Origin of the sequence: Rhizobium mesosinicum (genome assembly GCF_019511345.1) — a bacterium.
In the GTDB taxonomy this organism is placed as follows: Bacteria; Pseudomonadota; Alphaproteobacteria; order Rhizobiales; family Rhizobiaceae; genus Rhizobium; species Rhizobium mesosinicum.
Genome location: NZ_JAEUAK010000008.1, coordinates 1 through 217,996 on the forward strand (window position 1 = coordinate 1; position 217,996 = coordinate 217,996).

Sequence of the window (217,996 nt, forward strand, 5' to 3'; positions counted from 1 at the left end):
GTTGCGGGGGATGCGCTGGCTTTCCCCCTTCTCCCCCGCGGGGAGAAGATGTCCGTTAGGACAGATGAGGGGGCGAGCGACGTGCGGAGCGAGCGGCTGAGCGCAAGCGAGGCCGAGGGTGTGGCCCCCTCATCCGACCCTTCGGGCCACCTTCTCCCCGGTGGGGAGAAGGGGAGTCGCGCACTTCGGCCGTCTTTCGACCCTCTCGACTGCGAGATGGCCGCTCCTTGGACCGGCCCACGCCCAGCCATCCTCGCAGACATCCTCGACGTTCCATGGCGCACCAAAGGCGATACAGTCGAGCGCATTGAGCTGCTCGCCGCCAAGCTCGTTTCCGGCGAACTCACATGCCCACCCCCCTGGTCCCAAACCAGAGCCGTCCTCGACGAAATCGAAGCCCGTCTCAAACCATCCATCCTCGCCTGCGGTCCTGCCGAAATCACCAGCCTGCTCCGCGGCCTCGACGGCCGTTTCGTCCCGCCCGGCCCATCCGGCGCACCGACGCGCGGGCGGCCGGATGTCCTGCCGACGGGGCGGAATTTCTACTCGGTCGACAGCCGCGCCGTGCCGACGCCAGCGGCTTATGAACTCGGCAAGAAATCCGCCGAACTGCTGATCCGCCGTTATGTGCAGGATCAAGGCGAATGGCCTGTCTCCTTCGGGCTGACGGCCTGGGGCACGTCGAATATGCGCACCGGGGGCGACGATATCGCCCAGGCGCTGGCGCTGATCGGCGTCAAGCCGGTCTGGGACATGGCCTCGCGCCGCGTCACCGGCTACGAGATCATCCCGCCCGCTATGCTACGGCGGCCGCGCGTCGACGTGACGTTGCGGATTTCCGGTTTCTTCCGTGATGCCTTTCCCGAACAGATCGCGCTCTTCGACAAGGCGATCCGAGCCGTTGGCGCGCTGGACGAGGATGCCGTCGACAATCCGATCGCCGAGCGCATGCGCGGCGAGGCGGCGCGGCTTGCTGCTGCCGGGCTCGATCAAAAGGCCGCGGCAAAGCGAGCCGGCTATCGTATCTTCGGGTCCAAGCCCGGCGCCTATGGCGCCGGCTTGCAGGCGCTGATCGACGAGAAGGGCTGGGAGCGGCGCGCCGATCTCGCGGAAGCCTATCTCGTCTGGGGCGGTTATGCCTATGGCGCGGGCGAGGAGGGACAGGCCGAGCGCGGAATTTTCGAGGAGCGGCTGCGCTCCATCCAGGCGGTCGTGCAGAACCAGGACAATCGCGAGCACGACCTGCTCGACAGTGACGACTACTACCAGTTCGAAGGCGGCATGGCGGCGGCGGCGGAAGAGCTCGCCGGCGCGCGGCCGGCGATCTATCACAACGACCATTCGCGGCCGGAAAAGCCCGTAATCCGTTCGCTCGAAGAAGAGATCGGGCGGGTGGTGCGCGGACGTGTCGTCAATCCGAAATGGATCGAGGGCGTCATGCGCCACGGCTATAAGGGTGCTTTCGAGATATCAGCGACGGTCGATTATCTCTTTGCCTTTGCGGCGACGACAGGGGCTGTCGGCAACCATCATTTCGAAGCGGTCTATCAGGCGTTTGTCGCCGACCACAAGGTGCGCGATTTCATGGCCGAGAAGAACCCGGCCGCCCTTTCCGAGATGAAGGAGCGGCTCATGGAGGCGATGGAACGCAAGCTCTGGACGCCGCGCAGCAACTCAGCGCAATTCGATCTCAGTGAACATAACCAAACCAAGAAAAGAGCAGGCAGCCATGAGTGATGAGCCAGTAGAGACAGCCGAAAAGGACGACGCCCGCCACGCTGAGAAGATGGCTAAGAAGAAGGCCGCCCGCGACAAGATCATGGCAAAGAAGACGGACGAGAAGGGCCTGATCATCGTCCATACCGGCAAGGGCAAGGGCAAGTCTTCGGCTGCTTTCGGTATGATCTTCCGCCATATTGCCCACGGCAAGCCGTCTGCCGTCGTGCAGTTCATCAAGGGCGCGATGTGGACCGGCGAACGCGATCTCATCGAAAAGCATTTCTCCGACATCTGCCAGTTCCACACGATGGGTGAGGGCTTTACCTGGGAAACGCAGGATAGGGCACGTGATGTGGCGGCGGCGGGTGCGGCCTGGGAAAAGGCCAAGGAACTGATCCGCGACGAGCGTAATTCCATGGTGCTGCTCGACGAAATCAATATCGCACTGCGCTATGACTATCTCGATGTCAACGAGGTGGTGGCGTTCCTGAAAGCCGAGAAGCCACACATGACCCATGTCGTGCTGACCGGGCGCAACGCCAAGGAAGAGTTGGTCGAGATTGCCGATCTCGTCACGGAGATGGAGCTTGTCAAACATCCTTTCCGCTCCGGCATCAAGGGGCAGCCGGGCGTGGAGTTCTGATCCCGAGTTGGCCAGATGGCTTCTCCTTTTGATCGCCTGTCAATTCCAGGGCAGGGCGATCATCAGCGAAAGCGGTGCAGCCTATCAATTACGCCAGAGGTAATGGAAGCCGGGCCGGTCTGGATCAAGTTCAGGTCGAGGCCTGGTGATTTGACAGGCGTGAGGCGGGTCCGGAGATTCCCCGGAGGAGACACCCGCCGGGTGTATCGGCCAAGACGGTGCTGACCACGATTGATCAGATAAAGTTCTAAACCCTAAGCCAGACACGCAGCGGGTTTCCGGGATCGGCCAGAAGTTTGATCGCAAAGGCGATGCAGACGATGACGAGCAGCGGCTTGATGAGCCTTGCACCGACGCGCATGGCGAGCCGCGAGCCCAACTGTGCGCCGAGGAACTGGCAGGCGCCCATCAGAAGGCCGATCTTCCAGAGCGTCGCGCCGAAGCTTGCGAAGACGATGAGCGCGCCGAAATTCGAGCCGAGATTAAGAAGCTTGGTGTGTGCCGTCGCCTTCAGCATGCCGAAACCGGCAAGGGTGACGAAAGCCAGCATGAAGAAGGAGCCGGTGCCGGGGCCGAAGACGCCGTCGTAGAAGCCAATGAGCGGTACCAGCGTCAGGCCGAAGAGGAAGGGCGTCATCCGGCGGTGCGTGTCTGAATCGTTGAGGTTCGGCTTTACGGCGAAGAAGATGGCGATCGCGACCAGCAGCACCGGCATGATCGCCTGCAGCACCTGGCCGGGAACGAGTGTGGCAAGGGCTGCGCCGAGTGCACCGCCCATGACGGCCATCAGCGCCATCGGCAATTGGGCGGAAAGCCTCACATGGCCCTTGCGGGCATAGGCGATGGTTGCCGAGGCGGCGCCGAAAAGGGACTGCACCTTGTTGGTGCCGAGCGTCTGTAGCGGCGGAATGCCGGCGATCAGCATGGCGGGGACGGTGATCAGGCCGCCGCCGCCGGCAATGGAATCGACGAAACCGGCAAAGAAAGCAGCCGCGCAGAGCAGCAGAAGCAGATGGATGGCGATGTCAGGCAAGATGCTATTCCGGGAGAGGTATGCGGGGGCGGGGTCGGGTGGCCTTGTTGCATTTCCCGCCTTGAGCTGCAATGGCTCCGGCGACACGGCGGAGCGCAATCGGGTGACGGGAATGGGCCAAATCACCATTGATGAGACAAGGCGGCATGTGCTCGGGCTCGGTTGCGAGCGCGGGACCCCTGATAGCGAGGTGATGGCGCTTGCCGTCGAGGCGTTGAGGGCGGTCGGTATCAGCGGGGCTGAGCTTGCGGCTGTTGCCTCGATCGATAGCCGCGCGCAAGAGCCGGCGATCCTCGCCGTTGCTGCGCATTTTTCCGTGCCTGCCGTGTTCTTCGATGCGGCGCGGCTGGAGGAGGAGACGCCGCGGCTGAAAAATCCCTCCGAGATCGTCTTTGCCCGCGTCGGCTGCCATGGTGTTGCAGAAGCCGCTGCCCTTGCTGCGATCGGCGAGGCTGCGGAGCTGGTGCTCGGCAAGATCAAATCTCGGCATGCGACAGCCGCCGTCGCCCGCATCGGGTTGCGCAAAGCCTGACGGGCGTTATGGTGGCGGCATCTCGCGGCGCTGTCCGGCTGACAGCGATTCGAATCCGGAGCATCTTCGTTTTTTGAATCACGAATGTGCTCTATCTCTTTGTTTTCATGCCGTTCCGGGCGCAAAACCGCTGCAGGTTTTTGCTGGAATTGCTTTGGAGGATACATATGCACAAGGTCATTTATGACACGGATCCGGGCGTCGATGACGCAATGGCGCTTCTCTTCCTGCATCGCCATCCGGAGATCGACCTGATCGGCATCACCACGATCTTCGGCAATGCCTCGATCGAGACGACGACGCGCAATGCGCTGTTCCTGAAGCGGGAATGGAATATCGCAGCCCCCGTCGCCAAGGGCGCAAGCGTCACCATCGATCCCTCGCGCCACGAGCGTCCGTGGCCGACCATGGTGCATGGCGAGAACGGCCTCGGTGACATGCCGGTGCCTGATGTGATCGACCTGCCGGTCGATCCGCGCCCGGCGCATCGCTTCATCATCGAGACGGTGCGCGCCAATCCGGGCGAGGTGACGCTGGTGGCCGTCGGCCGCATGACGAATCTGGCGCTGGCACTGAAGGAAGACCCCGAGATCGCCGGCCTCGTGAAGGACGTCGTCATCATGGGCGGTAATTTCTATGTCCCGGGCAATGTCTCGCCGGTTGCCGAAGCCAATATTCATGGCGATCCGGAAGCGGCCGATATCGTGCTGACCGCGCCGTGGAAGGTCGTCGTCATCGGCCTCGACGTCACCGCGGTCACCACGATGAGCCGCAGCTATCTCGGCGACATGGCAGCCAAGGGCGACAAGGCGGTCAAGCAACTCGACGAGCTGTCTCAGTCCTATATCGACTTCTACAAGCACGCCGTTGAAGACGGCATGATGGTGCATGACAGCTGCGCCAGCGTCTATGTCGTGGCGCCGGAATTGTTCAAGACCATCACGGGGTCAGTGCGCGTCGTCTGTGGCGGCATTGCCGATGGCCAGACGGTTATCAAGCCGGATGGCCGTCGCTTCCCGCCGGGCGACTGGGACGGCCTGCCGAGCCAGATCGTTGCCACCGGCATCGAGTCGGAAAAGGTGATCGGTTTGATCCGCGAGACGCTTCTGCGGGTCTGATGGCTTCAACGGGCCGGCTGCGTATTTTGCGGTTGGCCCGTTTCTATTTTGGAGTCCAATCAATCGCTTGTCTGGATTTCTTTGGGAATTGATTCCGCTTCTTCCGGAGTCGATTCAACTCCGTTTCGTCAACTTGCAGTGCGCGACCTCTGATGCCGTTGACCTCGTCATCAGCCGGGCCTAGATCAGCGGGATGATTGATAGCGCATTCTCACATCTGCCTGCGTTGGAGCCGGGCAGTGTCTGGCTTGTTGGCGCCGGTCCGGGCGATCCGGGCCTGCTCACGTTGCTGGCTGCCAAGGGGCTCGCGGAAGCCGATGTGATCGTCCATGATGCGCTGGTCAACGAGGAATGCCTGAAGCTCGCACGAACAGGCGCGGAGCTCGAATATGCGGGAAAACGCGGCGGCAAGCCGTCTGCCAAGCAGCGGGATATTTCGCTTCGGCTGGTGGAATTGGCGCGGGCCGGAAAGCGCGTGCTGCGGCTGAAGGGTGGCGATCCCTTCGTCTTCGGGCGCGGTGGGGAAGAGGCGCTGACGCTGGTCGAGCACGATATTCCGTTCCGCATCGTGCCGGGTATCACCGCCGGGATCGGCGGGCTTGCCTATGCCGGCATTCCGGTGACCCATCGTGAAATCAACCATGCCGTGACCTTCCTCACCGGCCATGATTCTTCCGGCATCGTACCCGATGCGGTCAATTGGGAGGCGATCGGCAAGGGCTCGCCCGTCATCGTCATGTATATGGCGATGAAGCATATCGCCCAAATCAGCACCAATCTGATTGCCTCGGGCCGCTCGGCATCCGAACCCGTAGCTTTCGTCTGCAATGCGGCGACCGGCGACCAGCAGGTGCTGGAGACGACGCTTGGGCAAGCGCCGGAAGCCGTTGCCGCCTCCGGGCTGGAACCGCCGGCGATCGTCGTTGTCGGCGAGGTGGTGCGGCTGCGCGCCTCGCTCGACTGGCTGGGTGCTCTCGGCGGACGGCGGCTGCAGCCCGATCCCTTCAGACATGCCAACGGCCGAGGAAAGGAGACGGCATGAGCGGATTGCTGATCGCCGCACCATCCTCCGGTTCCGGCAAAACGACGGTCACGCTCGGGCTGCTGCGGGCGCTGCGCAATCGCGGCGTGGCCGTCGCACCCGGCAAGGCCGGCCCCGATTATATCGATCCGGCCTTCCATGCTGCGGCAAGCGGCGCGCTCTGCCTGAATTTCGATCCCTGGGGAATGCGGCCGGAGCTGATTTCCGCCAATGCGACGCTGCACCGCTCCGGCGACCGGGTATTATTGATCGAGGGCATGATGGGCCTGTTCGACGGGGCTGCGGACGGGCGCGGCACGGCAGCGGATCTTGCGGCCCAGCTCGGGCTTTCGGTCGTGCTGGTCGTCGATGCTTCGCGGCTGTCGCAATCGGTGGCGCCGCTCGTCAGCGGCTTTGCCGGTTTCCGCGCCGATGTACGCATCGCCGGCGTTATCCTCAACAAGGTCGGCAGCGATCGGCATGAGGCGATGCTGCGCCAGGCGCTGGAAGCGATCCGCATGCCCATCGTTGCCGTCATCCGCAAGGATGCGATGCTGGCGCTGCCGGAGCGGCATCTGGGGCTGGTACAGGCGGGAGAACATGGCGCGCTTGACGCGTTCATCGACTATGCGGCGAATGCCGTTTCCGAAGAGTGCAATTTTGAGTTCCTGATGCGCATCGCGCGTCAGGGCATGAACCGTCCATCGGCTGCCAATATTGCCCGGCTGATGCCCTTCGGCACGCACATTGCCGTCGCCCGCGATATCGCCTTTGCCTTCTGCTACGAGCACATGCTGCTCGGCTGGCGGCGGCGCGGGGCGGAGATTTCGTTCTTTTCGCCGCTGGCGGATGAGGCGCCGGCAGCGGATGCCGACGCGATCTATCTGCCGGGTGGCTATCCCGAGCTGCATGCGGGAAAGCTTGCGGCTTCGCAGAATTTCGCAGCCGGCATGAAGGCTGCGGCAGCGCGCGGCGTGCGCATCTATGGCGAATGCGGCGGCTACATGGTGCTTGGCGACGGGCTGATCGACGCGGCAGGCGAGCGCCATGAAATGCTCGGCCTGCTGCCGGTCGTCACCAGTTATGAGACGCGTAAGCGGCATCTCGGTTACCGGCGCGTGACGCCGCTTGCAGACGGCTTCTTCGACAGGCCGATGACGGCGCATGAATTCCACTATTCGACCATCGTCTCCGAAGGGGAGGCCGACCGGATGTTTGCCGCGCAGGATGCGCTCGGCAACGATCTCGGCCTGGCCGGATTGCGGCGCGGGCAGGTGGCCGGCTCCTACATGCATCTGATCGATCTTGCGGGAGCTGCCGCATGAGTGCGCCGATCGTGCATGGCGGCGGCATTACCGCGGCGGCGGCAAGCTTCGGCGGGCGGCCGGAGGATTGGCTGGATCTTTCAACCGGCATCAATCCCAATCCGGTGACGCTGCCGGATATCCCGGCGCGGGTGTGGCATCGGCTGCCGGACCGTCACCTGGTCGAGACGGCGCGATATGCTGCGCGCGACCACTATCGCAGCGGTGCGATCCTGCCGCTTCCGGTTCCCGGTACGCAATCGGTCATCCAGCTTCTGCCGCGGCTCGTTCAGCCGGGAAGGCGGGTGGCAATCCTGTCGCCGACCTATGGGGAATATGCGCGGGCTTTCAGCGTTGCGGGTTTTACGGTCGATACGGTCAGGGATATCGATGACATCGGTGCACGGCACGGGCTGGCAGTGGTCGTCAATCCGAACAATCCGGATGGCCGCATACACTCTTCCGACAAGCTGGAAGCGCTGCATGATCGGCTGAAGGCGACAGGCGGCTTTCTTGTTGTAGATGAGGCTTTCGGGGATACGAGCCCGGAGGCAAGCCTTGTGCCGCGTGCATCAGATCTTCCGAACCTGATCATCTTCCGTTCCTTCGGCAAGTTCTTCGGCCTTGCAGGACTCAGGCTCGGCTTTGCCATTGCACGGGGCGATATCCTCCAGCATTTCGAGGACTGGCTCGGTCCCTGGGCGGTGTCGGGGCCGGCGCTGTTTCTGGCGAGCTCGCTGTTGAATTCGGATGTCTCTGCCATTGCCCGCTCGATTGCCGAGCGCCAGGCAGGCCTGCATGCCGTGCTTGCCGGAGCCGGGCTTGCCGCTGCCGGCGGCACGCCGCTTTTCACCCTCGTTGCCGATGCGAAGGCCGGTGACATTTACACTGAACTCTGTCGCCATCATATTCTCGTCCGCCGGTTCGATTATGCGCCGGACTGGCTGCGCTTCGGCCTTGCGCCTGACGCTGCTGATGATGCACGACTCGCTGCGGCCCTTCGGAGCTTTGACCGATGAATTTGGATGAACATTCTCTCGTGCTGGTTCTGGCGCTGCTGCTTGACCGCATCATCGGCGATCCGCAATGGTTGTGGCTGCGCGTTCCGCATCCGGTCGCCATCTTCGGCAGGGCGATCGGCTATTTTGACCAGCATTTCAACCGCGACAGCCTGAGCAAGGCGCAGCGCCGGCAGAATGGCGTGGTGGCGATCCTCGTGCTCTCGGCGCTCGCCGTCGTCACCGGTCTGGTGCTGCACTGGTTCCTCATGCTTTTCGGCCCTGTCGGCATTCTGCTCGAAATCTTCTGCGTGGCGATTTTCCTGGCGCAAAAGAGCCTGTCGGATCATGTCGCTGCGGTTGCCACGGCATTGAAGGACGAAGGCCTTATCGGCGGTCGCAAGGCCGTGTCGCGCATTGTCGGGCGCGATCCGGAAACGCTGGATGAGCCGGGTGTCTGCCGTGCGGCGATCGAAAGCCTCGCCGAGAACTTCTCCGATGGCGTCGTGGCGCCAGCTCTCTGGTTTGCGATCTTCGGCCTGCCTGGCCTGTTTTTCTATAAGATGCTCAATACAGCGGATTCGATGATCGGTCATCGTTCGGAAAAATACGTCGATTTCGGCTGGGCCTCGGCACGGCTGGACGATATCGCCAACTGGCCGGCGGCGCGCCTTTCCATTCTGCTGATCGCCGTCGGCGCCGGCATCCGCCGCGGCACGACCGCCTTCCGTGATGCGTTCAAGGTCGGTATCCGCGACGGCAAGCTGCACCGCTCGCCGAATTCCGGCCGCCCGGAAGCGGCCATGGCCGGCGCGCTCGATCTCCAGCTTGCCGGCCCGCGCGTCTATTCGGGCGTTGTCGTGCGCGAACCGATGATCAACGGCACGGGCCGGGATGTGGCGACGGCAGGCGATGTCGAGGACGGGATTTCGGTCTTCCAGGCGAGTTGCATGGCCTTGACGCTGTTTGCCTTCGTGGCTTTCGTCTGCCTGCTCTAAGTCCGCCGTCTCGCCGTCATCAGCAAGCCCGCCAGGACACCGCTCAGCAGGCCGAGCGATAGCGGCAGGCCCTGATGCCCTATCAGCTGCATCGCCAGACCCGTAGCAGGCGAGCCTGCGATGCCGCCAATGCCCCAGACGAAGGCGAAGGCGGCGTTGCCGGTGATCAGGGCGGAACCAGTGAAACGCTCGCCGAGCTGGATCAGCGCGATGGTATAGATGCCGAACGAGACCCCGCCCCAGAGGAAAATCAGCGGCCAGATCAGCCAGGTATCGAAGACGGCAGGCAGGAGCAGGCAGCCGATCAGGTAAGCCAGGACGCAGAACAACAGTGTCCGCCGCGAGCCGAAGCGTTCGGCAGCGCGCCCGAGCACGACCTGCAGGGCGGCATTGCCTGTTATGAAACAGGTGATCAGCGAGGCGATGCGCTCCTCCGCGCTGCCGAGGGCGGCGCCGTAGACCGCGAATAGGGAGAGCAGGATCTGCTCGAAGGCGGCAGCAGTGAAGACCGCGAACAGCAGGAGCGGCGCCATTTTGAAGAAGCCACCGACCGATATTGCCTCGCCTTGATGCGGCATTTGAGGCAAGCGCCTGACGACAGCCAGGACGATCAGGCCGCAGGCAAGGAAAGCGGCGATGCCGATCAGGAAGGGCGGCCAGGCCCCGGTGCCGACAAGGCCGAGCGAGAGCGGGCCGATGGCAAAGCCGGCCGAAACGATCGAGGAATAGAGGCCCAGGATGCGGCCACGGCGCTCAGCAGGCGTGAGCGAGAGCAGCCAGGTCTCGCTGATCACGTAAAGCGGGTTGGCGAAGACGCCGAGCAGGAAGCGCAGCGGCATCCAAACCCAGACATCCTGTATCAAGGCAATTGCGGCGAGGGTGAGGGCAGCCAGCATCGAACACAAGATCGCCAGCCGCGCTGCGCCCACCTGCCGCGACAGAGCGGGAATGAACGGCGCCGAGACGATGAAGCCTGTTGGAGTCATCGCCGCCGACAGGCCGATCAGGCCCGATGCCGTGCCTTGCCGCTCAAGGATGAAACTCAGGAGCGGATAGGTGAGCCCCTGCGCCACCGCAAATACGGTGACGGTCGCGATAATGCCTGCCATCGCGGCCATGGGCATGCGGTCCTGCTGAGGGATTGGCGGTCTTTCGGCGGCCATGCCTGGCTGGAGATCCGATGTCATGGCAAGATGGCCTCACACGTGCCAGAAGAAGCTGGCGCTCTCTGCCCTAAGCTGCTGTTCCGTCAGGCCGAGGTCATCAATCAGAATGGATTTGATCTTCGACCTTCGCTTCCGCTCGCTGCGGATACGGATGCGCCAGAGCCAACGCGCGATCATGCTTCGCAAAGTGACAAGGCCCCGACGCCGGCGCAACGGCCTGCGATGCGAAGCGGATGCGAGAATGCAGCAATCGCTCATGATACCCTCCATAGGGTTTGAAGATCCTGAGACCTTCGACTTCTAACGAGCCGGGAGTCTGAAGGATGCGGCAGGCGCCGTAATTAAGCGCGTCCAAAAAGTTCTCAAAGATTTCCAAAGGCGCCGAAAAGTTATCCATCTGGCTACCTATATTGACAGGGAAGCCTTCCTGTGATCAGGTAGCCATATGGCTACGTATGAACCGAACCTGCCACGCATCTTTGGCGCTCTCTCCGATCCGACACGGCTCGCGGTCGTGGAAAGACTTGTGAAAGGCCCTGCGTCTGTCTCCGAGCTGTCCGATCCCTTTGATCTGGCGCGTCCTTCCTTTCTCAAGCATCTGCGGGTTCTCGAAGAGGCCGAGCTCGTAACATCGGTCAAATCGGGCAGAGTTCGAACCGTCAGTCTCGCGCCGGATGCGCTGGGCTGGGTCGAGGCGTGGGTGGGCGAGCATCGCCGGGCCTTGGAGGGCCGTCTCGATCGCTTGGAAACGTTTCTTGGTCAGGAGCAATGAGATGAAAAATCCAAAGCAAGTTCACGAAACGATAGTAATCGAACGCCTTTTGCCGAACTGCCGCGACCATGTCTGGTCTGCCTGGGCGCTGATCGAGAAGAAGAAAGCGTGGTTCGGCCAGGGCATGACCAAAATGGAGTTCCGGCCAGGCGGGGCCGAGCATCTGACGAATGTCTCGGATATGGGCACTCATACCAATGAAACCCGGTATTTCGAGATCGCGGACCGCGAGCGGATCGTATTCGCCTATTCGATGGCGCTGAATGGGAGAATTCACTCGGTGTCACTCGCCACCGTCGTCTTTGCGGACCACGGCGGCGGCACCCGGCTGACCTATACCGAACAGATGTGCGTCATTCCTCCGAGTGACGGCGCCGAAGGCCGCAAGCACGGATGGACGGCATTGCTGAAGTCGCTGGAGGAGTTTTTGGCCAGCGACACGATGATGTCAGCGTGATCCATCAGGACAAGGACATGACCGTCTCACCTTCCTTTCTCGGCCTTCCCGATCGCTTGGCCGGCTGTGCGCCGCAAGCGGTGCTCTTCTCGGCCGCTCACGGCAGCACCTATCCTGGCAAGGACAGCAGCGGTTATGCGCTCGCCGCACATGCCATTCGTGCCGCGAGCCAGGAGGATGCCGGTCTCATCGAGCACTGGGATTTCGATCTCGGCGGCCCGCTGTTTGCCGGCGGGCCGGTCTCGTGCGTCGATGCCGGCGAAATCGAGACCATCATGCATGACAATGCCGGCAACCGCGCCCGGATCGAGGCGAAGACGCGCGAAATCCTGGCGCTATCGGCCGTCCCGATCCTGCTCGGGGGCGATTGTTCCGTGACCTTTCCGTTCCTTGCCGGCTTTGCGGATCAAGGGCCGGTCTGGGTTCTGCAGATCGACGCCCATATCGACTGGCGCGACGAGTTGCATGGCGAGCGCTACGGCTATTCCAGTCCGATGCGTCGGGCGAGCGAGATGCCGCATGTCGCGGGTATGGTGCAAGTCGGCCTGCGTGGTGTCGGCAGCGCGCGTATCGCCGAGGTGGAAGCGGCGCAGCACTATGGCAGCCGCTTTGTCACTGCCCGCGAAATCCACACCGCCGGCATCGAAGCCGCTCTCCGGCATATTCCCGAGGGAGCACGGGTCGTCGTTACCCTCGATTGCGACAGCATCGATCCCGGCATCATGCCGGGCGTGGCGGCGCGTACCCCTGGCGGCCTCACTTATACGCAGGTGATCGACCTGATCGCCGGCCTTGGCAGGCGGGCGAGGATCGCAGGGTTCGACCTGGTCGAGTTTTATCCTCCCACCGATATCGACGGCCTGTCGGCGCTGACCGCTGCGCGCGTGCTCGTCAATGCGGTCGGCGCCGTCGTCCGGCAGGATTGAATGCCGAGATCGAATGGCATCAGTCAGAGCGGTTCCAACCTGGCATGAAAGCCCCTAGGATGCGCGCCATGCAGGGAGCGCGTTTTGCCTTTGGTCCATTCGTGCTCGATCCGGGGGCGGGAACGCTTCTGCGGAACGACGATCCCGTTGCCGTCGGGCACCGTGGGGTGAAGTTGCTTGCGGCGCTCGTCGAGCGGCCCGGCGAAATTCTGGCCAAGACCGAGCTGATGGACGCGGCGTGGCCGGGCATGGCGGTCGAGGAAGGCAATCTTACCGTCCAGATCGCGCAGCTGCGGAAGCTGCTGGGGCCGGCCGAGGATGGCAGTGAATGGATCTCTACGGTTCCGCGCATCGGCTATCGCTTTACCGGCGCTATAAAACAGCTCGGCAGCGGCAGGCGGAAAGCTTTGGCGCTGCCCGACAAACCCTCGATTGCCGTGCTGCCCTTTGTCACCGTCAGCGGCGATCCGGAGCAGGACGGTTTTGCGGATGGCCTGACCGAAGACCTGATCACTGATCTTTCCCGGAGCTCAGGCCTCTTCGTCATCGCCCGTAATTCGAGCTTTGCCTATAAGGGAAAGGCGATGGATGTGCGTGATATCGCCCAAGAGCTCGGCGTGCGCTATCTGCTCGACGGCAGTGCCAGACGGGCGGCCGGGCGGGTACGCATCAATGCCCGGCTCGTCGATGCCGAAAGCGGCGATCATCTCTGGGCAGAGCGTTTCGATCGCAGCGTTGAGGATATCTTTGCCGTTCAGGACGAGGTGACCGGCAAGATCGTCGAGGCGCTGCTCGGCCGGCTGCGTCCACCGCCGCCGCGCAATCGGCCCAAAAGCCTCGATGCCTATGATCTCTGCGTGCGGGCGCGCACGCTGATGGATGACGCGCCGCAAAGCGCGCGGGAAACGCAACTAATGCTGACGCGGGCGATTGCGCTCGATCCTGACTATGCCGAGGCGCATCGCTGGCTTGCGCTGAACCACTGGATGGGATGGGTGCATAGCGGCGGTCCGACCAAAGCCGATCGCGGCACTGCGCTGGAACTGGCGCGCAAGGCCGTCGCGCTCGATCCCAACGATGCCGGCTGCCGCTGGGTGCTCGCTTATCTGCTTACCTACGAGCGCAGCTTCGCGGAGGCGGATGCGGAGTTCGAAAAAGCCATCGAACTCGACCCGAACGAGGCCGATACCTGGGCGGCCATGTCTGATATCGCGGTGCTCTCTGGGCGGATCGACGAGGGTCTCGATCATATCGGCAAAGCGTTTCGGCTGAATCCGTTTCCGGCCAGCTGGTATTATCTGACGCTCGGCCAGGCGCAATATGCAGCCGGTGACTACGGGGCGGTCGTCGAGACGCTGCGCCGGGAGCAAACTTATCGCACGAGTTCACGCCGTTTCCTGGCGGCAGGCCTTGCCCAGCTCGGCCGGTTCGAAGAGGCCCGAGCAGAGGCGGAGCTGTTCCTCGTCGCAAATCCGCATTTCAGGATCAGCCACTGGGTCGCGATGGAGCCGTTCCGCGACACAGCGACACTTGCGCATTTCGTGGACGGCTATCGCAAGGCCGGGCTTCCCGAGTGACGCCAGTATCGCAACTGGCCCTGTCTCTTTAAAAATGTGATTACCATTCGAGTTAAAGCAAAAATAGGTAGTATTGTTCTAATCTCTTCTCCCGTTGGGCGTGAAAGCCTTTAGACTTCGGCAGAGGGGATACTATGAAGACGTTTTTTGCGGCTGCGACCGCAGTATTGTTGCTGCAGTTTTCTCCCACTGCAGCGCAGGCGGCGACCTTGGTTGCCAATATCAGCATCAGCAAGCAGACGATGACAGTTACCGAGAACGGCTGGGTAAAGTATCGCTGGAAGGTTTCGACGGCGCGCAAGGGTTATTCTACACCGACCGGTTCGTGGAGCGCCAAGTGGTTGTCGCGCGATCACCGATCGAAGAAATACGACAATGCGCCGATGCCGTTTGCCGTGTTCTTTAACGGCGGTTATGCCGTGCATGCCACGTTCGACCGCAAGCGGCTCGGTACGCCGGCCTCGCATGGCTGCGTACGCCTCGATCCCAATAATGCCGCGCAGTTCTTTTCGATGGCCCAGGAAAACGGCCTTGCCAATACCCGCGTCGTGATCACGCGGTAAGCAAATCAGGCGCTAACCAAGCGCTCCAGTTCGTCCATATCGGGAACGACGATATGACGATTGTTTTCGATGCGGATGACACCCTGCTTGCGCAGCTTCGTCATCTGGCGGCTGACGGTTTCGATCGTCAGCCCCAGGAAATCGGCAATCTCTGCGCGTGAGAGCGGCAGATCGAACGCCGTGCTGCTGGTTGTTTCCGGCTCTGCATGCGTGGCGATGAGATAGAGGAGGCTTGCGACTTTTTCCTGAGCCGTGCGACGGCCGAGTGTCAGCATCCAATCCCGCGCCGCGTCCAGCTCCTTCAGCGCCTGGGCATGCAGGTTGTGCCGCAGTTCCGGCGTATCCGCGATCATGCGGTCGAGCAGCCCGCGGGGGAAGACGCAGATTTCCGCCGGCGTGGCCGCTTCGGCCGACAGCGTGCTCTCGGGCACGAAGGGGCGGCCGATGAAATCGGGGGCGAATTGCAGGCCGACGATCTGCTGGCGCCCATCGGGCATCACCTTGCAGAGCTTCACCACGCCATCCATGATGTTTGAATAGGACGTGACTTCTTCGCCCTGCGCGACGATTTCGCGGCCGGCGTCGACCTTGCGGCGCGTCGAGTGCCTGCTGAGCTCGCGCAGTTGCGCAGCCGCCAGCGCCCCGCAGACCACGCCCTGGCGTGCCTCGCAGATGCGGCAGGTCGCCGGGATACCTATGTCAGGATCTTCACTGCGCGCGATGTCCACGTTCCGATGCCCCGATGCCCGATGCGACCATGTGCCTGCGTTTGAGTTACGCTTCGGCTCCAAAGTCATCTATCCCGATTTCTTGCGTCTGCATCTTGATGTTTATCAATTCCGACCTGATTCCGATTTGATTCAGATCAAAATTCCTTCCTGGCGGCTGTGCGTTGAGCGCATCGTCGACCGAAAGCTTTTGCCGTCACGGAGACCGGAAAAGTCTTTAGCCGGGTGGCTGCTCGCGCTTCGGTGCCCTTCTGCCCCAGGCCAAAGGGCGCCATTCCATTGCTGTTTAGGCAACACCTATGGGCCAAATTGCGCTGCAACCGGGACGAAAGCATTGGCTTTTGAAATGGATTTGCCTATGAGGAGGGGAATCTTCATTTCCAAGAGGTAGAGCGAGTGACCGCTACATTCGATAAAGTTGCCGACATCATTGCTGAAACCAGCGAGATCGACCGCGCAACGATCACGCCGGAAAGCCACACGATCGACGACCTCGGTATCGACAGCCTCGACTTCCTCGATATCGTTTTCGCCATCGACAAGGAATTCGGCATCAAGATTCCGCTTGAGAAGTGGACGCAGGAAGTCAACGAGGGCAAGGTTTCCACCGAGGAATATTTCGTGCTGAAGAACCTCTGCGCCAAGATCGACGAGTTGCGCGCCGCAAAGGCTTGAAGCAACATCACCGTGTTTTTTTCACGCCCTGCCGCCGTTGATATGGCGGCCGGGCGATTTTGTTCCTAAGTAGGCCTTCCGACGGGCTTTTGCGCGTCGCGCCGGAGAAGTCTGATGCTGCTGGAATATTTCCAGATGATTGATCGCGTCGAGGCGGTGGACCTTGAGAAGCGCACGCTCGTTGCGCGCTCGGTCGTGCCGGCCAAGAGCCCCGTTTTCGAAGGGCATTTTCCAGGCATGCCGCTCGTCCCTGGCGTGCTTCTCATCGAAACCATGGCGCAGGCATCAGGGATGCTGGTGCTTGCCGCCACCGATTTTACGTCCATGCCCTTCCTGATGTCGGTCGATGGCGCCAAGATGCGCACCTTCGTCGAGCCGGAAGCGGTGCTCGACATTGAGGCCTACCTCGAACATGACGGCTCCGGTTTTGCCGTCACCAAGGCAAAGATCACCAGCGGCGGCAAAAAGGTCTGCGATGCGCAGCTCAAGCTGCGCACCATGCCGTTCAGCGAAATTCCGCTCGGTGATATCGTGAAGAAACGTGCCGGCGAAGTGGGCCTGATGGACGCCATCGCCGTGCAGGGGGCGAAGGCCCAAGGGAGTGAATAGATGAGCAAGGCCGCCAATGACGTCGTCATCACTGGTGTCGGCATCGTAACCTGTCAGGGCGTCGGCAAGGATGCGCATATTGCGCTGCTGACCGCCGATGCCGCGCCCGCGGCCATTGTCGAAACCGAAAAATTCAGGCCTTATCCCGTCCATCCGTTGCCAGAGATCGACTGGTCGCAGCAGATCGCCAAGCGCGGCGACCAGCGCCAGATGGAAAACTGGCAGCGCATCGGCGTTTTCGCAGCCGGTCTGGCGCTCGACGATGCGGGCTTCAAGGACGACCTGGAAGCCTGTGGCACGATGGACATGATCGTGGCGGCCGGCGGCGGTGAACGCGACATAAATGTCGATACGCTGATCGTCGACGAGGGCCTGAAGCGCAACGACCGCGAGCTGCTGCTGAACGAGAAGCTGACGACCGAACTGCGCCCGACGCTTTTCCTGGCGCAGCTTTCCAACCTGCTCGCCGGCAATATTTCCATCGTGCACAAGGTCACCGGCTCCTCGCGCACCTTTATGGGCGAGGAAGCGTCCGGCGTTTCAGCTGTCGAGACGGCCTTCTGGCGCATCAAGTCGGGTGAATCCACCCATGCGCTCGTCGGCGGCGCCTTTGCGGCCGAACGCCAGGACATGATCCTCCTCACCGAAGCGATCGGCGCCAATACACGCGGCGAATGGGCGCCGCTCTGGTCGCGCTCCGGGCTCGAGGGGGGCGGCATGATCACCGGTTCTGCTGGCGCCTTCTTAGTGCTGGAATCGCGCAAGCATGCTGAAGAGCGCGGCGCGCATGTCTATGCGACAATCGGTGCCGTCGAGGGTGACCGCGGCAATCGCGCTGCCGGCAATTTCGAACTGCGCATGGAGCGGCTGCTGAAACCCGCTGCCGATCTGCCGGCCGAGAGCACGGCTATTTTCTCCGGCTCGACCGGCATGCATGAGCTTGCCGCCCGCGAAAAGGCAGTGCTTGAGCATCAGCTTCCGGGTGCTGCGATCCGCGGATTCGGCGGCGTTTCCGGCCACACGATCGAAGCGCAGTTCACGCTCGGCCTTGCGCTTGCAGCACTCGCCATCGACGCCAAGGCCAAGGTTCCGCCTTTTGATGCAGCGAACGAAGCGCCGATGAAGGCAGGCACGAAGGCGGCCGTCGTAACCACCGTCGGACATCAGCGCGGCGAAGGCGTCGCCGTTCTCTCGGCAGAAGCGTGAGGAGTGACTGAAATGACAGCGTCCGTTTATAAGGATCATCTCGGCCGGCCGATCGTCGCGGTGACAGGCATGGGCATCATCACTTCGCTCGGCCAAGGCCTCAGAGATAATTGGGCGGCTCTTTCGTCCGGTACGTCAGGCATCCACCAGATCAGCCGGTTCCCGACCGAGGGTCTCTCGACGCGCATCGCCGGTACCGTCGATTTCATCGATATCCCGGTGCCGAACGCCGTCGAACGTTCCTATGCCTTTGCGCGCGAGACGACCACCGAGGCGCTTGCCGATGCCGGCATTTCCGGCGATTTCAATGGTCCGCTGTTCCTGGCCGCACCGCCGATCGAGCCGGAATGGAGCGCCCGTTTCGAGCTGGCCGACCGTTCGCCGGCAGCCGATCATCCGGGCGATGCCTATGAGCGGTTCCTCGCTGCCATGCGCCAGCGCCCCGATCCGGCCTTCCATGAGGCCGCGCTCTTCGGCGCGATTTCGGAGCGCTTGTCCGACCGTTTTGGCACGCGCGGCCTGCCGGTCACGCTGTCGACGGCCTGTGCATCGGGTGTGACGGCCATCCAGCTCGGCATCGAGGCGATCCGCCAGGGCCGCACCGACCGGGCGCTGACGGTTGCGACCGATGGTTCGCTGAGTGCCGAAGCGCTGATCCGCTTCTCGCTTCTCTCTGCTCTCTCCACCCAGAACGATCCGCCGACCAAGGCTTCCAAACCCTTCAGCAAGGATCGCGACGGTTTCGTCATCGCAGAGGGTGCGGCGACGCTGGTGCTGGAATCGCTTGAATCCGCCATCGCACGCGGCGCCAAGGTGCTCGGCATCATGAAGGGCGCCGGCGACAAGGCCGACAGCTTCCACCGTACGCGCTCTTCGCCCGACGGCGGCCCGGCCATCGCGACGATCCGGGCAGCCCTTGCCGATGCCGGCATGAGCGAGAACGATATCGGCTATATCAACGCGCATGGCACCTCGACGCCTGAAAACGACAAGATGGAATATGGCTCCATGTCTGCCGTTTTCGGCGAGAAGCTGGTCGGCATTCCCGTCTCCTCCAACAAGTCGATGATCGGCCACACCCTGACGGCAGCCGGCGCCGTCGAGGCGGTCTTCTCGCTGCAGACCATGCTGACTGGCACGCTGCCGCCGACGATCAACTACAACAACCCGGATCCGTCGATCGTTCTCGATGTCGTGCCGAACAAGAAGCGGGAAGCCCAGGTTTCGGCCGTGCTTTCCAACTCTTTCGGCTTCGGCGGGCAGAACGCAAGCCTTGTCATGGCGCTCGAACCGGCATAAGCGGTTCCCAACCACACTGAGATAAAAAGAACGCCTTAAGGGCGAGAGGTTTTGCCATGCGCGCTTTGCAACTGATCGATGACCGCAAGCTTGAGATCACTGACCTGCCGGAACCGGATGCACCGGGTGCCGGCGAGGTGACGCTGCGCGTCAAGGCGGTTGCGCTGAACCATATCGATGTCTGGGGCTGGCGCGGCATGGCTTTCGCCAAACGCAAGATGCCGCTCGTCATCGGCGCGGAAGCCTCCGGCGTCGTCGAGGCGATTGGTCCCGGTGTTGCCAATGTTCTGCCTGGCCAGCTCGTGGCGATCTACGGCGCACGCACCTGCGGCCTCTGCCGCCCGTGCCGCGAAGGCCGCGACAATCTCTGCGAACATGTCTCCGGCGTGCATGGCTTCCATCTCGATGGTTTTGCGCAGGAGAAGGTGAACCTGCCGGCGCGTCTGCTGGTTCCGGCGCCTCCCGGCGTCGATGCGATCGGCGCAGCCCTTGCACCGGTTACTTTCGGCACGGTCGAGCATATGCTGTTCGACAATGCCAAGCTCGAGCCCGGCGAGACGATCCTTGTCCATGCCGGCGGTTCCGGCATCGGCACGGCGGCGATCCAGCTTGCCAAGAAGATCGGCTGCACCGTCATCACCACCGTCGGTTCCGACGATAAGATCGAGAAGGCCAAGGCGCTCGGCGCCGATCACGTCATCAATTACCGCACCGACCGTTTCGAAGGCGTGGTACGCAAGCTCACCAAGAAGAAGGGCGTCGATGTCGTCTTCGAACATGTGGGCAAGGATACCTGGGCAGGCTCCATGCTCTGCATGAAGCGCGGCGGGCGTCTCGTGACCTGCGGCTCGACCTCGGGTGTTTCGACCGAGATGAACCTGATGATGCTCTTCCAGCAGCAGCTGAAGCTCTTCGGCTCCTTCGGCTGCCGCATGGAGAACATGGCTGACGCCATGCAGAAGATGGGCCGCGGCCTCGTTCACCCTGTCATCGACACCGAGGTCGGTTTCGACGATATCGACCGCGCGCTGGAGCGTATGGAATCCCGCCAGATCTTCGGCAAGATCATCCTGAAGATGGACTGACCGATTGAAGCTGTTCGTCACCCGGATCGTTCTGGCGCTGCGGCACTTCCAGCAATGGCTGGTGGCGCAGCTGATGTTCGGCTTCCTGAACTTCCTGAAGCTTTTCCCTGCCGATGGCGCCATGCGCTTTGCCGACTGGTTGACACGTCAGATTGGTCGGCGGCTGAAGCGCCACAAGCTGATGCTCTACAATCTGCGCCGCGCCTTTCCGGAAAAAAGCGACACGGAGCTCGAAGAGATCGCGCTGGAAAGCTGGGGCAATATGGGCCGGCTTGCGGCCGAATATGTTTTCCTCGACCAGCTCTTCGATTTCGATCCTGAACGGGCGGAGCCCGGCAGGGTGGAAGTCTCGGGCATTCCGATCTTCCTGGACCTGCGCGACAATCCGCGCCCCTTCATCGTCTTTACCGGCCATACCGGTAATTTCGAGCTGCTGCCGGTTGCCGGCAATGCCTTCGGTCTCAGCGTGACTGTGCTCTTCCGCCCGCCGAACAATCCTTACATCGCGCAGAAGGTCTTCGGTTTCCGCAGCGGCCGCATGGGCAAGCTCGTGCCTTCGCATGCCGGCTCCTCCTTTGCGCTGGCGCGCCAGCTCGAAGCGGGGCAGGGCGTTGGAGTCCTTGTCGACCAGAAGTTCAGCCGCGGGTTGAAGACGACGTTTTTCGGACTTGAGACCAAGACCAATCCGCTGCTGCCGAAGCTGGTGCGGCAGTTCAATTGCGAGGTCTATCCGGCCCGCTGCATCCGTCTTCCCGGCAATCGCTACCGGCTGGAGATCGAGCCGAAGCTGGAGATGCCGCGCGATGAGAAAGGCAACCTGGATCTTCCCGCCACGGCACAGATGATGAACGACAAGGTTGAAAGCTGGGTGCGCGAAAACCCCGCCCAATGGCTCTGGTACCATGACCGCTGGGATATCAAACGTTCCGTCAGTCTGTAGGATTCTGCCTGTAAGGTTTTGCTCCTGATTTATAATCGGTGAAAAGCGACAGGTCTGCTTGAGTTGAAACTGAGCACGGTTCATGTTACGCGTCTCTACTATGGCGCGTAAAGCGCCTACCGTAAGGCGTAATCTTTCGTTAAGCATAGGCCTCGACCGGTTTCGGAACGCTTCTCAGGAAAAGGATATGGGGGGTATCTTGCTTGAGCTGTTCAGGGCATTTTCCTTACGCTGCGTGCAAATCGAGGAAGCGATAAGGCTAGGAGACGACGGGCGCGTTGCCGCGCTTGACCGCGATATCCAGCCGCTGGTCGAGGCAATCCTCGCATGCAGGGCATCCAGCCTCGTTGAGATCTATATGCAACTTCAGTTTGTAAGCTATCTCATCGCGCAGGATGCCGACGACGGTGCTTTCGTGACGCAATATGCCGCCGTTCTCTCCTATCTGCTCGACCGCTATTTCGGCGCCCATGCGCCGGACTGGCGCGTGCCGCTGCCGGTGGACATGAAGCTTAGGCAGCCGCCCGCCTATATTCCCGATACAGATAACGGCCAGTTCCTCAATGCGGCGATCCTCCAGACGCTGCCGGATCGCGTGGCGGTGCTGACGAAGGATTACCGCTACCTCTACTCCAATCCCGTCAATTGCGCTCATCTTGGCAAGACTGCCATGCAGCTCATCGGTCGCCATATCGTCGAGTTCATCGGCGAGGAGCGCTTTGCCGGCGAGGTGAAGGAAAAGCTCGACGCCTGCTTCGGCGGCGTGTCTTCGGATTATACCTACGCGCGGGATGAGCGGCACAATCGCTGTCGGATGGTGCCGCTCCATGACGCGGCGAAAAAGGTGATCGGGGCGCTGATCACCATTCAGAATCTCGGCGCCGACGTACTGGCCTGAGCTCAGCTCTTGCTCCAGACCGCGAGTTCGTAGCCATCCTTGTCGACAAAATGGAAGCGGCGGCCGCCGGGGAAGGGCGTGATCGGTTTTGCTATGGTGCCGCCGGCCTTTTCGACGCTCGCGAGCACGTCTTCCAGCTTGTCGGCGTAGAGGATGACGAGCGGGCCGCCTGCGGCACGCACCGGGCCGAGATTGGTGAAGCCGCCCTTCAGCCTGCCGTCGCCGAACTCGCAGTAGTTCTCTCCGTAATCGGTGAAACGCCAGCCGAAGGCCGCGCCATAGAAGGCTTTTGCAGCGCCGATATCGGTGACATTGAACTCGATATAGTCGATGCGGCAATCATTTTCGGTAGTGTTCTCGGCCATCTTACTTCTCCATCATCGATTTGAGCGTCGCCAGATCCTTCTGGATATGGGCGGCATCGGCGGCAAACTGTTCGTCGGTCATGCCGGGAAGACGCAGCAGCGTAAACATCACCTCGCAGCCATCGCCATTCGGCACGATGCGAAGCGCGTTATAGACGCGCAGGCCGGATTCGATGGTGACGGTATGGTCGATGACGCCGAATTCGTTCGGCAGTACGAAACTTACCCGCACGCTGCCGAGCGGGCCGTGAGCGACCCAATCCTCGCCATCGGGCTCCAGGCCGCTCGCAAGGCCGGAGGCCCAGAGTGGCATGTTCTCCGGTCTGCCGGCGAAATCGTAGACATCGCGCCAGTCTCTTTTGATTGTCATGTGGACGATGCGGGCGGGCATTGTTTTCATCGGTCTGTCCTTTTTTACGCCAGACTAGCAGGCCTGCTTCTTGCGTCTTGAACGAAACGGTCAGCGGCCGGTCAGCTGGTCGACCATGGCCGATGGCGTCAGCGTCGTCAGGTCGCCGATCTCGCGGGTCATGTGGGCCTGGTCGGAAAAGCCGGCTTCGAGGGCGAGGGCGGCGAGCGGCAGGGTCTCGCCTGCGCGGCACAAGGCCATGAAACGCTGCAGCCGGCGGACGCGTTCCAGCGTCTTGATACCGTAGCCGAAATGGTGGTGGGCGCGGCGGCGCAATTGCCGTTCGCCGATATCGAGCCTTTGCTGCAGATCCCCGATGCGGCCCGATCCTTGGTCTGCGGCGGCAAAGATCAGGCGGGCCTCGGGGTCCGGCCCCGCTTCTTCCCTTGCCAGTTCACTCAACAGGCTAGCGAAGAGTGAGAGGGCGGTAGCCTGATCGGGACGGTCGGACAGGCGCGGTTCGAGGAGGGCAGCCTTTTCAGGCGCGAGATCGCTCAGGGGAATGGAGAGGCCGGTGATCTCCGATAGAGGCAGCTTCAGCCAGGCGGCGCCGGCGCCCGGTGCAAAACGTGCGCCGATGATGCTCATCCCAGGCGCCATCGGCGGGAAGGCGGCGGTGCGATCCGGCCCGGCAACGAAGAGGCGGCCGTCTGCGAAAAGCAGGTCGCAATAACCATCAGGCACGATGGCGACCGGGCTCGCTGTTCGAATCTCATGCGACCAGAGGCAGCGGAAATGCGGGGCGAGGACCGGTGACGGCGCATATTCACGGTAGCGCCCGGCTCTCTTTGCGAGGAGCGGCCTGATATCGCTTTGCATGGCAGTGCCGACGGTCATTCCTGCCTCCCAAGCCCAATCATATGGTGCTGGCCGGGCCGTTCGGAAAGCCTGTTCCGACAGCCTTTTTTCGATCCGAATCGCGGTCTTCGACCTTGCCGTTTGGGTGAGAGAGTGCCACAACATCGCACCATTTCACTCATCGGAGGTTTGTCGTGGAAAAGGCAGAAATCGGACTGATCGGCCTTGCCGTCATGGGTTCCAACCTGGCGCTCAACATCGCGGAAAAGGGCAACAAGATCGCGGTCTTCAACCGCACGTCTGAAAAAACGGACGAATTCTACGAGAGCGCCGGCGATCTGAAGAAGCAGATCATTCCCTGCAAGACGATCGAGGAGTTCGTCGAGGCGATCCGCCCGCCGCGCCCGATCATCATCATGATCAAGGCAGGCGATGCCGTGGACCAGCAGATGGAGGCCCTGCGCCCGCATCTGCAGAAGAACGACATCATGATCGATGCCGGCAATGCCAATTTCCGCGATACGGTCGCCCGCTTCGACCGTCTCAAGGATACCGGCCTGACCTTCATCGGCATGGGTGTTTCCGGCGGTGAGGAAGGTGCGCGCCACGGCCCGTCGATCATGGTCGGCGGCACGGAAGATTCGTGGAAGCGCGTCGAGAAGGTGCTGACCTCGATTGCTGCTAAATATGATGGCGATCCCTGCGTCGCCTGGCTCGGCAATGACGGCGCCGGCCATTTCGTCAAGACGATCCACAACGGCATCGAATATGCCGACATGCAGATGATCGCCGAAATCTACGGCATCCTGCGCGACGGCCTCGGCAAGAGCGCTTCGGAAATTTCCGGCATCTTCGGCGAGTGGAACAAGGGCCGCCTGAATTCCTACCTCATCGAAATCTCCGAGAAGGTTCTGGCCGCCACCGACCCGATCTCCAAGACGCCGATGGTCGATATGATCCTCGACAAGGCGGGCCAGAAGGGTACCGGCAAGTGGTCTGCGATCGAAGCGCAGAACATGGGCATTCCGGCAACCGGCATCGAAGCCGCCGTCGCCGCCCGCAGCCTGTCGTCGATGAAGGAACAGCGCGTCGCCGCCGAAAAGATATTCGGTGATCTCGGTGCCGCCTTCCCGATCGCCTATGGCCCCGAGTTCAACAAGGATCTGGAACTGGCGCTGTTTGCCGGCAAGATCGGCGCCTATGCGCAGGGGTTCGCCGTGATGGCGGAAGCTTCCAAGGAGTTCAACTGGTCGCTGCCGATGCCGACGATTGCGAAGATCTGGCGCGCCGGCTGCATCATCCGCTCGCAGTTCCTCGACGAGATCACCAAGGCGTTCACCGACGCGCCTGACGCGGCAAATCTCATCGTCACGCCGGCCTTCTCGGCCATGGTCAAGGAATCGATCCCGGCGCTTCGCCGCGTCGTGACCGCCGCAATGTCCGCCGGCCTGCCGGTTCCGGCGCTGGCTTCGGCGCTCACCTATTTCGACGCCTACCGCCAGGGCCGCGGCACTGCCAACCTGATCCAGGCGCAGCGTGACTTCTTCGGCGCCCACGGCTTCGACCGCCTCGACGGCAAGGACTTCCACCACGGCCCCTGGGGCAGCGGTGCCTCGACCTTCTGAGGTTTGTCAGGATAGAGATGAGGAGCCCGGTCGTTGTGCCGGGCTTTTTGTTACAGGTTGATGGCGAACGGGAGATTTTCACATGCTTCACCATGCATCCTTTGGAGTGACCGACATCGAGCTGGCGGCACGGTTCTACGATGCTGCGCTTGGCGCTCTCGGTTATGTCCGCGTCTGGGAAGATCTCCGCCCCGGCGAGACTGGACAGGCCGTCGGCTACGGCGTGCCCGGCGGTGGTGACAAGCTCGCGATCAAGTCGGTCGAGGCGGAGCAGGGTGCTCCGGGTGCGGGCTTTCACCTTGCCTTCGCCGCGCCGGACCGGCAGTCTGTCATCGATTTTCATGCGGCGGCACTTACGCATGGTGGCGTCGACAATGGGGCACCGGGGCTGAGGCAGCATTATGGACCGCATTATTTCGCGGCTTTTGTGATCGATCCGGACGGGTATCGGATTGAGGCGGTTTTTAATCTGGCGGTTTGACGAGAAGGTGTGCTCGCCTACACTGGCGCGTGAGGCTCCTCATCCAACCTTCAGGCACCTTCTTCCCGACGGTAGAAAGGGTCCGTGCTTGAACGCCAGCGTAGCGGCAGTCGCGGATGTTTACCGTCCCTCAGGCCATTCCGGCTTACTGATACTCTGAAGCAGCTCCGCATCCACGCCGTCGATGCGTGCGATCACCTGCTTGGCCATCTCTCTGCCGGCGTGGCGCACGTCCTCATTAGCCGTGATGATCTCAGGGCGGATCCAGTTGAGGATCGGTGCCGATTGTTTCGAGACGAGGTCGACATCGTGACCGAGGCGTTTGCCGGCGGCTTCGATGCCGGCGTTGACGGCGATGGTGGCGCTGCCGGCCGACGAGACGATGCCGTCGGGCGCGCCAGGGGAGCGCATCAGATGCTCCACGGCGTCGCGGATTTCGGCGAGCGGGGCGTCGATATTGACGCGCAGCGGCACTTCCTCGGCGCCGTAATCATGCAGGCCGGTCTGAAAGCCGATGCGGGTATGGGTGTAATAGGTGAGCTTGCTCGGCGGCTGCAGGAGGGCGATCCGCCTGCGGCCTCTGGCGACCAGCTTCTGCACGGCCTGATGGGCGTAGGCCTCGTTGTCGAAGTCGTGGTAGGGGTGCACCAGCCCGGCATCGGTGCGGCCGTGAGTGGTAAAGGGCATGCCGCTTTCGGCGAGCAGGCGCACGCGCGGATCGTCAGGCTCGACGCGCGAGATGATGACGCCATCGGCCGAGCCCGTTTCCAGGATGTAGCGCACCGGCAGCATGGGGTCCTTGCTGTGCGAATGCGGGGTGACGACGATATGATAGGGCGTGCCGGTCAGCACTTCGGAAATGCCGAAGACCATCTGGCTGGAAAAGCCCATGATCTCCTCGTCGATGCTGAGGACGAGCGCAATGACATTGGTCTTGCCGGTTCTCAGGCGCACGCCGGCCCTGTTCGGCTGGTAGCCGAGCTGGCGGGCGACCATGCGCACCCGTTCCTTCGTTTCAGCGCCTATATCCGGTGCATCTTTCAGCGCTCGCGATACGGTGGTCACGCCAAGGCCCGTCATGAAGGCGATCGTCTTCAATGTGGGGCGTTCGCGCGGAATCGAACCGGATGCCGCCCCGCCGAAATTTCCGTTGCTTTCCATCCCTCTAGGCCTGCCTCGCGCGATTTGCTTCGCCTTATAGAGGCTTTTTGGCAGGCTGTAAGTACGGCCGCACTCAAAAAGCTCTCCTCCCTGAGCGAAGTAATCTGTAACGATACAGTAGAAATGTCGAGCCCTTTTTCCTATCAGCGTTGCAGAGCGGTTCTCTCTGGTTGAATCGCCCTTTCGCGCTCCATTTTTTGCGGTCGCGAAGCGCAGAAATGTTGAAATTATTAGATTAGTCAAAAATTAAGTCTTGGAAACAATGGCTTGTTGTCATGCTGCACATGCGAAACCCCTTGCTTACGCATTTCTTAAACAGCCAGGTTCGAGCGGCTGGCTGCCCTCATAGGATGTAATGACGGCTTTCGCGGAAAATTTTGCGAGCGGGCGGTTGCGCCGATAAATCGATTGCTCTAAGTTTTTCCGGCAACGTTTCAGTGAGGGAGGAGAACTCATGAATTCCCGTTTGTTGGCGGCCGTTCTTGCCGCTTCCGTATCCATTCCGTTTGGTGCCGCAAATGCTACCGATCTCGAAGTCACCCATTGGTGGACGTCGGGTGGTGAATCCGCGGCTGTCGCCGAGCTTGCAAAAGCATTCGACGCCACCGGCAACCACTGGGTCGACGGCGCCATCGCCGGTTCCGGCGGTACTGCCCGTCCGATCATGATCAGCCGCATCACCGGTGGCGACCCGATGGGTGCCACCCAGTTCAACCACGGCCGCCAAGCCGAAGAGCTGGTCCAGGCCGGCCTGATGCGCGACCTGACCGACGTGGCGACTGCCGAGCACTGGAAGGACATCATTCGTCCGTCGAGCCTGCTCGATTCCTGCACCATCGACGGCAAGATCTATTGCGCGCCGGTGAACATCCACTCCTGGCAGTGGCTCTGGCTTTCCAACGCCGCCTTCAAGAAGGCCGGCGTCGAAGTTCCGAAAAACTGGGACGAGTTCGTTGCTGCCGCTCCGGCTCTGGAAAAGGCGGGCATCATTCCTCTCGCCGTCGGCGGTCAGCCCTGGCAGGCGACGGGCGCCTTCGACGTGCTGATGGTTGCCGTTGCTGGCAAGGATACCTTCAACAAAGTCTTCAAGGACAAGGATGCGGAAGTTGCCGCAGGCCCCGAGATCGCCAAGGTCTTCAAGGCTGCCGACGATGCCCGCCGCATGTCCAAGGGCAGCAATGTCCAGGACTGGAACCAGGCCACCAACCTCGTCATCACGGGCAAGGCCGGCGGCCAGATCATGGGCGACTGGGCACAGGGCGAATTCGCACTTGCAGGTCAGAAGGCCGGCACCGACTATACCTGCCTGCCTGGCCTCGGCGTGAACGAGATCATCTCGACCGGCGGCGACGCCTTCTACTTCCCGCTCCTGAAGGACGAGGAAAAGTCCAAGGCTCAGGCCGTGCTCGCCAAGACCCTGCTCGATCCGAAGACCCAGGTTGCGTTCAACCTGAAGAAGGGCTCTCTGCCGGTTCGTGCCGACGTCGATCTCGCCGCCGCCAACGACTGCATGAAGAAGGGTCTCGACATCCTCGCGAAGGGCAACGTGATCCAGGGTACCGACCAGCTGCTTTCGGCAGACAGCCAGAAACAGAAGGAAGATCTCTTCTCCGAATTCTTCGCCAATCCGTCGATGACGCCGGAAGCTGCGCAGAAGCGTTTCGCCGAGATCATCGCTTCGGCTGATTGATCGATAGATTCGCTGCCTTCGCGATCCGGCTTCGCAAGAGCCGGATCGCTTTCGGACAAACGTCCTGATGGCGGCGTCTCTCGGCGCCCTGGGAAGTCCGGGGCAGGGACGGCAGACGGTGCCATGCCGTTCGCCACGGGTCGCGGTTGCGATTTGAGGAGAAGAATTCATGACGGGGCAAGCGCAAGCAGGCCGGCCAGTTAAATTACTGCGCAATCTCAATGCCAAGATTGCATCCATACCGATGATCCTGACAGCGCTGGTGATCTTTGTCGGCGGCACGTTATGGACGGTCGTTTATTCCTTCACCAATTCAAAGCTGCTTCCACGATTGAGCTTCGTCGGTCTCGACCAGTATCACCGTCTCTGGGCGGCGCCCCGCTGGGTGACGGCGATCGAGAACCTGGCCGTTTACGGCATTCTCTCCCTGATCTTCAGCCTGGTCATTGGTTTCGTGCTCGCTGCGCTGATGGATCAGAAGATCCGTTTCGAAAACACCTTCCGCACCATCTTCCTCTACCCCTTCGCGCTGTCCTTCATCGTGACGGGCCTCGTCTGGCAGTGGGTTCTGAACCCGGAGTTCGGCATTCAGTCGGTGGTGCGCTCGCTCGGCTGGACGAGCTTTACCTTCAATCCGCTCTATACGCCCGAAATCGTCATCTACGGCATTCTGATCGCGGCGCTGTGGCAGGGAACAGGCCTCGTGATGTGCCTGATGCTTGCCGGCCTGCGCGGCATCGACGAGGATATCTGGAAGGCTGCGCGCGTCGACGGAATCCCGATGTGGAAGACCTACCTCCTCGTCGTCATTCCGATGATGCGGCCGGTTTTCATCACGACGATCGTGATCATCGCTTCCGGTATCGTCAAGGTCTACGACCTCGTCGTGGCGCAGACATCGGGCGGTCCCGGTATCTCGTCGGAAGTGCCTGCAAAATACGTCTACGACTATATGTTCCAGGCGCAGAACCTGGGTCAGGGCTTCGCCGCATCGACGATGATGCTCGTTACGGTCGCGATCATTGTCGTTCCCTGGGCCTATCTGGAATTCGGAGGAGGGCGCAAGCGTGGCTAATATAGGAACTCTCAACACCACCGCCGCCGGTATCGATGCGGTCTCGTCGAGGCTCGGCGATGGCCCGAGCGGCCCGAAGCCGCGCCCGGCGCTGTCGCCACGCAACATCATGCTCTACGGTACGCTGATCGTTGCGGCGCTCTACTATCTGCTTCCGCTCTATGTGATGGTCGTGACGTCGCTGAAGGGCATGCCGGAAATCCGTCTCGGCAACATATTCTCGCCGCCGATGGAGATCACTTTCGAACCCTGGGTGAAAGCCTGGGCCGAGGCATGCACCGGGCTCAACTGCGACGGCCTGTCGCGCGGGTTCTGGAATTCGGTGCGCATTACCGTGCCGTCGGTCATCATCTCGATCGCCATCGCCTCCGTGAACGGCTATGCGCTCGCAAACTGGCGCTTCAAGGGATCCGAACTCTTCTTCTCGATTCTGATCATCGGGGCGTTCATTCCCTATCAGGTAATGATCTATCCAATCGTCATCATCCTGCGCGAAATCGGCATCTACGGCACGCTGACCGGTCTCGTCATCGTCCATTCGATCTTCGGAATGCCGATCCTGACGCTGCTCTTCCGCAACTATTTCGTCTCGCTGCCGGAGGAACTGTTCAAGGCGGCGCGTGTCGATGGGGCGGGCTTCTGGCAGATCTTCCTGAAGATCATGCTGCCCATGTCGCTGCCGATCTTCGTCGTCGCGATGATCCTGCAGGTGACCGGTATCTGGAACGACTTCCTGTTCGGCGTGGTCTTCACCCGGCCCGACACCTATCCGATGACCGTGCAGCTCAACAACATCGTCAATTCCGTCCAGGGCGTGAAGGAATATAACGTCAACATGGCAGCAACCATCCTCACCGGTCTGGTGCCGCTGATCGTCTATTTCGTCTCCGGACGGCTTTTCGTCCGCGGCATTGCCGCCGGCGCAGTGAAGGGTTGATCACATGAACATGAATTCAACTGTCTCCAATTCCAGTGTCTCCATCAAGGATCTGTCGCTGAACTTCGGATCGGTGAGCGTGCTCAAGGATCTCAACCTCGACATCAACGACGGCGAATTCCTGGTGCTGCTCGGCTCGTCGGGCTGCGGCAAGTCGACCTTGCTGAATTGCATCGCCGGCCTGCTCGATGCGTCGGAAGGGCAGATCTTCATCAAGGGCAAGAACGTCACCTGGGAAGAGCCGAAGGACCGCGGTATCGGCATGGTCTTCCAGTCCTATGCGCTCTATCCTCAAATGACCGTCGAGAAGAACCTCTCCTTCGGCCTTCGCGTCGCCAAGGTGCCGCAGGCCGAAATCGACAAGCGCGTGGCGCGCGCAGCGGAGATCCTGCAGATCCAGCCGCTCCTGAAGCGCAAGCCGGCCGAGCTTTCAGGCGGTCAGCGCCAGCGTGTGGCGATCGGCCGAGCCCTGGTTCGCGATGTCGATGTCTTCCTGTTCGACGAGCCGCTTTCCAACCTAGACGCCAAGCTGCGCTCGGAGCTGCGCGTCGAGATCAAGCGCCTGCACCAGTCGCTGCAGAACACGATGATCTACGTCACGCACGATCAGATCGAGGCGCTGACGCTGGCCGACCGCATCGCCATCATGAAGAGCGGCATCATTCAGCAGCTCGACGATCCGACGACGATCTACAATCGGCCGCGCAACCTCTTCGTCGCCGGCTTCATCGGCTCGCCGTCGATGAATTTCCTGCGCGGCGAACTGGTCAGCACGGGCGACGGGATGGCCTTTACGGCCAACGGCGTCAACTTCTCGCTTGCCGGCTACGACGCCGGTGAAACGCTGCAGCCCGGCCGCAAGGTGGTGCTCGGCGTTCGCCCCGAGCATATCAAGGTCAACGAGAATACGGGCGGCGAAGAACATGATGCCACCGTCGATATCGAGGAACCCATGGGCGCGGATAATCTTCTGTGGCTGAAACATGCCGGCCACACGATGTCCGTCCGCGTCAACGGCGCGCGCCGCTTCAATGTCGGGGCCAAGGTAAAGCTCAATTTCGACATGTCGCTCGCTTCACTTTTCGACGCGACGACGGAAAACCGCATCTGAAGCCTTGGCCACAGGCGGATGAAGGCGAGGGTGTGACACCTTCGCCTGAGCCCGCCGGCGTGAACCGGCCAGGCGGCAACGCAGAATGAAAAGACCATCCTCTCCCCACCGGCCTGTCTTGGTTCATGGGGAGGGGCAGGGTGCGGGCTCTGCCTGCACCGGCGGGGACATCCTCAGTCCCGGCTCAATCATCAGGAGGGCGCCGTCCCTCGTCCAAGATCGAGATCAAGCAATGACCCAGTCCACGACCTCCATTGACCTAGCTGGCTCCTGGCAACTCTCATCCGGAGACGGCGAAGCGAAATGCGCGATCACGCTTCCCGGCGACGTGCATACGGCGCTTTACCGGGCCAATCTCATTCCCGATCCCTATTTCGGGCGCAATGAGGAGGTGGTGCAATGGGTGGCGCGGCGCGAATGGACTGTCGAGCGCAGCTTCGAGCTTTCTGATGCCGAGGGCGACTGGTATCTCGATATCGACTATCTCGATACGGTCGCCAGCGTCTACGTCAACGGTTTCCTGGCGCTCGAAGCCGATAACAGCTTCCGTCGCTATCGGCCCGATGTGTCGAGCATGCTGAAATCCGGCAACAATTCCATACGCATCGTCTTTGCCTCCAACGTCGCCGTCGGTGCGGCACGGCAGAAGCGGCAGCCGTTCTATATTCCCTACAGCACCGGCAACTCGCCGATTCCCGATGGCAACATGCTGCGCAAGCCGCAATGCCATTTCGGCTGGGACTGGAATATCGCCATTGCGCCGCTCGGCCTCTACGGCACGATTGCGCTGAAGAAGCTGGAGACGGCGCGCATCGAACATGTGCTGACGCGCCAGACGCACAATGCCGACGGCTCTGTCGAACTGCTGGTCACGGCGCAGCTCTTTGCCAAAGACCCCGGCATCGCCGGACTGCATTTCGATCTCGACGGCGAGCGTGTGCGGCTCGATGTCGGCGTCAATGTCGGCGAGACGAACGTCAACCACGTCTTCCAGATCGACAATCCGCGCCTCTGGTGGCCTTCGGGCAGCGGCGAGCAGGCACTCTATAAGCTGACCGTCGAGCTGCCGTCCGACAGCGTGACGAAGCAGATCGGCCTCAGGACCATCGAACTCATCACCACGCCTGACGCCGCCGGCAGCCGTTTTGCCTTCAAGGTCAACGGCCGCGAAATCTTCTGCCGCGGCGCCAACTGGATCCCGGCGGATGCGCTGTTCTCGCTCTCCTCGCAGGAGAAGACTGAGGATCTCCTGCAGTCGGCGAAGGCCGCCAACATGAACATGATCCGCGTGTGGGGCGGCGGCTTCTACGAGCACGACTGGTTTTACGATATCTGCGACCGGCTTGGCCTGATGGTCTGGCAGGACTTCATGTTCGCCTGCAACCTATATCCTTCGACCGAGGACTTCCTTGAGAATGTCGCCGTCGAGGTGGACTATCAGGTGCGCCGGCTTTCCTCGCATGCCTCGATCGCGCTCTGGTGCGGGGACAACGAACTCGTTGGCGCGCTGACCTGGTTCGAGGAGTCTCGTAAGGATCGCGACCGCTATCTCGTTTCCTACGACCGCCTGAACCGCACCATCGAGGTGGCGGTGAAGAAGGCGTTGCCGGGCGCCCTCTGGTGGCCGTCGAGCCCGGCTTCCGGCTATCTCGATTACGGCGATGCCTGGCATGCGGACGGTTCCGGCGACATGCATTACTGGTCGGTCTGGCACGAGAACAAGTCGTTCGACAATTACCGCTCAGTGCGCCCGCGCTTCTGCTCGGAATTCGGCTTCCAGTCCTATACGTCGCTGCCCGTCATCAAGACCTATGCCGAGCCGAAGGACATGAACGTGGCATCGCCCGTCATGGAACTGCATCAGAAGAATGCCGGCGGCAACGAGCGTATTGCCGGCACGATGTTCCGCTATTTCCGCTTTCCGAAGGACTTCCCGAATTTCGTCTATCTCAGCCAGATCCAGCAGGGCTTGGCGATCAAGACGGCGGTCGAATATTGGCGGTCGCTCAAACCCCATTGCATGGGCACGATCTACTGGCAACTCAACGACACTTGGCCGGTTGCGTCCTGGTCGAGCCTCGATTACGGCGGCCGTTGGAAGGCGATGCATTATCTCGTCAAGCGCTTCTTCCAGCCGGTGGCAGTGGCCGCTATCCCCGCCGATGACGGCAAGTCGATCCGCTTCTCGCTGGTCAACGATACCTTCGCCGATGTCAGCATCGATCTTGCGATCTCGGTCCTGACGATGAAGGGCGAGCGTAAGCATCTGAAAAATGTGCAGGCCATGTGCGCGCCGGATGCGGCCTGTACTGCCGCAACGCTAGACATGTCCGAGATACCCGAGGGCACGCTGCTTGCCTGGCACTTCACCGCTTCGAACGGCATGGGCGGCGAGGGGCATTATGTCAACGGCACCTACAAGGCGCTGGAACTGGAGCCGGCGGGCCTGACGGTCACGCATGAATTCGTCGAGGAGAATGGTTCGGTCGACATCAACGTCACCGCCAAGGGACTGGCGCTTTTCGTGATGATCGAGACCGACACGGACGGCAAATATTCCGACAACGCCTTCGACCTTGCGTCAGGCGAAAGCCGCCGCATCACCTTCACCCCGGCTAAGCCGCTCGAAAAGGGCAAGCTGCCGGACTTCCGCTTCTATGACCTGCATTCCTGCCAGTCGGCAGATTGATCTTACGTGAGAACGGGCACGAGGCCCGAGGAGGATGACATGACCAAGCTCAGCTATCAGCTCTACAGCGCCCGCAATTTTCCGCCGCTTTCGGCGATCTTCGAGAAGCTCGGCAAGGCCGGTTACGCCGAAGTCGAAGGTTTCGGCGGCATCTATGCCGAACTCGACGAAGCCGGCCTCAAGAGCCTGCGCGCCGATCTCGACAAGAACGGCCTCGTCATGGCGACCGGCCATTTCAGCCCCGATTTCCTCGACGGCAATGTCGAGAAGTCGCTGCAGATCGCCAAGATCCTCGGAATGGATTCCATCTATGCACCGCACCTGATGCCGGACCAGCGCCCGACGGATGCGGCAGGCTGGCTCGCCTTCGGCAAGCGCCTGCAGGAAATGAGCAAGCCCTACAAGGATGCGGGCTATGAGTTCGGCTGGCACAATCACGATTTCGAGTTCGTGAAGCTTTCGGACGGGTCGCTGCCGATCGAGCGTATCTTCGAAGGCGCGCCCGGCATCACCTGGGAAGCGGATATCGCCTGGGTCGTTCGCGGCGGTGCCGACCCTTATGCCTGGGTCGAAAAGCTCGGAGACCGCATCAGCGCGGTGCACGTCAAGGATATCGCACCGGCTGGCGAAGCCACAGACGAAGGCGGCTGGGCCGATGTCGGCCACGGCACGATCGGCTGGGCGAAGCTGCTTCCGGTCGTCAAGGCGAAGACCAAGGCCAAGCATTTCGTGGTCGAGCACGACAATCCGAACGATATCGACCGCAACATCACGCGCTCGATCGCTTCCTTCAAGAGCTACTGAGGCAGACCATGACCAAGGAACTTGGCGTCGGCATCATCGGATGCGGCAATATCTCCACCACTTACTTTTCGCTGGCACCGCTCTTCAAGGGGCTGAAGGTGCTGGCCTGCGCCGATATCAACGCGCAGGCGGCAAAGCAGCGCGCCGAAGAATACGGCGTGACGGCGCAGACAATCGAAGAACTTCTCGCCAATGACGAGATCGACGTCGTCGTCAACCTGACGATCCCGGATGCGCATTATCCGGTATCCAAGGCAGCCCTCGAAGCCGGCAAGCATGTCTATTCGGAAAAGCCGCTGGTGCTTTCGCTGGAGCAGGGCGAGGAGCTTCGCCGCATCGCCAAGGAAAAGGGCCTCGCCGTGGGCTGCGCACCCGACACGTTCCTCGGCGGCGCGCATCAGCTGGCGCGCAAGTTCGTCGATGACGGCGGGATCGGCCGCATCACGTCGGGCGCCTGCTACGTCATGGGCCCGGGCATGGAAATGTGGCACCCGAACCCGGACTTCTTCTTCCTGCCGGGCGGCGGCCCGATCCTCGACATGGGGCCATACTATATCGCCAACCTGATCAACTTGGTCGGACCGGTGAAGCGCGTTGCCGGCCTGACCTCGATGGCATCGGAAACCCGCACCATCACCAGCCAGCCGCGCAATGGCGAGGTGATCCCGGTCAAGACGCCGACGACGATCCAGGCGTTGCTCGAATTCGTTTCGGGCGCCACCATCACGCTGACTGCAAGCTGGGATGTCTGGTCGCACCGCCATGCCAATATGGAACTCTATGGCACGGACGGTTCGCTCTATGTGCCGGACCCGAACTTCTTCGGCGGCGTCGTGGAAGCGAGCGGCCGTGACAAGGACATCAAGGCCCTGGAAGCCTGGGATCACCCCTTTGGCAAGATCAACCAGGAAAGCCCGAACGGCTCGCGCGCCAATTACCGCACGGCCGGCCTTGCGGACATGGTCATGGCGCTGATCGAGGGCCGCGATGCACGCTGCTCGCTCGACCGCACGCTGCACGGCGTCGACATCATGACTTCGATACTGAAGTCGGGTGCGGAAGGCCGGTTCGTGGATCTCATGACGACCTGCACGCAGCCGGCGGCGCTCGGTATCGAAGAGGCGCAGGCGCTGTTGAGGTAAGGAGAGGGCTTCCGGGGTTGGTCTGGGGCTCTGTCAGACCCCAGATCCGGCAGAGTACCACATCCACGTCGTCATCCTCGGCCTTGTGCCGAGGATCTGCCGAGAGGGCAGCAGATGCTCGGCACAAGGCCGAGCATGACGGCACGCGGATAGGACGTGCCGAAAGGCACGACGGGTGTGAGGGCAGGGCCTATCATAAAGCAGCGTCTACAAGCGAAGTCATCGACAATACACGCCGCGCGCTTGCCGTATCGGCGTGCTTAATTCAATAGTGCGGTCGCGCCCGACCTGACATGAGGGCGCGATTTCAGCTTCCGACCGCCACCCGTGCGGATACGGAAGAGAAGCACTTTTACAGGTTGAGGAGACCTCAGATGAGCTGGCAACCGGCCGAAGACCGTTATTCGAAGATGAAATATAACCGCACGGGCCGTTCCGGCCTCAAGCTGCCGGCCGTTTCCCTCGGCCTGTGGCACAATTTCGGCGGCGACACCCCGCATGACCGCAAGGTCGATATGTGCCGCACGGCTTTCGATCTCGGCATCACCCATTTTGACCTCGCCAACAATTACGGCCCGCCTCCCGGCAGCGCCGAGACGGCGTTCGGCGAGATCCTGCGCACCGATTTCGCCGGCTTGCGCGATGAGCTGATCATCTCCTCCAAGGCCGGTTACGACATGTGGCCGGGTCCCTATGGCGAATGGGGCAGCCGCAAGTATCTCGTCGCTTCCTGCGACCAAAGCCTTCAGCGCATGGGTCTCGACTATGTCGATATCTTCTATTCGCACCGTTTCGACCCGGAAACGCCGCTGGAGGAGACCTGCGGCGCGCTCGATTACATCGTGCGCTCCGGCCGTGCGCTCTACGTCGGCATTTCCTCCTATAATTCGCAGCGTACCCGAGAGGCTGCGGCGATCCTGAAAGATCTGGGCACGCCTTGCCTCATCCACCAGCCGAGCTATTCCATGCTCAACCGCTGGGTCGAGGACGACAAGCTGCTCGATACGCTTGACGAAGTAGGCATGGGCTCGATCGTGTTCTCGCCGCTTGCCCAAGGCATGCTGACGACGAAATATCTCGGCGGCATTCCCGCCGACAGCCGCGCGGCGCGGAACCACTTCCTCAAGAAGGACTTCATCCGCCCTTCGATCATCGACAATATCAAGAAGCTCAACGAAATCGCCGAGAAGCGCGGCCAGACGCTGGCGCAGATGGCGATCGCCTGGGTGCTGCGCGGCGGACGTGTGACCTCGGCGCTGATCGGCGCCAGCCGTTCCGCGCAGATTGTCGATTGCGTTGCCGCACTCGACAATCTCGAGTTTTCGGCCGAGGAGCTGAAGCAGATCGATGTCTATGCCAAGGAAGCCGACATCAATCTCTGGGCCAAGTCGGCTGAGCTGGAATAAGATAGCCGAAAGGCAACCTCGGGGGGTGGGGCAGCGCGTCGCCCCAAATTCCCTCATTCCTGTGTCCTTGTGCTGGCACAAGGGATGTCACAGGAATCCAGCCGCCGCGCGTCTGCGCCGCGAGAAGAGTCCTTTCAGCCCAAGGACTTGGGCTGGCTGGATCTCTGTGACAAGCACAGAGATGAGGGGAGGAGGAAAGTGCCTCGCCATCATCTGACGTACGTACCACAATTTTGCTCTGGAGGAGCCGCCATGATCCGCAATCCCATCCTGCCTGGGTTCAATCCCGATCCGTCCATTTGCCGCGTCGGCGACGACTATTACATCGCGACCTCCACCTTCGAATGGTATCCGGGTGTGCAGATCCACCATTCGCGCGATCTGGTGAACTGGAAGCTGGTGCGGCGGCCGCTGGAGCGGGCCTCGCAACTCGACATGCGCGGCAATCCCGACAGCTGCGGCGTCTGGGCGCCGTGCCTTTCCTATGCGGACGGACAGTTCTGGTTGGTCTATACGGACGTCAAGCGTTTCGACGGCAACTTCAAGGACGCGCATAACTACATCGTGACCGCGCCCTCCATCGAGGGCGAATGGTCCGAACCCGTCTACGTCAATTCCTCGGGCTTCGATCCATCGCTGTTCCATGACGATGACGGCCGCAAGTGGTTCGTCAACATGCAGTGGAACCACCGCACCGAGAGCTATGGCGGCTCACCGAAATCGCCGGCTTTCGACGGCATCCTGCTGCAGGAATGGGATCCGCAGACGAAGGCGCTGAAAGGCCCGATCAAGAATATCTTCGCCGGCAGCCCGCTCGGTCTCGTCGAGGGACCGCATCTCTTCCGCAAGAACGGCTGGTACTACCTGACGACGGCCGAAGGCGGCACGGGCTACGATCATGCCGTGACGATGGCGCGCTCGCGCAATATCGACGGCCCCTATGAGCTGCATCCGAACCGGCATCTGATCACCTCGAAGGATAATCCGGAAGCGGCGCTGCAACGGGCAGGGCACGGCCAATATGTCGAAACTCCAGATGGCCAGGTCTATCACACGCATCTTTGCGGCCGGCCGCTGCCGCCGAAGCGTCGCTGCACGCTGGGACGCGAGACAGCACTGCAGAAATGCGTCTGGCGTGAGGATGGCTGGCTCTATCTGGAAAACGGCACCGTTGTACCCGATGTCGAGGTGCCGGGCCTTGGCGGCGCCGTGCGGGCGGAAAAGCCTGTCCGCAGCGAGTATAGTTTCGATGGCGGCAAGTTGCCGGATGATTTCCAGTGGCTGCGCACGCCGCAGCCGGAGCGCATCTTCAACCTGACGGAGCGCCCCGGCCATCTGCGCCTGATCGGCCGCGAAAGCATCGGTTCCTGGTTCGAGCAGGCGCTCGTCGCCCGCCGGCAGGAGCATCACAGTTTTCGCGCGGAAACGGTGGTGGAGTTTGCGCCGGATACCTATCAGCAGGTCGCCGGCCTGACGCACTATTATAACCGCCACAAGTTCCATGCCGTCGTCGTGACGCTGCATGAAAAGCTCGGCCGCTGTGTCACGATTTTCTCCTGCGACGGCGATTATCCGCATGGGCGCATGAGCTTCCCGGCGGAAGCCGGCGTCGCGATCCCGGCCGAGGGGCGCGTGCAGCTTTCCATGGAAATCCGCGAAAACGACCTGCAATTCTTCTGGCAGACGGAAGGCAAGGGCGCCTGGCAGCCGATCGGCCCCGTCCTCGATGCCGGCGTCGTCTCGGACGAGGGCGGGCGCGGCGAGCACGGCTCGTTCACCGGCGCCTTTGCCGGCGTCTTCGCCTTCGATACGTCGGGCCGGGCAAAGACGGCCGATTTCGACTGGTTCAACTATGAGGAGCTGTGAGCGCCAATCGCTGAGTTCACGTCAATCCGGAAAAGGGTGGTTTCGGCCGCCCTTTTTGTTTTGTGAGTGTGGAGCGATATCCTTGTCGTCAGGCGAAGCGGCTGCCGGAGCGCTTGATCACCCCATCCTCCGTGACGACGGCATCCATCGGGATATCATGCGCCTGCGGCTTGATCGTACGGATCTGCTGTTGCGAAAATCCGATGCCGATGGCGAGCGGTTTGGGGGAGAGTGACGCCAGCGTCCTATCGAAATAACCGCCGCCGACGCCGAGGCGATAACAGCCGCGATCGAATCCGACGACCGGGGCGATCACGATATCGGGTTGCCGCTCTTTGCCTTCGGTGGGGATGAGAATGCCGAGCACGCCGCGCTCCAGCTTCGCGCCAGGGGTCCAGATCCGGAACGTCAGGGGCTTTGCCTTCTCTGCCACGACCGGCAGAAGCCATGTCGCGCGCTCGGCGATTGCGGCCATCCAGCCACGCAGATCCGGCTCTCCCTGAAAGGGCCAGTAGAGACTGACAGATTTTCCCGCAATCACAGGGCTTAGAAGCCTGTCGAGATGCGATGAGATCAGCGCCGTCTTCCGCTCGCGCTCGGTTGATTCTATGCGTTTGCGGGCGTCAATCAGCCGCCTGCGCTCACCGCGGCGCCATTCCCGCACCACCTCCCATGGCTCTTCAAGGCCCATATAGGCGGGGTCCACTTCATGCATCAGGCATGCCGGCGAGGCGTAGTCGTCAGGTTCGTCTTTCTGCATCCAGTGGGGCCAATCGGAAGAAGTTTTCAGTTGATGCGACGATTTTGAACGTTTCGGCGATTGCGATCATTCTCTGATTTGGAATAATAGACAAGTTCGTTCATCAAGCGAGATCAATGTGGATCTGTCTTCCCTGGAAATTTTTCTCGTCGTCGCCGAAGAGGGCAGCGTCACCCGCGCGGCCAAGAGACTTTCTCGGGCGCCGTCGAATGTCACAACCCGTATCCAGGCTCTGGAAGGGCAGATGGAGGCCATATTCTTCAGCCGGGACGGCAAACGCATGACGCTGACATCGGAGGGACAGATCTTCGTCTCTTATGCGCGGCGGCTGACGGCGCTTGCCGGGGAGGCGCAGCTTGCCCTGAAGGGCGCCCGTCCGAAGCCGGTATTACGTCTCGGCACCATGGAAAGCACGGCAGCGAGCCGGCTGCCGCCCGTGCTTGCGCGTTTCAACGACCAGAACCCCGATATTGCCCTGAAGCTGACGCTCGGCGCTACGCGAGAGCTGGCAAAGGCGGTATTGTCAGGTGAGCTCGATTGCGCACTGATCGCCACACCGCAGGGCGAGCCCGGCTGGTTGTCGTCTGCCGGTGTCGGGGCCGAAGCTCTCTGTTCTACGCGCGTCTATGAAGAGGACCTGCTGCTCGTGCTGCCGCCGCATCATGCTTCGGTCGCCGCCCCGCAAGATATCCGCCTTCCGGTACTTGCCGCGCTGGAGCCCGGCTGCACCTACCGCCAGATTGCCGAGCGCTGGATCCGCGGCGGTGCCAACCTGCCGACGGTGGAGATGACCTCCTATCATGCGATCCTCGCCCAGGTCGTTGCCGGTAACGCTGTCGGCGTCATGCCGCGCTCGGTGCTCGACATGCTGCCCTGGAGAGCCGAGGTCAGCATCCACCGACTCGGTCCCGTCGATACGCTGCTGATTTCGAGGCGCGAGCAGCGGTCCGATCCGCTGCAGGCTTTCGAGCAGATCATGCTCCTGTCGGCCAATCCACCCTCGATGCTGCGATAGCAGCGTCATCCAATTTCACTCACAGCCTTCTTCAAAGAGTATTCCATGCGCATGCCAAATTCCGACGAGACGCCCCGCCGGTCATCCCTCTCGCGGCTCTTCCATCCCATTCTTGCCGGTGCAACGCTGCGCGACCGATTGCTCGCCTGCCTCGGCGCGCTGGTTTCCATTGCGCTGACCGGGTTGCTCTGCGGCGCGCTCTTTGGCGAAGGTTCGCATCTGCCGTTGATCGTGGCGCCGATGGGGGCGTCTGCCGTGCTGCTCTTTGCCGTGCCGGCGAGCCCGCTCGCGCAGCCCTGGTCGATCATCGGCGGCAATACGATCTCGGCGATCATGGGGGTTGCGGCGGCAAGCGTGATCCATGATCCGATCATTGCGACCGGAGTGGGTGTGTCGCTGGCGATCGCCGCCATGTCCTTTACCCGCTGCCTGCATCCGCCGGGCGGGGCGGCGGCGCTGACGGCGGTGCTCGGCGGGCCTGTCGTCGCCAGCTGGGGCATGCTCTTTCCCTTCGTGCCCGTCGCGCTGAATTCCTGCCTGCTGGTGGCGCTCGGCCTCGTCTTCCACAAGCTGTCGCGGCACAATTACCCGCATGTGGTGGCCGCACCCGTCAATACGCACCTGACGGCAGACCGGCCGTCCGCCGAACGCGCCGGTTTCCAGGAGGAGGATATCGATGCGGCACTCGCCAAGCTCAACGAGACCTTCGATATCGACCGCGCCGATCTCACCCGGCTGCTGCGCCAGGTGGAATTCGAGGCCGTCGCGCGTTCGAATGCGGAAGTCAAATGCGCCGATATCATGTCGCGCGATGTGATCGCCATCGATGCCGATGCGACGGTGGAGCAGGCGCGATGGCTGCTGCTCAACCATAATATAAGGACATTGCCGGTGCGCGATGAGGCTGGAAAGCTGATCGGCACCGTCGGGTTGCGGGAGCTTGCGCTCGCCTCGGGCTCGGTGGAGCGGCTGGTCTCGCCGGCGACGACCGCCCGCGCTGACGCCGTGGCGATGGGGCTGCTGCCGGATCTGACGGATGGGCGCACCCATGCGGTCATTATCGTCGATGAGGAGAGGCGCATCGTGGGGCTGATTTCGCAGACGGATCTGCTGAGCGCCGTTGCGCGGGCATTGCCGAAGGGCAGCAAGCCCGCGGCTGTCGCGGCTTAACGCCGATCAGCGCATGCCGAGATAGGCAAGCAGGCAGGCGGCTGCTGCGGTGACTGCCAGTCTGGGCCATCTGTCGTCGAAGGCGAAGGCAAGCAGCACGCCGCCGGTAAGGGTAGCGCTGGCGCTCCAGAAACTCTTGTCGGCGCAGGTCAGCGCAAGCGCAGCAAGAAACACCGCGCTTGCTACCATCGTCACCGGAGCCGACGCCCGCACGATGTCATCCTGCACCACATAGGGGAGTATGAAGCGCCGCAGGCTGAGGGCGAGGGCGGCTCCGAGCAGGAGGTCGGTCAGGACAGGCAGCATGGTACATCCGATGGTTTCCAGTGAATCTGCTGCAAGCGGTGTGCCAGTTATGGGAGTTTCAGCTGATCCTTGCGTTTGCGTGAGATCGGGTCGGCGAGGGGCCGGGCTTCTGCTCTTTGTGCCCATTTATTGAATTGAAGATGATCAAAAAAAGATCACAGGCCAGGTCTGCGCAAAAAAACATCTCCGAAGCGTCTGCCGGAGTCGTGGTTCTCCCGGCAGGCGCTACGGCGTAGCGAGCTATTCAACGCGCAGTATATGTTATGACGTTACGCAGGTTTTGACAAAAAAGGCGGAACGGGGGTGTCGCGGCTTTCTTTCGCCTCAGCTCTCGCAGGGAGGGCTGCAAGTCCGGCAGGGCGCGCTGAGTTGCCCTGTCGTTGTTCAAGTGGCAACAGCCCTTGCCGAAAATCGCTTGCGATTTTCGGACTATGCGCTGGCGAGGCAGCTCTTCATGCTGTCGGCGATGCCGCGCATGAGGGTGAAGTAGAGATCGGGGCCGGCAGGCAAGGTTGCGGCTTCCGGGTCCAGCACGCCTGATTTCGCCTTGGTGCCTTCGATGACGACATTGACGAGGCGCGGTTCGAATTGCGGCTCGGCGAAGACGCAGGTGGCGCCGAGATCGCCGACCTTCTTGTGGATCTCCGAGACGCGCTCCGCGCCTGGTATGGTCTCGGGGCTGACGGTGATCGAGCCGGCGACGCGGATATGGTAGCGATGCTCGAAATATTGATAGGCATCGTGGAAGACGATGAAGGGCTTGTCCTTCACCGGTGACACGGTTGCGGCGATTTCCTTGTCCAGCGCATCGAGCTTGTCATCCAGCGCGTTGGCGTTGGCCTCGTAGGTCAGCGCATTCTCAGGATCGGCGGCGACCAGCGTGGTGGTGATTTCTGTGGCCATCGCCTTGGCATTCATCGGATCGAGCCAGAGATGGGTGTCGAAGGCGCCGTGATCGTGGACATGGTCTGCCTCGGCATCATCTTGGTCATGGTCGGCTTCGGCATGCTCATCGCCATCGTCATGCGCCTCAAAGGCACCGCCTTCGCGGAAGGGCAGCTTCACCAGTCCCGGCGCATCGTCCAGCCTCGCGACAATGGCGTCGGAACCCAGCGATTCCAGCGGCTTTTCGAGGAAGGCTTCAAGGCCGGGGCCGACCCAGAAGATCACTTTGGCTTCCTGCAGCGCCCGAGCATTGGAGGGTTTCAGATTGTAGGTATGCGGGGAGGCGGCGCCATCGACGATCAACTCCGGTTTGCCGACACCCTGCATGATGGCCGATACCAGCGAATGGACCGGTTTGATCGAGGTGACGACGAGGGGCGCATCGGCCGCCTGGAGAGACCCGGCGAAAAGGAAGGCCGGGATTGCGAGGGTAAGGCGCACCGCCAGTTTCATCATCATGCTCCGCTTGAATTGCAGTTGTTATGTTATTACATCAATTGCGTTATGCTATAACGTGTGCAATAGCAGGACGCAACAGCACTTTCGGAAAATTTGATGCTCTCTCCCGCAAATACTCCTGCTGGTATGAAGGTCGAACCGCTGGTTTCGCTTGAGAATGTCGGCGTGCGCCGCGGCGGCCGCTGGCTGGTGCGCGGTGTGGATTTCTCCGTTTCTCGCGGTGAGATCGTTACGCTGATCGGTCCGAACGGCTCTGGCAAATCGACGAGCGCCAAGGCGGCAATCGGCGTGCTGAAGCCGGACGAGGGCAGGGTGGCGCGCATTGCCGGCCTCAAGGTCGGCTATGTGCCGCAGAAGCTTGCAGTGGACTGGACGCTGCCGCTTTCCGTGCGCCGTCTGATGACGCTGACCGGGCCATTGCCGGAGGCCGACATCATGGCCGCACTCGAAGCATCAGGCATGGCGCATATGCTGGATGCGCAGGTGCAGCATCTCTCCGGCGGCGAATTCCAGCGAGCGCTGATGGCGCGCGCCATTGCCCGAAAGCCCGATCTTCTTGTGCTCGACGAGCCTGTGCAGGGTGTCGATTTCGCCGGCGAGATCGCGCTTTACGACCTCATCAAATCGATCCGCAACACGACCGGCTGCGGCATTCTCTTGATCTCCCACGACCTGCACGTCGTCATGGCGGAGACGGATACCGTCATCTGCCTCAACGGCCATGTCTGCTGCCGCGGCACGCCGCAGACGGTCAGCCGGAGCCCGGAATATGTGCGCCTTTTCGGCAGCCGCGCGGCGCAGACGCTTGCCGTCTACAGCCACCACCACGACCATACGCATCTGCCGGATGGGCGCGTGTTGCATGAAGACGGTTCGGTGACCGATCATTGCCATCCCGAGGATGGGCATCACCACGATCACGACCACGGACATGATCACGGGCATGCGCATTCGCACGATCATGCCGAGGCCCATGCTCACGCCCATGCCGATGGACATCAGTCCCACGGGCATGCGCATGCAGAAGCGCACGCCCATACGCACACGCATTTCCAGAGCGGAGCCAAAAGTGGGGAGGACCGTCATGCTTGACGATTTCTTCGTGCGTGCCATTCTCGCCGGCGTCGGTCTTGCGCTGACGACAGGCCCCCTCGGCTGTTTCATCATCTGGCGGCGCATGGCCTATTTCGGCGATACGATCGCCCATTCGGCGCTGCTCGGCGTGGCGCTGTCGCTGCTCTTCGAACTCAACCTGACGCTTGCCGTCTTCGTTGTCGCCGCCACCGTCTCAATCCTGCTGCTCCTTCTGCAGAAGCGTCAGGCGCTCTCGGCCGATGCGCTGCTCGGCATTCTCTCGCATGCGACGCTGGCGATCGGCCTCGTCATGGTCGCCTTCATGACCTGGGTGCGCATCGATCTCATCGCTTTCCTGTTCGGCGATATCCTGGCGGTTTCGACCGCGGATATCGCGCTGATCTGGGGCGGCGGCGTCCTCGTGCTGGCGGCGATCGCCTGGCTGTGGCGGCCGCTGCTTGCAGCCACCGTCAATCCGGAACTGGCCGAAGCCGAGGGCCTGAGGCCTGAGCGGGCGCGGCTGTTCTTCATGCTCCTGATGGCCGTCGTCATCGCCATTGCCATGAAGATCGTCGGCATCATGCTGATCACCTCGCTCTTGATCATTCCGGCGGCGGCGGCGCGGCGCTTCTCCTCGACACCGGAGATCATGGCCGTGCTTGCTTCGCTGATCGGTGCGGTCGCCGTCGTCGGCGGGCTCTTCGGCTCGCTGACCTATGACACCCCATCCGGCCCGTCGATCGTCGTCGCCGCTCTCATTCTCTTCATTCTGAGCCTGCTTCCCGCCTGGCGCGGACGCAGGGACCTGCAAGGACAAGGCTCATGAACGCACCGCAAATGACCCGCAACCAGGCGCTCGTCTTCGACGTGCTCGAAAAGGCCGAGGGGCCGCTCAGCGCCTATACGATCCTCGACAAGCTGCGCGACCAGGGTTTCCGCGCGCCGCTGCAGGTCTACCGGGCGCTGGAAAAACTGCTCGAATATGGCGTCGTACACCGGCTCGAAAGCATCAACTCCTTCGTCGCCTGCGCCCACCCCGGCGAAGACTGCCACAGCCACGGCATCGTCGCCTTCGCGATTTGCGAAAGCTGCGGCCAGGTGATCGAATTCCACGACCATGAGGTGGATCACCGCTTGATGGGCTGGGTGCGCAGCCAAAAGTTCAAGCCGGCGAAGACGACGATCGAAATCCGCGGCACCTGCGAGGCTTGTGCGGCGTAATCCGTCCTAGAGCATTTTCGTTTTTCTTCAAATCACGAAAATGCTCTATCTCTTTGTTTTCACGCAATTCCGGACGCAAAACCGCTACACACTTTTGCTGGAATTGCTCTAGCCGTTTGCGGGGGCCAGCGATGCGAGATGCAGCAGGTCCTCGGTTTCCTCGGGGACACCCTCTGAGAGACGGGCGGCAGCGATCACCGGCAGCCAGTCAAAGACCTCATCCGGGGTCAATTCGGCCGTCTTCGCATAGGTAACGACATAGGCCTCGGCGATTGCCGGAAGCACGCGACGCATCAACAGATAGGTGCGGCAGACATCGGCGGCCGGGTTGCCGCTGCAGGCGTCCAGCCAGTCGACGATCATGACGCCATCGCCGGAGCCCAGGATATTCCAGGGATGGAAATCGCCGTGGCAGACGCGGTCGTCATCAGGCAGGGCGGCAAGTGCCAGAAGCAGTCGGTCGCGCAGATCCGGTGGCACAGGCTCGGCGCGCTCGATATTGGCCGACAGTCTTGCCTTCAGCGAGGGGAGGCCGATGCCGGGCTCGCGGTGCAGGCGCTGGTGGAGTGCTGCCATCTGCTTGATGGCTGACAATGGCGGCTCCGGCGTCATCTCATCGGCAAGGCTGGTGCCGGTCACGCGATCCATCAGGAGGCCCCATCGGCCGTGATAATCGCCGACGACGTGAACCCTGGGTGCCGGCAGCGAGAGCTTTTCCGCGACCGCCAGATTGGCCGCCTCGCGGAAGGCTGGGGCTTTCGGGCGGCCGGGCCTGTAGAGCTTCAGCGCCAGCGTGCCATGTTCAAAGACTTCCGCTTCCTTGCCGGCGCCGAGCAGACGGCCGATTTCGCTCATGTCGGGCTCCCGCACCATGGGTTTCATCAGAACGATGTGGCGCGGGTTTCGGGAAGGGAAAGGGTGCCTGCGCAGGGGCGGCGATGTCATCCGGCCCGATTGTTCCGGTATTGGAGACAGTGTGTCCGTGGCAAACGGCTTTATCCGGCGCGTAAGGCATGAATGATGGAAGTAGAAAAGAACCATCAAGGGCATCCCTGGCTCAGGGAAACGGAACGTCATGACCATCAACAATAAAGGCTGCGATGCCATCGCCTGCCGCGGTGAAGAAATCCTTTCGCGCGAGCTGCTGCTGAGCGGCACATTCGCTAACCTGATTGCCGGAGAGGCGCCGTCGCTCAAACTTCTCAGCGATGAGGAGCGACAGGCGTCCCTCGCATCGATACTTGCAGAGCGGCCGGCCGGCGACGTTTGGATTTTTGCTTATGGTTCGCTGATCTGGAATCCGATCATTCTTAGCGTCGAAAGTCGGAAGGCCCGCATCGAGGGCTGGCGCCGGTCCTTCTGCCTTGCCACCGTTTCCGGGCGAGGTTCGCCCGACAATCCCGGTCTCGTGCTCGGCCTCGATACGGGCGGCACCTGTGACGGCGTCGCCCTGAGGCTCGCGGAAGAGGATATCCAGCACGAACTCGAGCTGCTGTGGCGGCGAGAAATGGTGGCCGAGGCTTATATTCCGCGCTGGGTCGATCTATTTGATGAAGACGGCGCGCGTTTTGGAAGCGGCATCGCTTTCACCATGAACCCGCTGGCAAATACCTATGCCGGCGGGCTTTCAAGAGAAACGACCGTTCAGCGGCTTGCCACGGCTGCAGGCAGCATCGGCAGTTCGGCCGACTACCTGTTTCGCACCCGTGAAGGCTTACGGGCGCTCGATATGTGGGACGAGGTTCTGGAAGAGCTAGCCATAGAGGTGGAGGAGGCGCAACGCCGGTTGCAGCAATCGCCTGCCGAGGAGTTTCGATCCGCCGTTATGGCGAAGGCTCCGCTGGAATAGCCGAGCCTTCAGCCTTGTTTTGCCGTCAGGCGGCGGAGCGCTCTGAAAGCGGGCGGCGACGCAAGCCGGCGGTCTTGATGGCCGGCGTCTGGTAATTGGCTTCCAGCGGGCCCGTTTCGGTGCCCGGAGGGACGATGGCGTCGATCGCGTCGAGGATTTCGTCTGTCAGGCGCACTTCTGAGCCGGCGAGCAGATCGTCAAGTTGCTCCATGGTGCGCGGGCCAAGAATCGCCGAGGTGACGCCTGGATGGGCGGTGACGAAGGCGAGCGCCATGTGGGTGAGCTTGATGCCTGCAGACTCAGCCAAGGGAATGAGCTGCTCGACGGCATCGAGACTGTTTTCGTTCGACATCTGCTTGGGGAAATAGGCGACGCGGGTGCTGTCCGGCTGAGCTGCACCCCGGCGGTAGCGGCCGGTCAGCATGCCCATGGCGAGCGGGCTCCAGACCAGCGCGCCCATGCCGTAGCGTTCCAGCGTCGGCAGAACCTCACGCTCGATGCCGCGATGCAGGATGGAGTAAGGCGGCTGCTCGGTGCGGAAGCGGGCGAGACAGCGCTTTTCGGCCACCCATTGCGCCTCGATGATATCGGAGACGGGGAAGGTGGAGGAGCCGATGGCGCGGATCTTGCCTGCACGCATCAGGTCCGTGAGGGCCGAGAGCGTTTCCTCAATATCGGTGTCCGGCGCCGGGCGGTGCATCTGGAAGAGGTCGATATAATCGGTCTGCAGGCGGCGCAGCGAGTCCTCAACCGCGCGATAGATCCAGCGCCGCGAGCTGCCCTGCTGGTTCGGATCCTGGCCCATCGGGATGAAGCACTTGGTGGCGAGCACGACATTGTCGCGCCGGCCCTTCAGCGCCTTGCCGACGATCTCCTCGGATTCGCCGTGGCTGTACATATCGGCGGTGTCGATGAAATTGATGCCCGCATCGAGCGCCTTGTGGATGATGCGGATGGAATCGTCATGATCGGCATTGCCGATGGCGCCGAACATCATGGCGCCAAGGCAATAGGGGCTGACCTTGATGCCGGTGCGGCCAAGGGGACGGTATTGCATCTTCGTTTCCTTTGAATCTTGATCTGCTCGCAGGAGCAGGTGAATCTTGAGCTGCCCGTCAGGCAGGCTTTGCGGCTGGCAAAGTCCTCGCAAACAGGGTATAAGGGTGCATCCGGAACACAGTTCCGTTTATACGGAACAACGTTCCGTTTTGCAAGGGGTGTTGATGACTGACGGGATGGACAGCCCGGGCGAGGCGCGTGAGGCTGATAGCGGCCATGACAGACCGGTGCGGGCGGATGCGCGGCGCAACCTTGACCTGTTGTTGAAAGCCGCACTGGACGTGTTTGCGAATTCGGGTGTGGATGCGCCGGTGCGCGAGATCGCGGAAAAGGCGGGCGTGGGCGTCGGCACGGTCTATCGCCATTTTCCACAGCGCTCCGATCTCATCAAGGCGGTCATGCGCAACGAGGTGGATGCCTGCGCCGATGCGGCCATCACACTCGCGGCGAAGCATGAACCGGGCGAGGCGCTGTCGCGCTGGATGCAGCGCTTTGCCGATTTCATCATGGCCAAGCGTGGCCTTGCCGCGGCGCTCCATTCCGGCGATCCGGCCTATGAGGCCTTACCTGTTTATTTCGACCAGCACATGATCCCGGCCCTGCAGGGTCTGCTGGATAAAGCGGTTGCCGCGGGAGCTGTGCGTGGCGATGTGGAGGCAAGCGAACTCATCCGGGCCGGCGCGCAGCTTTCCAATCTCGGGCAGGGAGACGATCCGGCGGCGACGCGGCGGATGATTGCGCTGCTGGTGGATGGGCTGCGTTATGGGGCAGGAGCGAAGGTGTGAGCGCCTTGATCCTCGCCGTGTGCCTTCAGGCTCCCGCGGTCTTCTCCTCCGGTTTCAGCAGAATGATCAACAGCAACCCGGCGATGATGAGGACCGCACCTTCGAGGTGATAGGTCTGCAGCTTTTCGCCGAGGATGAAATAGGCGAGCACGGCGATGAAGATCGTCTGGATGTAGAGGAGCACGCCGGCGCGGGCGGCCCCCAGCGCCTCGATGCTGCGGTTGAAGAGATAATACATGAGCCCGCCGCCGGGGATTGCCACATAGGCGAGCGCGATGAGGCCGCTCGTATTCAGCGTCGTGCGTTCGTCGACGGCGAGTTCGTAGAGGTAGAAGGGGAGCGCCGTCAGCGCGGCGGCGCCGAGCAGCAGGACGAGCAGGGCGAGGCGGTTCAGATCGAACTTCGCGCGGCGCAGCAGCACCGTGTACAGGCTGAAGCAGAAGGCGCCGGCGACGATCCAGAGTTCGCCGGGATTGAAGTCGAGGCGCAGAAGTGCGGCCGGGCTGCCTTTGACGATGATGACGACGATGCCGAGGAAGGCGAGGATCGAGCCGGCCACCTGCCAGCGTCCCATCGGCTCTGACAGCATCAGGCGGGCAAGGATCATGGTGATGATCGGGATGAGCGCGATGATGATGCCGGCGGTGGTGGCATCGGCATGTTGAAGACCGACGAAGATCAGGCCCTGGCAGATGGCCAGCCCCATGCCGCCGATGAAGAGCAATTCCAGACCGCGCACACTGACCAGCGCGAGCATCTCGGAAAAATGGTGACGCACGATCGGCAGCAGGATCGCGAAGGCGATGAGCACGCGCCAGAAGCAGAGCGCCCAGGGCGGCATCTCCGTGGAGACCCATTTGGCTGCGATATAGACGCCGGCTGACAGGAGCCAGCAGAGCAGGCCCACGGAATAGGCGCCTGCAAGCGAACCGCCTGCCGCCTGTTCCGTCCCGACAGTATCACGATGGACTGCCAAGACATGTATTGCCATTGGCTAGTTATGCCACAGTTGACGGGCGCTGCACAGGTGAGGGTGGTGTGGCTTCGTCGCCCGTCAGCAGGCTGCTGGGTGGCTCAGGCCTCGAGTATTCCTCTATCTAGGACTGCGCGCGGCTCGCGGTCGTGGCCGAAATCGCCGACAAGGTTTGAGCGTCGCGGCCATAGATATCGTCGAAATAGTGGATGACGCCGTCGTCCGTCGGCCAGGCGGTGAAATAAGAAACGTAGACGGGAACCTCTTCCGGAACCGGCATGTCCTGCTTGCCGCCGGCAGCGATCTGCTGGTCGACGAACTCGACCGAGGTCTTGAGGACGGCGGCGGCCATGGCCTTCGGATTTTCCAGGCGCACGCATCCATGGCTGAACATGCGGTCCTGCGAGGCGAATTTTCCGCGAGCCGGGGTGTCATGCATGTAGATGTCGTGCGAATTCGGGAAGAGGATCTTCAACTGGCCGAGCGCATTGTCAGCACCCGGCGGCTGGACGACGCCAATATTTTCGAGCGGCTGCGACCAGTCGACCTTGGCCGAAGGCATCGTCTTGCCCTTGACCGAAACCACGTAGCCTTCCTTGTCCAGATAGGCGGGATCGCGCTTCAGGTGCGGCAGCATTTCGTTGCGGATGATCGATTGCGGCACGCCCCAGTCGGGATTGAATTCCACCGTCTTGATCGAGGCATCGAAGAAATTCGTCTGATGATCCTGCTGGCCGATAACGGCCTTCATCGACAGCGTCAGCGTCCCATTTTCATAATAGTAGGCCATGTAGGCCGGCTGGTTGATGAAGACGTAGCGCTCCGGGAATTCCTGCGGCAGCCAGCGCATCTCCTCCATCGCCACGATCACCTTGTTGATGTTGGCGGCGGTGTCGCCGCCCTGGCCTGAGGTGCGCAGGTAATGCAGCTCGGCGGCGAGCTGGGCGAATTTCGGATTGCTTGGCAGAAGACGATCGAAGACCACCATCAGGTCCGGCGTGGCCGAGAGTTGGGCGATCGTGCTCTTCAGATCGACCGGCTTGCGCTTGAAATCATAATAGTTGGACAGCTTGTTCGGATCGATGCGGCCGCGAAAATTATCCTGAAGGAACATCAGCATCTTGGCTGAGAGGGAGACTTCGAACTCGGCCAGCGCCTGCGCGTCCGATCTCTGAGGAGGGGCAACGGCATAGTCGCCGGCGTTTAATCCCCAGTCGTCAGCCTGTTTCAGAAGGCTTAGCGCCTGTGCGGCCTTGGGGGTCTGTCCCTTGCCATCGACCCAGATGAGCTTTGCCTTCGGCTGGGCGTAGTAGGCCTCGACCGCATCGGCGATGTCGTTGTTCATCGAAACCGTCAGGCCGCCCATTTCGTTCAGCACCTTGGCCTGATTGCCGCTGGCTGAATCAAAGAGCGCCGACAGCGACGCGCCCGTATCCTGCCGGACGATATGGGCGGGGCGGCGGGGCGGAACCGTATAGCTGGGCTTCGGGCTTGCCTGCGTGACGGGCGGCGCCGGCAGCGGCTCGGCGCGCACGGCAATTGCACTTCCCGAGAGCGCCAGCAGACCGGCGAGCGGTACAATCCAGCGGGAAGATGTTTTCAGCGGCATTCTGATGTCCTCGAAACCTGGTAAAATATGCTGTCGCGGCGCGCCGCACTAGTCCGTATGGGTGAGGTCCGAGTAGAACCCCAACATTCGGGCAGAAGATGGGCATTGCGTATTTCTGGCTAGCCCATAGAGGACAGAAGCCGTTGGAAGGAAATCACTTTTCCGACAACATCGATATTTGCAGCACATCATTGTGACGACGGCGGGATCGGCAAATCCGATCCCGCCGCAGTGACCGTGAGAAACCGCTACTTCCAGTTCCGGCGGCGTTCGAGTTCTGCTTCGGAAGGTTGATCGGACGCGAACGAGCCCGTCCGGACTGGGCCGTTGCGCTCATAGGTCGCGATGATGATGCCGGTGCTCGATACCACCGATCTCGTGAGCGTGAGGGCGCAAGGTGTCGCGCCGCCCTCGAACAGCCGTTTGCCCTTGCCGAGGATCAGCGGGAAAGTCAGCACGGTCATTTCATCGATCAGGTCGTTGGCAAGCAGGGTCTGGATGAGATTGCCCGATCCCTGGATGAGCAGGTCAGGCCCGTTCTCCTGTTTGATCTTGCGGAGTGACGCGACGATGTCGGATCCCAGCGATTGTGAATTCTGCCAGGTAAGGCTTTCAGGACGGTGCGTCGCGACATATTTCGTGGCAGGATTGAAGGCCCTGGCGATGTCATCGTCCTGATAGGGCCAGTGAGCGGCGAAGATGTCGTAGGTCTTGCGGCCGAGCAGCAGCGCAAAGGGCTTTGCGAAGAGTTCGCCGATCACTGACCCCATCGTGTCATCCGCGTAGGGGAATACCCAGCCACCGAACTCGAATTCGTTGACAGGGTCCTCGTGAGGGCCGCCGGGTGCTTGCATGACGCCGTCGAGACTGACGAATGTGGAGGCGATAATCTTTCTCATGGATGTCTCTCCTTTGGTGATCCGCGCCATCAGGGCCGGATCTCGGCCTGAGGACGAAGTGGGTGACGGCAGACCGACAAACTTCAAGAAAATTTGTGAGAGACTAGCTATTGGACAGTGAGTTCAGGCTGCGGAGGTAGGCGCAGAACATGTCCGCCATCGCGTCCGCGAAGGCTGAAATCTCATTCTGATCATGCGCTGCCTCGGAAAACTCCTTTCCGACGGTGCTCATCGTCGTCATGATCAGGCCTGCTGCCATGGTCCGGATTGCTTCTGTGGTATCGGGCAGCGCTTCCCGCATGAACTGGTCGATAATGGCATCGGCGGCGCCGCGTGCCTCCTGCGCTTCCGGGGCGTCGCGATAAAGGGGTGCGGCATCGTTCAGCGCGACGCGGACGGCGGCTTCCTCGCATTCGGAGCGAATGAAGGCATGGACGAGGGCACGCAGCCGGTCGAGCGGCGGACGCGCCTCGTCGCCAAGCACTTCGCCCAGCAGATTCGAGGTTTGCCGCCATTCGTCGCTCTGCAGCCGGAACAGGATGGCCGCCTTGTTGGGGAAATATTGGTAGAGCGAGCCGACGCTGACGCCGGCTCTTTCAGCCACACGGGCCGTGGTGAAACGCTGCGCGCCTTCCAGCGCCAAAACCTGAACAGCGGCCTGCAGAATGGCGTTTACGAGCTCGTTAGAGCGCGCTTGTCTCGGCGATTTTCTCGAAGAAATCCCGTGGGTTGGACGATCGGCCATACCGGCGTTCCGCAAATGCGATTAGCGAATGCGACGAATTATTCGTATTTTCATTTCGAAAGCAAGCCATTCGAAATGAAGGATTTTTCTGATGAACACTCTCGCAAGCGCACCGCTCGCGCCGCTTCTCGATCAGCTGTTTGCCGAGGCCGACAAGGCGACCAGCCCGGCCATGGCTGCACTTTCTCGCGGCGAGCGGGAGCGGCTCATGCACAGCAAGACCGAATATCTCGATTTTTACGGACGCCTGAAGGATCTGTGGCTGCCCGTTTCACGCAAGACAGGAGAGCTGCTCTACATGCTGGCGCGCAGCGCCAATGCCAGGACTATCGTCGAGTTCGGCACGTCCTTCGGCATTTCGACGCTCTACCTTGCCGCGGCCCTTCGGGACAATGGCGGCGGGCGGCTGATCAGCAGCGAATTCGAGGTTTCGAAAGTTGCGCGTGCTCGCCAGAATCTCGTCGATGCCGGCCTTGCCGATCTCGTCGAAATCCGCGAAGGCGATGCGCTCCAGACGTTGAGCGCCGACCTTCCTGATAGTATCGACCTGCTTCTGCTCGACGGGGCGAAGTCGCTTTATCCCGAGGTTCTGGCGCTGGTCGAAGGCAGGCTTCGGCCCGGTGCGCTCGTCATTGCCGACGATGCCGATAACTCCCCCCAATATCTCGACCATGTCCGTTCGCCTATGAGCGGCTACATGTCCACCCCCTTTGCCAACGATATCGAGCTGTCGATGCGCGTGGCCTGACTTCGACTACCTCTCGCACAACCAATTAACCTCAACCAGGATGCCGATGCGCACCCTGTCATGGAGATCGCAGCAATGCACATATTCGTAACGGGTGCGACCGGCTGGGTCGGCACCGCCATCGTCGAGGAACTGATCCGCGCCGGTCACAAGGTCAGCGGGCTCGTACGCTCGATTGAAAAAGCAAAGGCCATTGCGGTCATCGGCGCAAAACTCGTTCAGGGATCGCTCGATGATCTCGGCCTTCTCGCCGAGAGCGCGTCCAAGGCCGATGCGGTGATCCATACCGCCTTCAACCATGACTTCTCGAAATTTCTCGACAATGCGGTGCAGGACGAGCGCGCGATCCATGCGCTCGGGAATGCGCTTGCCGGGTCGGATCGCCCACTCATCGTCACATCAGGCCTGCTGGGCTTTCCGCGGGGTGCCACGGAAGCGGACCTGCCGAACCCCGCATCGCCTCGCAAATCGGAGGCCGCCGCCCGTGCACTTGCCGGGCAGGGGATCCGCGCGGCGACGATGCGGCTTGCCCCGAGCGTGCACGGCATCGGTGATTACGGCTTCGTTCCAATTCTCGCGCGCATTGCCCGCGAGACCGGCGTGTCGGCCTATCCTGGCGATGGAATGAACTGCTGGTCGGGCGTGCATCGGCTGGATGCGGCTCGCCTTTACCGCCTGGCGCTCGAAAGCGGCGTGACCGAAGCGGCCTATCATGCTGTCGCTGACGAGGCGGTGTCGTTCCGAGAGATCGCCGAGGTGATCGGGCGTCAGCTCGGCCTTCCGGTGGAGTCTCGCCCCCGCGAACATTTCGGTTGGTTCGCCACCATGGCGGCAACGGACATGGCAGCCTCCAGCGCCCATACGCGCTGGCTGCTCGGCTGGCAACCGACCTGCCGGGGCCTCCTCGACGATCTCGACCAGCCTGGCTATTACGCGCGCTAGGCTCGCCGGAAGCCGTCAATGCCCTCCCATCGGCTGGCCCTCGGGCTGGTTGGGCGAGCGTCTCACGTAAAGGGATGCCACAACGGCCGCCAGCGAAATCAGCGCGCCGACGAAGAAGGCGGACTGCATGCCGCCGACGGTTGCCGTTGCGGCATCTGCTTCACTTAGAGTCAGGATGCCGGCGCGCCAGGTCATGATGGCGACATAGAGCGTGGTGCCGGCGGCACCGGCGACCTGTTGGGTGGTGCCGATGATGGCGCTGCCGTGGGAATAGAGTTTCGGCGGCAGCGAGCCGAGGCTGACGGTGAAGAGCGGCGTGAACATCAGCGCAAGGCCGATGCTGAGGACGATATGGATGGCAAGCACCACCCAGACCGGGGTGGTCGTGGAGATGAAGGTCAGGCTCCACATCACGCCGCTGAACAGGACGGCGCCGGGAATGACGAGGCGGGCAGGGCCGTAACGGTCGAACAGCCTGCCGACGAAGGGGGCGCAGAGGCCCATGATCAGGCCACCAGGCAGCAGGAGCAGGCCGGTCGTCAGCGTCGTCTGGCCGAGCACGGACAGAAGATAGATCGGCAGCAGGATGAAGACGCCGAACATCGACATCATCAGGATCGCCATCATGCCTGCGGCTATTGTGAAAGTCTTGGTCTGCAGAGTGCGCAGGTCGAGAAGCGCTCGCTCGTGCTTCTGAAGATGAAGCTGCCGCCAGACGAAGATGGCAATGACGGCGGCACCGGCAACAAGCATGGCGCGGGGATCGAGCGGCGTCGCACCTGCCTCGGGCGCACCGAGTTCGCTGATGCCGAAAACGAAACTGCCGAAGCCGATCGCCGAGAGCACGACCGAGACAATATCGAGCGGCGCCTTCGACGGCACGGTGACGTTTTCGATTTTCGCCGCACCCAACGCCAGGGCGGCGAGCGCGATCGGCAGCACCAGCAGGAAGAGCCAGCGCCAGTCGAGCGAGGAGAGAATGAGGCCCGAAATCGTCGGGCCGATGGCGGGCGCCACCGAAATGACGATCGAGATATTACCCATCGTCTTGCCGCGCGAATGCGGCGGCACGAGGTTCATGATCGTCGTCATCAGGAGCGGCATCATGACCGCCGTACCCGAAGCCTGGACGATACGGCCGACGACCAGCATGGGAAAGCCGGGGGCGAGTGCCGAAACCAGCGTGCCGGCGGAAAAGAGCGACATGGCGAGGATGAAGACCGGCCGCGTGTTCAGCCGCTGCAGGAGATAGCCTGTCACGGGGATGACGGTGGCCATGGTCAGCATGAAGGCCGAGGTCAGCCACTGGGCGGAACTCGCCGGAATATTCAGATCGGCCATCAGGTGCGGGATCGCCACACCCATAATGGTTTCGTTGAGGATGACCACGAAGGCGGAGACGAGCAGCAGGCCGATCACCAGCCTGTTGCGGGCGCTATGGTCTTCGACCGGCAGTTCGGCCTGTCCTTCGATCTCTGAAAGCAAGGGTTCGCTGATCATGGTGTTCCTGTATCCATATCTGAAAGAAAGGGTGGTGCTGCCTTAAGACGAACGTGCCGGGCTGATTGCGACACGTGGTATGCTTATTTCCTGTGTTTTATGTCGTCTGCCGGAGATGCAAGGCGATTTTTTGCGGGGGCGCATGGAAGACTTTGATCTGGAATCCTGCATCAAGGCACACCCTGGTCGGCGACACCGGCTGTGGTGCTCATCCTATGGGCATGCTTAAGGATGGTGACGCTGCCGATATGATCCGGCCGAGCCGCGATGGCGTGCTCACCTTTTTAGTCGACGTGGAGGACGCGTTAAATCACGTATTGCGGACCAATGGCTGGAAGTGGAGCGGATGGCCACCGCCGTGCCTGACGATTTCGAGCGCGCATTGGCGAATGGGACGCGGTCGAGTGCAGCGTAGCGTGGAGCTGGTCGACGGATATTTTGCCTGTGCGGGGCGCCTTCGCAGATTGCGCCCGGGATCGGGGCCCGTCCTGCTGATTTTGGGAGGTAGAAAGCCGGGCTCCGCTGACCGTCGTCACTGCAGCGCCGGAAGCCCCCATTCAGCCGGCGCGAAGAGCGCCGGGGGCAGGCGCATTTCCGAGAGGTCGACCGGGCGGCGGCGAAACGATGTCGCCGTATAAGAGGTGGTCGAAACCTTTATCCTGACCTCTTCTTTCACCGATATCCCATCCTGTGTGAGGCACGCCTGGTTTTCGCCGTGCATCTCATGCGGCACCAGATCAAACCATTCGCATGTTTCGCCGAGGATCGTGTCCGTTTTCCCGAGAGAAACCTTTCCGGTTGCCTGGCCGGCTTGCACGGAGGGAGAGTCACGTTCCGACGAGCGCCAGGCGGTCATGTGCCGATCTCCGCTTTGCCGATACCAGATGCCTTGATCGTCGATCTCATTCTGGACGATCGTGTGGATGGTGCCGTCTCTGCCGCGGCTTTCCTCATAGCGCCAGGGAAAATGCCGCAGCAAACGGACGTTAATTCCAGCCGGGCTCTCGAGCGTCATCTCGAAATCGGGCCGGGAAGGGTCGGGTTCATGGCTGTGGATCGGTCGCAGCCAGAAGTCCTGGCTCAGGATCTCCTGTGGCGGGCGTAGCTCCGACGATGTGACGGCGCGGCGTTCGAGACTGGCGAGGCGAGTATGGTAGATCGGGACACCACCGGCCAGAAGCTTCGTTTCGATGACGATGCCATCATCGGTGATGCAGTTCAGTTCGCCCGGCTCGATCGAGCCCAACGGCGGCGCCTTTTTCACAGTCTCGCGCCACAGGCAATCCTGCCCCGCAACGGTTGACCGTTCCGCCAGTGGTCGGAAGAAGTCTGCGACAGTCGCGTCCAGCTTCTGACCTGAACCGATGAGTTCAATCTGCGTGATCTCGCCATCCGTCTGCCGGCTCCAGCGCAGCACCGGATATTTTCTATCCGGTCCGTAGCCGAAGCTTGTCAGCCCGTCCCAGCGGGTCTCGCTCAGAAACATGCCGTCGTGGTGGATAAACGTGATTGTAGGATCGATCGACACGCCATTCTTGTCGAGGGATTGCATGGTGACGACATAGTCCGGCGGCAGCGGAGAGATGTTGGTGGCTGATTGCGCGAGGGAAGCCCCGCTGAAGACCATTCCGGCGATGACGCCTGTTATTGCTGCTGCCTTCATTGCCTCAGAAGTCTTTCTGCGCGTGTTATCCCGCGAGCAGAAAGACGGTTTTGACGAGAAAATCAATGCGATCTACGCCATTTGCCTCAATGGCCGCCTATCAACGGACGCCCATCAATGAACGATGGTCAGCGCGGCGATACCCGCCTCGTCGGCGGCGCGTAAAAACGCCTCCCGGAATTGCTCCGGAGCAACTTCTCCACAGATGGCATCGATGCAGGCTTTGACGGCGATCATGTATTCCTCCCCGTCGTCGAAAGGCCAGTCCCGGATCAGCAGGTATGCGGCATCGCCGAGCGTGCGCACGACCGTGTGCGTCTCCCGACCGCGCAAGACCAGCCCGACCGGTGCGAATACCGATGACGTGTTCCAGTTCATTGTCCTCGACCCCTCAAGGCACGGAGATTGAAACCTTGAACACACTATACGCGCGAATTATGAAATTCGGAATTGCGCTTTGCTCGAATCTTGAGCGCGTGACATGTCTGCCACGCTAGAAAGAAAGGGCGCTCCACGACCTCAAGTCGGAGCGCCCTATGGCCGCGTCGGCGTCAGTTGCGGCGGAGGCCGACGCAGGCAGCGCTAGAACACCGCATTTGGAACGGAATGGCAACATCCGACACGCTCCTGCGCCTGCATCCGGCCTGCGATCCACAATGTTTCCACAGCTTATCCACAGGGGCGGATGGATCTCCTCCAACGCATTCAACGACATATGCCCGAAGCTGTCGGGCTGCCCCAGATGGGTGATGTGGCGGCCCGATGACACCGGCAATATCTTCCGGACAAACTGTCCTAAAGGCCACAATGCGGAGCTATTGTGGCCCTCCCTCCTTGAGCGCTGGGCGGCGGACGCTCGGAGGTGGAGGCGGCAGGCATGCATGAGGGCCTGCCGCCTTCATTATCAGGTATTCGGTCATTCGAAGGCCTGCGCCTCCGCAAACAAAAAGGACCCGCTCACTTGGGAGCGGGCCTCAGGGGTGCCCGGAGTCGGACGGGCATCGGGAAAATGGTTGATCAGATATAGGCCGCCGCGTCGACGTTCCAGCTCTCCGACCTCTTCGACATCGGAAAGGTTTTGTCGCTTGCGGGATGGGTGTGCTGACGGGCGGCGGCGTCGAGCAGGGCCGCAAAGGATGCCAGGCTGATCCTGTCGGCGCGTAGCATCTGGCGGATCATCGGATCTTTCAGCATTTCCGATGGTGTCATCTCACCCATGGTATCCTCCCGTGGCTGTTTCCGGCGCTTGCGGCATCATAAATCCGTATTGCTATCAATGCATGTCGCGACGATGGCGAAAAGACGGCAAATGAGGTTCATTCGGGCTAGCTCCAATGTGGCATTGGTTTCAGATTTCACCGAATGCTACCGTAGTGACCGAGAGGGAACCACAGTGGAGGAGGGCCATATGGAAGCCAGGCAAGAGGAAGCCAGGCAGGGGGAAGCAAGGATGTTCGACGAGATCGTGATGGGTCTCGCCGCGCTGGGGGCCAAGATCAGCGAGATCAACGCCCGGCCCCTCCCTCTCCTGGATTTGGAATATGCCAAGGCCGAATTGAAGGCCAGGCCGGCAAAGGTTCGCAAGCGCTTCGACAGGTTCAGAGCGAGGAAACTGAGTGCCTGACACCGGGTTCGGCAACGCAATTTTGACCATGAACGTATTTTTCTGACGTTTGCTCACATTTTGCCGATTGCAAGTGCATCAGAAAGCCGCTTTTCTTGTCGTCCGCATCCTCTAATTTAGAGATACCCTACCACCATGAACCGTTACGACATCGAGCGCCGGAACGACGACGACTGGACCGTTATCGACCGGCTGACGGGCGCGCCCGTGCCGCATCTGCCGGAAAAGCTGGGAAGCAGGCTCGAAGCCCAGGCGCTTGCCGATTTTCGCAACCGGCTGGCCATCCCGCAACAGGAGCGCATTCGCTCCCGTCTCGATACGCTGCGGCTCGCCTGGCAGGTGTTGACGGGCAAACGCACGCGTTAGAGCGTGTCGCCACCTGGCACGAAAGAGGCCCGCCGAAGCGGGCCAAATTGGGAAATGACAGGCTGGATCGCACGACGCATCGTGTGGTGCACGGTTTATCAAAGGAAAGTGCGCCGTGCGGTCCGCGTGCCGGACTGAGATCGAGGCCGAAAGTTTCCGGCGCCGGCTGATTTTTCTGGCGCCGCTGCTACCAGCGAAGGACTTTCCGGCCGAGCAAGAATCCGGCTGTCGTCGCGACCAGGATGCCGATCGAATACCAAGTCGCCAGAAACAGCGGGCTATCGTCTGGGCAGTGCCAGGCATAGATGGCTGCCGCTATGCCGCCGGCGGCAAGACCTGCCACCGCACCCGCCGTGCCCGGATTTTCCGGAGCGCCCTCGCGGATCGAATAGAGGATGGCGGCGAGCGGGGCAATGGAAAGGGTCGGCACGAAGAACAGGCAGAAGGCGGAGAACTGCCCCTCCGTGCGGCTTGCCCAGTCTGCCTGCGGCACGACGAGCAGTTCGGTCACGATGCCGGCAATCAGAACCGCCAGCGGCAAGGTGAGCGTCAAGGCCGCAGAGCGCAGCGAGACGCCGGGCTTGCCAATCCGGAAGGCGAGGCGGGTGGCGGTGGCGGCGAGCAGCAGCGTGATGCCGAGCTTGAAGAGGACGCGCGGCGTCTCGATCATCTCGGCCATGTTTTTGCGGATGCCGATGGTCGAGAGCAGCAGCGCGGCTGATATCACCACACCGATGACCAGCGCGATCAGGAAGACGCGGCCGAAGCGGAGGCGGACGCGAGCATCTCTTGCCAGCATGTTGATCAGGTCATCCGTTTTCACGTGTGTTGCTCCGATAGAGGGCGGCCAATCCTTTGAGCGCCCTGTGCAGCGCCACTCGCACGGCGCCTTCCGTCATCTGTAGCCGCTCCGCCGTTTCGCGGATACCGGCGCCACCGAGCGAGATCGAGCGGACGATTTCGCGCTGCGGATCGCGCAGACCGTCCAGCATGCGTTCGACGTCGATGCGGTCGGCGCCGTCATCCTGATGGTCTGCTTCCAGCGTTTCCATCACATCCTCGATCGGCACCGAAACATAGCGGCCACGGCGGCGCAGGCTGTCGATCAGCTTGTTGCGCACGATGGTGGACAGCCACGGGCCGATAGGCCGCGAGATATCCCAGGTCCCGCGCTTCAGATGCACTGCCAGCAGTACTTCCTGCACCACGTCTTCCACCTCGCTCGGCGGAGCACCGAACTGGTCGCAGCGCCTGCGCGCAATCGACCGGAGATAGGGTGTCACGGCCTTCAGGAAACGGTCATAGCACAGTGTGTCGCCGGCAATTGCCGCGCGCATCCATGCCGCCCATTCCTCTTCACGGGCCGAATATTTCATCCGCTACTCACCTCTACGCACGGGGCCACGTGTTTGTTACCGTCATCCTGAAAATTTTGATGACGCGGCACGTAAGGCAGAGCCGGCGTCTGCGCCTATTGAGCCCATCGGCAGGCAAACGGCAAGAGGAGTGCGCCGACAAAGCGCAAAACCGCCCGGCACGATGAGGTGCCGGGCGGAGAGCTTGCGCTGGTATCGAAATCGGCCGTCTAACTGTTGGCAGCGCCTGAGATCCGCGCAATCAAGCGGTCGAGCGACAGCCGGCCCGGGCCGTAGCGCATGATGGCGAGCGCCATTGCCGCCCAGGTGATGTGGATCGGCCAGCCATCGGGCACTGTCAGCTCGACGATCAGGGTCATGAAAAGCAGGCCGAGGCCGGCGAAGCGGGTGGCGAGGCCGAAGACGAGCAGCGTCGGGAAGATGATCTCGCCGCAGCCGGAGAGAAAGGCCATGACCGCGGGCATCGGGAAGGGATAGGGGCCGCCCGGCAGATGCAGCATGAATTCCTGGGTGAAGAGATCGATCGCCGTATCGTTCAGCTGCAGGAAGCCATCCCATTTCAGGACGCCGGAGCGCCAGAAGGGAACGGCGAGCGCCACACGCAGAACAGCCTGAACGAGATCGGGTTGGGCAACGGCGCGGACAAGTCCGTCAGCCGTCGCCACCAGCCTCGTCAGCGGGGAGAGAGTGCCGTTGCGAGGCTCGTTGTGAGGCATGGAGTGAAGCATGTCAGACATTGGAAATCTCCAGTTCGATAGCGGAAAAGGCGCCTGACGTGATCATCTCGCCGATCGCGGCGAAGAGATCGAAGGCGGGATGGGCGTCGAGGCCGGCTGCGACGGCGCCGGCAAGGCATTCGCCCGCCAGCAGCGCGTTGAAGAAGGCGGCTCCGCCCGGCGGCAGCAGACGCACGGTGACTTCGTCGTCGAGACGGGTAATCAGCCCGTCTTCGGGGTGGTCCTCGACCCGGCCGACCGGTCCCGAGCCGCGGTTCATGGCGAAGATGGTGACGGCCGGATGGTCGGATGAAATTACCCGCGTTGCCGGATGCGGACGGAAGGTCGCCGCTCCGAGATATTCCTGTGGCGCGGCTGCCAGCGCTTCGCCGCGGAGGGCCTCTGCATCGGCGGCGTGATAGGCGTCCAGCCAGGCGCGCTCGATCCTCGCCACATCCGAAAGCCAGGGCATATCCTGAGCATATTCGTAGCGATCGATGAAATCAGGAAAGTCGCGTCCGTATTCGAACAGCAGCGGCGAGGCGGGCGGCGTCTCGCGCACATGGAAACGGGCCATGGCGCGGAAGAAATCGGTGCCCGTAATACGCTCGACCGCCGGGAAGATCGAGGAGAGGGCGGCAATCAGGCTGACGGTGACATTGTTGCGGTAGACATTGTAGCGCTTCTCCGCACGCTTGCCGCGCGGGCCTGTGACCAAGTCAGGGATGGGGACATCGGGGATGAGCAGCGCTGCGGAAAATTGCCCGGCGAAATTTGATGCCATCGGCCGGATCGGCAGGATCTCAGCCGAGCGCATGGGAGGTCTCCCTGTCACCGCTATGTCGGTCGAGAATGGCCTGCGCGGCCACCGCCTCGGCGCGCAGTACCGGCCAGTCGGGGATCTTGCTGTCCCATTCGATGAGCGTCGGGATCGGCCCGCATTTGGCAATGACGATCTCATAGAGCTGCCAGACGGCATCGGCGACCGGGCCGTCATGGCTGTCGATCAAGAGCAGTTCGCCCTCGTCATCCTCCTGTTCGGCATGGCCGGCGAGGTGGATCTCGCCGACTTTGGCGAGCGGGAAATCTCGTAGATATTCCAGCGCCGAAAAGCCGTGATTGGTGGCGGAGACGAAGACATTGTTGATATCAAGCAGCAGCCCGCAGCCGGTGCGCCGCGATATCTCGCGGATGAAATCCGTCTCGCTCAGGGAGGATTCCGAAAAGAGGACGTAGGTGGATGGGTTTTCGAGCAGGATCGGACGGCCGATGGCATTCTGCATCTCATCGACGTGGTCGCAGACATGGGCAAGAGTCGCGGCCGTATAGGGCAGCGGCAGCAGGTCGTTCAGATAAGTATCGACATGCGTCGACCAGGCGAGATGCTCGGAAACCAGCGCCGGCTGGTAACGGTCGACGAGGCTTTTGAAACGCTTGAGATGGTCCTTGTCGATTGGCTGCGGGCCGCCGAGAGACATGCAGACGCCATGCAATGAAATCGGGTGGTCGCGGCGCACTTTTTCGAGTGCGCGATGCGGCGGGCCGCCGGCGCCCATATAATTTTCGGCATGGACTTCGAAGAAGCCTTGGGGGCCAGATACGGCTGAGATTGCCGCAAGATGCTCCGGTTTGAAGCTGGTTCCTGCCTGGCCGGCAAGTGAAAATGTCGGAAAGCGGAGGGTGCTCTCCGTCTCCATGAGAAGGTTGGACGCCCTGTCGACGTTTGCCATGTTCGCCTCCGCTTTCCTGGTTTTTCTGCCGGATTAGATGTCGCGGTCGAGCGGCTTCAGCGAGCCATGACGGCCGCCTGGCAGATCAAGTTTGGCGCAGGTGCCGCCCTGGACGAATTTCCACGAATTGCCCTGGAAGTCCTTGACCGAGGTACCCTGGCAGGTCGTGCCCGGGCCGGCAGCGCAATCGTTCTGGCCCTTGAGCGCAACGCCGTAGCACTTCTCCTTGTGGGCAGCAGTCGCCGCAGCGGCCTCGGCCTTGGTCAGCGGGGCGGCGCCTGCCATGCTGGCAAGAGCTGACGTGATTGCGCCGGCAAGAAGGGCGGTGCTGATGGAAGTCTTCAACATGGATAGTCTCCGTTGCTCGTAACGCCCCTGTCTTCGGCGGGGCACGTCGGGGTATTCGCAACGGGAGAGCGGGTTGTTACAGGCGTGGTGGTAACGAAGGCGTGATGGGTTTTGGAGACAAAGACCCCGTCCCAACCGTGATCGGGGTCGAGCCGCGGGTCTCGCCCCGTCCTTCAGAGCCCCACAAGGGGAAGGGACTTAACCTGCCGCGCAGGGAGGGCTTATCGCGCCTCACGAGGGATTTACCGTTCAATCGCCATATCAAACACCAGCAATCCAGGCGCCTCCAAAGGCAGCTGCGCCACCACCTTTCCCGCCGGGTTCAGCACCGCCGTCGGTCCCCAGGAAATGCGTCCCTCGCGTTCCCCCGTCACGTCGGCGGAGATGAGCCAGAGGCCGGTTTCCCGGCAGCGCTCGCCTCTGGCGGCGTTGTGCACGTCCCGGAATTTTTCGGCATTGGCGCGCGGCATCATGTTATTGGCGCAGCAGACGAGGAGGGATGCACCTGTGAGTGCGACCTTGCGGGCGGCTTCGGGAAAGCCGGTGTCGTAGCAGATGTTGATGCCGAAGCGCAGGCCGTCGACTGCGAAGACGGGCGTCTCGGTGCCCGGCTGGAAGAAGCTTTCTCCCTTGAGCAGATGCGCCTTGCGATATCGGCCGATCAGCTTGCCTTTTTCGATGACGACGGCGGTGTTGAACAGCGCTTCGCCTTCAGCCTCGATCATGCCCATGACGATCGTGGGGCTGGCCTCGGCGAGCCGATTCAGTATCGCTTCGAACGCCGGCGATTCGAGATCCATCGCGGCGCGGCGTGCCGCTTCCGGCTCCGTCAGATAGCCCTGCAGAAAACCTTCCGGAAAGCAAAGAAGGCAGGCGCCTTCCGCTTCGGCCTGACGGATCACATCGAGCGCGCATGTCAGGGCGGTCTCGACATTTTCGCGATATTCCAAGGTCTGGGCGGCGGCGATGCGGACGGTTTTCATTCAGGGTTCCGGTTGCTCTTGCAACTATCCGTATCCGAGCAGACGAACATCCGTCCACCACGATCGCCACTTCCCATGCCGAGGCTGGGGAGATCGTTTCCGCGGCGTCGGGCGGAGCGGATGGGCTGACCGCGATCGACAGGGACCCATCTATCGGTCGGAGTTTCGAAGGTTTAAGATTTTCCGCGGGGTAGGTGGATGAAGGCTGCGGGGATGGATCGGCTGGATGCCATGCGTGTGTTGCTTGCCGTTGTCGATGCCGGCAGTCTGTCGGCGGGCAGCAAGCGGCTGAATGCGCCGCTGCCGAGCGTTAGCCGCAAGGTGGCAGAGCTGGAGCGGTCGCTCGGCGCCAGTCTCGTGATCCGCACGAGCCGGAAGCTGCAGCTTACCGATGCCGGGCGCGATTACGTGGAGGCGGCGCGCAAAATCGTTGCCGATATCGAGGAGGCGGAGCGCCGAGCTTCCGGCGAATATCAGCGGCCGCGGGGAACGTTGACGATCACCATGCCGGTGGAATTCGGCAATCGCTATGTGCTGCCAATCGCGCTTGGTTTTCTGGCCGAGCATCCAGAGGTTTCGCTGAACCTGCTGTCGCTTGATCGCACCGTTCATCTCGTCAGCGAACAGGTGGATGTCGCCATCCGGCTGGGGGCGCTGGCGGATAGCTCGCTCTATGCCGTCAAGGTTGCCGAGTTTCGGCTTCTGACCTGCGCGAGCCCGGATTATCTCAGGCGTTGCGGATGTCCGCAGCATCCGGGCGAGTTGCCCGATCATGACGGGATCATCTTCAACAACAGGAGCTTCTTCTGGACCTTCGATATCGGTGGCCGGCCGGTGGAGGTGGTGCCGCGCCATCGCATAGAGGTCAATACGGCGGCAAACTGCGTTGCCGCCGCCGTGGGTGGAGCCGGCATCGCCAGGCTCTTCGATTACCAGATCCCCGGCGAACTTGCCTCCGGTTCTCTCGTGCCTGTTCTTGATGATTACACTGGCGGGCCGCAGCCGATCCATATCGTCTATTCGCGCCAGGGCTTCCTGGCGCTCAAGGTGCGGTCCTTCATCGACTGGACGCTGCCGCGGCTGCGCGAAGCCTGCCGGAGCTATGGTTCAATTCAGTAAAGCACGGATTTCGGCGACGACGCGTTCCGGCGCCTGCAGATGCGGATAGTGGCCGATGCCGGGCAGGACGTCGAACGGCGCACCGGTTCTCTCGGCAAATTCCGCGCCCATCCGGCTGTCGATATAGATGTCCTTTTCGCCCCAGATCACCTTTACGGGTGTCCTAAGGCTGCCGAGATTTGCTTCGAGAAGATCCTGGTCGCGGGTGAAGGCCGCGTAATAATGGTAGAAGGCATCGGCGGAGGTGAGGGCGCCGTTGCTCCAGCCGCGGACCATGTCTTCCTTCACGCCGGCAGCGAGATCGAACTGCTCGTCCTCTGCCAGACCGCGCCTGTAGACGTTTTGAAGAATCTCGTCGCTCGTCTGGTTCATGACGGCGCGGGTAAGTGAAGCCGCCGGCTCGCTCTTCAGGTTCTGCAGGCGCTCATGCATATAGGCCGGCCGGTTGAAGGGCGCGAAGTCCCCGACGATGATACGCCGTGCGATATCGGGCTCGTCGAGCGCCAGGAGCAGGGCGGGCAGGGCGGCGATATCGACGGCATAGATCGTCAGCTTCGAGCGGTCGATACCTGACTTGTCGATATAGGCCTTCAGCACGCCGGCATAATCACGCGGCGAATAGGCGAAGTTTTCGGGCCGCGATGATAGGCCGTATCCCGGCCAGTCGAAGGCGTGCACCTCGAATTCGTCGCCGAGCGCGGCTGCAATGTCGCCCCAGACGGCGGCGGTTTCGGGAAAGCCGTGCAGGAAGAGCACGGTGCCTTTCGCCGCCGGATTGTGCACGACAAACCGCCTGAGGGTGATATCGCCGCCGATGGCAATGGTGCTGGCTTCAGGCCTTGCGGCTGCAATCGCGCCGGCGCCTGCGGGTGTCAGTGTCGCGCCTGTGATTGCGGCGGCGGCGAGCAATGCTCCAAGTGAGGATGTCATCATGTCCGTTGTCCTTCTCTCCGGCGGCCGTGCCGGCTGTTATTGAGCCTCGTGGTCGCGACCGGGTGAATTCTCGATGACAAGGATCGTGCATCGCGCCTGGCGCCGGTAGAGCTCATCGATGAGAGTCTGCCTCTCACTTTCCCTCAGTACCGGATGATCCGTCCGTGCCGTACATCACCGCCATCAGCGTCGCCGGGGAATGGCCCCCCGCGTCCTATGAAAGGATGATGAGACATGAACGATATGACCGCAAATCTGAAAACCGCCGAGCCTCAACGCGTGCGTGGCCCGCCGGGTCACTCGACCGTCGGCACCGATGATCTCGAGGCTGCGGCCCAATTCTACAACAGACTCATGGCCGTCTTCGGCATTGGCCGGTTTCTGGTCCAGCCCGGCAGGGCCGTCTATCATGGCGAGCGCACGCCGGAATTCGGCGTGATAAAACCCTTCGACGGCACGGCTGGCCAATGGCGGCATGGTGGCGTTCGAGGCACGTCCCGCGCTCAGGTGCGCGACGCCCATGCAACAGCGCCGCAGGCAGGCGGTTCGGACGAGGGCGCGCCGGGGCCGCGCGGGGAGAACGGCGAGGGGCCTTACTGTGCCTATTTCCGCGACCCCGAGGGCATCCTGGTCCACCGCGCGGGACCCGACAAAGCCTGAGATCGCTTCCGGTCCATTTCAGGCGCATGATCTCAGGTATCTGAAATGCGGCCGCGAACCTTCCGATGGAGTGGAGGCAAGTCATGAAATCAGGGCAATCAATCGAGACGTTAAAGGTGTCACGGCGTTCGCTGCTGTTTACGGGCGCGGCGGCCGGGGTTGCGGCGACGCTTGCTTCGGTTGCGGGTGCGGCCGATCCGGTCCAGGCCGAGGCGCCCGCAGGCAAAATCCGGCCGTTCCGGGCCAATATTCCCGAGGCGGCACTTGCCGATCTTCGGCGCCGCGTTGCCGCCACCCGCTGGCCTGACGGGGAAACCGTGCACGACCGTTCGCAGGGTGTGCAGCCGGAGCGGCTGAAAGCGCTGGTGGATGAGTGGCAGTCCTCCTATGACTGGCGCAAAGCGGAGCAGAAGCTGAATTCTTTCCCGCAATTCGTAACCGGGATCGACGGAGTGGATATCCACTTCATCCATGTCCGTTCCCGCCATGAGAACGCCCTGCCGCTGATCATGACGCACGGCTGGCCGGGATCGGTCTTCGAGCTCATCGACGTGATCGGTCCGCTGACAGACCCGACCGCGTATGGCGGTGCGGCTGATGATGCGTTCCATCTGGTGATCCCTTCGATTCCCGGCTTCGGCTTTTCCGGCAAGCCTGCGGAAACGGGTTGGAACCCGCAGCGGATTGCGGGCGCCTGGGATGTGCTGATGAAGCGGCTCGGTTATAACAGCTATGTCTCGCAGGGCGGTGACTGGGGCGCGATCGTCAGCGATGCGCTGGGGCGTCAGGCGCCCGATGGGTTGCTTGGAATTCACGTCAACAGGGTGGAGCGCGCGACGACCTTTCCGCCGGATGCGGCGCAGGCGCTGATGAGCGGAGCGGCCGCACCCGACAGCCTGTCGCCGGAGGAAAAGTCCATCTACAAAGAGGCGCGGGATTTCCTCAACAACGGCTTCGGCTATGCGGCGATCATGGGAACTCGTCCGGAAACGATCGGCTACGGGCTTGCGGATTCTCCCGTGGGGCTTGCGGCCTGGCTTTATGACAAGATCGCCGACTGGGTGTTTAGCCGCGGCGATCCGGAACGGGCGCTCGGCCGGCAAGCCATTCTCGACAATATCACGCTCTATTGGCTCACCAATACCGGACCTTCAAGCGGACGCATCTATTGGGAGAATGTGGCAGCCGGCGCGAAGCTGGAGCCCGTCAAGGTTCCGGCCGCCGTGACTGTCTTTCCCGGCGAGGTTTACCGGCCACCGCGGCGCTGGCTCGGCAGAGCCTATCCGCAGCTGATCTACTACAATGCAACCGCAAAAGGCGGGCATTTCGCTGCCTGGGAGGAGCCAGAACTCTTCGCCCAGGAAGTCCGAGCCGCGTTCAGGACATTGCGCTCTTAGAAGATCGCATTTCCGCACTTGGATGCGGAACATCGGGCTTCTTCGTCCGTTTGCGGAGAGGAAAGACCTGGAGGAGGAACCCAAATGAGCAATCTCCGCAATGACAGTGCCGCCGATTTCTCAGGCGGCGAGGGCCGCAGCACGCTGACTGCTTTCTTCGACAGCCGTGACGACGCCGATCGCGCGATCGACCGGCTGAAGAACCTAGGTATCACCAACGTCAGAATGATGCCGGGATATGAAGCCGATGGCGACAAGGCCGGCGTTGCCGGCGACGACCGTGGCGGTTTCTGGTCGAAGCTGGAGGACTGGCTGTTTCCGGATGAGGACCGGTCGATTTATGCCGAAGCCCTGCGCCGTGGCGGCTTTCTGATCTCCGTCGAGGTTGACGATGCGACCTACGGTATCGCCCATGACATTCTCGACGATGAAGGCTGCATCGACATGGATGAGCGTGCGGACCTCTGGCGCGCAGAAGGCTGGAATATCAGCAAGTCGAACGAAACCCTCGCGGCATCGCGATATGATGCGAGCCGGGCTCGTGAGACTGACGATGCCGAGCGTGCCCGGCAGGCAAGCGCTGTGCAGGACGACGTCTTTGCAGCCGGAGCGGCCGGTCCGGCCGCGCCGACCGGAGGTGTTACCGGCCGGCTCGATCCGGACGCGCCGCCCCGCGTTCGCGCCTACGATCTCGATGACGAGGCGCCGCTCGATCAGGAACTGCGTGACGATATCATGCCGACAGGACATCACCGCACGGTGGAGGAATCCGAGGAGCGTGCGGAACGTGAGCTTCGCCAGGCGCAGGACGTGGACGGGATGCGGCAGGAGCAGACCCTGCCGCGCGGCCGATAATGGTCTGAAGTCAGCCGCGGTTTGAAACGGGGCGTCGTTCTCCGACGCTCCTTAATGCGCCGTACCGTCGACGATGACGTGGTCGTGATCCCTTGAGCATTTCTCGATGCGGGCATGGATCTTGTAGACCTCGCGCAGCATATCGACGGTGACGACATCGCGCGGCTTGCCACAGGCGCGCATGCGGCCGTTCTGGATGATCAGCACCTTGTCGGCGAAGCGCAGCGCCTGGTTCAGATCATGGATGGCGATCAGCACGATCATGCCGCGCTTGCGGGCCTGGCGCTGCATGAAATCGAGCACTTCCACCTGGCGGTGAAGATCGAGCGCGCTGGTCGGCTCGTCCATCAGCATGATCTCGGGCTCGCGCACCAGCGCCTGGGCGATGGAGACAAGCTGGCGCTGGCCGCCGGAGAGAGCGCCGAGGTCGCGGAAGGCGATCGCCTCGATATTCAACGCCTTCATGATGTCGTCGATCAGCCTCAGATCCTGATCGCCGACACCCCAGGACTGGCCCTGCTTGCGGGCAAGAAGGATGGACTCGTAGACCGTCAGCACCGCATTGGCCGAGGTATCCTGCGGCATGTAGCTGATGGCGTTTTTGGTCTTTGCGCCCTCGACCAGCACGTTTCCCGGCCCTTTCAGGAGGCCGGTGATGCGCTTGAAAAGCGTCGATTTGCCGGCGGCATTCGGGCCGATGACGGCGACGAGTTCGCCGGCAGTCAGCTTCGGCGTCGTCACGTTTTCGACGAAGAGCTTGCGGCCGTGATAGGCGCCGACCGACTGCAGCTGAAGCGCTACCATGAGCGGCTCCTGTTCGAGAGGATGAGGGAGAAGAAGAAGGGCACGCCGACGAGCGCGGTGATGATGCCGATCGGGAAGACGACGCCCGGGATGATCGACTTCGAGACGACTGACGTCAGCGAGAGCAGCAGCGCGCCCGAAAGAATCGAGCCCGGCAGGAAGAAGCGCTGGTCTTCGCCGAGGATCATGCGGGCGATATGCGGGCCGACGAGGCCGACGAAGCCGATCGTGCCGACGAAGCTGACAGGCACGGCGGCCAGCAGCGAGATGATCAGCATCGTTTCCAGCCGGATGCGGCGCACGTTGACGCCGAAGCTTGCCGCTTTGTCTTCGCCGAGGCGGATCGCGGTCAGCGCCCAGGCGTGGCGGGCAAAGAGCGGCAGGGATATCAGCAAGACGGCAAGCGTGATCCAGATCTTAGGCCAGGTGGCCTTGGTCAGGCTGCCCATGGTCCAGAACACGACGGCGGAGAGCGCCTGTTCGGAGGCGAGATATTGCAGGAAGGCGAGAGCCGCATTGAAGGTAAAGACGAGCGCGATGCCGAGCAGTACGACCGTCTGCACCGAGACGCCGCGCGCCTGCGAGATGAAATGGATGAAGAGCGTCGCAACCAGTGCCATGATGAAGGCATTGACCGGTACGAGCAGACCGGCAGCAACGGGCAGGATCGGCACGCTGGTGACGATGGCGAGTGCAGCGCCGAAGCTTGCTGCGGCGGAAATACCTAGGGTGAAGGGGCTTGCCAGCGGATTGGCAAGGATCGTCTGCATCTGGGCTCCCGCGACCGAGAGCGAGGCGCCGACGACGATCGCCATGACGGCGACCGGCATGCGGATATCCCAGACGACGGCGCGCACTTGTGCCGAGACTGCGTCGGGGTCGAGGAGGGCGGTCACGACTTCGCCGAGGCCGTAGCGGGCCGGCCCCCAGGCGAGATCGACGGCGAAGGACAGGCAGAGCGCTGCCGTCATGGCAACGAGGATCACAAGCTTGCGGCGGGCGAGGGCGCGGTAGCGCGCCCTGCCTTCCTCGGCTTCGATCGGCATGGCGGCGATCTCTGCCATGACGCTTACTTTCCGGCCTTGGCGTCGATCCAGTAACCCGGCTGATAGGCGACGGGCAGGAACTTCTCGTGGAATTCCTTGAAGGTCGCATCCGGATCGAGATCGGCAAAGAGGTCCGGATGGAACCACTTGGCCAGCTGCTGTACGGCGACGAACTGGTAGGGGCTCGTATAGAACTGGTGCCAGATCGCGTGCACATTGCCGTCGGCAACGGCCTTGGAGCCGGTGAAGGCCGGGTTCTGCATCAGCGCATCGAGCGCCTTGCGGCTGTCGTCGGCGGCGCCGGCAGCGGCCGGGCCGACATTGACGTAGTCCTTGGCGTCCTTGGTCTGGCTCCAGTTCGAGCCGGTGACGACAACGACGTCTGGGTTAGAGGCGACGACCTGCTCGGCATTGATCGAGCCGGTATAGCCGGGCAGGAAATCGGAGCCGAGATTATGGCCGCCGGCCCAATCGACCATCAGGCCGAAATTGTCGGGACCGAAGGTGCCGCAGCACTCGACGAGGCCGGCGGCGCGATACATGAAGACATCAGGCTTCTTCGGGTTGGCTTCCTTCAGCTTGTCGGTGACGCGCGCCATCTGCGCTTTCCAATAGGCGGCGACGGCGTCGGCGCGGTCTTCATGGCCGAAGAGCTTGCCGAGTATCTTCAGGCTCGGCTCGGTATTGGCGAGGATGTGTTCGCGGAAATCGATGTAGACGATCTTCACGCCGATCTTGTTCAGCATGTCCTCGAGCTTCACCTCGTCGGCCGCCTTTTTGTTGCCGATCGGCAGCAGCATGACGTCGGGGTGAAGGGCGACCACGGTCTCCGTCTGCAGCGTGCCGTCCGTCAGGTTGCCGAGGAAGGGCAGGTCCTTGGCCTTGGGGAATTTCTCGACATAGGCGTTGAAGCCGTCCTTGTCGGTCGTCCAGAGATCGTTGCGCCAGCCGACGATCTTGGCGAAAGGATCGTCCCTCTCGATCGGGGCGACGGCATAGAGCATGCGGCCTTCGCCGAGAATCACACGCTCGACCGGCTTGTCGAAGGTGACCTCGCGGCCGGCGACATCCTTGATGGTGAAAGGACCGGCAAAGACCGAGAACGGCAACAGTACCGCAACTGCGGCTGCGATCAGCGCAAGCAATTTCATAAAATTCATCTGGAAACTCTCTCCGTCCTCGGTTATTTCCCGAGGCATAGAAAAACTGACTTTTGGAATCAAGTTTTATGTTTTAGAGCTTTTCCAAAGTAAGTCCGGCGCTGGGTGCAGACGATGAATACGATGAACACGAATTACTCCATTCGCGATGAAATCCGGGATTTCTGGTCGGAAAGGGCGGCGACCTTCGACGAGAGCGTCGGCCACGAAATCTTTTCGGAAGCGGAGCGAAAAGGCTGGCAGCGGCTTATCCGCAAGCATCTCGGCGAGGGGCAGGGACGCGCCGCGCTCGACCTTGCCTGCGGTACGGCTGTCATTTCCCATCTCATGCATGAGGCAGGGTTCAAGGTGACGGGGCTCGACTGGTCGGATGCGATGCTGGCGCAGGCGCGCGCCAAGGCCAAGAAGCGCGGCACTGATATCCGCTTCGTGTCGGGCGATGCGGAAAATACCATGGAAGCGAAGGAAAGCTACGACGTGATCACCAACCGGCACCTCGTCTGGACGCTGGTCGATCCGCCCTCGGCCTTTCGCGAATGGTTCTCGGTGCTGAAGCCCGGTGGCAAGGTGCTGATCGTCGACGGCAATATGGGCAAGGAGACGTTTGTGAAGGGGCTGCAGAAGCTCTGGACGAAGCTGACCGGCAAGGCGCCGGCCAGCCATATGAAGCCGGAGATGATGGCCCGCCATCAGGCAATCCGCTCGCGCGTCTATTTCTCCGACACGATGCCGGCCGAAGCAATCGTCGAGCTGCTGCGCCAGGCGGGCTTCGACAATATCGTCGTCGACCGCAAGCTCTCGGATATCCATTGGGCGCAGGCGCGCAAGATGCCTTTCCTGCGGGGGCTGGAGCGGATGGTGCAGGACCGTTTTGCGATCTGCGCGACGAAGCCGCTGGCTTAGGTTTTTTGCGGGTGCAGCCGTGTGACCGGCGCCGCGTGGTTATTGACGTGCCTGATGTCCCTTACCGATGAGCCTTGCGAGCGATCCGGCTATTTCGCGGGAATCGGCCGGTTTTGATATCAGCGGCACCTCGGAGAGGGACGAGGGAATGACGAGCTGGTCGTAGCCGCTCGTAAACAGGAAGGGAACTTGCCTTTGCCGCAGAAGCTCGGCGATCGGAAAGCTCAACTCGCCTCCGAGATTGATATCGATCACTGCGCCGTCGAGTTCGGAAGCATTTTCAATCGCCGCCGCGGCCTGTGCGACGCTTGAAAACGGGCCAAGTATGGTTGCGCCGCGCCGTTGGAGGGTTTCCGCAAGGTCGACCGCTATCAGGTATTCGTCTTCGACAACGAGTATATGGCCTAGCGTTTCTTCCACCTGAGCGCTCCATCTCAGCCCTGCTATAGGTGGGGAAATATAGTAGGATTCCCACTAGTAAATGGAGATTGCCAAAGAGAAGTCTGCTGCCTAATTCTACGGGTGAAAGGGCCGCGGTCTTCGGTCTTGAGGAGCGGTGACATGACGCAGGCAAACTCGAAATTCCCGATCGTCGGCATTGGAGCTTCGGCGGGCGGGATCCCCGCGATGGAAGGCTTCTTCCAGGGCTTGACCGAGCCTTGCGGCATGGCGTTCGTGATCGTGACCCATTTGAACCCGGGGCGTGAAAGCCGTCTGCACGAGGTCATTGCCCGCTACACCGACATGGAGGTGGTGCTTGCCGCCGACAAGGTGACGATGGTTCCCGACACAGTCTACGTTATGCCGGAAAATGTGGTGATGAGCCTCCATGACGGCGTGCTTTCGGTCAAGCAGCTCGATGTCAATTCCAGGGAGCGCAAGCCCATCGATGTTTTCTTCGGCGAGCTTGCTAAAGACCAGGGCGAATATGCCGTCGGCGTCGTCCTGTCCGGCGGCGATGGCGACGGGACACTCGGGGTCAAAGCCATCAAGGAGCGGGGCGGGCTGACGATAGCGCAGATCGCCGACGGCTCAGGTCCACGCAATCCGGATATGCCGCAGAGCGCGATTGCCAGCGGCCTTATCGATCTCGCCCTGCCGGCAGAGCAGATGGGTGAAAAGCTGGTGGCCTTCGCCCGCAGCTTCTCGTTTCTTTCCCACATCGGAGACGCTGGCGAACACAGCAAGGCTGGAGATCTCGAACGGGCTCGCGAGCGTATCTATGCGATCCTTCGCAACCAGACCGGCCATGATTTTTCCGGGTACAAGACGAAGACATTTCTGCGGCGCGTGCGCCGGCGCATGCAGGTCCGGCAATTGAAGTCCATTGAGGCCTATGTCGATTTGCTGGAGCAGGATCCCGATGAGGTTTCGAGGCTTTTCAGCGATCTGTTGATCAACGTGACCAATTTCTTCCGCGATGCCGAGGCATTCTCGCTGCTTGAAACCACTGTCATCCCGCAATTGTTTGCCGGCAGGACAGCGACCGATACGGTACGTATCTGGGTGCCGGGCTGCGCAACCGGCGAGGAAGTCTACTCGATCGCCATTCTCATGCGTGAGCACATGGAGAGGCTGTCGCAGGTACCGAAGGTGCAGATATTTGCGACCGACATCGATGAACCTGCGCTGCAGATAGCCAGGACCGCGCGTTATCCGGAGGCGCTGCTGGAGGGCGTTTCTAGCGCGCGCAAGAAGAAATTCTTCAGCAGCGACGGGGCCAGCTTCGTCGTCAGCAGCAACATCCGCGAGCTGTGCATCTTTTCGCCGCACAGCGTCATTCGCGACCCGCCGTTTTCGCGCATGGACCTCGTGTCCTGCCGCAACCTGCTGATTTATCTCGGACCTGAAATACAGAACCGGGTCATCCCGACATTCCACTATGCGCTCAAGCCCGGCGGCTACCTCTTTCTCGGTACTTCGGAAGGGATCGGCCAGCACGGCGATCTCTTTACCACCATCGATAAGAAGAACCGTATCTATCAGGCGCGGGAACATGCCAATGCGCACCGTCTTCCGATCCTGATCGGGGACGAACGATATACACCTTTTTCGGCGTCTGCGAGAATCGAGTCGCGCGGCATTGGCGGCGTACAGCTGCGGCAGGCGGTCGAAGCGCAGGTGCTGGAATCATTCGCGCCCGCTCACGTCGTGGTGAATGCGGACGGTGATGTCCTCTATTCGTCCGGGCGCACGAGCAAATTTCTGGAAGTGCCGCAGGGAGCGCCAAGCCGCCAGCTGATCAACATGGCAAGGCGGGATCTGCGGCTTGATCTGAGGGCAGCCTTGCGCGAGTGCGCATCGTCCAGACAGCGTGTCACCAAGGAAAACATTGTCGTTGATGACGATGATGGCCGCGTCCAGCTGGTGACGCTGGCGGTCGAGCCGCTCGGCAATCGCGGGTCAGGCGAAGCACTCTATGTGGTTCTGTTTCAAACCGTCGGACCGTCGCAGGCGCGCTCGGAAGCCGAACATGCCCAGCGAAAGCAGGAAGGGACCGCCGACCTCGAAAGGGAGCTGCGCGACACACGCGAGCGCCTGCAGTCGACGATCGAGGAATATGAAACGGCGCTCGAAGAGCTGAAGTCATCCAACGAGGAGCTGGTATCGGTCAACGAAGAGGCGCAATCCTCCAACGAGGAGCTCGAGGCATCCAAGGAGGAAATGCAGTCTCTCAACGAAGAGCTCAACACGATCAATGCCGAGCTCAACAGCAAGGTTGAGGAGCTCGACCGGGCCAATAACGACCTCAGAAACCTCTTCGACGCTACGCAAATCGCGACGATTTTTCTCGACGGCAACCTGGTCATCCGCAATTTCACGCCGGCGGCATCGAATTTCTTCAAGCTGCGCGCGTCCGATGTCGGCCGGCCGCTGACCGAACTCTCCAGCGATATCGACTACCCGGAGCTGAACGACCACATCGCTGAAGTTTTCGCGTCAGGGCAAAACCGAGATCATCACCTCCCGCGCGACGAACAGGGGCGTCATTTTCTGGCCCGCCTCATTCCGTATCGAGGCGACAATAACAGGATCGACGGTGTGATCGTGACGCTGATCGACGTCACCACGCTGGCCGAAGCCGAAGAGCATCAGAAGGTGCTGATCTCGGAGCTCAATCATCGCGTCAAGAACATGCTCGCCGTGACGATCAGCATCGCGACCCAGACGCTGGAATCCGCAGGCTCGCCGGAGGCGTTTCACGCAGCTTTCGTCGGCCGCTTGAAGGCCATGTCGCGGGCTTACGGCCTGCTTTCCCGCGAACACTGGAAAGAAGCGTCGGTGAAGGAGCTGATAGCCCAGGAACTGACGCCATTCGGCGCGGAGCGCATCGCGCTCGACGGCCCGGAGTATAAACTCAATCCGCAGCGTGGGCTTGCGCTCGGGATGGTCATCCACGAGCTTGCGACCAATGCCGCCAAATACGGAGCCTTAAGCAATGGCGAGGGCCGCATCGATGTCCGGTGGCAGCTGGAAAACCATTCTTTCATCCTCGACTGGAGCGAACGCGGCGGCCCGGCTGTCGAGAAACCGCAGGCGAATGGATTTGGCATGTCGCTGATGCAGGGGGAAATCGGCTACCGCCTCGGAGGTAAGGTTGAAACTAATTTCGATCCCGATGGTTTGACCGTTAATCTCTCTTTCCCGCTCAATTAGCAACAGGTGGAGTGAGCCGTTGAAATCCAGCTTTCCCCACAGTTCCTTTTTGGCTGGAAAGCGAGTTCTCGTTGTGGAAGATGAGTTTTTGCTAGCAGAGGATGCGCGGAAAGAGCTTGCCAAGCTCGGCGCGATCGTGATCGGTCCGACACCGCGCGTCGACCATGCGCTCGCCCTTATCGAAGATCAGCAGATCGATGCCGCCATCCTCGATGTTTTCCTGTCCGACACGACGGTATTTCCCGTGGCAGAACGCCTCCAAGAGCTCGGCATACCCTTCGTGTTCGCCACCGCTTACGATCCATCCATCATTCCGGGGCGATTTGGAGGCTATATTCTCTGCGAAAAGCCAATCGAACTGGAAAACATAGCTCAAGGCCTTTTCGGGCGGCCGGTATCGGATGCGTGATCGTCGAATTGCTGCGCGTGGTCCAGGACTGCTTTCGCGATCTGCGAGACCAGGCCTCTGGCTTACGCTTTTGCGGGGCTTTCGGCCGCGTTGCAATTCTATTTTAAGAGACATGGTGCAGATCGCTCAGGCCGTAGCTTGCCCAATTCAAACTTTGCCTGGAGAGATCCGTTGACTTCCGTATCAACCGCAATGCGCTGCGCCACCGATGCGACGGAGATTTTGACCGTCGAAGCCATTGTGGAAAACCGCCTTTATCCCTTCGCTTTGAAGGATGCTGCGCTGAAGCTCATTGCCATGCACGATGCCGCGCCTCGTATCGTGCGCTATACCGCAGATATGAAACGATGGCTGCTGACGCAATCCATTCTGGCTTTTCATTTTCAGCGCGTCACGTCACCGTCTCATCCGGGCCTTACAGCCGCCAAGCTGAAGGCCCTCATCGCCGAGAGCAACATTGTCTCCAAGAACACGGCGTTCGCGCATCTCGCGGAGATGCGCAATTACGGTCTCCTGGTCGATACTCATGAAAGCGGGGACAGGCGCGTTCGTCAGCTCAGAATTTCCGAAACTGCTGAAACCCTGATCCGCGAATGGTTCGATGAACATCTGAAATCGCTCGACATGCTCGATCGGGGCACGCGGTTCTCGCGGTCATCGGCCGATCGGCGCCTGCTGTGGTATGCGCAGCCAAGAATGGCCCAGAGCCTTTTTCACGATCCAGACTGGAGCAGCCCTCCGCAGACGGTGGACGCTTTCGTTCGAACTGCTTCCGGCAGCAACATCCTGCACGACCTGATGTCTCGGGTATCGCCGGAAAAGGAGCTGGAAGCGCGCATGCCCGTCGGCCCTTTGCGCATTGGAGACTTTTTCAAGCGTTACGCCATCTCCCGAACCCACGCGCGGCGACTTTTCGACCGTGCCCAGTTGCTCGATGCTTGTGGATGGGACGTCGGCGGTGAGCGCGGCGATTTCTGGATTGGGGCAAAGCTGATCCGAGACTACCGACATTGGCAGGCGGTCAAGTTTGCGGCTATCGAGGAAGCGTTCGAATGGGCCTCTCGTCATGTACCGGAGCCGATCGTACGCTCTCCTTGATCGAAGATCGGCAGATCGATGTCGCGATTCTCGACGTTTTCCTGTCCATCGAATTTGAAAATACGCGAGGTGCGCGCCCGGGTGAGGACCACGGCGCAAACCTCGCTCGTTTTCGAGACGGTGAGGAACGGGGCAATTACCCGGTCCCCAACTCGTCAATCTCCTCCGGAATAAACCCGCCCGTTTGCCGCCTCCACAGCCGCGCAAACAGCCCATCGCCTTCAATCAATTCTTCCGGCCGGCCCTCCTCGATGATGCGGCCGTGGTCGAGCACGACAATGCGATCCATGCTTGAGATGGTCGACAAGCGGTGGGCGATGGCGATGACGGTTTTGCCTTCCATGACCAGGTTCAGCCGTTCCTGGATGACGGCTTCGGATTCGCTGTCGAGGGCCGAGGTTGCCTCGTCGAGCACCAGGATCGGCGCATTCTTGAGGAGCGCGCGGGCGATTGCCACGCGCTGGCGCTGGCCGCCCGAGAGTTTTATGCCGCGGTCTCCGACATAGGCCTCGTAACCCTTGCGGCCTTCGCTGTCGGCGAGATCGGCGATGAAGAGATCGGCGCTCGCCATTTTCGCGACAGCCTCGATCTCCTCCTGCGTCGCCTCCGGCCGGCCATAGCGGATGTTGTCGCCGACCGAGCGGTGCAGCAGCGCGACATCCTGGGCGATGACGCCGATGGCGCGGCGCAGGCTCGACTGGGTGACGGTGCGGATATCCTGGCCGTCGATGAGGATGGCACCATCCTTGATGTCGTAGAAACGTAGGAGCAGGTTGGCGAGCGTCGTCTTGCCCGCACCGGAGAGACCGACGAGGCCGACTTTTTCGCCTGGGCGGACGGTCAATGACAGGCTGTCGATGACCGGCTTGCCGGACTTGTAGGCGAAGCGGACGTTCTCAAAGCGCACCTCGCCTGATGTCACAGCAAGCTCCGTCGCATCCGGCCGATCGACGATGGTGGGCGGCGTCGTCATGACCGGCATCGCATCCTTGATCGTGCCGATCGCCTGGAAGATCGCTTGGCCCATCTGCAGGAATGTAAACGTATGCCCGGACAGGCGGTTCAGAACATAGACGGCACCGGTGAACTCACCGATCGTGACGAAGCCGTCGACGAGCCCGGTAAAGCCGATCGACAGAATGGCCAACCAGTGCATCATGTTGAGGACGACGACGATGAGCTCGGCGGTCCGGTAGATGCGCTGTTCGCTTTGCTGCGCCTTGATCGCCTTGCCGATGATGCCGCGGATGGCGCCCGCCTCGCTGTCTTCGGCGGCGAATTGCTTCACCATCTGCATATTGGCGTAGAGATCGGTGATGGCGCCGGAAATCAGGCTGCGTCGCTTGGCAGAGCGGCGCGAGCGCTCGGTGAAGACAGGAGCCAGCCTGACGGCGAGCAGAACGTTGAGCGTGATCCAGACGATGGCCGGCAGGGCGAGCTGCCAGGACAGCGCGCTCAGCAAAACGACAGAGCCCACCATCTGCATCAGGAAGCGGGGGATGGACTGGAAAGCCGAAATGATCTGCTGCTGGACGGCGGAAGCAACCTGCGTCAGGCGCGAGGCGACTTGACCGGCATAGAGATCGTGGAAGAAGGCGAGATCCTGCCGTTCCACCGCCTTGTGGCCCTGCCACTGGATGGCGGCCGGCATGCCGATGCCGAGCGTATGCGAGGTCAGCGTATTGACGAGGAACGAGGCGATGGGAATGGCCGGGAAGAGCAGCAGGCCGAAGAAGGTCAGCAGCGGCCATTCATCGTGCAGAAAAGCGCGTGCTCCTTGCTGCGTCACGCCGTCGACGATGACTGACAGCCCCCAGACGATCGTCAGGTTCATGGCCTCTATCGCCATGGTGGAAAGGGCCACCGCAATCAGCACGCCGCGGAACATCGAGATGAAGTGCAGAAGCACCGTCACAGGACCCTTTGACGGCAGCGGCCGGTAGGGGATATCGAGAGGCTGGATCAGGCGTTCGAAGGGGCGGTAGATCGCATCTGAGATCGACATAATCGGCTTGAAGCCTCTCGGGTCAAAGATCGGAGGAGGGCGGGTATATCCAGGCGACGCGAACCGTATGGAATCATCGCTGCGATCTCAATTAGAAATTTTGGAAAAGTGCGGGCAGCGGCCGTGGGTTGCCTCCGGACGCTACGGCCTCAATGTGACTGCCGCGCAACGCTGCCCTGGTGGAAGTGTTCGTCGGCACGGTCTATCTGAACCCAATTGTGCTTCGACCGTTCGAAGATTGATTTGGCCGGAGCCGGAAACTGGCTCACGTCGCCCAAGGCTCCTAGAGCCACGCCGATCATGGAGGGCAGGTTGTCGGCCTTCCAGTACACCGATGAGCCGCAGTTCGGACAGAAATAGGAATGCACCTTTCCGCCGCTTGCCGCGTCGCGAGTGTATAGCTTAGCCGTTCCGGACATCGTGACGGCTTCGGCCGGATAGAAGGCACCGGCGCCGAAAGGGGCGCCTGTTCGCCTCTGGCATTCGATGCAGTGACAGACGATCACCACATTTGGTTTTTCCGGCAGCGCCAATCTGAGCGCGCCGCAGCTGCATCGGGCATCGGCCATCGAAAGACTCCTGTTTCGCGAGGTTTGAGGATTTTGGGATTTACGGGGAGATGCTGGCGTGCCTGACTGAATCCGCTCGCCTTCAAACGACGGTGGTTGCCGTCAGCGGCTGCTATTATGGGAGGTGCCGCGAAAGTTCAGGCTCAAGGCGATCATCTGCTCGGAAATACCTCGGAAACAGGACCGGCTGCTGTTCGAGTGCCAGACACCAGCCGGCTGCCCATAATTGCAGAACCCGCTGCCTCAGCCGCGGCGGGCTGCCTCTATTGCCGCGACGTCGATCTTGCGCATGGTCATCATCGCGTCGAAAGCGCGCTTTGCCTCGGCTCCGCCAGCCTGCATCGCTTCCATCAGGACGCGCGGGGTGATCTGCCAGGAGACGCCCCATTTATCCTTGCACCAGCCGCATTCGCTTTCCTGGCCGCCATTGCCGACGATTGCATTCCAGTAGCGGTCGGTCTCTTCCTGGTTTTCGGTCGAAATCTGAAAGGAAAAGGCTTCGCTGTGCTTGATCGAGGGGCCGCCATTGAGCCCGATGCATGGGATTCCGGCAACCGTGAATTCCACGACCAGCACGTCTCCCTGCTGGCCGGACGGATAATCGCCGGGGGCGCGGTGGATCGCGCCGACCTTGCTGTCCGGAAAGACGCCGGCGTAAAAGCGGGCGGCTTCCTCGGCGTGCTTGTCGTACCAGACGCAGATCGTGTTCTTTGCTACTGCCATTGCGCGCTCCTCCCTCGTGTTCTCCCCGATGGCAGAGACATAAGGGGCAAAACGTTTTTCTCCAGTCCGGCTGCGCGATAAAACCGCGGCCGCTACCCCCAGAACCAGGATTTGTTGACCTCGATCCTCGCCTCGGAAGGGCTGATGCCGATATCGCGGAGCTGCTCGTCCGACAGGCAGGAAAGGATCAGCCGCTCACGGCGCTTGCTGAAATAGAGGGCAAGGCGCATCAGGCAGCGCCTGGCGATGCCGCCGCTCGGGGCGCGATCCATCGTCGTCGGCAGTTCCACATCTGTTGTCATCGGGCATCTCCAGCTTTCATCTAGGGTGCCTCAAAATGGACTAGCGCATTCCGGCATGGAAGCTTATGGTTTTTACGCAATTCATAAGGAATTCTTCTGGTGCTGAACCTCGACCAGCTAGCCGCCTTCGTCAGTGTCATCGATCTCGGGAGTTTCACCGCCGCGGCCGAAAAGGCCGGGCTGACGCAGCCGGCCGTCAGCCTGCAGGTCAAGCTTCTGGAACAGCGGATGGGGGTTCGGCTGATCGAGCGGGTCGGCCGTCGGGCGCAGCCGTCGGCGGCGGGCGCCGAACTGCTCGCTCATGCGCGTAGGATTCTCGGCGAATGCGTGGCGGCCGAGGAGGCGATGACGCCTTACCGGCAAGGTGCGGTAGGGCGCGTGCGGATTGGCAGCGGCGGCACGGCCTCGATTCACCTGCTGCCGCGCGCGATCGCCGCTGCCAAGAAACGCATGCCCGGTCTGGAGATCGTGGTGCGTGTCGGCAACACCGATGAGATGATCCGCGATCTCGAAACCAATGCGCTCGATATTGCCGTCGTCACACTGCCGGCTTCCGGCCGTTCACTCGAGATCGAGCCCTTCTACGAGGATGAGCTCATCGCCGTGGCGCCGAGGGGAAGCGCGATCCCGGAGGGAGGGCCGACGCCCGAATTCTTCAAAGACAAGATCATGATGCTCTACGAGGGCGGCAATACGCGTCGCATGACCGACGAGTGGTTCGCTGCCGCCGGCATCAGGAGCCAGCCCACCATGGAGTTCGGCAGCGTCGAGGCGATCAAGGAACTGGTCGCCGCGGGGCTTGGATGGTCGATACTGCCGGGGCTTGCCCTGCAGCGTGACCGGGGCCGGTTCGTGACGTCACCCGTCCAGCCGCCGCTGGTGCGCCAGCTCGGCATGGTCATCCGGCGCGACAAACATCTGACGAGGGGGCTGCGCGAAGTGATGAAGTGCCTTCGTGCATTCGAGGCGTAGCGGCTTTTGACTAAGCTGTCATGCGGCAGCTCCGAGAGCGCTCTGTTCGGCGCAGATACGGTCGATCAGGGCATCGAACTCGCCTTTCGGCGGACGGCCCTTCGCGAAACGCTGCTTGAGGTGCATGATCGGTTCGGCCAGGATTTCATCCAGGCTTTCGGCGCAGGTGAAGTCGCCGGCTACACTCTTGACCTTGGAATTATCGAAAATCGCCGTCCAGGCCTTGTCGCCGGTCAGCGGGCCGATCCATTCCGGGTTGTACTTGACGAGCGTGTCTGTCGGCACGTGGACGATCTTGGCTTCGACGCCGAGCAGGCGGGCGATCGCCGTCTGGATGTCGTCCCAGATATGGGCGTGGTCGTTGGTGATGTGGAAGATATCGTGCAGCGCCTTCTGCTTGCCGAACAGGCCGATGAAAGGCACGGCGAAATCGACCGAACGGGTGAGCGTCCAGGGCGTATGGCCATCGCCTGCCACGATGGTCGGCTCGCCATCCAGCATGCGCCGCGCCATGACGTCGCTGTCGCCCATCATGATCGGCAGGCCGGTGCGGACGGTGTGGCTGGGGCGGACGATGGTCCAGGCGAGGTTTTCGGACTTCTTCAGCAGTTCTTCGCAGGCGATCTTGGCCTGGCTGTAGGGCCAGTAGGGGTTGATCGCCGGTGTCTTCTCTTCTGATATCACATAGTGGCGGGCCGGCTTTTCATAGACCGAGGCCGACGAGATGAAGACGTACTGGCCGCAATGGCCCGAGAATATCTCGATGTCGCGGGCAATCTGATCCGGCGTGAAGGCGATGAACTGGGCGACGACATCGTAATTGGCCTTGGCGAGATCGGCATAGGCTGATGATCCAAGCTCACCGACGATGGAGGTGACGCCGGCGGGCAGAGGATCGCCCCTCAGGCCGCGATTATAGACACTGACCTGATGGCCTTGGGCCACTGCGCGCTCTACACAAGGATAGGAAATCTGGCCGGTGCCGCCGATGAAAAGGATTTTCAGTGCCATGTGGGGACCTCGATATCGGATAGGGCGGGATGTGATCGAGATTCATAGCGCGAAAGGCGGGACGCGTCTCGTGCGAAATGGACGGCGTGGTGGGGCAAAAGCAGCCGCATATTCCAAGATCGGGAAATGCCGCTAGGATCCACCGGGTTCATCATCAGCAAGCGGGAGGTGCCTATTCATGCTGATCATTTTCGGCGGTTTACCCGGCTCGGGGAAGACGACGATTTCGCGTGCCCTGGCAAAGGAGCTTGGGGCCTTCCATCTGCGCGTCGATACGATCGAACAGAACATACGGGCTTCGGGCATGCTGAGCGCCGAGGTCGGCCCGGCAGGCTATATGGTCGGATATGGGATCGCCGAAGACAATCTCACGCTCGGCAAGATCGTCGTTGCGGACTCGGTCAATCCTTTGAAAGTGACACGGGATGCCTGGCTGTCGGTCGCAGAGCGATCAGGTGTGCCGGCCTTCGAGATCGAAATCGTCTGCTCGGACCGGAACGAACATCGCCGAAGGGCGGAAACACGGGCAAGCGATGTTCCGGGGCTGAGAAAGCCGAGCTGGGAAGAGATCGTCGCACGCGACTATGAGGATTGGGGGCAAAGTCCCATTGTGATCGACACTGCAAAGCAAAGCGTGGACCAGGCCGTTGCCGAACTCGTATCAAGGCTTGGAGCGGGCGTCAGTAACAACGGTGGGACTCGGCCTGCCCAGCGTCTGTTTGATTGACCTTGAACCGCATCAGGGCGCTAATGAGCCGGTATCGTCACTGCTTGCAGGCAAGGAGGACACGATGCTGCTCAAGGGGGAACGAACCTTCGTCGTCCGCGATATGGGTGGGTTCGTTGCGCATATCAACATGCCGGGATGGGTAAAGCCGAAGCCTGGCGATCACGGCCACGGGCCGCTGGCGATGGTGGTTGAATCCATTCTGCATCCGGGCCGGCTGATTGCCATGCACGAGCACCGCAATGACGAGATCATCTCCTGGGTGCCCGAAGGCGTGATGCGCCACGAAGACCGGTCCAAAGGCCGGCTGGTTTGCGACAGCGATCATCTGATGGTGATGAATGCCGGGCGCGGCTTCTGGCATTCCGAGGAGACTCTCGCTTCCGATCCGCCGCTGCGCATGCTGCAGATCCTGGTGCGGCCCGACGCGGTCGATCTCGAACCCGGCATCCAGTATGGGGCGATGCCTGGAATGACGCCCAATCGCTGGCGGCATCTCGTCGGGCCGAAAGGAGGCGATGCGCCGTTCTTCGTTCGCAACCGGATCGACTTCTTCGATATCCGGCTTGAGGCCGACGCGCGGGTGGAATTTCCATTTAAGCACGGACACGACCTCTATTTCTATGTGTTCAGCGGTGCGGTTCTTGCCGGCGGGCAGGCGTTTGGCGAAGGCGAGCAAGGTCTGCTGCTGTCGCAGGAGCGTTTGACGGCAGAGGCGACGAGCGACTGCGTGATGGTCGCCTTCCTGCTCGATCCCCGAGCACCCGTCACGCGGCAGGGGACGGTGGCCGACAACAGGAAGATCCCGCCGCCTGTCGTGATCCGTCTCGTGAAACGATGGCAAGGGTTGAAGCGGTTGTGGCGAGGGAAGTGAAGAGAGGGGCGGCCTCAGCTCCAATATTTGACAGCGTAGACGATTGTCACGACTGTCCCTGTGAGGATGACGAACCAGCGGACCAGGTTGGTGGGCAGCACGCGCACGAGGGTGCCGCCGAGATAGCCGCCCACCGGGATGCTGTTGAGCGCGACATTTGACGATAGGGCTGGAATTCGCTCAGATCGCCGGCCCCGGCCGGATGCGGCTGCCGTCGCCGAAGCGCGAGAACCGGAAGCGGTTGAGATTATGGCCGGTGGCATTGCCCTGGATGAGGTCCGATACCACGCGGCCGATTCCGGGACCGATGCCGAAGCCGTGGCCGCTCATGCCTGTGGCGACGAAGAGACCAGTGATTGTCTCTACGCGGTCGACGATCGGCACGATGTCGGGCATGGCGTCGATCATGCCGGCCCAGGTCGCTTTCAGGCGCACGGTTTGAAATTGCGGGAAGAGACGTTTGAAATTGCGGCTGATGGCATCGAGGCTCGATTGTTCGGGGGCGGGATTCAGCACACGCATCCGTTCGAACGGACTCTCGGCATCCGCCGTCCAGCTGCGCGGTGTCGACCAGCTGTCGGGATAGAATTCGGGCGCTGCCAGCGAATAGCGGGTGCCGAAGGGGTGGGCCACGAGCGCGGGCAGGTATTTCGTGGCGTGGCGGAAGGCGTCAGGGCCGAGATAGAGGCGGTGGCTCCCCGGCGCCAGCGTGTAGCCGCCGTCCTGCCTGCGGCGGAAGGCGACGTCTGCTCCGGCTGCAGCACCCGCGTGGATCTCGGCCATCGGCTCGGTTGCGGCAACGGTGGCGCGCACAGCAAGCTGAGGGATGGAGACGCCGTGGTTTCTGAGGAAGAGCGACGACCAGGCGCCGCCTGCGACGAGCACGGTGGAGGTCTCGATGCGGCCGGCCTCGGTCCAGACGCCGCTCACCTTGCCCGAGGCGAGGTCGAGGGTTCGCGCCGCGCAGTTTTCGATGATCGTCACACCCAGACGGGCCGCGAGCCGGGCAAGTGCCGGGACGGCGAGCCATGGTTCGGCGCGCATGTCCGATGGTGTCGTCATCGATCCCGCAAATTTGCGGGACATGCCTTTGAAAAGTGCGGCCGTCTGCGCGCTGTCGAGCAGGCGGGTGTCGAGGTGGTAGGCGCTCGCGAGCTTCATGAAGGACTCGAAGCCCGCCATCTGCTTGTCGGAGTTTGCGAGATAGGTGACGCCCGTCCGGTTCAGGCCGATATCCTCGCCGCATTCTGTTGCGAGCTCCTGCCAGAGGCGGCTGGCTTCGATAACGATAGGCAGCTCGTCGGCATCGCGTCCCTGCTTGCGGATCCAGCCCCAGTTGCGGGAGGACTGTTCCGCAGCGATGCGGCCCTTTTCGATGAGTGTCACGGAGATCTTGCGCTTCGCCAGAAACAGCGCTGCTGAAACACCGATAACGCCGCCACCGATGATGACGACGTCGGTGGTTTTCGGAAGCGGGCCATGATGCTGGATGGGATCGTTTGGGGAGAAGGGGAAGGCGGGCAAGCTGTGGGTCCTGTAGGGCTGATCGGCGTGAGATTGCTAGAGGTTCCGGACCGGCAATTCAAGGTGATGTCAGCGAGTTGCTAGCTTTGCCGAAGCCATGATGCTGTCTGCCCCTTAGCGGTTGCAAAGCCGGCAAGGGAAGTGCTAGGCGGGCCTGACGGGAAGCACAGTCCCGGTGCGAGGGGCCTCGGCCCGCCTCCGGTAGCGGAAACCATGGTTGGACGATGAGCATCAGCATTTATGTGATCAATCTCGACCGGTCCACGGATCGGTGGAATGCTCTCTCCGATCAAGCCAAGACCTTGCAGTTCGACCTCGTGCGCATTGCCGGTGTCGACGGGCGGGAGATTCCCGCGGAGCAGCGCACGGCCTGTGATGAGCGCGCCTTTCGGCGCAACAATGGCCGGACCATGCTGCCGGGCGAATATGGCTGTTACCGGAGCCACCTGAAGGTGCTCGCAGCCTTTCTGGAAACGGGCAAGGACGCCTGCATCATCGTCGAGGACGATGTCATTTTGTCTGCCGACTTCGTTACGCGCGCCGAGGCGGCACTTGCGGCGGTTCCCGGCGCCGATGTGATCAAGCTCTTCAATCACCGCACCGTCGGCTTCAGGCCTGTCGCCGTCTCGGCTTTCGGCGACGAGATCGGCCGGGCGACGCACGGTCCGCAAGGATCGGCCGCCTGCTACGCGGTGACGCGGATGGGCGCCCTGAAGCTTCTGAAGACGATTGGCGTCATGCGGTTTCCCTGGGATATCGAACTGGAACGCGGCTGGGCATCGCGAGCGCGGATCTACACGACCCGTAAGAATGTGGCCGATGTAAAAGAGGGCAGCTCGAATATCGGCACTCGATCCGTCTACAAGGAAACCAAATTTCCCTGGTGGAGGCGGTTGCCGACCTATGCGATCCGTATCGTAGAAACGGCACGCAGGGTCAGCTACGCGTTGAAGAAGTAGGACGCCAGAACGGATTGCAATCGTGAGGCGCCTGTTCTGCCGTTGCCTGCAGGATCGGTCTCAAGACTTTTTGTCGCACTTTAGCCGGCTTTTGATCGACGTTGCAGCCGCGCACAATACTGCCATAATTTTTTAAAAGAAAATTCAATTGGTTACCTAAAAGATGGTCGTTCTGTGGCTTGAAATCTTACAGATTTGTATAGTTCGCCTGTCTTGTTGGCGTCAAATCCCGGATGTAACTCATCGCTGAACCTATCGAGAAGTGTTTCTCCAACACCTCAACTCGGTCGGCTATCGGTCTGAGGTGTATCATGAGCGCTCGCAAGAACTTCGTGGGTGAATTGTACCCGCATGCCTATACGGATGCCAGTATAGCAGCATCTCCCAAATTGAAAATTCTGCATGTCTTATTCTCCTCCAGAGTTGCGGGGTCGGAACGATACTGCGTTGATCTTGCCAATGGGCAGGCTGCTCTTGGGCATGAGGTTCACGTTGCTGGGCGACAGGGATCGCCGATGGCCGGCCTGCTCTCGAAAGAGGTGGTTTTCCACGGCTTCACGATCCCGTTTCTGCGCGGCCTGAGGCTGCGGCGGCTGATGGGCAGGGCAGGGATCGAGATCGCGCATGGGCATCTCAGCCATGGCTGCAAGGCGCTTGCCGCAGCGCCGGACCGCATCGCCAGGATCGCGACCCTCCATGTCGGCTACAAGGCCAGGCAGCATGCCTGCCTTGACGGCGTTATCTGCGTCAATACCGCCCAATCGACGCGGCTCGGCACATATGACGGCCAATCGGCGCTGATTTCCAACTGGCTGCCCGACGTCAAGTCTGCCGAGAGCTTCGACCTGCGCGCGCAGTTGAATTTGCCGCGCGACACACGGCTTGTCGGCAGTGTCGGGCGCCTGCATCTCAGCAAGGGATACGATGTGCTGGTGTCGGCCTTCCGGCAGGCAGCACCCGGCAATGCCGCTCTCGTCATCGCCGGCGAGGGGCCGCATCGCAAAGCGCTGGAGAGGCTCGCCGGGGGCGACAGACGAATCCATCTGCTCGGTCATTGCAACAATGTGCCGGGTTTCCTGCGCAATCTCGATCTCTTCGTGTCGCCCTCGCGCGAGGAATCGGCGGGGCTCGCCATTCTCGAAGCCATGCATGAGGGGCTGCCGATCATCGCGACAGCCGCAGAAGGCCCATCCGAATATCTGCGCGAGCAGCCGGTGATGCTGGTCGCGCCCGGCTCGGTCGAGCAGCTTTCCGAGGCGCTCGGCGATGCGATGCGGGAAGAATCCGTTGTCCGCCTGTCGCGCGTAGGCTACGACTTGGCTCCTTTCTCCCGTTCGGCAGGTATTGCGAATGTTCTCGATTTTTATGTCCGAATTGCCCGCGGAGCCGCAGTCCAGGCTGCGCCCGACAACGATCAGCCGCGGTTGATCCATGCGTCTGAAACCCAAGAGTGATTTCTGGCACGTGGGTATCGTGCCGGCGCCCGCCGAGGCGCTGCTCGATGCCGGGACACTCGCCGGTTGTTCCAGCCGCATTACATGGCTGCCCGATCCGGGGCCGTGGCGATATCTCGCCGATCCCTTCGCCGTGAAGAAGGGCGACAGCCTGCACGTCTTCGTGGAAGCCTATGACTACCATACCAAGCATGGCTTCATCGAGCGCCACGAACTGGTGGGGCCGGACCTCAAATGGCGCGGCAGGGCGGTGGTGCTCACCAAGCCTTTTCATCTCTCCTATCCCTTCCTCATCGAGCAGGAGGGCGAGGTGCTGATGATGCCGGAAAGCCATAAGGCGGGGGAGGTCGCGCTGTACCGCGCCCGCGCTTTTCCTGACGATTGGGTGCGGGAAACAGTGCTTCTGGCCGATCTACCCATCGCCGAAGCCTGCCTCATCCAGCATCAGGATAAGTGGTGGATGTTCTACACGCTCGTCGGGGCCGGCGCCCGCGATCAGCGCGAGCTGCATATCGCCTTTGCCGATCGCCTGACCGGCCCTTGGAAGAGCCACCCGCAAAATCCGGTTCTCGTGGATCGCTCCGGTGCCCGGCCGGGCGGCACGCCGTTTATCGGCGCCGACGGGCAGATCATCCTGCCGGTTCAGGACTGCAGCGTCACCTATGGCGGCGGCCTGCGCTTCCTGCGCTTCAGCCTGCTCAGCGAGAAGCACGTGGCCTGCGCACATCTGCCGGTGCATCTGACGGGCGGTCTCGCCGCTGCCGGTTACCCCGACGGACTGCACACGTTTTCTGCCTGCGGAGACCTGACGCTGATCGACGTGAAGCGTATCGACAGATCCTTCGGCCGTCATATCGTCAACCTGAAACGCAAGCTGCTGCCGAAGCCCGCCTTGTCAGCATCGGGGTGATATCGGCCGTTTTGTCCTCGCAATCTGCGCCGACACGGGCGACACTGTCGCATGGATTCGATGCGGGGGAGTGCGCGGGATGCCTTGCCGGCGAGGGCGACGATGGTCTGGAGATGAGCGATGACGAAGCCGGTGCTTTCGCTGCAGCTCTTTTCGATGCGCGGACTTGGAGATCTCGGCACGCAGCTCGAAAAGGCGGCTTCTGCCGGCTTTGGCGCGGTCGAGCCGCTCGAGGGGCATCTGCGCGATGCCGATAGCCTGCAGGCCAGGCTCGTCGAAAACGGGCTGGCGGCGCCGTCCGCCCATGTCGGGCTGGAGGCGTTGCGCAGCGAACGGCAGCGTTTCGTCGAGGCCTGCCAGCAATGCGGCATCGGGCAACTCTTCGTTCCGCATCCGGCACCGTCGGTGGCGAGGGAAACACAGGCGGCATGGCAGAGGATGGGCCACGAGCTCGGCGCTCTCTCGGAGCAGATGAAGGCCGACGGCATCGTGCTCGGCTATCACAACAAGACGGCGGGCTTCGAGCGCACTATCGGCGGGCGATACGGCTTCGAACTGATGTTCGAGGCAGCCAGGGGCAGTCCGCTCGCCTGGCAGGCCGATATTGCCTGGCTGGCGCGCGCCCAGCCCAATGCGATCGAATGGATCAGGCGCTATGCCGGTGTTCTGGTCTCCGTGCATGTGAAGGATCAGGCGCCTGACGATACGGACCCGGAGGAAGACGGCTGGGCGAATGTCGGCTCCGGCGTGCTGCTCTGGCCGTCGCTCTGGCGGGCGGCGGCGACGAGCGGGGTGCGGCTCTTCGTCGTCGAGCACGACAATCCGCGGCGACCCTTCGAATTTGCGGCGCGCAGCTATGCCTATCTCAGCCGGTTTTTGACCTGAAGCCTTTGGCGCGATGAAGGGAGAATTTCGGACAGAGAACGATAACACTGCCTGCTATGCCTTTAGATATGACGCAGACGGGGCTTGCGGCAAGACCCCGATTGAGGCGTAGAACGCTTATCCTGATCAACAGCACCAGGAGAAAAGCATGCGTGTGTTACTGTCCACATACGGATCACGGGGGGATGTGCAGCCGCTGGCGGCGCTGGCGGTGGCTTTGAGGGCAACAGGCGCAGAGGCAATCGTATGCGCGCCGCCGGATGCTGAATTTGCCGCCTTGCTCGAGCGCATTGGCGTGCCGCTGGCACCAGCCAATGCGCCCGTGCGGCAATGGGTCAGCGAGGTGATGAAGAGGAGTGCTGCGGGCGACACGCGAGAGCGCTCCGCCGAAGGCATTTCCGAACGGGCGGCGGGGATCATGGCGGGGCAGGTCGAAGCCCTTTCGGTGGCTGCGGAAGGCTGCGATCTCATTGTCGCGGCAGGCCTTTTCCCCTCGATGGCAGCAGCGCGGCTCGTGGCCGATCGGGCTGGCATCGGCTATTTCGGCGCCGCCTTCTGCCCGATCTTCCTGCCATCCGAACATCACAAGCCGCATGCGTTTCCTGGCCGCCCGCATCCGCCCGGCGTGACGGATAACCGCGTGCTCTGGGATTATGACATCGAAACCAAGAACGTGATGTTCGGCGGGGCTTTCAATCGTCTGCGGGCATCGATGGGCATGGCGCCTGTCGAAAATGTGCGCGACCCCGTTCTGACCCGCCGGCCCCTGCTTGCGGCCGATCCGGTGCTCGCGCCTTTGCTCGATACGGATCTGATCGACCCGGTGCAGACGGGTGCGTGGATGCTCGATGACGACCGGCCGCTGCCATCTGTGCTGGAAGCCTTTCTCGATGCCGGCGATCCGCCCGTCTATGTCGGTTTCGGCAGCATGCCGATGCATGCGCTCCGGGATGCCGCCAGCCTGATCGTTGCCGTTATCCGCGAGCAGGGGCTGCGGGCGGTGCTGTCAAAAGGCTGGGCCGGTCTTGTGCCTGATGATGGCGCAAGCGATTGTTTCGTCGTCGACGAGGCCAATCACCAGGCGCTCTTCCCGCGGGTTGCGGCCGTCGTCCATCATGGCGGGGCAGGCACGACGGCAGCGGCGGCACGAGCCGGCGTGCCGCAGGTCGTCGTGGCGCAGATAGCCGATCAGCCCTACTGGGCAGGCCGGGTCGCAGCACTTGGCATCGGCGTAGCGCATGAGGGGACGACGCCGACGCTTCAGAGCTTTTCGAATGCACTTTCAGGAGCGCTGCAGCCGGAGATACGCCAGCGCGCTTCGGCCGTTGCCCCTGAAATCCGCACCGATGGGGCAATGGTGGCGGCAAGGCTCCTGCTTGCCTCGGCCGGCAGGTAACGAAAGGCGGTCAATCGCGCGGCAGCTTTCCTAGCAGCAACTGGTTTCCCCTGCGGTTGCCGCAGCTGCTGCATTTCAGGCGGGGGCCGATTTTGGTAAGGGTCGTGTCCTTGCCGGAACGGTAGGCAAGCTGGCGCCGGTCGATCATCGTTTCGTGCCGGCAGGCCGGGCATTGCGCGTGGATGACATACCATTGCGGCAGGGTGGCGAGCGTCTCCCTATCGATCTCGATCGCCTCGTGGCCGGCGACGAGATCGATGCTGCGGCGGTGTTTCATCTGCGTTCAAAAGGAGGGCGGTCGAAGGATGGCCGCCAGCCGCGCACCATGCCCCGGCTTATCGCGCTCTCAGCCAGAGCAAGCTGGCTGCGCAGGTGGCGACAGTCCTGCAGAAGCGTGGCGATGGCGGCCTTGGCATCCTCGTCGTGCCAGGAAAGTACGGCCTCGACTTCCCAGTTCAGGTCTTCGTTTGCAGTCTCCTCATTCGAGACTTTAGGGGCCAATTGCGGACGCATGTTCTCATTCTCCTTGCAGAGCATTTCAGTTCCAGATTGTCGGGATGGCGGCCGCAGCGCCACGGATGTTCTTATTATGTTCTCATTTTGCCGAGAGTCAATAGGGGGCGCCGGTTCGCTGCGAGAGCGTCATTTGGCCCACCATTTCACGTGTTGCGCATTCAAGAGGCGCCGTTTGCAGACATCGGGTGATTGGGGCAAGATACGCTGACCGGAACAGGCAGGATGAAACGGTGCATGCTGATCGGTTCATGTCATTGCGGAAAGACGGGCTGGACGCTGGAAGGCGATCCTGGCTCGATTACCGCCTGCAACTGCACGCTCTGCCGGCGCTATGGGGCGCTCTGGGCCTATGATTACGAGGGCGAACGGATATCCGTGAATGGCGAGACCGGCTCCTATACGCGGACCGGCCGCGAGACGCCGTCGCTGGAAATCCTGTTCTGCCCGGCCTGTGCCTGTGTGCTCGCCTGGCGCGGTTTGAGGCCCAACAGGGATGGCCGCCGGCGCATGGCCGTCAACATGCGGCTGGCGCCGCCGGATCTCGTTTGCGACCTGCCGATCGATCATTTCGACGGACTCGATACGTTCGAGGACCTGCCCTCAAAGGGGCGATGCGTGCGCGATCTCTGGTTTTGACGCCCGCAACCGTCCGAATGGACGCACGGCGCTCTAAACCAATCCGTGACCGCCGATGAAGATCGCCGCACCCAGAATCAAGATCGCCGCGATCGCATGGAGCCATGAGAACCGACGTTCTCGATAGGTTGGAACCTCAGAACCATAGCCGAGACTACGATGGTCTTCTTCGAAATTTGACAGCAGATCGCGCATTTCATGTCCTCAAGCATTCGGCCCAAACGGGCCCAGGGATAACATGCGCTCGTTCGCGTGACTTAGGCAGATCGCCAAAGGTTCAATCACCTTCCGGTGGATACGGCATCACCCGCGGCAATGCAGATCTAAGGGCGCTCGGCCATCACGAGCAGGAGGAAGGCGGCGAGATCCCGCCATCGGGCAAAACGAGGGTCGGCTTCACAGGCTTGACGGCTCGGCTGCGGCTCGCCGATCTTGCCGATGCGGAAACCTGCGGCCACGATGCCGTTCAGGTAATCGGCCAATGTGCGCGGAAAGCGGGGTACGGCGAAGGGTTCGACAATCTCGCCGGCCGGCCGGCTGCCGAACCGCCATTCTTCGGTAAAAGTCGTTCGGTCGAAATAGCGCGAGACGCAGAGGGCGGTCGCACGGCCAGCCTCGTTCCTTTGCCAGCCGAGGCCCGGCGTGATGAAGCAGGGATGCAGCACGCTGAAGGCAAGGAATCCACCGGGGCGGAGCAGGCGAAACGCCTCCCGCATGGCTGCCTCGAAATCCGGGCCGTCCATGAGGGCCATCGTGGAGATGACGGCGTCGAAGGAAGCCCCCGGAAAGCCGGTGTCGGCGCTATAGGAGGCAATCTTGTAGGCAATGCCGAGGGGGTGTTTGTCTTCGGTATCGAGTGCATGACCGATCATGCGTTCGGAGAGGTCGATACCGGTCATGCGCGCACCCATTTGCGCGAAGCGGCGGGTATTGGTGCCTTCGCCGCAGCCGAAATCGATCACATCGAGCCCTGCCAGCGGCGGCAGAAAATCGACAAAGGCGGGGAAGGTGAAGAACTCGCGATAGATGTCGTAGCCATTGCGGACATCATGCGTCCATTGATCGGCGTTGCCATCCCATCGCGCCGCCACGTCTTGCAAATTTTCGTCGGTCATCGGGCCTCCCGTTGTTCTTTGCCAATTCACGTTGCAGGAGGATAGGCCGGTTCGCCGCCTCTTCAATGACCGTCGGCCGACGAATGCGCACCCGCGAGAACCAAGAGGCCGCCGGCTGATGGGGCGGAAAGTATAATCCTTTTGGTATTGTCGGCTTCACCCATTCGGGCTATTTTTCCGTCTTTTTTGTTATGTTTCAGATAATAGTAAATTGAATATCGTTGTGATAATTGTTAAAAATACAAGCTATTCTGCTTGTATAATCGCAGACTAATCTTGCAATGCTGGCTTTTAAAAGCTGATCCGAAGGAAAACTATGCGGGTGTACTCTTTTATCATAGCGCTTCAGCTCAGTCTGCTGATGTGGTTTGGTGCCTACCATAGCGCCCGCGGACTCTACCTCAAACTGGATGCATCGCACGCCTCGAATGTTTCCTTCGCTCCAGCGGACATGATCCCTGACGACACCCGATGACGACGACCCGACGCCGGCTGTGATGGCCGCCGCTATAGCTCCCGTGACAAAACAAGAACCAGAAAAAGAACGCCACTGTGAGACCGCTACATTCCCTCATGATTGTTTACCTTGGCCCGCCGCTGATGGCAGCTGCGGTGCTTTTGGTCGTCGTATCCTGGCTCGGCGATAAGCAGCCTGCATGGCCGGATACGGTTACCGAAGTGCGCAAAGGCGGCAGGATCGGCAGCCAGAGCGAGATGTTTCGGTGATCCGGGATTGCCGTCGCACCACTATCGTCAGCGAGAAAAATTGAGAAGGGCCACCAAGTAGGGCCCGGGCGACCCTTCTCCAGCTGGTAGGTGCAGCATCCAGCGAGGGCAAAATACAAGCAGTGGCTGTTTCCGATAGTGACCGCGGTCACAACTCGGCAATATTTTCTAGCGGAAGCTGAACGAACCGGCTTCGCGGCTACATGGCAGGCTCCATCTCTGCCCTGATATTTCGGCGTCGGCACGGTTCTATACTTGCGTATGATACAGAAAAGCGTCTCATGATCTATGTTCCCTCAGGCAACCAGGGGAGATTCAGATGTCGGGATGTAAGCATGTTGCAACCGTTCGTTCCGTAGAGCCCAGGACCCTCGGCTGCGAGGAATGCCTGGAGGACGGAGAGGAGTGGGTCCATCTTCGGCTTTGCCGTGAATGCGGCCATGTCGGATGCTGCGACCAGTCCATCGGAAAGCACGCGACCGCGCATTTTCACGCCACGGGACATCCGATCATCGAGGGCTATGACCCGCCCGAGGGCTGGGGCTGGTGCTATCTCGACGAGATCATGGTTGAACTGCCCGATCAGACGCCGCAGCGCGGCCCGATCCCGCGCTATTACTGAGCGTGCCGAGATGAGCTCCGACAGCCTCGAAAGCCGCCGTTACCAGATGTTTCCGGTGCTGAACGCCGCGCAAGTTCAAATGGCGGCACGCTTTGCCAGCAGCGGCCCGCACACCTTTGCTCCCGGCGAGATCGTGTCCCAGGTCGGTGACAGGCATTCGCCCGCGTGGCTGATCCTTTCCGGCCGTCTCGATGTCTTCCGGCACGACGGACTGTCGATGCCGGAAGCATTGATCACGAGCCATGGCGCAGGGCAGTTCTCGGGAGAAGTCAGTCAACTCTCCGGACGGCCGGTGCTTGCGGGCGGACGTGCGGGTCCGGAAGGATGTGTGGCGCTGGCATTCGATGCCGCGCATCTGAAGGCTCTCATCATAGGATCGGCCGATATCGGTGAGATCATCATGCGGGCCTACATCCTGCGGCGTGTGGAGCTGATCAATTTCGGCGGCGCCGGTTCGGTTCTGATCGGCAATCCCGGAGAGCCCAACCTCGTTCGCCTGCAGGGCTTTCTGACCCGCAGCGGCTACCCCCACATCGTCCTCGATGCGGCGCTGGATCACGAAGGCCAGGCCCTGGTGGAGAGGCTTGGAATCCTGGCGGGCGAATTGCCGCTCATGGTCTGCCCCAACGGCACGGTGCTCAAAAATCCGACCGACGCCGAAGCTGCCTGCTGCCTCGGCATCATGCCGGAACTCGATCCGGAAACCGTCTACGATGTGGCGATCGTCGGCGCGGGTCCCTCGGGGCTGGCTGCTGCGGTTTACGCTGCATCGGAGGGGCTCAGCGTCATCGTCGTCGACGCACGTTCGATCGGCGGGCAGGCCGGCAGTTCCTCCCGTATCGAAAATTATCTCGGCTTTCCGACCGGAATTTCAGGCCAGGCGCTTGCGGGCCGCGCCTTCAATCAGGCGCTCAAATTCGGAGCGGAGATCGCCTTGCCGATCGAGGTCAACGAACTGGTTCCACCTCCAGCCGGCAAACGCGGGACGGGGCCGATGGTCTTGCGGCTCGAGGGAGACCGGGCGGTCAAGGCACGAACCGTCGTCATCGCCTCGGGTGCCAGGTACCGCAGGCCCGATATTCCCGACATAGCGCACTTCGAGGGCGCCGGCATTTCTTATTGGGCATCTGCAATCGAAGCCAAATTGTGCGAAAATGACGATATCGCCCTGGTTGGCGGCGGCAATTCGGCCGGCCAGGCGATCGCATTCCTGGCGCCGCGGGTCCGGCGTCTGCATCTGGTGATCCGCCGAAGCCTGACCGAAACCATGTCCACCTACCTCATCGATCGGATAGCGGCGCTGCCGAACGTGGAGATACATCTGGGATGCGAGCTGACGGCGCTGTCGCAAGACCAGCCCGGCCGTCTGACGGCAACGATCACCGATATCAGGGAGCAGTCCGGGACAAATTACGATCTTCGCCGCGTCTTCATGTTTATCGGCGCCGATCCGAATACCGACTGGATCAAGTGCCGCATCAAGACGGATGATAAGGGCTTCATCAGGACCGGCGCGGGGTTTACTCCCGATGTCGAAATGGAGCTTGGGCGGCCCTCGCTCGCGCTTGAAACCAGCCTGCCGAACGTCTTTGCGATTGGCGACGTGCGCGCCGGCTCGACGAAGCGAGTTGCCGCAGCTGTCGGCGAAGGTGCCGCCGTCGTCAGCGATATTCACGCCGCGCTGAGACAGTCAGCGCTCATGAAATAACAGCAATCCGGGAGAGTTTCCGCGGGTGTCGGTCATACCCAGGCGTGGGCGAACGAGGACGATCTTGACGCCACCGGTCGGTGACCTGCTCGACATACGCTGCAGGCGGCGATTTGTTGACGGCTAGGCGGGGATCTTCGCAGCATCCAGATAGGTGCAGAACATCTGCGTCAGCTGGTTGCGCAGGCCGCCATCGACAAGCAGTTCCGACATGCCCCGATCGAAGACGTTGCGGACGGTGCCGCAGAGCACGTTCAGCATCATCACGTTGACAGTGGAGAGGTTGGAGAACCTGGCGTCGCAAGCTGTGGCGAACATCGCTTCGCTCGCGGTTTCGATACGTCTGGACATGGTTTCGACGATGCCTGCGACGTTGACCTCGGCGGCGGCGCGATAGAGGGCGATCGTCACGTCGCGCCGTTCGATCTTCACCTCGATATAGGTGCCTACCAAGGCTTCGGCCATTTGTGCATAAGGCGCGCCGCGATGGGCCTGGCAGGCAGCTTCCACCCGGTCTGCCAGCATTTTGAGATAACGCTCGTTGACGGCGTGGAACAAGGCCTGCTTGTTTGGAAAATATTGATAGAGGGAGCCGACGGAGACGCCGGCTCTTTCTGCGACGCGCGTGGTCGTCAGATCGCCCGGGCCGTCCGATATCAAAACCTGAATCGTCGCTTCGAAAATCGCCTCGACCGTGTTAACCGACCGCGCCTGACGCGGTGTTTTGCGGGCATTTTCTGCCAAGATCTGAGCGAAAACCATATGCGAATTCAAAACCTGAAGAATCCTTCTTATTTTCACTCTGCGCGCACCGATCAGGATTTTCAAGGAACTTCAGATGTTGAACGACAGCAGACGCATTGCGCTGGTGACCGGCGCGAACAAGGGAATTGGATTTGAAATCGCCAGGCAGCTCGCTCTATCGGGCGTGACTGTACTGCTCGGCGCGCGTGACGCCGGCCGCGGGCGGATGGCTGCCGATGAACTGGCCGCACAGGGGCTCGATGTTTCTTTCGTGCAGATCGATGTCTGCGATGCAGAGAGCATCACGGCCGCCGCCGGCGAGATCGAGGCCAGGCATGGCCGCCTCGACATTCTCGTCAACAATGCCGGCATTGCCGATTATACCGATGGGGCGCCCGGCAAGGCCGCGCTGGAAGCGGTGCGCCGCGAGCTGGAGACCAATTTCGTCGGGGCGCTGGCGGTCACCCAGGCGATGCTGCCGCTTATGCGCAAGGCGGAGACCGGCCGCATCGTCAACATGACGAGCAGCCTCGGTTCGCTCACGCTGAACGGGGATCCGGACTGGCCCTTCTATGGCGTGCGGCTCATTGGCTACAACGCATCGAAAGCGGCGTTGAACATGCTGACGATCCAGCTCAATGCCGAGCTTGGTGACAGCGGCATTACCGCCGTCTCGGTTTGCCCCGGCCTCGTCAATACCGATCTCAGCGGCCACAGGGGCGATCGCTCGCCCGCCGAGGCGGCGGCTTTCCCGGTTCAAATGGCCCTGGTCGGGCAATATGGTCCCGAAGATGCGTTTCAGAGCGAGGGCGGCGCGGTGCCCTGGTAATTTTCCTTCGCCGCAAAGCGATTGACGGACCGCAAAATTGCGGCTAGCTCTTACGCCCATGAAAATCGCAATGGTTCTCGTCGTGGTGATATCGCGCATGGGCAGGACGGTGTAACCGTCCGGCATCAGCCACCCATGCGCCGAAAACAAGGTCCCTGACGGGGCCTTTTTTTATGCCCCGTCGCACCCAATCACCCAATCAACGACGGAACATTGCTGTGACCGGCGATAAGGCCAGCTTTACCCAAAATTCCTCTACGTCAGCGAATACTCCCTCTGGCCGCCTGATGAACGGCGGCGAAATCGTTCTGCAGGCACTGCGCGACAATGGCGTCGAGCACATATTCGGCTATCCCGGCGCTGCGGTGCTGCCGATCTATGACGAGATCTTTCAGCAGGACGAGATCAAGCATCTGCTTGTGCGCCACGAACAGGGTGCCGGACATGCCGCCGAAGGCTATGCGCGCTCAACCGGCAAGGCCGGCGTCATGCTGGTGACCTCGGGGCCGGGTGTCACCAATGCGGTGACGGCACTGCAGGACGCACTGATGGATTCCATCCCGCTCGTCTGCCTGACGGGGCAGGTGCCGACGAGCCTGATCGGCACCGATGCCTTTCAGGAATGCGATACGGTGGGCATCACGCGGCCCTGCACCAAGCACAATTTCCTCGTCGGCCATGTCGACGATCTGGCGAAGACGATCCATCTCGCCTTCAGGATCGCGACCTCTGGAAGGCCGGGGCCGGTTCTCGTCGATATGCCCAAGGATGTGCTGTTTGCGAGCGGTCTCTATGTTGCGCCGGAGGAAGTCTCCGTGCCGGCGAGCTATCAGCCGGCCACACGCGGCAACGGACAAGCGATCCGCGACGCGGTGACGCTAATGGCGGAGGCGCAGCGGCCGGTCCTCTATACCGGCGGCGGTGTCATCAATTCCGGACCGGAGGCCTCGCGCCTGTTACGGGAGCTGGTGGAACTGACGGGCTTTCCTGTTACCTCGACGCTGATGGGGCTCGGCGCCTATCCCGCGTCAGGGGCGAACTGGCTGAAGATGCCGGGCATGCACGGCTCCTATGAGGCCAATATGGCGATGCATGATTGCGACCTGATGATTGCGATCGGGACGCGTTTCGATGATCGCGTCACCTCGCGCACCGACAAGTTCTCGCCGGGGTCGAGGAAGATCCATATCGATATCGACCCGTCCTCGATCAACAAGAATGTCGCCGTCGATATCGGCATTACGGGCGATGCGGCTGATGTGCTGAGGGAGATGATCGAAGCATGGCGGGCGCTCCCTGAAGCGCCGCAGCGAAGGCGGCTGGATGGTTGGTGGGCCGAGATCGAAGGGTGGAGGGCACGAAAGTCCTTTGCCTACGAGATGCGCCGCGACGAGATCATCCCGCAATATGCGCTGGAGCGGCTGAATGCGCTGACGACCGATCTCGACCCTATAGTCACCACCGATGTCGGCCAGCATCAGATGTGGGCGGCGCAGCTTTTCGGCATCGAGGCGCCGAACCGCTGGATTACCTCGGGCGGGCTCGGCACGATGGGTTACGGGTTGCCGGCGGCGCTCGGCGCTCAGATCGCCCATCCCGGCCGGCTGGTCATCGGCATTGTCGGCGATGCCTCGGTGCAGATGACGCTGAAGGAACTCTCGGCGGCGATGCAGCATCAGGCGCCGGTCAAGATCTTCATCCTCAACAACGAGCGCCTCGGCATGATCCGGCAATGGCAACAGATCCTGCATGGTAACCGCCAGGCCCATTCCTACACGGCTTCGCTGCCGGATTTTGTCAGGCTGGCGGAAGCTTATGGTGCTGTTGGCCTCAGATGCGAGAGGCCGGACGACCTCGACGACAGGATCAGGGAAATGATCGCTATCGATCGGCCAGTGCTTTTCGACTGCCGGGTTGCGGCGCTCGAAAATGTCTATCCTATGGTCCGCAGCGGCCGGCCGCATAATGACATGCTGTTTGCCGAGGACGTGGAGGCTGAAGCCGACGCGAGCTTCGGCTTCAGCCAGGGGCTTGTCTGATATCTGGGTCGGCCGATGTCTTCCGATGCCGGCCGATCAATCCCGCCCGACGGGAGCACCCAGCGGATAAAGATGGCGATAGGGGCGGGCCTCGTCGAGGGCGCGGGCGTAGCTCGGGCGGGCGAGCAGGCGGGCGCGATAGGCGCGGAGATTTTCGAAATGCTCGGGGACGGGGTGCGCCCAATCGGCATAGAGCAGAGCAGGGGCTGCAGAACAGTCTGCGAGGCTGAAGGTTTCGCTCGCCACCCATTGGCGGCCCTTCATATGGGCGTCGAGGATGGCATAGGCGGTTTCGAGTGCCTGGCGCCAGCGGACATAACCGTCATCGGGCTCCATTTCCCGGCCGATTGCGGCGTTGACCATGCGCTGCTGCGGATATTGCATGTAGTTGTCGAAGAAGCGGTCCCACATGCGCACTTTGATCGCCGTTGCCGCATCGCGCGGAATGAGCGGCTGTTCGCCTGGATGAAGCATATCGATGTATTCGATGACGCTTGTGGCTTCGAAGATGAAGTCGCCGCCGTGCTCGAGAACCGGGAAACGCTTGATCGGCCATTTCCGCGAGAATTCCGAATTGATCGGCTCGCTTCCGTCGAGAAGTTTCGCCTCGAAGGGCAGATCCTTCTCGTAAAAGGCCGTTTTCGCCTTCTGGGAGTAGGAGGAGAGCGGGTGCAGATACATTGCCAAGGACATTGCCAATCTCACTTCGAAAGGACGATATGGGTAGCCATTTCCGTCGCCTCGTGGGATTTGACGGAGAAGCCCAGGGACGGCAGATCGATGCCTTCGAACATGGCCTCGCCCTTGCCGAGAACGACCGGGGAGATGGCGAAATGCATCTCGTCGATCAGCCCGGCTTGCAGATATTGCCGCACAGTGCTGACGCCGCCGCCGATCTTGACGTCCTTGTCGCCGGCCGCGGCCTTGGCTTTTTCGAGGGCTTCTTCGATGCCGCCGGTGATGAAATGGAAGGTGGTGCCGCCTTCCATGACGATGGGCTTACGGGCATAGTGAGTGAGGATGAAGGTCGGCGCGTGATAGGGCGGGTTCGGCCCCCACCAGCCCTTCCACTCCTCATCCGGCCACTCACCCCGGATAGGCCCGAACATGTTGCGGCCGAGGATGAAGGCGCCGAAGCCGGAATTGCCCGCCGAGGCATATTTTTCGTCAGTGCCGGTGGTGCCGTCGTCCTTGCCGATCATGGTGCGGAAGGTGCGGGTGGGGAAGAACCACTGGTGTACTTCCATGCCGCGCTTGCCAAGAGGATTTTCAAGACTCTGGTCCGGCCCAGCGCCGAACCCATCGATCGAAAGGGAAAATGCAGCTACGCGTACACGCGCCATGTCAGCCTCCATCTGATTGCATTTTGAAATCAGTTGAGTTGTGGCATAACTAATCCTATAATGCAACTGGTTTTTGTCGCGGAGTCGGATATGAATATCGAAATACGCTCGGGCTGCCCGATCAACCTGACGATGGAGGTGCTGGGCGACCGATGGAGCCTCGTCATCATCAGGGATATCATGTTCGGCAATCGCCGTCATTTTCGCGAACTGCTGACGCAATCGGAAGAGGGCATCGCGTCCAATATTCTGGCGGCGCGGCTGAAGCGGCTGATGTCCTACGGGCTGATCAGCAAGCTCGACGATCCCTCCCATAGCCAGAAGGCGATCTACAGCCTGACGGAAGCCTCGATCCAGCTCGTGCCGATGTTTGCGATGATCGGCGCCTGGGGCCGACGGTTTATGCCGGTCAGCGAGGATTTGAGCATCCGCGCCGAATTGCTGGAAGAGGGCGGGCAGCCGCTCTGGGACGAGTTCATGGAGGATCTGCGCAGGATCCATATCGAGGATCCGATCGGCGGGGCGAATGGATCGGTCAAATCGCCGGTTCTGGCGCGGCTGACGGCGGCGTTTTTGGAAGTGCGGGCGAAGATGGATGCGGCGGCGGGCTGAATTCCGGCCGCTGAAGTTCATGAAGATTTCGAAGGCCAGGTGGAAAGCGCCTGCTCGGCAACGGCCTCCAGCATATCGCGGCTGAAGCCGGCCTTGGCTTGTACCGCCATGCCGTGAAGCACGGCCAGCAGGAAGGCGGCCAGCGCTGCGGGCTTGGCGGTCTCCGGCAGGTCGCCCTCGGCTTTTGCCCGCTCGAAGCGCTCGCGGAGCTGGACTTCGGCAACAGCGCGAGAATCGATCAGGGCCTGTCGCACCGGTTCGGCTTCATCCGATCCCGCCAGGACGCCATTGATGGCGAGGCAGCCGGTATGGGTGGGATAGCGGGTGTTGAGGTCGATCGCGCCGGACATCATGTGCGCAGCCACCTCCCTTGAGGTCGGCATCTCAAGCGCTTTCGGGATATAGTCCACGTATCGCTCATAGTAGCGGTCCAAGACTTGGCGGAAGAGCGCCTCCTTGTTGCCGAAGGCGGAATAGAGCGCCGGCCGCTCGACGCCGGTCGCCTCGGTCAGGTCGGAATAGGACGCGCCTTCATAGCCCTTGCGCCAGAAGACGCAAAGCGCGGCATCCAGCGCTTTCTCCACATCAAATTCGCGATGGCGTCCCATCAGACCGACTCAATGAATTTCATAATGATCGTTATTAAACCACTTGACGGCGTTTGTCCAGATTTCATACCAATCGTTATTGTAACGATCGTTACGAAAAAAACTCAACCGTCAGCCAGTGAGGCGGGCGGTGCTCGATGGGGTATGGAAAGGACTGATATGTCTGACATTTTGAAAGGAAAGGTCGCTTTGGTGACCGGTGGTTCACGCGGGCTGGGTGCCGCTGCAGCGGAGGCGCTTGCCGATCAGGGCGCGGATGTGGCGATCAGCTATGTCAATTCGGCCGAGAAGGCGGAAGCGGTGGTCGAGACGCTGCGGGCGAAGGGTGTCCGGGCTCTGGCGATCCAAAGCGACCAGGCCGATACCGCGGCGGCCAAACCGCTGGTCGACAAGGTCCTGGCCTATTTCGGCAAGCTCGACATCCTCGTCAACAATGCGGCGATCGCCGTGCAGGGCAGGACGGTCGACGACCCCGACCTCGATACGGTCAATCTCGACCGCCAATGGCAGGTCAACGTGATGGGCGCGGTGGCGACCACACGGGCGGCGGCGCAGGCGATTTCGGATGGCGGCCGGATCATCTTCATCGGCTCGCTGCTCGGTAGCCGGGTGCCGTTTTCGGGTGTTGCCGATTATGCGGGCACGAAGGCGGCGATTGCCGGCTATGCGAAGGGCGTGGCGCGCGATCTCGGCGGGCGTAACATCACCGTCAACGTCGTCCAGCCCGGCATCATGCCGACCGATATGGCGGCCGATGTGCGGGACAAGCTGCCCGATGCGATCATGGACCTGCATCCGATCCGGCGCATCGCCACGCTTGAAGAAGTGTCGGCGGCGATCAGTTTCCTGGCGGGACCGCATGGCGGCTATATCAGCGGTGGCGTGATCGACATCTCCGGCGGGCTGCAGGTCTAACGCCGAAAAGTTCCTCCGCCTGCGGAGCCGGGGAGGTTCCGCAGGCGGGTCGTCCTGTGCGCTCGGTCAGGCTGCCAGGGCGCCGTAATCCATCGCATCGAGATCGGCGATCAGGCCGGGACCAACAGGATTCCATCCAAGGATCCGGCGGGTCTTTTCGCTGGAGGCCGGGAAGTCGAGGCCGGCGAAGATCGCCATCCAGCCGAAATGCTCGGCAGCCTTTTCCGGTGCGACCGAGATGACGGGCAGTTCAAGGCCGCGGCCGAGAGCTTCGGCGATCTCGCGGGTGGTGATGCCTTCCTCGGCAACGGCGTTGTAGCGGGCGCCGGGCTCGGCTCTTTCGATCGCCAGGCGGTAGAGCAGGGCGACATCCAGCAGGTGGCCGGCCGGGAAGCGGTTGAGGCCTTGCCCGACATAGGCGACCGCGCCCTTCTGCCGGGCGATTTCGATGAGCGGCGAGACGAGACCCTGCTTGACCGTGTTGTGGACCTGGGGAAGGCGCATGACGGATACGTTGACGCCTTGGTCGAGGAGCGCATTGCCCGCAAGCTCGGAGGCGATGCGCGGGTTGGGATGCTCGATGTTGAAGACATCCTCGCTCGCGAGCTCTCCAAAATGGGCATTGCCCATGCCGGTGCCTGATGTGATGAGGAGGGGGCGGTTCGAGCCCTTGAGCGCCTCGCCCATGGCGGCAATGACGCGGCTGTCCTTCTCGCAATTCTCGGCGAAGCGGGAGAAATTATGGTCGAAGGCCGTGTGGATGACCGCATCGGCCTTTTCGACGCCGGCTCGCACGCTCTCGGGTTCTTCCAGCACGCCCCGGTGGACTTCGACGCGTGCCTCTTCGAGCGCCCTGGCGCCGGCGTCCGAGCGGGTCATGCCGATGACATGATGGCCTGCCTTCAGGAGTTCGGGGACGATGGCCGAACCGATGAAGCCGGTGGCGCCGGTGAGAAATATGCGCATGTTGTGTCTCCTTATTGCGATGAAGCCCAATATTGCGCTATGTTTTATGCTGTTAAAGTAGTGACGTTATCCTATTATAATGGCTAACAGGGACGGCATGAGCACCGACAGCAATGCCCTCGGCACCTTCCTTCGCGACCGCCGCTCGCGCCTCGACCCGGCGGTCTTCGGTTTTTCCGGGCGCAGGCGCACGCCGGGCCTGAGACGCGAAGAGGTGGCGCAGCGCGCCAATATCAGCCCGACCTGGTACACATGGCTGGAGCAGGGGCGCGGTGGAGCACCTTCGGCTGATGTTCTGAACCGGATCGCGGGTGGCTTGATGCTGACCGAGCCCGAGCGCGAGCATCTCTTCATTCTCGGTCTCGGCCGCCCGCCGGAGGTGCGCTATCGCGCCGTCGAAGGCATCAGCCCTCGGCTACAGCGTCTCATCGATACGCTCGAAGTGAGCCCGGCGCTGGTGCGCACGGCTGCCTGGGATATCGTGGCGTGGAACCGCGCAGCCACCATCGTCATGACCGATTACAGCAAGCTTGCGCCGGAGGATCGGAACGTCCTGCGTCTCCTGTTCTCCAACTCCACTGTCCGCAACGTTCAGCATGATTGGGAGGCCATGGCGCGTTTCGTCGTCGGCGCCTTCCGGGCGGATGCGGCGCGGGCCGGTGCTACCTCGGAGATATCAGATCTGGTGGAGGAACTTTGCCGTAGCAGCCCGGAATTCAAGAGGATATGGGAAGAGAATGAGGTGATCGCCCATGGGGAGGGAACCAAGCGGCTGAGACATCCTGTTCTCGGGGATATCGAACTTGAATATTCCGGCTTTGCCATCGACGGCAGGCCGGATCTCAACATGGTCGTCTATAATCCCGTCGATCCTGATCTGGCCGAGCGCATTCGCCTGATGGTGAGAGACGCAAAACCCGAGCGGGATTAGGCGCGTCTGCGCAGCGTGAATACCGTCAGTTCAGAGGGGCGGCCGAGCCTGAGTGCAAAGCCCGGCCAGAGCGCGGTCCCGTTGTTGACATAGAGCTGCATGCCGCCGACGTGGTAGTGGCCCGAGACGAAACCCCCATTTGCGCGGGCGACCAGACGATCGAGGCCGAACACCATGCCGCCATGGGTGTGACCGGACAGCTGCAGTGCGACTCCCGCCTTGGCCGTCTCGGCTGCCATTCGCGGCTGATGGTCGAGAAGAACGATCGGCGCCTCGGCCGGAGCGTCTTTCAAGGCCGCGGCAAGATCGGGATTGGGCATCGGTCTGCCGAAGGCCGCAAGATCGGGCACGCCGGCAATGACGATACGATCGGCGCCGCGCTCGATGACGGCGTGCTCGTTCATCAGCATGCGTATGCCGAGACCCGTGTGGTGCTCGATCCAATCGTCGTAGCCGAAATAATATTCGTGATTGCCGGGGATGGCGAAGATGCCGTCGGGCGCCTCAAGCTTTGCCAGCGGTGCGACATCCGCACGGCGCTTTTCGAGGTGGCCGTCGATGAAATCGCCGGTCACGACGATCAGGTCGGTTTTCAGATCATTGGCCTTCTTTACGACGGCTTCTGCCCAGGGTGCCGGAAAGAGGCGGCTGAGATGCAGGTCGGTCAATTGCAGCAGGCGATAGCCGTCGAAGGATTCGGGGAGGTCGCGGATCGATATCTCGACATTTTTCACGGGTGGAATACGCACGGCTTGCGCGACGCCGAAAGCGGCCAGGCCGAAGGCCGCGAGTCCAATGATATAGCGGGTCTCAGGAGGGATGGCCGGAAATTGTCCCTCGACGAGGGCGAGGACAAGTGAGACGGCATCCAGTGCGATCTGGAAGACCGCCAGCAGGAGCGTCGCACCGAAGAGGAAATTCAGCACGATGATCAGCGGGCGTGGATATTCGGGCGCGAAGACGGATCCTGACGAGATACGGTTCAGCAGGACCTGCTGGGAGCCGACGAGGAGGACGCCGGCCAGCAGGGCCTTGGCAGGCCATATCCACGGCAAAGGCAGGATGAAGCGGAGGAGGACGACCAGCCAGGGAAGGCCGAGAATGAAATGGAACATAAAATAGGCCTGTTATTATCGACGCTTATCGGCAGGAATGAAGAGATTGAATCTGGTGTCTCCGGCGTCCTGCGCAAGGGCTGGTTATTTTCAGCCAGGCGACACCAGCCCCATGAGCGACGGCTCAGCCTCTTTCTGCGCCTCGGCGAACAGCCAGCCGATCACGGTTTCCCGCGCAGGAGATTTCCGGTAGCGCGGCCAGACGAGGTAGATGTCCGACGGGCCGCGCAGCCTGGCTTCGAAGACACGCACCAGCCGGCCCTTGGCAAGGTCCTCGGTGACGAAGCCGCCATTGGCGAGAACGATGCCCTGTCCGGCGATCGCCGCCTCGATGGCGTGCGCGGTTTGCGAAAAGCTGATGCCTTTGAAGGAGGGACTGCTGCCGCCGGCGAGATGGCGCTCGACGAATTCCGGCCAGAGATTGTGGGCATCGTGCAGCAGCGGATAGGCCGAGAGATCCTCGGCCGTGCGCGGTGCAGTCCGGCCGGCAAGCAGCAGCGGGCTGCAGACGGCGATGACTTCCTGTTCGAACAGCAGCTCGGCATTCAGCCCCGGCCCGAAGGGCGGGCGGCCGTAGCGGACGGCGAGGTCGACGCCATCGGCCACGAAATTCGAGATGCGCTCGGTCGCCAGAATATGCAGGTCGAGATCGGGATGCAGAGCGGTGAAGTCCGGCAGGCGCGGGATCAGCCATTTCGATGCGAAGGTCGGCGTCGTGCTGATGGTGAGCTTGATCGCCTGCGGCTTCAGCTCGTCGGTTGCTCTCGCGATGATCTCGAAGGCACGCCTGATATCGGCGATGTAGCGTCGGCCCTCTGATGTCAGCGCCAGCGTGCGGGGGAGCCGCTCGAACAGGGCCATGCCAATCTGCGCTTCGAGGCCGCGAACCTGCTGGGCGACGGCGCCCTGCGTGACGCCGAGCTCTTCGGCGGCGAGCCTGAAGTTCAGGTGACGTGCCGCGACTTCGAAGGCTCTGAGGCCATTGAGGGAGGGTAGCTTTCCCGGGATATCGCTCATCGAGTAGTTTTTCTACTGCCATAAAAGAGGAGAACTGTTTCGCGCTCGCGTGACGGACATGGTATCGTGCGTGCACACATCGATCAATCGACGATATCGCTTCAGGAGGGCACGGGCATGTCAGTAGAAAAAGTGGCTGTTATCACGGCAGGCGGCAGCGGCATGGGGGCCGAGAGTGCGAAGCGCCTTGCGGGTGATGGATACAAGGTCGCAATTCTGTCCTCCTCCGGCAAGGGCGAGGCGCTCGCCAAAGAACTCGGCGGCGTCGGCGTCACCGGTTCCAACCAGTCGAACGACGATCTGAAGCGGCTCATCGATGCGGCGATGGCGGCCTGGGGGCGCATCGACGTTCTCGTCAACAGCGCCGGCCATGGGCCGCGCGCGCCGCTGAACGAGATCACCGACGAGCAGTGGCGTACGGGCATGGACGTCTATCTGATGAACGTCATCCGTCCGGTGCGGCTGGTGACACCGATCATGCAGGCGCAGAAGAAGGGTGCGATCGTCAATATCTCGACGGCCTGGGTTTTCGAGCCGTCGACGATGTTCCCGACTTCGGCGGTCTTCCGCGCCGGCCTTGCCGCCTATACCAAGCTCTTTGCCGATACCTACGCAGCCGAGAACATCCGCATGAACAACGTGCTGCCCGGCTGGATCGACAGCCTGCCGGCGACGGAGGAACGGCGCGAGGCGGTGCCGATGAAACGCTATGGCACGAGTGCGGAAGTGGCTGCGACCATTGCGTTTCTGGCGTCCGATGGGGCGGGGTATATTACCGGCCAGAGCCTGAAGGTGGATGGCGGCTTGATGCGGTCGGTTTGAGCGCGGACGGCTGATCGTCAAGGGCAGGGGCAGCTTGAACTATTCGGGCCTGCGTCTATTGTCAGGCGGCGGACATTGCGTCCATGCCCGCGACGATCGAGAAAGCCCGAAGCCATGCAGAAGTTCACTGTGTCCATCACGCGAGAGATCGAGGCCGATACCGCCGAGGAGGCCGCGCTTCTCCTGTATCAGGAGCTCGCCAAGGAGGCGGCGCCGCTTCGCTATCTGGTCGCGGACGAGACGAAGAGGACGAGGACTGTGACACTGGATCGCGCACAGGCGGACGAATTCGCCGCTGTCGATCACACTGCCGATCCTGGGAATTGGTAGGCGTGATGGCGGGGGCTTCGTTGTAAGACGACTGGCACAACGAACGGACAAGGCGACCGGGACGCCGATCGCGCTAGCGCATCACCCCGTTCTCGCGGATCAACTCACCCGGTACTGGATATGCGTGCGGCCATGCACGGCCGATCTTTCGATATGGGCGCGCACGCCGAAGACACGGGCGATCAGATCTTCGGTCAGCACTTCCTCAGGCGTGCCTGATGCCGCGACCTCGCCCTTCTGCAGCACCACCAGGTGATCGCAGAACATCGCCGCCAGATTGAGATCGTGGAGAGCGATGATCGAGGTGAGTCCGAGTTTGGCGACCAGCGCCAGGATATCAAGCTGATGCTGGATATCGAGGTGGTTGGTCGGCTCGTCGAGCAGCAATTCGCTCGGGCTCTGGGCCAGCGCCCTAGCGATATGCACGCGCTGGCGCTCGCCGCCCGACAACGTCTGCCAGAGCTGCCGGGCGCGCTCGGCCATGTCGACGCGGGCAAGCGCTTCCTCGACAGCCGCATCGTCATCGGAGCCCCAGGAGGAGAGGAGGCCGCGATGTGGCGTGCGGCCAAGGCGCACGACATCGCGCACGGTGATCTGCGTATCCGTCGTCGACTGCTGTTCGACAAAGGCGATGCGGCGGGCAAGGGCAGCGCGCGAAAGGCCGGAGACATCGTCGTCGCCGAGGCGGATGATGCCGGATCTGACCTGCCGCAGCCGGCAGATCAGGCGAAGCAGACTGGATTTGCCGGAGCCGTTTGGCCCGAGTAGGCCGAGCACCTTGCCTTTTTCGACGGATATGCTGACGCCATTGACGATGACGGTATTGCCGGCGGCATAGGTGACCTGGTCTACGGTGATACTCATGCGCTTCTCCGCACGCGATAGAGGATGATGGCGAAGGCCGGCGCGCCGAAGAGCGCGGTGACGACGCCGATCGGCAGGATCTGCTGCGGAATGATGATGCGCGAGATGATATCGGCGCCGACCATGAAGAGCGCGCCGCCAAGCGCGGTCGCCGGCAGCAGGCGGCCATGCGCCGGCCCGACGAGGAAGCGGGCGGCATGGGGAATGACGAGACCGACGAAGCCGATGGAGCCGACCATGCTGACGACACTGGCGGTCATCGCCGCTGTGACGGCAAGCAGGGTGAACTGCACCCGGCGCACGGGGACTCCAAGCGCGGCTGCGGCATCCGTGCCGAAGGCGAAGGCATCGAGTGCACGCACATGGGCCAGGCAGAGGATGAAGCCGATCACGGCCACCGGCACGGAGAGATAGACATCCGGCCAGCGCACGCCGCTCAGCGATCCTAAGAGCCAGAACAGCACGCCGCGGGCCTGTTCGGCATTGGCCGAGGTGGTGACGATATAGGAGGTCAGCGCGTTGAAGAGCTGCGAGCCCGCCACGCCGCAGAGAATGATGCGCTCGCTGGTGCCGCCGGCACCGGCGGCCAGCATGCCGACCAGCAGGAAGGCGGCGACCGCGCCGATGAAGGCGCCGCTCGACAAGCCGAGTATACCGTAACCGAGCCCTGATATCATGACGCAGACGGCCCCCGTCGACGCGCCGGCGGAGATGCCGAGCACATAGGGTTCGGCAAGCGGGTTGCGCAGCAGCGCCTGCAGGATCGCGCCGCAAAGCGCCAGCGACGCACCGGCGCTTGCCGCCACCAGCGCGCGGCTGAGGCGGTAATCCCAGACGATGCCCTGATGGATGCGGCTGAGCTCGAACGCCGTGCCGAACAGCCGGTTGGAGACCGCCTTTGCCGTAGTGGCGAGCGGAATGGTGATCTCGCCGATCGACACGGCAAGGCTGACCATCAGGCCGAGCAGGATGACGGCGGCGATGGTGAGCGCGGCGAACGCCCACCATGTCCTGTGTGGCGAAAGCGTCTGGCTCACTGCGCCAGACCGAAGGACTTGATGCCCTTTGCCAGCGTTTCGATGCCGTCGATCGTGCGGATCGTCGGGTTCATCGACTGCGCGTCCATGATGATGAAGCGCTTGCTTCTCACAGCATCCAACTCCCTCGTGACCGGATCATTCTCCAGGAAATCCACCTTCACCTTGGGATCGTCGGCGGCATAGCGGCGGCGGTCCATGGTGGCGATGACGATGACGGAAGGATTGGCCTGCGTAATGGTTTCCCAGCCGACGAGCGGCCATTCCTCTTCAGTCGTCACGACGTTCTTTGCGCCGAGCATTTTCAGGATATAGGCCGGCGCGCTGTTTTTGCCGGCGATGAAGGCATCACCCTTGACCTCCTTGCTGGAGAACCAGAAGACGACAGGCAGGTTCTTGGCCGCTGCACCGGCGACGGAGGCAACGGCATCGGCCTCGCGCTTTTTCAGCTCGGCAATCAGCGCATCGCCGCGGTCTTTCACGTCGAAGATCTCGGAGAGTTCAGTGATTTCCTGATAGATCAGGTCCATCGTGAACAGCTCCCTGCGCACGCCATCGCCGCCATCGGTGTTGGTCTTGGCGACGCAATCGGCCGGCGCGACATAGGTGTTGATGCCGAGATCCTTGAACTGTTCGCGCTTGCCGACGGACCCCTGGGTGCCGACATGCCATTCGAATTCGGCAGCCACAAGATCGGGCTCCGCGCCGACGACGGATTCGAAGCTCGGGTCATTGTCGGCGAGTCGTCTGATCCTGCTGTTGGCTTCGGCATATTGCGGCAGGACCGGGCCGACCCAGACGGCGGCGCCGGCGATCTTGTCGGCAAGGCCGAGCGAGAACAGCACTTCGGTCATGCCCTGGCCGATCGAAACGATCTTGGCCGGCGCCTTTTCAAAGGTGACCTGCTGACCGCAATTGGTGAGGGTGAGTGGATATTGGGTGGCGGCAAATGCGGGCGCAGCAAAGCCGGCCAGCCCGAGCGCGAGGGAAAAGCTCTTCAGAAGCCGTCGCATGGGAAACTCTCGATCAAAAGGAAAAGGGCCGGCGGACTCCGGCGCGCGAATGCGCGAACGAAGGCCGGCTAGCGGCGGATCTTCCAATCGAGACGGATGGATGGCGGCAGGTGGAGAGGGGTAGCGTCAATCATGTCTGCTCCTTGTCCGGGCATCCCCGCCCGGCTTGATTGGATCGTGTCGACGGCAGGTCTCCTGGCTCGCGAATATGTGCCGGTCATCTGCCTTCCCGCGAAATCGCAGTGGCAAGGCCCTGAGGCCGGGGGCATGATCGCTGTCGCGATCAACCCCGAGATCGACAATCCGCTTACAGTTGCGGGGGCAGCCACGGTCTCGGTCCCTCTTGGGTCGTCCTCACCGTGTTCCCTATTATTCCCCTCGGAGTTCTCTTCGGGAAACCGTCGCCCCGGTCTATGACGCCGCCAGGGGCGACGTCAAGCGCCGGAATGCGAAGTGTGTCGGGTCCGAAGCCGCTTAGTGGCGGGCGCCCGAGCCGCCGGCGGCGACAAGCCCGAAGGGCTGACCGTCGACGGGGATCGCGCGCGATTGCTTCAGCGTTTCGCTGCTGACAAGGCGGATCAGGCTGCGGCGGGGATCGGTGATGACGATATCATCGCCGGCCACGGCGAGCCGAGGACGCGGGTCGCGCCAATGGCCGTCCTTGCTGTAGGGTTCCGTGACGGTTTCCGATCTGGCGATCTCGCCCTTTACGGTATCGAGCAGATGCAGCCTGCCATCTTCGGTGAGGATATAGGCGTTCTGGAACTTTGCCGGATCGAGCACAAAATCGACGCGCCGTGTCGGAAGATCGATAACGCGGTAGGGCGCCTCGGTGCTGTCGGGGTCAATCAGCACCACCTTGTCCTCCCCGTAATTGCCGAGGAAAAACTGCATGGAGCGGCCGCCGAGCAGAGTGGAGACCTTGCCTTGCGGCAGCGACGCGCCATAAGCGAGCATTTCGAGTTTGGGGCCGTCCGCGCCGCCAGGACGGGCCACGAGCACGCCTTCCTCACAACCGAAGGCGACGAGGCGGGCAGAGGTCGCCTCGCCATGCAGGCCGGTGCAGGGCGCGACATCGCCGATCTGCCGGCCATTACGATCAAGCACCCGCAGGCCAAGGCGCGGCGGCAGCTCGCCCTCCTTGACCGCGGCTTGCATGTTCGGCACGGAGACCAGCAGATGATTGCCCATCGGCACTGCGACGCCATGGTGGGCGGCGACGGTATCGATAGCCTTCGGCTCCGGCTTCTCCTGCAGCAGGCTGCTTTCCTTCAAGAGATCGAAGCGGTGGGTGCGATCATAGAAGATCGCCACGTCATCGCCATGCGTGACCACATGGCCCGGCTTCTCGCCCTTTATCGTCGCGCCGACCAGCTTCGGCGGCGTCACCTCGATATCGCGATGCTCCCCATGATCGGAAAGGGCAATGCCGGTATCGATGGCATGAACGACATTCTCTTCGCCCTGGACGGCGAAGACCGTGCGCCCGGTCTCGCTCAGCGACAGGGCGGCATAACCCTCGAGATCGAAGCGACCGATCTGTCTGCCGCTCGCAAGGTCGATGGCGTGGACGACCGGCAGGCTGTGATCGGCCACGAAAAGCCGCCAGCTTTCCTGCTGTTCCTCCTCGGCGCAGGAAGCCGATGGCAAGGCGGTGGATGCGAGCGCGGTGGCGACTGCGAAGACGGCGAAAAGGTCCCGATACATGAAATCTCCCCTTAATGTAATAACATTACAGGGCTGTTGTTATAAAGTTACATTTGCCTTGTCCAGCCCCGGCTGTCGGATTTTTGAGAAATTGGGGCGCCGGCCTTGTTTGATGTCGGGCTGGCTGCTCATGACGACCGGATAGCGATATAGGACTAGGAATCGATAAGCGATTACTGAGCCCAGTTCACAAGCCTATCCCGCCGGCCTCGTCTAATTCGGATAATCCACGGACGCTATATCCCCTTTTGCGCAGCTTTCGCTGCCCATCAGCTTTCAGCAGCCTTTCGAGGGGATAAGCCATTGAGAACATCCGGATTTGCCGCAACCGATGCGAACACGCCGTTGCAACCTTTCTCCTTCGATTGCCGGGAATTGCGCCCCGAAGACGTGGCGATCGATATTCTCTATTGCGGGGTCTGTCATACGGACCTGCACATGGCCCGCAACGACTGGGGATTTTCCAACTATCCGCTCGTGCCGGGGCATGAGATCGTCGGGCGCGTGTCTGCCGTCGGCAGCAATGTTTCGCGCTTCAAGGTGGGTGACAACGTTGCCGTCGGCACGATCGTCGACAGCTGCCGGGAATGCGCCCAGTGCCGGCGTCATGAAGAGCAGATGTGCTACAAGCGCGCCACTACCACCTATAACGGCCAGGACCGGGTGACCGGCGAGACCACCTATGGCGGCTATTCCGATCATATCGTCGTGCGTGAGGAATTCGTGCTGCGGGTGCCAGACGGGCTCGATCTGTCGCGCGTCGGACCGCTGCTCTGCGCCGGCATCACCACATATTCACCGCTGCGCACCTGGAATGTCGGCACCGGCAGCCGGGTGGGTGTGATCGGGCTTGGCGGCCTTGGGCATCTGGCTGTGAAATTCGCCTCCGCACTCGGGGCTGAAGTGACGGTGCTGACGCGCTCGGAAGGCAAGGTCGGCACGGCGCACGCGCTCGGCGCCGACAAGGTGCTGCTATCGACCGATGTCGCCGCGATTGAGGCTGCCGCATTCGCCTTTGACGTGATCATCGATACGGTGCCTTACGAGCACGACCTCAGCCCCTATCTCAACCTGCTCGATGCTGACGGCACGCTCGTCATCGCGGGCTCGCTGGTCGATACGCCGAAGTTCAATAACCTGCTGATCCTCCGCGGCCGCCGGCGCATTGCCGGTACGCCGAGCGGCGGCATCAGGCAGACGCAGGAAATGCTGGATTTCTGCGGCCGCAAGAACATTCTGCCGGAATGCGAGATGATCGCCGTGCAGGATATTGCCAAGGCGTTCGAGCGGCTGGAGCGCGGCGACGTGCGCTATCGTTTCGTCATCGACATGGCGACGATGCCGGCGGCTCAGGCGGCTTGAGCGGCCGGTCTTTTCGGGATGGCGCGCAGCGCCTCGATGAAGACCGAAAGGGCCGGCGGCATCTGTCGCCGGCTCGGATAATAGAGGGAATAGCCGGAGAAGGGCTTGCAGTAATCTTCCAGCACGCGGACCAGCCGGCCGCTTGCGATATGCTGCTCAGCGAAATCTTCGAAGACATAGACGAGGCCGGAGCCTGAAAGGGCGGCCTCGATCATCATGTCGGAATCATTGACCATGAAGCTGCCTGACACCTTCACCTCGATATCGCGGCCATCCTCCTCGAACTCCCAGGCATAGGGCCCCGCCAGCGAAGCCATGTAGTAGGTGATACAGTCGTGGTCGGCGAGATCGCGCGGGGTCTTCGGTGCCGGATAGCGGGCGAAATAATCGGGCGAGCCGACGACGGCCGCGCGGATATCCGGCCCGATGCGGAGCCCGATCATATCCCTGTCGACGCGCTCGCCGAAGCGAATGCCGGCATCGAAGCGCGAGGCGACGATATCCTCGAAACGGTCGCCGACGATGAGCTCCACGCGGATATCCGGGTAGGTGCGATGGAACTGCGGCAGGATCGGCATGACGAGCGCGGCGGCGGCATGTTTGCCTGCGGTGATCCGCACGGTGCCGGCGGGTTTTTCCCTGAGCTTGCCGAGCTCCTGCAGGCCGCGGCTGATTTCGGCGAAGGCGGGCTGGAGGGTGAGAAGCAGGCGTTCACCCGCCTCCGTGGTGGCGACGCTGCGGGTGGTGCGGGCGAGAAGCCGCATGCCGAGCCGTTCCTCCAGCTGCCGCATCATGTGGCTGAGGCCTGAGGAGGACATGCCAAGGCGGGCAGCGGCTTTGGTGAAGCTGCGCTCTTCGGCAACGATGACGAAGGCGGCGAGATCATCGAAATCGTGGCGTTTCATCTCTGATCTGCTTTCAGGAATGGATACGGACTGCTGGCTGTTGTTCACCTATCTAAGGCAGGGGTGAGGAGGCCCGCAAGATGCGTGCTGCCTGGCCTTCTCCTTTCGAAGTGGTTTCCAAACCTGATGACGACGCCAAGCTTCCCGGAGGCCGGAAAAAACTTCGCCTCTGGAACATTGCAGGCCCGGCCTCGTTGGGCTCATCATGCAAGCCTTCATGCGAGCCGGAGGACGAGACCATGACAAGTCCTGTTACAGCGATCAGGATCCTGGCGCCCGAACCTCATCCGTCGGCCCCCGTTCCGCCGCCGGGGAAACCCGCTCCGCCCGTCAAGGAGCCGATGCCCGACAAGCAAGGCGATGACGGGCCGTCACCCGACCCCGACGAGGACGGGACGCCCCTGGAGGCTGCGCCATGACGCCGGCAACGAAATACCAGGTCAAATATCTGTCGATCTATGTCGGCCTTATCGTACTCGTGGCTGCCGTCATCACAATCGGCGCGCTCGTCGCCGCACTGTGACGTGTTTTCGGGTAATGTGTTTTCGAGAACAATGGCGCGGCGAGGCGGTTCGGATCGCTGATCATCAGTTGGAGCAGTGCCATGATAGGAGATCACGAAGCCGCGAATTTCGCGCTTGTGCCGTCGGGCGAGCCGAATGTTTTTCATCTGACCGTCGAAGGCCGATATATCGGGACCGTCGCCAGTGACGGCGAGAGCCTGTCGAGGGCGAAACCCTGGGGGTGGCGCCTGCTGATCGGCGACGGCACGCTGGGGGATGCGCCGCTGGCCGGCCGGTCGCACAATCTCGATGAGGCGCTGGCCGAGGCAAAGCACGCCTACGAACGGCATCGGGACGAGCTCTCGCATCGCATGTGAACCGTTCTTGCCCGTGGAGACGACAGGTGCTGCCGATGACTATTGCGGCTCCGCCTCCTCCAATTCTTCGCGATCCTCCAGGATGCGGTCGATGAGGCCCCATTCGAGGGCTTCCTGCGCCGTCATGAAGCGATCGCGATCCATGGCCTGCTCGAATTCGTCATAGGTACGGCCGCAATGTTCGGCGTAGAGCCGTGTCATGAGCTGCTTCGTCTTCCGGATTTCCTCGGCATGGATCAGCATGTCGGACGCCTGGCCCTGGAAGCCGCCGAGGGGCTGGTGGATGAGGATGCTGGCATTAGGAAGGGCATACCGCTCTCCCGGCTGGCCCGCCATCAGCAGAAAAGAGCCCATCGAGCGCGCCGTTCCCATGCAGAGCGTGTGCACCGGCGCGCGGATGAAGCGCATCGTGTCGTACATGGCAAAACCGCTGGTGACGACGCCGCCCGGCGAGTTGATGTAGAGATTGATCGGCTTCTTGGGATTTTCGGCTTCGAGGAACAGAAGCTGGGCGCAGACGAGGGCGGAGACCGTATCGTTGATCTCGCCGTTCAGAAAGATGATCCGCTCACGCAGGAGACGGGAATAGATGTCGAAGGACCGTTCCCCTCTCGAGGATTGTTCGACGACCATGGGGACGAGTTGCATCGCTTCGCGCATCGGCGAACTCCAATCGTTTGGGACTGTGGCGGTGAGGCTTGCCGCGTCAGGCGGCGAGCATCAGGGTCGGGCTATTGCTGTTGGCGACGGATCTCGTGAGGCGCTCGAAAGTGGCATCGGTCAGCTCGTGGATGATCCGCAGGCTGGTTCCGCCCGATGCATTCGCCGAGATCACGAAGGTGACGATGCTTTCCAGGTAGGGCGGGCTGCCGTCGCGCAATCTGTAGCGAACCTCCTTGCCTGGTGTCTCGGAGAGCGACTGCGGATCGGCAAGCGCTTCCTTCGGCAGCCACCTCTCGCGAAATTCGGCGATGCTGATCGCACGCCAGACCTTTTCCGGCGGCGCATCCAGCTCGTATCTCTGTTCGAAACCGGTTTGCTGTTGCCCGACCTGCGCTTGAGCCTTCACCTCGTTCATTGGTCCATATCCTTCAGCAAGAGCTTGAGAGCGTCGATGCGAGCCGGCCAGTAGGCGCGGTATTTCGCCAGCCATTCTGCGATGAGGGTCAGCCCATCCGGATCGACCTCGTAATTCACGAAACGGCCCTCTCTCTGTTCGCGCACCAGCCGCGCCGAACGCAGCACGGCGAGATGCTGGGACATGGCAGGCTGGCTGATATCCATGCCCTGGCGCAAGGCGCTGGCATTCATGCTGCCATTCGCCAGCTTCTCGAAGATCGTGCGGCGGGTCGGGTCGGCGAGAGCGCGAAAAATATCATGTTCCATCATGTAGACACATAAGCACATACTTATGCGATTCGCAAGAGCGCCCCCTGATTGCCGATGGAATGCCGGGTGATGCGCCGCCGAACAGCATCAGGACGGGCTCTTGAGCTTTCCCGCGGATGCCGCTATCACGGATTCGATGCTGAGGCAGGGGCCTTGAGGCGCCGGGAACATGCAACTTCGTCTTGATAGAATCGAGCAATGGCTGGTGCGCATTCTGTGCACCATCGCGCTCGTCTTCGTCGGCCTCGCGCATCAGGGTCCGGCCGTCGCCGAAGATGCTCTAAGCCCTGCGGCTCTCGCCCAATATGTGCTGCCCGACGGCACGCTGCCGACGCTCTGCGTTACCGTTGTCGACGATAGCGGCAAGGAGCATGGCAAGATCGCGCATCTCAACCCGTGCGAGGCTTGCCGTATCAGTGCCGCCGTCATGCTGCCGCAGCCTGCCGATGTCACCGGTGCGCGCATCGGCTTTACGGTTGCGGTGGAATTGCCGCCCCGCGTCGAGACCTTCCATCGCCAGCTTTTCCCGCCGAATACCGGGCCGCGCGCCCCGCCTGCCGATCCGATCCTTGCCTGAACCCGCATTGCGGCCAAGGCCGTGATGCGTCTTGCAATCATGGCCGGGCCGCATTCAAGCCGCCGGCCGAGGATTCGGATCCACTTCCATGTCTGTCACCACTGCCACTGAGGCGGCAGAGAACGCCGTACCGGGCGTTTCGCTCTATCGCGCCATCTGGCGCTGGCACTTCTTTGCCGGCCTGCTCACCATTCCCTTTCTGCTCAATCTCGCCGTTACCGGCTCGCTTTATCTCTTCAAGGACGAGATCAACGATACGGTCTTTGCCTATCGTTACATCGTCGAGCCGGCCGGCGAGGCGCTGTCGCCACAGAAGATTGCCGATATCGCGGCGGCTGCCGTTCCGGGCTCTGTGGCGAGCTCCTACAAGGACCCGGCCGGTCTCGATCGGTCAGCGATCGTGACCGTGTCTTCGGATGCCGGCCAGACGCTGGTCTTCGTCAATCCCTATGACGGCAAAGTGCTCGATACGGTCGGCTCCACCGAGGAGTTCAACTATGTCGTCAAGCGCATCCACAGCCTTGCGCTGTTCGGCGGCTTGCCCAACAAGCTGATCGAGATCACGGGCGGTTTCGCCATGGTGCTGGTCGTAACCGGCATCTATCTCTGGTGGCCGCGGCGGCAGGCGGGTGGGGTGGTAACCGTTCGGGGAACACCTTCGCGACGGGTCTTCTGGCGTGATCTGCATGCGGTGACCGGTGCCTTCGCCGGCATCCTGATCTTCTTCATGGCGATGACCGGCATGCCTTGGTCGGGCTATTGGGGCGCCAATGTCAATGCGTGGCTGACGAGCCACAATCTCGGCTACCCGGTGCAGCTCTGGGATGCCGTGCCGAAATCGCAGAAGGTGACGGAGGACATTCTGCCGAAGGCCGGCTGGATCGTCGAGAAGGCGCCGGTGCCGCTGTCGGAGATTGCGGCGGCGCAGTCGAAGAAGCCCGTTGGCCTCGACAAGGCGGTGGAGATTGCGCGGGGTCTCGGCATGGCGCCGGGCTTCGATCTTGCCATTCCCGGCAGCGAGACGGGTGTCTATACCGCAGCGGTCTATCCTGACGATCTCACCAACGAGCGCACGGTTCACATCGATCAATATTCCGGCAAGCCGCTCGTCGATCTCTCCTTCGGGCAATATCCTTTCCTCGGCCGGGCGATAGAATGGGGCATCAATGTGCACCAGGGTCAGGAATTCGGGCTCTTCAATCAGCTGCTGATGCTGGCGACGTGCCTTGCCATCATCCTCTCCTGCGTCACCGGCATCGTCATGTGGTGGAAGAGAAGGCCGACTGGCCGGCTCGGAGTGCCCCCCATGCCACCGCAGCGCTCCGTCTATCTGGGGCTTTGGATCGTCGTGCTCGTCTTCGCCTTCGCCTTTCCGATGAGCGGGCTCGCGATCCTGCTGATGATCGCCTTCGACCAGGTCGTGATCCGCTTCGTGCCGCCGTTGAAGCGCGCCTTTGCCTGAGGAGGGAATGATGAAGACGATATTTTCTCTCTTCGTGGGTCTGCTGATCGCGACGGCTGCGGTGGCGCAGGACACGATCCGCATCGACCTTGCGGCCTCACATTCCATGGTGGCGGGCGCCAGGGTCGGCGACGGTTATCTTGTTATCACCAATAGCGGCAGCGAGCCGGACCGGCTGATTGCCGCAAGTTCGGATCGCGCGAAAACCGTGCAGCTGCACCAGAAGAGCATGGACAATAGCATCATGACCATGCGCGAGCTGAAGGGTGGGCTTACTATCCCGGCCGGGCAGACCGTGACGCTTGCGCCGAATCACCACCTGATGTTTCAGGATGTGGAGAAGCCCTTTAAACAGGGCGAGAGGATCCGGGTGGTGCTGAGCTTCGAGAAGGCGGGTGAGATCACGGCCTATTTCGCCGTCGGCAAGATCGCCGGGCCGCTGGACGATATCGGTGGGGCCAGTGGCATGGACCATGGCGGCATGGACCACGGCGGCAGGGGCCATGGGGCGATGAATATGCCTGGCAAGGAAGGCATGGACATGTCCGGACCGCCACCCGAAGAGGCGATCCCCGAGACGCTGAAGACCATGTTCGAGCGGCCGGACAAGCCGCTGACAATCCTGCCTGTGGTCGTGGAGAAGGACTGGGCGATTGCCGGCTGGCAGCAGGATGGGCGGGGCGGTCGCGCATTGCTGAAAAAGGGGCATCACGGCTGGAATGTTTTTCTGTGCAGCGGCGATGGTATCAGGCAAGCCGCGGCGCTGGAGAAGGCAGGGCTCTCCATTGGTGATGCGAAGGCGCTTGCGGCCGATCTGGCCGAGGCCGAAAGCAAGCTTGATCCCAAGGTTCTCGCGCTGTTTGCGAGCTTCGAGGGTACCGTCATGATGGCGGGCGAGGCCGGTGATGCCGGTCAGGCCGGTCATGAGGCGCATGGGCAATGAGCGCGCGCAGCCTTGCCATTTCAGGTTTTGCCGCTTGGCGCGACGCTGGCGAAGATCCGCCATGTATCGCTCAGCGCAGGGGTGTGCGAAGGGGGCCGCCATCTTAACCGGCGGAAAGTCAGAGAGAGCGATATGGATCGATAGGGGCTCGGGACGTCCCGTGCTGCAGCCCTCGTCGGCATGGGCTCAAGTTGTCGGCTCGAACCGAAGGATCCCGGCGACCTTGGGTCCGGAGCCGGAATCCGAGGGATGGGAGACGCCATCCATGACCTGAACCTCCGGAAAATCGAAGGGGCTGACGCCCTCGATGCAGGCGACATTGATGCCGAACTGGTTCGGATTCGAGCGACGCTGATGATGGGTATAGATGCCGCAGGTCTTGCAGAAATAGTGCTTCGCCGTGCCGGTATTGAATTGATAAAGCGTCAGATTGTCTTCGCCCTTATCAAATTCGATATCCGAGAGCTGTGCCGAGACGGCGATGGCGCCGCGCATGCGGCAGTAGGAACAGTTGCAGCGGCGGATCGTATTGAATTCGTCCGCCAACCGAACCCGGAATTTAACGCTGCCGCAGTGGCAGGCTGCATTATGCTCTTGTCTTTCGTCGCTCATGATCCGCCTGTCTTTCTCGATAAACAATCTAAGCCCAGCGCTCGCAGAAGGCCTCGATGTCGCTGGATTGAAAATCGGTAAGCCGCTCCATGATCGTCTCGAAGGGCCAGTCCCACCAGCCGATGGCGGCAAGTTTTTCAGCGACGGGCCGCGAGAACCGCTCACGAATGAATTTGGCAGGAACGCCGCCAACGATCGTATAGGGGGCGACATCCTTGGTGACGACGGCGCCGGCCGCAAGCACGGCGCCATCCCCGACCCTGACACCCGGAAGCACCACGACGCCGTGGCCGATCCACACATCATTGCCGATGATGGCGCGATCGGCTTTTCGCTCTGCGAAGAAGGCGTGGTCGCGCACGGCGTCGGCCGAATAATATTCCGGGCAATAGGTGAAGCGGTGCATGGACGGACGGTCCATCGGGTGATTGGGAGCGCCCATCCTGACCTCTGCGGCAATAGCGCAGAATTTCCCGATCGTCGCATTCCCGGCGATGCAGCGCTGCCCGAGATAGGAAAAATCCCCGAGTTCGACCGTGTGCAGGGAGGTATTCTCCAGAATCTCGCAGCATTTGCCGATGCTGGAATCCCGGAGGCTCGCTGTCGGATGAATGACGGTTTCGGCGATCTTGGGGCGGTTTGGCTGGGTGATCGAGTCCATGGGCACTCTCCGGATTTCCGCCTGCCTAACCGGGGACGGTGAAGGATATGTGACGGGAAGAGAGAGAAGCGGGCTTTGCCCTATGCCTGTGCAGTTTGCACGGGGCGAGCCTCTCGCGTGCTCAGAAGAACCAGCGGCACCGCGATCGCATAAAGCGCAATCACCGAGAGCCAGATTCCACCCGGCCAGTTCTCCCGCGTGACGAAATAGAGGGATGAGAAGGCAAGCGGCGCGATGATGGAGGCGAGGCTGACGGTGGAGGCAAGCACGCCCTGCAACTCGCCCTGCCGGTCGGGCTCGACTTTTCTTGTGGCGAGCGCCTGGAACGCGGGGTTGCCGATACCGACGAGGGTGAAGATCGGCATGATAGCGAAGATCATCCAGCCCTGATTTGCGAAAGCCATGACTGTCAGGGCGATCACGGCGGCGGCGATGCCTGTGATGACCGACCAGCGCTCGCCGAGCAGGCGTGTCGCCGGCCCCGGCAGGAAGGCTTGGCAGACTGTCTGGCAGATGCCGAAGGCGCCGAGCGACAGGCCGATTGAGACACCGTTCCAGCCGAACGTATCGAAGCCCCAGAGCGCCCAGCAGGTGCCGTAGGATTCGCCGGCGGCGCTGAAGACGAAATAGACGGATACGATGGGCGGCAGGCCTTTCATCGAAGCGGTCCGTTTCAGCGGCCGCAGCGGGTTCAGCGCAGTGAGGTCGATCTTCCGGCACGAGGGCGTGCGGGATTCGGGTAGGCGGGACTCCGGCAGAACGAAGAGAGCGAGCAGCAGATTGCAGGCGTTCAGCGCTGCGGCGGCGATGAAGGGCAGGCGCAGCCAATAGTCGCCGAGCAAGCCGCCGAGGACGGGGCCGATGATGAAGCCGGCGCCGAACATGGCGTTGGTGAGGCCGAAGCGGCGGGCGCGCTGATCGGCCGGCGAAATATCAGTAATGTAGGCCGCTGCGACCGACATATTGGCGCTGGTGAGGCCGGCGATGGCGCGACCGGTCAGAAGCAGAAGGAGGGACGGCGCAAAGGCCATGATGACGTAATTGACCGCGGCGCCGGCAAGCGAGATCAGCAGCACGGGGCGCCGGCCGATCGTGTCGCTGAGCGCGCCGAGCACGGGCGAGAAGACGAACTGCATGGCGGCATAGAGTGCCGTCATGAGGCCGACATCGAAGGCGATGTCCCGCGTCTGCATCACGTCCTGAAGGAGCCGGGGCAGAATGGGGAAGATCAGCCCTATGCCGACGGCATCGAGGCAGATGGCGGCAAAGATGACGAGGAGCGGTTTGTTCGTGCCGGACTTGTTCATTGGGGAGCTCATGGGGAAATGATGAGTTTGCCGGTGACGTGGCCGGCTGCGCTGACGATCTGCGCTTCGGCCGTCTTCTCCAGCGGAAAGCTTTGCTCGATGTGCAGGCGAAAGAGGCCCTTGGAATGGAGCCGGGCCACGTCGGCCAGCACCCGTTCGGGATCTTTCGGAGGGCCGCGAGAGAATTTTGCGCCATATTCCTCGGCCGAGAAATCGGCAACGGAGAGGACGTGCGCGGCATCGCCCACGATGGCGATCAGTTCGGGGATGATGCCGGAGCCGGCGACATCGATGGCTGCGTCGATACCATCGGGCGCAAGCTGCCGCACCCGGTCAGTGAGGCCGGGTCCGTAGGTCGTCGGGATGGCGCCAAGTTCCCTGAGATAGTCGTGCTTCTGCGGGCTCGCGGTGCCGATGACGGTGGTGCCCCTGACCCTCGCAAGCTGGATAACGGCCGAGCCGATGCCGCCGGCGGCACCGCTGACGAGCAGCGTCTGGCCGGATCTTACGCTGAGTTCGTCCAGGCCGCGCCATGCCGTCTCCGATATGACGGGAAGGGCGCCGGCGATCTCGAAGGGCAGGTCGTCGGGTTTGTGGACCCAATGCGTCAAGACGGCATGTTCGGCCATCATGCCCTCGCCATAGCCGAAGACGGCATCGCCGACGAAAGTGCTTGATACACCTGGGCCGACCTCATCAACGATGCCGGAGGCTTCGACGCCGACGCCTGCGGGGAAACGTATCTCCTCGAATTTGCGATATCGGCCTTCGCGGCGCTTCCAGTCCGAAGGGTTGACGCCGGCGGCGCGTACCGCGATGCGCACCTCGCCGGGGCCAGGATGTGGGGGATCGATCTCAACGATTTCGAGGACATCGGGGCCGCCGTAACGGCTGAACTGAACGGCTTTCATGGAATTTCCTTTCGACGGATGCAGGCAAAGTCCAGCCGCTCGTGGCGGGCTGGCATGCCGGCCGGCTCACGTCGAGTTGGTTTTGTATACTGCATATAAACATATACTGAGTACAGGTATAGGATGCCGAAGCTGCGCCTGTCAACAATGATGTACTCAGTACATAAACACTGCTATGGAGAGCACCATGACGACGCCATCAGACGAAGCACCTTCCGACCGGAGATCCCGCAAGCGCCTTGCCACGCGGCGTGCCATCTCGCTTGCCGCCGACCGCTTGTTTTTCGAGCGGGGCTTCGAGAATGTGACGGTCGATGAAATTGCGGCCGCTGCCGATGTCGGACGCATGACGGTGTTCAACCATTTCCCGCGCAAGGAAGACATGTTCTTCGATCGCGACGAGGAAGCGCGTGAGACCTTGCGCCAAGCCCTGCGGCAGCGCGACAGCAGTGTTTCTCCCATCGAGACATTACGCCTGCTCGCGCATCAGCTCGTCAGGCAGCAGACGCCCTATTTGCTCTTTTCCACGGCGAGCCAGAGCTTCATCGAGACGGTGGAAAACAGCGAGACTCTGAAGGCGAGGGCGCGGGCGATCCGGGACGAGATCGCGGGAGAACTGGCGGTGGCCCTTGCCGAAAGTGCCGGGCAGGACGCAGACGATTCCAAGGCGAAACTCGCTGCCGCCATGCTGCTTGCAAGCTGGAGCGTCGCCTTCATCGAGGCGCATCGCATATTTCGGCAGGAGCGGGATACGGACAAGGCGAAAGCCGCCTTTCTCGCGCTCGTCGATCAGGGAAGCGTGGGTGTGAAAGCTGCCGTGGCGGGCACGGCTTACGCCTGAAACCGGCGGGAATCAAAAGGGCGCTCGACCCTTGCGGGGAGCGCCCTTGCCTGTGGAGCTCGAACGCGGCTCGACCAACGTCGATACCAAGCGCAAGTCCGTTTTCAGGTGAAGCCGCGATATGATGCGTGGCCGGGCGGATTGCAAGGGGCAAAAGCTGGAATCTGCGATTTTCCCGCACGGATCTATCGCTGCAGCCGACATGACGTTTAAGGCCGACGGCAGTCGTTCAGCCGCAGCACCTGGCGGCGCTGGTCGGAGCGCAGCAGGAGGTCGACTGTGCTTGTTCCGCCAGCCACCGGTCGCGCGGCTTGCAGCTTGCGGGGCGGGGTGAGAGCTCCACATTCACGGCGCCGTCGCCGAGGGTGGGGACGGCGGCGCAATGGAGCTGCATCGGCTGCACGCCGTCGCTGACTTCGAAAGTCAGCCTGGCCGAGCCGCTGAGCTGCACATGCTCGGAAACCTTGCGGATAATGGCGGCAAACTTGCCGGCCGGCATATGCGTGCGATTGCCTTCCTCGATATCCCAGAGCTGCACGAAAATCTCCGTCCAGGTTTCCGGATTGGCGCCGCAGTCCAATGCGGAGAATTGCCCGGCCTTCACCTCGGTCACATGATAGCCCGGCTTCACCGGCCGCCCGTCATAGTGGAATACCAAAGGCAGATCCGGAGTGCCTGCCAGCGTGTCGAGCAGCATTCCCAGGTTGATATCGTGAGAGAAGGTCTTGTCGATCGCGTTCATTTGCGGTACTCCTCGTTTCAATAATTCAAGGATTGTTGAAATATGGACGAACGTCAAGCCCTCTCGTCATTTGGCGCGTTATCGCAGGAAACCCGCTTGCAGATCGTCCGCATGCTCGTCGTGGCCGGACCGGATGGCATGGCGGCGGGGACCATTGCGGAAAAGCTCGACGTGTCGCCGTCGAATGTTTCCTTCCATCTGAAGGAACTCGACCGGGCCGGCCTCATCAGCCAGCAGCGGGAGGCGCGCTCGATCATCTACAGCGCCAATTACGATAAGCTGGCCGGGCTGGTGCGGTTCCTGATGGAGGATTGCTGCGCCGGTCATCCTGACATCTGCGCGCCTGCGGCTGAGGTCGCGGCCTGCTGCGCTCCTAAAATGGAGGAGAAACTGCAATGACCATAGACCGCATCTACAACGTGCTCTTTCTCTGTACGGGCAATTCGGCCCGTTCGGTCGAGGGCAGCGAAGTGGAAATAGGCCGCGCCTTTGCCCAGGCAGCCCGTTTCCTCAAGAGCCGTATCATGTCGTTCATCAGCCTGCCAATCGCCTCGATCGACAAGCTCGCGCTGGAATCGCTTCTACGCCAGATCGGCACGATGGACGGCGCCAGCATCAAGCAGCCCAAGGCAAGCTAATGGGGTTCGATTTGCATCAACAAGCCCTGGACGGGTGCGATGACAGCCTTCGGGCGGCGCTCGCCGGCGCCGGGCTTCCGGTCGATGACCTCGCAGATGCCGGCCGAAGCTTCTACCGTTTTTCGTGCGACGGCGCGACGGTCGGTTTCGGCGGACTGGAACTCTACGGCGAGGCAGCGTTGCTGCGGTCGATCGTCGTCCTGCCCGATCGGCGGGGTTTCGGCTTCGGCCATGCGATCACACTCGGTCTGCTCGATGAGGCTCACAGGAAAGGTGCTGATGCCGCCTATCTGCTGACGGAATCAGCCGCCGCTTTCTTTCAGTCGCTCGGCTTTCATCCGATCGCCCGCGATGAAGCGCCCGCCGCCATCCTGACGACGCGCCAGGCCGCAAGCCTGTGCCCGGCATCCGCTGCCTTGATGGTCCGGAGCCTGCCGGCATGAGTGCGGTATTTCCTCTTTCGCGGCGGTTGGTCGCCGAAGCGCTCGGCACGTTGTTGCTGGTCGCAACCGTGGTCGGTTCCGGCATCATGGCCGACAAGCTGACGGACGATATCGCCCTTGCGTTGCTCGGCAATACGCTGGCAACGGGGCCAATCCTCGTCGTTCTGATCACCATCGTGGGGCCGATTTCCGGCGCGCATTTCAATCCGGTCGTATCGCTGGTTTTTGCGCTCCGGCGCGAGTTGTCTGCCTCTTTCGTTCCGGCCTATATCGGCGCGCAAGTCATCGGCGGCATTGCCGGGACGATGCTTGCCCATGCGATGTTTGGCCTTCCCCTGCTGCAAGCTTCGGAAACCGCACGATCAGGCGGCGCGCAATGGCTCTCCGAAGTGACGGCAACCTTCGGTCTTGTCTTCATTATCTTCGCCGGTGTGCGCTTCCGCGCCGATGCGGTGGCGTGGCTGGTTGGCCTCTATATCACCGCCGCTTATTGGTTCACCGCATCCACCTCGTTTGCCAACCCGGCAGTTGCGATCGCCCGATCGCTGACGCACACATTTTCCGGCATCCGCCCGATCGATCTGCCGGGGTTTATTGTCGCTGAAGTTGTGGGCGCATTGCTGGCGCTGATGTTTTCCGGATGGCTGCTGATGGGCGCCCGTACTCCTGAAACCTTCGCTGAAACGGAATCTGCACCATGACCATGGACGTCAAGATCTATCACAACCCGCAATGCGGCACCTCGCGCAACACGCTGGCAATGATCCGCAATGCCGGCATCGAGCCCGAGGTCATCGAATATCTGCAAACCCCGCCGTCGCGCGCACAGCTGATCAAGATGATTGCGGACGCAGGTTTGAGCGTTCGCGAAGCGATCCGCGAAAAGGGCACACCTTATGTGGAGCTCGGCCTCGACAATCCGGATCTCACCGACGAGCAGCTGCTGGATGCGATGCTCAAGGATCCGATCCTGATCAATCGCCCGTTCGTCGTCACGCCGCTCGGCACGCGCCTCGCGCGGCCTTCGGAAGTGGTTCTTGACATCCTGCCCGATACCCATAAAGGCCCGTTCGCCAAGGAAGACGGCGAGCAGGTTCTCGATGCCGACGGCAAGCGCCTTGTCTGAACGTGTGCCGGTCTCTGCCGTCGCCGCACTCGGCATTACCCAGATCATCGGCTACGGCACCCTCTATTACAGTTTCAGCATCCTGGCGCCCGATATGGCTGCCACCTTGGACTGGCCGAGCGAATGGGTCTTCGGGGTGCTTTCGGCGGCACTTCTGGCCGGCGGCCTGACGGCGCCCTGGCTCGGCGTGCTGATCGACAGGGTCGGGGCAGGGCGGGTGATGACATCGGGCTCGGCCGCTGCCGCAATTGCCCTGGTTGCCTGCGCCTATGCGCCCGGCAAGGCGTCCTATGTCGCCGCCCTCATCGCCATCGAGGTTGCCGCAAACTTCGTCCAATATGGCGCTGCCTTCGCGCTGCTCGTGCAACTGCGCCCGCAGGTCGCTTCCCGCAGCATCACCTATCTGACGCTGATCGCCGGTTTCGCCTCTACGATCTTCTGGCCGATCACCACGGCGCTGCATGCCGCCCTCTCATGGCAGAACGTCTATCTGGTCTTTGCTGTTCTCAACATGGCCGTCTGCGTGCCCGTTCATGCATGGCTTTCACGCGGCGCGGCCGCGCGCCGGGCGATGGCATCGACGGCTGCGCCGCGTGTGGAAGGCATCTTGCCGCCGGCGCGCCGCCGCCTCGGATTCGGCCTGATGGTTACGGGCTTCTCGCTGATGTCGCTCGTCGGCTCGGCGATGCTGGTGCACATGGTGCCGCTCCTGTCGGGCCTTGGACTTGGCGGCACGGCGACGCTGGTCGGAACCCTGTTCGGCCCCTCGCAGGTCGGCAGCCGGCTGATCAACATGATCTTCGGCAAGGGCCTGCCGGCGCTCTGGCTGGCGCTGATTGCTGCGGTGCTGATCCCCGCCGGCGTTCTGGTGCTTCTGGTTTCGGCACCATCGGTGGCGGGGGCGATGCTCTTTGCCATTATCTTCGGCATGGGCAACGGTCTGCTCAGCATCGCAAGCGGCACACTGCCGCTGCAGCTCTTCGGCAGCGACGGCTACGGCAAATTGCAGGGCAGGATGATGGCGGCGCGGCTGATCCTTTCGGCGCTCGCGCCCTTCGTCCTCGCCTTCGGCATGGCGACTATCGGCATCACGCCGTCGCTCAGCATCACTGCCGCACTGGGCGGGCTTGCCATTGTTGCGTTTCTTCTCATCGCGGCAGCGCGTTGACCGGCATCTGCCGAACACCACCTCTTGATCGCAGCAATCGCAATCCTCCCATTAAACTTTGGCATGCCACTCCATGCCCTGCTATTGTCCGTCGTCGCTGCGTTGATCCTGACATGTAGATCAGGGCTGGCAAACATGCTCTATCTATTTGTTTTCCCGCAGTTCCGGGCTGCTGCGCACTTTTGCTGGAACTGATCTAGGACCATTCCATGCCCGATCGGTTCGAACCCGTTTTAGCCGCAGTTCCATCACAGCTCAGATGGATCGGCTTTCTGGCAATGTGCCTGGGCATGTTCATGGCGATCCTCGACGTTCAGGTCGTTGCCACCTCGCTTCCCACCATCCAATCGGCACTCGATATTCATCCGGATCAGATGAGCTGGGTTCAGACCGCCTATCTCATCGCCGAGGTGGTGGCGATACCGCTGACGGGGCTTCTCACGCGGCTGCTGACCATGCGCTGGCTGTTCGTCGTGTCGCTGTCGCTGTTCGTCATCGCCTCGGCAGGCTGTGCGGCAAGCGGCAGTTTCGGCGGGCTCGTTGCCTGGCGGGTCGTTCAGGGCTTTTCCGGCGGCACGCTGATCCCCTCGGTGTTTTCGGCGGTCTTCATCCTGTTTCCGGATGAGCGGCAGGCGCTTGCCACGACGATCGCCGGCGTTCTTGCGGTTCTTGCGCCGACGATCGGGCCGATCGTCGGCGGCTGGCTGACGGAGACCTATTCGTGGCACTGGCTGTTCCTGATCAATATCATTCCCGGCCTTGTGGCAGCGCTCGTCGCCATGCGCTCGCTTCCCCGCGAGAGCGTCAATCTCTCCGAGCTCCGGCATCTGGATATCATCTCGTTGCTGCTGATGGCGATAAGCCTTGCTGCCCTGGAACTCGGCCTGAAGGAGGCGCCGACCAGCGGCTGGACCTCGCTTTACGTTGCCGGACTCATCGGCCTGTCGGTGGTTTCCGGATGCGTGTTCGCATGGCGGTCGCTCAGGAGGTCGATACCCGTTGTCGAAGTCCGGAATTTCGGCGACCGGAATTTTCTGGCGGGCTCGGCGATGAGCTTCATTCTCGGCATCGGCCTTTTCGGCTCCGTCTATCTCATGCCCGTCTTTCTCGCCTTCGTGCGCGGCCACAACGCTCTCGAAATCGGCATGACGATGCTGGTGACGGGCATCGCCCAGCTCATCACAGCGCCGATCGCGGTGGCGCTCGAAAAACGGATGGATGCACGGCTGCTCTCTGCTCTCGGCTTCGCGCTCTTTGCCATCGGCATCGGCATGAGCGCCTTTCAGGACCCACAGACCGATTATGACGCGATGTTCTGGCCGCAGATCATCCGCGGCATCGCCATCATGTTCTGCCTGCTGCCGCCGACGCGCCTCGCGCTCGGCACTCTGCCGCCGGAGCGCATTCCAGACGCCAGCGGCCTGTTCAACCTGATGCGCAACCTCGGCGGCGCAATCGGCATCGCGCTGATCGACACCATCGTCTACACGCGCTCGGGACCGCTCGGTGATGGCTTGTGGGACCGGCTGAAGGCCGGGGATACAGGCATTGCCGCCTTTGTCGGCGCACCGCTGCAGGCGGTTGCGGGGCATCAGGGCGAGTTCGATGCGGATACGACAGCGATGCTCGATCCGCTGGTGCAGACGGCGGCCACCGTTCAGGCGCTCAACGAAGCGTGGTTGGTGGTTGCGGTGCTGACGGCTTGTGCGCTGCTGTGGGTGCCGTTTGCGAAGAAGGTGGCGGCAACGGCGGGGTGAGGGGATAAAGATGACCGGCCGCATCACGGCAAATCAGCGCTCACGATTTTATGAGCGCATGGGAACCGAGGCAGTTGCTGCCGATCGTGCAGCGGCGTTCATGCAGATGCCGGCACGGGCAGCCCTAGGGCCGCCCGCACCTCTCTGACACGCTTCACATGTGGCTCATGCTTTTCATGGCCTTTTCCATGTGCATCTTGCAGTCGTCCATCTTCTTGGCCTTCATGGAATCCTTGGCCATCATCATTTCCTTGGACGCCATTTCCTTCTTTTCCTTCATGGCCGGATCCGTCATGGCATCCATGTCGGCCTGCATCTTCATCATCGACGCCTCGTCGCATTTCGCCGACACCATCGCGTCCTGTGCAAAGGCGGGCAGCGCGGAAGCCGCTGCCAGGGCGATTGCTGCTACTGTGTATTTCAACATGACCTTCTCCTCCTTGTGGGCGCCATTGCCCGTTGCAAGACTGTCTCGCGGCAAGATTGCCCGCAGGCATGGGTGCCTGGATTCCGGCGTGCCATTCGCCCCGGTCCTCCCGGAAGCCGCCCTTGCCGCCCACGCAGGCCGCGAAGCTGTCCCTGGCTGTGATCGTCGAGTGTCGCCATGATCGTTTCGATGTCCGGTGCCGTCGCTTACCCACAAGCCTGTACGTAGGCGATGCGGGATTTGTTACAGGCGTCCTGAAGTTTTTTCTTTGCAGCCGGGGAGAGCCGACGGCGCGGCCTTTCGGCATCCGGCCGATGCCGTCACAAACGCGTGAACCTGTAACGAATGGCGTTCCACCTGCGAAGAAGAGCGAGATGCAGATCATAGGGAGCACCGCCATGAAACATTCAGCCGCGTTCAATCTTGCGATCATCACAGCAGTCTTCGCTCTTGGTTCCACCGGTCAGGCCTTCGCCGGGCAGTCGCCTGCGGTCGTCGAACTGTTCACCAGCCAGGGCTGTTCCTCATGCCCTCCGGCCAATGCCAATCTCGTCAAGCTCAGCAACGATCCTGATGTGCTCGCCTTGAGCTTCTCGGTCACCTATTGGGACTATCTCGGATGGAAGGACATCTTCGGGAAGAAGGAATTCACCGACCGGCAGGTGACCTATGAGCCTGCACTCGGCCAATCCGGCCCTTTCACGCCGCAGATGGTGGTAAACGGCCACCAGTCGATCGTCGGCTATGATCTGAACGAAATCCGGCGCGTGATCGCATCCGAGCCCGCACTGTCCGGCCCCGGGATCGCGCTCGCCCGGAACGTGGCCGTCATCGACGCGGCGAAGGGCCGGACGGCCGCGGCCGACGTGTGGCTCGTCCGCTATGCTCCAGGCACCGTACAGGTTCCGGTCGCCAGAGGCGAGAATGCCGGCGAGACATTGCCGCATGCCCATGTCGTGCACGAGCTGACGCGTCTCGGCACCTGGTCCGGCAAGGTGTTGAAGCTGCCGGTCCCGGCTGCAACCGGCGATCTCAAGAGCGCGATCATCGTCCAGGAGGCGAAGGGCGGCAGGATACTTGCAGCAACGACCGACTGAAAGCCGTCTCGGTGCCCAATCTTTCGGCGGCCGATTTTCAATCGATCCGCTTGAGATCCCGGGCGAACCGCTGCCAGTTGCCCACATATTTCCTTGCGGATTGAGTGAGCTTCGCGGCTGACTCGTCGTCCAGGTTACGGAGCGCCTTGGCGGGCGAACCGACGATCAGGGAGTTGTCGGGGAATTCCTTGCCTTCGGTGACCAGCGCATTGGCGCCGACGAGGCAGTTGTTGCCGATTTTTGCGCCGTTCAGGATGGTGGCGCCCATGCCGACGAGCGAGTTGTTGCCGATCGTGCAGCCGTGGATGATGGCGTGGTGGCCGATGGTGCAATTTTCGCCCACGGTGGTCGGAAAGCCGGGGTCTGTGTGGACCATGACGCCTTCCTGCAGATTGGTGGCCTTGCCGATCGAGATCGGTTCGTTGTCGCCGCGCAGGACGGCGCCGAACCAGATGCCGACCTCTTCGGCAAGTTCGACATCGCCGATCACATGTGCGTCGGGGGCGATCCAGAACGTGCCGGATGGAGGCAGTTTCGGCCTCACAGCGCCGAGTGCATAGATCGCCATTTTTTCCTCCTCACACCACTTTGAGCGACAGCGTTGCAACGCCGTCCACGCCGCAGGAGATGCTGTCGCCCTTGTTGATGGCGCCGACCCCGGCCGGCGTGCCGGTCATGATGACATCGCCGGGGGCGAGAATGAAGAGTTTCGAAAGCTCTGCAATGATTTCCGGCACTTTCCAGATCATTTGGTTTAAGTCGCCATCCTGCTTTTTGACGCCGTTCACCTCCAGCCAGACGCGGCCCGCGCTGGGATGGCCGATACGGCTTGCCGGGACGATGTGCGAGACTGGAGCGGAATGTTCGAAAGCCTTGGCGAGCTCCCACGGGCGGCCGAGCTTCTTGGCTTCGGCCTGCAGGTCGCGGCGGGTGAAATCGATGCCGACGCCATAGCCATAGATGCAGTCGAGCGCCTTTTCGGCGGGAATGTCAGCGCCGCCGGCCTTAAGGGCCAGCACGCATTCGACCTCGAAATGGACGTCATTCGACAGCGGCGGATAGGGGAAATCCTTGCCAGTGAAGAGATTGTCGGGGTTCTTCTGGAAGAAAAAGGGCGGCTCGCGGTTCGGGTCATGGCCCATTTCGATAGCGTGGTCGGCATAGTTGCGGCCGACGCAGTAGACGCGGCGGACCGGGAAGCTTTCTGCGCTGCCTTCGACGGGCAGGAGAACGGGTTGCTGCAGGGGAATGACGGTGGCGGGGAGGGACATGGCGAGGCTTCTTGGCTGATTGACGAGTCTGTCGGCATCCTAGACGCAAAAGGCCGGTCGGGGAAAGTGCGCTATCTTTTCGCTCTGACGCAATTCCGGACGCAAAACCGCTTCACCCTTTTGCGGATTTGCTCGGGGGATCGCGTCAGTCCTTTGCGAGCCCCCCGCGTATCAGCGCGTAGTAGGCCGAAAGCTCAGGTATGGCCTTCGGCAGGGTTTCGAAGGCGGGATCTGCCATGGTGAGCCGGCCCGCATATTTCGCCTCCAGGAAGGCATTGTGATCCGGCAGGGCCGATCGGTGGGAGCCGTAGAGCACGGTGAAGACCGGCGAGGGCACGGTGCGGCCCTTGACGATGATGCGGTCGAGCTCGACCACGGTGTAACTGTTGGCGACGAGGCGGGCGGTTTCCTCGCCGAGCAGGAGGGCGACGCCGTAATTCTTCGAAGCGCCTTCGAGGCGCGAGGCGAGGTTGACGCTGTCGCCGAGGCAGGAATAGTCGAAGCGGCGGGTGGAGCCCATGTTGCCGACGATGCATTCGCCGGTATTGATGCCGACGCCCATTTTTAGGATATGCAGCGGCCGGCCTGTGGCGGCGGCTTCGCGCTCAAGCTCGCGGTTCAGCGTGGCGATCGCATCCTGCATGGCAATCGACGCCTTGACCGCGTGCAGCGCGTGATCTGGGTCGTCGAGCGGCGCATTCCAGAATGCCATAATGCAATCGCCCATATATTTGTCGATCGTGCCGCCGTGATCCATGACGACATCGGAAAGCGGCGTCAGCAGCCGGTTGATCAGCGTCGTCAGTTGCTCGGGATCGTCCTTCATCGTCTCGGCGATGGTGGTGAAGCCGCGCACATCGGAAAACAGGACGGTCAGCGTGCGCCGCTCGCCGCCGAGCTTCAGCTGCGAGGGATCGTTGGAGAGGCGGCGCACGAGATCGGGCGAGATATATTGCGCGAAGGCGCGGGTGATCTGGCGCTTCTGATGCCGCTCCTGCGCATAATCGAAAGCCGCCTGACCGAAGGCGACGGCGACGAAGGCGACGGTCGGCCCGAGCGGCGAGACGAAGACATGGGTAAAGCGGATGCCGGCATAACTGGCCGCGGCAAAGGTCAGAACGGCAGCGGCGGTGGCGACCAGCGTACGCCAGCTCGTGGCTTTCCACACGGTGGCGGCGGCGAGCAATACGGCAATGAGGATGCAGATCGCGACAACAGGCAGGCCGGCTTCCCGGATCGCCAGGCCATGGACGATATTGTCATAGACGGTGGCCTGCAACTCGACGCCGGAGACCAGCTTGCCGGTGTGGACGGTGTAGGGCATCGCATAGGCATCGGCGCCGCCCTGGTCGATCTCGGGGGCGTTCTGCAGGCTGAGGCCAACCAGCACGACGCGATCCCTGAACGTATCCGGCGGCAGGAAGTTCTTGGGATCGAGTGCCTGGTAATAGGAGACGGTCGGGTAGCTGCGGGCTGGGCCGAAGGACTGGATGAGGGAGCCTGCCGGCAGCTGCAGCGCCTTGATGCCCGCAGCCTTCGCAAGCTCCATGGCGAAGCCGTCCTCATAGGACGGAATATTGCGGAAGATGCCGTCGCCATTCAGCGTGATAGAGGCGATGCCGGTACGTGCGCCGGCCTCCGTCATCTGCGGCAGCGGCGTGGTGCGCAGCAGCTGAGCGGCCTGCGGCGTCTGAATGAGCGTTTCATCGCCGGCAAGCACCACATCGGGGCCGACGACCGATGATACCGCCTGGTCGTTCTCGGGCGTCGAGGGTTCGGCCATGATGATATCAAGGCCAATCGCCTTTGCGCCGGCGGCGCGCAGCTGTTTGACGAGTTCGGCATGCAGGCTGCGCGGCCAGGGCCATTGCGCATTGATATCGGCAAGTGAGGGTTCATCGATCGCCACGATGATCGGCCCGCCGTCGGGCGGCACGGGATCGTCTATGGTGGAGAGGTAGTCGAAGGTGCGCAGCTCCGTCAGCGTCCATGCGGGCAGGCGCGAGATCAGCGAGATCGTCACCAGCGTCACCAGCGCCAGAACGAGAAGACGGATGCCGCGGCTGGAAAAGGGCCAGCCGGGCGGGCGCTGCGACGGGCGGTTCTGCTCCGTCGGCCGCTCTGCCCGAAGACGTCGCAGGGCGGCCGGGCGCGCCATCATCAGAAGCGGATCTTCAGGCTGCCCTTGAAGGCACGACCCCAGCCGGGTACGCCGGGCGTTATTTCGAAGTCCTCGTCAAGGAGATTGTAGGCCGCTGCTTCCAGCGCGATGCGCTTGTCGAAGGGTTCCCAGATCAGGTGGGCATCGAGGCTCCAGTAGTCGTCGAGCTTGGTGCCGAGATCGTCGCCATCGCGTTCACCGATATAGTTGGCGGCGACGGTGGCTTTCACCTTGGCCTCATTGACCCAGGTTAGCGCGATCTGACCGGAATTCTTCGGGATATAGGGCAGGTTGCCGCCGTAATTCAACGATCCCGGATCCTTGTTTTCGGAATCCATGTAGGCATAGGTGGCTGAAAGGCCGAAGCCATTGCCGAGCGCGACGTTTGCGGTAACGGCGGCACGGTCGATCCGACCGCGCGACAGCGGCAGGCTGTCATCCGCAGGAAGGGCGATCAGCGGCAGGTCGATCGAGAAATCATGGAGTTCTTGATGCTGATATTCGACCGAGGTGAAGAACTTGTCGGTCCATTCGGCATCCCACTGCAGTGCGATCGTATCGGTATAACCCTCCGCGCCGACGGTGAACTGGTTGGATTGAAGGCCGAGAATGCCGACCGGGGCCAGCGTCGGCACGCCGGTATCGAGACTCTGGCGCATGAAGGCGGCGCGCAGCCACTGGCCCTGGGTTGGCGCCCAGGCAAGGCCAAAACGGGGCTCGAGCCGGCTGACATCGACGCCGTCACCTTCCAAACGGGTGCCGAAGAGAGCGTATTCACCCTTCAGGTTCGGCGTGATGTCGTGCAGGAGATCGACATAGGCTCGGCCAATATTGGTACGGGTGTCAGCCTCCGGAGGGTCATCCGTCCGGCCGTCGATAAAGCCCGGAATGATATCCTCGAGATGGAAATACGTTTTGCGAGACGAGTCGATCCAGCCGCCTTCGACGCCGTAGCGCCAGGTGAGTGGCCCGTCGCCGATGCTGTGGCTGAGCGCAGCTATATAGGCCTGCGATTCCGTTTCTTCGCTCGTCTGTCCGAAGGGCCTGATATCGCCTGACCCAGGAACGCTGAAGAACGGCACGTCTGACCAGTCGTAGGACAGGTCGAAGGAGGTTTTCGATTTTGTCTCCTCGTAGAGCAATGCGCCGTTGAGGATATTTTCATAGGCAAAGGTATGGCTCCAGCCGACGCCCGCGTTGGTCACTTCCGCGCTGTTGGTCTGCGTCCGATAGAGCGGCAGCTCGTCAGGCGCCGGGGGAATGCCGAAGATCGGGGTAAGGATGGGGTCGAATACGCGGACATTCAGGATGGTCGAGAGCGTGGGGTCTGTCGACAACGCATTCAGCGTTCCGTCATTCTTGGCATGATTGATATAGGCCACGATGCGGTCGTCCGGCGTAACCGTCGCGGTGATGTAGCCATTGCCGCCGAGAATCTTGTTGTCCGTCGCATATCCGCCGAAATCGCGGTAGTCACCGTCGAGCGCCAGCTCCTCCCAAGTCAGATTACCAAAGAAACTGATCGGGATCGTCTCGTTGGAAAAGCCCTGGATTTCCGCTTCACCGGTGCGCCGCGTATGTCCGTCTACGGCGTTGATGCCGCCGCCGAGTGAGCCTTCGAAGAAGGGCGTGCGCAGGATCGTGGCTGAGCGCGAGCGGCCGGACAGCATGTGGGGGTCAAGCAACAGGCCCTGGAAGAGCGAAGAAAAGCTCGACGTATTGGCCCGGTACTGGCTGACGCTGTCGTCGCTGAAGCTGGTTGCGTTGACGTAAGGGAAGATGCTGCCCTTGATCGCCTGGTCGGTGTAACCGGTGCCTTCGAACGGGTTGAAGACGGCATCGCCGTAATAACGGCCCCAGGCATCCAGCCCCTGCAGGCGGAAAGCGTTGTTCAGTGTCGAGCCGGCATCCTCATTGGCGCCGAGGCCGATATAGTCGCCGCCACGGGCGCGCGAGCGGCGCAAGAATTCCTGCGCGTTGGCGATCGCGCCATCGGCATTGTAGTCGTCGATATCGACCGCGGTGCGGAAAGAGGAAATGACCGGATCGTTCTTGTCCAGCCGGTCGGCATTTTCCAGAGCCTGCTGGAAGGGGAGGCGGTCGCCCTTCTCGTAATGGGCGGCGGCAAGCATCAGCTGCGATTGCGAATGAGCCGGATTGGCCGTGCTTGCGGCAAGCAGATCTTCCAGCGCCTTGTCGCGCTCGCCGGTCTGCAGGTAGTAGCGGCCGCGGGCAAGCAGGGCGATATCGAAGGAGGGATCGACGGCTAGTGCGGTATCGATCTCGCGCTTGGCTTCCTTCATGCGCGACTGGTCGAGATACAGGATCGCGAGGTTGGCATGCGGCACAGGATCTTGCGGATCGAGCTCGATTGCCTTCAGAAAGGCCTTCTCCGCCTCGCCATTGTCATCGCGGGCACCCTGCAGGAGGCCGAGCGAATTCAGCGTGCCCGACGCGCCGGGCGCAAGCTCGATCGCGCGATTGAGATCGGCAAGCGCGCCGTTGATATCGCTCTCATAGGAGGCCTTGTAGGCGGCGCGGGCGGCGAGGGCGATGGGGTGATCTGGATCGAGCGCCAGGGAGCGGTCGGCCGCTTCCTTCATCTGCGCACGGTCGTCGATGAGCTGCGCCAGCTGGGCGCGCACGGCCGGAAGGGTCGGGTCGTCAGGATAGCGCTTTTCGGCCCGCTTGAGCACGTCGATTGCAGCGCGCGGATTTTTCAAAAAGCCCGTCGCGTAAGCTTGCATGACCGCGCCGTAGGGACCGACGGTTTGAGCCGGCGGTTGTTCGACATGGGCGGGGTTCGCCAGCGAACGAGCGAAATAGCCGCCATATTGCGCCAGGTTGCGCCTCTCGGGATCGAGATGCGGCAGAGCCTTTTCGAAGAGCTTGGCGGCATCGTTGTAGCGCTTTTCCGAGCCCGCGAGATTGGCGTCGATCAGGTCGATGCGGGCCTGCTGGGCAACCGAGAGCTTGCGGCCGCGTATGTTCTGCAATGTTGCAGCGGCAACCTGCCGCCCATCGAAGGCGGTCTGGATTTCGGCGAGCGCCAGCCAGTCTTCCGTTGAACGGCGCGCGGGCGGCAATGCCATCAGGCGCCGCCGCTCCGCAGCCATGCGGCCGGCCGGTAGCGGCGAGGTGGGCATCAGGCCGAAACCGTCGCGCAGATTGAGATAGAAGAGCATCTGCTCACGGTCGTCGGGGGTGACGATGACGAGCTTGCGGGGCGCCTGGCCGATGGTGGCCACAGCCCCTTCGCCTTGGTTGACATCGACGCTGCCCTGCGGGTTGGTGAGCGAAACGCGGCCTTCGAGCACGATCATGGAGGTCTTGGCGCCCTCGACGGTCATCGTCCAATCCGTGCCGCGGATAGCGGCTGCGGCGGCAGGCGTCTCAACCGTCAGGCCCTGGCCGCCGCGCTGGGCGCGCGCCCAGATGGTGCCGGACTGCAGGTTGAGGATCGTGTCGCCCGCCGCAGACATTTTCTTGACCTGAAGCGCGGAATTGCGGCCGAGGCGGATCTGCGTGTGATCGGAGAAGAGGATGGCGAGCTGGCCGGTGGCATTGGTGCGCAGCACGTCACCGTCGAGCAGGTCCTGATTGAGATCGACGACGCGCCAGTTGCTGACATCGACGAAGCGCACTTCCTCGCCGGTCTTGCGGGCGATGACCGAGCCTGCAACCGGAGTCGGGCGCTGCAGCGGTTCCGCCACAACCGGAAATGCAAGTAACGTTGACATGAGCGCGAGAGATGTACTCGCGCGCAGATAAGACTTCGGCCCCGACATTTTAGATACCCCCGCACCTTTTCCCTTTTGCCAAGCAGGGTTTAAAAGTCAAGCCGGATGCACACGTGTTCTTGCTTTCGCAACCAAGTGTATTATTAGGGAAACACTATTGCGGGGTGGGACTTCCTTGAGCGAGTTTGAAAATTTTGCGGAGCTGCCTTCGAGCTCTCCGTCGACCGAGGATATCGGCTCGGAATATTTCGATCATATCAAGAAAATCAACGACGTATTCTATGATCAGATCAAGATATCGGATCAAAAGGCCGCTTATATCTTTACTTTTATGCTCGCCTTTCTTGTGAGCTCCGCCGAGGTGAGGGCAGTCTTCACTTTTGCGCGCTATGCGCAGGGCACACCGCAGGCTATTCTTTTTTCCGGGCTTCTGGCGGCAGCCTCGGTCTTTTCGATTCTATCGGCCATCATGGTGGTATTGCCGCGGCGGCTCGACAAGTCCACGTCGATGTTCTGGGGCGCATGGCCCAGGCATCGCGACGCCTTCTTCGAGGCGGCGATCCGCCGCGACGAGCGCTATCTCTTCGACCAGTATGTGGAAAATGCCGATATTCTCTCGCATATCGCCTGCAGCAAATACCGCTTCGTGACGATTGCGTTTCGCGGACTGATGGTGACGGTCGTGGCCTATGTGCTGCTGCTGGTCGCGGCTTAAGTCCACGTTCCGGTTTGCCGTCGCTTCCGGCATGACTTCAGCTTTTGGCAAAGTCCGCCGCTGTGAGGGGGACGGGCTTATAGCCGTTGACGTCGGCGATGTCATATTCCTGGCCGAGTTCGGCCGCGACCAGGACCTTTCCGGATTTCGACATCAGCGCCGGGTCTCGCCAAAGTCCCCCTATGACGTGGCCGATGAATTGCGGTGACTCGGAATTGGACAGGTCGAAATATTCGGCGTTCTGCATGACCGCTTCGGTCCGCACCAGTCCGGGATAGAGGGCGACAGCGGCGACATGGTGCGGGCGCAGATCATGGGCGAAGTCGGCGGCCATCTTGTCGGCAGCGGCCTTGGCCATGCCATAGATCGCGTTGCCATCGTAGAATTGCGCTGCCCAGAATGAGATATTGACGATCAGGCCGCGCTGCGCCTGGATCATGACCGGTGCTGCCGCACGCGACAGCAGAAAGGCCGCTCTGAGTGCGGTGCCCATCATCGCGTCCCACCGCCACAGCGGCTGCTCCCAGAAGGCGCGGGGCCAGGTAAAATCGCCATCCTCGACCATGTTTTCATAGCCGGGCCATGCATTGTTGACCAGAATGTCCAGCCTGCCAGTTCTGATCTCTTCGGCCACGCGTTCCGTCTCAGTGTCGTTGCTGTGGTCGCAATGATGAATGATAAGGCGTCCAGGCAGTGTCGCAGCCTCAAGCGCGAGCCCCTCCAGCGAACCTGCGCGTTTGCCCGAGTCTGCGTCCGCTTCCGAACGCGTCCTGCCGGTCACGTGGACAGTGGCTCCCTCAGCAAGCAGTGCGAGCGCGATCCCCCGGCCGACACCGCGGCTCGCGCCCGTTACCAATGCGACGACATCTTTCACGGCGGCTAGCCTCCTATACGTCGGGATATCGAAACGGAAGAACCATGCCGATGCGGCGGAGCGGATCGAGGCCCTTTTCGGCTTCGGAATCGAGGATAGCCCGCAGGCGCGGGGAGCATTCCACCTTTTCGAGGATCCGGAAGCCGAGCGATGCGTAGAAGGGAGCGTTGAAGGGCGCGAAACGGTCTGTCGTCAGCGTTGCTTCAGCGAGCTTGCGCGAGCGGCCTTCAGCAAGCAGTATTTCCATGAGCCGGCGTCCGAGACCCTTTCGCTGGAAGTCCGGATGGACATCCATCTCGCCGATGTGTAGGGCGTTTTCAGCGACATAGGCTCCGGCATAGCCGACCGGTATGTCGTTCCGATCGCAGGCGGCGTAGAGAAGGGCATGGTCGAGATAGTGCTGCAGTTCCTCGTCTCCGCTCGCCTCCGGCTTACCGCTGACGGCACCTGTGGCGCGCAACGTTTCGAACGAGGCAAGCTCTATTGCCCGCAGGGCGTCGAAGTCATCCTCGCTTGCCTGTCTGATCAGCATGTCCATTCCAGCCCGAGATCGCACACCGGATTACGACAATTCAGGCAAAACGCCAATGGCATTGGGCACGGTCGCTGGCGCCCGACGAAACGCGCGACGAACATTATCCGGTCGACCGGTAGAGGAAATGGTCGCCCAGGCACATTGCACCCGGTCGGCGGCGCCTGACGATATGGAGAAACATCGAGGGGATGCGGCGGCGGCCGATTGCCGCCGCCTGTGGTGTTTAGCGCGCTGCGTTCAGCTGAAGGCGGGAGACGCCTGCGGCTACATTCACGCCGGTTCCGGTTCCACCGCTGAGTGGCTGCAATGCGAAATTCTTCGAGTTTCCGCCCACAAGGGCATTTGCTCCGAGACCGACACCGAGAGCGGCATTGGCCGAGGCGCCGACATACGTGCCGGCGAGAGCGCCGTCGCCGACGCGGGTGGGGGCGGTGTTGACGACGATCCAGCTGAGGTAGGATTTACCGGTGACGCCGATATCCAGACCGAGCTTGCCGATCGAGCCTGTATAGTGCTCGACCCTGCCGCTCTGCTGCTTGAAGCGGCAATCGATCGCCTTGTTCGATCCGATGATCATGCCGGCACCGCCGGCGACTTCGCAGGAAAGCGTGCCGAGGCGTTGCCGCGGTTCATTGACGACCTGCTGGGTAGCGTGTTTCGGTTGCTTATGCTGGCTTGCGGCCTCGGCAACTGGGACAAAACCGAGGGAAGCGGCAGCTACTAATATCATGAGGTTCTTCATGAGCGTTTCCTTTCACCTTCCATCGCGGGATGGTTATAAACGCGTTCAAAGGAACTTCGTTCAAACGTCGACGGGAAACGAACCGGCCTGCGCCATCATGCCGTCAGGCGCTGACCGCCTCCGCCGCGCCTGAAAAATCGACCGCGGCGAAGGCGGCGGCGATCACTTCCGGGCCGGCATTCGGCTTTGCGGCGTCGGTCGAGAGGATCTGGCGGTAGCGGCGGGCGCCGGGCAGGCCGGTGAAGAGGCCGACCATGTGGCGGGCAATATGCTGCAGGCGGCCGCCATTGGCGATATGGCGTTCGGCATAGGCCATCATGCGGTCGCGCAGATCGTTCCAGTCGGGCTCGGTGGCGGGCGCGCCGTAGAAACGGTGGTCGACATCGGAAAGGATCGCGGCATTCTGATAGGCGGCGCGGCCGAGCATGACGCCATCGACATGGGCAAGATGGGCTTCTGCCTCATCCATCGTATGGATGCCGCCATTGATGCCGATGAAGACATCAGGGAAGCGGGCCTTCATGCGATAAACGATCTCGTAGTCGAGGGGCGGGATCTCGCGGTTTTCCTTCGGGCTCAGGCCCTTCAGCCAGGCCTTGCGGGCATGGATCCAGATCGCGTCGGCGCCGGCGTCGAGCACCCTAGTCATCAGCGTGGGCAGCGCCTCTTCCGGCTCCTGCTCATCGACGCCGATGCGGCATTTGACCGTGACCGGGACATCAGCGACCTTCTTCATCGCGGCGACGCATTCGGCGACCGTTTCAGGCGTGAGCATCAGGCAGGCGCCGAAGGTGCCGGATTGGACGCGATCGGACGGACAGCCGACATTGAGGTTGATCTCGTCATAACCATAGGGTTCGGCAATGCGCACGGCCTCGGCAAGCTTTGCCGGATCGGAACCGCCGAGCTGCAGGGCGACTGGGTGTTCGGCGGCATCGAAGGAGAGCAGGCGCTCGCGCGGGCCGTGGATGATCGCGTCGGCGACGACCATTTCCGTATAGAGCAAAGCGTTGCGGCTGATCTGGCGGTGGAAGAAACGGCAATGGCGGTCCGTCCAGTCGATCATGGGCGCGACGGCAAAGACCGGCGCCTTGAAATAGCGCCGGTTTCGTTCTGAAACAGCCGTGTTTACCGTCGTCATGATCTCAAATCTTCTTTCGTCCGGTCGTATGTCCCGCGGCCTCATGTCGTGGCAGAGGCCCGATCCTGCAGGGCGGGTTGGCGAAAAGCCGGAGCGGGCGGCAATGGGACGAGGGCTTATACATGAGGCATGGCGGAAAAGCGAGATGGGGTGTTCGAGGGGCGGGCTGTCCCTTCTTGCTTTCCGCGCTTGACCCATGTTCCGTTTTCGGGGAAGGCACGCGAAACGATCTGATATTCTCGATGTCTGGATCGAGCAGAGGAGTATGATCAGCTTCATGGCGGACGATAGCGCAGCGATCAAGGCATTGCTTGAAATGCCGAGGCGTGACAACAGCGCCTACCTGGAAACGCTCCGGCTGGTGAAAGAGGCGTTCGCCGAAGCCGAGGCGGAATTTGGCGGCAAGGTCATCGCGACGACGGACAGCGCCCGGGACGAAGCCGGTAACATCGTCATCATGACTGTGATCAGGCCGGCATGATGAGAGCAGGGCGAGAAGATCGCCTGACGTAAAGGGCGATTGAACCAAAATCCTTCTGCCGCGTTTTTGCCACAAACAGGAGGAATTCGATGGACGACCTGCTTCTGATCGCCGCGCTTTGCGGTCTCATGTCTTTCGCCATGGTCTGGCTGCAGACGAAAGAATAAAAGCTTCCACGTCAATGGTTTGACGCTTTCCCGTCTCTTTGCCGGTGCCGCTGATCCGCGCCGGACTTCCCCGAGCATTAAACTGTCATCAAACGATACTCTTGACTTCTCCGGAAATGAGAACAAAATAAGAACAAATGATGTTCTCATCTATGTTCTGATGGAGAGTTCGATGGCAGCAAGCCCGAGTTATTCAGGAGCAGCAGACAAGGCCATGGCCTTTGCCGCGCAGCTGCGCGCAGACCGCGAGCGTCACGAAGCGCGCAGGCGGGAAGAACAGCGCCGTATCGAGGCGATGCGGCCGATCAACAAGCATGTGCTGAAGGTATTTGGCGGGCAGCAGCTGGCGCTGAAGCTGAACAGCTGAGCTTTGGGCCTTCCTCATCTGCCGACGCCGCGGGATGTGCAAGGCGTCGCCATCGAGGCATCGTGCGCATTCCCCAAGTATTTTTACCATTTTCCAAGCCGGCCGTGGACTGTCTGGAATTCCAGACATAAAAGAATTGCAACTATTTGGGGTGGGGTTTTATGAAAAGATTGTTATCGCTGGTGGCTGCGATGGCGCTGCTTGGTTCGGGCGCAATCGCGCAAGATGCCAAGGAAGACCCTGTAGATATCGTGATCCGATTGACCGGACGGATAAATCCTTATCTACAGGCCATTTATCGGGATCACAGGGATATAGTACTGAGAGTCTACACGGAGGCGAGCCGTCAGAAATGGCTTGAAGAGAAGAAAACCCTTGCGACGGTCTTCGCCACGTATGGCACTCCGGCCCTCTCTCGCGCAGGTGATAGCGCCGTGATTGCAGTCATGGACAAGACAGTCGCGTTTGCCGATATCGTGGCCGCTAAATATCCCGAAGGCTGCGAATATTTCTTCACTGGCAATATGCCTGACTGGTATTCCGTCGTCGAAGTCAGAAACGGTCGGATGAATGATCTGCGAGCGAAAACCTATGCTTATGAGGACGGGAAATTCCGCGCTCCAGTTGCCTTGATGTCCGGCAAGGAGCGGTACCAGATCATGAAGCGGTACCTGGGGATGACCGGGGGTGAGATACATAAGGCGCTGAAGGCTCCTGCCGGCGTGAGCGACGAAGACATGTGCTCGATCGCAAAGAAACTCTACAACGTACGCGCCTTGCCGAAAGAGCTGCAGGGCGATTGGGGCAGGGCGTTGCTGTCGCTCGGTCCGTCCCCGGAGAAGCAAAAACCTGCCGCAGATGCGAAGCCCGCATCGGACTCGGCTGCGCAGGAAACGAAGGCTGGCTCCTTCGAAAGGGAGATGCAGGTTCTCGCCGGTATCAATCCCTTCGTTCACGCGGTCTTCATGGATCACGAAGCTGAAACGCGGCAGCTGTTTGCCAAGGCCGAAGCCTCGGGGGGCAAGATCGATCCGCGAGCGCAAGCAGCTGCCATGTTGGCGAAATATGGCAGTCCTGCGCTGTCGCGGGCAAGCGATGCCATTGCGATCGATGTCTTGAAGAAGACAGCTGCGCTCAACGAGGCTCTTACGCGATACTATCCGCAGGGCTGCAAGGATCTTATGAGTATGCGGGTGTCTCAGGCCGCACAGGCTGTTCCCCAGATCAAGGAGAGGTATTGGCAAGTTATGGAAGCCAAGCGCCTGGCCTATGAGGATGGCAAGATGCGGGAGCCTGCGGCCGTTACGCTGACCGCGCAGGACATCGCGCAAATGATCACGCAGCGCCTGGGCGTGACCGTGGACGAGTTGAATAAACTGACGAATCTTGCCGAACTGAGCGACGAAGAGACTTGCTCGATAACGATGAGGCTCAACACGATCGATCCCGTGCCGGAGGCGCAGCGAGGCAACTGGGCGAGGGCCGCCATGTCATGGAGCGGCTGAGCGGCGGCATCCAATGCCCGCCTACGCAACGGCGAGCGCCAACGCAGTCTGCCTCTCAGCCTCGGTGGCCCTGCAAGATATCGGTCAGCTGCGGGGTATCGCGGCGGTTTTGGATGTCGAGCATGGCCTGATAGGCGGCGCGGCCGTAAAAAGCCGCAGGCCGCAGTGCGGCTGCTAAACGGCTCGTTATCGCAAAACCGCCGCGCGTCCATTCGGACGCACTGAGGACACTTCATCTCTTTCAGTCAGCGCATCGGGCTTTCCGAAGATCCATGCCGATTTTCGCACCGATCCTGTAACGGCTCGGCGGAAGATCCGGTCAGGTCAAAAAGCGCTCAGTCATACGAGGTGACCGAGCGCTTTTTTTATGGCCGCCGCATATCGGGTCACCGATCTGCATTAAAAAATCCGCGGACGTGTCTCAATACCAAAAATTCAGACACTCAAAACTTTGGGGAAGCGGGATGCATTCCGCGCGCTTTCAGCCCGTAAGCGCTGCCTCAATCGGAATCCCTGCTTCCCGGGCAGCGGCAATGAAACAATCGCGGGCTTCGTGCGGCGTGCGCAGACCGGAGTCGACATCGGCGCAGGCCTGCAGCGCCTGAAAAAACGCCTTGCCTGTGGAGACCGGCCAGGCCGTGAGCAGCATGTTCAGCGCTTCCTCCGTGGTCGCGACCAGAAGCATCTGCCCGCTGCGTCTGCAGACGACCATAACAGGCGTTTCCCACCGACGTTTGCCCATGCTCTCATCCTCCTGCAGCAGAAGATAACGCCTGCCGCCGCTCGTCGTCAAAGGCTGCGTTCGGCCGTGGGGATCGGCACGACCCCTGGGGATCGGCACGACCCTGGGGTCAATGCAGTGTCGACTTGCTGGCCGGATGGTTCATCTCGAAGCGCCCGAGCAGATCCATGGCTTCGGCAATGACGTTAAGCGCGACTTCGGAGCGATCTGCCGATATTGCGGGGCCATCGCGCAGCAGCCTGTCGGCCAGTTCTTCCAGCTGCTTGCAAGCCATGTCGCCTGCCTGCCTGGCGACGACAGCCGAAAAGTGCAGCGTCTGGCTCAGCCGCCGCAGCGTAGCGGCGCGCTCCATCGCATTCATCTCTTCGATCCGCTTCGGCTTTTTCATGTGCTCCCCTTCGACGTAGCGCATCCAGGTGGCGACGCGCTCGCCGAACAAGCCATTATGAGTGATCTGGGAAGGAAGCGAAGGAATGCAATGTGCGCACGCGCAAGGTTCCTTGTCAGGCCCAGTTGCCGAGCCTTTCATGCTGATGCAAGCGATAACGCGGCCTGTTGCCAGGCGCTGGGATCTGTACTCACACCGGCTTCTCGCCTGAAGCAGCGAGCGTGAAAGGGCAGGAGTGACAGGCGCTCAGCCTATCGGCCCTGGAAGATCTTGATCAGCTTTGGGGTGTAGCGGCGGTTCTTGATGTCGAGCATATCCTGATAGGTTATGTCGCCGGAAACGATCGCATTTGTGTATCTGCTGCAGACAATCTTGGGAGCGTCCTTGTCTGCCACGTTCAGGAAGAGTGCGGCGTTATGGCGGGCCTTCGTGTCGGATAAGCCGAGCTGCCTGATGCACTCGTTCAAAAGCCCGTTTCTCTGACTCTCGCTGCCCCGCGCCACTCTGACAGCTGCATCATATTGTTTCTCGGTCGGCACGCAGCCGGTGAGCAATCCGGTGGCAATCAATATCAATGTAATATAGGCGCGCATGATTATCCCTCAATTATGTTGCTCACAGCCTCCTGTGCTGTGATCGGCGGGCCACCTTTATTTTGATTCTCGCGCTGCGGGAATTCTGTTCTTCGCAATTTCTCATTTCTTCTATAGCTGGTTGAAATGTTCATGAATGGATGACGTGTGTGCAGTCGCGAGCGACGGACCTTTCGCGAAAGCACCTTTGGGGGATAAAGTGGATGTATGGGCTGCTTAGCAAGCCGGTGAGGTTCACATCCGGGGAACCAGCTTCCGTCTTTACCGCCCGGCCGCCCGGTATGCCTCTGCGCGTTCCTTCTCTCTTGCGGCCTTCACGACCAGCATACCGGCCGCCACAAGCCCCACCACCATCACCACGCCAAGCACGAGCAAATTCGGCTCCGCCGGCAGCGCCGCGCCCGTGCCAGCGCCGCCCGATGCCGACACTGCGATTGCGGCACCGGCCTTCTGCAGCGTACCCGCCGTCTTCTCTGCCTTGCTAGCCTCGTCCGCCAGCGCTGCCTTCGCATCCACGCCCGGCTGCGCACGGAGATACATCGCGACGGCCTTCGCCTCGATCTTCGCCACGCGTGAGTTCCAGCCCTTGCCGTAGGTGTTCCAGATCGCCAGGCTCCGCATGAAGCTTAGCCGCCTAGCGCAAAGCGCCTTGATTTCCCTGGTGCCGGCGGTTGCGGCTTTGGCGCGGGTCAGCGGGCCGGACTTGCCGTCGGCGGGGGCGCCGATGACGGCCTGGACGCCGCGCAGGGCGCGGGCGGGGCCGGAGTTGACGGCGTAGTCGAAGGTGGCGAGGTCGAAGCCTGAAGGCAGGGTGTCGCCGCCGATTTCGTCCCAGTATCTGGCCTTGTAGATGGGTTTGACGTCGTCGATCGTCAGTTTGCGGATGTCGAGGCTGGGGAAGGCGGCGGCCGAGATGCCGTATTTGGTGCCTTTCAGCGTGCCCTTGCCGATCCTGCCGCCGGTCCAGTTGCCGGGGTCGGTGCGCTCCAGGGAGAGGCCGCCTTCGGATGCAAGCGTGATCGAGAGGCATTCGGAGAAATTCGTGCTGGTCATGCCGCGTTCCTTTTTCGATGGATCGCGACAAGATCGGACGGCAACAGTTGTGCCTGTTGCACGGCTAGAGGGCCGCCGCCTCCGCTACAGGAAGAACGGAGTGGGGCGCGGCGGCCGGCTTTTGAAGGCCGGTACTAAAACCATAATCCTGGGAGATCGTTCCACGATGAAACCTAATCAAAAAGGGCTATGGTGCAGACAATCAGCCCAAGGCAGCCGCAGGGGCGGCTCATACCGCGTCCTGCGCCTTCCGTGCCCGCGTCTCAGAACACATCGGCGTAGCTGGCTGCGGCGCTCATCGCGCTTTCCTTCAGCCTCACGCCTTGCGCCACCATGCCGTTCGCAAACCGCACGAGGTGCACATCGGGCATGGATTTCAGGCGCTGGGAGAAGGTGTTGACGGGCGGCAGGAAGCTTTCGCGATAGCCCTGTTCGATCGCCCATTTACGGAAGTCCTCGAAGAGTTTTACGGTGCGCAGCCAGCCTCCTGCGGGCTCGTTCGATGTGGGCTCGATGCGGATATCGAACCATTCGTTGAGCGGATCGAGCAGCAGCCAGGCGTTCAGCGCCTCCTTCGAGCTTTCGGGGATGGTGTAGTGGCCGTTGCGCTTCAGCCGCCGGGCGCCTGCTACGGCAAAGCCGAGCAGCAGTTCCAGCTCTTCCTTCGCGATACGCTCGGCGATATCGGGGATGACCTCGTGTTCGGGAATGCTGCGGTTGAACTGGATGACGACGAGGCGGCGGCGGAGCCCGCGGTCTATGCCACCGTTGAACCGCGGCAGCGTGTTGGTTGTGAAGCAATGGAGTGCGCGGGGGATGAAGCTCTCGACATCCTTGTAAAGTCTGCGGCCTTCGATCGGGTTGCCGGTCACGGCCGCCTTGAACTCCTCGCCTGATATGGCCGCCGCGCTCAACTCGTCTGCAACGTTTGCCGCCTTGCCCGAGAGATTGATGATGCGCTTCTCATCATTGAAGAAGGCAGGCGAGATGGAGGAGACGGCGCCTTCAGGCAGGAGCGCGCGAAAGAGCGAGGCGATGGTGGATTTGCCGTTGCTGGCGGTTTCGCCGAGCAGGATGAAGGCCTTCGGCTGGCGGATGCGGGTGGCAAGACCGAAGGCGGCAGCCCCCAGCATTTCGGCCACAAGGTCGATCTTGCGGGCAGCATCCGGATCGCCCTGAAAGGCGCCGTGGAGCAGCTTGTGTAAGAGCGAGCCCTCGGGCGGAGTGTTTTCCGTGTGCAGGTTGTAATCGGCGGCGATTGTGAAGCGGAAGCGGTCATCCGGTTCATGCGGGCGGCAGATCACCTTGCCGGTCTCATCCAGCGTAATGGTGCAGTTCAGCGCGTTGACGCCGATGGCGGGATTGCGAAAGAAACCGGCATCGGCAGTGCGGGTGCCGAACTCGTTGAGGATGCCGTCGATCATGTGCCTGCCGAGCTTCAGCGGCTTTTCCTTCGGACCGATGCCGATGGCATCGAAGGCATGTATGGCAAGGCGGAGTTTCTGTTCGGGGATAGGGCGCCAGGCGGAGGGGCCATAGGCCCAGAACTTGCCGTCGGCGCGAACAATCCGCCCTCCGCAGGCTTCCGCCAGGTGCTCGTCGAAGATGCGCGCCAGCCAGACTTCGGAACCGAAGGGCTGGCTCGGAAACCATTCCGGCATGCGGTCTATGCCGTCGGCGCCGGTCGGCGGCGCTTTCGGTGCCTGCGGGTGCTGCTCTTCCGCTGCCGGCGGCGGTTCGACCGGGGCGGGCATGTGGCGGCGGATGGTGGCGCGCATGAAGGCATCGAGCTCGAGGCGCGTCCAGCCGGCATCGACGGCATCGGCACTATCCCAGCTGCGGCCGGGAAGGCGGCCCGCCTGCCAGTCGGAATAGGCGAAGTGCGCGATATCCGAGGCGGCCTTCGCATCGGCAAGACCCGTCAGCCGGACGCGGGCGCCGAGGCCTGCGAGGATGGCGGCGATCTCCTCTGCCGTCGAAAGGCCAGGCGCATCGAAATCCGGCCAGATCACCACATCGCGGCCCGATAGCGGCGACCAGTCGGTGTGTTTGACGCCCTGCGTGCCGCCGGCCCAGGAGAGCACGATACGGCCCGTTTTCGCAGCCAGCCGGTCGCGGCATTTCTCGCCCTCGACGACGATCACCTGCTTCGTCATGCCGAGCGTTTCGACGCCATAGAGCGGGCGCGGCTTGGGAAAGGGATAGCGGCACCAGGTCTCCTTGCCGTCGGGCAGGCGGGCGAACATGACCATCGGCGTTTCCTTAGCCCCATCGGGGAGGTCATGGCGCAGCACATAGCCGATCAGCGCGCCATCGGCCTGCCGATAGGGAAAAACCATGGAGGGAGAAAATGAGCCCCATTCGGAGCGATCGCCCTTGCGCTTCGGGTTGTAGAGGCGGATGCGGACGCCCGGCTTGACCGCCTCGGACGGAGGCGCAAGCGGTGTGATGCCGTCATAAGGGTCGCGCCCCTGCGGCGCGCGCGGGGTTAGGTTCGGCCTGATATGATCGCTGCCATCGAGGATACGGATGGCTTCCGCAAGATCCACACTCCTGATCTGCTGCACGAAATCCAGCACATCGCCGCCGGCGCCGCAGCCGAAGCAATGGAAGCGCTCGATGCCATCCTGTCCTCTGAAGACGGTGAAGGACGGGGTCTCCTCGGCGTGGAAGGGGCAGCAGGCGACATGCTCATGCCCGTTCCTCTTGAGCCTGCAGCCATAGCGCGCCGCCGTCTCGGACAGCGACACGTCGCGGCGAAGCCGTTCGACATCTGAAGGCATGTTGCGGCTCTTGCAAGGAATGTTGTTGTAATCGCAACACGGCCGGCGCGGAACGGGCGGCGGCCGTGGTCATTTCACCTATTCGTGCCGGGGATTCAGCGGGATGCGGCGGCGGGAAACTTGCCTTCCAGCACCAGCCGGTAGCCGCGGCGATAGCCGACAGTGGCAATGCCGATACCGGAGCCTTCGAGCTTCTGACGCATGTGGCAAAGCGCAACCTTGAAGGCGAGATACATCTTGTCCGGTGAGGGGCCGCCATCGGGATCGTCGATATACATGGCGGTGAAGATGCGCTCGGTGACGACGGGCAGGCCCTTGCCCTTCCAGACCGCCTGGAAGATGCGGCCTTCCATCGGCGTCAGGCCATAGCGATCGATGACGATCTCCGGCTGCGGCGTGGTGACCGGCTGCTTGCAGCAGGGGCAGAGCAGGGGCTTGGTGATGGTGAGCGGGGCGGGCGCGGGCGCTGTGGGCGGGCGTGTGGTGATCGTCTGCATATCGGTCCTCACTGGATCTAAGAATTCTGGTGACAATGCGAATTGACTTGGCGAACTGGTTTTCCGATTGGTTTTCCGGCGGGGCCGATGCCTATTGAGGCGCCATCGCGCGGATGCGGTCTTCGAAGAGGGCAAGGCGTCGCAGCCGGTTGGCGAGATGCACGAGGTCGTCGAGGGTCTCGCTATCGATGAAGAGCAGCGTCTCGCCGGCCGCAGCCCCGTCGCGCATGACGCAGCGCCCGATCAGTGTGTCGATCAGATCCGATTGCGCCAGCATGGAAAGCGGCTCCTTACGCATCCTCCTCCTCCGGCGTCATGTCCGAGGGGGCAAGCGTTACGCCGCGGCGTCTCGCGGCCTGCAAGAGCAGCAGCTGGTCGCGGCCGTTGATGAGACCGTGTTCGTCCCTGAGCGCCCTGCAGATCTTGGAGCGATGACGCTGGAGTTCGGCTGCGAGCCTGGAAGGCGGCAGCGCAAATTTGGCGGCGACTTTCTGCCAGGGCGTCTTCGCCTTAGCCATGCTGATCCTCCCTCATCTGATGCGGCTCTCGTTGTTGAAGTTGAGATTATGTTGTCGAAATCGCAACGTCAATCCGATATAGGAAAAAATACCTATCTTTTGTGTTTCGGCAGCGGAGAGGGCATTTTTCCGGCCGAAATTCAGGCGATGATGCAACTTGAACAGATCAACCATGTCAAAGGTTGAGGCTAAAAAGCCCGGTCCGGTTGCTTGCGCCACGTTGCGGTTTTTGCAACAAATAAGCAACGTTGCATATGTGCATGGGGCGCTGATGGGGGAACTCGATGGCTGAAATCGATGGCGAGTGGTTTCACAACCAGCTTGACGGCAGGGGGCAATCGCTGCGCGCGCTCGCCCGCCATCTCGGCAAGGATGCCTCCGCCGTCTCCCGCACCTTCTCGGGCAAGCGCCGCATGACGATGGAGGAGGCGGTAGAGATCGCTGTCTTCCTCGGCGTATCCGTCAGCGAGGTCATACACCATGCGGGAATTGCCGGGCGTATCGGCACGACCAGCGAAGGCGAAGGGCCGGGGCAGAAGATCCTGCTCTCGGCCGTGATCGGCGACGACGGCGAAGTCCGCGCTCTTTCAGAGCCGCAGCCCCTGCCGCAGGCCGTGCTCGACAAGGCGCAGCTTTCGATCGGCGCTAGCCGCAACCGGCGGATCATCGCCGCCGAGGTGCGCGCCTCCTCCGGTCCGCTGTCGATCTGGGACGACGCGGTGCTGCTCTTTGCGCCGGCCGATGGCATCGAGCCCGGCGCAATCGGCGCGCTTTCCATCTGTGGCCTTGCCGGCGGCAGGCAGATCCTCGCCAGGCTCGACCGCGCCCGCAAGACCGGCGAGGCGAGGGTGGTGACGCCTGCCGGAAAGATCGAGGATGTGGTGCTGGTGGCGGCGACGCCGGTGCTGGCGGTGGTGCCGTAGGCGGATGACGGGTCGTTGTGGCTGGGACAATGACGCCGCTGTCTCGACTCGTCGAAAAAAGACCTCGCCCCAAACGTGACCGGGGTCGAGCCACGGCTCTCGACCCGTCCTTCGGACCCCCACAAGGGGAGGGGCTTAAACTGCCGCACCGCTTTCTAAAATCCTCGATGTCTCGGGAGATGTAAGGCGGTGCCGCGAGAGTCCATCCCCCTGTAGGCGGGGGGTTTTCACTTGCACGACCGAGGCTGTTTTGCGCCGCAACCTGGGCGCAGCTGAGCGGCGGAGGATACCGACGCGATCGATCAAGCCGATATTGAGGCTACAGAAGCCGCATGCCTTCCCCGCCTTTCCCGGCTCGGCTGACCCGATGAGTTCACGGTTCAGGCCATCCCCTATATTTGATCTCGTGCATGTCTCGCTGACGGCGATGTTGTTTCGGCATGCTTCTCTGACGGATTCACGCCCCAAACCCTCCCTTGGAAATCATCCGCCCAGCGCTAGTTTAGGCAGTAGGAATGGCCGGTCATCAGGCGCAGGCGATCGCCAGCGGATGCATCTGTATTTGCCGATGCGCTTGCGAGGGGTGAGGACAGGAGCGGTCTCGAAGGCGGGTTGGATGGGCACCGAGTCACATGGCTACGGTCGGGCGGAAATGGCGGGGAGCGATAGCGAACATCACTACCGAATTCTCTTCGATTCCATCGACGACGGGTTGTGCACCATCGAGGTGCTGTTCGATGGCAAAGGCGGGGTGCGTGACTGTCGTTTCCTGCTGACCAACCCGGCCTTCGAGCGGCAGACGGGGCTGACCGCGATCGCCGGGCGGACGATGCGGGAGGTTGCGCCGAGCCATGAGGGATGGTTCGATATTTATGGCAAGGTGGCGCTGACGGGCGAGCCTGCTCGCTTCGAGCATCGGGCGGATGGGCCCGGCGGGCGCTGGTGCGAGGTCCATGCTTTCCGCCTCGGCGCGGCCGAAGAGCGGCAGGTCGCCATCATCATTCGCGACATCGAGGACAGGAAGCAGGCGGAAGCGAGCTTGCGCGAAAGCGAGGCGCAATATCGGGCACTGTTCGATTGCGTCGACGAGGGCGCCTGCATCATCGAGCGGCTGCCTGTCCGGGCCGATGGGCTGCGCGACTATCGCTATATCGCCATGAACAAGGCGATGCAGGCGATGTTCGGTATCGCCGATCTCAGCGGCCGCACGATCCGCGAATTCTTCCCCGATGAGGTGGAGGACTGGTACGACGATTATGACCGGGTGCTGGAGACCGGCGAGCCCATCCGCTTCGAGCGGGAGTCCGAGCCGCAGGAGATGGTGCTGGAAATGTTCGTCTCCCGCCTCAGCCAGAAGCCGCCGCGGCTGCTTGCCGTGATGCAGGACATCACCGAGCGGCGGCGGGCGGAGGAGGCGGTGCGCCGCAGCGAGGAGCGTATGCGCGCGCTGATCAATGCCACTTCCGATGCCGTGTATCGCATGAGCGCGGACTGGCAGGAGATGCGCCAGCTCGACGGCCGCGGCTCCGATGTCGAGGGGCCGACGGTGCGCTGGATCGAGGACTATGTCTTTCCCGAGGATCGGGCGCGCATCCGCCTGGCGGTTGCGCATGCCATTCGAGAGCGGCGGCCCTTTGAGCTCGAACACCGCGTGCGCCGGGCCGATGGCAAAGAGGGCTGGACCTTTTCGCGCGCCATCCCGATCTTCGATGCGAAGGGCGAGATCGCCGAATGGTTCGGCATGGCGACCGACGTGACCGAACGGGTACGCGCCCGCGAGCGCCAGCAGATCCTGAACCGCGAACTCGGCCATCGGCTGAAAAACGTTCTCAGCCTCGTGCAATCGATCGCCAACCAGACCTTTCGCCAGGCCGACAATCTCACAGAGGCGGCAGAGACCTACAGCGCGCGCCTCGTCTCGCTCGGGCGCGCGACCGATATCCTGACGGAGACCGCCTGGGCGGACGCGGGCCTGCACAACATCGTGCAGGCCGGGCTGATCCCGGTCGGCGATTTCAGCGACCGCATCCGCATTTCAGGCCCCGATCTCGACCTTGCCCCGCAACAGGCGTTGATGATGACGCTGACGCTGCATGAGCTTGCGACCAACAGCTTGAAATATGGAGCGCTGAGCAGTGAGGCGGGGATGGTGGAAGTGACCTGGGACATTGGCCGCGATGCCGAAGGAGAGCCGCAATTCACCTTCCGGTGGCGGGAAAGCGGCGGACCGGAGACCAGCCCACCGGTACGGGAGGGGTTTGGCGCGCGGATGATCGGAAAGCTGCTGCCGGCTTCGTTTCAGGGGAAGGCGGAGATGCGGTATGAGGCGGCGGGGTTCGAGTTTCGGCTGGAGGCGCCGTTGGGGGAGGCGATTAGGGTGAGGGCCTCGATCGGCTGCGTTGAGTGATTGTATATTCGACAAACTCAACTGAGCAAGCGGCAACAAACTCAAGGAGCGGACGACTTCACGTACATTCAAAGCCGTAAAGATTGAAGAAACCTATGTCGGTCGCCTCCGTGGCCTGCCTACGAATATGGTCCTATGGAATATTTTGGCGAGGAGAAAGTCTATGAAATCACCAACACCGTCCTAGCGACGCATTGCGTCTAGCATTAACAATCCGGGAGCGCGATAAGCCTTGATTGGTGCCCGTCGCAAGCGTTTACTATATAAGCAGCAAGCGTGAAGTAAGCTTAAGTGTGCAAACCTAGCTGGCTTGTTCCGCTCAAGAGAAAGAGAATGGCAGATAGGCCTTACGACAAAGAGCGATTAAAGCATCTAATTCACTATGTGATTTGGAAAGTCGGCGCTCGCCCGGGATTTGGTGCTACTAAACTATACAAAACTGCATGGTTCTCCGACGCCAAGTCTTTTGTCTTATTGGGTAAATCTATTACCGGCGCTCAATATCTAAGGCAGAAGTATGGTCCGATCCCAAAGTATGGAATGCAGGTACGCAGTGAGCTCACTGAAATGGGTTACATAGCTCAATCGAAAGACGCTGATGGGCATTGGCAGTTCAGGTCTCTCATACCACCAAAGAGAGAGTGGTTCTCAGCAGGCGAATTAGAGCACATCGATTATTGGGCCGATCATATCGCCAATAATCATACGGCTGCCTCCATAAGTGAGGAATCGCATGATCTTGGCTGGGAGATAGCCAAGATGAATGAGGTTCTGCCGTTTCATTCGGTTCTTGTATCCCGCATTAGGGAACCGAATGAAAGGCAAATGGAGTGGGCCAGGCGGCGCGCTAGGGAGCTTGGACTTCCCTAGTGCATCTGGTCGAGCAACCAACGGCAATGAAGCAATTGGACTCGGCGTGCGGACGTTGGTAAGGCGCCCAACTCGCTTGGGACGCCCTTACATGGGCGATACTTCACGATCCGAGTCTTGGTGACTATGTTACGGAGAGTGGGAAAACCAGAGCTGTTTACTCTCCTGGCGCTCGGTCGATTTCGCAGCCAGATTTGACTTTGCTGTTTGAAATTGATGGTGACACGCTGATTATTCACGAGGCTCTCTTTGAGGAACCAACGTACGTCCAAGCTGGAAGAGCATAGGCCCCAGATCGACAATTTCCGCGAAGCCGGCCTCCAACTTGAAACCGACAACGTCGAAAAGTGTTTTGAGGAGCGGCTGGGAAGATAGTCAGTTGCCGCCGCTCAGAAAAGCGTTAGACGCTCACGTTGCTTTTGCCGAACACCATTACGTTTGGACCAACGAAGAGCGCAAACTCTACGAACAAGCGATTACTTTGGCCCACGATTGTAAGGGCTCTGGTTTGTCGGCTTTAGCGAAATGCCCTCGCTGCTTGCCTTTGATTGAACGGATTCGGGCGTCCGTCCCAACTTAAGCCCCATAACACGAGTTGGCGTATTCTCTTTGGCAAGCTGCTTCAACTGGTTTACTTCGTCAGCGGTCCACGGCTTACCGTGGTTCTTCGGCTGTCTCGTCATGTTGAGTCTCCTATTCAAACATAGGACTCGTTACATTGCAGGTTCACGTTGATCTTAAGAATATGTAATCGATCTTACGTTGCATGACAAGAATAAGCGGGTGGTCACCGTCTCGGTGTTTGCCGGGCGCGTGTTGCGCCCGACATCGTGACTATTCTCGATCCTTCTCACGCCGCCGGCGTGGCCACCACCGGCTCCGTCGCCAGCGCTTTGCGCAGTTGCTCCTCCTGCTCCGGCGAGAGCGAGGTGCGCAGGATGGTGGCGTGTTCGCCCTTGAATTCGGCCAGCACCTTTTCGGGCTGCACTTTACGCAGCAGCAGAAAGAGGGCGGAGCTGTTGACGGGGATGGTGTCGGCGAGTTTCTTGATGAGGTCGTCGTCGATGCCGTAGTCGGTCATCGACCCCGCGAGTGCGCCGGAGCCTGCGCCGAAGGCGCCGCCGAGGACCATGCCGGCGAGCGGATTGAGGAAGAGCAGGCCGACGAGCGAGCCCCAGAGCGCGCCGGAGAGGCCGCCACTTGCGGCACCTGCTGCGGTGAGATTGACGCTCTGCTTGAGGCGCACCTTGCCCTGTGCATCGCGCACGGCGATGACGGCGTCTTCGAGATCGACGAGATATTCCTTCTCAAGCTGGACGAGCCGGTTGAGCACGGCATCCGCCTTGTCGGCGGTATCGAAACCAAGCACCACGAGTTCTGACATGGCTTTCCCTCCTGTTGAATTTACAGATGCGGCAGATAGGCGTCGGCGGCGCTCTGTCCATAAGGCGGCCGCCATTTGACGGGGCTTTTGTTCAGGCTATTGCGGGCGCGAGACTGTTGCCCCGTCTGCGGGAGTTGCTCTAGCACCGGGATGTGAGAGGGCGATGAAGGGTGGCGGGCATTGGTTGAAGGCGAGAGATTTTGGATCCTGCCGATGGATCGGCTATAGGGAATCCTGATTCTGGATTCCGTCCGGCGGCAGCACCCGCTGCCGTAAAACCCCGCGCAAAGGTCTTTCCATGCCGCTTCTCGATGCGAATTCAGTCTTTCCCATCACCTATCCCGATGGCAGGGTTTCGAAGGCGACGGTGTATCTGAAGAATGTCATCGATCATCCGCGCATGGAGATCGGCGATTACAGCTATTTCACGCATTACGGAAAGCTGGAGGAGACGGCCGAGATCCTGGCACCCTATCTCGGGCCGAGTTGCCGGGAGAGGCTGGTGATCGGCAAGTTCGTGCAGATTGCCCGCGGCAGCTATTTCATCACCAGTTCGGCCAATCACCCGATGGGCGGCATCACCACCTATCCGTTCCGCATCTTCAAGCCGGAAACCTTCGGCTACAAGGATCTGCCGGTGAAAGATACCGTCGTCGAGCATGATGTCTGGATCGGCCATGACGCCGTCATCATGCCGGGTGTCAGGATCGGCGCCGGGGCAATCGTCGCCGCTTCTTCGGTCGTCACCCGCGATGTGCCGCCCTATGCGGTCGTCGGCGGAAATCCGGCGAGCATCATTCGCATGCGCTATCCCGTCGAGGTCATCAGCGAGGTCCTCGATCTGGCCTGGTGGGATTGGCCGATCGACAAGATCGAGGCCAATCTGCCGGCGCTGGAGAGCGGCGATCTCGCGGCGCTGAAGCGGGTCTGAACGGACAGGCGATCGCCTGCAACCGCCTCGGTGCGCTGCTGCATGAAACGAGCGCTTTGCGGAGTGAGAGAGGTTTCAGCGATCAGGGCTGAAATGCTGTTCAGTGAAGCCGATCTTGACAGGGAACGTTTCTTGAAAGCGTTGCTCAATTGAGCTACATACATATCAAACTCAACAAGGAGGCTGAAGATGGCGGCAAACGCCTATGTACGTGCCCGCATCGACTCTTCGGTGAAGGATGATGCCGCCTTGGTGCTCGATAGCCTTGGACTGACCACCTCGGACATTATCCGCATCGTTCTGACCAGAATCGCCCGAGATAAAGCTCTTCCGGTCGAACTCACCCGACCGAATGCCAGGACGATCGCTGCGATGGAAGAAGCAAGAGCGATCAAGGCGGATCATGGCAAGCATTTCGAGACTGCCGAAGAGCTGATTCAGTCACTTGAGGGCAGCACGCTTGCCAAGTGACAGGAGACGAGCGAAGCCCGCTTCCACCAAGCGGGCTTCTCTGCCGCGGCAATCGAGCCATACCAAACAATTTCAGAAAGATTGGGAGCGCCTTTCGAGGTCCGGCCGTTACGACATGGTCGCGCTGAAGAAGGTCGTCGGTTTGATTGTCGACAATGACGCTCCTTTGCCGGCCGAGTTGAGGGATCACGAGCTGACGGGTGACTGGAAAGATCATCGAGAGTGTCACATCGGTGGGGACTTTCTGCTCATCTACACCCTAGACGACAAGAAGAATCTGGTCGTGTTCGTGACTGCCGGTACGCACGCCGAACTCTTTGAATGAAGCGTTCGTTTCCTCACTCCATCAGACCGGCATCTCCTCCGTAATCACCTCGAAGCGTTTGAGCGCTGCCGGGCCGAAGGCCGTCGACATGGCGACGTCGGTGGCGTCGCGGCCCGTCGCCATCAGGATGCGGCCGATGCGGGGCGTGTTGTGGCGGGCGTCGGCGGTGTACCAGCGGCCGCTGAGATAGACCTCGAACCAGGCGCTGAAATCCATCGGGTTCGGGTCTTTGGGCACGCCGATATCACCGAGATAACCGGTGCAGTACCGCGCCGGGATGTTCATGCAGCGGCAGAGCGTGATGGCGAGATGGGCGTAGTCTCGGCACACGCCCGATCGGTCGGTATAGCCGCCGAAGGCGGTGCGCAGCGGGTCGGCTTTCTGGTAGTCGAAGGCGATGCGCTTGTGGGTGAAATCGAGGATCGCCTGGACGCGCGGCCAGCCCGGCGGCTTCTTGAAGAAGGTCTTCCAGGCGAAATCGGCGAGCCTGTCGGTATCGCAATAGCGGCTGCCGAGCAGGTAGACGAGCACGTCGTCGGGCAGATCGTTGATAGCGTGCTGGAGGGCGTCTTCGGGCACGGGATCAGGCAGGCCGCTGTCATAAATCTCGAATTCGGTGGAGATGGTCGTGAGACCCGGTGGCGCCGTGATGCGGCTGCAGGTATTGCCGAAGCTGTCCGTATAGGACCAGGCCTCGATCGGCCGGTCGAAAACGAGCGCCTGTTCGGTCAGCAGATCCACGCGGCGGGAGGGATGGACGTTGAGGACCAGCAGCATCGGCGTTTCGTGTTTGCATTCATAGCCGATGTGAAAGCCTGCGCGTATCTTCATGGGGTCGTGGTTCCCTTGGTCAAATGAACGTCCTGCAGGCGAATGCACAAGTGGGCGAGGCGTTCCGTCACCCCGCCCTTGCGGCATCATATTCCTGTTCCGTGGTGACGTTGACCTGTACGCGCATGCTGTCGAAATCGCCCGATCCGCCATCATAGCTGCCTGACAGCGGGACGGCCTGGCGCGGGTCGCGGGCCACGCCGACCCGGATCAGGTCGCGGTTTCCGACAATGCCGTTGGTGGGATCGAACTCCACCCAGCCGGCACCCGGCAGATAGACCTGGCACCAGGCATGGGTCGCGCCGCCGCCGAGTGTCACCGAGCCGTCGCGATCGGGCACATAGACGTAGCCGGTGACGAAGCGGGCGGCAAAGCCGAGGGAGCGGGTCGCCTCCATCATCAGCAGCGCGAAATCGCGGCAGGTGCCGCTGCGCAGCCGCAGCGTGGTGAGAGGCGGCTGCGTGCCATGTTCGGAGCGCCTGGCATAGCTGAAGCTCTCGTGGATCGCGTAGCAGAGCGTCATCAGGATGTGGCCGGTGCGCGCCTGATGGCCCAAGGGCACGAATTGCCGCGCCCATCTGCCGACCTCGTCGCCGGGGTCGGGATAGTGCCTGACGATCGTCTGTTTGAGATCGACCGCCTCGTCCTCGTCATAGGCGAAGGGAAAGTTCAATGCCTCGGAGTCGATCGAGAGATCGAGCGGAACCTGCGCCGTATGGTCGAGGCGGATGACGGATTCGAAGCGCAGTTCGGCGGAGGCGGCGGCGAACTCGACGAGCGCGATGCAATTGCCGAAGACATCGTGAATCCAGCGGACGGATGCCGGCCGGGGAAGGATATCGAGGCTGCAGCTCAAAAGCGTCTGGTCGAAACTGTCGCGGGGGCGGAACATCAGCCGGTGCTGACCGAAATGCACCGGTTTTTTGTAATGGTAGGACGTGATGTGGCGGACGGAAAAAATCGTCATCCTGCCTCCCTATTTTCATGAGGCGGCACTGACCATGGCGCGCGCCCCTCACTTGTCTCTGCGAGAAAGCGGATAGGCGGGCGCATCGTAAAGCATGCGGATCTGCTTTTCGTCGAAGCGGGCTTCATTGACTTCCAGCACACAGCCGCGCAATTGCGAGCCGGGCATGTCTTCCATGGCAAAGCGCACGGCTTCTGCGGCGGTTTCGAAGCGCTTATAGCGGGGGGCACGGGTGCCGCGCAATGTCTTGCCGGTGTAAAGCCCGGCTTCGGTCATATAGTCGAATTCTGCCACGTGATCGTCCTTGCTCGTTCCTTGATATGGCCGATCCATTCTGGGGTCTTGCAGGTCTCCAGGCCTCACAGGTCTTCTAGGCGGGGCCGGCGGTTTCAGGATGAAACGACGGGTAAGCCCGCCCGCGTCTTCTGGCGCTCGCGGCGTTCGTCCTGCCTTGTTTCGCGCTGTCTCAAGCGCAGCCGTTTGCGAACATCCTGAAGCTTTTCGGCATCGGAGGCTTTTTCGGGCTGCGGTGCGCGGAAGAGATTTTCCGCTGCACGCTTGTCGGTGGTCATATTGCGATCCTCTCGGAGGGTGGGCGGGACGGCCGAAAGGCCGTCGCGCCGGGGCGGGCGTTATTTCTTCTTGTCGCTGCCCGTGCTGCTGCTTGCCATCTTGACCTGCGTACCGGGAGCGGCGGCAGGTGCCGCTGAGGCAGAGCGGTCTTTCTTCGGTTTGCGGGCTTCTTTGTTGCTGCGCACTTGACCCTTGGCCATGGTTTCCTCCTGGTGTGGTGATGCGGGACAGATCAGGTATTGCAGCCTGCCGCCGGCTGGCCGGCGGTCGCCGCGGTATCAAAGGGGCAGGGGTCTGATGCCGGAACGCTTGTCCAGAGAAGCTGCCAATGTGGAAAGACGCAACTGCCCCAGGGAATGGACAGGCCGTGCGTTTGTTCCCCGCCCGGCCTGCGGCCCGTGGCTGAAATCGGGAAAAGCGGCGAAACTTCCGACGGCTTCGAAACGATCACGCTGCTGCCGGGCGGCGTCTTCGGCACGATTGAGAATACCGAGCGCCACATTCTCGCGGTAGGCGAATGCGCCGGTTCGGATGAGATTGCGCGACAGACTTGACGGATAAAAGTCGGAAGACATCGCGTCCTCCTTTCGTTGGGGCCAGGGCTAACGCCCGAACCGGCAGCGCCCTTGAAGTGGCTGCCGATGTTCGAATGCTGCGCCTATTCCGTGCTTTACGCAAGGGCGTTCTCGCAGGATAGGTTTCCCGGCGGCTGTCGCAGCGCAAACTTTTCGAATATTGTGGCGATGGCCAGAGCCGTTAATCTGACCGCGCCTATTTCAGTCATGGAAATCGAAGGTGGGACATCAAGGATGAGTATCGCCGTTTTGACGACCTATATTCTCGTCGTGCTCGGGCTGATGGTGATTCCAGGGCCGGCGACGCTTTTGGTTCTCGCCCGATCGGTCAGCGGCGGCAGGCGGGCCGGCATTGCAACGGGGCTCGGCATCGGGGTCGGCGATCTCATCCATTCCACCATGGCGACCTTCGGCCTTTCGGCTTTGCTCGCCACTTCGGCGCTCGCCTTCGAGGTGGTCAAATACATCGGCGTGGCCTATCTCATCTATCTCGGATACCGGGCCTTCATCGAAAAGCCCGGCAATCTCGATATGGCGGCTGCGCCTGAGATCAGCCCCGGCAAGGCTTTCCGGCAGGGGATATTCACGGAGATCCTGAACCCGAAGACGGCGCTCTTCTTCCTCGCCTTCCTGCCGCAATTCGTCCATCCCGAGAGCGGATCGGTGATCGGGCAATTCGCGCTGCTCGGCATCATCTTCGTGGCGCTCAGCATCTGCGTGACCTCGGCGCTTGCGATCGGTGCCGGCTCGGTGCGCGGCTGGCTCAACAGGAACAGGACGATCGGCCGCTGGCAGGGCAAGGTGATCGGCTCGATCTACATGGCGCTTGGTGTAAGGCTGGCGTTTCAGCAGCAATGAGTGCTGTGCAATTGGGTTCCCTGCAGGCCGCGACAGAGGCGGGAAGCGCCGTGTTTCTCGCAAGTATGGCGATGTATGTCAGTCCGCCGCCGCTTGCGGCTGCCAGCGGCGAGTTCTGGGCATTTCTTCGCAAGGAGTTGGCAGCGGCAGGGCTTGCAGGTTTGCCGGAAGCTCTGGATAGCGACATTGCTCATGACGAAGCCTGGCTTCGGCCCAATCTCCTGCTCTCGCAGGCCTGCGGCTATCCCTATGTGAAGACCTTGCGGGGCAGGGTGCGGCTGGTGGCAACGCCGGTTTATTCCCATCCCGGCTGCGACGGACCGTTGATGCGCAGCTTCATCATCGTCAGCAGGACGAACGTGGCCGGATCGCTGGCGGATCTGCGCGGCAGCATTGCGGCCATCAACAGTCCCGACAGCAATTCCGGCAGCAATCTCTTCCGGGCATCCGTGGCGCCGCTTGCCGAAAATGGCCGGTTCTTCGCCGGCGTCATCGAGACCGGCAGCCATGGGGCGAGCATCGATGCGGTCTCGCAGGGAAGGGCGGATTGCGCGGCGATCGACTGCATCACCTTCGGGAATATCCAGCGTTTCGATCCGCAGCGGCTTCGCGGCGTGCGCGTCCTTGCCGAGACCGTTTCCGGGCCGGGATTGCCCTTCATCACGGCGGGAGATGCTTCGGACGAGCAGGTGACGCTGCTGCGGCAGGCACTTGCCGCCGCCATTGCAGAGCCCTCGCTCGCAGCCGTGCGGGACACGCTGGGGCTTGTCCGCTTCGAAGTGCTTTCCGACGAGGATTACGAACCGCTGCTGAAGCTCGCGGACGAGGCGATTGCCGGCGGCTACAGCGAATTCGGAGCATAGATGTGAAACACCTCCCGCGAGCCGTGTCAGGTGCGGATGGCCGCTGCCGTTACTGTCTGATCGCAGCCAGCTGCCGTTCGAAGCTGGCGAGATCGAAATAGTCGCGCCAGACGGTGATTTTGCCACTCTCCACCGTGATCGTGCCCATGACTGGCAGGGTGATCCGGCTGCCGCTTTCATGGGTGAAGATATCTATGCGCTCGTTCAGCACGACATTGCCTGATGCGGCGATTTCCGTGACCTGCCAGTCCACCTTGAAGGCGGTGCCGATGCCGAAATCGGCGTGGAATTTGCGGACGTTTTGGCGGCCCACGATATCGGGCAGGGGCACGTTGTCGTAGAGCACGTCGTCCGAGAGCATGGCCAGCGCCTCCTCGATGCGGTTGGCGCTCCAATGGGCGAAGAAGGTTTTTGCGGTTTCGAGAGGTGACATGCTGCTTCTCCGTCAGCCGAACTTGACGAGGTTCAGGGCCGGCAGCGGGCCACCGGGGAATTGCGTCAGGGCCGCACCCACCTTGAGCAAGCCGAGGTCGACGCCGGTAAAGCCAAGGCGGGCGATGAGATCGGCGACTTCGGCCTTCGCTTGGGCATCGTCGCCCGAATAGAACAGTAGGCGGCTGCCGCCTTCGGCATGCGGGTCGGCCGAGACGAGATTGGCGAACAGGTGGTTGAAGGCCTTCACCAGGCGGGCGCCTGGCACAAGATCGGCGACGATTTCGCTGGAGAGGCGGCCGTTAAGTTCGGCCGGCTTGAAGAGCGGCGCCTCGATCGGGTTATTGGCATCGATGACGATGCGGCCGGCCCAATCCGGCAGGCCGGCAAGGGCGGAAGGCAGCTTCGACCAAGGCACGGCGACGAGGACAATATCGGCCTTTGCCGCCTCTTCGATGGTGCCGGCGGTGATATGCGGGGCGAGTTCGGCGGTCAGCTCGGCCAGCGTTTCCGGACCGCGGCTGTTGGCGATGGTGGCGGCGATGCCGTTGCGGGCAAGAGCGCGGGCGAAGGCGGAACCGATATTGCCGGCGCCGATGATGCCGATGGACATGGGAGGTTTTCCTTTCTGGATGGCGTGTTGGTTTCGATGCAGCCAATATCGCACCGTCATTCCCCTTTGATTAGACAGGAGTTGCTGCTATCAGTTTCAAGTCTTCCTTGAAGGTGATTGGCGATGGCGAGGCTTCTGAGATGGAGAGTTTGGCAAATCTGGAATCCTTCGTGCGCAGCGCCGAGCTTGGCGGCTTTTCGGCGGCCGCCAGACGCCTCGGCCTCACGCCGGCGGCGGTCAGCCGCAATGTGGCGGCGCTCGAAGCCAATCTGAGACTTCGGCTCTTTCATCGCAGCACGCGCAGCCTGACGCTGACGGAGGCGGGCGAGCGCTTTCTTCTCTCCGTGCGCGATCATCTCGAAGGGCTGCAGGGGGCGATTGCCGAAATCTCCGAGGAGCAGGCGGAGCCGGCGGGCGTGCTGAAGGTCAGCCTGCCGCCGGGTTTAGGCACGGGCTATATCCTGCCGATGCTGCCTGATTTCATGAAACGCTATCCGCTGGTGCGGCCGGAATGGATGTTCGAGAATCGGCAGGTGGATCTGATCGGGGAGGGTTACGATGCGGCGATCGGCGGCGGCTTCGAGCTTGCCTCGGGCGTTGTGGCGCGGCCTCTTGCGCCGGCTCATCTCGTGGCGGTGGCGTCACCCGCCTATATGCAGGGCCGCGTGCCGCCGGTCGATCCGGCCGGGCTCGCAGGGCTCGACGGCATCGTCCTGAAGTCGATCAATACCGGGCGCATCCCGCTGCGGCAGATGCGTAACGCCGCGGGAGAGGAACAGCCTGTCGATCTCGCGCCAAAGATTGTCGTCAACGATCCGGCTGCCATGCGCGGTGCCGCCCTTCTCGGTCTCGGCGTCACGCTGATCTCGAAACCCGATGCGCTGCCTTATCTCGACAGCGGCGAACTGATCCGGCTCGTGCCCTCCTGGTATGTCGATATAGGGCCGATCTCGATCTATTACGCCAATAAGACGCTGCTGCCGCTGAAGACGCGGGTGTTCGTCGATTTCGTCATCGAGGCTTTTCAGGGGCAGCGGCTGGCCGAACGCTTTGCCGGCAGTATCGGCTAAGGCGTGTCGGGCCGGTAGCCGAGCACGAAGGCGATGACTTTCTGCGACGACATTTCGCAGGGTTTCAGGGTGCTGCCGCTGGTCTCCAGCAGGTAGAGGTTGAAGCTGACGATATCGGTGCCGGCGAGATCTTCGGCATAGAGCCAGATGCGCTTGCCATCGGCCGAGCGCTTGACGGTCGCGCCCCAGCGGCCGGCCTCGAAGCTGCCTTCACTGTAGCCTTCTGGGATGAGGGCGAGTGCGCGGGTGAAGTTGTCGTTTGCGGCGCTCATCTCGGCCGATCTACTGGAAACCAGGCTCGTCTTCCTCTATGCCCTTCAATGCCCCGTCAGCACCAGCGTCTGAACCGGCAGCAACAGCGCCTGCATACGCAGGATCATGGCGTGCACCACGCCGACCGCATCGATGACATGCAGGCCGATCCACTTGAAGGTGCCGATACCGGGATCGGCGAGCGCATCGTGGTTGTTGGTATAGGCGTTGGCGATGCAGCTGCCGCCGGGCGGCACGTCATCGAGGCCGCCGGGGAAGAGGGGCTGCAGGAAGACCGTCAGCGTGCCGGGTTTTGCCAGTTGCGTGACGTCGACCAGCTGATCTGTAGGGCGTAGCTGGCCGGCGGCGATGACATCCTGCACCTCGGTGACGACGAGCGGGATGATGGTGAAGGGTTTGCCGACACAGGTGGCCTCGGCCACCATGCCGGGCTTCATGACCTGCGCCTCGATCTGGCCGAAACCGGCAACCAGCGTGCCGCGGCCGGCCTCTTCCGGAACGAGGATGCCGGCCGGACGCAGCATGGCGTTCAGCACGTCGCCGCGCCGCAGCGTGAACTGCTGGACGGTGCCGCTGACGCCGGCCTTGACGACTGTCTTGTCAAGCTCGACCTGGGCCTGCGCCAGGGCCGCCTCGGCGCTCGCTTTCTTTGCCGGCAGGAGGACGTTGAGTTTCGTCTGCAGCGTTTCCTTGTTGGCGTAGGCGGCGCTGACCATGCCGCGCTGGCTTTCGACCGTATTGGTGAGCCGGTCCACCTCGCGGCGGGCAACGGCGTCGTTCTTCAGAAGCTGGGTCTTCATCTGCAGTTCGTCGATCGAGACCTGCAGGGCGCCTTCGGCCTGGCGGATCACCCCGTCGGCACTGGCAAGCTCGCTTTCGGCCACCTTGGTTTCGGCATCGACCTCGGCAATCTGTTTATGCGCCACATCAAGGGCCGCCTTCTGGGCGGAATCGTCGAGGCGGAAGAGCGGCGCGCCGGCCGCGACCTTCTGATTGACGCCGACATAGACCTCGTCGACCCGTCCGATGGCTTCCGGCAGTATGGTGACGGTGCGGAAGACGGCAGTGACGCTCTTCGTGGAGGGGTGGAAATAGAAGATCATGGTGATGAGCGAGATGGTGAGCAGCAGACAGGCGGTTATGCCCCAGCGCAACTCGTACCACATGCTGTAGAGCGTGATTTCGCGGCCGATGCGCTTGTCCTGGACGTAGCGCCGGTAGAGATAGTCGGGGAGGATGGTCAGCATCGAGCAGAGCGTGAGTTCGAGCATGTCAGATCTCCTCCCCCCGCGGACCGGTCTTGAGGGCCGGCTGGGTCGTCTGCGCGCCGGGCTCCTGGCCATCATGCAGCAGATTTGCCGGGCGGGGCGGCTGCGGATGCGTAGCGGCGGCCGGCACCGGCGCGATCGGCGCGCCTTTGACCGGGGCATTGGCGGCTGGGGCATTGGTGGCTGGGATCGCGATCACCGGCGCACCGGCCGCCCGCTCAGCGACTGCCGGAACAGTGGCCGCCGGCGGGATGCTGGCGCGGCCGGCTTCGGCATCGCGGCTTGCGAGCCGGGCCAGCGAGCGGGCGATCGAATAGAGCGGCGTCGAAAAATCGGGGATGCGCACGAGGGCGAGCAGCAGGCCGATGATCCAGTAGATGTGATTGTGGGTGAAGAGCGAGATCAGCGCCAGCACCGCGACGATCTCCAGCTGGCCCTTGTTGGCCCGGTGGGCGATCCGTTCGGGAACGGCGTGGAGCTGGAAGTAAAAATTGCCGATGACAAGAAGGATCACCAGCAACAGCACGACGACGGCGACGAATAGATAATCGGTCTCACCCGGCGCGGTGATGAAGCCCGGCACGTGGTTGGTCAGAGCGGCGTGATAGGGCTGTGCTGCTGCCCCATCGGCTGCCATTGCGGTTTGGGCAGCCAGGAATGCTGTTACGGCTGTCGCGCCGACGGCGCTCCAGTGGCGGCTGCGCTGCCTTGTCGTCTTGCGTTGATGCCCCATGCCCATGTTCCCCCCGAACGGCATTTTAGTGTGGCCTTAAGTTTAGGCTCTTTGTGCGCGACACGGAAGTGGGCAACCGGGAGCAGGGCGTAAAACTCCATGTCCCAAGCCGGGCAAAAGGCGAATTCCACGCGGGAACAACCTTGCCGCCTATGTGTTTGTCTGCTTCCAGGCACAGAGGAGTACCACTGATGGTAACAATGGTTGGCAACGAATCGGACATCAAGGAACTGGTCAAGGATCTGATCTATCTCGAACATGATGCGATTGCGGCCTATGATTCCTGCATCGAGCGCCTCGACAACAAGCTGTTCGCCGGCCAGATCGCGGCATTCAAGACGGATCATCTACAGCATCTCGACGTGCTCAGGGAAATGGCGCGCGAACTCGGCATTGAGGCGCCGGCCGAAGGCGACATGAAGCAGATGCTGACGACGGGCAAGATCGCGCTTGCCGATATGATCGGCGACGGCGCCATCCTCAAGGCGATGAAGATCAACGAAGACGATACGGTCACTGCCTATCAGCGCGCCTTGCGCCACGAAGACGCCATCCCGGCATCGAAGGCCTTCTTCATGAAGGCGCATCTCGATGAAGAGCGTCATCGCGCCTGGATGGAGGAGACTGCGAAGAACGCGTGATGCGGCCTTGGGCTGGAGGTCGACGGATGGATGGTTGCGCGAAGATCTGGCGCGGTCACTGCGTCCATTGCTACAGGGGTGCTGAAACGCGCGTCGAACTAGCGGCGGTTTTGTCAGATCCCCGGCACAGGTGTAAAGCCAGGCATACCTGACAGATGTTCGGAGACATAGCTGACAGCCCCCGAACCATCAGCGCCCGGAGTCCTCCAGCCTATGCCGCATCCAGATATTCGGCTCCACATAGAGGCCCGTGCTGCTTTCGCAATCGGCGATTAATGGCGTCAGGCCGCCTTCGACGTGATACGGCCCCGATACGGGGAAGCGCAACCCGCTCCATTCCGTCCATTGCGCCAACGGCGCCTCAACCCGCATCGAGCGCGGGGCGATTTTCACGAGCCGGGCGCCAAGCTGCCAATGCTTGCGCACCCACGGGTCGAAGGGGGCGCCGTCGGCTGTCGTCCAGCTTATATAGTCCGCGAAGGATGTCAGAGGATAAGCCGGTTTTTTCGTGGGTCGCACAGGTGCGACGAGCGCATGGAGGTCGTTTTGCCGGGCGCTTGTCTTCATGTTTGCGATCAGGCGTTCGGCGAGATCCGAGCCGCGCATGTCGGGCGAGACGACGATCGCAAGCGCGGAGAGGGCGTTGGGCCTTTGCCCGGATCTGTGGGCTTCGACGCCACCGGCAAGAACCGCATCCCATCCCTCATCGGGCAGGGAGGTGTCGTCATCGGGCTCAGGCCAGTAGAAGGGAATGCTGTTCGATGTCGCCAGAACCCATTCGTTTCCATGCTCGTCCTGGCCGACGACGAGGAACTGGTGGCGGCGTAAGCGTTCCGAGAAGAGCCTGTCCCAATATTTAATGACGGCCGCATCCCCACCAATGAATTTCGGCCAGACGGCCGCACCAAGCTCGTCGAAAGCCGGAATGAGGTCGGGCCTCTCTTCGGCGGATACCAGGGTGATCTCGTTAAAGGCTTCTTTCATCATGCGCGAACATTCCCGAATCCATCGATGCGAACACATGCAGTCGGTCTTAACAGGCTGCCATACGCAACCTTTTGTTTATTTTCCGATCCTAAGTTCGCTCAGGATGTGCGCGTACAGGGGGCGTGAGGCAAATGGGATATGATCTTCATATCACCCGCAAAGAAAACTGGTTCGATGCAACCCCGGGTGTTTCGCTTCAGGACTGGCTGGATTATGTGGCTGATGACCCCGAACTCAGGCACGACGGTTTTGCCGAGGCTGCCGCTGCAGGAGGCAAGGTTCTCCGCGTCGAACAAGAGGGTCTGTGCGTCTGGACGGCCTATTCCGGTGGCGAGCGGGGTAATGATGTATGCTGGCTTGCCTGGAGCGAGAGTGACAATATCGACGCCAAGAACCCCGATCCGGAAATTCGCCGCAAGATGTGGTCGATCGCGCAGCGTCTCGGCGCCAGAGTGCAGGGCGACGAGGGAGAGTTCTATGGCCCCGATGGTGAACCCGTAGCGGAAATCGCGTCGGCATCAGAGTCACCGACCGCGAAGCGTCCGTGGTGGCGTTTCTGGTAACAGCGGGATTTCGCAAAGAGTGGGGCTCCCGTTCCGAGCCGAACAGTCATGGAGAGTGTCTGAGTGAACTCATCCCGTTTGGAGAAGGCTGATGCAGGTGGTGAAGGAGCTGGAGATTGTCGAAATCCCTGACGCCATTCATCCGAGACGGCGCATGGTGCTCATTCAGCGGGAGGATGGCTTTTACGCTTACGCGGAGCAGTACTATTACATATCGCGGTACGGCGGCGAGATCATTGCCGAAGGCTGGGCCAGGCTTCCAACTGACGGCAGCATCTATGAAAATCCGCAGGCTGCCGAGGCCGAGGCACGACGGGAATTTTCCGGGCGGCATGGCGTAGCCTATTGAGGTTGGCGGTTTGTCCGCTTCGTGCCGATATCGTTGAAAGCCAGGGTGAATGATCGGATTATTCGCACGGCAGTTTTTCGGCGATTACTTTAAACTGTTCGGCAGTAAACCGGGTCAGGGTCGGCATTTCTAGTCGAAGAATGAAAGAAGTACCAAGAGAGCGCCTGGCTCCGGCCGAAGGCGTTTCGCAAGGTCACCGGAGGAATTCGGCCCCCAACCCAACGCTCTCTTGATGGTGAGATGATCGCAGCAGATGGTTGAGGTGGTGTCCTGTTATCTTTTGAACCGCCTCGCGATGAGCGCGCCGGCATCGCCGATGACGATGGCCGGGATCAGCACCAGCGCCATGTCGTTGATGCGCGGCGGCACGTCGACGACGACGAGATGGAGCCCGAACCAGGGATTGAGGATCTGCACCATGTAGATCGCCGCCCACCAGAGCCCGAAGGGGATGACGATGAGCAGACGGCCGAGGCGGGTGGCGCTCCAGCGGTCGGCGGTTTCGGCGACGGCAATGTCACGAGCGGCCTCGATGCCCTTGATCGCTTCATCGGCGGCAAGCTTCTGCTGGTCGGTCTCAGCCTCTAGTTTCGCCTGATAGGCAGCGAGCAGGGGGGCGGTGAATTTCTCGATGATGCCGCCGAGCAGCAGGTCGCTCAGCCACTTCATTTCGCCCATCCAAACTTGTGAGCGAGGAAATACCAGCCCTCCGCTACGGCGGCGATGAGCGCGCCCGAGGCGACCTGAAGGGTCATGGCGACATCGGGATCGCGCGAGATCATCTCGCCGAGATCGGGTGCGATCAGCCCACGGGTGACGAGGATGGCGGCGAGGTAACGCAAGAGAATGCGGATGAAGACGAGGGTCATGTGTGCTGCCCGGTTGGAGAGGGCGGCAGGATCGTTCGGGAAAGGTTGTCTGCGTGAACTCGGGAGGGAAATCTGGCAGGTTTGCTGATGTTCGACACCCATTCGAGGTGGGATAGAGGAAATCAGGCAAAATATGTTGAGCCCGAAGGGCGGATGAGGGAGCCGCAGCGCACTACCTTGCTTATTGTCAAACTTGATCGCAGGTGGCGATTCTCTGCTCCGCACAATTCCCGAACGCAGATCCCCCTACATAAACCGCGCCAGCGCCCCCGAGGCAATCGCCTTGATCAACAACCCGGCGAGCGGGGTCAGCACGATGGCGACCACTGCCCAGAGCGCCTTGCCGATGCGGTTTGCGAGTTTTTCGACGCTGCCCTCGATGCGCAGCAGGGCGGCGTTGATATGCGGCTGCTGCGCTTCCAGCGAGACGACACGCTCCTTCAAATCGTTGATCCTGCCATGCAGCTTTTCAAGCTCGTTGCGGGTGGTTTCATCCATGATGCCATTCCTTGTTTGGCATCATGGATAGGGTGCGGAAGGTTGAGAGCGAAAATCACCGCCCCGCGATCCTTGCCAGGTCGGCATTCGCCCCGCTGAGCATCGCGTCTGCGGGCGACTCCGCCGAGAGGCCGGTGGCTTCGAGGATTTCGGTGATATGCTCGTTGCCGATGCCAAGATCGCCGCGCGCCGGGCGGATGGCCTTTACGAGCGTCTTTGCATCGTTCGCCGTGCCCGCGGGCGGGCTTTGCGCATCGCGGATTGCGGGCAGGGCGGCCATGACTGAATAGCCGGTATGCTCTGCGAGATATGCCGGCCATGTCGTGTCATGATCGTGTCCACCGAGGGCAGCGGTAAACACCCTGTCCGTCATGGCGAGCGCGATCAGATCCATGGCGAGCGTGATGCCCTGCCGGGCGGCTGCGTCCTGATCGGTGACTTCAGCGCTCTGATCTATGGCTGCGGCGCTCTGTTTTATGCCTGCGGCGCTGGCCTTGAACTTCTCCGCAAGATGTGCGCCGAGGGCCTTGAAGAGGCGCAGGGTTTCGCCCCCGCCGGACTGCGCCGGGAACGGCTTGAATATCGCCTGCTCCATGGCGGTATCGGCATAGGCAATGGCCTTCGCTTCATCCCCGCCGAATTGCTTGAGCCCCTTCTGATAATGCGCGAGCCAGGCCGGTATCTCGATGAAACAATATCGCAGCGTCCCCTCAAGCCAGCGGGCCAACGTCTCCCACGCCGTTCGGGCATCCGAAAAGGCCTGACGACCAAGCATGAGGGATGAGCGGATGGTGACCTGGTTGATGATGCCGGGGCGCAAGGCACTTTGAAGTGCCGTGGCAAAATCGCCCCTGCCTGCCGCGGCAATGATGTCGTCCAGCCGATAGCGGTGCGACAACAAGGTCGCAAGATCATTCGCAATGCTGGTCGCAGTGGGGTTCTTTTTCACGAGGCGCGCCATCCGGCCGATGCTGTCTGCCGCGCGCAACTCGCGGGCGCCGGCTTCTTCCAGCCAGGTTTCTAGGCGGCGCAAAGCGACGAAGTTTTTGGTTCGCGCGAAGACGTCCGCCAGCGTAGGATCGTCCAGTAGGCGCCTTGCATTGGCAAGAGGTTCGCAGAATTCGAGATCATAGAGCAGATGATTGACGTGCCGGTGCAGCACGGCGATATCGAGATCGAGCGGCTGGGCCTTGAGATCGGCGCGGGACCGGCCGTGGCCTGCCTCGGTTTGTGATTTAGCGACGCGGCCAGATACCAGCGCTTGCGCCCGGTCCGGCCCCGCATCCGCGCTATCATAGGCCAGCGGGTAGTAGCCGCCCTTCAGCGCCTTGCCGGCGATGGTCACGGGAGTGGGCTCTACCCATTGCGGTGCGATGCCGGTCAGGCGCTTTTCGCGCGTGGCGATATCGCGCTGGAAGGCGGCGAGATAATCCCACACGGACTGCACGAAATCCGCATCGCGCTCGTCCAGCGAGGCGAGCACGGCGCCGAGCCCGGCTTCATCGAACGCGCCGGGGACGCGGGCATCCGTCAGCCGCCGGCGGTTCGCCTCATTGCCGGTATTGAGTGCAATGGCGATCGCCTCCCATTTCGACAGGGATTGGCCGAGCGCCGGCAGGTAACGGGGCTGCGCCATCTTGCTGATCTCCTCGGGGGGTAGAGATCATAGAGCGCCTGCAGGTCGGCGGCTGCCTTTTCTCTGCGCAGCGCAAGCCGGTCTGCGGCTGCATCGAGCGGTGCCTTGATGGCCTGGTACGCAATGCCGCCGATCTGTCGCAGCTGTGTGACCGCCTCCAGCGCGGGATCGAGGTGCGGGAGGTCCAGGAAACCGGAGGCAGCCGGCAGCGGGGCTTTGCCGATGGCATCGGCGAGCGCGGTGACGATCTCGTCATAATCCGCCTCGCCATCGGCATCGGTCAGCTGGCTGGCGCGTTCTGCGGCATGTTCGAGGTTCTTCACCGCCGCCATGAGGGCGCGGAAACGCTCCAGCGTGATCTCCTTATAGGACTGGCGCCCGGAGGCGATCAGCACGCTATCGGCAATGGCAAGCTCGTTTTCCCGCCCTGCTTCCTTCATGGCCATGACGTAGTTTCTGAGGGCCATGCGCGGATCATTCTGCCCAACTCGCTCGTCATCCGGCCGGCCGCCAAGCCCGTAGCGCCCAAGCAGCGCGTCGATCGCGCCGAGATAGTCGATATGGCCATTGTCGCGTCGGCTTGCCTCGGCCAGCTTTTCGCGCGCCTGGCCGCTTGCCAGGCGTGCAGCCTCCGCCTCGAATTCCTCGACTTCACGGGTAACCTTGAGGCTTTCGGCATAGATCGCGTGATTGAGAAGCTGGCGGCGCTTGGCGGTGATCAACTTGCCGATCCGCTCATCCTGAACGGCGTGAGGCCCCGTCTGCATCTCACCTTCGCCGGCGATGTCCCGGCTTGCCCTCTCACGCCAGCTTTCATCCTGCGCCAGCTCATCGCCCAGCCGAGCGGCCTCCAGGCCGGTGCGCCGACCGGCAGCGAGGAAGCGCGCACCGTCCATTGCATCACCGACCTCCATGCCCGCGGTGGCCGAAAGCGCATAGGCTTCGGCCTCGGCCACCGTCAGTCCCTCGCCATCGCCTGCTACCTTGATGATCGCCTTCAGTTCGGCCGCCAGCCATTCCGCCCGCCGGTCATTATGGACGGCGGCAATCGCCCGCTCTTCGGCCGAGCCATCGATCAGCATATCGCCGTGGCGCTGCAGCATGACACGCTCGACCTCGAAGGCGATCGCATCCGCGCGGGCAGGCGCCCGCGTCATGGCGGCCACCAGCTCATCGCCGGAGCCGAGACCGAAGAGATCCGCGACGATATCGGGATCGAGCCCGCCCTCATCGGTATAGAGGGGATGCTCGCCCTGTGGCAGAGCTTCGAGGATGCCGGCGCCGTAGCGCGCCTCAAGGGCGGCCTTGTCGAAACGAATGTCGCCTGCCGGTGCGGGCGTTTCCATATCCAGCCAGCGGCGGTTCGCCATCCATTCGACGGCGCGGTAGAGGCTGGTGGCGTTGATCTCTTTTTCCACCTCGCGCTGGACGGAGGCTTTTTCTGCTTTGTAAGCCTTCTGCCCCTCGCGCCGCACGGGCTCCATCATCTGGCGCAGCAACTGCGCTTTCGCTTCCTGCGCGGCGAGCGCGCGCAGTTTCAGCAGGTGGTCGTATTGCGGCTGGGGGAGGCCGGCGCTGGCAAAGACGGGTTCGTCGCCGCCGACATCTGCCTGGGCCATCTCGATTGCGGTGTCGCTGGCGAGCATCCGGAAGAAGATGGCGGCGACATCGGGGGAGAGGGAAATGTCGAGGGCGACGAGGCGGCGGTAGATCGACAGCAACCAGTCGCGGAATTGCTCGAAGACGCCGCGCATCTCGGGTGAGGGGGCCGTGCCTTCGATCAGATAGGTTTTGGCGGCATCTGCGAAGCGAGACTGCATGGCGGTGTCGATGGCCGCGTCTTTGTCGGAATTTCCGGTTGTGCCACGATCGAGCGCGGCCAACACATCCTTGACGGTTATCTTGATGCCGGGTTTGGCGCGCACTCCATCAGTTGTGACGAGCTTCGCGTTCTTGCGCCACCAGCTTTCGAGATGGGCGAAACTTTCTGCGGCCGGGCGAACGCCGCTGCCGGCCATGTCCTGCATGATATCGAGGAAATGGCGGCTTGACCCTTGCAGCAGCGTTGAGAGATCGGGCTTTCGGAAAATGTCGAGGATGGTTTCGGTGCCGGTTGAGATACGGAGCGGGCTGTTGGGTGAGACGTCCGGGCTTCGGAACAAACGCGGCGGCATGCCGAATGTGAGGTCATCGGTTCTCATCACCGCGTGATCGGATGGAGGTTGGGCGGACACGGTCGCGGTGCCTGCGGAACGGTTGGTCAGATTTTTCAAGTTGAATTCCCTCGGGAAATCGCTTTGCCGGTCAGGGCTGCGGATGGAGCTTCAGATATTCATTGAGGCTGCGGCCCTCCGAGCGTGCCAAGGCGGACGTGAAGGCGGAATGACTTATGGCGAAATGGGATACGGTCTCGGCAGGGCGTCCGGCGATCGCAGAGCGCAGCACCGCGAGATCATAGGCCCGCCGTTCGGCCGCAAGATCGATGATGGGGGACGAGAAGGCAGGGTTGGCCCGCGCATTGAGGGCGCTACCATAGGCGTTCGCATGCTCGCGAAACGCTTGGGATTCCGCGAAGGTGAGGCTGCCAGCGTGCGGACGGATATTATCCATAATATATCCGTCGCCCTTCGAACCGGCGAAGTACGTGGCGTAGGTCGCCATCGAGAGTTTTACGTCGCCGTCGGTTGCTCTGGCCAAAGCGAGAGCGCCACTGTCCACCAGATCGTCTGGATTGATACCCGCTGCCTCGGCAGCTTTAACGAAGGCGCCGGCCGGGACGAGAACGTCCCGCGCTTCGGGGTTCGGCGCCATTTTGGCGACAAAGCCATGGAAGTCTTCGGGTGACCGAGTGCGAAGCTTGGACGCCTGCGCGGCGATGGAGATATCTTCGATTGCCTTGCGGGTGCTATCGGCCGCTATGGGGTGGGACGCAGAAATATGTGAAGAGCCGCGACGGCGCAGGAGGGCGTTCATGCCTATCATGGCGAAATCCTGCACGACTTCTTTGCCTATGCCGGCAAAACCGCCCGCGATGAAGGTGTCTCCAACTTTGTCGAATACCTCCTGCGTCGGATCCACGAGCAGTTTTTTGAGATAGTTCTGCGCGACAAGCTGGGTCGCCTGTGCCGCGCCCTCCTTGAGACCTATGCCGATCCATTTTTGCAGGAATGAATTCAAGTATAGCCGCTTCAGGAGAGGCGACGTCGCCTTATCGAAGGGGATCCTGTCGATAAACGCGGTTAAGCTATAGGCCACCGCCGCGTCACTTTGCTCCAGTTCGCTTTTTTCCGCTTTTCTTGCTGCTGCCGCGGCGTCCCCAGCGGCACGCAGCATTTCTACCCCGGTGCCCGCGCCGGCGCCAGATACAACTGTCGCTGTCATGGTGGGCAGGAGGGCGCCAAACATCTCGCCGCCCATACGAGTCCAGCTGTTTTCATATCCGGGCGCTGCCGGAAAAAGCGTCTCGCCGTAGTCACCGAGGCTCGCGCCCCAAGACTGAAGGTATCCGGCGATATCGTCGAGCGGACCATTGAATTGCTCTTTCGCCTGATCGGATGTCATGCGCCCTGCGCGCACTTCGTTCAAAACATACCGTGCGAACGGACCGTAGAGCAGCGTTTGCTCGTCGAGCTTCTTTTCCAGGAGCGGTACCTTATCATCTGGCAGCTTCGCGCCGTCGGCAATCTCTCCTATGAGGGCTACTTCCTGATCCGACTTGGGGCTACTGAGCAGCTGGCCTGTGCCTTCGATGATACGACCTGACTCGGTCACGCTGGCGCTGCCAGCGCCCTTAGGAGCTTCGAGAACATACTGTCCAGCTGATTTCGCTCTCTCCCAAGCTTCTTTTGCTGTTAGACGGTGGGCATACCGAGATTGGAGCTGAGATCTGACATCGTCATCCGTAGCAGTTCCATTGAGAACTCCTTGAAGGGTGTCCAAGGCGTTGATGGTATCGAACCAATTTTGATTCTGAATTTTCTGTTTCAGAATAGGAATGTTTTCAGAGGGTGCGTTCTTTGCGTTTCTAATCTCTTCAATAAGCGCCTCTTTTTTCTTCTCATCGTCACTCAGAGGTTCTTCGGATGCTAAAGGCACATCGCCTACAGCGGAGGTGGCAGGCTCTGCGGACGGTGGTGCATTTCCCGTTGTCGGCGCTGCCGGCTGGGCAGTTCGGGGCGCTGGCTCAGTGGGCTGGTGGACAGGCTGTGTTGGCGAGACGGGCGGTTGGGTGTACGGGACGGCGCGCGGAGTGTTCGTATTTGCACCCGCCGCCGCCGGCGCGCTTGTCGGTGCGGCGGGCGCTGTGGGGCGAGCGGGGGATTGCGCGGTCGGGGCGACAGGCGCCTGGGGTTGAGACGGCGCGGTGGGCCGGTTGACCGGAGCGATGCTTTCCTCAACCGAAGCGGCCGTTTGAGGATTACTTTTCGGCGCCTCCCAGAACCTTTGTACCTTCTGCTCGAAAGAACAAAGGTTAGGTACGTCATCCTTCGCCAGAAGGACCGCCATGGGATTTTCGCCATACCAGGTAGCCGCGCGTCTTGCGGTCGAGAGCATCGCCGTGTTGCGCGCCTCGTCCATGCGCTGCTGAAGAACGTCGCGAAATTCCTTGACCATCTGCGGGGACGGGGCAGGGTTTCCCGTAACTTGTGCATACTCCCGCGCGAAGTTAAGGTTATCCGCAACCTTGTCTGGATTTTCATCCGAGGATTGAATATTGCTACTGGCGGCGGCAGCGTCCTGCTGGCGCCGTCTGCGCGACAGGGCGTCATAATCCGACGTGATATCCATGCTTTGTCTCCCGTTCCGCTGAGAGACAGGGGTAGGTGCGGAAGAGTTGTTTTATAAATCGAGGGAGGAATGCCGATGGCAAACGGGACTGATATGACTGGGGCTTCGGCCGGGGGCAAGGGTGGCGTGGGAGCGGGAATTGCGATCCTGGCGGCGGTCGCGCTGGTCTGTACCGTCGCGCGGTTCATCGCAACGGGCGCGGCCTATCCGGCGGCAGGGGCGCCCCGATTTATCGGCGAGATGATCGGCGGATCTCTGCCGTCGTTCGTCGTCGGGTTGATCGTATTTTTCATCATCCGTTTTGTGAGGCGCAAAAGCGCAGATCGCTTCGCAGGGGTGCTGTCGGGCTTGATTGTCGTGCTCGCGCTCGCTGGCCTTGGCTATCTCGGCGACCTGAAACATCTCGCTCAGTGAGGGTGGGCCGACCGTTCGACCAGGCGATCAGGGGTTGGTACGGAAGGATGTTTATCAGTCAGGGGTGATGTCGATGGCGAATGAGGCTGACATGACCGAGAAATTCACGCGCGCCAAAGGCGGCATGGGCAAGAGCATCGCAATATTGGTGGCGGTCTCGCTCGTCAGCCGTATTGCCACGACCATCACACTCGGCACGCATCCGGAGAATTACCCAGGCGCGACAGGCAGATTTCTCGGGGAGAACGTGGGTGGGGCCATCGGCTCGCTTCTCGTCGGCCTGATTTTCTTCTTCATTATCCGGCTCGTGAGGCGCAGGAGCGGAGACCCTTTTGCCGGCGTGCTCGGCGGACTGCTCGTTATAATCGTGGCATCCTATCTCGCTTATATCGGCAAACTCAGCCACATCAGCCGTTGATTGGTACGCAAGTGAAAGGCATAGCCTCATGCCGATCGGATACCGGCGGGCAGGGCGCCCGCCGGGTATCGGCTTCAGAAAGCCTCGCTGCTGTCGCTTCTGGGATCCCCCTCGATCTGGTGAGGCCGGTAGAGATCGCCGCGGGCGGTGCGCCGCCAGGGGCGGGCGAGATCGGCCGGGTCGGTGGTGATCTCGGCGATGGCGATGCCGGGTTTGCCGTCATCAGGGCAACGAGCTGCCCACTGGCCTTTGGGACCGGCGATGCCGCAGGGGACGATGACGCTTTGCGGCGCATGGGCGGCGTAGCTCACCCAGAATGTATTGCTGGCCGCAACTCCCAGGACTTCAGCGGCGAAGGGAGGGGCCGCGGAGGGGACTTCGCCTGATGTGGAGAAGAGCACGCAATCGACGTCGAGCCGCTCATATTCGGTGAAGATCTCATGATAGTGCGATTCTATGCCGGCAGCGCAGCCGAAGCGCATGCTGTCCACCTCGAAGGTGACGGGGATCTTGCCCGGCGAATACATGAAGGAAATCTTGGTGTGGGAAAGCAGGCGCTCGTCATAACGGGTCACCAGTTCGCCCCGGTCTGAGATGACATAGAGGCTGTTATGGGGCCGGTGCGGCGGGGTCAGCCTGTGCGGTGCGCCGAAGACCGTCCAGAGCTTCAACTCCTTTGCGAGCTTACTCGTCTCCTCCAGTTCCTCGCGCAGGACCTCCCATTGGTAACGGCTCCAGTCGGCAGAGCCGATCTGCCTGGGGCCGGTTTCGGAGAGGAGGCGCTTGCTCGGGAAGCAGAGTGTGCCCTCCGGGAAGTGGATCAGCCGGGCGCCGGCCCTGCTCGCCTTACCCATGAGGCGGCGCATCTCGGCGCCGTTGGCGCGGAATGCCGAGGCATCGCACGGGTCGAGGCAAACAGACGTTTGGGCGACCGCCAGCCGCAGGGATTTGCCGGCGGGCTCATCCGGTTTTGGTTTGCGGAGATTGGTGAGGGCGGAGGTATAGGATTCGCCGGTTTTTGCAGCGCGGGCGCGTACCCTACGTTTGAGATTTCCGTTCTGGGTCATTGTCTGGCCTTTCCGTCACGGACGCATGTTCCCCGGCAACCACGCCCGAGCGATCGGACCAAGGTTTTCGAACCCGAGACGGAAGTCCCTTTGCCTCCGTTTTAAAGACCCTGCCGGGGAGGATCGATGGAGGTTGGGCGCAGGCCACGCCTACCCAGAAGATGCCGATGGCGTGGCGATTCGTCAATCTGAGGAGGTGCATGAGGAGGTTGTGAGGTGACTTGGACGACGGCGGATGATCCGCCGCCGTCTGTTCGCCGTGCGTTGAGTCAGGTGCCTTACGCTGCGGCAATGCCGTTGAGCTCAACCATCACATCATCGGTCAGCTCGATATCGGCGACCGCGAGGTTTTCCCTGAGGTGGCCGCGGGAGGAGGTGCCGGGGATGAGCAGGATGTTCGGCGCGCGCTTCAGGAGCCAGGCGAGCGCCACCTGCAGGGGCGTGGCGTTCAGGCGGGCGGCGACATCGGAGAGGGTCGAGGACTGCAGGGGCGAGAAGCCGCCGAGCGGGAAGAAGGGCACGTAAGCCGTGCCCTCGGCAGCAAGCTTGTCGATCAGAGCGTCATCCTCACGGTTGGCGAGGTTGTACTGGTTCTGGACGCAGACGATGTCGGTGATCTTGCGGCCGTCATCCACCTGTTTTGCGGTGACATTCGACAGGCCGATATGCCTGATCAAGCCCTGCTGCTGCAGTTCGGCGAGAACCGTGAGCGGCGGTTCGAGCGAGCCTTCGGCCGGGCCGTGTACATCGAACATGGCGCGCAGGTTCACCACCTCGATGATATCAAGGCCGAGGTTTTTCAGGTTGCTGTGGATCGCCGCGGTCAATTCTTCCTTCGAAAAGGCCGGGTTCCAGGAGGCGTCTGCGCCGCGCAGCGCACCGACCTTGGTGACGATGACGAGGTCGTCGGGGTAGGGGTGCAGCGCTTCCCTGATGATCTCGTTGGTGACGTGAGGGCCATAGAAATCGCTGGTGTCGATGTGGTTGACGCCGCTTTCGACGGCTTCGCGCAGCACGGCGATCGCCTCGTTTCGATCCCGCGGCGGGCCGAAGACGCCCTTGCCGGCGAGCTGCATGGCGCCATAGCCAAGCCGCCTCACCGTGCGGTCGCCGAGCATAAAGGTTCCGGATTTTTCAACAGTAGACATGAATTCTGGATCTCCGTTTGAAGGCAAGCGCAAATGCAACAACGAGATAGGCCGCTACCATTCGCCGGACAATCGGGTACAATGCGGACAGGCTGTCCGGTTTTCAGGACAGCGGGCGGATCCGACAATATGAAGCAAAGCGCACCTGAAATAAGCGATGTCAGCGCCTTTTTGGCCGTGGCGCGGGCCGGCGGTTTTCGCGAGGCGGCGCGGGTGAGCCATATGAGCTCGTCCGCGCTCAGCGATGCAGTTCGCCGGCTGGAGGCCAAACTCGGCGTGCGGCTTTTGAACCGCACGACTCGCAGCGTCGTGCCGACGGAGGCCGGCCGCGGGCTGATGGAGCGGCTCGGTCCTGCGTTCAGCGAGATCGATGCGGCGCTCGATTTCGTCAAGGATTTTCGCGATCGGCCGGCCGGCTCGCTGAAGCTCAATGTGCCGGTCAGTGCGGCGCGGCTGGTGCTGCCGCGCATCGTGCCACCGTTTCTGAAGAGCTATCCGGATATCCGCCTCGAAATCGTCACCGACGAGAATTTCGTCGATATCATCGCCGCCGGCTGCGATGCCGGCATTCGCTACGACGAGCGGCTGGAGCAGGACATGATCGCGGTACCGATCGGCCCGCGCATTCAGCGATATGCCGGGGGTGCTTCACCTGCCTATCTCGCCCAACACGGGCGGCCGCAGCATCCGCGGGATCTGCTTCAACATGCCTGTATCCGGGGGCGGTTTGCCGGTCGCGCCATCCCGGTCTGGGAATTCGAGCGCGATGGGGAGATCGTCAGAGTCGATCCGCCGAGCCCGCTGATCGTCCAGAATGGCGGCGGCACCGATCTCGCCATCGGTGCCGCGGTTGCCGGAACGGGCGTCGTCTTCACCTTCGAGGACTGGCTCAGGCCCTATTTTAAAAGCGGTTCGCTGGAACCGGTGCTGGAGCCCTGGTGGGAGAGCTTTTCCGGCCCCTTTCTCTATTATCCCGGCCGTCGCCTGGTGCCGACGCCGCTGCGCGCCTTCATCGATTTCATCAGGGCGATGCCGCGGGAAGAGTGAGCAGAGATTACCGGCCCGCGTCGGTTGGAGGGGAAAATCACGGGCGACGCAAGCAATAGGACTGGCAACGGCACGAGCGAGATGAAGCTGGAGATCATCGTCGTGCCCGTTTCCGATGTCGACCAGGCCAAGGCCTTTTATGGCTGGCTCGGCTGGCGCCTCAATGCAGACTATTCCTCATGATAGCCGAGCAGACAGGGAGGCCGCTGCCGCAATGAGGAGGTTGCACGCGGGGCCGGATTGAACCGGCCCGTCGACTGTTTTACGACAGCTCACATCATGCAGGCTCGATCAGTGCCGCCCATCTCCAGAGATCGTCCATATGGTTCGGCGGAATGCCCATGGCCACCGCGAGCAGATCAATGCGCGGATCTTCGCGCGCATAGTCCTGTGCGTCCTCGATCATGATGCGCACCGTTTCCTTGTCCTTCACCGACAGATCGGGCAAGCGGTAGACGGCGGAGAGCACATCGGCCTTGAGGATCGGCGGTTCGAGTTCGAGAGCGGCTAGCCAGAGTTGCCACTTCCGGAGGGGCGGGAAGCGATCTTCCGATCCTGTTGGGTCGCGAAGGTATTTCGCAATGGCGGGCTCTTGGTCGTCATGAGCGATGAGATCCAAATTGGGCTGATCACCGGTGAATATTTCGAGGATCGTCCCAGCTCTATCGTAGCGAACGTACACAGTGGTCATGCGAATAGCCTCTTGCAGGTGTAATCATGCCAGCCGCATACCAAGAAGGAGGCAGAACAGGCTGTGCTCGTCACCGCGGCGTACCTCCAGAGCTGACCATTAACATTGCTTCGCACCTTGCCTGCCGCAGCACTTTGGTCGGGATAATCATTGCCTGAGCGCGATCGGCACCGCACTTGATGGGCAGCACCGGTTGTGTAGTTGGCAGCAGCGGCATCTGAGACGATCGCGATGCAGTCCTGTCCCGTGCTTGCAACAACGGTGTCAATCAGCACCCAGACATCTACACTCAGTCCCACAGGGACATTGCTTGGTATTGCCAAGCCCTGCACATTGGCGGTGGCGGTGAACCACATATAGGTATCGGTTTTGACCTCGTTGCCCGTTTGCCAGAACGGAACGATGTTCCCTGATGCGTTGGTGATGACGAGGCCGACGCGGCTCCCGGGCAAGCATTCCCACCCAGCCGGCTTCGTGACGCCTGCCTCTGATCCCGACAGCGACATGACGAAATCTGTAGTGCCATCTGATAAATTCCTAATGGCGTACAGGAAATAGGTTTTTGACGCCTGCACAGCCCCCGTATCGAGTAGCTGAACAAGCGTTTTTGCTGTCACAAGGGTGGTCTGATGTTTCTTGCCGCCAAACCAGCCAACGCCTGGGGCGATGGTTACGGACGCAACGCCGGCATAAGCGGGGATAAATCCTGTAAAGAAATCAAGGCCGGTAGCAACACAGACATATTTGACAACGCTACTTGCCAGAACCTTCTTCAGACCCCAGCCTGCCGCACTGTCCGCAATGGCGAATTCGTCGGCATCGACGATGTCGGTCTTTGCTGCTGCGCCGTGAAGCCAACCGGCAAGGGTATTGGTAACGTCGTTGTAGATCGCCAGCGTCTTGCGATACCAATGAAAGGCTGAAAATAGCCCGCCCGAACGAGCGACCGGAGTATCTTCCGGATTCGTTGCGTAGGCGACCGCGAGGCCAGCGCTGGCATTTGCGTCCGTCGCCGACTGAGCCGCTTCAGCGGCTTTCTGCTGGGCGGTTTGCGTCAGATCGGCAACATTGGGAATGTCATCGGCAATATCAGCCACAGTCTCCAGGTATTGCGAGACGGCGGCAACGGCCTCCAGCGCATCGCCTTTGCCGCTGAGCGCCAGAACGTCTGCAATCAGCTTGTCGATTGTTGCTGAATCGAACGATGGCGGGATGGTGACCGCACGGGCCGCTCTCTCCTTGAGTTGCTGGAGCCTCATCACGACGAGGTCAAGCGCCTGCTCAACCGTCTCCGCATAATAGGCGCCCTGGTTTTCCAGGTCGGTTTCCTGAGTGAAGGGCACGTCCAGCAGCAGAGTTATCCTGGTGCCTTCCGCCGGGGCGGGCACAATGACCGCGCTGCCGCCGCCATCGTTGCCAGCGCCGGTCACTGTGTAATCGGCATCGAGTACCAGGATTGAATCCGTGCCCGATGCATCCGTGCGGATCACCTGGAGATGATGGGGCTCCAGGATTTTGAACTGGTATTCGAAAGCCGTGGTGACGCCGTCCCCACGATAGGGGCCGGATCGGTTTATCGCACTCGATATGGTCATGTGATTGCACCTCTGGTTTCCCGAACCATAGGCCCGGAAAGGTTGTCGGCGTGACCTGGCGTCAACCACGTCGGGCGGCGAGATGGTCTCGCCTCGTCACGGGCGGACGGCCCGATTCGCTGTCGCGACAGCCGGCGCCGCCTCGATATCCCGATCTCTTGCCGGCTTTGCGCCGATAACCGATCGTAACGGCATCCAGCGATGATCGCAGAGATCGAATGCGCGCGGCGGGTCGTCCGAGGAAATCGAGCGAGTGAAGATTGGGTTCCGGTGGTGGTTCGGTGCCGAAGGGGGCGAGCTGACTGAATGCTCTATGATGCGCAGCCGGCTATTTTCTCTTGATGCATCGAATTAGCGATTGAGAATAAATAATTCATACGTATCCTCAATCTGCTTCCGCGTCGGCTTCGGCTTGCCCGACTGAGTGAGGTCAGCCTCAATCGCCATCCTCAGGTCCCGCGGAATATCCTCATATTGCACGGTGATATCGTAGCTCGCGTCATCGGCCTGGTTGTTGGCCTCGAAGAGCCCGGCTGAGGTTGTGGTCGGCGGCAATCCGCGGCCGTGGCTGGGCGTGCTGATGACGATCGGCAGCAGCAGGCGATTGATCATTTTCTGAACGTCGCTCTGCGTCGGGTTCCGGCCGTCGTTGAGAGTTTTGAAATCGTCCATCTGGTCGACCAGCATGGTCTGGAATTGGGCGGCGCGGCGCGGGGCGTCGCTGGATGAGAAGAAGCCGGGATTGGGGTTGATGAGGCCGAGACCTTCGAGCTGGGGACGGGCGAGTTCGAAGGCGGTCTTGAGGTCGAGACTTTCGAGGTGGGCCTTGCGCTGGTCGGTGAGTGCCGTCTGCCGCCAACTGTTGATCTTTTCCCAGTCCTTGTCGGAGAGTTTGGCGCGGAATTCGAAGAGGTCTGTCCGTGCGAAAGCAGCCGGATCAGTGGCGAATTGCGTCTGAAGATCGTAGAGGGTGTGAGGATCGGTGGTCGGCTGGCCGTAGGCACGGACTTTTTCCTTGTAGTCGAGGAGCGTCGTCATGCCTGTTGGGCCGAGGGCCTGGCGAATGCGGAGCGGCAGCTTCGTCGGGTCGAAATTGGGGTCCGATATGACTTGGTTGTTGGCCCATTCCTGTGCCTGGAAGCGTGTGGCGTCGATCGCCTTTTTCTGCGAGATAACATAGCCGCTGAGCTGCGCTTCGGTGGCGGCGCGCAGCGCGGGGTCGGTGATCCGGCCGAGGCCTTCTTCGATCATCCGCAGGCCGTCGGGATTGTAGTTCGGCAAGGCCATCGTCCTGGCGTCGACGGTGCCGGATGTCCGGAAGCCGACGACCCGGCTCGATGCGTGGGCGGAGAGCACGGTTTCGCCCGCATGCTTGGGATCAGAACCGAGAACGATGACGTTGCCGTCGGCATCGTAGCCGCGGAAGAAGCCGAAATAGCCCCCGTCGTCATTACCTTTGCCGCCATTGTTTCCCGTGCCGCCTTTCGGTGCCGCGCGAAGGACGACGATGTCGCCGGCGCGGGGCGTTTCGGTCGGCAGGCCGAAGCGGCCGAAACTGTTGGCATCGGCAGCAGCGCCCCTGATGGGATCGGTAAGTGCCGCCGCTGTGCCGAGAATGGCGCCGGTGACATGAGAAAGCCAGGGCTTGAGCGAGGGATCGACGGACGTGCCGGCGGCATTCTTCACGAAGCCCGCGAGAGCAACATCGTCCTTCGTCTTGCCGGGGAAGGCGATTGTGCTTGCGACGGTGCGAAAATCTTCCGGGCCGCTCGGCCGGCGGGATGTGGCCGGAGGCGTGGCGATTTGGAAGCCTGTGGCTTGAGACGCAGTCGTTTGATACCCCACCGTCGTGGAGCCGGCCAGCCGGGGGGCGGCAGTCTTGTCGCCGGCTTCCCTGGTTTCAAGACCGCTGGTTTTCGTGCGCCCTTCGGCGGATTGGACCGCGGTTGCCGGGCCGGCGCTGCCGGCTTGCGGTGTCTTGCCATTGGCGGCTGTTGTTCGGGTCTGCGCCGCACCGGGTGAGGGGGCCGTTCCAGTGTCGGGATCCGGTGCGCCGGTATAGGTCGGCGCAAGACCGGTGATGATGTCGGTAGCGTTGTGCCTGGCCTTCTCTGCGGTGACGGCGGATTCGAGCGTCTTCAGCAGCTCGGTCTTGGCGGTGGGCAACAGGCCGGGGGCGGTCTTGATATATTGCTCGGCCTTGATGGGACTTTCGTTCGCCATCTGCAGTACGACTTTCTTCGTCGTGTCGGAGACATATTGCGCGCTTTCCTGGACGAGCTTTTCCTTGCTCCAGCCCTGCATGCGGCCCTGATGCTCGATCTCGGTGACACCCTTGTGAATGGCGGCAGCAACCTTGGCCGGATCGTTATAAACGGCGACGGCATCGTCGGCCGAGGATTTGATGCTGTTCGCGGAGGTTTCGGCAAACCAAACCTTGCGTTGATCAAATGTGTGGCGGATCGTGCTGTCCAGCAGGGTGTTCATGCTGGCGCGGCTGGTCTCTTCATAGGTGCGGGCCGCGCCCGGCGTCAGACCCTTGCCGAATTCGGAGCGTTTCTGCTCGACGAGCTTTTCGAAGGCGGCGCGGCCTTCCACGGCGGCACGGCCCGTCAGTGTCAGGAAGCCGTCCTTGCCATGGAGCGCCTCGCGCGACCAGTCGCCGAATTTCGTTTGGCGATCCTTGGCGGAATTGGCATTGTCCAGCTGCTCCACCTGAACCACGGCGTTGCCGAGCGCGCCCATACCGGTCGCAAGGCCCTGCATGCCCTTGCCGATCGCCGAGCCGAAGGCCTCGGCATCGGCCTTGACCGTAAAACCCTCGGTATATTCCGGACGAAGCGCGATATGCTGCTGCGTATCCTGATAGGTCGGAACAGTCGGCATTTTTCACCTCAACCAAAATAACCGAGGGCCTTGCCCTGCGTATAGACCTTGCCGGTACCGCCGAGCACGGTGCCGAAGGCTTCGAGATAGCCGCCCTTGACGGCGGCGTCGGCGCGCATGCGGTCGAGCCTGGCGCTCGCCAGCTAATTCGTGCCCTGCACCTTGTAGCCATAGGCCTCGCGATAGGCATTGGTGCGCACGTTCAGTGCATCGATCTCTCCCATCTTGGCCGTGTCGACGATGGTGTCGAGGGGCGAGCCGAAGGATAGGTCGACGCCATTTGCGGCGATCGCGGCGCGCTGGCGGCCTTCGAGCTGCGCTGTCTGCAGGCGCTTCTGCTGCTCTTCCTGCTTGCCGCGCTCGATTGCGTCTTTCGCCTGCTTGTCGGCGATCTGCGCATTCATTTCGGCGACCTGGGCGTTGTACTTGTTCGCCTCCGCCGTTGCCTTTGCCTGCTGCACCTGGCCGGCTGCGCCGAGCAGCGTCGAGCCCAATGTCAGCGCTAGACCAAGATCACACATAGATTTCTCCCATCTCGAAGAGCCGGAATGGATGGCCGTTGATCTCCACCGGCTCGAACAGCCGAAAACCCAGCCATTCGAGCCAGCGGAGCGAGACCGTGTTGCGGGCATCCACGACGTTTCTGAGCAAGCGATAGCGGCCCAACAGTTGAGCCGGCCAATCGCGTGATATCCGCAGGAAGGCCCGGAAATTCTCCTCTACCGCATCCGTGCCAAGCAGCCAGGGCGCGCCGATGCCGGTGAGGATATTGATATCGCCGACACCCCACATCACCTCCGGCCGGCCATTGAAGAGCGCCGTCCAGGCAAGCGAGGAATGGCGGTGGGAGAAGGAAAGGGCAGACAGTGGCGATCGCCCCGAGGCGGCGAAGACTTCTTCGCGGTCGGCGTGGCGCATGCGCGCGGCAATCTCTCTGATATGGCCGGGTCTCGCCGGCGTGATCGCAATCTCAGCGGCCAAGGGTGACATCCGGCATGATGGAGAGGATGGTCATCGGCAGTGGGTCGAATTGTTTTACCCACATGGCGCCGCTGGTGTTCCAATCCCAATAGGGGGTGATGGTGAGATCGCCGGTATAGAGGCTGATCGCTTCGTTCCAGTTCTCATTGCGGCGCTGCTTGTATTCCACCAGCACATTGCCGTCGCGCTCGCCATCGGCAGGACCGGTGAATATGCCGCGGGTATTTTCCACCCGGAAAGTTACTTCGGAGACGGATTTCGACCGGCCCTGCACGGTGCCGAGGCCTTGGACCTGGCCGACATCGAGATCGAGCGTCTGGATCGCCGCCGTCACCGGCAGGCCGATATGGATTTTTGCCGCCGCATTCTGCAGCCGCACGGCTCCGTTCGTGACGGTGAGATTGCGCACGACATTGCCATCGGCCAGCGCCACGACGGATTGGCCTTCGAGATGGCCGAGGCCGGAAATGGTCGTGGCCGGAGGGCCGGAATAGGTCAGGCCGCAATCGACGAAGAAGGCATCCCGCACATCCTCGAAAGCGCGGCTATGCAGCCGCTCGATATAGCGCTTCGACTGGCCATTGATCGTGCGGCGCACGATGAAATAGGGCACGTCCTCGCCGTTCTCCTCGATGACCGTCACATCCTCGAAAAAGGCATCGGCACCGCTTTCATGGCGGGTCCAGGCCCAGACATCCTGCTCCTTCATGTAGGTGAGCGAGACCAACGTCCCATCGTCGAGCACCACCCAGACGACGGAGTCGGGCGCCTGGGCATAATCCCAGGCCGATATCTCGCGGCCCTTGAAGAGGTGGCGGGCAAGGATGGTCAAGTCCTTCCCGACATAGCTGTCCTGCGTGTAGTCATAGGAGAAGTCGCGCACCACGCCGCCAAGGCGCTGGGCAAAAAGCACCGTATTGCCGACGACGATCGGCTGCACCCTGGCGGCCCCGCGATAGCCCAGGTTATCGAGCTTGATGGCGGAGGGCGAAATCGCATCCGCTGCCGAGCCGCCGGTGACGATCCATTCGGAGCCTGATGTCAGCAGCAGCAGGCCGCGCACCGAGATCATCGAACGAATCTCGTTTACCTGCCTGGCGCGGATGCGGAAGGTCACGGCATCGCTTGCCTTGGCGGGCGAAGAGACGCCGAAATTCTCGTAATTGGCGGATTGGCTGAGCCAGACGGCCTGCGGGTCGTTCAGGGTGGAGGCAAAGGCCAGCCGCTGCTCGATAAAGGTCACGCAGCGCGGATAGTTGCCCGCCGCATTGAAGGGGTTGCGGCCGGACTGCGGCGTGTCGGAGAGATCGGGCGTGATGTTCTCGTCGTCGAAGGAGAGACCCGTCGTGCCGCCGACATAACCGAAAATACCGTTGTCGTCGCGGTAGACGATATAGCGCGCCGCGCCTGACACCGCCGCCCAGGTGACACGGTTGATGCCGCCCTGGATGGCGAGGTCGTTGACGACGGCGCCGGCGTTGGACGGCAGGCTTTCCTCGCCGCTGTCGGCCACGGCGGAGACGCGATAGCGGTATGTGGTTGCCACATAGCCTGGTTTGCCCAATGTATCACCGGGCTTGGTGACAACAGGCGTGCCCGCCGGCGGATTGATCAACGGCTTGAACTGGACCGTCGTCAGCGTCCAGTTGTTGTCGGCAAGGCGCCCGAGTTTGCGCACAGGATGATTGACGTGGCAGAGATAGAGAACGTCGGCTTCCTGCACGAAGACCAGGTCTTGCACGTCATCAGCCGTATAGGCGGTCACGACCTCGTAGGGGGCCGCACCCGACAGCACCAGCCCGCCATCGCGGAAGATGCGGATATATTGGTGGCCGAATTCGAGGATATAGGTCTGCTCGGTATTGAACTGGAAGCGGATCAGCCGGCCCTGTTTCGAACTGTCCTTGATCTCGTGGATGAATTGCAGCCCGGCCCGGTTCGACACGCCGCCATGGGGATGCACGAAGACGTTCAGTGCCGTGCGCAGGCCGCTCTGGTATTTGGTGAGATCGACGCGGGCGCCGAGTGCGGGCGAGAGTTCACCGGCGGTGAAGGAGGGCTGGTAGGCGCGGAAATCAGCCATGGGCGCGCACCGCAATCAGTTCGCTGACGAAATTCTCGCTGGTGTGCCTCACCTGATTGGCCTCGGCCTGCTCGGCCGCCCGCTGGCTGCTTTGGGCGAGCGCCATCGCATCGGCACGGATCTTCGGATCGCGCGTCAGCGGCATGGCGAGACGAACGGCAAGATGCCAGGAGAGCGTCTCGACGAAGAGCGGCGCATATTTCGTCGGGTCGGTCAGTCGGCAGGTATAGCGCAGGAGGGCCGGCGAGAGATCGCAATAGAGCCTGTCACCCTCGAGCGCGTAAGGGTAGTGCATCTCGCGCCCAGCCTCATCGAGATCCGGGTTGAGCGTTTCCGGCGGTGCTGCCGCGTCAGTGGAATAACGTGGCCTGATCCACCGGATCTGCAGGCAATCGGCCGGCCGCGCATAGGAATGACGCCAGACGCCCGGCTTGTCATTGTCGAGCGCGCCGAGCGCCAGCGTCCTGCCGGCCGCAGCCCAAGGAAAGGACTGCAGGAGCACATCGCGCGTCTGCGCATAGAACTGATTGCAGGCGCGTGCTTCCGCACTCTTTTCAGTGAGATCGTTGATATTGTCCTTGCCGATATTGGAAAGGGCGAGATTGCAGATAGAGACGACGGTAGCCATGAACCAACCTCTTGAGTTGGAATAGGGCTAGCGTGGAGATGGTTGTGGGAGTGAAGTGGCGCTCTCACCTTGCCTTCCGGCTGATAAACAACCTGGTCTCCTTGCCCACCTCCAACACACCGCTGCCCGCCCGGAATGCCTCCGATATCGCCGCCCGAAAGGCCGCAAGCTCGGCCTCATCAGCCCGATCCCCCGGCGGATAGGAGGTCAGCGCCAGAAACACATCTTCCGGCTCCGTTATCCGCATATGGGCCGGGTGCTCCGTCATGAGCGGCAACTGCCTCGCCACCCAGGGAAACCAGCCGGTTTCGGCGATCGTATATTCCTGGTTCAGGCGCCCGCGGGCGGCGAGTTTCTCGCCGTCGCTATATTGCTCTTCATTGCCTGTGGTGATGGATGACATGATTGGCCCCGGCTTCCCTCAATGTCAGGTCGAATGAATGCGGCGGCTGATCCTGCATCTTTATAGTGTAGTGGCCAATGATGAGATCAGTTATTGAGGTGCGGATTGGCTGGTGTCGATGATGCGCCTTGCCCGCAGCAGCCCCAAGGAGACATTGTGAAGAACCGGATCTTTTTCATTCTCATGTGCGCCTTCCTGCTGGTGGCGATAGCAGGACTGATAATCAGCTCGGCCCGGCTGATCGGGCTCTTCGGCTAAGCCAAGCAGTTTCCCACATCGGGGTCAGCGCCCCACCACCGCCAGATAGGCCGAAATCGTCAGCACCGAAAGCACGGTCGAGGCCAGAACCACGCGGCCCGTCAGGCTCGCCTCGCGGCCGTAGAATTCCGCCAGCATGAAGGGGCCGGTGCCGGTCGGCAGCGCGGCGAGCAGCACGGCGGTGTGGGTGGCGGAAGCCGGAAGGTTCAGCAAAGGCGCGGCGATGAGCCAGGTGACGACGGGCTGGGCGATCAGCTTCAGGCCGACGAGAATGCTCGTTGTCGTTGCCCGGGCGCTTGCTTCGCCGGCCTTGGTGCCGGCGAGAAACAGGCCGAGCGCAATCAGCGCGCAGGGCGAGGCCGCACCGCCCAAGAGCTTCAGGAAAGCATGCACGGGCGCGGGCAGCGACACGCCCGAGACCATGACAAGCGCGCCGAGCGCGGGGGCGACGAGCAGCGGGTTTTTCGCGAGCGACCGCATCGTCTTAAGGGCGATATCGCGCCGCCGGACTTCGGATTGCAGGCCGCCTTCGATGAGGATGATGGCGATGGCGAAGAGCACGCAGACGGTGAGGATGGTGGAGATTAGCGTCGGCGCCATGCCGGTGTCTCCGACTAGGGACAGGACGAGCGGAAAGCCGATGAAGCCGGTATTGGCATAGCTCGCGTTCAGCCCGTCGATTGCCGCATCGGCGAGATGCCGGCCCTTGGCGACGCGCCAGCAGAGGGTCGCGCCGAAGATGACGGCGCAGCCGGCGGTAAACGCGAGAATGAAGCCCGGCTGCCAGATCTCGGCGGGCCTGGCATTGGCCATGATGTCGAAGAGGAGGGCGGGCAGGGCAAGATAGACGACCAGCCGGTTGACCTCGCGCGTGGCATTTTCGCTGAGCGCCCCTGTCTTTCGGGCAATCCAGCCGGCGAGGATGAGAGCAAAGATCGGCAGGACAATAGAGAGGTTCGTCAGCATTTAGTGCAACTCGGGTAGTTCGGCGCAGCTCCGCGATCGGAAGCGATCCTTGCCTAGATCATGCGATCGAGATAATCCAATGTCATCTGAAACGCTGATTGATACTTCTGAGGTATCGGATGGATACGCGTCATATGCGCTGTTTCGTGGCGCTTGCCGAAACGCTGCATTTCGGCCATGCGGCGGCGCGTGTGAACATGAGCCAGCCGCCCTTCAGCCGCCAGATTGCGGCGATCGAAAAGCGGCTCGGCGCAAAGCTTGTGGAGCGCAATTCGCGCAATGTGGCGCTGACGCACGCAGGCCAGCATTTCCTTGCCGATTGCCGCGCCGTGCTCGAAGGTTTCGATGCCGCCTGCCGCGATGTGCAGCTGGTCGCAAGCGGCATGAAGGGCGAGTTGAAGCTCGGCTTCATGATGCACGCCGCCCATAGCGTCATCCCGGCGCTGGTGCGGCTCTATGCCGAGGCGCGGCCGGATGTGCGCCTCATTCTCGAAGAGCGCATTCCGACCGATATCGAGGAGATGCTGACCGAGGGCCGGCTCGATGCCGCCGTCACCTTCGGCGGTGGTGCAGCACCGCATCTGCGTACATTGCTGCTTGCCCGCGACTGGCTGTGTCTGATCGTGCCTGCGGGTCATCGGCTGGCGGATGCCGAGACGATCAGGCCGCGGGCGCTTGCGGGCGAAAAGCTGATCGCAGCCCCTGCGACGGTCGCGCCGACATTGCGTTCGGCGATCGGCACGTATTGCGCGGGCGGCGGCGTGATCCCGCATTTCGCCTTCGAGCCCCGGCTCCAGCATACGATCATTCGGCTGGTGCAGGAGGGGCTGGGCGTGGCGCTGATCCCGCAATCGCTCTGTGACGATCTGGCCGAGGGTGTGGTGGCGCGGGTGCTTGTGGATGCACCGGAATTCGATGTGGTGCTATGCGCACCGCGGGCCGGGAGGAACCCGGCTGTGCCGGAGTTATTCGAGGCGGCGGGCCGGTTCTTCGTGAGGCTTGGAGCCAGTGGTCCGTAATGAAGACGACCGGCATGAGGTGGCAAAGATCACCAGCGGCCTAGGTGTAATTAAAATAGCAATTACGACATTATCAACAGAGTCACGATCAAGTCGGGCTATCGGCTGTCACCTTCATGACGATTGGAGGGAGGGTTTCGGCAGATCGACAAATGTGCTACTGAGTAGCAAAATTCGCCCAATGGAGATATACCGATGAGTGTCAAATCCTCGATCTCGCTAACCGACCAGCAGGACGCGTTTGCCCGTTCCCTGGTGGAGAGCGGCCGGTATTCCAGCATGAGTTCCGTTCTACAGCAGGGCTTGGAACTCCTCCGCCAAAAGACGGAAACTGAGAACGTCGAAGCGGCAGCGCTTCGCGAATTGGTCCAGCGGCGTTTGAAAGGTCCGACGATTTCCACGACGGAAATGGAAAGCCGCGTCGAGGCAATGATCGGGCGGAAGCGGCGGGCTTCTCGTGTGGACTCTTGAATATTCTGAGGATGCCGAACGCGATTTTGAGTTGATTTTCGATCATCTCTTCGACTCCCATGTCGAACTTGGAGACTCGCCTGACGAGGCTTTGGCGCGTACCGCTGAACGAATCCACAAATTGCGTGTCGAAATCGATCGTCTCGTCGATACGCCTTATATCGGGACTTTGCGGGCCGACATTTACCCTGGAATCCGGTTTCTTCGGCGGCACAAGGCGGCTATCTGGTTCTTGTCGGTAGAAAGCAGTCGCACGATCATTATTGCCGCAATTTTCTACGGCGCGCAGGACCATATCAGACATATGCTCGCACGTATGCTGGCTGGATAAGGTCCTGTATGCGCCGGAATTCGATTTGGTGCTGTGCGCACCGCGGGTGGGTAGGAACCCGGCGGTGCCGGCGTTATTCGAGATGGCGGGCGGGTGCGCATTGAAAAGTGAGGGTGTGCCGTGGGGCACCCCCCTCTGTCCTGCCGGACATCTCCCCCACAAGGAGGGAGATTGGCTGAGAGTGATGGTTTCCCCAAACAACGAGCGTCGCAGCCCGGCGAAACATTAGATGAATGGCAAAAGTCCGGCTACTTGCCGATCTCCCCCCCTGTGGGGGAGATGTCCGGCAGGGCAGAGGGGGTATGCCACGGCACACCGTTACCCGATCCACTAAAAAAGCCCCAGCCGCCGCCCCTCAGCCGCCGCCTGTCCCCGAGACCTCGCGTTTAGCTTCGCAAGGATCGAGGAAATATGGTGATCCACCGTTTTTGACGAGACGAAGAGCCGCGCGCCAATCTCGGCATTCGAGCGGCCCTGGTCGATCAGGCGCAGGACATCCATTTCGCGTGTCGTGAGGCCGGCTGCGTTGGCCTGGGTGCTGGCCCTTGGGCCGCGTGTGGCAAGGCGGCCGCTGCGCTTGCGGATCATCTCCTTCACATGGGCGGCGACGGCGGTGGCGCCGAGGGTTTCCAGCGCCGTCAGGGCGCGGTAGAGCGCATCGCTGTCGCCGTCGAGCAGGGAGAGGGCGGCGAAATAGGGCGCGCGGCGGTCCGTCCAGATATCGGCGGCTTCCTGCCAGCGGCCGCCGAGCATGGCGATCACGGCGGCATCGCCCCCCGTGCTGTCGGCTGCAAGGCCAGTCTCGCCAAGAATATGTGTCCAGAAGCCGATCATCGAGCCGGCTGCGTCTTCGCTGCAGAGGGAAGAGGCCTGCCGCAGACCGGCGAGTGCCTCGTTTCGGTCGCCGAGGCCAAGCCAGGCGCGCTCGGCCATCAGCGCGGCATGGGCCGACAGGCGCTGGAATTCGAAAGTGTTTGCGAGGAATTTCTCCATTTCGTGCAGAAGCTCGCCTGTAGGTTCGCCGCGCCGGGTTTTCAGGATCGCCAGCGCTACGAGCGAGGGGTAGCGCGACAGGGCCGGGGCATTCTGGTTGTCGACCACAGACTGTGCCGCTGCAGCGGCCTCGTCCCAGCGACCGAGAAAGGTCAGCAGTTCGGAAAGCTCGCCGCGCATATAGTCGCGCCATGTATCGAGATCGTGCTCGATGCAATAGGCGATGCCGCGCGCCAGAATATCTTCGGCGGCCGCGGTGGCGTGCAGCTGGATTTCCACCCAGCCGCGGTTGGTGAAGGCGCGGGCCGCGTGTTCCTGAAAACCGTGGTCGAGGGCGATCGCCAGCGCCTCTTCGAGCGTTTGCCGGGCGCGCTCGGGCTCGCGCCAGCAGATGGCCGTGCCGACATTGTTCAGCGCATGGCAGAGGACCTCGGGCCTTGCAATGTCTTCCGTCGTCACCAGAGCGATGGCGCGTTCGCCGTAAAGGGTGGCGGTTTCCGCGTCACCCGCCAGCATGCCGAGCTGCGACAGGTTGGAATAGCCCATGGCGAGCTCGGCGGGGGCGTCTGCCTGCTCCAGCACCTCGACAGCGCCGCGCCCAAAGGCATCGGCGCCCTTGCGGTCTCCGGCAAGGTAGCTGAGGCGCGAGAGCCAGCGCATGTTGTCGCCGACATGCCTCATATCTCCCAGGGACCGGTAGAGCGTGAGCGCGTTCGTCTGTGCGGTGATGGCGCGTTCCATCTGTCCGGTGAGGTGGCATTCGAAGGCATAGCCCTCGTAGAGGCAGGCGCGCCTGGCATCGTCCAGGTCCGCTGCATGGGCGAGCGCCAGTTCGTAATGGCGCACCGCCTGTCGGTGGGCGCCGAGCCTGCCGGCCTCGGCCGCCGCCTTCGGTGCGAGTTCCAGGATTGCGTCAATATCCTGCGCCTCGTTGGCATGGTGGACCATGCGTGCCACGGAGGCATCGCCGCACTGCCGGAAATAGGCGAGCGCGCGTTCGTTCAGCGCGCGGCGGCGAAGTGGCGGCAGCGATTGCTCAATCGCTTGTCTGGCGATCTCATGGCGGAACATGAACAAGTCGCCAGCCGGTACGAGGAGTCCGCAGGCCGTGCAGGCCTCAAGCCCCGTGCGCGTGTTTTCGCCGCAGATCGCTTCGATCAAGTCGGGGGCGAAGGCCTCGGGCGAGGTGGAGGCCGCACACAGCACCTCCCTGCCCGCCTCCGAAAGCGTGTCGGCCCGCGCCAGCACGGCGTCGCGGATGGTGGCCGGCAACCGGTCGCGGCTGGCGGCATCGACGAGTTCGCTGACGAAATAGGCATTGCCGCCGGTGGCGGAAAAGATCGCCTCACCATCGAGCCCTTTCTGCTGCGCAAGCTCCAGGACGGCAGCCTCAGAAAGCGGCGGCACCTCGATCCTCAGCCAATGGGCCGGCGGAATATCGGCGAGCAGCCGCCTCAGCCGCGTCTGGCCCGGCGTGTCGTCGTTGCGCGCCGTCAGGACTGCGAGCAGACATGTATTGCGGATACGCCGGCCGATATAGCGGATCAGGTTCAGCGTGGCGTCGTCCGCCCAGTGAATATCCTCGATGACGAGAAGCGTCGGCTGGCGATCGGCGGTCAGGAGATCGAGAACTTCGGAAAATAGGGAAATCCAGTTGCCCGCCGAAATCGTGGTCAGCGTCCAGCGCGCTTGCCGCGCAATGTCGCGCCAGGGACCGAGCGGCTCGGCCGTGCCGAAATTTTCGCAGGCGCCGGACAGCACACGTGTCTCGGCAGGCACAGTGCGGGAAAAAGCTGCCGCAAGGGAGGATTTGCCGGCGCCGGCTTCCCCTTCGAGCAGGACGAGGCGGCCCTGGCCGTCGGCGGCTTCGCGCAACAACGACTGCAGATGATCGAGATTGGCGGCGCGCTCGATTAGTCGCATGGCGGATTATTGCCAGCATCATCGGCGGCTGGAAATAGCGGCGTGTCAAAATAGGGCGGGGAGAGGAAGAAAATAGGGATATATCCCGAAGTAGGCCTCGGCTTTCGGGCATAACGTTCATTCCGTCGATGCAAGCGCGAACAGGAGGTCGCCATGCCCAAATATCTAATCGAACGGAACATTCCCGGCGCAGCCAAGCTCACGCCCGAGCAGCTGCGGGAGATTTCCGCCACGTCCAACAAGGTCGTCGCCGGTCTCGACCGTCCCTACAACTGGATCACCAGCTATGTCGCCGGCGACAAGATCTATTGCGTGCATGAGGCCGACAGCGCCGAAACCGTCTATCGCCACGCCCGCGAAGGCGGCTTCCCGGCCGATCTCGTCACCGAGATCGCCTCGGAGATCGGGCCGCAAACTGCACGCGCCTGATTACCAGCGCCCGGTTGTTTGCGAGGGGCGGCGGCCGGCGCTTGCCTCGTTCCCTCCTCGGATGCCTTCGGGGAGGGGATGGGGGACGGGAGGTATTCGCGAAATCGCGAGCGAGCTGAAAGGCCGACCGATACCTTCCTCATTCCTGTGCCGCTGCGCACCCGCAACTGGAGCGGAACTTCTCGTGACAAGCGCGTAATTGACAATTTTTGAAAATTTGCCCTTCTTGTCGTGTCTCAATCTCAACTGGAAAGAGACAACAATGCGCAAATCCTTCTATGCTTCCCAAAGCGTCTACTCGGAACCTGGGTCCTATCGCGAAACATTGATGGGCGGTGGCGTTGAGCCCAAATCAATTGCTCGATGGATCAGTTCATTCATGCAGCATCCTCGCGGGGCTGAGTCCGAGGAGCGAGGTTTCAAACCCGAACAGGCCGCCGATCTGGAGCTTCGTTCGGTTGAAGAGATCCTGTCTGTCGCCGTAAAACGCAATTTGCTTGAAAGCGATTCCGAACAGCACAAGGTCGGCGGCGTATGCCGGGATTTCGCTATAATGGCGGTTAGCAGATTTCGTGAGCGCGGCACCCCGGCTCGCCTTCGTGTGGGGTTTGCCGACTATCTGGTGGCCGACCGTTGGGAAGATCATTGGCTTTGCGAATGGCATGACGGCGAGCGTTGGAAACGGCTCGATGTAGAGTTTGCGGCTATCGGAGGAGTATCTTTCGACACCTTGGATGTGCCAGGCGAGCGGTTCCTGACAGCAAGCGAGGCTTGGATTCGGATCAAAGGCAACGCGGAGATGGCCTCGCGATTTGGCGTATCGAGCCTCGACCTTGGGGGAGAGTGGTTCGTCGCGGGAAGCCTGCTTCGAGAAATGGCAGCCCTGCGTAAACTGGAACTGAAACCTTGGGATTACTGGGGTCTGTCGAAAGACCTGTCCCCCGTTTCAACCGGGTTGTCGCAGCAGGCGAGGACAGAGCTAGACGATCTCGCGTCACGGCTCACGACCGTCACTATCGATGGGGAGGACGAGCCGGACGCTTTAGCGGACTGGCCTTTACCAGACGAGGTTATCAGCTTTCCACAAGGTGAGCCTGTGGCTGTGGTGTTGCTTAATTCCTGAGACATCGACACTTTCGGCCGGATTTTCGGGCCCTTTTCGTGTCGCGCGTCAGGCGCGATCTCTCGCAACCCTTTTAAGCTATGACGCAGGGTTCGGCTCAAGAGGTTTTTGCGGGTTTTCTCGGTTCGGCTCGGCGCCCTGTTGCAGGGCGGTTGGGACGGGTACCGGGAAAATGGCGCGATGAAGGGGAAGAGATTATCCTGCCCGCGGGAAAACCCACGGCAGGTGTGATCGATCCGCCGGGTATGGTGCCCGGCGGATCGAGTGGCCGTTAATTCCCTGTCGAGGTCGGGGCGGAATCGGACAGGGATTCACGGATCTGGTCGATTTTGCCGTCGGCGTCTCCGACGCCGAGGATGGTTTTGGCCTCGGCGAGGGTTGCCGGGCTCACTTCGCCGGTACGCGTTGCGGCGGCAAGCGCGTCCTCCAGTGCCGCGTCGCCGAGCACCGGATCGTCGGCTGCAGGCTCGATGCCGTTGTCGAGTTCAAACTGGGCATAGGCCATGGCGTAGGCGGCGATCGCCGTCATCTTCGGATCTGACGTGTGCATATAGGCCTTGTAGCTCCGGTTGAGGGAATTCAGGCCGGCAAGCTCGGAGTGAACGTTCTTTTCCTTGATATCGCCAGTGGTCTTTTTCGCTGACAGAGATTTCCCCTTCGCCTCGCCGGATTTGCCCTTCGTTGCACTGCCGGACTTCGAACCGTCACGCAATGAACTGCCACCCTGGTTGCCGCGGCTTTCATGGCTGCCGCCATTGCCGTTGCCGCCGCCGTGTCCACCGCCGCCGCCATTACCGCCGCCGCCATTACCGCCGCCGCCGCCGTTTCCGCCGTCCTTTGCCATGGCGGCAATATCGAAGCCGGCGATCGCCAGAGGGCTGGAAGCCATGATCATTGAAAGTGCAGCTATGGACGCAAAAGTTGCAATACGCATTGGTCTCTCCTTCGCAGGATAGGTTCATCGAAAGTCATGGGATCGCCGACTCGGGAAGGCGGCCATCAGGATGATCATGATGTTAGGTGCGAATTGCAGACTGTGCATCGGACCGAGGTCCGGCATCCGCCGGACCATAGTCCTAGAGGGCGGGAGATGGTTAACAGGTTTTGTTGCCGCACTGTTCGTCAGGCATGCGGGGGAACGGTATGATCTCAGGCAAACAGCGCTTCATGGATCGCGACGGCAAGCAGCGTTACGCCGGCGATTGCCTCGATCGACTTCGATGCGGCAGCGAGCAGCCGCGGCCGGGTGGCGAGCACGCGGGAAAGCTGGTCGCGAAAGAGCACAGCAAGCAGGGCGACTGCAGACAGGGTGATGCCGACGCCGAGCATCATGGTCAAAGCGAACAGGATTCCCGTGACGACAACCTGATGCAGCATGGCGAAGGTCATGACGAAGAGCGTCAGCGGGCAGGGGATCAGACCGGCCATGAAGCCGAAGGCAATGCCCTCTCCGTGGGAATGAACATGGGCGTGGCGGAAGAGCGCACTCCACAGCATCCATGCGCCGATCAGGCCGAGCAGGCCGCGGCTGACAGCCTGCAGCAGCGGTGCGGAGCCGGCATCGCCGAAGGAGTGCGAAACAAGCGGCAAGGCGAGTAGGGAGATCAGCACCGCCATGCCGACATGGGTAAAAGACAGCGCCGTCGAGACGAGAAGGGCGCGATGTGCTTTCATCGAGGAGCCGGCGAGATAGGTGGCAAGCACCGACTTGCTGTGGCCGGGCGTCAGCGCATGAATCGCGCCGAAGGCGATGCCCATCGGCAGGAAGGCGAGGAAGGCGAGCCATCCGCCTCCCGCCGCGAACGCCTTGATATGGCCGGCGAAGGTCAGATAGATTTCGCGCTGAAAGTCGATGATCGCTTGCCAGGGCATCAGGTCAGGCCCGTCGTTGCTGCCGTCAAGACAAGGTAGCGCCCGACTTTGGCGATGGTAACGAGCAGCAGGAACATTGGCAGCGGTTCACGCAGCACACCGGCAACGACCGTAATCGGATCGCCGACGATGGGCAGCCAGCTTGCAAGCAGCGACCATTTTCCATAGCGCTGATACCAGCGCTGCGCTCGTTCCAGCGCCTGTGGGCCGATTGGAAACCAGCGGTGCATGCGGAAGCGTTCGATCCCCCGGCCCAGGATCCAGTTCAACAATGCGCCGAGGACATTGCCGGCGCCTGCGGCCGCGACGAGCCAGAATGTGGAATATTTTCCGGTGAGCAGCAGTCCGACGAGCACGGCTTCGGACTGCATCGGCAGGATCGTCGCCGCGCCCAGGGCGGAGACGAACAATCCCAGATAGGCCAGCAGGTCGGCCATGCCGTCAGAGATATTTGGTGATGGTCTTGAACTCGTCGATGGACTGCCGTTTGTCGCGCGGCAGTACGCCGACCGTTTCTTCCAGGCAATGGTCGAGATGGTCCTGGATCAGGGTGCGCTTGGCGTTGATGATCGCCTTTTCGACGGCCGACAGCTGCTGGGCGATATCGAGGCAGGGCTTGCCGCTCTCGATCATCGCGATGACGCTCTTCAGGTGCCCCTCGGCGCGCTTCAGGCGTTTGATGATCTCGGGGTGGGTGGCGTGCGTGTGGGGCTCGGTATCGCTCATCAGGTCCATGCGGTTATCCCTCCGGCAGCGGAGGCAGTCCGAGCTTACGCCGCAGACCGCCCTGCAGACAAGTCAGTGATGATGTCCATCAGGCTCTTCCATTCTGAAGGGAAGGTCGTCGATCTCGACGCCCGCCATCAGCTTCAGCACAGCGTCGAACGTGTGGGGTTCGGCCGGAGCAATCGTGCTGACCAGCGCGTGATGGTCCGTAGCTGAAGGAAGAAGCGGCAGCCGTTCGACGCCGTCTTCCCGCGCGATCTCCACCACCGCTTCGAGGCCCCTGGCGTGCTTTGAAATGGAGAGGCGCATGCGCTCGCCGTCGGGCGTGTCGACAATCTCCAGCAACCCCGTCGCCAATAAGGAACTCACCTTGAACGGTGCAGGGGCATGGTGGTGGTGATCTGCGGGAGCTGTCGGCGCGGCATCCCGATCGTCGAATTGAATGGTCGCGTTCCCCAACGAGGGCAGGTGCGCACCCAGTTCGCGGCGGAGAGCGGCTGCAATGACATTCGCCTCCGCGAGGGTTTTCGCCGGATCGACTGCGATGACAACGTCAGCATGTAGCTTATGGCCGAGCCAGCGGGCTTTCACGTCGACGACGCTTTCGATTCCCGGAACATGTTCGGCCGCGTGGCGGATCTCGTCGGTGACGCCTGGCTCGACACCGTCGAGGCTGCGGGTGATGACGGCGCGTGCCGACTGCCAGACGATGCCGAAGATCGCGAGCGTGATCATGAGGCCGACGATCGGGTCAGCAAGCGGAAAGCCTAGCCAGACGCCGAAGGCACCAAGGACGACGGCGAGGCTGGTCAGGCCGTCCGTGCGGGCATGGTAGCCATCGGCGATCAGCGCTGCGCTGTTCATTTCGCGGCCGACGCGGATACGGAAGACGGCAACCGCCTCATTGCCGATGAAGCCGGCGACGCCGGCAACCGCCACCGCGAAAAGCTGGGTGATCGGCTGTGGCTCGATAAGACGGTCAATCGCCTCGTAGCCGGCCACCAGCGCGCTGAAGAGGATGATCAGCACGATGACGAGGCCGGCATAATCCTCGACGCGGCCAAGCCCGTAATTGAAAGTCTTCGTCGCCGCCCGGCGCACCAGCGAGAAGGCGATCCAGAGCGGAATGGCGGTCGCCGCATCGCCGACATTGTGGATGGTATCGGCCAGCAGCGCGACGCTTCCCGAAGAGAAGACAACAATCAGCTGCAGGATGGCGGTGATCGCCAGAATGATGAAGGACCACTTGATGGCCCAGATGCCGCGTGCGGAAGAGGCAATACTCGGATCGATGACACCGTGCGTGTGGCCGTGGCTGCTTTCATCATGCGCTCCGTGACCATGCCCATGAGACGCATGCGGATGAGATCCATGGGCATGCGAATGACCGTGGCCGGCCCGCCCGAAACCGAACCATTCTCTGACTGCCGAAAACATGTGCCGCTCCATAACCGAAGTGTGGCGATACCTATCCCCCTGGAGAGGATATGGCAAGCCTATTGATTACGAGACTGAGCAGCGGCGCGGAGGGGAAATGCCACCCGAGGCTTCGTCGCTGGTTTCACCCGATCCGGAATCGGGTGGCTGCCGGTTTCCATATTTCCTACCCCACCACGACCATCAAGACAGGAGGTTTGGACATGGAACTGAAAGACAAGGTCATCATCATCTCCGGCGCAAGCAGCGGCATCGGAGCGGCCGCCGCCCGGCTGTTTGCGGCAAGAGGCGCGAAGCTCGTGCTTGGGGCGCGGCGAGCGCAGAACCTTGCGGCGCTGGTTTCCGAGATCGAAGAAAGCGGCGGTACGGGCGTGTCTCTGGCCGGTGACGTACGCGACGGGGCTTACGCGCAGGCGCTGGTCGACCGGGCGCTCGATGCCTATGGCAGGCTGGACGGGGCTTTCAACAATGCCGGCATCGTCGGCGAGATGGGCGCATTTGCGGAAATGAGCGCGGCAAATTGGGAGACGGTGATTTCCACCAACCTGACGAGCGCCTTCTTTGCGCTGAAGGCGCAGCTGCCGGTGATGAAGACACAGCGCAGCGGCTCGATCGTCTTCACCTCGTCCTTCGTCGGATACAGCAATGGCGGCTTGCCCGGCATGGGGGCCTATGCGGCGTCGAAGGCGGGTCTGATCGGCCTCGTACAATCGGTCGCGGCCGATCATGCGGCCGATGGCATCAGGATCAACAGCCTGCTTCCCGGCGGAACCATCACACCCGCCGGCGGGGAGAGCAATCCTGAATTCCTCGACTATATCTCGGGCCTGCATCCGATGAAGCGGATGGCGGCTGCCAAGGAGATCGCTCAGGCGGCGCTCTTCCTGCTGTCGGACCAGTCGAGCTTCATGACCGGCAGCCCGATGATCGTCGACGGCGGCATGTCCGTTCGGCTGCTTTAGCAGACGCGGCCTCGGGCGGTGTTGCGCCGCCCGAGGCGGGGATTTCGACGGTGTCCCGGAAGGTCACCAGCGCTTCACGCCGCGCTCGATTCCTGACATAGTTGCGCAGAGACAACCAACCGTCGTGGATATTGCGTGATGAGCTCGCAGACACGTGAAAAAAGCACCATGCACGCACCTACCGGGTCCGTTACAGGGCTTTGCTCTGCGTCCGCCACCATGTTTGCGGTCGGAATGGCCTTTCTGGGCTACTGGGGGGTCTATGAACAGGGGAGCTGGCGTGCTGTCGATTATCTTGTGATGATCGTCGCCGTCGTCGGATTTGCAGCACTTGGTTGCGTGCCCTGGTGCCGGCAAGGGCAAGCGGGCAGGCAAAGTCGGGTAGGGCTGGGTGGCCAGCTGCGGGCGGTTCACTCCCGCCGGCGGTTGCTGCGCCGCGTGCCGTCGTAGAAGCCGGGCGGCTTCTTCTTCACCCAGGCGACGAAGGTCTGGATGGCGGGATGAGCGAGCAGAGCCTCGACGGTCGGGTAGGACTGTTCGAGCTCCGCCTCGCTGAACTGCGCATGGATCTGGCGATGGCAGATGCGGTGGAGGACCTGCGTTTTGCGTCCGCCGCGGCTCTTCGGAACCAGATGATGCTCGTCGCGCTGCTCGGCCGGCACGATCCGGCCGCAGAGCGGGCAGACATCGGGTGGCGGGGCCTCATACCAGGAGGTGACGTCTTGGTTTCTCTTTCGTGGCATGCGGCGAGATTAGCGGCAAACCGGGCCGGCAGGCAATTGGCCGTTACCAGCCGTCGCCGCGCTCGATCGCCTCGATGAACTCCTCGAAAGTGCGGCCGAGAACGCGCACTTCATTCACCCAGTCTCCGGCAAAGACGAAGGGAATGGAAATATAGTCGCCCTTGACGAAGCCATAGGCGGTCGGGCCGCCATTCGAGCCGATCAGCAGCTGGTCGTCACGGAATGCGAAGATCGCATAGCCGTCAGCCCCGGAGAGTTCCGCAGCACTCCAGAGAACCAGATAGCCTTGGCCGATCTCGCCGTTGAAACCGTTGGAGGCGGCAAGGAAGGCCTTGATCTCCGCCGGCAGGACAATCTTCAGTTTCGCTTCGCAGGCGGCGATCTCGGCCGGGCTTGCGCCCGGCAGCTGGCAGCCGTCTGAAAACTTGTCGAGCATCAGCAGGCCCATTCGAGCTTCATCTTCAGGATGATCCAGCCGTATTTCTCCCTTTCGTCGGAAATGCGCTCGGCGTCGGGATAAAGCCGACGCAGCTCGGCCGCCGGCATTCCGATCCGGACGCCATGGATGGGGGGAAGCTCGAAGGGAGCCTGCCGTCGGCGGTGATGCGCGTGCCGAATTCCTCGATATGCAGACGGCCTTTCGCCTGGATGCGCGGCTCCTCCCAGTTCGTTCCCAAAGCCGCCTTCAGCTCCTCCACCGGCACACCCGGCTGCATCGGCGCCAATTTCGCATTGTCTATCGGCATGCGCGTCCTCTCTCGCTGATCGTCCCGCGCGAGAAATAGGACGGGTTGGAAACCGGGCAATGACGTGGCGGCAGGTTGGGAATGTGTTTGTGCGATCGTCTGTTTCGAAAGGCCGGTCTATGATCGGCGACAGGGCGGAAGAAAAAAATCGATCGCGCTGTCGGATCGGCAGAAGCTGGCCCGTCCTAGAGGCATTGCATAAGTTCAATCCGAAGGAGGATCATCATGCCAAACACAATTCGTCTTCACCGCGTCCTGGCAACCACACCGGACAAGGTCTATCGCGCGTTCCTGGAAGCGGACGCGGTGGCCAAATGGCTTCCGCCCAACGGCTTTACCTGCACGGTTCACCATCTGGAGCCGAACGTGGGCGGAACGCACAGAATGTCTTTCCGCAACTTCACGACCGGCCACAGCCATTCGTTTGGCGGCGAATATCTGGAACTCGTTCCCGGCCAGAAGCTTCGCTACACCGACAAATTCGACGACGCCAATCTGCCCGGCCAGATGGAGGTCACCGTGACGCTGACGAAGGTCTCGGTCGGTACCGAAGTCGATATCGTGCAGGCCGGCGTCCCGGATCTCATTCCGCCGGAAGCCTGCTATCTCGGCTGGCAGGAATCGCTGCGCAATCTCGCCCGTCTCGTCGAGCCTGATATCCAGCAGTAAACCTACTTGTAGATGAAACGACACCTTGGAGACCGGACATGGCGCTCAAGCGAATGGACAATGTCGGAATCGTCGTCGAAGACCTCGGAAGAGCAATTGATTTCTTCCGCGAACTCGGCCTCGAGCTCGAAGGGCGGGCCATGATCGAAGGAGAATGGGCCGGACGTGTCACAGGACTGGGCAATCAGCATGTCGAGATTGCCATGATGCGCACGCCGGACGGGCACAGCCGGCTCGAGCTCTCCCGCTTCCTTGCGCCCGATGTCGTCGCCGATCACCGGACCGCCCCGGTCAACGCGCTCGGCTATCTGCGCGTCATGTTCGCTGTCGACGACATCGACGAGACGCTTGAAAGGCTTCGCACGCGCGGCGCTGAGCTCGTCGGCGAAATCGTCCGGTACAAGAACGCGTACCGGCTTTGCTACATCCGCGGGCCTGAAGGGATTCTCATTGGGCTCGCCGAGGAACTCCGCTGATATCCCTCAACAAGTATCCGAACCAAAGAGAAAGCCGGGTCTGGACTCTGTTCAGTCCGGCTTTCTCTGCATTGCCGAAGATGGCTGCTTGCAGCACCCATGGCAGGGAAGACCACGCGGATCGCCCGATCAGATTTCTTCATGGCTAAAACAAAGCCCGCCCGCTTCAGTATTCGGTAACGCTCTGGTTGTAGATTAGCACTCAATTAAGTTGAGAGAGTGCGCTGTGAACATCTCCAAAGTCGATGATGGCTCTTCCGCCGAGCCTGCTCTGCAAACGCCTCATCCCGATCTCCTGAAAGACCTGTTCGAGGATGCAGCGAGGCCGACGATCATCAAGGATGATCAATCGCGCTTTCTGTTCATCAACGGCAAGGCGTGCGAGATGTTCGGCCTGGAACCCGACGAGATCCTCGGCCGCACCGACGATGACTTCCTGCCGGCCGATGAGGCGGCGCGGGTGCGGCAAGCGGACGCCCAGGTCCTGGCGACAGGCAAGGCATGTCTGATCGAGGAGGAGATCACGGCGCCGGATGGGTCGGTCCGGACGTTCCAGACCCACAAGCGGCGGTCCTTCATTCCCACGGCCGAGGGGAAGAAGCCGATCGTCGTCGTCGTTATCTACGATCTTACCGATCTTCGTCACGCCGAGCAGGTTTTAAGGGCCAGCGAGGAGCATTACCGCTCGCTGATCGAGCTTCATCCCCAGACGCCCTGGGTGGCCGACGCGGAGGGAAACGTCATCGAAGTCGGGCCGGGCTGGCAGGATGCTTCAGGACGCGACGTCGACGAGGCGATGGGGCGGGGCTGGCACAAAACCCTCCATCCGGACGACCTGCCTGATGTCGTGAAGACATGGGAGGCGGCGGTCGGGACCGGGGCGCTGTTCGACATGATCTACCGGATCGGGACGGTCAAAGGGCGGTATCGGTGGTATCGCAACCGTGCCGCGCCCAAGCGCGACGGCGAAGGCAGGGTGGTTCGCTGGTATGGCCTCCTCGAAGACGTCCACGACCGCCAGCTGGCTCTTAAGGCGCTCGAAACCAGCGAGCGCAGGCTGCGCCAGCATCGCGACGAGCTCGAAAAGGTCGTGCAGGTAAGGACGGCGGAAGTTCGGGAAAAGAATATCGAGCTCGACCGCCTTCTCCAGCACGAGCGGGAGATCAACGCGCTGCAGCGCCGCTTCGTGGCGATGATCTCGCACGAGTTCCGGACGCCTCTGGCTGTCATCGACGGAGCGGCTCAGCGGCTCACGCGGACAAAGGCGGCGGTCACGCCGCAGTTTCTGGAGGACAAGGCCGGGCAGATCAAAGGGGCCGTCGCCCGGATGGTCGAGCTGATGGAAAGCATCCTTGCCGCCGGGCGGCTGGAGATGGGAACCATTGCCATCAACAAGGAGGCCAGCTCGTTGAGCGCAGTGCTTCGCCAATGTATCGCAAGCCGGGCGGAGATCAGCAAGGGCCACACGATCAGCCATGATCTCGCGGAACTGCCGGAGCTGCAGATGATCGATAAGGCCGCAATCGAAAGGGTCTTTTCCAATCTGCTGTCGAACGCGGTGAAATATTCACCCGCCGGCTCGAACATCCGCGTCACCGGCTGGAGGGACGGCAGGCACGTTCGCGTCAGCGTCACCGATGCGGGGATAGGCATCGATGCGGATGATCTGCCGAAGCTGTTCGAGCCCTATTTCCGCGCCCGTAGCGCCACCGGGATCGCCGGGACGGGGATAGGCCTCAACATCGTCAAGGAAATCGTCGAACTGCACGGCGGATCGATTTCCGTCGAGAGCACCCTGGGGCGAGGCACCACCTTCACAGTCGAGCTGCCGTTCGACGAATGCATAGAAAAACAATCGGCCTGAGAGGGAACAATGATCAGCATACTCTGCATAGATGACGAGACGGAACTTCGGCAGATCCTGGTGGAGGAACTGGAAGACGCCGGCTTCAAGACCTTACAGGCTTCGAACGGCCAGGAGGGGCTTGAAATGATCGTCTCGCATTGGCCCGATCTCGTCATCTGCGATATTTCCATGCCCGTGATGAGCGGTCATGAGCTTCTGGCCGAACTACAGGTGAACTACCCTGAGCTCGCGCGAACGCCGTTCATCATGCTGACGGCTTTGGCCGACCGGGACAACATGCTGTCGGGCCTGCAGGCCGGCGCCGAAGCCTATTTTACCAAGCCGATCGATTTCGATCTGCTGATGGCAAAGGTCTCCGGGTGCGTCACGCGCATCGAGAACGAACGCAGGGTGGGGCATGGCCTGTAGGCGGCCTTCCGCGGGCGGCGTCCACCATATCAAAGTATGGTTTCGCCTGCCGGAATATCTGCGAGGATCGCTTCGTCGTCCGATCGCAGGAGAATATTTCGATGAAGCAGATTATCGCGGTGTCGCTGGCTGTTGGCCTGGTTACCGGCCTGATCGGCTACAATGCCGCCGCATCCGGAGCGGCCGATGAGGGACGTGCGCCGGCCCTGTCTGAGCTGCCTGCCGGCTACCGCGACTGGTCGCTGATCACCGTGGCGCATGAGGAAGGCAAGCTCAACGATATCAGGGCCATTCTGGGCAACGATATTGCGACCAAAGCCTTCCGGGAAGGGGCCACCACCTTTCCCGACGGTACCATCATCGGCCGCCTGGCCTGGGATTATCATCCGCTGGAAGAAAGCAAGGCGGCCTTCGGCGCAGCTCAGTCATTCGTAGCCGGGGTGCCCAAGAACGGCGTGCAGTTCATGATCAAGGATGCAAAAAAATACGCTTCGACCGGCGGCTGGGGATATGTCGAATTCGACGACGGCAAACCTTCCGCGACAGCAATGCCCGAAGCGTGTTTTGCCTGCCACTCGGTCGTCAAGGACCGCGACTTCGTGTTCAGCCGGTATGCGCCCTGACAGGCGCATCTGTCCTGGATCTATTATCCGCTATAAAGGCCCCACCGTTCATGGGGTCGTCCGGGCGGCTGAGTTAAGGTTGGATATGAAGCTCGCCGTTTGTCTTTTTGCCCTGTGGTCGCTGGCTGGCGCCGCGGCGATACCGCTGCTTGCAGCGTCCGCCGGCGTCCCGGATGCCAAGGTGACGGCAGGCGATTGCGGTGATTTCCTGGCACAGATCAAGAAGAAGCCCGCCCATGTGGAATATGCGGGCTGCCGCTATGCCCCGGATCGGCAGGGCAAACCGCTTCAGGCGACATACCGCGTATCGGGCCGGTACGCGGCTGCAACCGAAGCCTATCTCATCAAGGCCGTGGGTTTGAACCGCCTCAAACGCTCCTGCTGCATCTGGGATTCGCCCGCCAGCCAGTTCCGCGATTCATTGGGGCGCGACTTTCTGATCTCGATGGGCTCGGAGGAAACCTTCGTTTCCCGCCGCAGCGAATGGCGCCGGATCGCCGTGTTCGCGATCACGGTGGAGACGTTTACGGAGGATATGTAACGAGGCGGATCTCAATTCGCAGAGCCGAGGCGTTCCTTCATTCGATCTGCTCATCCAGTTGCTGCGCGACGGTTTCGTAGTGGCGGGACGAGGCAGCATTCCCCTGTTTGGCGTATAAGCCGGCGACTTCGCGGGCGGCCTTTGCCGCCGCGCGGAACGCGTCGAGCCGTCTCCTCTGCCTCAAAGCGCCTCTCAAGAGAACCTGGAAAGCTCCTTCAGCGCGTGGGCCGCGTTGTGGTAACGCTCGACGAGCGCGCTGAATTCGGCCGCCTTCATGCCGCGGATGCCCATTGCGCCGATCGTGACGATGCGTTGTTTGCGGTCGATCTTGCTGTAAAGCGCGCGCCACTTCTTTGCGGGAAGCGAGGCGGACGGGGCCAGCAAAAGCCGCAGCGCAAACCGGTTGGAGGCAAAGACCTGATGGGCGTCTATATCGGTCCAGGCGACCGGCCGGTCGAGCATCGAGGCCCGCAGCTCCGCCGGCGTCAGGATCATAAGGGGCTGCGCCGCCGACCGGTGAAGATAGAGCGCGTAAAGGCCGCACATGACCACCCCGGCTGCGGCAATACCGGATACCAATGCTCTGGCGAAATAATCGTGCGCGAAGCCGATCTCCGCCGCAAAGACCGTCACCATCAGCCCGAAGCCTGCGAAGATCGTCGCAACGATCGCCATCGTCCAGATCATCGGCTTGACGTTGTCGTAGACAACGGTTTCGTCCGGCGCTGCTGCGGCAAGCGCTTCGAGCGTCTGCCTGCGAGCCGAGCGCAGGTCGCGCAGGTGGTTCAGGTAATCGCCGCTCAGCTGCCTGCAGAGCGCCTTCCAATCCGAGAAAAGCTCGGAGGCGAAGGTGAGGCCGGCTGGTTTCGGGGCGCGGGTGGCGATGGCGAGCAATCTTTCGTCGGCCGTCAGCCCCATCGCCTGAATGCGCTGGATGGTCGGCGGGTGGGTATCGGTCGGATGCGGCTGCCGGTCTTCGAGCAGGGAGACCGGGTCGGACCAGCCGTTGACGCGAACGAGATCCGAGGTCTCGGCCACCAGGTCGGACTCGGGGTCGGAATTATCAGCGGCAAGCGTCCGTTCGGCGGCAAGGCCGAAGACGTGATTGAGGGCAGGGGCGATCAGCCCGGTTCGGATGAGGGCAGAGGCCGCGCCGACGACGGAGCTGGAGCGCGCGCCGCTCCGGTCGGCTTCGAACTCGCGGATGCGGCTCCAATGGTTGACCGCGTGGTCGAACCGCTCAAGGGCATGAAAGCCCAGCAGGGCTGCGGGATAGAGGACAAAGCTGCCGCCGTCGCGCTGCAGAGCGGTCAGCGATCGCCAGAGGCCGGCATAGATCGGCGTGAACCTTTGGCTGTAGAGCGTGTCCTTGCCCGAAAAATGCGCCAGTTCGTGGCCGATGACCGCAGCCACTTCCGGCTCGTCGAGCAGGTCGAGATAGGGGGCCGGCAGGTAGAGCGTACGCCCCGCGACGACTTCCTCTTCCGGCCAGAGCCGCAGCTCGCTTTCGGTGACGAAGAAACCGCTGGTAAGGCCGACGACGACAGTGTCCGGCCGCACGGCCTGCTGCCGGTCGGCGAGATCGCGAACGAAGCGGAAAAGAACGGGCGCATCGGCCTCCTGCACCCTGCGCCCGAAAATGTCCATCGGCTGGGGAGCGAAAAGCGCAAAGACATCCTTGAGACCGCGCAATCCAAGGAAGGCGCTGTAGAGGGCAAGACCGGCGAGCATCAGGGCGAGGGCGAAAAGCTTGGCGCTGCCGGATGAGAAATCCGCCCAGAGGCCCATGCTGATCGCCTCGAACACGGCTGCACAGACGATGCCGATGCAAAATCCGATGACGAGTGCTGCAAGGATGAAAGGCAGTATGATGCGCAGGCGTCCGAAACTCCTGACCAACTGCTCCTGAGATCGCCGCGCCCTCAAGCCGCTGATGGTTGCCGTGGCAAGCCCGAGGATGCCGCTTGCGAATGCCAGGATCGCGCCACCAATCGTGCCCCAGGCAAGCGGCCGGCGGATCGACGAAATCTCGAGATCCTCTTCGGCTCGCTCCAGCGCCGCAGCGACTTGCGGTACGGCGACCATTGCGGAGAGCGATTTCGCTCCCGCGTCTCCCTGAAACGTCAGCATGGCTCCCGGTTCGGTTTCGGCAATTTTCCTGACTTGAGCGAGTGTCGTCGTAAGCTCTTCCGACAACGCCTTCGACTGCGCAAGCGTCTCGGCTGCCCGCTCGGCCTGCCATAGACCGAGGCCGAACAGGAGGGCCGGAACAAGGACCAGCCAGACCGCAAGGCTTACATTCCGTGGAAGCTCGAGTTTCCGCATCATCCCTCCCTGACCGGGCTGCCGACCTGCCAATGTGCAACCATTAAAGTGTCTCGAATACAGCCGTATCAATTGTACGGCGAGTGGCTAAGATCAACTGGACCTTGAAAAAAATCGGCTTGCTGTTGCCGGTCAGGCACGCACTCTCCGATCGGTACGGGGGCAGTTCCGCGGGCCAGGCTCGCAAGAGCGGCCGATCCCGCGCCGCACAGCATCCAGGCATTCCGATTTCTATCAGGAGATTCCGTGA

Annotated in this window: 235 protein-coding genes, 4 pseudogenes and 1 riboswitch; of the genes and pseudogenes, 117 read left to right on the forward strand and 122 right to left on the reverse strand. The window is 61.8% G+C overall.

All coding sequences use genetic code 11. The annotated features are described in order from the left end of the window. Window positions 1-1,737 (forward strand): cobaltochelatase subunit CobN (locus tag JNB85_RS19930; protein WP_223216558.1); only part of this gene is annotated, 1,737 nt, incomplete at its 5' end. Then, the gene (gene cobO, locus JNB85_RS19935) at window positions 1,730-2,362 is read left to right on the forward strand and encodes a cob(I)yrinic acid a,c-diamide adenosyltransferase (RefSeq protein WP_220336041.1); all 633 of its coding nucleotides are present in this window, start codon (window positions 1,730-1,732) and stop codon (window positions 2,360-2,362) included. The genes JNB85_RS19930 and cobO, both read left to right, overlap by 8 nt. A 247-nt stretch (window positions 2,363-2,609) precedes the next feature. Here the strand turns inward: cobO and JNB85_RS19940 are convergent, their stop codons facing one another. Next, on the reverse strand, window positions 2,610-3,395 hold the full coding sequence (locus tag JNB85_RS19940; protein WP_220336042.1) for a TSUP family transporter: 786 nt from the start codon (window positions 3,393-3,395) through the stop codon (window positions 2,610-2,612). Between the two features lie 112 nt (window positions 3,396-3,507). Between JNB85_RS19940 and JNB85_RS19945 the strand changes: the two genes are divergently transcribed. The 6 genes from JNB85_RS19945 (at window position 3,508) to cbiB (ending at window position 9,366) form a co-directional block, all read left to right on the forward strand. Further along, the gene (locus JNB85_RS19945) at window positions 3,508-3,927 is read left to right on the forward strand and encodes a cobalamin biosynthesis protein (RefSeq protein ID WP_223216559.1); all 420 of its coding nucleotides are present in this window, start codon (window positions 3,508-3,510) and stop codon (window positions 3,925-3,927) included. Window positions 3,928-4,094: 167 nt separating this feature from the next. Then, a complete protein-coding gene (locus tag JNB85_RS19950) occupies window positions 4,095-5,045 on the forward strand; it encodes a nucleoside hydrolase (protein WP_220336043.1) in 951 nt (316 codons plus the stop codon). A 193-nt stretch (window positions 5,046-5,238) separates the two neighbouring features. Beyond that, on the forward strand, window positions 5,239-6,087 hold the full coding sequence (gene cobA, locus JNB85_RS19955; protein WP_220336044.1) for a uroporphyrinogen-III C-methyltransferase: 849 nt from the start codon (window positions 5,239-5,241) through the stop codon (window positions 6,085-6,087). Further along, entirely contained in the window at window positions 6,084-7,391 is a 1,308-nt protein-coding gene (locus tag JNB85_RS19960; RefSeq protein ID WP_220336045.1) for a cobyrinic acid a,c-diamide synthase CobB, read from the forward strand. Before cobA ends, JNB85_RS19960 begins: the two co-directional genes overlap by 4 nt. After that, on the forward strand, window positions 7,388-8,389 hold the full coding sequence (gene cobD / locus JNB85_RS19965) for a threonine-phosphate decarboxylase CobD (protein WP_220336046.1): 1,002 nt from the start codon (window positions 7,388-7,390) through the stop codon (window positions 8,387-8,389). The genes JNB85_RS19960 and cobD overlap by 4 nt, the downstream gene beginning before the upstream one ends. Next, window positions 8,386-9,366, forward strand: a complete 981-nt coding sequence (gene cbiB, locus JNB85_RS19970) for an adenosylcobinamide-phosphate synthase CbiB (RefSeq protein ID WP_220336047.1) — start codon at window positions 8,386-8,388, stop codon at window positions 9,364-9,366. The genes cobD and cbiB overlap by 4 nt, the downstream gene beginning before the upstream one ends. Here cbiB and JNB85_RS19975 read toward each other — a convergent pair. Both JNB85_RS19975 and JNB85_RS19980 read right to left on the reverse strand, forming a co-directional pair. After that, the gene (locus tag JNB85_RS19975) at window positions 9,363-10,529 is read right to left on the reverse strand and encodes an MFS transporter (RefSeq protein WP_220336315.1); all 1,167 of its coding nucleotides are present in this window, start codon (window positions 10,527-10,529) and stop codon (window positions 9,363-9,365) included. The genes cbiB and JNB85_RS19975 overlap by 4 nt on opposite strands. Window positions 10,530-10,629: 100 nt before the next feature. Beyond that, the gene (locus tag JNB85_RS19980; RefSeq protein ID WP_220336048.1) at window positions 10,630-10,929 is read right to left on the reverse strand and encodes a hypothetical protein; all 300 of its coding nucleotides are present in this window, start codon (window positions 10,927-10,929) and stop codon (window positions 10,630-10,632) included. Window positions 10,930-10,977: 48 nt separating this feature from the next. Here JNB85_RS19980 and JNB85_RS19985 point away from each other — a divergent pair, with 48 nt between their 5' ends. The 5 genes from JNB85_RS19985 to JNB85_RS20005 all read left to right on the forward strand — a co-directional run bounded on the left by JNB85_RS19985 (window position 10,978) and on the right by JNB85_RS20005 (window position 14,827). After that, window positions 10,978-11,304 carry an ArsR/SmtB family transcription factor gene (locus JNB85_RS19985; RefSeq protein ID WP_220336049.1) on the forward strand — a complete coding sequence of 109 codons (327 nt, stop codon included), beginning with the start codon at window positions 10,978-10,980 and terminating at the stop codon, window positions 11,302-11,304. 1 nt (window position 11,305) lies between these two features. Continuing rightward, the gene (locus JNB85_RS19990) at window positions 11,306-11,761 is read left to right on the forward strand and encodes an SRPBCC domain-containing protein (RefSeq protein WP_220336050.1); all 456 of its coding nucleotides are present in this window, start codon (window positions 11,306-11,308) and stop codon (window positions 11,759-11,761) included. A gap of 17 nt (window positions 11,762-11,778) precedes the next feature. Further along, entirely contained in the window at window positions 11,779-12,687 is a 909-nt protein-coding gene (locus JNB85_RS19995) for an agmatinase (protein WP_220336051.1), read from the forward strand. Between the two features lie 68 nt (window positions 12,688-12,755). Further along, on the forward strand, window positions 12,756-14,264 hold the full coding sequence (locus tag JNB85_RS20000) for a winged helix-turn-helix domain-containing tetratricopeptide repeat protein (RefSeq protein ID WP_220336052.1): 1,509 nt from the start codon (window positions 12,756-12,758) through the stop codon (window positions 14,262-14,264). Between the two features lie 134 nt (window positions 14,265-14,398). After that, window positions 14,399-14,827 carry a L,D-transpeptidase gene (locus tag JNB85_RS20005; RefSeq protein ID WP_220336053.1) on the forward strand — a complete coding sequence of 143 codons (429 nt, stop codon included), beginning with the start codon at window positions 14,399-14,401 and terminating at the stop codon, window positions 14,825-14,827. A gap of 5 nt (window positions 14,828-14,832) precedes the next feature. On the opposite strand, the gene JNB85_RS20010 is transcribed toward JNB85_RS20005, so the two are convergent. Continuing rightward, the gene (locus tag JNB85_RS20010) at window positions 14,833-15,555 is read right to left on the reverse strand and encodes a Crp/Fnr family transcriptional regulator (protein ID WP_220336054.1); all 723 of its coding nucleotides are present in this window, start codon (window positions 15,553-15,555) and stop codon (window positions 14,833-14,835) included. A 396-nt stretch (window positions 15,556-15,951) separates the two neighbouring features. Between JNB85_RS20010 and JNB85_RS20015 the strand changes: the two genes are divergently transcribed. The 7 genes from JNB85_RS20015 (at window position 15,952) to JNB85_RS20045 (ending at window position 22,267) form a co-directional block, all read left to right on the forward strand. Further along, complete coding sequence (locus JNB85_RS20015; RefSeq protein ID WP_007814022.1) at window positions 15,952-16,230, forward strand: acyl carrier protein; 279 nt, start codon at window positions 15,952-15,954, stop codon at window positions 16,228-16,230. Between the two features lie 114 nt (window positions 16,231-16,344). Further along, window positions 16,345-16,839: a 3-hydroxyacyl-ACP dehydratase FabZ family protein gene (locus JNB85_RS20020; protein WP_220336055.1), complete on the forward strand. Its 495-nt coding sequence runs from the start codon at window positions 16,345-16,347 to the stop codon at window positions 16,837-16,839. Further along, window positions 16,840-18,045, forward strand: coding sequence for a beta-ketoacyl-ACP synthase (locus JNB85_RS20025; protein ID WP_220336056.1), 1,206 nt, complete (start codon window positions 16,840-16,842; stop codon window positions 18,043-18,045). A 12-nt stretch (window positions 18,046-18,057) separates the two neighbouring features. Beyond that, window positions 18,058-19,344: a beta-ketoacyl-ACP synthase gene (locus tag JNB85_RS20030; RefSeq protein WP_220336057.1), complete on the forward strand. Its 1,287-nt coding sequence runs from the start codon at window positions 18,058-18,060 to the stop codon at window positions 19,342-19,344. A 56-nt stretch (window positions 19,345-19,400) separates the two neighbouring features. Next, window positions 19,401-20,429, forward strand: a complete 1,029-nt coding sequence (locus tag JNB85_RS20035; RefSeq protein ID WP_220336058.1) for a zinc-binding dehydrogenase — start codon at window positions 19,401-19,403, stop codon at window positions 20,427-20,429. Window positions 20,430-20,433: 4 nt separating this feature from the next. Further along, window positions 20,434-21,369, forward strand: a complete 936-nt coding sequence (locus JNB85_RS20040; protein ID WP_220336059.1) for a lipid A biosynthesis lauroyl acyltransferase — start codon at window positions 20,434-20,436, stop codon at window positions 21,367-21,369. A gap of 199 nt (window positions 21,370-21,568) precedes the next feature. Continuing rightward, window positions 21,569-22,267 carry a PAS domain-containing protein gene (locus tag JNB85_RS20045; protein ID WP_220336316.1) on the forward strand — a complete coding sequence of 233 codons (699 nt, stop codon included), beginning with the start codon at window positions 21,569-21,571 and terminating at the stop codon, window positions 22,265-22,267. A gap of 2 nt (window positions 22,268-22,269) precedes the next feature. Here the strand turns inward: JNB85_RS20045 and JNB85_RS20050 are convergent, their stop codons facing one another. The 3 genes from JNB85_RS20050 to JNB85_RS20060 are packed head-to-tail and all read right to left on the reverse strand — an operon-like array spanning window position 22,270 to window position 23,878. Further along, window positions 22,270-22,632 (reverse strand): VOC family protein, encoded by a 363-nt coding sequence (locus JNB85_RS20050; RefSeq protein ID WP_220336060.1) that lies wholly within the window; start codon window positions 22,630-22,632, stop codon window positions 22,270-22,272. Between the two features lies 1 nt (window position 22,633). Further along, window positions 22,634-23,032, reverse strand: coding sequence for an SRPBCC family protein (locus JNB85_RS20055; protein WP_220336061.1), 399 nt, complete (start codon window positions 23,030-23,032; stop codon window positions 22,634-22,636). Window positions 23,033-23,092: 60 nt separating this feature from the next. Next, a complete protein-coding gene (locus JNB85_RS20060; protein ID WP_223216561.1) occupies window positions 23,093-23,878 on the reverse strand; it encodes a DUF6597 domain-containing transcriptional factor in 786 nt (261 codons plus the stop codon). A gap of 155 nt (window positions 23,879-24,033) precedes the next feature. Here JNB85_RS20060 and gndA point away from each other — a divergent pair, with 155 nt between their 5' ends. Continuing rightward, window positions 24,034-25,464: an NADP-dependent phosphogluconate dehydrogenase gene (gndA, locus tag JNB85_RS20065; protein ID WP_220336062.1), complete on the forward strand. Its 1,431-nt coding sequence runs from the start codon at window positions 24,034-24,036 to the stop codon at window positions 25,462-25,464. Window positions 25,465-25,546: 82 nt separating this feature from the next. Then, on the forward strand, window positions 25,547-25,945 hold the full coding sequence (locus tag JNB85_RS20070; RefSeq protein WP_220336063.1) for a VOC family protein: 399 nt from the start codon (window positions 25,547-25,549) through the stop codon (window positions 25,943-25,945). A gap of 120 nt (window positions 25,946-26,065) precedes the next feature. Here JNB85_RS20070 and JNB85_RS20075 read toward each other — a convergent pair whose 3' ends face one another. Further along, window positions 26,066-27,106, reverse strand: coding sequence for a LacI family transcriptional regulator (locus JNB85_RS20075; RefSeq protein WP_220336064.1), 1,041 nt, complete (start codon window positions 27,104-27,106; stop codon window positions 26,066-26,068). Window positions 27,107-27,560: 454 nt separating this feature from the next. On the opposite strand from JNB85_RS20075, the gene JNB85_RS20080 reads away from it, so the two are divergent. The 9 genes from JNB85_RS20080 to JNB85_RS20120 all read left to right on the forward strand — a co-directional run bounded on the left by JNB85_RS20080 (window position 27,561) and on the right by JNB85_RS20120 (window position 39,826). Beyond that, entirely contained in the window at window positions 27,561-28,796 is a 1,236-nt protein-coding gene (locus JNB85_RS20080) for an ABC transporter substrate-binding protein (RefSeq protein ID WP_220336065.1), read from the forward strand. Between the two features lie 169 nt (window positions 28,797-28,965). Then, the gene (locus JNB85_RS20085) at window positions 28,966-29,871 is read left to right on the forward strand and encodes a carbohydrate ABC transporter permease (RefSeq protein WP_220336066.1); all 906 of its coding nucleotides are present in this window, start codon (window positions 28,966-28,968) and stop codon (window positions 29,869-29,871) included. Beyond that, entirely contained in the window at window positions 29,864-30,808 is a 945-nt protein-coding gene (locus JNB85_RS20090) for a carbohydrate ABC transporter permease (protein ID WP_220336067.1), read from the forward strand. The genes JNB85_RS20085 and JNB85_RS20090 overlap by 8 nt, the downstream gene beginning before the upstream one ends. A 4-nt stretch (window positions 30,809-30,812) precedes the next feature. After that, entirely contained in the window at window positions 30,813-31,919 is a 1,107-nt protein-coding gene (locus JNB85_RS20095) for an ABC transporter ATP-binding protein (RefSeq protein WP_220336068.1), read from the forward strand. Window positions 31,920-32,151: 232 nt separating this feature from the next. After that, on the forward strand, window positions 32,152-34,608 hold the full coding sequence (locus JNB85_RS20100; RefSeq protein WP_220336069.1) for a beta-mannosidase: 2,457 nt from the start codon (window positions 32,152-32,154) through the stop codon (window positions 34,606-34,608). Window positions 34,609-34,647: 39 nt separating this feature from the next. Then, window positions 34,648-35,412, forward strand: a complete 765-nt coding sequence (locus JNB85_RS20105) for a sugar phosphate isomerase/epimerase family protein (protein ID WP_220336070.1) — start codon at window positions 34,648-34,650, stop codon at window positions 35,410-35,412. An 8-nt stretch (window positions 35,413-35,420) separates the two neighbouring features. Beyond that, a complete protein-coding gene (locus tag JNB85_RS20110) occupies window positions 35,421-36,554 on the forward strand; it encodes a Gfo/Idh/MocA family protein (RefSeq protein WP_220336071.1) in 1,134 nt (377 codons plus the stop codon). 374 nt (window positions 36,555-36,928) lie between these two features. Beyond that, complete coding sequence (gene mgrA / locus JNB85_RS20115; RefSeq protein WP_220336072.1) at window positions 36,929-37,960, forward strand: L-glyceraldehyde 3-phosphate reductase; 1,032 nt, start codon at window positions 36,929-36,931, stop codon at window positions 37,958-37,960. Window positions 37,961-38,212: 252 nt separating this feature from the next. Next, the gene (locus JNB85_RS20120; RefSeq protein WP_220336073.1) at window positions 38,213-39,826 is read left to right on the forward strand and encodes a glycoside hydrolase family 43 protein; all 1,614 of its coding nucleotides are present in this window, start codon (window positions 38,213-38,215) and stop codon (window positions 39,824-39,826) included. An 88-nt stretch (window positions 39,827-39,914) separates the two neighbouring features. On the opposite strand, the gene JNB85_RS20125 is transcribed toward JNB85_RS20120, so the two are convergent. Next, window positions 39,915-40,586 carry a 5-formyltetrahydrofolate cyclo-ligase gene (locus JNB85_RS20125; protein WP_220336074.1) on the reverse strand — a complete coding sequence of 224 codons (672 nt, stop codon included), beginning with the start codon at window positions 40,584-40,586 and terminating at the stop codon, window positions 39,915-39,917. A gap of 118 nt (window positions 40,587-40,704) precedes the next feature. On the opposite strand from JNB85_RS20125, the gene JNB85_RS20130 reads away from it, so the two are divergent. Continuing rightward, entirely contained in the window at window positions 40,705-41,601 is an 897-nt protein-coding gene (locus tag JNB85_RS20130) for a LysR substrate-binding domain-containing protein (RefSeq protein WP_220336075.1), read from the forward strand. 45 nt (window positions 41,602-41,646) lie between these two features. Next, the gene (locus tag JNB85_RS20135; RefSeq protein WP_220336076.1) at window positions 41,647-42,771 is read left to right on the forward strand and encodes an HPP family protein; all 1,125 of its coding nucleotides are present in this window, start codon (window positions 41,647-41,649) and stop codon (window positions 42,769-42,771) included. Window positions 42,772-42,777: 6 nt separating this feature from the next. On the opposite strand, the gene JNB85_RS20140 is transcribed toward JNB85_RS20135, so the two are convergent. Together JNB85_RS20140 and JNB85_RS20145 are read right to left on the reverse strand one after the other, a co-directional pair. Beyond that, window positions 42,778-43,077 carry a hypothetical protein gene (locus tag JNB85_RS20140; protein WP_220336077.1) on the reverse strand — a complete coding sequence of 100 codons (300 nt, stop codon included), beginning with the start codon at window positions 43,075-43,077 and terminating at the stop codon, window positions 42,778-42,780. Window positions 43,078-43,506: 429 nt separating this feature from the next. Beyond that, on the reverse strand, window positions 43,507-44,475 hold the full coding sequence (locus tag JNB85_RS20145) for a zinc ABC transporter substrate-binding protein (RefSeq protein WP_220336078.1): 969 nt from the start codon (window positions 44,473-44,475) through the stop codon (window positions 43,507-43,509). Between the two features lie 102 nt (window positions 44,476-44,577). Here JNB85_RS20145 and znuC point away from each other — a divergent pair, with 102 nt between their 5' ends. From znuC to JNB85_RS20160, 3 genes are read left to right on the forward strand one after another with little or no spacing between them, the layout of a single operon-like run. Continuing rightward, window positions 44,578-45,573, forward strand: a complete 996-nt coding sequence (znuC, locus tag JNB85_RS20150) for a zinc ABC transporter ATP-binding protein ZnuC (RefSeq protein ID WP_220336079.1) — start codon at window positions 44,578-44,580, stop codon at window positions 45,571-45,573. Then, the gene (gene znuB / locus JNB85_RS20155) at window positions 45,566-46,381 is read left to right on the forward strand and encodes a zinc ABC transporter permease subunit ZnuB (RefSeq protein ID WP_220336080.1); all 816 of its coding nucleotides are present in this window, start codon (window positions 45,566-45,568) and stop codon (window positions 46,379-46,381) included. The genes znuC and znuB overlap by 8 nt, the downstream gene beginning before the upstream one ends. Further along, window positions 46,378-46,776: a Fur family transcriptional regulator gene (locus JNB85_RS20160; protein ID WP_220336081.1), complete on the forward strand. Its 399-nt coding sequence runs from the start codon at window positions 46,378-46,380 to the stop codon at window positions 46,774-46,776. The genes znuB and JNB85_RS20160 overlap by 4 nt, the downstream gene beginning before the upstream one ends. Window positions 46,777-46,884: 108 nt before the next feature. Here JNB85_RS20160 and JNB85_RS20165 read toward each other — a convergent pair whose 3' ends face one another. Next, the gene (locus JNB85_RS20165) at window positions 46,885-47,631 is read right to left on the reverse strand and encodes a phosphotransferase family protein (RefSeq protein WP_220336082.1); all 747 of its coding nucleotides are present in this window, start codon (window positions 47,629-47,631) and stop codon (window positions 46,885-46,887) included. 220 nt (window positions 47,632-47,851) lie between these two features. Here JNB85_RS20165 and JNB85_RS20170 point away from each other — a divergent pair, with 220 nt between their 5' ends. Further along, window positions 47,852-48,625, forward strand: a complete 774-nt coding sequence (locus JNB85_RS20170; protein ID WP_220336083.1) for a gamma-glutamylcyclotransferase — start codon at window positions 47,852-47,854, stop codon at window positions 48,623-48,625. A 25-nt stretch (window positions 48,626-48,650) separates the two neighbouring features. Here the strand turns inward: JNB85_RS20170 and JNB85_RS20175 are convergent, their stop codons facing one another. Continuing rightward, window positions 48,651-49,682 carry an aldo/keto reductase gene (locus tag JNB85_RS20175; protein ID WP_220336084.1) on the reverse strand — a complete coding sequence of 344 codons (1,032 nt, stop codon included), beginning with the start codon at window positions 49,680-49,682 and terminating at the stop codon, window positions 48,651-48,653. A 166-nt stretch (window positions 49,683-49,848) separates the two neighbouring features. On the opposite strand from JNB85_RS20175, the gene JNB85_RS20180 reads away from it, so the two are divergent. After that, window positions 49,849-50,469 (forward strand): TetR/AcrR family transcriptional regulator, encoded by a 621-nt coding sequence (locus JNB85_RS20180; protein WP_220336318.1) that lies wholly within the window; start codon window positions 49,849-49,851, stop codon window positions 50,467-50,469. Between the two features lie 25 nt (window positions 50,470-50,494). Here the strand turns inward: JNB85_RS20180 and JNB85_RS20185 are convergent, their stop codons facing one another. The 4 genes from JNB85_RS20185 to JNB85_RS20200 all read right to left on the reverse strand — a co-directional run bounded on the left by JNB85_RS20185 (window position 50,495) and on the right by JNB85_RS20200 (window position 54,695). Further along, window positions 50,495-51,460 (reverse strand): DMT family transporter, encoded by a 966-nt coding sequence (locus JNB85_RS20185; protein WP_220336085.1) that lies wholly within the window; start codon window positions 51,458-51,460, stop codon window positions 50,495-50,497. A 106-nt stretch (window positions 51,461-51,566) separates the two neighbouring features. Next, window positions 51,567-53,051 carry a L,D-transpeptidase family protein gene (locus JNB85_RS20190; protein ID WP_220336086.1) on the reverse strand — a complete coding sequence of 495 codons (1,485 nt, stop codon included), beginning with the start codon at window positions 53,049-53,051 and terminating at the stop codon, window positions 51,567-51,569. A gap of 248 nt (window positions 53,052-53,299) precedes the next feature. Beyond that, on the reverse strand, window positions 53,300-53,950 hold the full coding sequence (locus JNB85_RS20195) for a dihydrofolate reductase family protein (protein ID WP_220336087.1): 651 nt from the start codon (window positions 53,948-53,950) through the stop codon (window positions 53,300-53,302). Window positions 53,951-54,053: 103 nt separating this feature from the next. Further along, window positions 54,054-54,695: a TetR/AcrR family transcriptional regulator gene (locus tag JNB85_RS20200; protein ID WP_220336088.1), complete on the reverse strand. Its 642-nt coding sequence runs from the start codon at window positions 54,693-54,695 to the stop codon at window positions 54,054-54,056. 91 nt (window positions 54,696-54,786) lie between these two features. On the opposite strand from JNB85_RS20200, the gene JNB85_RS20205 reads away from it, so the two are divergent. Next, window positions 54,787-55,443: an O-methyltransferase gene (locus JNB85_RS20205; RefSeq protein WP_220336089.1), complete on the forward strand. Its 657-nt coding sequence runs from the start codon at window positions 54,787-54,789 to the stop codon at window positions 55,441-55,443. 75 nt (window positions 55,444-55,518) lie between these two features. Then, complete coding sequence (locus JNB85_RS20210) at window positions 55,519-56,385, forward strand: SDR family oxidoreductase (protein ID WP_220336090.1); 867 nt, start codon at window positions 55,519-55,521, stop codon at window positions 56,383-56,385. Between the two features lie 15 nt (window positions 56,386-56,400). On the opposite strand, the gene JNB85_RS20215 is transcribed toward JNB85_RS20210, so the two are convergent. From JNB85_RS20215 to JNB85_RS20230, 4 genes are all read right to left on the reverse strand, one after another. Beyond that, complete coding sequence (locus JNB85_RS20215; protein WP_220336091.1) at window positions 56,401-57,885, reverse strand: DHA2 family efflux MFS transporter permease subunit; 1,485 nt, start codon at window positions 57,883-57,885, stop codon at window positions 56,401-56,403. Window positions 57,886-58,417: 532 nt separating this feature from the next. Continuing rightward, window positions 58,418-59,548: a hypothetical protein gene (locus tag JNB85_RS20220; protein ID WP_220336092.1), complete on the reverse strand. Its 1,131-nt coding sequence runs from the start codon at window positions 59,546-59,548 to the stop codon at window positions 58,418-58,420. A 114-nt stretch (window positions 59,549-59,662) separates the two neighbouring features. Next, a complete protein-coding gene (locus tag JNB85_RS20225) occupies window positions 59,663-59,926 on the reverse strand; it encodes a DUF982 domain-containing protein (RefSeq protein WP_183740220.1) in 264 nt (87 codons plus the stop codon). Window positions 59,927-60,565: 639 nt separating this feature from the next. Further along, entirely contained in the window at window positions 60,566-60,766 is a 201-nt protein-coding gene (locus JNB85_RS20230; protein WP_220336093.1) for a hypothetical protein, read from the reverse strand. Window positions 60,767-60,998: 232 nt separating this feature from the next. Between JNB85_RS20230 and JNB85_RS20235 the strand changes: the two genes are divergently transcribed. Together JNB85_RS20235 and JNB85_RS20240 are read left to right on the forward strand one after the other, a co-directional pair. Then, window positions 60,999-61,172 (forward strand): hypothetical protein, encoded by a 174-nt coding sequence (locus JNB85_RS20235; protein ID WP_223216562.1) that lies wholly within the window; start codon window positions 60,999-61,001, stop codon window positions 61,170-61,172. Between the two features lie 135 nt (window positions 61,173-61,307). After that, window positions 61,308-61,538 carry a hypothetical protein gene (locus tag JNB85_RS20240; protein ID WP_183740212.1) on the forward strand — a complete coding sequence of 77 codons (231 nt, stop codon included), beginning with the start codon at window positions 61,308-61,310 and terminating at the stop codon, window positions 61,536-61,538. Window positions 61,539-61,725: 187 nt separating this feature from the next. On the opposite strand, the gene JNB85_RS20245 is transcribed toward JNB85_RS20240, so the two are convergent. The 7 genes from JNB85_RS20245 to JNB85_RS20275 form a co-directional block, all read right to left on the reverse strand. After that, entirely contained in the window at window positions 61,726-62,361 is a 636-nt protein-coding gene (locus tag JNB85_RS20245) for an NrsF family protein (RefSeq protein WP_220336094.1), read from the reverse strand. Then, window positions 62,348-62,914, reverse strand: coding sequence for a sigma-70 family RNA polymerase sigma factor (locus JNB85_RS20250; protein ID WP_220336095.1), 567 nt, complete (start codon window positions 62,912-62,914; stop codon window positions 62,348-62,350). The genes JNB85_RS20245 and JNB85_RS20250 overlap by 14 nt, the downstream gene beginning before the upstream one ends. 209 nt (window positions 62,915-63,123) lie before the next feature. Further along, entirely contained in the window at window positions 63,124-63,651 is a 528-nt protein-coding gene (locus JNB85_RS20255; RefSeq protein ID WP_220336096.1) for a DoxX family protein, read from the reverse strand. Further along, window positions 63,644-64,447, reverse strand: a complete 804-nt coding sequence (locus JNB85_RS20260) for an HvfC/BufC N-terminal domain-containing protein (protein WP_220336097.1) — start codon at window positions 64,445-64,447, stop codon at window positions 63,644-63,646. The genes JNB85_RS20255 and JNB85_RS20260 overlap by 8 nt, the downstream gene beginning before the upstream one ends. After that, complete coding sequence (bufB, locus tag JNB85_RS20265) at window positions 64,434-65,327, reverse strand: MNIO family bufferin maturase (RefSeq protein ID WP_420852285.1); 894 nt, start codon at window positions 65,325-65,327, stop codon at window positions 64,434-64,436. The genes JNB85_RS20260 and bufB overlap by 14 nt, the downstream gene beginning before the upstream one ends. A 66-nt stretch (window positions 65,328-65,393) precedes the next feature. Further along, on the reverse strand, window positions 65,394-65,708 hold the full coding sequence (locus JNB85_RS20270) for a BufA1 family periplasmic bufferin-type metallophore (protein ID WP_220336099.1): 315 nt from the start codon (window positions 65,706-65,708) through the stop codon (window positions 65,394-65,396). A gap of 242 nt (window positions 65,709-65,950) precedes the next feature. Continuing rightward, entirely contained in the window at window positions 65,951-66,691 is a 741-nt protein-coding gene (locus JNB85_RS20275) for a carbon-nitrogen hydrolase family protein (protein WP_220336100.1), read from the reverse strand. Between the two features lie 213 nt (window positions 66,692-66,904). Here JNB85_RS20275 and JNB85_RS20280 point away from each other — a divergent pair, with 213 nt between their 5' ends. Next, window positions 66,905-67,810 (forward strand): LysR family transcriptional regulator, encoded by a 906-nt coding sequence (locus JNB85_RS20280; protein WP_220336319.1) that lies wholly within the window; start codon window positions 66,905-66,907, stop codon window positions 67,808-67,810. Here JNB85_RS20280 and JNB85_RS20285 read toward each other — a convergent pair. Continuing rightward, window positions 67,799-68,743 carry an alpha/beta fold hydrolase gene (locus JNB85_RS20285; protein WP_220336101.1) on the reverse strand — a complete coding sequence of 315 codons (945 nt, stop codon included), beginning with the start codon at window positions 68,741-68,743 and terminating at the stop codon, window positions 67,799-67,801. The two genes, JNB85_RS20280 and JNB85_RS20285, sit on opposite strands and share 12 nt — an antisense overlap. A gap of 234 nt (window positions 68,744-68,977) precedes the next feature. On the opposite strand from JNB85_RS20285, the pseudogene JNB85_RS20290 reads away from it, so the two are divergent. The 3 genes and pseudogenes from JNB85_RS20290 to JNB85_RS20300 all read left to right on the forward strand — a co-directional run bounded on the left by JNB85_RS20290 (window position 68,978) and on the right by JNB85_RS20300 (window position 71,655). Beyond that, a pseudogene (locus tag JNB85_RS20290) lies at window positions 68,978-69,403 on the forward strand (VOC family protein). Window positions 69,404-69,486: 83 nt separating this feature from the next. Beyond that, window positions 69,487-70,800: an epoxide hydrolase family protein gene (locus JNB85_RS20295; RefSeq protein WP_220336103.1), complete on the forward strand. Its 1,314-nt coding sequence runs from the start codon at window positions 69,487-69,489 to the stop codon at window positions 70,798-70,800. A gap of 84 nt (window positions 70,801-70,884) precedes the next feature. Continuing rightward, window positions 70,885-71,655, forward strand: a complete 771-nt coding sequence (locus JNB85_RS20300) for a hypothetical protein (RefSeq protein ID WP_220336104.1) — start codon at window positions 70,885-70,887, stop codon at window positions 71,653-71,655. A gap of 51 nt (window positions 71,656-71,706) precedes the next feature. Here JNB85_RS20300 and JNB85_RS20305 read toward each other — a convergent pair whose 3' ends face one another. From JNB85_RS20305 to JNB85_RS20315, 3 genes are read right to left on the reverse strand one after another with little or no spacing between them, the layout of a single operon-like run. After that, window positions 71,707-72,459 (reverse strand): ABC transporter ATP-binding protein, encoded by a 753-nt coding sequence (locus JNB85_RS20305; protein WP_220336105.1) that lies wholly within the window; start codon window positions 72,457-72,459, stop codon window positions 71,707-71,709. After that, window positions 72,453-73,523, reverse strand: a complete 1,071-nt coding sequence (locus tag JNB85_RS20310; RefSeq protein ID WP_220336106.1) for a FecCD family ABC transporter permease — start codon at window positions 73,521-73,523, stop codon at window positions 72,453-72,455. Before JNB85_RS20310 ends, JNB85_RS20305 begins: the two co-directional genes overlap by 7 nt. Window positions 73,524-73,528: 5 nt before the next feature. After that, entirely contained in the window at window positions 73,529-74,665 is a 1,137-nt protein-coding gene (locus tag JNB85_RS20315) for an ABC transporter substrate-binding protein (protein WP_220336107.1), read from the reverse strand. A 114-nt stretch (window positions 74,666-74,779) separates the two neighbouring features. Here JNB85_RS20315 and JNB85_RS20320 point away from each other — a divergent pair, with 114 nt between their 5' ends. Then, window positions 74,780-75,568, forward strand: coding sequence for a class I SAM-dependent methyltransferase (locus JNB85_RS20320; protein ID WP_220336108.1), 789 nt, complete (start codon window positions 74,780-74,782; stop codon window positions 75,566-75,568). A 39-nt stretch (window positions 75,569-75,607) separates the two neighbouring features. Here the strand turns inward: JNB85_RS20320 and JNB85_RS20325 are convergent, their stop codons facing one another. Further along, window positions 75,608-75,988, reverse strand: coding sequence for a response regulator (locus JNB85_RS20325; protein WP_220336109.1), 381 nt, complete (start codon window positions 75,986-75,988; stop codon window positions 75,608-75,610). Between the two features lie 141 nt (window positions 75,989-76,129). Between JNB85_RS20325 and JNB85_RS20330 the strand changes: the two genes are divergently transcribed. From JNB85_RS20330 to JNB85_RS20340, 3 genes are all read left to right on the forward strand, one after another. Next, window positions 76,130-79,225, forward strand: a complete 3,096-nt coding sequence (locus JNB85_RS20330; RefSeq protein WP_220336110.1) for a CheR family methyltransferase — start codon at window positions 76,130-76,132, stop codon at window positions 79,223-79,225. A 73-nt stretch (window positions 79,226-79,298) separates the two neighbouring features. Next, window positions 79,299-79,634, forward strand: coding sequence for a response regulator (locus JNB85_RS20335; protein WP_338050340.1), 336 nt, complete (start codon window positions 79,299-79,301; stop codon window positions 79,632-79,634). A 171-nt stretch (window positions 79,635-79,805) separates the two neighbouring features. Continuing rightward, a complete protein-coding gene (locus JNB85_RS20340) occupies window positions 79,806-80,732 on the forward strand; it encodes a hypothetical protein (RefSeq protein ID WP_223216563.1) in 927 nt (308 codons plus the stop codon). Between the two features lie 136 nt (window positions 80,733-80,868). Here JNB85_RS20340 and JNB85_RS20345 read toward each other — a convergent pair whose 3' ends face one another. The 4 genes from JNB85_RS20345 to JNB85_RS20360 form a co-directional block, all read right to left on the reverse strand. Further along, entirely contained in the window at window positions 80,869-82,737 is a 1,869-nt protein-coding gene (locus JNB85_RS20345) for an ABC transporter ATP-binding protein (RefSeq protein ID WP_220336111.1), read from the reverse strand. A 149-nt stretch (window positions 82,738-82,886) separates the two neighbouring features. Further along, complete coding sequence (locus JNB85_RS20350) at window positions 82,887-83,306, reverse strand: GFA family protein (RefSeq protein ID WP_220336112.1); 420 nt, start codon at window positions 83,304-83,306, stop codon at window positions 82,887-82,889. Window positions 83,307-83,549: 243 nt separating this feature from the next. Then, window positions 83,550-84,029 carry a VOC family protein gene (locus JNB85_RS20355; protein WP_220336113.1) on the reverse strand — a complete coding sequence of 160 codons (480 nt, stop codon included), beginning with the start codon at window positions 84,027-84,029 and terminating at the stop codon, window positions 83,550-83,552. A gap of 92 nt (window positions 84,030-84,121) precedes the next feature. Next, entirely contained in the window at window positions 84,122-84,331 is a 210-nt protein-coding gene (locus tag JNB85_RS20360; RefSeq protein ID WP_220336114.1) for a DUF1127 domain-containing protein, read from the reverse strand. Between the two features lie 96 nt (window positions 84,332-84,427). On the opposite strand from JNB85_RS20360, the gene JNB85_RS20365 reads away from it, so the two are divergent. Next, window positions 84,428-85,303: a LysR family transcriptional regulator gene (locus JNB85_RS20365; RefSeq protein WP_220336322.1), complete on the forward strand. Its 876-nt coding sequence runs from the start codon at window positions 84,428-84,430 to the stop codon at window positions 85,301-85,303. An 18-nt stretch (window positions 85,304-85,321) separates the two neighbouring features. On the opposite strand, the gene JNB85_RS20370 is transcribed toward JNB85_RS20365, so the two are convergent. Beyond that, a complete protein-coding gene (locus tag JNB85_RS20370; protein ID WP_220336115.1) occupies window positions 85,322-86,314 on the reverse strand; it encodes an SDR family oxidoreductase in 993 nt (330 codons plus the stop codon). Between the two features lie 178 nt (window positions 86,315-86,492). Between JNB85_RS20370 and JNB85_RS20375 the strand changes: the two genes are divergently transcribed. Both JNB85_RS20375 and JNB85_RS20380 read left to right on the forward strand, forming a co-directional pair. Continuing rightward, window positions 86,493-87,041, forward strand: a complete 549-nt coding sequence (locus JNB85_RS20375; RefSeq protein WP_220336116.1) for a P-loop nucleotide/nucleoside kinase family protein — start codon at window positions 86,493-86,495, stop codon at window positions 87,039-87,041. Between the two features lie 64 nt (window positions 87,042-87,105). After that, window positions 87,106-87,915 (forward strand): pirin family protein, encoded by an 810-nt coding sequence (locus tag JNB85_RS20380; protein WP_220336323.1) that lies wholly within the window; start codon window positions 87,106-87,108, stop codon window positions 87,913-87,915. Window positions 87,916-88,095: 180 nt separating this feature from the next. On the opposite strand, the gene JNB85_RS20385 is transcribed toward JNB85_RS20380, so the two are convergent. After that, window positions 88,096-89,439 (reverse strand): NAD(P)/FAD-dependent oxidoreductase, encoded by a 1,344-nt coding sequence (locus JNB85_RS20385; protein WP_220336117.1) that lies wholly within the window; start codon window positions 89,437-89,439, stop codon window positions 88,096-88,098. Between the two features lie 224 nt (window positions 89,440-89,663). Here JNB85_RS20385 and JNB85_RS20390 point away from each other — a divergent pair, with 224 nt between their 5' ends. The 5 genes from JNB85_RS20390 to JNB85_RS20410 all read left to right on the forward strand — a co-directional run bounded on the left by JNB85_RS20390 (window position 89,664) and on the right by JNB85_RS20410 (window position 95,043). Next, window positions 89,664-90,398, forward strand: coding sequence for a glycosyltransferase family 25 protein (locus JNB85_RS20390; protein WP_220336118.1), 735 nt, complete (start codon window positions 89,664-89,666; stop codon window positions 90,396-90,398). 311 nt (window positions 90,399-90,709) lie between these two features. Beyond that, a complete protein-coding gene (locus tag JNB85_RS20395; RefSeq protein ID WP_223216564.1) occupies window positions 90,710-91,852 on the forward strand; it encodes a glycosyltransferase family 4 protein in 1,143 nt (380 codons plus the stop codon). Then, window positions 91,830-92,762 carry a glucosamine inositolphosphorylceramide transferase family protein gene (locus tag JNB85_RS20400; protein ID WP_220336119.1) on the forward strand — a complete coding sequence of 311 codons (933 nt, stop codon included), beginning with the start codon at window positions 91,830-91,832 and terminating at the stop codon, window positions 92,760-92,762. The genes JNB85_RS20395 and JNB85_RS20400 overlap by 23 nt, the downstream gene beginning before the upstream one ends. A gap of 120 nt (window positions 92,763-92,882) precedes the next feature. Further along, window positions 92,883-93,647, forward strand: coding sequence for a sugar phosphate isomerase/epimerase family protein (locus JNB85_RS20405; protein ID WP_220336120.1), 765 nt, complete (start codon window positions 92,883-92,885; stop codon window positions 93,645-93,647). Window positions 93,648-93,795: 148 nt separating this feature from the next. Continuing rightward, window positions 93,796-95,043, forward strand: coding sequence for a glycosyltransferase (locus JNB85_RS20410; protein WP_220336121.1), 1,248 nt, complete (start codon window positions 93,796-93,798; stop codon window positions 95,041-95,043). Window positions 95,044-95,053: 10 nt separating this feature from the next. Here JNB85_RS20410 and JNB85_RS20415 read toward each other — a convergent pair whose 3' ends face one another. Both JNB85_RS20415 and JNB85_RS20420 read right to left on the reverse strand, forming a co-directional pair. Further along, a complete protein-coding gene (locus JNB85_RS20415; RefSeq protein ID WP_220336122.1) occupies window positions 95,054-95,320 on the reverse strand; it encodes a hypothetical protein in 267 nt (88 codons plus the stop codon). Next, window positions 95,317-95,556: a hypothetical protein gene (locus JNB85_RS20420; protein ID WP_220336123.1), complete on the reverse strand. Its 240-nt coding sequence runs from the start codon at window positions 95,554-95,556 to the stop codon at window positions 95,317-95,319. Before JNB85_RS20420 ends, JNB85_RS20415 begins: the two co-directional genes overlap by 4 nt. Before the next feature lie 237 nt (window positions 95,557-95,793). On the opposite strand from JNB85_RS20420, the gene JNB85_RS20425 reads away from it, so the two are divergent. Continuing rightward, a complete protein-coding gene (locus JNB85_RS20425) occupies window positions 95,794-96,195 on the forward strand; it encodes a GFA family protein (RefSeq protein WP_220336124.1) in 402 nt (133 codons plus the stop codon). 33 nt (window positions 96,196-96,228) lie between these two features. On the opposite strand, the gene JNB85_RS20430 is transcribed toward JNB85_RS20425, so the two are convergent. Next, on the reverse strand, window positions 96,229-96,390 hold the full coding sequence (locus JNB85_RS20430) for a hypothetical protein (protein WP_183740117.1): 162 nt from the start codon (window positions 96,388-96,390) through the stop codon (window positions 96,229-96,231). Window positions 96,391-96,518: 128 nt separating this feature from the next. Beyond that, entirely contained in the window at window positions 96,519-97,310 is a 792-nt protein-coding gene (locus tag JNB85_RS20435; RefSeq protein WP_220336125.1) for a class I SAM-dependent methyltransferase, read from the reverse strand. A 573-nt stretch (window positions 97,311-97,883) separates the two neighbouring features. On the opposite strand from JNB85_RS20435, the gene JNB85_RS20440 reads away from it, so the two are divergent. The 3 genes from JNB85_RS20440 (at window position 97,884) to JNB85_RS20450 (ending at window position 100,366) form a co-directional block, all read left to right on the forward strand. After that, the gene (locus tag JNB85_RS20440) at window positions 97,884-98,036 is read left to right on the forward strand and encodes a hypothetical protein (RefSeq protein ID WP_220336126.1); all 153 of its coding nucleotides are present in this window, start codon (window positions 97,884-97,886) and stop codon (window positions 98,034-98,036) included. A 319-nt stretch (window positions 98,037-98,355) separates the two neighbouring features. After that, window positions 98,356-98,658, forward strand: a complete 303-nt coding sequence (locus JNB85_RS20445) for a UBP-type zinc finger domain-containing protein (protein WP_220336127.1) — start codon at window positions 98,356-98,358, stop codon at window positions 98,656-98,658. A 10-nt stretch (window positions 98,659-98,668) separates the two neighbouring features. Beyond that, entirely contained in the window at window positions 98,669-100,366 is a 1,698-nt protein-coding gene (locus tag JNB85_RS20450) for an FAD-dependent oxidoreductase (RefSeq protein WP_220336128.1), read from the forward strand. Window positions 100,367-100,489: 123 nt separating this feature from the next. On the opposite strand, the gene JNB85_RS20455 is transcribed toward JNB85_RS20450, so the two are convergent. Next, window positions 100,490-101,128: a TetR/AcrR family transcriptional regulator gene (locus tag JNB85_RS20455; protein WP_220336129.1), complete on the reverse strand. Its 639-nt coding sequence runs from the start codon at window positions 101,126-101,128 to the stop codon at window positions 100,490-100,492. Between the two features lie 76 nt (window positions 101,129-101,204). Here JNB85_RS20455 and JNB85_RS20460 point away from each other — a divergent pair, with 76 nt between their 5' ends. Both JNB85_RS20460 and JNB85_RS20465 read left to right on the forward strand, forming a co-directional pair. Beyond that, on the forward strand, window positions 101,205-101,939 hold the full coding sequence (locus JNB85_RS20460) for an SDR family oxidoreductase (protein WP_220336130.1): 735 nt from the start codon (window positions 101,205-101,207) through the stop codon (window positions 101,937-101,939). Window positions 101,940-102,226: 287 nt separating this feature from the next. Next, window positions 102,227-103,978, forward strand: coding sequence for an acetolactate synthase 3 large subunit (locus tag JNB85_RS20465; RefSeq protein ID WP_220336325.1), 1,752 nt, complete (start codon window positions 102,227-102,229; stop codon window positions 103,976-103,978). A 36-nt stretch (window positions 103,979-104,014) separates the two neighbouring features. Here the strand turns inward: JNB85_RS20465 and JNB85_RS20470 are convergent, their stop codons facing one another. Next, on the reverse strand, window positions 104,015-104,671 hold the full coding sequence (locus JNB85_RS20470) for a glutathione S-transferase family protein (protein ID WP_220336131.1): 657 nt from the start codon (window positions 104,669-104,671) through the stop codon (window positions 104,015-104,017). A gap of 8 nt (window positions 104,672-104,679) precedes the next feature. Then, window positions 104,680-105,321, reverse strand: a complete 642-nt coding sequence (locus JNB85_RS20475) for a dihydrofolate reductase family protein (RefSeq protein WP_220336132.1) — start codon at window positions 105,319-105,321, stop codon at window positions 104,680-104,682. A gap of 90 nt (window positions 105,322-105,411) precedes the next feature. Between JNB85_RS20475 and JNB85_RS20480 the strand changes: the two genes are divergently transcribed. After that, window positions 105,412-105,933 carry a winged helix-turn-helix transcriptional regulator gene (locus JNB85_RS20480; RefSeq protein WP_220336133.1) on the forward strand — a complete coding sequence of 174 codons (522 nt, stop codon included), beginning with the start codon at window positions 105,412-105,414 and terminating at the stop codon, window positions 105,931-105,933. Window positions 105,934-105,950: 17 nt separating this feature from the next. Here the strand turns inward: JNB85_RS20480 and JNB85_RS20485 are convergent, their stop codons facing one another. Continuing rightward, window positions 105,951-106,541, reverse strand: a complete 591-nt coding sequence (locus JNB85_RS20485; protein ID WP_220336134.1) for a TetR/AcrR family transcriptional regulator — start codon at window positions 106,539-106,541, stop codon at window positions 105,951-105,953. A gap of 159 nt (window positions 106,542-106,700) precedes the next feature. Here JNB85_RS20485 and JNB85_RS20490 point away from each other — a divergent pair, with 159 nt between their 5' ends. Next, complete coding sequence (locus JNB85_RS20490; RefSeq protein WP_220336135.1) at window positions 106,701-107,456, forward strand: SDR family NAD(P)-dependent oxidoreductase; 756 nt, start codon at window positions 106,701-106,703, stop codon at window positions 107,454-107,456. 66 nt (window positions 107,457-107,522) lie between these two features. Here JNB85_RS20490 and JNB85_RS20495 read toward each other — a convergent pair whose 3' ends face one another. Next, complete coding sequence (locus tag JNB85_RS20495; protein ID WP_220336136.1) at window positions 107,523-108,422, reverse strand: SDR family oxidoreductase; 900 nt, start codon at window positions 108,420-108,422, stop codon at window positions 107,523-107,525. A 97-nt stretch (window positions 108,423-108,519) separates the two neighbouring features. Here JNB85_RS20495 and JNB85_RS20500 point away from each other — a divergent pair, with 97 nt between their 5' ends. Continuing rightward, the gene (locus tag JNB85_RS20500; protein ID WP_220336137.1) at window positions 108,520-109,353 is read left to right on the forward strand and encodes a helix-turn-helix transcriptional regulator; all 834 of its coding nucleotides are present in this window, start codon (window positions 108,520-108,522) and stop codon (window positions 109,351-109,353) included. Here the strand turns inward: JNB85_RS20500 and JNB85_RS20505 are convergent. Further along, window positions 109,350-110,468, reverse strand: a complete 1,119-nt coding sequence (locus JNB85_RS20505) for a metallophosphoesterase (protein ID WP_220336138.1) — start codon at window positions 110,466-110,468, stop codon at window positions 109,350-109,352. The two genes, JNB85_RS20500 and JNB85_RS20505, sit on opposite strands and share 4 nt — an antisense overlap. Before the next feature lie 90 nt (window positions 110,469-110,558). Continuing rightward, complete coding sequence (gcvA, locus tag JNB85_RS20510; RefSeq protein ID WP_220336139.1) at window positions 110,559-111,485, reverse strand: transcriptional regulator GcvA; 927 nt, start codon at window positions 111,483-111,485, stop codon at window positions 110,559-110,561. 117 nt (window positions 111,486-111,602) lie between these two features. Here gcvA and JNB85_RS20515 point away from each other — a divergent pair, with 117 nt between their 5' ends. Both JNB85_RS20515 and JNB85_RS20520 read left to right on the forward strand, forming a co-directional pair. Next, window positions 111,603-112,307, forward strand: coding sequence for an SDR family oxidoreductase (locus JNB85_RS20515; protein ID WP_220336140.1), 705 nt, complete (start codon window positions 111,603-111,605; stop codon window positions 112,305-112,307). Between the two features lie 114 nt (window positions 112,308-112,421). Then, window positions 112,422-112,637: a hypothetical protein gene (locus JNB85_RS20520; protein WP_183740065.1), complete on the forward strand. Its 216-nt coding sequence runs from the start codon at window positions 112,422-112,424 to the stop codon at window positions 112,635-112,637. A 99-nt stretch (window positions 112,638-112,736) separates the two neighbouring features. On the opposite strand, the gene JNB85_RS20525 is transcribed toward JNB85_RS20520, so the two are convergent. The 4 genes from JNB85_RS20525 to JNB85_RS20540 form a co-directional block, all read right to left on the reverse strand. Then, window positions 112,737-113,501 carry an ABC transporter ATP-binding protein gene (locus JNB85_RS20525; protein WP_220336141.1) on the reverse strand — a complete coding sequence of 255 codons (765 nt, stop codon included), beginning with the start codon at window positions 113,499-113,501 and terminating at the stop codon, window positions 112,737-112,739. Next, window positions 113,498-114,538, reverse strand: a complete 1,041-nt coding sequence (locus JNB85_RS20530; RefSeq protein WP_220336142.1) for a FecCD family ABC transporter permease — start codon at window positions 114,536-114,538, stop codon at window positions 113,498-113,500. The genes JNB85_RS20525 and JNB85_RS20530 overlap by 4 nt, the downstream gene beginning before the upstream one ends. Next, entirely contained in the window at window positions 114,535-115,551 is a 1,017-nt protein-coding gene (locus tag JNB85_RS20535) for an ABC transporter substrate-binding protein (protein ID WP_220336143.1), read from the reverse strand. The genes JNB85_RS20530 and JNB85_RS20535 overlap by 4 nt, the downstream gene beginning before the upstream one ends. A gap of 168 nt (window positions 115,552-115,719) precedes the next feature. Further along, window positions 115,720-115,969: riboswitch (cobalamin riboswitch) on the reverse strand. 56 nt (window positions 115,970-116,025) lie between these two features. Then, window positions 116,026-117,258: a metallochaperone AztD gene (locus JNB85_RS20540; protein ID WP_220336144.1), complete on the reverse strand. Its 1,233-nt coding sequence runs from the start codon at window positions 117,256-117,258 to the stop codon at window positions 116,026-116,028. Between the two features lie 303 nt (window positions 117,259-117,561). Here JNB85_RS20540 and JNB85_RS20545 point away from each other — a divergent pair, with 303 nt between their 5' ends. Continuing rightward, complete coding sequence (locus tag JNB85_RS20545; RefSeq protein ID WP_220336145.1) at window positions 117,562-118,620, forward strand: NAD(P)-dependent alcohol dehydrogenase; 1,059 nt, start codon at window positions 117,562-117,564, stop codon at window positions 118,618-118,620. On the opposite strand, the gene JNB85_RS20550 is transcribed toward JNB85_RS20545, so the two are convergent. Beyond that, window positions 118,608-119,525, reverse strand: coding sequence for a LysR family transcriptional regulator (locus JNB85_RS20550; protein ID WP_220336146.1), 918 nt, complete (start codon window positions 119,523-119,525; stop codon window positions 118,608-118,610). The genes JNB85_RS20545 and JNB85_RS20550 overlap by 13 nt on opposite strands. A gap of 239 nt (window positions 119,526-119,764) precedes the next feature. Here JNB85_RS20550 and JNB85_RS20555 point away from each other — a divergent pair, with 239 nt between their 5' ends. Both JNB85_RS20555 and JNB85_RS20560 read left to right on the forward strand, forming a co-directional pair. Then, window positions 119,765-119,944 carry a hypothetical protein gene (locus tag JNB85_RS20555; RefSeq protein ID WP_220336147.1) on the forward strand — a complete coding sequence of 60 codons (180 nt, stop codon included), beginning with the start codon at window positions 119,765-119,767 and terminating at the stop codon, window positions 119,942-119,944. Between the two features lie 185 nt (window positions 119,945-120,129). After that, entirely contained in the window at window positions 120,130-120,405 is a 276-nt protein-coding gene (locus JNB85_RS20560; protein ID WP_220336148.1) for a hypothetical protein, read from the forward strand. 39 nt (window positions 120,406-120,444) lie between these two features. Here the strand turns inward: JNB85_RS20560 and JNB85_RS20565 are convergent, their stop codons facing one another. Genes JNB85_RS20565 through JNB85_RS20575 form a run of 3 tightly spaced genes read right to left on the reverse strand, consistent with a single transcriptional unit; the run spans window position 120,445 to window position 121,812 of the window. Then, window positions 120,445-121,065, reverse strand: a complete 621-nt coding sequence (locus JNB85_RS20565) for an ATP-dependent Clp protease proteolytic subunit (protein ID WP_220336149.1) — start codon at window positions 121,063-121,065, stop codon at window positions 120,445-120,447. Window positions 121,066-121,111: 46 nt separating this feature from the next. Beyond that, window positions 121,112-121,483: an SRPBCC family protein gene (locus JNB85_RS20570; protein WP_220336150.1), complete on the reverse strand. Its 372-nt coding sequence runs from the start codon at window positions 121,481-121,483 to the stop codon at window positions 121,112-121,114. Beyond that, window positions 121,480-121,812 (reverse strand): ArsR/SmtB family transcription factor, encoded by a 333-nt coding sequence (locus tag JNB85_RS20575; RefSeq protein WP_220336151.1) that lies wholly within the window; start codon window positions 121,810-121,812, stop codon window positions 121,480-121,482. Before JNB85_RS20575 ends, JNB85_RS20570 begins: the two co-directional genes overlap by 4 nt. Window positions 121,813-121,963: 151 nt before the next feature. On the opposite strand from JNB85_RS20575, the gene JNB85_RS20580 reads away from it, so the two are divergent. The 3 genes from JNB85_RS20580 (at window position 121,964) to JNB85_RS20590 (ending at window position 124,776) form a co-directional block, all read left to right on the forward strand. After that, window positions 121,964-122,371: a hypothetical protein gene (locus JNB85_RS20580; protein ID WP_220336152.1), complete on the forward strand. Its 408-nt coding sequence runs from the start codon at window positions 121,964-121,966 to the stop codon at window positions 122,369-122,371. Between the two features lie 88 nt (window positions 122,372-122,459). Next, window positions 122,460-123,833 carry a PepSY-associated TM helix domain-containing protein gene (locus JNB85_RS20585; protein WP_220336153.1) on the forward strand — a complete coding sequence of 458 codons (1,374 nt, stop codon included), beginning with the start codon at window positions 122,460-122,462 and terminating at the stop codon, window positions 123,831-123,833. A 10-nt stretch (window positions 123,834-123,843) separates the two neighbouring features. After that, window positions 123,844-124,776 carry a copper uptake system-associated protein gene (locus JNB85_RS20590; protein ID WP_220336154.1) on the forward strand — a complete coding sequence of 311 codons (933 nt, stop codon included), beginning with the start codon at window positions 123,844-123,846 and terminating at the stop codon, window positions 124,774-124,776. A 186-nt stretch (window positions 124,777-124,962) separates the two neighbouring features. On the opposite strand, the gene JNB85_RS20595 is transcribed toward JNB85_RS20590, so the two are convergent. The 4 genes from JNB85_RS20595 to JNB85_RS20610 form a co-directional block, all read right to left on the reverse strand. Next, entirely contained in the window at window positions 124,963-125,388 is a 426-nt protein-coding gene (locus tag JNB85_RS20595) for a GFA family protein (protein ID WP_220336155.1), read from the reverse strand. 28 nt (window positions 125,389-125,416) lie between these two features. Further along, on the reverse strand, window positions 125,417-126,049 hold the full coding sequence (locus tag JNB85_RS20600) for a DapH/DapD/GlmU-related protein (protein ID WP_220336156.1): 633 nt from the start codon (window positions 126,047-126,049) through the stop codon (window positions 125,417-125,419). 80 nt (window positions 126,050-126,129) lie between these two features. Continuing rightward, window positions 126,130-127,356: a TCR/Tet family MFS transporter gene (locus tag JNB85_RS20605; RefSeq protein ID WP_220336157.1), complete on the reverse strand. Its 1,227-nt coding sequence runs from the start codon at window positions 127,354-127,356 to the stop codon at window positions 126,130-126,132. A gap of 8 nt (window positions 127,357-127,364) precedes the next feature. Then, window positions 127,365-128,267, reverse strand: coding sequence for an NADP-dependent oxidoreductase (locus tag JNB85_RS20610; protein ID WP_220336158.1), 903 nt, complete (start codon window positions 128,265-128,267; stop codon window positions 127,365-127,367). 187 nt (window positions 128,268-128,454) lie between these two features. On the opposite strand from JNB85_RS20610, the gene JNB85_RS20615 reads away from it, so the two are divergent. Then, complete coding sequence (locus tag JNB85_RS20615) at window positions 128,455-129,108, forward strand: TetR/AcrR family transcriptional regulator (protein ID WP_220336159.1); 654 nt, start codon at window positions 128,455-128,457, stop codon at window positions 129,106-129,108. Between the two features lie 229 nt (window positions 129,109-129,337). Here the strand turns inward: JNB85_RS20615 and JNB85_RS20620 are convergent, their stop codons facing one another. After that, window positions 129,338-129,850, reverse strand: a complete 513-nt coding sequence (locus tag JNB85_RS20620) for a DUF6428 family protein (protein ID WP_220336160.1) — start codon at window positions 129,848-129,850, stop codon at window positions 129,338-129,340. Window positions 129,851-129,892: 42 nt separating this feature from the next. On the opposite strand from JNB85_RS20620, the gene JNB85_RS20625 reads away from it, so the two are divergent. The 7 genes and pseudogenes from JNB85_RS20625 (at window position 129,893) to JNB85_RS20655 (ending at window position 134,982) form a co-directional block, all read left to right on the forward strand. Continuing rightward, the gene (locus JNB85_RS20625) at window positions 129,893-130,249 is read left to right on the forward strand and encodes an ArsR/SmtB family transcription factor (RefSeq protein ID WP_220336161.1); all 357 of its coding nucleotides are present in this window, start codon (window positions 129,893-129,895) and stop codon (window positions 130,247-130,249) included. Between the two features lie 56 nt (window positions 130,250-130,305). Next, window positions 130,306-130,488: pseudogene (locus JNB85_RS20630) on the forward strand (arsenate reductase ArsC); the annotation flags it as partial. Continuing rightward, window positions 130,488-130,931, forward strand: coding sequence for an arsenic resistance N-acetyltransferase ArsN2 (gene arsN2, locus JNB85_RS20635; protein ID WP_220336163.1), 444 nt, complete (start codon window positions 130,488-130,490; stop codon window positions 130,929-130,931). The pseudogene JNB85_RS20630 and the gene arsN2, both read left to right, overlap by 1 nt. Next, the gene (locus JNB85_RS20640; protein ID WP_220336164.1) at window positions 130,928-131,632 is read left to right on the forward strand and encodes an aquaporin; all 705 of its coding nucleotides are present in this window, start codon (window positions 130,928-130,930) and stop codon (window positions 131,630-131,632) included. Before arsN2 ends, JNB85_RS20640 begins: the two co-directional genes overlap by 4 nt. Then, a complete protein-coding gene (gene arsC, locus JNB85_RS20645; RefSeq protein WP_220336165.1) occupies window positions 131,629-132,057 on the forward strand; it encodes an arsenate reductase (glutaredoxin) in 429 nt (142 codons plus the stop codon). The genes JNB85_RS20640 and arsC overlap by 4 nt, the downstream gene beginning before the upstream one ends. Then, window positions 132,032-133,225, forward strand: coding sequence for an arsenite efflux MFS transporter ArsK (arsK, locus tag JNB85_RS20650; protein WP_220336166.1), 1,194 nt, complete (start codon window positions 132,032-132,034; stop codon window positions 133,223-133,225). The genes arsC and arsK overlap by 26 nt, the downstream gene beginning before the upstream one ends. A 209-nt stretch (window positions 133,226-133,434) precedes the next feature. After that, on the forward strand, window positions 133,435-134,982 hold the full coding sequence (locus tag JNB85_RS20655; RefSeq protein WP_220336167.1) for a DHA2 family efflux MFS transporter permease subunit: 1,548 nt from the start codon (window positions 133,435-133,437) through the stop codon (window positions 134,980-134,982). Between the two features lie 154 nt (window positions 134,983-135,136). Here the strand turns inward: JNB85_RS20655 and JNB85_RS20660 are convergent, their stop codons facing one another. Next, window positions 135,137-135,409 (reverse strand): hypothetical protein, encoded by a 273-nt coding sequence (locus JNB85_RS20660; protein WP_220336168.1) that lies wholly within the window; start codon window positions 135,407-135,409, stop codon window positions 135,137-135,139. Between the two features lie 398 nt (window positions 135,410-135,807). Here JNB85_RS20660 and JNB85_RS20665 point away from each other — a divergent pair, with 398 nt between their 5' ends. Further along, window positions 135,808-136,506, forward strand: coding sequence for a DUF1223 domain-containing protein (locus JNB85_RS20665; RefSeq protein ID WP_220336169.1), 699 nt, complete (start codon window positions 135,808-135,810; stop codon window positions 136,504-136,506). A 37-nt stretch (window positions 136,507-136,543) separates the two neighbouring features. Here the strand turns inward: JNB85_RS20665 and JNB85_RS20670 are convergent, their stop codons facing one another. The 4 genes from JNB85_RS20670 to JNB85_RS20685 form a co-directional block, all read right to left on the reverse strand. Then, window positions 136,544-137,074 carry a gamma carbonic anhydrase family protein gene (locus JNB85_RS20670; RefSeq protein ID WP_220336170.1) on the reverse strand — a complete coding sequence of 177 codons (531 nt, stop codon included), beginning with the start codon at window positions 137,072-137,074 and terminating at the stop codon, window positions 136,544-136,546. Between the two features lie 10 nt (window positions 137,075-137,084). Next, on the reverse strand, window positions 137,085-137,777 hold the full coding sequence (locus tag JNB85_RS20675; RefSeq protein ID WP_220336171.1) for a fumarylacetoacetate hydrolase family protein: 693 nt from the start codon (window positions 137,775-137,777) through the stop codon (window positions 137,085-137,087). Window positions 137,778-137,922: 145 nt separating this feature from the next. Then, complete coding sequence (locus tag JNB85_RS20680) at window positions 137,923-139,938, reverse strand: adenylate/guanylate cyclase domain-containing protein (RefSeq protein ID WP_223216565.1); 2,016 nt, start codon at window positions 139,936-139,938, stop codon at window positions 137,923-137,925. Then, window positions 139,938-143,678, reverse strand: coding sequence for a FecR domain-containing protein (locus tag JNB85_RS20685; protein ID WP_420852283.1), 3,741 nt, complete (start codon window positions 143,676-143,678; stop codon window positions 139,938-139,940). The genes JNB85_RS20680 and JNB85_RS20685 overlap by 1 nt, the downstream gene beginning before the upstream one ends. 175 nt (window positions 143,679-143,853) lie before the next feature. Here JNB85_RS20685 and JNB85_RS20690 point away from each other — a divergent pair, with 175 nt between their 5' ends. Then, window positions 143,854-144,393, forward strand: a complete 540-nt coding sequence (locus JNB85_RS20690) for a Pycsar system effector family protein (RefSeq protein ID WP_183739964.1) — start codon at window positions 143,854-143,856, stop codon at window positions 144,391-144,393. Window positions 144,394-144,430: 37 nt separating this feature from the next. Here the strand turns inward: JNB85_RS20690 and JNB85_RS20695 are convergent, their stop codons facing one another. From JNB85_RS20695 to dusA, 4 genes are all read right to left on the reverse strand, one after another. After that, a complete protein-coding gene (locus JNB85_RS20695) occupies window positions 144,431-145,267 on the reverse strand; it encodes an SDR family NAD(P)-dependent oxidoreductase (protein ID WP_220336173.1) in 837 nt (278 codons plus the stop codon). Between the two features lie 13 nt (window positions 145,268-145,280). Then, window positions 145,281-145,799 carry a GNAT family N-acetyltransferase gene (locus JNB85_RS20700; RefSeq protein WP_220336174.1) on the reverse strand — a complete coding sequence of 173 codons (519 nt, stop codon included), beginning with the start codon at window positions 145,797-145,799 and terminating at the stop codon, window positions 145,281-145,283. Window positions 145,800-146,025: 226 nt separating this feature from the next. Continuing rightward, entirely contained in the window at window positions 146,026-146,544 is a 519-nt protein-coding gene (locus JNB85_RS20705; RefSeq protein WP_220336175.1) for a DUF992 domain-containing protein, read from the reverse strand. A gap of 103 nt (window positions 146,545-146,647) precedes the next feature. Further along, window positions 146,648-147,685, reverse strand: a complete 1,038-nt coding sequence (dusA, locus tag JNB85_RS20710) for a tRNA dihydrouridine(20/20a) synthase DusA (protein WP_220336176.1) — start codon at window positions 147,683-147,685, stop codon at window positions 146,648-146,650. A gap of 265 nt (window positions 147,686-147,950) precedes the next feature. On the opposite strand from dusA, the gene JNB85_RS20715 reads away from it, so the two are divergent. From JNB85_RS20715 to JNB85_RS20725, 3 genes are all read left to right on the forward strand, one after another. Continuing rightward, window positions 147,951-148,166, forward strand: coding sequence for a hypothetical protein (locus tag JNB85_RS20715; RefSeq protein WP_220336177.1), 216 nt, complete (start codon window positions 147,951-147,953; stop codon window positions 148,164-148,166). Window positions 148,167-148,352: 186 nt separating this feature from the next. Then, on the forward strand, window positions 148,353-148,700 hold the full coding sequence (locus JNB85_RS30730) for a hypothetical protein (protein ID WP_223216566.1): 348 nt from the start codon (window positions 148,353-148,355) through the stop codon (window positions 148,698-148,700). 161 nt (window positions 148,701-148,861) lie between these two features. After that, window positions 148,862-150,205 (forward strand): hypothetical protein, encoded by a 1,344-nt coding sequence (locus tag JNB85_RS20725; protein ID WP_220336178.1) that lies wholly within the window; start codon window positions 148,862-148,864, stop codon window positions 150,203-150,205. A gap of 481 nt (window positions 150,206-150,686) precedes the next feature. On the opposite strand, the gene JNB85_RS20730 is transcribed toward JNB85_RS20725, so the two are convergent. From JNB85_RS20730 to JNB85_RS20770, 9 genes are all read right to left on the reverse strand, one after another. Continuing rightward, window positions 150,687-150,947 carry a DUF982 domain-containing protein gene (locus tag JNB85_RS20730; protein WP_220336179.1) on the reverse strand — a complete coding sequence of 87 codons (261 nt, stop codon included), beginning with the start codon at window positions 150,945-150,947 and terminating at the stop codon, window positions 150,687-150,689. Between the two features lie 109 nt (window positions 150,948-151,056). Next, window positions 151,057-151,335, reverse strand: coding sequence for a hypothetical protein (locus JNB85_RS20735; RefSeq protein ID WP_220336180.1), 279 nt, complete (start codon window positions 151,333-151,335; stop codon window positions 151,057-151,059). Window positions 151,336-151,586: 251 nt separating this feature from the next. Beyond that, on the reverse strand, window positions 151,587-151,928 hold the full coding sequence (locus tag JNB85_RS20740) for a hypothetical protein (protein WP_220336181.1): 342 nt from the start codon (window positions 151,926-151,928) through the stop codon (window positions 151,587-151,589). 261 nt (window positions 151,929-152,189) lie between these two features. Continuing rightward, a complete protein-coding gene (locus JNB85_RS20745) occupies window positions 152,190-152,981 on the reverse strand; it encodes a glycoside hydrolase family 108 protein (RefSeq protein ID WP_220336182.1) in 792 nt (263 codons plus the stop codon). Window positions 152,982-153,244: 263 nt separating this feature from the next. Further along, window positions 153,245-155,764, reverse strand: a complete 2,520-nt coding sequence (locus tag JNB85_RS20750) for a CHC2 zinc finger domain-containing protein (protein WP_220336183.1) — start codon at window positions 155,762-155,764, stop codon at window positions 153,245-153,247. Window positions 155,765-155,859: 95 nt separating this feature from the next. Next, the gene (locus JNB85_RS20755; protein ID WP_220336184.1) at window positions 155,860-156,261 is read right to left on the reverse strand and encodes a hypothetical protein; all 402 of its coding nucleotides are present in this window, start codon (window positions 156,259-156,261) and stop codon (window positions 155,860-155,862) included. A 91-nt stretch (window positions 156,262-156,352) separates the two neighbouring features. Then, window positions 156,353-156,559, reverse strand: coding sequence for a hypothetical protein (locus JNB85_RS20760; protein WP_220336185.1), 207 nt, complete (start codon window positions 156,557-156,559; stop codon window positions 156,353-156,355). Next, a complete protein-coding gene (locus tag JNB85_RS20765; protein ID WP_220336186.1) occupies window positions 156,552-156,779 on the reverse strand; it encodes a hypothetical protein in 228 nt (75 codons plus the stop codon). Before JNB85_RS20765 ends, JNB85_RS20760 begins: the two co-directional genes overlap by 8 nt. 12 nt (window positions 156,780-156,791) lie before the next feature. Then, entirely contained in the window at window positions 156,792-156,998 is a 207-nt protein-coding gene (locus JNB85_RS20770) for a hypothetical protein (protein ID WP_220336187.1), read from the reverse strand. A 65-nt stretch (window positions 156,999-157,063) separates the two neighbouring features. Here JNB85_RS20770 and JNB85_RS20775 point away from each other — a divergent pair, with 65 nt between their 5' ends. The 3 genes from JNB85_RS20775 to JNB85_RS20785 all read left to right on the forward strand — a co-directional run bounded on the left by JNB85_RS20775 (window position 157,064) and on the right by JNB85_RS20785 (window position 160,979). Further along, window positions 157,064-157,702 (forward strand): helix-turn-helix domain-containing protein, encoded by a 639-nt coding sequence (locus JNB85_RS20775; RefSeq protein WP_220336188.1) that lies wholly within the window; start codon window positions 157,064-157,066, stop codon window positions 157,700-157,702. A gap of 616 nt (window positions 157,703-158,318) precedes the next feature. After that, window positions 158,319-160,109, forward strand: a complete 1,791-nt coding sequence (locus JNB85_RS20780; protein ID WP_220336189.1) for a PAS domain-containing protein — start codon at window positions 158,319-158,321, stop codon at window positions 160,107-160,109. A 333-nt stretch (window positions 160,110-160,442) separates the two neighbouring features. Then, complete coding sequence (locus JNB85_RS20785; RefSeq protein WP_220336190.1) at window positions 160,443-160,979, forward strand: Panacea domain-containing protein; 537 nt, start codon at window positions 160,443-160,445, stop codon at window positions 160,977-160,979. Window positions 160,980-161,829: 850 nt separating this feature from the next. On the opposite strand, the gene JNB85_RS20790 is transcribed toward JNB85_RS20785, so the two are convergent. Continuing rightward, window positions 161,830-162,363 (reverse strand): DUF1269 domain-containing protein, encoded by a 534-nt coding sequence (locus JNB85_RS20790; RefSeq protein WP_220336191.1) that lies wholly within the window; start codon window positions 162,361-162,363, stop codon window positions 161,830-161,832. 298 nt (window positions 162,364-162,661) lie between these two features. Here JNB85_RS20790 and JNB85_RS20795 point away from each other — a divergent pair, with 298 nt between their 5' ends. The 3 genes from JNB85_RS20795 (at window position 162,662) to JNB85_RS20805 (ending at window position 164,090) form a co-directional block, all read left to right on the forward strand. Beyond that, on the forward strand, window positions 162,662-163,294 hold the full coding sequence (locus tag JNB85_RS20795; RefSeq protein ID WP_220336192.1) for a CatB-related O-acetyltransferase: 633 nt from the start codon (window positions 162,662-162,664) through the stop codon (window positions 163,292-163,294). 189 nt (window positions 163,295-163,483) lie between these two features. After that, a complete protein-coding gene (locus tag JNB85_RS20800) occupies window positions 163,484-163,765 on the forward strand; it encodes a type II toxin-antitoxin system RelB/DinJ family antitoxin (protein ID WP_220336193.1) in 282 nt (93 codons plus the stop codon). Next, the gene (locus tag JNB85_RS20805) at window positions 163,755-164,090 is read left to right on the forward strand and encodes a type II toxin-antitoxin system YafQ family toxin (RefSeq protein WP_220336194.1); all 336 of its coding nucleotides are present in this window, start codon (window positions 163,755-163,757) and stop codon (window positions 164,088-164,090) included. The genes JNB85_RS20800 and JNB85_RS20805 overlap by 11 nt, the downstream gene beginning before the upstream one ends. Window positions 164,091-164,111: 21 nt before the next feature. Here JNB85_RS20805 and JNB85_RS20810 read toward each other — a convergent pair whose 3' ends face one another. From JNB85_RS20810 to JNB85_RS20835, 6 genes are all read right to left on the reverse strand, one after another. Further along, window positions 164,112-164,921, reverse strand: coding sequence for a transglutaminase-like domain-containing protein (locus tag JNB85_RS20810; RefSeq protein ID WP_220336195.1), 810 nt, complete (start codon window positions 164,919-164,921; stop codon window positions 164,112-164,114). 67 nt (window positions 164,922-164,988) lie between these two features. Then, window positions 164,989-165,888, reverse strand: coding sequence for a transglutaminase family protein (locus tag JNB85_RS20815; RefSeq protein WP_220336196.1), 900 nt, complete (start codon window positions 165,886-165,888; stop codon window positions 164,989-164,991). A gap of 48 nt (window positions 165,889-165,936) precedes the next feature. Next, window positions 165,937-166,182 (reverse strand): hypothetical protein, encoded by a 246-nt coding sequence (locus tag JNB85_RS20820; RefSeq protein WP_220336197.1) that lies wholly within the window; start codon window positions 166,180-166,182, stop codon window positions 165,937-165,939. Window positions 166,183-166,277: 95 nt separating this feature from the next. Beyond that, complete coding sequence (locus tag JNB85_RS20825; protein ID WP_220336198.1) at window positions 166,278-166,460, reverse strand: hypothetical protein; 183 nt, start codon at window positions 166,458-166,460, stop codon at window positions 166,278-166,280. A 60-nt stretch (window positions 166,461-166,520) separates the two neighbouring features. Next, window positions 166,521-166,661 (reverse strand): hypothetical protein, encoded by a 141-nt coding sequence (locus tag JNB85_RS20830; RefSeq protein ID WP_220336199.1) that lies wholly within the window; start codon window positions 166,659-166,661, stop codon window positions 166,521-166,523. A 78-nt stretch (window positions 166,662-166,739) separates the two neighbouring features. Continuing rightward, window positions 166,740-167,036: a hypothetical protein gene (locus tag JNB85_RS20835; protein WP_220336200.1), complete on the reverse strand. Its 297-nt coding sequence runs from the start codon at window positions 167,034-167,036 to the stop codon at window positions 166,740-166,742. A 234-nt stretch (window positions 167,037-167,270) separates the two neighbouring features. Here JNB85_RS20835 and JNB85_RS20840 point away from each other — a divergent pair, with 234 nt between their 5' ends. Then, window positions 167,271-167,894, forward strand: a complete 624-nt coding sequence (locus tag JNB85_RS20840) for a LysE family translocator (protein WP_220336201.1) — start codon at window positions 167,271-167,273, stop codon at window positions 167,892-167,894. Window positions 167,895-167,944: 50 nt separating this feature from the next. Further along, window positions 167,945-168,757: a phosphate/phosphite/phosphonate ABC transporter substrate-binding protein gene (locus tag JNB85_RS20845; RefSeq protein ID WP_220336202.1), complete on the forward strand. Its 813-nt coding sequence runs from the start codon at window positions 167,945-167,947 to the stop codon at window positions 168,755-168,757. A 49-nt stretch (window positions 168,758-168,806) separates the two neighbouring features. Here JNB85_RS20845 and JNB85_RS20850 read toward each other — a convergent pair whose 3' ends face one another. Then, window positions 168,807-169,190 carry a limonene-1,2-epoxide hydrolase family protein gene (locus tag JNB85_RS20850; RefSeq protein ID WP_220336203.1) on the reverse strand — a complete coding sequence of 128 codons (384 nt, stop codon included), beginning with the start codon at window positions 169,188-169,190 and terminating at the stop codon, window positions 168,807-168,809. A 12-nt stretch (window positions 169,191-169,202) separates the two neighbouring features. After that, window positions 169,203-169,802, reverse strand: a complete 600-nt coding sequence (locus JNB85_RS20855) for an NADPH-dependent F420 reductase (protein ID WP_220336204.1) — start codon at window positions 169,800-169,802, stop codon at window positions 169,203-169,205. Between the two features lie 140 nt (window positions 169,803-169,942). Between JNB85_RS20855 and JNB85_RS20860 the strand changes: the two genes are divergently transcribed. Beyond that, window positions 169,943-170,872 carry a LysR family transcriptional regulator gene (locus JNB85_RS20860; protein WP_220336205.1) on the forward strand — a complete coding sequence of 310 codons (930 nt, stop codon included), beginning with the start codon at window positions 169,943-169,945 and terminating at the stop codon, window positions 170,870-170,872. Here the strand turns inward: JNB85_RS20860 and JNB85_RS20865 are convergent. The 3 genes and pseudogenes from JNB85_RS20865 to JNB85_RS31130 form a co-directional block, all read right to left on the reverse strand. Then, complete coding sequence (locus JNB85_RS20865; RefSeq protein WP_220336206.1) at window positions 170,869-171,144, reverse strand: hypothetical protein; 276 nt, start codon at window positions 171,142-171,144, stop codon at window positions 170,869-170,871. The genes JNB85_RS20860 and JNB85_RS20865 overlap by 4 nt on opposite strands. A gap of 45 nt (window positions 171,145-171,189) precedes the next feature. Then, entirely contained in the window at window positions 171,190-172,416 is a 1,227-nt protein-coding gene (locus JNB85_RS20870; protein ID WP_220336207.1) for an HlyD family secretion protein, read from the reverse strand. A gap of 265 nt (window positions 172,417-172,681) precedes the next feature. Further along, window positions 172,682-173,050, reverse strand: a pseudogene (locus tag JNB85_RS31130) (hypothetical protein); the annotation flags it as partial. Window positions 173,051-173,337: 287 nt separating this feature from the next. On the opposite strand from JNB85_RS31130, the gene JNB85_RS20880 reads away from it, so the two are divergent. Then, complete coding sequence (locus JNB85_RS20880) at window positions 173,338-173,787, forward strand: DUF2383 domain-containing protein (RefSeq protein WP_220336208.1); 450 nt, start codon at window positions 173,338-173,340, stop codon at window positions 173,785-173,787. A 189-nt stretch (window positions 173,788-173,976) separates the two neighbouring features. Here JNB85_RS20880 and JNB85_RS20885 read toward each other — a convergent pair whose 3' ends face one another. Further along, window positions 173,977-174,774, reverse strand: a complete 798-nt coding sequence (locus tag JNB85_RS20885; protein WP_220336209.1) for a hypothetical protein — start codon at window positions 174,772-174,774, stop codon at window positions 173,977-173,979. A 131-nt stretch (window positions 174,775-174,905) separates the two neighbouring features. Here JNB85_RS20885 and JNB85_RS20890 point away from each other — a divergent pair, with 131 nt between their 5' ends. Both JNB85_RS20890 and JNB85_RS20895 read left to right on the forward strand, forming a co-directional pair. Further along, window positions 174,906-175,337: a hypothetical protein gene (locus JNB85_RS20890; protein ID WP_220336210.1), complete on the forward strand. Its 432-nt coding sequence runs from the start codon at window positions 174,906-174,908 to the stop codon at window positions 175,335-175,337. A 91-nt stretch (window positions 175,338-175,428) separates the two neighbouring features. Then, window positions 175,429-175,686 (forward strand): hypothetical protein, encoded by a 258-nt coding sequence (locus tag JNB85_RS20895; protein WP_220336211.1) that lies wholly within the window; start codon window positions 175,429-175,431, stop codon window positions 175,684-175,686. 273 nt (window positions 175,687-175,959) lie between these two features. Here the strand turns inward: JNB85_RS20895 and JNB85_RS20900 are convergent, their stop codons facing one another. The 6 genes from JNB85_RS20900 to JNB85_RS20925 form a co-directional block, all read right to left on the reverse strand. Beyond that, window positions 175,960-176,355, reverse strand: a complete 396-nt coding sequence (locus tag JNB85_RS20900; protein ID WP_220336212.1) for a hypothetical protein — start codon at window positions 176,353-176,355, stop codon at window positions 175,960-175,962. Continuing rightward, window positions 176,352-176,555 carry a Pam3-gp28 family putative phage holin gene (locus JNB85_RS20905; protein WP_220336213.1) on the reverse strand — a complete coding sequence of 68 codons (204 nt, stop codon included), beginning with the start codon at window positions 176,553-176,555 and terminating at the stop codon, window positions 176,352-176,354. Before JNB85_RS20905 ends, JNB85_RS20900 begins: the two co-directional genes overlap by 4 nt. 246 nt (window positions 176,556-176,801) lie before the next feature. Continuing rightward, entirely contained in the window at window positions 176,802-177,053 is a 252-nt protein-coding gene (locus JNB85_RS20910; RefSeq protein ID WP_220336214.1) for a hypothetical protein, read from the reverse strand. 55 nt (window positions 177,054-177,108) lie between these two features. After that, a complete protein-coding gene (locus JNB85_RS20915) occupies window positions 177,109-178,689 on the reverse strand; it encodes a hypothetical protein (RefSeq protein WP_220336215.1) in 1,581 nt (526 codons plus the stop codon). After that, complete coding sequence (locus JNB85_RS20920; protein ID WP_220336216.1) at window positions 178,584-180,962, reverse strand: hypothetical protein; 2,379 nt, start codon at window positions 180,960-180,962, stop codon at window positions 178,584-178,586. Before JNB85_RS20920 ends, JNB85_RS20915 begins: the two co-directional genes overlap by 106 nt. A gap of 31 nt (window positions 180,963-180,993) precedes the next feature. Continuing rightward, window positions 180,994-183,477, reverse strand: a complete 2,484-nt coding sequence (locus JNB85_RS20925) for a hypothetical protein (RefSeq protein WP_220336217.1) — start codon at window positions 183,475-183,477, stop codon at window positions 180,994-180,996. Window positions 183,478-183,546: 69 nt separating this feature from the next. On the opposite strand from JNB85_RS20925, the gene JNB85_RS20930 reads away from it, so the two are divergent. Beyond that, entirely contained in the window at window positions 183,547-183,891 is a 345-nt protein-coding gene (locus JNB85_RS20930) for a hypothetical protein (protein WP_220336218.1), read from the forward strand. 91 nt (window positions 183,892-183,982) lie between these two features. Continuing rightward, window positions 183,983-184,309, forward strand: a complete 327-nt coding sequence (locus JNB85_RS20935; RefSeq protein WP_220336219.1) for a hypothetical protein — start codon at window positions 183,983-183,985, stop codon at window positions 184,307-184,309. A gap of 74 nt (window positions 184,310-184,383) precedes the next feature. Here JNB85_RS20935 and JNB85_RS20940 read toward each other — a convergent pair whose 3' ends face one another. After that, window positions 184,384-185,376 carry a carbon-nitrogen hydrolase family protein gene (locus JNB85_RS20940; RefSeq protein WP_220336220.1) on the reverse strand — a complete coding sequence of 331 codons (993 nt, stop codon included), beginning with the start codon at window positions 185,374-185,376 and terminating at the stop codon, window positions 184,384-184,386. A gap of 278 nt (window positions 185,377-185,654) precedes the next feature. After that, window positions 185,655-186,524, reverse strand: a complete 870-nt coding sequence (locus JNB85_RS20945) for an aldo/keto reductase family oxidoreductase (RefSeq protein ID WP_220336221.1) — start codon at window positions 186,522-186,524, stop codon at window positions 185,655-185,657. Between the two features lie 129 nt (window positions 186,525-186,653). On the opposite strand from JNB85_RS20945, the gene JNB85_RS20950 reads away from it, so the two are divergent. Beyond that, on the forward strand, window positions 186,654-187,571 hold the full coding sequence (locus JNB85_RS20950; RefSeq protein WP_220336222.1) for a LysR family transcriptional regulator: 918 nt from the start codon (window positions 186,654-186,656) through the stop codon (window positions 187,569-187,571). An 81-nt stretch (window positions 187,572-187,652) separates the two neighbouring features. Next, a pseudogene (locus JNB85_RS20955) lies at window positions 187,653-187,751 on the forward strand (VOC family protein); the annotation flags it as partial. Between the two features lie 97 nt (window positions 187,752-187,848). On the opposite strand, the gene JNB85_RS20960 reads toward JNB85_RS20955, so the two are convergent. From JNB85_RS20960 to JNB85_RS21000, 9 genes are all read right to left on the reverse strand, one after another. Then, a complete protein-coding gene (locus JNB85_RS20960; RefSeq protein WP_220336223.1) occupies window positions 187,849-188,262 on the reverse strand; it encodes a hypothetical protein in 414 nt (137 codons plus the stop codon). Further along, window positions 188,259-189,857 (reverse strand): hypothetical protein, encoded by a 1,599-nt coding sequence (locus tag JNB85_RS20965; RefSeq protein WP_220336224.1) that lies wholly within the window; start codon window positions 189,855-189,857, stop codon window positions 188,259-188,261. The genes JNB85_RS20960 and JNB85_RS20965 overlap by 4 nt, the downstream gene beginning before the upstream one ends. Window positions 189,858-190,208: 351 nt before the next feature. Continuing rightward, a complete protein-coding gene (locus JNB85_RS20970) occupies window positions 190,209-192,743 on the reverse strand; it encodes a hypothetical protein (protein ID WP_220336225.1) in 2,535 nt (844 codons plus the stop codon). A gap of 143 nt (window positions 192,744-192,886) precedes the next feature. After that, window positions 192,887-193,264: a virion core protein, T7 gp14 family gene (locus JNB85_RS20975; protein WP_223216568.1), complete on the reverse strand. Its 378-nt coding sequence runs from the start codon at window positions 193,262-193,264 to the stop codon at window positions 192,887-192,889. After that, entirely contained in the window at window positions 193,257-193,733 is a 477-nt protein-coding gene (locus tag JNB85_RS20980; protein WP_220336226.1) for a hypothetical protein, read from the reverse strand. The genes JNB85_RS20975 and JNB85_RS20980 overlap by 8 nt, the downstream gene beginning before the upstream one ends. After that, entirely contained in the window at window positions 193,714-195,807 is a 2,094-nt protein-coding gene (locus JNB85_RS20985; RefSeq protein WP_220336227.1) for a phage tail protein, read from the reverse strand. The genes JNB85_RS20980 and JNB85_RS20985 overlap by 20 nt, the downstream gene beginning before the upstream one ends. Continuing rightward, entirely contained in the window at window positions 195,800-196,435 is a 636-nt protein-coding gene (locus tag JNB85_RS20990; RefSeq protein WP_220336228.1) for a phage connector family protein, read from the reverse strand. The genes JNB85_RS20985 and JNB85_RS20990 overlap by 8 nt, the downstream gene beginning before the upstream one ends. A gap of 64 nt (window positions 196,436-196,499) precedes the next feature. Next, the gene (locus JNB85_RS20995) at window positions 196,500-196,838 is read right to left on the reverse strand and encodes a hypothetical protein (RefSeq protein ID WP_220336229.1); all 339 of its coding nucleotides are present in this window, start codon (window positions 196,836-196,838) and stop codon (window positions 196,500-196,502) included. Between the two features lie 282 nt (window positions 196,839-197,120). Further along, on the reverse strand, window positions 197,121-198,062 hold the full coding sequence (locus tag JNB85_RS21000; RefSeq protein ID WP_220336230.1) for an AEC family transporter: 942 nt from the start codon (window positions 198,060-198,062) through the stop codon (window positions 197,121-197,123). A 119-nt stretch (window positions 198,063-198,181) separates the two neighbouring features. Here JNB85_RS21000 and JNB85_RS21005 point away from each other — a divergent pair, with 119 nt between their 5' ends. The 3 genes from JNB85_RS21005 to JNB85_RS21015 all read left to right on the forward strand — a co-directional run bounded on the left by JNB85_RS21005 (window position 198,182) and on the right by JNB85_RS21015 (window position 199,883). Continuing rightward, a complete protein-coding gene (locus JNB85_RS21005; protein WP_220336231.1) occupies window positions 198,182-199,081 on the forward strand; it encodes a LysR family transcriptional regulator in 900 nt (299 codons plus the stop codon). Window positions 199,082-199,276: 195 nt separating this feature from the next. Continuing rightward, entirely contained in the window at window positions 199,277-199,552 is a 276-nt protein-coding gene (locus tag JNB85_RS21010) for a type II toxin-antitoxin system ParD family antitoxin (RefSeq protein ID WP_220336232.1), read from the forward strand. After that, window positions 199,539-199,883, forward strand: coding sequence for a type II toxin-antitoxin system RelE/ParE family toxin (locus tag JNB85_RS21015; protein WP_220336233.1), 345 nt, complete (start codon window positions 199,539-199,541; stop codon window positions 199,881-199,883). The genes JNB85_RS21010 and JNB85_RS21015 overlap by 14 nt, the downstream gene beginning before the upstream one ends. A gap of 330 nt (window positions 199,884-200,213) precedes the next feature. On the opposite strand, the gene JNB85_RS31035 is transcribed toward JNB85_RS21015, so the two are convergent. Continuing rightward, complete coding sequence (locus JNB85_RS31035) at window positions 200,214-202,799, reverse strand: helix-turn-helix transcriptional regulator (protein WP_220336234.1); 2,586 nt, start codon at window positions 202,797-202,799, stop codon at window positions 200,214-200,216. 153 nt (window positions 202,800-202,952) lie between these two features. Here JNB85_RS31035 and JNB85_RS21025 point away from each other — a divergent pair, with 153 nt between their 5' ends. After that, window positions 202,953-203,228 (forward strand): DUF4242 domain-containing protein, encoded by a 276-nt coding sequence (locus JNB85_RS21025; RefSeq protein WP_183739811.1) that lies wholly within the window; start codon window positions 202,953-202,955, stop codon window positions 203,226-203,228. A gap of 262 nt (window positions 203,229-203,490) precedes the next feature. Next, complete coding sequence (locus JNB85_RS21030; RefSeq protein ID WP_220336235.1) at window positions 203,491-204,351, forward strand: transglutaminase-like domain-containing protein; 861 nt, start codon at window positions 203,491-203,493, stop codon at window positions 204,349-204,351. A gap of 271 nt (window positions 204,352-204,622) precedes the next feature. Here the strand turns inward: JNB85_RS21030 and JNB85_RS21035 are convergent, their stop codons facing one another. The 5 genes from JNB85_RS21035 to JNB85_RS21055 form a co-directional block, all read right to left on the reverse strand. Continuing rightward, window positions 204,623-205,285, reverse strand: coding sequence for a hypothetical protein (locus tag JNB85_RS21035; protein ID WP_220336236.1), 663 nt, complete (start codon window positions 205,283-205,285; stop codon window positions 204,623-204,625). A 215-nt stretch (window positions 205,286-205,500) separates the two neighbouring features. Further along, window positions 205,501-206,223 carry an urease accessory protein UreH domain-containing protein gene (locus JNB85_RS21040; protein ID WP_220336237.1) on the reverse strand — a complete coding sequence of 241 codons (723 nt, stop codon included), beginning with the start codon at window positions 206,221-206,223 and terminating at the stop codon, window positions 205,501-205,503. After that, window positions 206,223-206,660 (reverse strand): YqaA family protein, encoded by a 438-nt coding sequence (locus JNB85_RS21045; protein ID WP_220336238.1) that lies wholly within the window; start codon window positions 206,658-206,660, stop codon window positions 206,223-206,225. Before JNB85_RS21045 ends, JNB85_RS21040 begins: the two co-directional genes overlap by 1 nt. A gap of 4 nt (window positions 206,661-206,664) precedes the next feature. Beyond that, window positions 206,665-206,958, reverse strand: a complete 294-nt coding sequence (locus tag JNB85_RS21050; RefSeq protein WP_275957765.1) for a metal-sensing transcriptional repressor — start codon at window positions 206,956-206,958, stop codon at window positions 206,665-206,667. A gap of 63 nt (window positions 206,959-207,021) precedes the next feature. Beyond that, window positions 207,022-208,386: a cation diffusion facilitator family transporter gene (locus JNB85_RS21055; RefSeq protein WP_220336239.1), complete on the reverse strand. Its 1,365-nt coding sequence runs from the start codon at window positions 208,384-208,386 to the stop codon at window positions 207,022-207,024. Between the two features lie 203 nt (window positions 208,387-208,589). Between JNB85_RS21055 and JNB85_RS21060 the strand changes: the two genes are divergently transcribed. Beyond that, a complete protein-coding gene (locus tag JNB85_RS21060) occupies window positions 208,590-209,348 on the forward strand; it encodes an SDR family oxidoreductase (protein ID WP_220336240.1) in 759 nt (252 codons plus the stop codon). Window positions 209,349-209,486: 138 nt separating this feature from the next. Beyond that, the gene (locus JNB85_RS30750; RefSeq protein ID WP_420852284.1) at window positions 209,487-209,798 is read left to right on the forward strand and encodes a hypothetical protein; all 312 of its coding nucleotides are present in this window, start codon (window positions 209,487-209,489) and stop codon (window positions 209,796-209,798) included. Here JNB85_RS30750 and JNB85_RS21065 read toward each other — a convergent pair. The 3 genes from JNB85_RS21065 to JNB85_RS21075 are packed head-to-tail and all read right to left on the reverse strand — an operon-like array spanning window position 209,759 to window position 210,837. After that, window positions 209,759-210,091: an HNH endonuclease gene (locus JNB85_RS21065; protein WP_220336241.1), complete on the reverse strand. Its 333-nt coding sequence runs from the start codon at window positions 210,089-210,091 to the stop codon at window positions 209,759-209,761. The genes JNB85_RS30750 and JNB85_RS21065 overlap by 40 nt on opposite strands. A 43-nt stretch (window positions 210,092-210,134) precedes the next feature. Continuing rightward, window positions 210,135-210,539 carry an SMI1/KNR4 family protein gene (locus JNB85_RS21070; RefSeq protein ID WP_220336242.1) on the reverse strand — a complete coding sequence of 135 codons (405 nt, stop codon included), beginning with the start codon at window positions 210,537-210,539 and terminating at the stop codon, window positions 210,135-210,137. Between the two features lie 13 nt (window positions 210,540-210,552). After that, window positions 210,553-210,837, reverse strand: a complete 285-nt coding sequence (locus JNB85_RS21075) for a hypothetical protein (protein ID WP_223216569.1) — start codon at window positions 210,835-210,837, stop codon at window positions 210,553-210,555. 225 nt (window positions 210,838-211,062) lie between these two features. On the opposite strand from JNB85_RS21075, the gene JNB85_RS21080 reads away from it, so the two are divergent. The 6 genes from JNB85_RS21080 (at window position 211,063) to JNB85_RS21105 (ending at window position 215,421) form a co-directional block, all read left to right on the forward strand. Further along, entirely contained in the window at window positions 211,063-211,506 is a 444-nt protein-coding gene (locus JNB85_RS21080) for an SRPBCC family protein (protein ID WP_220336243.1), read from the forward strand. A gap of 38 nt (window positions 211,507-211,544) precedes the next feature. Beyond that, entirely contained in the window at window positions 211,545-211,982 is a 438-nt protein-coding gene (locus JNB85_RS21085) for a VOC family protein (RefSeq protein WP_220336244.1), read from the forward strand. A 226-nt stretch (window positions 211,983-212,208) separates the two neighbouring features. Then, window positions 212,209-213,846 carry a sensor histidine kinase gene (locus tag JNB85_RS21090; RefSeq protein WP_220336245.1) on the forward strand — a complete coding sequence of 546 codons (1,638 nt, stop codon included), beginning with the start codon at window positions 212,209-212,211 and terminating at the stop codon, window positions 213,844-213,846. 9 nt (window positions 213,847-213,855) lie between these two features. Beyond that, on the forward strand, window positions 213,856-214,257 hold the full coding sequence (locus JNB85_RS21095; RefSeq protein ID WP_183739762.1) for a response regulator: 402 nt from the start codon (window positions 213,856-213,858) through the stop codon (window positions 214,255-214,257). 101 nt (window positions 214,258-214,358) lie between these two features. After that, the gene (locus tag JNB85_RS21100) at window positions 214,359-214,880 is read left to right on the forward strand and encodes a cytochrome P460 family protein (RefSeq protein ID WP_220336246.1); all 522 of its coding nucleotides are present in this window, start codon (window positions 214,359-214,361) and stop codon (window positions 214,878-214,880) included. Between the two features lie 85 nt (window positions 214,881-214,965). Next, window positions 214,966-215,421: a DUF4952 domain-containing protein gene (locus JNB85_RS21105; protein WP_220336247.1), complete on the forward strand. Its 456-nt coding sequence runs from the start codon at window positions 214,966-214,968 to the stop codon at window positions 215,419-215,421. 37 nt (window positions 215,422-215,458) lie between these two features. Here JNB85_RS21105 and JNB85_RS21110 read toward each other — a convergent pair whose 3' ends face one another. Beyond that, entirely contained in the window at window positions 215,459-215,605 is a 147-nt protein-coding gene (locus JNB85_RS21110) for a hypothetical protein (RefSeq protein ID WP_220336330.1), read from the reverse strand. Between the two features lie 8 nt (window positions 215,606-215,613). Then, window positions 215,614-217,746: a M48 family metallopeptidase gene (locus JNB85_RS21115; protein ID WP_220336248.1), complete on the reverse strand. Its 2,133-nt coding sequence runs from the start codon at window positions 217,744-217,746 to the stop codon at window positions 215,614-215,616. Between the last annotated feature and the right edge of the window lie 250 nt (window positions 217,747-217,996).

Excerpts from the sequence above, each read along its gene's own strand:
- JNB85_RS20120 (WP_220336073.1), top strand. The coding sequence starts at position 38,213 with ATGATCCGCAATCCCATCCTGCCTGGGTTCAATCCCGATCCGTCCATT.
- znuB (WP_220336080.1), top strand. The coding sequence starts at position 45,566 with ATGCTTGACGATTTCTTCGTGCGTGCCATTCTCGCCGGCGTCGGTCTT.
- JNB85_RS20505 (WP_220336138.1), bottom strand. The coding sequence starts at position 110,468 with ATGTTCCATTTCATTCTCGGCCTTCCCTGGCTGGTCGTCCTCCTCCGC.
- JNB85_RS20560 (WP_220336148.1), top strand. The coding sequence starts at position 120,130 with ATGATAGGAGATCACGAAGCCGCGAATTTCGCGCTTGTGCCGTCGGGC.
- JNB85_RS20785 (WP_220336190.1), top strand. The coding sequence starts at position 160,443 with ATGGCAGATAGGCCTTACGACAAAGAGCGATTAAAGCATCTAATTCAC.
- JNB85_RS20080 (WP_220336065.1), top strand. The coding sequence starts at position 27,561 with ATGAATTCCCGTTTGTTGGCGGCCGTTCTTGCCGCTTCCGTATCCATT.
- JNB85_RS20900 (WP_220336212.1), bottom strand. The coding sequence starts at position 176,355 with ATGAAGTGGCTGAGCGACCTGCTGCTCGGCGGCATCATCGAGAAATTC.
- cobD (WP_220336046.1), top strand. The coding sequence starts at position 7,388 with ATGAGTGCGCCGATCGTGCATGGCGGCGGCATTACCGCGGCGGCGGCA.
- cobA (WP_220336044.1), top strand. The coding sequence starts at position 5,239 with ATGATTGATAGCGCATTCTCACATCTGCCTGCGTTGGAGCCGGGCAGT.
- JNB85_RS20685 (WP_420852283.1), bottom strand. The coding sequence starts at position 143,678 with ATGTCAACGTTACTTGCATTTCCGGTTGTGGCGGAACCGCTGCAGCGC.
- JNB85_RS20160 (WP_220336081.1), top strand. The coding sequence starts at position 46,378 with ATGAACGCACCGCAAATGACCCGCAACCAGGCGCTCGTCTTCGACGTG.
- JNB85_RS20350 (WP_220336112.1), bottom strand. The coding sequence starts at position 83,306 with ATGGCCGATGCCCGATGCAGCTGCGGCGCGCTCAGATTGGCGCTGCCG.
- JNB85_RS20370 (WP_220336115.1), bottom strand. The coding sequence starts at position 86,314 with ATGGCACTGAAAATCCTTTTCATCGGCGGCACCGGCCAGATTTCCTAT.
- JNB85_RS20465 (WP_220336325.1), top strand. The coding sequence starts at position 102,227 with ATGAACGGCGGCGAAATCGTTCTGCAGGCACTGCGCGACAATGGCGTC.
- JNB85_RS20330 (WP_220336110.1), top strand. The coding sequence starts at position 76,130 with ATGACGCAGGCAAACTCGAAATTCCCGATCGTCGGCATTGGAGCTTCG.
- JNB85_RS20570 (WP_220336150.1), bottom strand. The coding sequence starts at position 121,483 with ATGAACGAGGTGAAGGCTCAAGCGCAGGTCGGGCAACAGCAAACCGGT.
- JNB85_RS20765 (WP_220336186.1), bottom strand. The coding sequence starts at position 156,779 with ATGGCTAAGGCGAAGACGCCCTGGCAGAAAGTCGCCGCCAAATTTGCG.
- JNB85_RS19950 (WP_220336043.1), top strand. The coding sequence starts at position 4,095 with ATGCACAAGGTCATTTATGACACGGATCCGGGCGTCGATGACGCAATG.
- arsK (WP_220336166.1), top strand. The coding sequence starts at position 132,032 with ATGCCGACGGCAAGCGCCTTGTCTGAACGTGTGCCGGTCTCTGCCGTC.
- JNB85_RS20515 (WP_220336140.1), top strand. The coding sequence starts at position 111,603 with ATGTCAGTAGAAAAAGTGGCTGTTATCACGGCAGGCGGCAGCGGCATG.
- JNB85_RS20825 (WP_220336198.1), bottom strand. The coding sequence starts at position 166,460 with ATGACCACCGACAAGCGTGCAGCGGAAAATCTCTTCCGCGCACCGCAG.
- JNB85_RS20540 (WP_220336144.1), bottom strand. The coding sequence starts at position 117,258 with ATGTATCGGGACCTTTTCGCCGTCTTCGCAGTCGCCACCGCGCTCGCA.
- JNB85_RS20840 (WP_220336201.1), top strand. The coding sequence starts at position 167,271 with ATGAGTATCGCCGTTTTGACGACCTATATTCTCGTCGTGCTCGGGCTG.
- arsC (WP_220336165.1), top strand. The coding sequence starts at position 131,629 with ATGACCATGGACGTCAAGATCTATCACAACCCGCAATGCGGCACCTCG.
- JNB85_RS20905 (WP_220336213.1), bottom strand. The coding sequence starts at position 176,555 with ATGACCCTCGTCTTCATCCGCATTCTCTTGCGTTACCTCGCCGCCATC.
- JNB85_RS21100 (WP_220336246.1), top strand. The coding sequence starts at position 214,359 with ATGAAGCAGATTATCGCGGTGTCGCTGGCTGTTGGCCTGGTTACCGGC.
- JNB85_RS20700 (WP_220336174.1), bottom strand. The coding sequence starts at position 145,799 with ATGCTGATCAGACAGGCAAGCGAGGATGACTTCGACGCCCTGCGGGCA.
- JNB85_RS20605 (WP_220336157.1), bottom strand. The coding sequence starts at position 127,356 with ATGAACAAGTCCGGCACGAACAAACCGCTCCTCGTCATCTTTGCCGCC.
- JNB85_RS20030 (WP_220336057.1), top strand. The coding sequence starts at position 18,058 with ATGACAGCGTCCGTTTATAAGGATCATCTCGGCCGGCCGATCGTCGCG.
- JNB85_RS20075 (WP_220336064.1), bottom strand. The coding sequence starts at position 27,106 with ATGGAAAGCAACGGAAATTTCGGCGGGGCGGCATCCGGTTCGATTCCG.
- JNB85_RS20975 (WP_223216568.1), bottom strand. The coding sequence starts at position 193,264 with ATGTGTGATCTTGGTCTAGCGCTGACATTGGGCTCGACGCTGCTCGGC.
- JNB85_RS20800 (WP_220336193.1), top strand. The coding sequence starts at position 163,484 with ATGGCGGCAAACGCCTATGTACGTGCCCGCATCGACTCTTCGGTGAAG.
- JNB85_RS20225 (WP_183740220.1), bottom strand. The coding sequence starts at position 59,926 with ATGAACTGGAACACGTCATCGGTATTCGCACCGGTCGGGCTGGTCTTG.
- JNB85_RS20450 (WP_220336128.1), top strand. The coding sequence starts at position 98,669 with ATGAGCTCCGACAGCCTCGAAAGCCGCCGTTACCAGATGTTTCCGGTG.
- JNB85_RS20750 (WP_220336183.1), bottom strand. The coding sequence starts at position 155,764 with ATGCCTTCAGATGTCGAACGGCTTCGCCGCGACGTGTCGCTGTCCGAG.
- JNB85_RS20535 (WP_220336143.1), bottom strand. The coding sequence starts at position 115,551 with ATGCGACGGCTTCTGAAGAGCTTTTCCCTCGCGCTCGGGCTGGCCGGC.
- JNB85_RS20380 (WP_220336323.1), top strand. The coding sequence starts at position 87,106 with ATGCTGCTCAAGGGGGAACGAACCTTCGTCGTCCGCGATATGGGTGGG.
- JNB85_RS20580 (WP_220336152.1), top strand. The coding sequence starts at position 121,964 with ATGCAACTTCGTCTTGATAGAATCGAGCAATGGCTGGTGCGCATTCTG.
- JNB85_RS19945 (WP_223216559.1), top strand. The coding sequence starts at position 3,508 with ATGGGCCAAATCACCATTGATGAGACAAGGCGGCATGTGCTCGGGCTC.
- JNB85_RS20885 (WP_220336209.1), bottom strand. The coding sequence starts at position 174,774 with ATGATGAAAGAAGCCTTTAACGAGATCACCCTGGTATCCGCCGAAGAG.
- JNB85_RS20755 (WP_220336184.1), bottom strand. The coding sequence starts at position 156,261 with ATGCAGACGATCACCACACGCCCGCCCACAGCGCCCGCGCCCGCCCCG.
- JNB85_RS21075 (WP_223216569.1), bottom strand. The coding sequence starts at position 210,837 with ATGCCGATAGACAATGCGAAATTGGCGCCGATGCAGCCGGGTGTGCCG.
- JNB85_RS20910 (WP_220336214.1), bottom strand. The coding sequence starts at position 177,053 with ATGGATGAAACCACCCGCAACGAGCTTGAAAAGCTGCATGGCAGGATC.
- JNB85_RS19985 (WP_220336049.1), top strand. The coding sequence starts at position 10,978 with ATGGCTACGTATGAACCGAACCTGCCACGCATCTTTGGCGCTCTCTCC.
- JNB85_RS20480 (WP_220336133.1), top strand. The coding sequence starts at position 105,412 with ATGAATATCGAAATACGCTCGGGCTGCCCGATCAACCTGACGATGGAG.
- JNB85_RS20595 (WP_220336155.1), bottom strand. The coding sequence starts at position 125,388 with ATGAGCGACGAAAGACAAGAGCATAATGCAGCCTGCCACTGCGGCAGC.
- JNB85_RS20275 (WP_220336100.1), bottom strand. The coding sequence starts at position 66,691 with ATGAAAACCGTCCGCATCGCCGCCGCCCAGACCTTGGAATATCGCGAA.
- JNB85_RS20165 (WP_220336082.1), bottom strand. The coding sequence starts at position 47,631 with ATGAGCGAAATCGGCCGTCTGCTCGGCGCCGGCAAGGAAGCGGAAGTC.
- JNB85_RS20600 (WP_220336156.1), bottom strand. The coding sequence starts at position 126,049 with ATGGACTCGATCACCCAGCCAAACCGCCCCAAGATCGCCGAAACCGTC.
- JNB85_RS20680 (WP_223216565.1), bottom strand. The coding sequence starts at position 139,938 with ATGATGGCGCGCCCGGCCGCCCTGCGACGTCTTCGGGCAGAGCGGCCG.
- JNB85_RS21000 (WP_220336230.1), bottom strand. The coding sequence starts at position 198,062 with ATGCTGACGAACCTCTCTATTGTCCTGCCGATCTTTGCTCTCATCCTC.
- JNB85_RS20850 (WP_220336203.1), bottom strand. The coding sequence starts at position 169,190 with ATGTCACCTCTCGAAACCGCAAAAACCTTCTTCGCCCATTGGAGCGCC.
- JNB85_RS21030 (WP_220336235.1), top strand. The coding sequence starts at position 203,491 with ATGCGCAAATCCTTCTATGCTTCCCAAAGCGTCTACTCGGAACCTGGG.
- JNB85_RS20780 (WP_220336189.1), top strand. The coding sequence starts at position 158,319 with ATGGGCACCGAGTCACATGGCTACGGTCGGGCGGAAATGGCGGGGAGC.
- JNB85_RS20715 (WP_220336177.1), top strand. The coding sequence starts at position 147,951 with ATGATCAGCTTCATGGCGGACGATAGCGCAGCGATCAAGGCATTGCTT.
- JNB85_RS20205 (WP_220336089.1), top strand. The coding sequence starts at position 54,787 with ATGAACACTCTCGCAAGCGCACCGCTCGCGCCGCTTCTCGATCAGCTG.
- JNB85_RS20565 (WP_220336149.1), bottom strand. The coding sequence starts at position 121,065 with ATGCGCGAAGCGATGCAACTCGTCCCCATGGTCGTCGAACAATCCTCG.
- JNB85_RS20585 (WP_220336153.1), top strand. The coding sequence starts at position 122,460 with ATGTCTGTCACCACTGCCACTGAGGCGGCAGAGAACGCCGTACCGGGC.
- mgrA (WP_220336072.1), top strand. The coding sequence starts at position 36,929 with ATGAGCTGGCAACCGGCCGAAGACCGTTATTCGAAGATGAAATATAAC.
- JNB85_RS20930 (WP_220336218.1), top strand. The coding sequence starts at position 183,547 with ATGCCGATGGCAAACGGGACTGATATGACTGGGGCTTCGGCCGGGGGC.
- JNB85_RS20395 (WP_223216564.1), top strand. The coding sequence starts at position 90,710 with ATGAGCGCTCGCAAGAACTTCGTGGGTGAATTGTACCCGCATGCCTAT.
- JNB85_RS20500 (WP_220336137.1), top strand. The coding sequence starts at position 108,520 with ATGAGCACCGACAGCAATGCCCTCGGCACCTTCCTTCGCGACCGCCGC.
- JNB85_RS20590 (WP_220336154.1), top strand. The coding sequence starts at position 123,844 with ATGAAGACGATATTTTCTCTCTTCGTGGGTCTGCTGATCGCGACGGCT.
- JNB85_RS20960 (WP_220336223.1), bottom strand. The coding sequence starts at position 188,262 with ATGACCACTGTGTACGTTCGCTACGATAGAGCTGGGACGATCCTCGAA.
- JNB85_RS21055 (WP_220336239.1), bottom strand. The coding sequence starts at position 208,386 with ATGTTTTCGGCAGTCAGAGAATGGTTCGGTTTCGGGCGGGCCGGCCAC.
- JNB85_RS20135 (WP_220336076.1), top strand. The coding sequence starts at position 41,647 with ATGCGCATGCCAAATTCCGACGAGACGCCCCGCCGGTCATCCCTCTCG.
- JNB85_RS20815 (WP_220336196.1), bottom strand. The coding sequence starts at position 165,888 with ATGACGATTTTTTCCGTCCGCCACATCACGTCCTACCATTACAAAAAA.
- JNB85_RS20235 (WP_223216562.1), top strand. The coding sequence starts at position 60,999 with ATGTTCGACGAGATCGTGATGGGTCTCGCCGCGCTGGGGGCCAAGATC.
- JNB85_RS20170 (WP_220336083.1), top strand. The coding sequence starts at position 47,852 with ATGACCATCAACAATAAAGGCTGCGATGCCATCGCCTGCCGCGGTGAA.
- JNB85_RS20255 (WP_220336096.1), bottom strand. The coding sequence starts at position 63,651 with ATGTCTGACATGCTTCACTCCATGCCTCACAACGAGCCTCGCAACGGC.
- JNB85_RS21095 (WP_183739762.1), top strand. The coding sequence starts at position 213,856 with ATGATCAGCATACTCTGCATAGATGACGAGACGGAACTTCGGCAGATC.
- JNB85_RS20410 (WP_220336121.1), top strand. The coding sequence starts at position 93,796 with ATGCGTGTGTTACTGTCCACATACGGATCACGGGGGGATGTGCAGCCG.
- JNB85_RS20550 (WP_220336146.1), bottom strand. The coding sequence starts at position 119,525 with ATGAAACGCCACGATTTCGATGATCTCGCCGCCTTCGTCATCGTTGCC.
- JNB85_RS20935 (WP_220336219.1), top strand. The coding sequence starts at position 183,983 with ATGACCGAGAAATTCACGCGCGCCAAAGGCGGCATGGGCAAGAGCATC.
- JNB85_RS20295 (WP_220336103.1), top strand. The coding sequence starts at position 69,487 with ATGAAATCAGGGCAATCAATCGAGACGTTAAAGGTGTCACGGCGTTCG.
- JNB85_RS19990 (WP_220336050.1), top strand. The coding sequence starts at position 11,306 with ATGAAAAATCCAAAGCAAGTTCACGAAACGATAGTAATCGAACGCCTT.
- JNB85_RS20675 (WP_220336171.1), bottom strand. The coding sequence starts at position 137,777 with ATGTCCCTCCCCGCCACCGTCATTCCCCTGCAGCAACCCGTTCTCCTG.
- JNB85_RS20195 (WP_220336087.1), bottom strand. The coding sequence starts at position 53,950 with ATGAGAAAGATTATCGCCTCCACATTCGTCAGTCTCGACGGCGTCATG.
- JNB85_RS20400 (WP_220336119.1), top strand. The coding sequence starts at position 91,830 with ATGCGTCTGAAACCCAAGAGTGATTTCTGGCACGTGGGTATCGTGCCG.
- JNB85_RS20005 (WP_220336053.1), top strand. The coding sequence starts at position 14,399 with ATGAAGACGTTTTTTGCGGCTGCGACCGCAGTATTGTTGCTGCAGTTT.
- JNB85_RS21105 (WP_220336247.1), top strand. The coding sequence starts at position 214,966 with ATGAAGCTCGCCGTTTGTCTTTTTGCCCTGTGGTCGCTGGCTGGCGCC.
- JNB85_RS20035 (WP_220336058.1), top strand. The coding sequence starts at position 19,401 with ATGCGCGCTTTGCAACTGATCGATGACCGCAAGCTTGAGATCACTGAC.
- JNB85_RS20730 (WP_220336179.1), bottom strand. The coding sequence starts at position 150,947 with ATGGGCAAACGTCGGTGGGAAACGCCTGTTATGGTCGTCTGCAGACGC.
- JNB85_RS20915 (WP_220336215.1), bottom strand. The coding sequence starts at position 178,689 with ATGGCGCAGCCCCGTTACCTGCCGGCGCTCGGCCAATCCCTGTCGAAA.
- JNB85_RS20315 (WP_220336107.1), bottom strand. The coding sequence starts at position 74,665 with ATGAATTTTATGAAATTGCTTGCGCTGATCGCAGCCGCAGTTGCGGTA.
- JNB85_RS20055 (WP_220336061.1), bottom strand. The coding sequence starts at position 23,032 with ATGAAAACAATGCCCGCCCGCATCGTCCACATGACAATCAAAAGAGAC.
- JNB85_RS20020 (WP_220336055.1), top strand. The coding sequence starts at position 16,345 with ATGCTGCTGGAATATTTCCAGATGATTGATCGCGTCGAGGCGGTGGAC.
- JNB85_RS20420 (WP_220336123.1), bottom strand. The coding sequence starts at position 95,556 with ATGCGTCCGCAATTGGCCCCTAAAGTCTCGAATGAGGAGACTGCAAAC.
- JNB85_RS20050 (WP_220336060.1), bottom strand. The coding sequence starts at position 22,632 with ATGGCCGAGAACACTACCGAAAATGATTGCCGCATCGACTATATCGAG.
- JNB85_RS20125 (WP_220336074.1), bottom strand. The coding sequence starts at position 40,586 with ATGCAGAAAGACGAACCTGACGACTACGCCTCGCCGGCATGCCTGATG.
- JNB85_RS20625 (WP_220336161.1), top strand. The coding sequence starts at position 129,893 with ATGGACGAACGTCAAGCCCTCTCGTCATTTGGCGCGTTATCGCAGGAA.
- cobO (WP_220336041.1), top strand. The coding sequence starts at position 1,730 with ATGAGTGATGAGCCAGTAGAGACAGCCGAAAAGGACGACGCCCGCCAC.
- JNB85_RS20620 (WP_220336160.1), bottom strand. The coding sequence starts at position 129,850 with ATGAACGCGATCGACAAGACCTTCTCTCACGATATCAACCTGGGAATG.
- JNB85_RS20965 (WP_220336224.1), bottom strand. The coding sequence starts at position 189,857 with ATGACCATATCGAGTGCGATAAACCGATCCGGCCCCTATCGTGGGGAC.
- JNB85_RS20865 (WP_220336206.1), bottom strand. The coding sequence starts at position 171,144 with ATGAGCGCCGCAAACGACAACTTCACCCGCGCACTCGCCCTCATCCCA.
- JNB85_RS21070 (WP_220336242.1), bottom strand. The coding sequence starts at position 210,539 with ATGGGCCTGCTGATGCTCGACAAGTTTTCAGACGGCTGCCAGCTGCCG.
- JNB85_RS20970 (WP_220336225.1), bottom strand. The coding sequence starts at position 192,743 with ATGCCGACTGTTCCGACCTATCAGGATACGCAGCAGCATATCGCGCTT.
- JNB85_RS20200 (WP_220336088.1), bottom strand. The coding sequence starts at position 54,695 with ATGGCCGATCGTCCAACCCACGGGATTTCTTCGAGAAAATCGCCGAGA.
- JNB85_RS20375 (WP_220336116.1), top strand. The coding sequence starts at position 86,493 with ATGCTGATCATTTTCGGCGGTTTACCCGGCTCGGGGAAGACGACGATT.
- JNB85_RS20405 (WP_220336120.1), top strand. The coding sequence starts at position 92,883 with ATGACGAAGCCGGTGCTTTCGCTGCAGCTCTTTTCGATGCGCGGACTT.
- JNB85_RS20025 (WP_220336056.1), top strand. The coding sequence starts at position 16,840 with ATGAGCAAGGCCGCCAATGACGTCGTCATCACTGGTGTCGGCATCGTA.
- JNB85_RS20860 (WP_220336205.1), top strand. The coding sequence starts at position 169,943 with ATGGAGAGTTTGGCAAATCTGGAATCCTTCGTGCGCAGCGCCGAGCTT.
- JNB85_RS21010 (WP_220336232.1), top strand. The coding sequence starts at position 199,277 with ATGAGTGTCAAATCCTCGATCTCGCTAACCGACCAGCAGGACGCGTTT.
- JNB85_RS20655 (WP_220336167.1), top strand. The coding sequence starts at position 133,435 with ATGCCCGATCGGTTCGAACCCGTTTTAGCCGCAGTTCCATCACAGCTC.
- JNB85_RS20830 (WP_220336199.1), bottom strand. The coding sequence starts at position 166,661 with ATGGCCAAGGGTCAAGTGCGCAGCAACAAAGAAGCCCGCAAACCGAAG.
- JNB85_RS20185 (WP_220336085.1), bottom strand. The coding sequence starts at position 51,460 with ATGGCAATACATGTCTTGGCAGTCCATCGTGATACTGTCGGGACGGAA.
- JNB85_RS20190 (WP_220336086.1), bottom strand. The coding sequence starts at position 53,051 with ATGCCGCTGAAAACATCTTCCCGCTGGATTGTACCGCTCGCCGGTCTG.
- JNB85_RS20470 (WP_220336131.1), bottom strand. The coding sequence starts at position 104,671 with ATGTCCTTGGCAATGTATCTGCACCCGCTCTCCTCCTACTCCCAGAAG.
- JNB85_RS20740 (WP_220336181.1), bottom strand. The coding sequence starts at position 151,928 with ATGCGCGCCTATATTACATTGATATTGATTGCCACCGGATTGCTCACC.
- JNB85_RS20855 (WP_220336204.1), bottom strand. The coding sequence starts at position 169,802 with ATGTCCATCGGCATCATCGGCGCCGGCAATATCGGTTCCGCCTTCGCC.
- JNB85_RS20210 (WP_220336090.1), top strand. The coding sequence starts at position 55,519 with ATGCACATATTCGTAACGGGTGCGACCGGCTGGGTCGGCACCGCCATC.
- JNB85_RS20270 (WP_220336099.1), bottom strand. The coding sequence starts at position 65,708 with ATGTTGAAGACTTCCATCAGCACCGCCCTTCTTGCCGGCGCAATCACG.
- JNB85_RS21040 (WP_220336237.1), bottom strand. The coding sequence starts at position 206,223 with ATGCCCTGGCAAGCGATCATCGACTTTCAGCGCGAAATCTATCTGACC.
- JNB85_RS19995 (WP_220336051.1), top strand. The coding sequence starts at position 11,779 with ATGACCGTCTCACCTTCCTTTCTCGGCCTTCCCGATCGCTTGGCCGGC.
- JNB85_RS20725 (WP_220336178.1), top strand. The coding sequence starts at position 148,862 with ATGAAAAGATTGTTATCGCTGGTGGCTGCGATGGCGCTGCTTGGTTCG.
- JNB85_RS20925 (WP_220336217.1), bottom strand. The coding sequence starts at position 183,477 with ATGGATATCACGTCGGATTATGACGCCCTGTCGCGCAGACGGCGCCAG.
- JNB85_RS20360 (WP_220336114.1), bottom strand. The coding sequence starts at position 84,331 with ATGACAACAGATGTGGAACTGCCGACGACGATGGATCGCGCCCCGAGC.
- JNB85_RS20140 (WP_220336077.1), bottom strand. The coding sequence starts at position 43,077 with ATGCTGCCTGTCCTGACCGACCTCCTGCTCGGAGCCGCCCTCGCCCTC.
- JNB85_RS20835 (WP_220336200.1), bottom strand. The coding sequence starts at position 167,036 with ATGTCTTCCGACTTTTATCCGTCAAGTCTGTCGCGCAATCTCATCCGA.
- JNB85_RS20610 (WP_220336158.1), bottom strand. The coding sequence starts at position 128,267 with ATGAAAGCCGTTCAGTTCAGCCGTTACGGCGGCCCCGATGTCCTCGAA.
- JNB85_RS20485 (WP_220336134.1), bottom strand. The coding sequence starts at position 106,541 with ATGGGACGCCATCGCGAATTTGATGTGGAGAAAGCGCTGGATGCCGCG.
- JNB85_RS20085 (WP_220336066.1), top strand. The coding sequence starts at position 28,966 with ATGACGGGGCAAGCGCAAGCAGGCCGGCCAGTTAAATTACTGCGCAAT.
- JNB85_RS20670 (WP_220336170.1), bottom strand. The coding sequence starts at position 137,074 with ATGGCGATCTATGCACTCGGCGCTGTGAGGCCGAAACTGCCTCCATCC.
- JNB85_RS20665 (WP_220336169.1), top strand. The coding sequence starts at position 135,808 with ATGAAACATTCAGCCGCGTTCAATCTTGCGATCATCACAGCAGTCTTC.
- JNB85_RS20105 (WP_220336070.1), top strand. The coding sequence starts at position 34,648 with ATGACCAAGCTCAGCTATCAGCTCTACAGCGCCCGCAATTTTCCGCCG.
- JNB85_RS20230 (WP_220336093.1), bottom strand. The coding sequence starts at position 60,766 with ATGGGTGAGATGACACCATCGGAAATGCTGAAAGATCCGATGATCCGC.
- JNB85_RS20775 (WP_220336188.1), top strand. The coding sequence starts at position 157,064 with ATGGCTGAAATCGATGGCGAGTGGTTTCACAACCAGCTTGACGGCAGG.
- JNB85_RS20945 (WP_220336221.1), bottom strand. The coding sequence starts at position 186,524 with ATGTCTACTGTTGAAAAATCCGGAACCTTTATGCTCGGCGACCGCACG.
- JNB85_RS20490 (WP_220336135.1), top strand. The coding sequence starts at position 106,701 with ATGTCTGACATTTTGAAAGGAAAGGTCGCTTTGGTGACCGGTGGTTCA.
- JNB85_RS20425 (WP_220336124.1), top strand. The coding sequence starts at position 95,794 with ATGCTGATCGGTTCATGTCATTGCGGAAAGACGGGCTGGACGCTGGAA.
- JNB85_RS20575 (WP_220336151.1), bottom strand. The coding sequence starts at position 121,812 with ATGTGCTTATGTGTCTACATGATGGAACATGATATTTTTCGCGCTCTC.
- JNB85_RS21035 (WP_220336236.1), bottom strand. The coding sequence starts at position 205,285 with ATGCGTATTGCAACTTTTGCGTCCATAGCTGCACTTTCAATGATCATG.
- JNB85_RS20285 (WP_220336101.1), bottom strand. The coding sequence starts at position 68,743 with ATGATGACATCCTCACTTGGAGCATTGCTCGCCGCCGCCGCAATCACA.
- JNB85_RS20215 (WP_220336091.1), bottom strand. The coding sequence starts at position 57,885 with ATGATCAGCGAACCCTTGCTTTCAGAGATCGAAGGACAGGCCGAACTG.
- JNB85_RS21005 (WP_220336231.1), top strand. The coding sequence starts at position 198,182 with ATGGATACGCGTCATATGCGCTGTTTCGTGGCGCTTGCCGAAACGCTG.
- JNB85_RS20415 (WP_220336122.1), bottom strand. The coding sequence starts at position 95,320 with ATGAAACACCGCCGCAGCATCGATCTCGTCGCCGGCCACGAGGCGATC.
- bufB (WP_420852285.1), bottom strand. The coding sequence starts at position 65,327 with ATGGAGACGGAGAGCACCCTCCGCTTTCCGACATTTTCACTTGCCGGC.
- JNB85_RS20440 (WP_220336126.1), top strand. The coding sequence starts at position 97,884 with ATGATTGTTTACCTTGGCCCGCCGCTGATGGCAGCTGCGGTGCTTTTG.
- znuC (WP_220336079.1), top strand. The coding sequence starts at position 44,578 with ATGCTCTCTCCCGCAAATACTCCTGCTGGTATGAAGGTCGAACCGCTG.
- JNB85_RS20995 (WP_220336229.1), bottom strand. The coding sequence starts at position 196,838 with ATGTCATCCATCACCACAGGCAATGAAGAGCAATATAGCGACGGCGAG.
- JNB85_RS20175 (WP_220336084.1), bottom strand. The coding sequence starts at position 49,682 with ATGCAATACCGTCCCCTTGGCCGCACCGGCATCAAGGTCAGCCCCTAT.
- JNB85_RS20460 (WP_220336130.1), top strand. The coding sequence starts at position 101,205 with ATGTTGAACGACAGCAGACGCATTGCGCTGGTGACCGGCGCGAACAAG.
- JNB85_RS20345 (WP_220336111.1), bottom strand. The coding sequence starts at position 82,737 with ATGTCGATCTCAGATGCGATCTACCGCCCCTTCGAACGCCTGATCCAG.
- JNB85_RS20320 (WP_220336108.1), top strand. The coding sequence starts at position 74,780 with ATGAATACGATGAACACGAATTACTCCATTCGCGATGAAATCCGGGAT.
- JNB85_RS20000 (WP_220336052.1), top strand. The coding sequence starts at position 12,756 with ATGCAGGGAGCGCGTTTTGCCTTTGGTCCATTCGTGCTCGATCCGGGG.
- JNB85_RS20390 (WP_220336118.1), top strand. The coding sequence starts at position 89,664 with ATGAGCATCAGCATTTATGTGATCAATCTCGACCGGTCCACGGATCGG.
- JNB85_RS21045 (WP_220336238.1), bottom strand. The coding sequence starts at position 206,660 with ATGGCCGACCTGCTGGCCTATCTGGGATTGTTCGTCTCCGCCCTGGGC.
- JNB85_RS30750 (WP_420852284.1), top strand. The coding sequence starts at position 209,487 with ATGAGCTCGCAGACACGTGAAAAAAGCACCATGCACGCACCTACCGGG.
- JNB85_RS31035 (WP_220336234.1), bottom strand. The coding sequence starts at position 202,799 with ATGCGACTAATCGAGCGCGCCGCCAATCTCGATCATCTGCAGTCGTTG.
- JNB85_RS20145 (WP_220336078.1), bottom strand. The coding sequence starts at position 44,475 with ATGAAACTGGCGGTGCGCCTTACCCTCGCAATCCCGGCCTTCCTTTTC.
- JNB85_RS20640 (WP_220336164.1), top strand. The coding sequence starts at position 130,928 with ATGAGTGCGGTATTTCCTCTTTCGCGGCGGTTGGTCGCCGAAGCGCTC.
- JNB85_RS20240 (WP_183740212.1), top strand. The coding sequence starts at position 61,308 with ATGAACCGTTACGACATCGAGCGCCGGAACGACGACGACTGGACCGTT.
- JNB85_RS20100 (WP_220336069.1), top strand. The coding sequence starts at position 32,152 with ATGACCCAGTCCACGACCTCCATTGACCTAGCTGGCTCCTGGCAACTC.
- JNB85_RS21025 (WP_183739811.1), top strand. The coding sequence starts at position 202,953 with ATGCCCAAATATCTAATCGAACGGAACATTCCCGGCGCAGCCAAGCTC.
- JNB85_RS21080 (WP_220336243.1), top strand. The coding sequence starts at position 211,063 with ATGCCAAACACAATTCGTCTTCACCGCGTCCTGGCAACCACACCGGAC.
- JNB85_RS20095 (WP_220336068.1), top strand. The coding sequence starts at position 30,813 with ATGAACATGAATTCAACTGTCTCCAATTCCAGTGTCTCCATCAAGGAT.
- JNB85_RS20745 (WP_220336182.1), bottom strand. The coding sequence starts at position 152,981 with ATGACCAGCACGAATTTCTCCGAATGCCTCTCGATCACGCTTGCATCC.
- JNB85_RS20615 (WP_220336159.1), top strand. The coding sequence starts at position 128,455 with ATGACGACGCCATCAGACGAAGCACCTTCCGACCGGAGATCCCGCAAG.
- JNB85_RS21085 (WP_220336244.1), top strand. The coding sequence starts at position 211,545 with ATGGCGCTCAAGCGAATGGACAATGTCGGAATCGTCGTCGAAGACCTC.
- JNB85_RS20250 (WP_220336095.1), bottom strand. The coding sequence starts at position 62,914 with ATGAAATATTCGGCCCGTGAAGAGGAATGGGCGGCATGGATGCGCGCG.
- JNB85_RS20735 (WP_220336180.1), bottom strand. The coding sequence starts at position 151,335 with ATGAAAAAGCCGAAGCGGATCGAAGAGATGAATGCGATGGAGCGCGCC.
- dusA (WP_220336176.1), bottom strand. The coding sequence starts at position 147,685 with ATGACGACGGTAAACACGGCTGTTTCAGAACGAAACCGGCGCTATTTC.
- JNB85_RS20430 (WP_183740117.1), bottom strand. The coding sequence starts at position 96,390 with ATGCGCGATCTGCTGTCAAATTTCGAAGAAGACCATCGTAGTCTCGGC.
- JNB85_RS20895 (WP_220336211.1), top strand. The coding sequence starts at position 175,429 with ATGCAGGTGGTGAAGGAGCTGGAGATTGTCGAAATCCCTGACGCCATT.
- JNB85_RS20555 (WP_220336147.1), top strand. The coding sequence starts at position 119,765 with ATGACAAGTCCTGTTACAGCGATCAGGATCCTGGCGCCCGAACCTCAT.
- JNB85_RS20070 (WP_220336063.1), top strand. The coding sequence starts at position 25,547 with ATGCTTCACCATGCATCCTTTGGAGTGACCGACATCGAGCTGGCGGCA.
- JNB85_RS21065 (WP_220336241.1), bottom strand. The coding sequence starts at position 210,091 with ATGCCACGAAAGAGAAACCAAGACGTCACCTCCTGGTATGAGGCCCCG.
- JNB85_RS20455 (WP_220336129.1), bottom strand. The coding sequence starts at position 101,128 with ATGGTTTTCGCTCAGATCTTGGCAGAAAATGCCCGCAAAACACCGCGT.
- JNB85_RS20260 (WP_220336097.1), bottom strand. The coding sequence starts at position 64,447 with ATGCGCTCGGCTGAGATCCTGCCGATCCGGCCGATGGCATCAAATTTC.
- cbiB (WP_220336047.1), top strand. The coding sequence starts at position 8,386 with ATGAATTTGGATGAACATTCTCTCGTGCTGGTTCTGGCGCTGCTGCTT.
- JNB85_RS19975 (WP_220336315.1), bottom strand. The coding sequence starts at position 10,529 with ATGGCCGCCGAAAGACCGCCAATCCCTCAGCAGGACCGCATGCCCATG.
- JNB85_RS20495 (WP_220336136.1), bottom strand. The coding sequence starts at position 108,422 with ATGCGCATATTTCTCACCGGCGCCACCGGCTTCATCGGTTCGGCCATC.
- JNB85_RS20705 (WP_220336175.1), bottom strand. The coding sequence starts at position 146,544 with ATGAAGAACCTCATGATATTAGTAGCTGCCGCTTCCCTCGGTTTTGTC.
- JNB85_RS20525 (WP_220336141.1), bottom strand. The coding sequence starts at position 113,501 with ATGAGTATCACCGTAGACCAGGTCACCTATGCCGCCGGCAATACCGTC.
- JNB85_RS20880 (WP_220336208.1), top strand. The coding sequence starts at position 173,338 with ATGGTAACAATGGTTGGCAACGAATCGGACATCAAGGAACTGGTCAAG.
- JNB85_RS20110 (WP_220336071.1), top strand. The coding sequence starts at position 35,421 with ATGACCAAGGAACTTGGCGTCGGCATCATCGGATGCGGCAATATCTCC.
- JNB85_RS20760 (WP_220336185.1), bottom strand. The coding sequence starts at position 156,559 with ATGCGTAAGGAGCCGCTTTCCATGCTGGCGCAATCGGATCTGATCGAC.
- JNB85_RS20220 (WP_220336092.1), bottom strand. The coding sequence starts at position 59,548 with ATGAAGGCAGCAGCAATAACAGGCGTCATCGCCGGAATGGTCTTCAGC.
- JNB85_RS20990 (WP_220336228.1), bottom strand. The coding sequence starts at position 196,435 with ATGGCTACCGTCGTCTCTATCTGCAATCTCGCCCTTTCCAATATCGGC.
- JNB85_RS20985 (WP_220336227.1), bottom strand. The coding sequence starts at position 195,807 with ATGGCTGATTTCCGCGCCTACCAGCCCTCCTTCACCGCCGGTGAACTC.
- JNB85_RS20870 (WP_220336207.1), bottom strand. The coding sequence starts at position 172,416 with ATGCTCGAACTCACGCTCTGCTCGATGCTGACCATCCTCCCCGACTAT.
- JNB85_RS19960 (WP_220336045.1), top strand. The coding sequence starts at position 6,084 with ATGAGCGGATTGCTGATCGCCGCACCATCCTCCGGTTCCGGCAAAACG.
- JNB85_RS20445 (WP_220336127.1), top strand. The coding sequence starts at position 98,356 with ATGTCGGGATGTAAGCATGTTGCAACCGTTCGTTCCGTAGAGCCCAGG.
- JNB85_RS20475 (WP_220336132.1), bottom strand. The coding sequence starts at position 105,321 with ATGGCGCGTGTACGCGTAGCTGCATTTTCCCTTTCGATCGATGGGTTC.
- JNB85_RS20790 (WP_220336191.1), bottom strand. The coding sequence starts at position 162,363 with ATGTCAGAACTCGTGGTGCTTGGTTTCGATACCGCCGACAAGGCGGAT.
- JNB85_RS20980 (WP_220336226.1), bottom strand. The coding sequence starts at position 193,733 with ATGTCACCCTTGGCCGCTGAGATTGCGATCACGCCGGCGAGACCCGGC.
- JNB85_RS21060 (WP_220336240.1), top strand. The coding sequence starts at position 208,590 with ATGGAACTGAAAGACAAGGTCATCATCATCTCCGGCGCAAGCAGCGGC.
- JNB85_RS20060 (WP_223216561.1), bottom strand. The coding sequence starts at position 23,878 with ATGACCGTCGGCACTGCCATGCAAAGCGATATCAGGCCGCTCCTCGCA.
- JNB85_RS19980 (WP_220336048.1), bottom strand. The coding sequence starts at position 10,929 with ATGGATAACTTTTCGGCGCCTTTGGAAATCTTTGAGAACTTTTTGGAC.
- JNB85_RS20435 (WP_220336125.1), bottom strand. The coding sequence starts at position 97,310 with ATGACCGACGAAAATTTGCAAGACGTGGCGGCGCGATGGGATGGCAAC.
- JNB85_RS20660 (WP_220336168.1), bottom strand. The coding sequence starts at position 135,409 with ATGTTGAAATACACAGTAGCAGCAATCGCCCTGGCAGCGGCTTCCGCG.
- JNB85_RS20940 (WP_220336220.1), bottom strand. The coding sequence starts at position 185,376 with ATGACCCAGAACGGAAATCTCAAACGTAGGGTACGCGCCCGCGCTGCA.
- JNB85_RS21115 (WP_220336248.1), bottom strand. The coding sequence starts at position 217,746 with ATGCGGAAACTCGAGCTTCCACGGAATGTAAGCCTTGCGGTCTGGCTG.
- JNB85_RS20305 (WP_220336105.1), bottom strand. The coding sequence starts at position 72,459 with ATGGTAGCGCTTCAGCTGCAGTCGGTCGGCGCCTATCACGGCCGCAAG.
- JNB85_RS20300 (WP_220336104.1), top strand. The coding sequence starts at position 70,885 with ATGAGCAATCTCCGCAATGACAGTGCCGCCGATTTCTCAGGCGGCGAG.
- JNB85_RS20520 (WP_183740065.1), top strand. The coding sequence starts at position 112,422 with ATGCAGAAGTTCACTGTGTCCATCACGCGAGAGATCGAGGCCGATACC.
- JNB85_RS20890 (WP_220336210.1), top strand. The coding sequence starts at position 174,906 with ATGGGATATGATCTTCATATCACCCGCAAAGAAAACTGGTTCGATGCA.
- JNB85_RS20180 (WP_220336318.1), top strand. The coding sequence starts at position 49,849 with ATGACTGACGGGATGGACAGCCCGGGCGAGGCGCGTGAGGCTGATAGC.
- arsN2 (WP_220336163.1), top strand. The coding sequence starts at position 130,488 with ATGGGGTTCGATTTGCATCAACAAGCCCTGGACGGGTGCGATGACAGC.
- JNB85_RS20950 (WP_220336222.1), top strand. The coding sequence starts at position 186,654 with ATGAAGCAAAGCGCACCTGAAATAAGCGATGTCAGCGCCTTTTTGGCC.
- gcvA (WP_220336139.1), bottom strand. The coding sequence starts at position 111,485 with ATGAGCGATATCCCGGGAAAGCTACCCTCCCTCAATGGCCTCAGAGCC.
- JNB85_RS20795 (WP_220336192.1), top strand. The coding sequence starts at position 162,662 with ATGCCGCTTCTCGATGCGAATTCAGTCTTTCCCATCACCTATCCCGAT.
- JNB85_RS21050 (WP_275957765.1), bottom strand. The coding sequence starts at position 206,958 with ATGGACCTGATGAGCGATACCGAGCCCCACACGCACGCCACCCACCCC.
- JNB85_RS20810 (WP_220336195.1), bottom strand. The coding sequence starts at position 164,921 with ATGAAGATACGCGCAGGCTTTCACATCGGCTATGAATGCAAACACGAA.
- JNB85_RS20355 (WP_220336113.1), bottom strand. The coding sequence starts at position 84,029 with ATGGCAGTAGCAAAGAACACGATCTGCGTCTGGTACGACAAGCACGCC.
- JNB85_RS20310 (WP_220336106.1), bottom strand. The coding sequence starts at position 73,523 with ATGGCAGAGATCGCCGCCATGCCGATCGAAGCCGAGGAAGGCAGGGCG.
- JNB85_RS20280 (WP_220336319.1), top strand. The coding sequence starts at position 66,905 with ATGGATCGGCTGGATGCCATGCGTGTGTTGCTTGCCGTTGTCGATGCC.